General features: G+C 66.6%; 195 protein-coding genes, 5 tRNA genes and 1 pseudogene (1 of these 201 cut by a window edge). 102 read left to right on the forward strand and 99 right to left on the reverse strand.

The genetic code is table 11. The features are described from left to right. The 5 genes in view from AC5P66_RS07380 to AC5P66_RS07400 are tightly spaced (each overlapping or abutting the next) and all read right to left on the reverse strand, a layout consistent with a single transcriptional unit that may run on beyond the window. Positions 1-120, reverse strand: the 5' portion of a protein-coding gene (locus tag AC5P66_RS07380; protein ID WP_495216155.1) for a hypothetical protein. It extends 6 nt beyond the left edge of the window; the window shows 120 of its 126 coding nt (coding positions 1-120); the start codon lies at positions 118-120; the stop codon falls past the left edge of the window. Further along, positions 117-611: a Mu-Gp12 family protein gene (locus tag AC5P66_RS07385; RefSeq protein WP_495216156.1), complete on the reverse strand. Its 495-nt coding sequence runs from the start codon at positions 609-611 to the stop codon at positions 117-119. Before AC5P66_RS07385 ends, AC5P66_RS07380 begins: the two co-directional genes overlap by 4 nt. Continuing rightward, a complete protein-coding gene (locus AC5P66_RS07390; protein WP_495216157.1) occupies positions 608-865 on the reverse strand; it encodes a hypothetical protein in 258 nt (85 codons plus the stop codon). Before AC5P66_RS07390 ends, AC5P66_RS07385 begins: the two co-directional genes overlap by 4 nt. Then, positions 862-1,077, reverse strand: coding sequence for a hypothetical protein (locus AC5P66_RS07395; protein WP_495216158.1), 216 nt, complete (start codon positions 1,075-1,077; stop codon positions 862-864). Before AC5P66_RS07395 ends, AC5P66_RS07390 begins: the two co-directional genes overlap by 4 nt. Further along, positions 1,074-1,265 (reverse strand): hypothetical protein, encoded by a 192-nt coding sequence (locus tag AC5P66_RS07400; RefSeq protein ID WP_111176647.1) that lies wholly within the window; start codon positions 1,263-1,265, stop codon positions 1,074-1,076. Before AC5P66_RS07400 ends, AC5P66_RS07395 begins: the two co-directional genes overlap by 4 nt. Positions 1,266-1,534: 269 nt before the next feature. Between AC5P66_RS07400 and AC5P66_RS07405 the strand changes: the two genes are divergently transcribed. Then, positions 1,535-2,506 (forward strand): hypothetical protein, encoded by a 972-nt coding sequence (locus AC5P66_RS07405; RefSeq protein WP_495216159.1) that lies wholly within the window; start codon positions 1,535-1,537, stop codon positions 2,504-2,506. 168 nt (positions 2,507-2,674) lie between these two features. Here AC5P66_RS07405 and AC5P66_RS07410 read toward each other — a convergent pair whose 3' ends face one another. Next, on the reverse strand, positions 2,675-3,373 hold the full coding sequence (locus tag AC5P66_RS07410) for a S24 family peptidase (RefSeq protein WP_495216160.1): 699 nt from the start codon (positions 3,371-3,373) through the stop codon (positions 2,675-2,677). A gap of 88 nt (positions 3,374-3,461) precedes the next feature. Here AC5P66_RS07410 and AC5P66_RS07415 point away from each other — a divergent pair, with 88 nt between their 5' ends. Then, on the forward strand, positions 3,462-3,929 hold the full coding sequence (locus AC5P66_RS07415; protein ID WP_495216161.1) for a transcriptional regulator: 468 nt from the start codon (positions 3,462-3,464) through the stop codon (positions 3,927-3,929). Between the two features lie 86 nt (positions 3,930-4,015). Here the strand turns inward: AC5P66_RS07415 and AC5P66_RS07420 are convergent, their stop codons facing one another. Then, positions 4,016-4,309, reverse strand: a complete 294-nt coding sequence (locus AC5P66_RS07420; protein ID WP_495216162.1) for a hypothetical protein — start codon at positions 4,307-4,309, stop codon at positions 4,016-4,018. 155 nt (positions 4,310-4,464) lie between these two features. On the opposite strand from AC5P66_RS07420, the gene AC5P66_RS07425 reads away from it, so the two are divergent. The 11 genes and pseudogenes from AC5P66_RS07425 (at position 4,465) to AC5P66_RS07475 (ending at position 11,050) form a co-directional block, all read left to right on the forward strand. Further along, positions 4,465-4,995 carry a phage regulatory CII family protein gene (locus AC5P66_RS07425; protein ID WP_495216163.1) on the forward strand — a complete coding sequence of 177 codons (531 nt, stop codon included), beginning with the start codon at positions 4,465-4,467 and terminating at the stop codon, positions 4,993-4,995. After that, a complete protein-coding gene (locus AC5P66_RS07430) occupies positions 4,992-5,303 on the forward strand; it encodes a winged helix-turn-helix domain-containing protein (RefSeq protein ID WP_180877221.1) in 312 nt (103 codons plus the stop codon). Before AC5P66_RS07425 ends, AC5P66_RS07430 begins: the two co-directional genes overlap by 4 nt. Before the next feature lies 1 nt (position 5,304). Beyond that, a complete protein-coding gene (locus AC5P66_RS07435) occupies positions 5,305-6,195 on the forward strand; it encodes a helix-turn-helix domain-containing protein (protein ID WP_495216164.1) in 891 nt (296 codons plus the stop codon). Continuing rightward, the gene (locus AC5P66_RS07440; RefSeq protein ID WP_495216165.1) at positions 6,185-6,847 is read left to right on the forward strand and encodes a hypothetical protein; all 663 of its coding nucleotides are present in this window, start codon (positions 6,185-6,187) and stop codon (positions 6,845-6,847) included. Before AC5P66_RS07435 ends, AC5P66_RS07440 begins: the two co-directional genes overlap by 11 nt. Then, a complete protein-coding gene (locus tag AC5P66_RS07445; protein WP_005418745.1) occupies positions 6,844-7,038 on the forward strand; it encodes a hypothetical protein in 195 nt (64 codons plus the stop codon). Before AC5P66_RS07440 ends, AC5P66_RS07445 begins: the two co-directional genes overlap by 4 nt. 71 nt (positions 7,039-7,109) lie before the next feature. Then, positions 7,110-7,205, forward strand: a pseudogene (locus tag AC5P66_RS07450) (Ref family recombination enhancement nuclease); the annotation flags it as partial. A gap of 32 nt (positions 7,206-7,237) precedes the next feature. Further along, on the forward strand, positions 7,238-8,494 hold the full coding sequence (locus AC5P66_RS07455; RefSeq protein ID WP_495216188.1) for a hypothetical protein: 1,257 nt from the start codon (positions 7,238-7,240) through the stop codon (positions 8,492-8,494). 2 nt (positions 8,495-8,496) lie between these two features. Beyond that, the gene (locus AC5P66_RS07460; protein WP_065200559.1) at positions 8,497-8,967 is read left to right on the forward strand and encodes a hypothetical protein; all 471 of its coding nucleotides are present in this window, start codon (positions 8,497-8,499) and stop codon (positions 8,965-8,967) included. Between the two features lie 218 nt (positions 8,968-9,185). After that, entirely contained in the window at positions 9,186-9,515 is a 330-nt protein-coding gene (locus AC5P66_RS07465; RefSeq protein WP_231109344.1) for a hypothetical protein, read from the forward strand. 427 nt (positions 9,516-9,942) lie between these two features. Continuing rightward, positions 9,943-10,161, forward strand: coding sequence for a hypothetical protein (locus AC5P66_RS07470; protein ID WP_081284129.1), 219 nt, complete (start codon positions 9,943-9,945; stop codon positions 10,159-10,161). Positions 10,162-10,750: 589 nt separating this feature from the next. Further along, positions 10,751-11,050, forward strand: coding sequence for a hypothetical protein (locus AC5P66_RS07475; RefSeq protein ID WP_088375271.1), 300 nt, complete (start codon positions 10,751-10,753; stop codon positions 11,048-11,050). A gap of 174 nt (positions 11,051-11,224) precedes the next feature. Here AC5P66_RS07475 and AC5P66_RS07480 read toward each other — a convergent pair whose 3' ends face one another. Beyond that, the gene (locus AC5P66_RS07480) at positions 11,225-11,488 is read right to left on the reverse strand and encodes a hypothetical protein (RefSeq protein ID WP_262222679.1); all 264 of its coding nucleotides are present in this window, start codon (positions 11,486-11,488) and stop codon (positions 11,225-11,227) included. A gap of 471 nt (positions 11,489-11,959) precedes the next feature. On the opposite strand from AC5P66_RS07480, the gene AC5P66_RS07485 reads away from it, so the two are divergent. Both AC5P66_RS07485 and AC5P66_RS07490 read left to right on the forward strand, forming a co-directional pair. Continuing rightward, on the forward strand, positions 11,960-12,463 hold the full coding sequence (locus AC5P66_RS07485; protein ID WP_495216166.1) for a hypothetical protein: 504 nt from the start codon (positions 11,960-11,962) through the stop codon (positions 12,461-12,463). A 67-nt stretch (positions 12,464-12,530) separates the two neighbouring features. Beyond that, positions 12,531-12,977: a RidA family protein gene (locus tag AC5P66_RS07490; RefSeq protein ID WP_019660563.1), complete on the forward strand. Its 447-nt coding sequence runs from the start codon at positions 12,531-12,533 to the stop codon at positions 12,975-12,977. Positions 12,978-13,092: 115 nt separating this feature from the next. Here AC5P66_RS07490 and AC5P66_RS07495 read toward each other — a convergent pair whose 3' ends face one another. Continuing rightward, positions 13,093-13,554, reverse strand: a complete 462-nt coding sequence (locus tag AC5P66_RS07495; RefSeq protein ID WP_019660562.1) for a carboxymuconolactone decarboxylase family protein — start codon at positions 13,552-13,554, stop codon at positions 13,093-13,095. Positions 13,555-14,110: 556 nt separating this feature from the next. On the opposite strand from AC5P66_RS07495, the gene AC5P66_RS07500 reads away from it, so the two are divergent. After that, positions 14,111-14,311 carry a hypothetical protein gene (locus AC5P66_RS07500; RefSeq protein ID WP_014037933.1) on the forward strand — a complete coding sequence of 67 codons (201 nt, stop codon included), beginning with the start codon at positions 14,111-14,113 and terminating at the stop codon, positions 14,309-14,311. Beyond that, positions 14,308-14,649: a low molecular weight protein tyrosine phosphatase family protein gene (locus AC5P66_RS07505; RefSeq protein ID WP_495216167.1), complete on the forward strand. Its 342-nt coding sequence runs from the start codon at positions 14,308-14,310 to the stop codon at positions 14,647-14,649. The genes AC5P66_RS07500 and AC5P66_RS07505 overlap by 4 nt, the downstream gene beginning before the upstream one ends. A 203-nt stretch (positions 14,650-14,852) precedes the next feature. Here the strand turns inward: AC5P66_RS07505 and AC5P66_RS07510 are convergent, their stop codons facing one another. Further along, on the reverse strand, positions 14,853-15,368 hold the full coding sequence (locus AC5P66_RS07510; RefSeq protein ID WP_312548427.1) for a DUF3011 domain-containing protein: 516 nt from the start codon (positions 15,366-15,368) through the stop codon (positions 14,853-14,855). Between the two features lie 242 nt (positions 15,369-15,610). Here AC5P66_RS07510 and AC5P66_RS07515 point away from each other — a divergent pair, with 242 nt between their 5' ends. Then, the gene (locus AC5P66_RS07515; RefSeq protein WP_049413660.1) at positions 15,611-16,006 is read left to right on the forward strand and encodes a hypothetical protein; all 396 of its coding nucleotides are present in this window, start codon (positions 15,611-15,613) and stop codon (positions 16,004-16,006) included. Positions 16,007-16,018: 12 nt separating this feature from the next. On the opposite strand, the gene AC5P66_RS07520 is transcribed toward AC5P66_RS07515, so the two are convergent. Beyond that, positions 16,019-16,711, reverse strand: a complete 693-nt coding sequence (locus AC5P66_RS07520; RefSeq protein ID WP_049413678.1) for an aspartate/glutamate racemase family protein — start codon at positions 16,709-16,711, stop codon at positions 16,019-16,021. A gap of 86 nt (positions 16,712-16,797) precedes the next feature. On the opposite strand from AC5P66_RS07520, the gene AC5P66_RS07525 reads away from it, so the two are divergent. From AC5P66_RS07525 to AC5P66_RS07545, 5 genes are all read left to right on the forward strand, one after another. Then, positions 16,798-17,109, forward strand: a complete 312-nt coding sequence (locus AC5P66_RS07525) for an ArsR/SmtB family transcription factor (protein ID WP_005417843.1) — start codon at positions 16,798-16,800, stop codon at positions 17,107-17,109. Beyond that, complete coding sequence (locus AC5P66_RS07530; protein WP_495216168.1) at positions 17,109-17,459, forward strand: SRPBCC family protein; 351 nt, start codon at positions 17,109-17,111, stop codon at positions 17,457-17,459. The genes AC5P66_RS07525 and AC5P66_RS07530 overlap by 1 nt, the downstream gene beginning before the upstream one ends. 37 nt (positions 17,460-17,496) lie before the next feature. Next, the gene (locus tag AC5P66_RS07535) at positions 17,497-18,105 is read left to right on the forward strand and encodes an ATP-dependent Clp protease proteolytic subunit (protein WP_005417839.1); all 609 of its coding nucleotides are present in this window, start codon (positions 17,497-17,499) and stop codon (positions 18,103-18,105) included. Positions 18,106-18,255: 150 nt separating this feature from the next. Next, positions 18,256-18,897 carry a LysE family translocator gene (locus AC5P66_RS07540; protein WP_049413657.1) on the forward strand — a complete coding sequence of 214 codons (642 nt, stop codon included), beginning with the start codon at positions 18,256-18,258 and terminating at the stop codon, positions 18,895-18,897. A 94-nt stretch (positions 18,898-18,991) separates the two neighbouring features. Next, entirely contained in the window at positions 18,992-19,165 is a 174-nt protein-coding gene (locus AC5P66_RS07545) for a DUF1328 domain-containing protein (protein ID WP_005417836.1), read from the forward strand. A 22-nt stretch (positions 19,166-19,187) separates the two neighbouring features. Here the strand turns inward: AC5P66_RS07545 and AC5P66_RS07550 are convergent, their stop codons facing one another. From AC5P66_RS07550 to AC5P66_RS07565, 4 genes are all read right to left on the reverse strand, one after another. Continuing rightward, a complete protein-coding gene (locus AC5P66_RS07550) occupies positions 19,188-19,520 on the reverse strand; it encodes an SMR family transporter (RefSeq protein ID WP_099494819.1) in 333 nt (110 codons plus the stop codon). Between the two features lie 13 nt (positions 19,521-19,533). Continuing rightward, positions 19,534-20,106, reverse strand: coding sequence for a TetR/AcrR family transcriptional regulator (locus tag AC5P66_RS07555; protein ID WP_049413655.1), 573 nt, complete (start codon positions 20,104-20,106; stop codon positions 19,534-19,536). A 92-nt stretch (positions 20,107-20,198) separates the two neighbouring features. Further along, positions 20,199-20,432 (reverse strand): DUF1653 domain-containing protein, encoded by a 234-nt coding sequence (locus tag AC5P66_RS07560; RefSeq protein ID WP_049413654.1) that lies wholly within the window; start codon positions 20,430-20,432, stop codon positions 20,199-20,201. 12 nt (positions 20,433-20,444) lie between these two features. Beyond that, entirely contained in the window at positions 20,445-20,729 is a 285-nt protein-coding gene (locus tag AC5P66_RS07565) for a hypothetical protein (RefSeq protein WP_049413653.1), read from the reverse strand. Positions 20,730-21,123: 394 nt separating this feature from the next. Here AC5P66_RS07565 and AC5P66_RS07570 point away from each other — a divergent pair, with 394 nt between their 5' ends. Beyond that, complete coding sequence (locus AC5P66_RS07570) at positions 21,124-21,381, forward strand: hypothetical protein (protein WP_049413652.1); 258 nt, start codon at positions 21,124-21,126, stop codon at positions 21,379-21,381. A 76-nt stretch (positions 21,382-21,457) separates the two neighbouring features. Further along, entirely contained in the window at positions 21,458-21,802 is a 345-nt protein-coding gene (locus AC5P66_RS07575) for a hypothetical protein (protein WP_049413650.1), read from the forward strand. Between the two features lie 45 nt (positions 21,803-21,847). Here AC5P66_RS07575 and AC5P66_RS07580 read toward each other — a convergent pair whose 3' ends face one another. The 7 genes from AC5P66_RS07580 to AC5P66_RS07610 all read right to left on the reverse strand — a co-directional run bounded on the left by AC5P66_RS07580 (position 21,848) and on the right by AC5P66_RS07610 (position 25,651). Then, the gene (locus AC5P66_RS07580) at positions 21,848-22,330 is read right to left on the reverse strand and encodes a pilin (protein ID WP_049438188.1); all 483 of its coding nucleotides are present in this window, start codon (positions 22,328-22,330) and stop codon (positions 21,848-21,850) included. A 111-nt stretch (positions 22,331-22,441) separates the two neighbouring features. Beyond that, a complete protein-coding gene (locus tag AC5P66_RS07585; protein ID WP_049438186.1) occupies positions 22,442-22,897 on the reverse strand; it encodes a pilin in 456 nt (151 codons plus the stop codon). A 153-nt stretch (positions 22,898-23,050) separates the two neighbouring features. Continuing rightward, positions 23,051-23,497 carry a pilin gene (locus AC5P66_RS07590; RefSeq protein WP_049413646.1) on the reverse strand — a complete coding sequence of 149 codons (447 nt, stop codon included), beginning with the start codon at positions 23,495-23,497 and terminating at the stop codon, positions 23,051-23,053. 109 nt (positions 23,498-23,606) lie between these two features. After that, positions 23,607-23,969 carry a hypothetical protein gene (locus AC5P66_RS07595; RefSeq protein WP_049413645.1) on the reverse strand — a complete coding sequence of 121 codons (363 nt, stop codon included), beginning with the start codon at positions 23,967-23,969 and terminating at the stop codon, positions 23,607-23,609. A gap of 62 nt (positions 23,970-24,031) precedes the next feature. After that, positions 24,032-24,403: a roadblock/LC7 domain-containing protein gene (locus AC5P66_RS07600; protein WP_049413644.1), complete on the reverse strand. Its 372-nt coding sequence runs from the start codon at positions 24,401-24,403 to the stop codon at positions 24,032-24,034. Continuing rightward, complete coding sequence (locus AC5P66_RS07605; RefSeq protein ID WP_099494818.1) at positions 24,396-24,947, reverse strand: GTP-binding protein; 552 nt, start codon at positions 24,945-24,947, stop codon at positions 24,396-24,398. The genes AC5P66_RS07600 and AC5P66_RS07605 overlap by 8 nt, the downstream gene beginning before the upstream one ends. After that, on the reverse strand, positions 24,944-25,651 hold the full coding sequence (locus AC5P66_RS07610) for a hypothetical protein (RefSeq protein ID WP_049413640.1): 708 nt from the start codon (positions 25,649-25,651) through the stop codon (positions 24,944-24,946). The genes AC5P66_RS07605 and AC5P66_RS07610 overlap by 4 nt, the downstream gene beginning before the upstream one ends. 250 nt (positions 25,652-25,901) lie before the next feature. Here AC5P66_RS07610 and AC5P66_RS07615 point away from each other — a divergent pair, with 250 nt between their 5' ends. The 3 genes from AC5P66_RS07615 to AC5P66_RS07625 all read left to right on the forward strand — a co-directional run bounded on the left by AC5P66_RS07615 (position 25,902) and on the right by AC5P66_RS07625 (position 27,637). Continuing rightward, positions 25,902-26,573, forward strand: a complete 672-nt coding sequence (locus AC5P66_RS07615) for a response regulator (RefSeq protein WP_049413639.1) — start codon at positions 25,902-25,904, stop codon at positions 26,571-26,573. A gap of 128 nt (positions 26,574-26,701) precedes the next feature. After that, complete coding sequence (locus AC5P66_RS07620) at positions 26,702-27,259, forward strand: DUF3011 domain-containing protein (protein WP_049413636.1); 558 nt, start codon at positions 26,702-26,704, stop codon at positions 27,257-27,259. A 174-nt stretch (positions 27,260-27,433) separates the two neighbouring features. Then, positions 27,434-27,637, forward strand: coding sequence for a hypothetical protein (locus tag AC5P66_RS07625; protein ID WP_005417823.1), 204 nt, complete (start codon positions 27,434-27,436; stop codon positions 27,635-27,637). A 132-nt stretch (positions 27,638-27,769) separates the two neighbouring features. On the opposite strand, the gene dxs is transcribed toward AC5P66_RS07625, so the two are convergent. From dxs to AC5P66_RS07660, 7 genes are all read right to left on the reverse strand, one after another. Next, positions 27,770-29,677 (reverse strand): 1-deoxy-D-xylulose-5-phosphate synthase, encoded by a 1,908-nt coding sequence (gene dxs / locus AC5P66_RS07630; protein ID WP_495216187.1) that lies wholly within the window; start codon positions 29,675-29,677, stop codon positions 27,770-27,772. Between the two features lie 105 nt (positions 29,678-29,782). Then, a complete protein-coding gene (locus tag AC5P66_RS07635) occupies positions 29,783-30,448 on the reverse strand; it encodes an HNH endonuclease (RefSeq protein WP_032954353.1) in 666 nt (221 codons plus the stop codon). Positions 30,449-31,000: 552 nt separating this feature from the next. Further along, positions 31,001-32,791, reverse strand: a complete 1,791-nt coding sequence (locus AC5P66_RS07640) for an acyl-CoA dehydrogenase C-terminal domain-containing protein (protein ID WP_049416664.1) — start codon at positions 32,789-32,791, stop codon at positions 31,001-31,003. Between the two features lie 64 nt (positions 32,792-32,855). Beyond that, positions 32,856-33,332 (reverse strand): LEA/WHy family protein, encoded by a 477-nt coding sequence (locus tag AC5P66_RS07645; protein ID WP_049439009.1) that lies wholly within the window; start codon positions 33,330-33,332, stop codon positions 32,856-32,858. A gap of 162 nt (positions 33,333-33,494) precedes the next feature. Beyond that, positions 33,495-34,046: a lipocalin family protein gene (locus AC5P66_RS07650; protein WP_099494816.1), complete on the reverse strand. Its 552-nt coding sequence runs from the start codon at positions 34,044-34,046 to the stop codon at positions 33,495-33,497. A 160-nt stretch (positions 34,047-34,206) separates the two neighbouring features. After that, positions 34,207-34,282, reverse strand: a tRNA-Phe gene (locus tag AC5P66_RS07655). Positions 34,283-34,353: 71 nt separating this feature from the next. After that, positions 34,354-34,429: transfer RNA gene (locus tag AC5P66_RS07660), tRNA-Phe, on the reverse strand. Between the two features lie 365 nt (positions 34,430-34,794). On the opposite strand from AC5P66_RS07660, the gene curA reads away from it, so the two are divergent. Continuing rightward, entirely contained in the window at positions 34,795-35,820 is a 1,026-nt protein-coding gene (curA, locus tag AC5P66_RS07665; protein WP_181452421.1) for an NADPH-dependent curcumin/dihydrocurcumin reductase, read from the forward strand. A 46-nt stretch (positions 35,821-35,866) separates the two neighbouring features. Here the strand turns inward: curA and AC5P66_RS07670 are convergent, their stop codons facing one another. Next, positions 35,867-36,709 carry a bifunctional transcriptional activator/DNA repair enzyme AdaA gene (locus AC5P66_RS07670; RefSeq protein WP_099494815.1) on the reverse strand — a complete coding sequence of 281 codons (843 nt, stop codon included), beginning with the start codon at positions 36,707-36,709 and terminating at the stop codon, positions 35,867-35,869. A gap of 132 nt (positions 36,710-36,841) precedes the next feature. Here AC5P66_RS07670 and AC5P66_RS07675 point away from each other — a divergent pair, with 132 nt between their 5' ends. Beyond that, on the forward strand, positions 36,842-37,603 hold the full coding sequence (locus tag AC5P66_RS07675) for an SDR family oxidoreductase (RefSeq protein ID WP_111096528.1): 762 nt from the start codon (positions 36,842-36,844) through the stop codon (positions 37,601-37,603). Between the two features lie 6 nt (positions 37,604-37,609). Here AC5P66_RS07675 and AC5P66_RS07680 read toward each other — a convergent pair whose 3' ends face one another. Beyond that, the gene (locus AC5P66_RS07680) at positions 37,610-38,095 is read right to left on the reverse strand and encodes a hypothetical protein (RefSeq protein ID WP_111096527.1); all 486 of its coding nucleotides are present in this window, start codon (positions 38,093-38,095) and stop codon (positions 37,610-37,612) included. Between the two features lie 159 nt (positions 38,096-38,254). On the opposite strand from AC5P66_RS07680, the gene AC5P66_RS07685 reads away from it, so the two are divergent. Continuing rightward, positions 38,255-38,425, forward strand: coding sequence for a hypothetical protein (locus AC5P66_RS07685; protein ID WP_181452420.1), 171 nt, complete (start codon positions 38,255-38,257; stop codon positions 38,423-38,425). Positions 38,426-38,486: 61 nt separating this feature from the next. Here AC5P66_RS07685 and AC5P66_RS07690 read toward each other — a convergent pair. The 4 genes from AC5P66_RS07690 to AC5P66_RS07705 form a co-directional block, all read right to left on the reverse strand. Continuing rightward, positions 38,487-38,562, reverse strand: a tRNA-Ala gene (locus AC5P66_RS07690). A gap of 94 nt (positions 38,563-38,656) precedes the next feature. Continuing rightward, complete coding sequence (locus tag AC5P66_RS07695; protein WP_495216169.1) at positions 38,657-39,583, reverse strand: alpha/beta hydrolase; 927 nt, start codon at positions 39,581-39,583, stop codon at positions 38,657-38,659. Next, positions 39,573-40,466 carry an alpha/beta fold hydrolase gene (locus AC5P66_RS07700; RefSeq protein WP_049416652.1) on the reverse strand — a complete coding sequence of 298 codons (894 nt, stop codon included), beginning with the start codon at positions 40,464-40,466 and terminating at the stop codon, positions 39,573-39,575. The genes AC5P66_RS07695 and AC5P66_RS07700 overlap by 11 nt, the downstream gene beginning before the upstream one ends. Positions 40,467-40,485: 19 nt before the next feature. After that, positions 40,486-41,541: a sugar phosphate isomerase/epimerase family protein gene (locus AC5P66_RS07705; RefSeq protein ID WP_111096526.1), complete on the reverse strand. Its 1,056-nt coding sequence runs from the start codon at positions 41,539-41,541 to the stop codon at positions 40,486-40,488. Positions 41,542-41,642: 101 nt separating this feature from the next. Here AC5P66_RS07705 and AC5P66_RS07710 point away from each other — a divergent pair, with 101 nt between their 5' ends. Together AC5P66_RS07710 and AC5P66_RS07715 are read left to right on the forward strand one after the other, a co-directional pair. After that, entirely contained in the window at positions 41,643-42,242 is a 600-nt protein-coding gene (locus AC5P66_RS07710; protein WP_049416648.1) for a TetR/AcrR family transcriptional regulator, read from the forward strand. A gap of 204 nt (positions 42,243-42,446) precedes the next feature. After that, complete coding sequence (locus AC5P66_RS07715) at positions 42,447-44,777, forward strand: TonB-dependent receptor (protein WP_111190542.1); 2,331 nt, start codon at positions 42,447-42,449, stop codon at positions 44,775-44,777. A 132-nt stretch (positions 44,778-44,909) separates the two neighbouring features. On the opposite strand, the gene rnd is transcribed toward AC5P66_RS07715, so the two are convergent. Next, positions 44,910-45,989, reverse strand: a complete 1,080-nt coding sequence (rnd, locus tag AC5P66_RS07720) for a ribonuclease D (protein ID WP_111096524.1) — start codon at positions 45,987-45,989, stop codon at positions 44,910-44,912. An 84-nt stretch (positions 45,990-46,073) separates the two neighbouring features. Here rnd and AC5P66_RS07725 point away from each other — a divergent pair, with 84 nt between their 5' ends. Together AC5P66_RS07725 and AC5P66_RS07730 are read left to right on the forward strand one after the other, a co-directional pair. Beyond that, on the forward strand, positions 46,074-47,966 hold the full coding sequence (locus tag AC5P66_RS07725; protein ID WP_111096523.1) for a formylglycine-generating enzyme family protein: 1,893 nt from the start codon (positions 46,074-46,076) through the stop codon (positions 47,964-47,966). Positions 47,967-48,054: 88 nt separating this feature from the next. Further along, positions 48,055-48,951 (forward strand): M48 family metallopeptidase, encoded by an 897-nt coding sequence (locus AC5P66_RS07730; protein WP_005417787.1) that lies wholly within the window; start codon positions 48,055-48,057, stop codon positions 48,949-48,951. Positions 48,952-49,469: 518 nt separating this feature from the next. Here AC5P66_RS07730 and xseA read toward each other — a convergent pair. Then, complete coding sequence (gene xseA, locus AC5P66_RS07735; RefSeq protein ID WP_049415847.1) at positions 49,470-50,801, reverse strand: exodeoxyribonuclease VII large subunit; 1,332 nt, start codon at positions 50,799-50,801, stop codon at positions 49,470-49,472. A gap of 45 nt (positions 50,802-50,846) precedes the next feature. Next, positions 50,847-51,917 (reverse strand): tRNA epoxyqueuosine(34) reductase QueG, encoded by a 1,071-nt coding sequence (gene queG / locus AC5P66_RS07740; protein ID WP_049415844.1) that lies wholly within the window; start codon positions 51,915-51,917, stop codon positions 50,847-50,849. Positions 51,918-51,940: 23 nt separating this feature from the next. Between queG and AC5P66_RS07745 the strand changes: the two genes are divergently transcribed. The 6 genes from AC5P66_RS07745 (at position 51,941) to AC5P66_RS07770 (ending at position 59,484) form a co-directional block, all read left to right on the forward strand. After that, positions 51,941-53,425 carry an NAD(P)H-hydrate dehydratase gene (locus AC5P66_RS07745; protein ID WP_495216170.1) on the forward strand — a complete coding sequence of 495 codons (1,485 nt, stop codon included), beginning with the start codon at positions 51,941-51,943 and terminating at the stop codon, positions 53,423-53,425. Continuing rightward, complete coding sequence (gene tsaE, locus AC5P66_RS07750) at positions 53,422-53,904, forward strand: tRNA (adenosine(37)-N6)-threonylcarbamoyltransferase complex ATPase subunit type 1 TsaE (RefSeq protein WP_049415841.1); 483 nt, start codon at positions 53,422-53,424, stop codon at positions 53,902-53,904. Before AC5P66_RS07745 ends, tsaE begins: the two co-directional genes overlap by 4 nt. Positions 53,905-53,986: 82 nt before the next feature. After that, positions 53,987-55,555, forward strand: a complete 1,569-nt coding sequence (locus AC5P66_RS07755) for an N-acetylmuramoyl-L-alanine amidase (RefSeq protein ID WP_049440792.1) — start codon at positions 53,987-53,989, stop codon at positions 55,553-55,555. Positions 55,556-55,676: 121 nt separating this feature from the next. Beyond that, entirely contained in the window at positions 55,677-57,578 is a 1,902-nt protein-coding gene (gene mutL, locus AC5P66_RS07760) for a DNA mismatch repair endonuclease MutL (protein ID WP_049415837.1), read from the forward strand. 11 nt (positions 57,579-57,589) lie between these two features. Beyond that, on the forward strand, positions 57,590-58,519 hold the full coding sequence (locus AC5P66_RS07765) for a DUF1684 domain-containing protein (protein WP_111097196.1): 930 nt from the start codon (positions 57,590-57,592) through the stop codon (positions 58,517-58,519). A gap of 2 nt (positions 58,520-58,521) precedes the next feature. Continuing rightward, positions 58,522-59,484: a TraB/GumN family protein gene (locus AC5P66_RS07770; RefSeq protein WP_049415833.1), complete on the forward strand. Its 963-nt coding sequence runs from the start codon at positions 58,522-58,524 to the stop codon at positions 59,482-59,484. A 74-nt stretch (positions 59,485-59,558) separates the two neighbouring features. Here the strand turns inward: AC5P66_RS07770 and phaR are convergent, their stop codons facing one another. The 3 genes from phaR to gluQRS all read right to left on the reverse strand — a co-directional run bounded on the left by phaR (position 59,559) and on the right by gluQRS (position 61,953). Then, positions 59,559-60,092 carry a polyhydroxyalkanoate synthesis repressor PhaR gene (phaR, locus tag AC5P66_RS07775; protein ID WP_049415851.1) on the reverse strand — a complete coding sequence of 178 codons (534 nt, stop codon included), beginning with the start codon at positions 60,090-60,092 and terminating at the stop codon, positions 59,559-59,561. A gap of 182 nt (positions 60,093-60,274) precedes the next feature. Then, positions 60,275-61,015 carry an acetoacetyl-CoA reductase gene (gene phbB / locus AC5P66_RS07780; RefSeq protein WP_049415831.1) on the reverse strand — a complete coding sequence of 247 codons (741 nt, stop codon included), beginning with the start codon at positions 61,013-61,015 and terminating at the stop codon, positions 60,275-60,277. A gap of 17 nt (positions 61,016-61,032) precedes the next feature. Then, a complete protein-coding gene (gene gluQRS, locus AC5P66_RS07785; protein WP_111097195.1) occupies positions 61,033-61,953 on the reverse strand; it encodes a tRNA glutamyl-Q(34) synthetase GluQRS in 921 nt (306 codons plus the stop codon). A 93-nt stretch (positions 61,954-62,046) separates the two neighbouring features. On the opposite strand from gluQRS, the gene htpX reads away from it, so the two are divergent. Continuing rightward, entirely contained in the window at positions 62,047-62,913 is an 867-nt protein-coding gene (gene htpX / locus AC5P66_RS07790) for a protease HtpX (protein ID WP_049415827.1), read from the forward strand. 670 nt (positions 62,914-63,583) lie between these two features. Here htpX and AC5P66_RS07795 read toward each other — a convergent pair. Beyond that, a complete protein-coding gene (locus AC5P66_RS07795) occupies positions 63,584-64,411 on the reverse strand; it encodes an inositol monophosphatase family protein (RefSeq protein ID WP_005417749.1) in 828 nt (275 codons plus the stop codon). Positions 64,412-64,531: 120 nt separating this feature from the next. Between AC5P66_RS07795 and AC5P66_RS07800 the strand changes: the two genes are divergently transcribed. From AC5P66_RS07800 to AC5P66_RS07810, 3 genes are all read left to right on the forward strand, one after another. Next, positions 64,532-65,302 carry an RNA methyltransferase gene (locus tag AC5P66_RS07800; protein ID WP_049412676.1) on the forward strand — a complete coding sequence of 257 codons (771 nt, stop codon included), beginning with the start codon at positions 64,532-64,534 and terminating at the stop codon, positions 65,300-65,302. 104 nt (positions 65,303-65,406) lie between these two features. Next, positions 65,407-66,282: a phosphate/phosphite/phosphonate ABC transporter substrate-binding protein gene (locus tag AC5P66_RS07805; RefSeq protein WP_238378501.1), complete on the forward strand. Its 876-nt coding sequence runs from the start codon at positions 65,407-65,409 to the stop codon at positions 66,280-66,282. After that, positions 66,279-68,405 (forward strand): putative bifunctional diguanylate cyclase/phosphodiesterase, encoded by a 2,127-nt coding sequence (locus AC5P66_RS07810; protein ID WP_005417742.1) that lies wholly within the window; start codon positions 66,279-66,281, stop codon positions 68,403-68,405. The genes AC5P66_RS07805 and AC5P66_RS07810 overlap by 4 nt, the downstream gene beginning before the upstream one ends. A 74-nt stretch (positions 68,406-68,479) precedes the next feature. On the opposite strand, the gene epmB is transcribed toward AC5P66_RS07810, so the two are convergent. Beyond that, positions 68,480-69,520 (reverse strand): EF-P beta-lysylation protein EpmB, encoded by a 1,041-nt coding sequence (gene epmB / locus AC5P66_RS07815; RefSeq protein WP_111097194.1) that lies wholly within the window; start codon positions 69,518-69,520, stop codon positions 68,480-68,482. A gap of 96 nt (positions 69,521-69,616) precedes the next feature. Here epmB and efp point away from each other — a divergent pair, with 96 nt between their 5' ends. The 5 genes from efp (at position 69,617) to AC5P66_RS07840 (ending at position 73,882) form a co-directional block, all read left to right on the forward strand. Next, positions 69,617-70,183, forward strand: a complete 567-nt coding sequence (gene efp, locus AC5P66_RS07820; protein ID WP_005410381.1) for an elongation factor P — start codon at positions 69,617-69,619, stop codon at positions 70,181-70,183. A 206-nt stretch (positions 70,184-70,389) separates the two neighbouring features. Further along, on the forward strand, positions 70,390-71,733 hold the full coding sequence (locus AC5P66_RS07825) for a TRZ/ATZ family hydrolase (RefSeq protein ID WP_049412668.1): 1,344 nt from the start codon (positions 70,390-70,392) through the stop codon (positions 71,731-71,733). A gap of 24 nt (positions 71,734-71,757) precedes the next feature. Next, complete coding sequence (gene ubiG, locus AC5P66_RS07830) at positions 71,758-72,474, forward strand: bifunctional 2-polyprenyl-6-hydroxyphenol methylase/3-demethylubiquinol 3-O-methyltransferase UbiG (protein WP_049412667.1); 717 nt, start codon at positions 71,758-71,760, stop codon at positions 72,472-72,474. Further along, complete coding sequence (locus AC5P66_RS07835; RefSeq protein WP_111097193.1) at positions 72,471-73,166, forward strand: phosphoglycolate phosphatase; 696 nt, start codon at positions 72,471-72,473, stop codon at positions 73,164-73,166. The genes ubiG and AC5P66_RS07835 overlap by 4 nt, the downstream gene beginning before the upstream one ends. Before the next feature lie 11 nt (positions 73,167-73,177). After that, positions 73,178-73,882: a squalene/phytoene synthase family protein gene (locus tag AC5P66_RS07840; RefSeq protein WP_164283465.1), complete on the forward strand. Its 705-nt coding sequence runs from the start codon at positions 73,178-73,180 to the stop codon at positions 73,880-73,882. Between the two features lie 87 nt (positions 73,883-73,969). Here the strand turns inward: AC5P66_RS07840 and AC5P66_RS07845 are convergent, their stop codons facing one another. Genes AC5P66_RS07845 through yidD form a run of 3 tightly spaced genes read right to left on the reverse strand, consistent with a single transcriptional unit; the run spans position 73,970 to position 76,420 of the window. Continuing rightward, positions 73,970-74,818: a M23 family metallopeptidase gene (locus AC5P66_RS07845; RefSeq protein ID WP_495216171.1), complete on the reverse strand. Its 849-nt coding sequence runs from the start codon at positions 74,816-74,818 to the stop codon at positions 73,970-73,972. Next, positions 74,818-76,164, reverse strand: a complete 1,347-nt coding sequence (locus AC5P66_RS07850; protein WP_049440389.1) for a dihydroorotase — start codon at positions 76,162-76,164, stop codon at positions 74,818-74,820. Before AC5P66_RS07850 ends, AC5P66_RS07845 begins: the two co-directional genes overlap by 1 nt. A gap of 1 nt (position 76,165) precedes the next feature. After that, entirely contained in the window at positions 76,166-76,420 is a 255-nt protein-coding gene (gene yidD, locus AC5P66_RS07855) for a membrane protein insertion efficiency factor YidD (protein WP_005417723.1), read from the reverse strand. 271 nt (positions 76,421-76,691) lie between these two features. On the opposite strand from yidD, the gene dksA reads away from it, so the two are divergent. Next, the gene (gene dksA, locus AC5P66_RS07860; protein ID WP_049440386.1) at positions 76,692-77,918 is read left to right on the forward strand and encodes an RNA polymerase-binding protein DksA; all 1,227 of its coding nucleotides are present in this window, start codon (positions 76,692-76,694) and stop codon (positions 77,916-77,918) included. 371 nt (positions 77,919-78,289) lie between these two features. On the opposite strand, the gene AC5P66_RS07865 is transcribed toward dksA, so the two are convergent. Genes AC5P66_RS07865 through cysS form a run of 3 tightly spaced genes read right to left on the reverse strand, consistent with a single transcriptional unit; the run spans position 78,290 to position 81,416 of the window. Continuing rightward, positions 78,290-79,537, reverse strand: a complete 1,248-nt coding sequence (locus tag AC5P66_RS07865) for an MFS transporter (RefSeq protein ID WP_049412656.1) — start codon at positions 79,535-79,537, stop codon at positions 78,290-78,292. Next, the gene (locus tag AC5P66_RS07870) at positions 79,534-79,986 is read right to left on the reverse strand and encodes a SufE family protein (RefSeq protein WP_099495871.1); all 453 of its coding nucleotides are present in this window, start codon (positions 79,984-79,986) and stop codon (positions 79,534-79,536) included. The genes AC5P66_RS07865 and AC5P66_RS07870 overlap by 4 nt, the downstream gene beginning before the upstream one ends. Positions 79,987-80,039: 53 nt before the next feature. Further along, positions 80,040-81,416, reverse strand: a complete 1,377-nt coding sequence (gene cysS, locus AC5P66_RS07875) for a cysteine--tRNA ligase (RefSeq protein ID WP_134709054.1) — start codon at positions 81,414-81,416, stop codon at positions 80,040-80,042. 188 nt (positions 81,417-81,604) lie between these two features. On the opposite strand from cysS, the gene AC5P66_RS07880 reads away from it, so the two are divergent. The 11 genes from AC5P66_RS07880 to AC5P66_RS07930 all read left to right on the forward strand — a co-directional run bounded on the left by AC5P66_RS07880 (position 81,605) and on the right by AC5P66_RS07930 (position 92,991). Beyond that, positions 81,605-82,168, forward strand: a complete 564-nt coding sequence (locus tag AC5P66_RS07880) for a glycine zipper 2TM domain-containing protein (RefSeq protein ID WP_049412649.1) — start codon at positions 81,605-81,607, stop codon at positions 82,166-82,168. Between the two features lie 332 nt (positions 82,169-82,500). After that, positions 82,501-83,511: an N-acetylornithine carbamoyltransferase gene (locus AC5P66_RS07885; RefSeq protein WP_049412647.1), complete on the forward strand. Its 1,011-nt coding sequence runs from the start codon at positions 82,501-82,503 to the stop codon at positions 83,509-83,511. Positions 83,512-83,576: 65 nt separating this feature from the next. Further along, positions 83,577-84,773 carry an argininosuccinate synthase gene (locus tag AC5P66_RS07890; protein WP_049440382.1) on the forward strand — a complete coding sequence of 399 codons (1,197 nt, stop codon included), beginning with the start codon at positions 83,577-83,579 and terminating at the stop codon, positions 84,771-84,773. A gap of 152 nt (positions 84,774-84,925) precedes the next feature. After that, on the forward strand, positions 84,926-86,014 hold the full coding sequence (locus AC5P66_RS07895; RefSeq protein WP_049412643.1) for an acetylornithine deacetylase: 1,089 nt from the start codon (positions 84,926-84,928) through the stop codon (positions 86,012-86,014). A 76-nt stretch (positions 86,015-86,090) separates the two neighbouring features. Then, positions 86,091-87,419: an acetylglutamate kinase gene (locus tag AC5P66_RS07900; protein WP_099487286.1), complete on the forward strand. Its 1,329-nt coding sequence runs from the start codon at positions 86,091-86,093 to the stop codon at positions 87,417-87,419. A gap of 3 nt (positions 87,420-87,422) precedes the next feature. Then, entirely contained in the window at positions 87,423-88,025 is a 603-nt protein-coding gene (locus AC5P66_RS07905; protein WP_099495872.1) for a GNAT family N-acetyltransferase, read from the forward strand. After that, complete coding sequence (gene argC / locus AC5P66_RS07910; RefSeq protein WP_049440379.1) at positions 88,022-88,975, forward strand: N-acetyl-gamma-glutamyl-phosphate reductase; 954 nt, start codon at positions 88,022-88,024, stop codon at positions 88,973-88,975. The genes AC5P66_RS07905 and argC overlap by 4 nt, the downstream gene beginning before the upstream one ends. A 20-nt stretch (positions 88,976-88,995) precedes the next feature. Continuing rightward, complete coding sequence (argH, locus tag AC5P66_RS07915; RefSeq protein WP_099495873.1) at positions 88,996-90,291, forward strand: argininosuccinate lyase; 1,296 nt, start codon at positions 88,996-88,998, stop codon at positions 90,289-90,291. Continuing rightward, on the forward strand, positions 90,291-90,554 hold the full coding sequence (locus AC5P66_RS07920; protein WP_049412632.1) for a YciI family protein: 264 nt from the start codon (positions 90,291-90,293) through the stop codon (positions 90,552-90,554). The genes argH and AC5P66_RS07920 overlap by 1 nt, the downstream gene beginning before the upstream one ends. 11 nt (positions 90,555-90,565) lie before the next feature. Further along, the gene (proB, locus tag AC5P66_RS07925; RefSeq protein WP_049412630.1) at positions 90,566-91,723 is read left to right on the forward strand and encodes a glutamate 5-kinase; all 1,158 of its coding nucleotides are present in this window, start codon (positions 90,566-90,568) and stop codon (positions 91,721-91,723) included. Next, entirely contained in the window at positions 91,720-92,991 is a 1,272-nt protein-coding gene (locus AC5P66_RS07930; RefSeq protein ID WP_099487284.1) for a glutamate-5-semialdehyde dehydrogenase, read from the forward strand. The genes proB and AC5P66_RS07930 overlap by 4 nt, the downstream gene beginning before the upstream one ends. A gap of 79 nt (positions 92,992-93,070) precedes the next feature. Here the strand turns inward: AC5P66_RS07930 and pgaD are convergent, their stop codons facing one another. The 10 genes from pgaD to AC5P66_RS07980 form a co-directional block, all read right to left on the reverse strand. Beyond that, positions 93,071-93,541, reverse strand: a complete 471-nt coding sequence (pgaD, locus tag AC5P66_RS07935) for a poly-beta-1,6-N-acetyl-D-glucosamine biosynthesis protein PgaD (protein ID WP_263467803.1) — start codon at positions 93,539-93,541, stop codon at positions 93,071-93,073. Further along, positions 93,538-94,794 carry a poly-beta-1,6-N-acetyl-D-glucosamine synthase gene (gene pgaC / locus AC5P66_RS07940; RefSeq protein WP_099495874.1) on the reverse strand — a complete coding sequence of 419 codons (1,257 nt, stop codon included), beginning with the start codon at positions 94,792-94,794 and terminating at the stop codon, positions 93,538-93,540. The genes pgaD and pgaC overlap by 4 nt, the downstream gene beginning before the upstream one ends. A gap of 1 nt (position 94,795) precedes the next feature. Further along, the gene (gene pgaB, locus AC5P66_RS07945; protein WP_049412623.1) at positions 94,796-96,682 is read right to left on the reverse strand and encodes a poly-beta-1,6-N-acetyl-D-glucosamine N-deacetylase PgaB; all 1,887 of its coding nucleotides are present in this window, start codon (positions 96,680-96,682) and stop codon (positions 94,796-94,798) included. 1 nt (position 96,683) lies between these two features. After that, positions 96,684-98,711 carry a poly-beta-1,6 N-acetyl-D-glucosamine export porin PgaA gene (pgaA, locus tag AC5P66_RS07950; RefSeq protein ID WP_495216172.1) on the reverse strand — a complete coding sequence of 676 codons (2,028 nt, stop codon included), beginning with the start codon at positions 98,709-98,711 and terminating at the stop codon, positions 96,684-96,686. Between the two features lie 342 nt (positions 98,712-99,053). After that, the gene (locus tag AC5P66_RS07955) at positions 99,054-100,259 is read right to left on the reverse strand and encodes a CynX/NimT family MFS transporter (protein WP_495216173.1); all 1,206 of its coding nucleotides are present in this window, start codon (positions 100,257-100,259) and stop codon (positions 99,054-99,056) included. Positions 100,260-100,483: 224 nt separating this feature from the next. Beyond that, a tRNA-Pro gene (locus AC5P66_RS07960) sits at positions 100,484-100,560 on the reverse strand. Between the two features lie 140 nt (positions 100,561-100,700). Next, positions 100,701-100,777 (reverse strand) — tRNA-Pro (locus AC5P66_RS07965). Positions 100,778-100,832: 55 nt separating this feature from the next. Further along, on the reverse strand, positions 100,833-100,949 hold the full coding sequence (gene cydX, locus AC5P66_RS07970) for a cytochrome bd-I oxidase subunit CydX (protein WP_005410354.1): 117 nt from the start codon (positions 100,947-100,949) through the stop codon (positions 100,833-100,835). Between the two features lie 58 nt (positions 100,950-101,007). Beyond that, the gene (gene cydB, locus AC5P66_RS07975) at positions 101,008-102,159 is read right to left on the reverse strand and encodes a cytochrome d ubiquinol oxidase subunit II (protein ID WP_099495877.1); all 1,152 of its coding nucleotides are present in this window, start codon (positions 102,157-102,159) and stop codon (positions 101,008-101,010) included. Between the two features lie 15 nt (positions 102,160-102,174). Then, positions 102,175-103,764, reverse strand: coding sequence for a cytochrome ubiquinol oxidase subunit I (locus AC5P66_RS07980; protein ID WP_049411667.1), 1,590 nt, complete (start codon positions 103,762-103,764; stop codon positions 102,175-102,177). A 228-nt stretch (positions 103,765-103,992) separates the two neighbouring features. Between AC5P66_RS07980 and cydD the strand changes: the two genes are divergently transcribed. Together cydD and cydC are read left to right on the forward strand one after the other, a co-directional pair. Next, a complete protein-coding gene (gene cydD, locus AC5P66_RS07985) occupies positions 103,993-105,738 on the forward strand; it encodes a thiol reductant ABC exporter subunit CydD (protein ID WP_099495878.1) in 1,746 nt (581 codons plus the stop codon). Next, the gene (gene cydC / locus AC5P66_RS07990) at positions 105,735-107,408 is read left to right on the forward strand and encodes a thiol reductant ABC exporter subunit CydC (protein WP_180879234.1); all 1,674 of its coding nucleotides are present in this window, start codon (positions 105,735-105,737) and stop codon (positions 107,406-107,408) included. The genes cydD and cydC overlap by 4 nt, the downstream gene beginning before the upstream one ends. A gap of 78 nt (positions 107,409-107,486) precedes the next feature. Here the strand turns inward: cydC and AC5P66_RS07995 are convergent, their stop codons facing one another. The 11 genes from AC5P66_RS07995 to ccmA all read right to left on the reverse strand — a co-directional run bounded on the left by AC5P66_RS07995 (position 107,487) and on the right by ccmA (position 115,856). Next, positions 107,487-107,831: a DUF1294 domain-containing protein gene (locus AC5P66_RS07995; RefSeq protein WP_049411676.1), complete on the reverse strand. Its 345-nt coding sequence runs from the start codon at positions 107,829-107,831 to the stop codon at positions 107,487-107,489. Further along, positions 107,832-108,944 (reverse strand): homoserine O-acetyltransferase MetX, encoded by a 1,113-nt coding sequence (gene metX, locus AC5P66_RS08000; protein ID WP_100478479.1) that lies wholly within the window; start codon positions 108,942-108,944, stop codon positions 107,832-107,834. It abuts the gene before it with no gap. 150 nt (positions 108,945-109,094) lie between these two features. Then, complete coding sequence (locus tag AC5P66_RS08005) at positions 109,095-110,084, reverse strand: tetratricopeptide repeat protein (RefSeq protein WP_495216174.1); 990 nt, start codon at positions 110,082-110,084, stop codon at positions 109,095-109,097. Beyond that, the gene (locus tag AC5P66_RS08010) at positions 110,078-110,527 is read right to left on the reverse strand and encodes a cytochrome c-type biogenesis protein (RefSeq protein ID WP_049412441.1); all 450 of its coding nucleotides are present in this window, start codon (positions 110,525-110,527) and stop codon (positions 110,078-110,080) included. The genes AC5P66_RS08005 and AC5P66_RS08010 overlap by 7 nt, the downstream gene beginning before the upstream one ends. Positions 110,528-110,531: 4 nt before the next feature. Then, a complete protein-coding gene (locus AC5P66_RS08015) occupies positions 110,532-111,149 on the reverse strand; it encodes a DsbE family thiol:disulfide interchange protein (RefSeq protein WP_049412438.1) in 618 nt (205 codons plus the stop codon). A gap of 8 nt (positions 111,150-111,157) precedes the next feature. Then, positions 111,158-113,077: a heme lyase CcmF/NrfE family subunit gene (locus tag AC5P66_RS08020; protein WP_495216175.1), complete on the reverse strand. Its 1,920-nt coding sequence runs from the start codon at positions 113,075-113,077 to the stop codon at positions 111,158-111,160. Continuing rightward, positions 113,078-113,539, reverse strand: coding sequence for a cytochrome c maturation protein CcmE (gene ccmE, locus AC5P66_RS08025; protein WP_005417653.1), 462 nt, complete (start codon positions 113,537-113,539; stop codon positions 113,078-113,080). Further along, positions 113,536-113,724, reverse strand: a complete 189-nt coding sequence (locus AC5P66_RS08030; protein ID WP_495216176.1) for a heme exporter protein CcmD — start codon at positions 113,722-113,724, stop codon at positions 113,536-113,538. Before AC5P66_RS08030 ends, ccmE begins: the two co-directional genes overlap by 4 nt. Then, a complete protein-coding gene (gene ccmC, locus AC5P66_RS08035) occupies positions 113,721-114,491 on the reverse strand; it encodes a heme ABC transporter permease CcmC (RefSeq protein ID WP_099496128.1) in 771 nt (256 codons plus the stop codon). The genes AC5P66_RS08030 and ccmC overlap by 4 nt, the downstream gene beginning before the upstream one ends. Positions 114,492-114,534: 43 nt before the next feature. Then, positions 114,535-115,230: a heme exporter protein CcmB gene (ccmB, locus tag AC5P66_RS08040; RefSeq protein ID WP_049438348.1), complete on the reverse strand. Its 696-nt coding sequence runs from the start codon at positions 115,228-115,230 to the stop codon at positions 114,535-114,537. Further along, the gene (gene ccmA, locus AC5P66_RS08045; protein ID WP_049438347.1) at positions 115,227-115,856 is read right to left on the reverse strand and encodes a heme ABC exporter ATP-binding protein CcmA; all 630 of its coding nucleotides are present in this window, start codon (positions 115,854-115,856) and stop codon (positions 115,227-115,229) included. Before ccmA ends, ccmB begins: the two co-directional genes overlap by 4 nt. A 187-nt stretch (positions 115,857-116,043) precedes the next feature. On the opposite strand from ccmA, the gene AC5P66_RS08050 reads away from it, so the two are divergent. The 3 genes from AC5P66_RS08050 (at position 116,044) to AC5P66_RS08060 (ending at position 118,551) form a co-directional block, all read left to right on the forward strand. Next, entirely contained in the window at positions 116,044-117,192 is a 1,149-nt protein-coding gene (locus AC5P66_RS08050) for a pyridoxal phosphate-dependent aminotransferase (RefSeq protein WP_495216177.1), read from the forward strand. A 14-nt stretch (positions 117,193-117,206) separates the two neighbouring features. Beyond that, the gene (locus tag AC5P66_RS08055; RefSeq protein ID WP_495216178.1) at positions 117,207-118,013 is read left to right on the forward strand and encodes an amidohydrolase; all 807 of its coding nucleotides are present in this window, start codon (positions 117,207-117,209) and stop codon (positions 118,011-118,013) included. Between the two features lie 103 nt (positions 118,014-118,116). Continuing rightward, complete coding sequence (locus AC5P66_RS08060; RefSeq protein WP_049414524.1) at positions 118,117-118,551, forward strand: hypothetical protein; 435 nt, start codon at positions 118,117-118,119, stop codon at positions 118,549-118,551. A gap of 96 nt (positions 118,552-118,647) precedes the next feature. Here the strand turns inward: AC5P66_RS08060 and AC5P66_RS08065 are convergent, their stop codons facing one another. The 4 genes from AC5P66_RS08065 to AC5P66_RS08080 form a co-directional block, all read right to left on the reverse strand. Next, entirely contained in the window at positions 118,648-118,893 is a 246-nt protein-coding gene (locus AC5P66_RS08065; RefSeq protein ID WP_049414525.1) for a hypothetical protein, read from the reverse strand. A gap of 206 nt (positions 118,894-119,099) precedes the next feature. Then, positions 119,100-120,734, reverse strand: a complete 1,635-nt coding sequence (locus AC5P66_RS08070) for a pseudouridine synthase (protein ID WP_100478472.1) — start codon at positions 120,732-120,734, stop codon at positions 119,100-119,102. Continuing rightward, the gene (gene scpB, locus AC5P66_RS08075) at positions 120,727-121,602 is read right to left on the reverse strand and encodes an SMC-Scp complex subunit ScpB (protein WP_049414527.1); all 876 of its coding nucleotides are present in this window, start codon (positions 121,600-121,602) and stop codon (positions 120,727-120,729) included. The genes AC5P66_RS08070 and scpB overlap by 8 nt, the downstream gene beginning before the upstream one ends. Before the next feature lie 13 nt (positions 121,603-121,615). Next, positions 121,616-122,521, reverse strand: a complete 906-nt coding sequence (locus tag AC5P66_RS08080; RefSeq protein WP_005417635.1) for a segregation and condensation protein A — start codon at positions 122,519-122,521, stop codon at positions 121,616-121,618. A gap of 374 nt (positions 122,522-122,895) precedes the next feature. Between AC5P66_RS08080 and AC5P66_RS08085 the strand changes: the two genes are divergently transcribed. The 10 genes from AC5P66_RS08085 to AC5P66_RS08130 all read left to right on the forward strand — a co-directional run bounded on the left by AC5P66_RS08085 (position 122,896) and on the right by AC5P66_RS08130 (position 136,748). Continuing rightward, complete coding sequence (locus AC5P66_RS08085; RefSeq protein ID WP_005417634.1) at positions 122,896-123,195, forward strand: YciI family protein; 300 nt, start codon at positions 122,896-122,898, stop codon at positions 123,193-123,195. Continuing rightward, entirely contained in the window at positions 123,192-123,467 is a 276-nt protein-coding gene (locus tag AC5P66_RS08090; RefSeq protein ID WP_049414528.1) for a BolA family protein, read from the forward strand. Before AC5P66_RS08085 ends, AC5P66_RS08090 begins: the two co-directional genes overlap by 4 nt. A gap of 148 nt (positions 123,468-123,615) precedes the next feature. Further along, positions 123,616-124,653: a LacI family DNA-binding transcriptional regulator gene (locus tag AC5P66_RS08095; protein WP_049414529.1), complete on the forward strand. Its 1,038-nt coding sequence runs from the start codon at positions 123,616-123,618 to the stop codon at positions 124,651-124,653. A 77-nt stretch (positions 124,654-124,730) separates the two neighbouring features. Then, positions 124,731-127,787 carry a TonB-dependent receptor gene (locus AC5P66_RS08100; RefSeq protein WP_049414530.1) on the forward strand — a complete coding sequence of 1,019 codons (3,057 nt, stop codon included), beginning with the start codon at positions 124,731-124,733 and terminating at the stop codon, positions 127,785-127,787. 249 nt (positions 127,788-128,036) lie between these two features. Further along, on the forward strand, positions 128,037-129,641 hold the full coding sequence (locus AC5P66_RS08105) for a glucoamylase family protein (protein ID WP_049414531.1): 1,605 nt from the start codon (positions 128,037-128,039) through the stop codon (positions 129,639-129,641). A gap of 4 nt (positions 129,642-129,645) precedes the next feature. Continuing rightward, positions 129,646-130,986, forward strand: a complete 1,341-nt coding sequence (locus AC5P66_RS08110) for a sugar ABC transporter substrate-binding protein (protein WP_099496122.1) — start codon at positions 129,646-129,648, stop codon at positions 130,984-130,986. After that, positions 130,983-131,864 carry a carbohydrate ABC transporter permease gene (locus AC5P66_RS08115; protein ID WP_005410323.1) on the forward strand — a complete coding sequence of 294 codons (882 nt, stop codon included), beginning with the start codon at positions 130,983-130,985 and terminating at the stop codon, positions 131,862-131,864. The genes AC5P66_RS08110 and AC5P66_RS08115 overlap by 4 nt, the downstream gene beginning before the upstream one ends. Continuing rightward, a complete protein-coding gene (locus tag AC5P66_RS08120; protein WP_005417620.1) occupies positions 131,861-132,697 on the forward strand; it encodes a carbohydrate ABC transporter permease in 837 nt (278 codons plus the stop codon). Before AC5P66_RS08115 ends, AC5P66_RS08120 begins: the two co-directional genes overlap by 4 nt. After that, on the forward strand, positions 132,694-135,861 hold the full coding sequence (locus AC5P66_RS08125) for a discoidin domain-containing protein (protein ID WP_099496120.1): 3,168 nt from the start codon (positions 132,694-132,696) through the stop codon (positions 135,859-135,861). The genes AC5P66_RS08120 and AC5P66_RS08125 overlap by 4 nt, the downstream gene beginning before the upstream one ends. A gap of 2 nt (positions 135,862-135,863) precedes the next feature. After that, the gene (locus AC5P66_RS08130) at positions 135,864-136,748 is read left to right on the forward strand and encodes an endonuclease/exonuclease/phosphatase family protein (protein WP_111097175.1); all 885 of its coding nucleotides are present in this window, start codon (positions 135,864-135,866) and stop codon (positions 136,746-136,748) included. A 168-nt stretch (positions 136,749-136,916) separates the two neighbouring features. On the opposite strand, the gene rne is transcribed toward AC5P66_RS08130, so the two are convergent. Continuing rightward, positions 136,917-140,213 carry a ribonuclease E gene (rne, locus tag AC5P66_RS08135; RefSeq protein WP_495216179.1) on the reverse strand — a complete coding sequence of 1,099 codons (3,297 nt, stop codon included), beginning with the start codon at positions 140,211-140,213 and terminating at the stop codon, positions 136,917-136,919. 407 nt (positions 140,214-140,620) lie between these two features. Here rne and AC5P66_RS08140 point away from each other — a divergent pair, with 407 nt between their 5' ends. Then, positions 140,621-141,595 (forward strand): RluA family pseudouridine synthase, encoded by a 975-nt coding sequence (locus AC5P66_RS08140; protein WP_262257130.1) that lies wholly within the window; start codon positions 140,621-140,623, stop codon positions 141,593-141,595. A gap of 71 nt (positions 141,596-141,666) precedes the next feature. Here the strand turns inward: AC5P66_RS08140 and zupT are convergent, their stop codons facing one another. From zupT to AC5P66_RS08155, 3 genes are all read right to left on the reverse strand, one after another. Next, on the reverse strand, positions 141,667-142,476 hold the full coding sequence (gene zupT / locus AC5P66_RS08145) for a zinc transporter ZupT (RefSeq protein ID WP_049417245.1): 810 nt from the start codon (positions 142,474-142,476) through the stop codon (positions 141,667-141,669). Positions 142,477-142,573: 97 nt separating this feature from the next. Then, the gene (locus AC5P66_RS08150) at positions 142,574-142,990 is read right to left on the reverse strand and encodes an energy transducer TonB (protein ID WP_049417243.1); all 417 of its coding nucleotides are present in this window, start codon (positions 142,988-142,990) and stop codon (positions 142,574-142,576) included. Next, on the reverse strand, positions 142,987-143,337 hold the full coding sequence (locus AC5P66_RS08155; RefSeq protein ID WP_021203009.1) for a 4a-hydroxytetrahydrobiopterin dehydratase: 351 nt from the start codon (positions 143,335-143,337) through the stop codon (positions 142,987-142,989). Before AC5P66_RS08155 ends, AC5P66_RS08150 begins: the two co-directional genes overlap by 4 nt. Before the next feature lie 90 nt (positions 143,338-143,427). Between AC5P66_RS08155 and AC5P66_RS08160 the strand changes: the two genes are divergently transcribed. Together AC5P66_RS08160 and AC5P66_RS08165 are read left to right on the forward strand one after the other, a co-directional pair. Then, entirely contained in the window at positions 143,428-144,027 is a 600-nt protein-coding gene (locus AC5P66_RS08160; protein ID WP_049417239.1) for an NfuA family Fe-S biogenesis protein, read from the forward strand. A gap of 10 nt (positions 144,028-144,037) precedes the next feature. Then, positions 144,038-145,798, forward strand: a complete 1,761-nt coding sequence (locus AC5P66_RS08165; RefSeq protein ID WP_495216180.1) for a hypothetical protein — start codon at positions 144,038-144,040, stop codon at positions 145,796-145,798. A gap of 100 nt (positions 145,799-145,898) precedes the next feature. On the opposite strand, the gene AC5P66_RS08170 is transcribed toward AC5P66_RS08165, so the two are convergent. Both AC5P66_RS08170 and AC5P66_RS08175 read right to left on the reverse strand, forming a co-directional pair. After that, a complete protein-coding gene (locus tag AC5P66_RS08170) occupies positions 145,899-146,312 on the reverse strand; it encodes a barstar family protein (protein WP_049417235.1) in 414 nt (137 codons plus the stop codon). Beyond that, positions 146,312-146,764 carry a guanyl-specific ribonuclease gene (locus tag AC5P66_RS08175; RefSeq protein ID WP_049417233.1) on the reverse strand — a complete coding sequence of 151 codons (453 nt, stop codon included), beginning with the start codon at positions 146,762-146,764 and terminating at the stop codon, positions 146,312-146,314. The genes AC5P66_RS08170 and AC5P66_RS08175 overlap by 1 nt, the downstream gene beginning before the upstream one ends. A gap of 219 nt (positions 146,765-146,983) precedes the next feature. Here AC5P66_RS08175 and AC5P66_RS08180 point away from each other — a divergent pair, with 219 nt between their 5' ends. Continuing rightward, positions 146,984-147,595, forward strand: coding sequence for a superoxide dismutase (locus AC5P66_RS08180; protein WP_005410310.1), 612 nt, complete (start codon positions 146,984-146,986; stop codon positions 147,593-147,595). A gap of 131 nt (positions 147,596-147,726) precedes the next feature. Here AC5P66_RS08180 and AC5P66_RS08185 read toward each other — a convergent pair whose 3' ends face one another. Next, positions 147,727-148,575: an endonuclease/exonuclease/phosphatase family protein gene (locus tag AC5P66_RS08185; RefSeq protein ID WP_495216181.1), complete on the reverse strand. Its 849-nt coding sequence runs from the start codon at positions 148,573-148,575 to the stop codon at positions 147,727-147,729. Positions 148,576-148,737: 162 nt separating this feature from the next. On the opposite strand from AC5P66_RS08185, the gene AC5P66_RS08190 reads away from it, so the two are divergent. After that, positions 148,738-150,303 carry a POT-type proton-dependent oligopeptide transporter gene (locus AC5P66_RS08190; protein WP_049417228.1) on the forward strand — a complete coding sequence of 522 codons (1,566 nt, stop codon included), beginning with the start codon at positions 148,738-148,740 and terminating at the stop codon, positions 150,301-150,303. Positions 150,304-150,310: 7 nt separating this feature from the next. Further along, positions 150,311-150,937 carry a rhomboid family intramembrane serine protease gene (locus AC5P66_RS08195; RefSeq protein WP_049417227.1) on the forward strand — a complete coding sequence of 209 codons (627 nt, stop codon included), beginning with the start codon at positions 150,311-150,313 and terminating at the stop codon, positions 150,935-150,937. Positions 150,938-150,980: 43 nt separating this feature from the next. On the opposite strand, the gene AC5P66_RS08200 is transcribed toward AC5P66_RS08195, so the two are convergent. Beyond that, complete coding sequence (locus tag AC5P66_RS08200) at positions 150,981-151,142, reverse strand: hypothetical protein (RefSeq protein ID WP_014037806.1); 162 nt, start codon at positions 151,140-151,142, stop codon at positions 150,981-150,983. A 208-nt stretch (positions 151,143-151,350) separates the two neighbouring features. Here AC5P66_RS08200 and AC5P66_RS08205 point away from each other — a divergent pair, with 208 nt between their 5' ends. The 4 genes from AC5P66_RS08205 (at position 151,351) to AC5P66_RS08220 (ending at position 154,598) form a co-directional block, all read left to right on the forward strand. Then, positions 151,351-151,653, forward strand: a complete 303-nt coding sequence (locus tag AC5P66_RS08205; protein ID WP_005417588.1) for a GNAT family N-acetyltransferase — start codon at positions 151,351-151,353, stop codon at positions 151,651-151,653. A gap of 37 nt (positions 151,654-151,690) precedes the next feature. After that, positions 151,691-152,572 (forward strand): DUF3298 and DUF4163 domain-containing protein, encoded by an 882-nt coding sequence (locus tag AC5P66_RS08210; protein ID WP_049440648.1) that lies wholly within the window; start codon positions 151,691-151,693, stop codon positions 152,570-152,572. A gap of 19 nt (positions 152,573-152,591) precedes the next feature. Continuing rightward, on the forward strand, positions 152,592-153,707 hold the full coding sequence (cfa, locus tag AC5P66_RS08215) for a cyclopropane fatty acyl phospholipid synthase (RefSeq protein ID WP_099496115.1): 1,116 nt from the start codon (positions 152,592-152,594) through the stop codon (positions 153,705-153,707). A 150-nt stretch (positions 153,708-153,857) separates the two neighbouring features. Then, positions 153,858-154,598, forward strand: coding sequence for a hypothetical protein (locus AC5P66_RS08220; protein ID WP_495216182.1), 741 nt, complete (start codon positions 153,858-153,860; stop codon positions 154,596-154,598). A gap of 125 nt (positions 154,599-154,723) precedes the next feature. Here AC5P66_RS08220 and AC5P66_RS08225 read toward each other — a convergent pair whose 3' ends face one another. After that, a complete protein-coding gene (locus tag AC5P66_RS08225; protein ID WP_049439383.1) occupies positions 154,724-156,892 on the reverse strand; it encodes a M3 family metallopeptidase in 2,169 nt (722 codons plus the stop codon). A gap of 130 nt (positions 156,893-157,022) precedes the next feature. Here AC5P66_RS08225 and AC5P66_RS08230 point away from each other — a divergent pair, with 130 nt between their 5' ends. Further along, complete coding sequence (locus tag AC5P66_RS08230; protein WP_099487238.1) at positions 157,023-157,502, forward strand: glutathione peroxidase; 480 nt, start codon at positions 157,023-157,025, stop codon at positions 157,500-157,502. A 75-nt stretch (positions 157,503-157,577) separates the two neighbouring features. Here the strand turns inward: AC5P66_RS08230 and AC5P66_RS08235 are convergent, their stop codons facing one another. The 4 genes from AC5P66_RS08235 to AC5P66_RS08250 form a co-directional block, all read right to left on the reverse strand. Continuing rightward, positions 157,578-158,357, reverse strand: a complete 780-nt coding sequence (locus AC5P66_RS08235) for a ferredoxin--NADP reductase (protein ID WP_005417572.1) — start codon at positions 158,355-158,357, stop codon at positions 157,578-157,580. Positions 158,358-158,437: 80 nt separating this feature from the next. Beyond that, positions 158,438-160,309, reverse strand: a complete 1,872-nt coding sequence (locus AC5P66_RS08240; RefSeq protein WP_049439378.1) for an ABC transporter ATP-binding protein — start codon at positions 160,307-160,309, stop codon at positions 158,438-158,440. 224 nt (positions 160,310-160,533) lie between these two features. After that, positions 160,534-160,983 carry a carboxymuconolactone decarboxylase family protein gene (locus tag AC5P66_RS08245; RefSeq protein WP_099494577.1) on the reverse strand — a complete coding sequence of 150 codons (450 nt, stop codon included), beginning with the start codon at positions 160,981-160,983 and terminating at the stop codon, positions 160,534-160,536. A gap of 36 nt (positions 160,984-161,019) precedes the next feature. Further along, the gene (locus AC5P66_RS08250) at positions 161,020-161,916 is read right to left on the reverse strand and encodes an RNA polymerase sigma-70 factor (protein ID WP_099494574.1); all 897 of its coding nucleotides are present in this window, start codon (positions 161,914-161,916) and stop codon (positions 161,020-161,022) included. Positions 161,917-162,062: 146 nt separating this feature from the next. Here AC5P66_RS08250 and AC5P66_RS08255 point away from each other — a divergent pair, with 146 nt between their 5' ends. From AC5P66_RS08255 to AC5P66_RS08265, 3 genes are all read left to right on the forward strand, one after another. Then, positions 162,063-163,580, forward strand: a complete 1,518-nt coding sequence (locus tag AC5P66_RS08255) for a fumarate hydratase (protein ID WP_049417212.1) — start codon at positions 162,063-162,065, stop codon at positions 163,578-163,580. 122 nt (positions 163,581-163,702) lie between these two features. Beyond that, positions 163,703-164,041, forward strand: coding sequence for a hypothetical protein (locus AC5P66_RS08260; protein ID WP_049417210.1), 339 nt, complete (start codon positions 163,703-163,705; stop codon positions 164,039-164,041). A 58-nt stretch (positions 164,042-164,099) separates the two neighbouring features. Then, positions 164,100-164,735: a glutathione S-transferase family protein gene (locus AC5P66_RS08265; protein WP_049417208.1), complete on the forward strand. Its 636-nt coding sequence runs from the start codon at positions 164,100-164,102 to the stop codon at positions 164,733-164,735. Positions 164,736-164,809: 74 nt separating this feature from the next. Here AC5P66_RS08265 and arsC read toward each other — a convergent pair whose 3' ends face one another. The 3 genes from arsC to AC5P66_RS08280 all read right to left on the reverse strand — a co-directional run bounded on the left by arsC (position 164,810) and on the right by AC5P66_RS08280 (position 166,909). Then, positions 164,810-165,151: an arsenate reductase (glutaredoxin) gene (arsC, locus tag AC5P66_RS08270; protein WP_049410547.1), complete on the reverse strand. Its 342-nt coding sequence runs from the start codon at positions 165,149-165,151 to the stop codon at positions 164,810-164,812. After that, positions 165,151-166,305 (reverse strand): phospholipase A, encoded by a 1,155-nt coding sequence (locus AC5P66_RS08275; protein WP_049410545.1) that lies wholly within the window; start codon positions 166,303-166,305, stop codon positions 165,151-165,153. Before AC5P66_RS08275 ends, arsC begins: the two co-directional genes overlap by 1 nt. Positions 166,306-166,423: 118 nt before the next feature. Further along, positions 166,424-166,909, reverse strand: coding sequence for a DUF456 domain-containing protein (locus AC5P66_RS08280; protein WP_032958895.1), 486 nt, complete (start codon positions 166,907-166,909; stop codon positions 166,424-166,426). 235 nt (positions 166,910-167,144) lie between these two features. Here AC5P66_RS08280 and AC5P66_RS08285 point away from each other — a divergent pair, with 235 nt between their 5' ends. Next, entirely contained in the window at positions 167,145-167,354 is a 210-nt protein-coding gene (locus AC5P66_RS08285) for a cold-shock protein (protein ID WP_010486802.1), read from the forward strand. A 72-nt stretch (positions 167,355-167,426) separates the two neighbouring features. On the opposite strand, the gene AC5P66_RS08290 is transcribed toward AC5P66_RS08285, so the two are convergent. Together AC5P66_RS08290 and AC5P66_RS08295 are read right to left on the reverse strand one after the other, a co-directional pair. After that, positions 167,427-167,921 (reverse strand): glycine zipper 2TM domain-containing protein, encoded by a 495-nt coding sequence (locus AC5P66_RS08290; RefSeq protein ID WP_099494575.1) that lies wholly within the window; start codon positions 167,919-167,921, stop codon positions 167,427-167,429. Positions 167,922-168,057: 136 nt separating this feature from the next. Beyond that, positions 168,058-168,492 (reverse strand): cytochrome c, encoded by a 435-nt coding sequence (locus AC5P66_RS08295; protein WP_099494576.1) that lies wholly within the window; start codon positions 168,490-168,492, stop codon positions 168,058-168,060. A gap of 79 nt (positions 168,493-168,571) precedes the next feature. Here AC5P66_RS08295 and AC5P66_RS08300 point away from each other — a divergent pair, with 79 nt between their 5' ends. Then, on the forward strand, positions 168,572-169,399 hold the full coding sequence (locus AC5P66_RS08300) for a tRNA threonylcarbamoyladenosine dehydratase (protein ID WP_005417543.1): 828 nt from the start codon (positions 168,572-168,574) through the stop codon (positions 169,397-169,399). A 161-nt stretch (positions 169,400-169,560) separates the two neighbouring features. Here AC5P66_RS08300 and AC5P66_RS08305 read toward each other — a convergent pair whose 3' ends face one another. Both AC5P66_RS08305 and AC5P66_RS08310 read right to left on the reverse strand, forming a co-directional pair. Continuing rightward, positions 169,561-170,334 carry a TatD family hydrolase gene (locus AC5P66_RS08305; RefSeq protein WP_099495358.1) on the reverse strand — a complete coding sequence of 258 codons (774 nt, stop codon included), beginning with the start codon at positions 170,332-170,334 and terminating at the stop codon, positions 169,561-169,563. Beyond that, positions 170,331-170,546 (reverse strand): DUF6116 family protein, encoded by a 216-nt coding sequence (locus tag AC5P66_RS08310; protein ID WP_005417541.1) that lies wholly within the window; start codon positions 170,544-170,546, stop codon positions 170,331-170,333. The genes AC5P66_RS08305 and AC5P66_RS08310 overlap by 4 nt, the downstream gene beginning before the upstream one ends. 163 nt (positions 170,547-170,709) lie before the next feature. On the opposite strand from AC5P66_RS08310, the gene AC5P66_RS08315 reads away from it, so the two are divergent. From AC5P66_RS08315 to AC5P66_RS08355, 9 genes are all read left to right on the forward strand, one after another. Then, positions 170,710-171,552 (forward strand): glycine zipper 2TM domain-containing protein, encoded by an 843-nt coding sequence (locus AC5P66_RS08315; protein WP_049410551.1) that lies wholly within the window; start codon positions 170,710-170,712, stop codon positions 171,550-171,552. A gap of 126 nt (positions 171,553-171,678) precedes the next feature. Beyond that, positions 171,679-172,221, forward strand: coding sequence for a GNAT family N-acetyltransferase (locus AC5P66_RS08320; RefSeq protein WP_005417537.1), 543 nt, complete (start codon positions 171,679-171,681; stop codon positions 172,219-172,221). A 175-nt stretch (positions 172,222-172,396) separates the two neighbouring features. After that, on the forward strand, positions 172,397-173,053 hold the full coding sequence (locus AC5P66_RS08325) for a glutathione S-transferase family protein (RefSeq protein WP_495216183.1): 657 nt from the start codon (positions 172,397-172,399) through the stop codon (positions 173,051-173,053). Between the two features lie 61 nt (positions 173,054-173,114). Then, positions 173,115-175,394: a transketolase C-terminal domain-containing protein gene (locus tag AC5P66_RS08330; protein ID WP_495216184.1), complete on the forward strand. Its 2,280-nt coding sequence runs from the start codon at positions 173,115-173,117 to the stop codon at positions 175,392-175,394. 3 nt (positions 175,395-175,397) lie between these two features. Further along, on the forward strand, positions 175,398-177,341 hold the full coding sequence (asnB, locus tag AC5P66_RS08335) for an asparagine synthase (glutamine-hydrolyzing) (protein WP_049438114.1): 1,944 nt from the start codon (positions 175,398-175,400) through the stop codon (positions 177,339-177,341). 66 nt (positions 177,342-177,407) lie between these two features. Then, the gene (locus AC5P66_RS08340) at positions 177,408-177,968 is read left to right on the forward strand and encodes an NADPH-dependent FMN reductase (protein ID WP_099495355.1); all 561 of its coding nucleotides are present in this window, start codon (positions 177,408-177,410) and stop codon (positions 177,966-177,968) included. Between the two features lie 295 nt (positions 177,969-178,263). Next, positions 178,264-179,694 (forward strand): replicative DNA helicase, encoded by a 1,431-nt coding sequence (locus AC5P66_RS08345; RefSeq protein WP_099495354.1) that lies wholly within the window; start codon positions 178,264-178,266, stop codon positions 179,692-179,694. A gap of 246 nt (positions 179,695-179,940) precedes the next feature. Further along, complete coding sequence (locus AC5P66_RS08350) at positions 179,941-180,153, forward strand: hypothetical protein (RefSeq protein ID WP_099485325.1); 213 nt, start codon at positions 179,941-179,943, stop codon at positions 180,151-180,153. After that, complete coding sequence (locus AC5P66_RS08355; RefSeq protein WP_495216185.1) at positions 180,150-180,407, forward strand: hypothetical protein; 258 nt, start codon at positions 180,150-180,152, stop codon at positions 180,405-180,407. The genes AC5P66_RS08350 and AC5P66_RS08355 overlap by 4 nt, the downstream gene beginning before the upstream one ends. 142 nt (positions 180,408-180,549) lie before the next feature. On the opposite strand, the gene lpdA is transcribed toward AC5P66_RS08355, so the two are convergent. From lpdA to AC5P66_RS08380, 5 genes are all read right to left on the reverse strand, one after another. After that, positions 180,550-181,986, reverse strand: coding sequence for a dihydrolipoyl dehydrogenase (gene lpdA / locus AC5P66_RS08360; RefSeq protein ID WP_005417523.1), 1,437 nt, complete (start codon positions 181,984-181,986; stop codon positions 180,550-180,552). A 63-nt stretch (positions 181,987-182,049) separates the two neighbouring features. Then, positions 182,050-183,249, reverse strand: coding sequence for a dihydrolipoyllysine-residue succinyltransferase (gene sucB, locus AC5P66_RS08365; RefSeq protein ID WP_019660411.1), 1,200 nt, complete (start codon positions 183,247-183,249; stop codon positions 182,050-182,052). A gap of 40 nt (positions 183,250-183,289) precedes the next feature. Continuing rightward, entirely contained in the window at positions 183,290-186,121 is a 2,832-nt protein-coding gene (locus tag AC5P66_RS08370) for a 2-oxoglutarate dehydrogenase E1 component (RefSeq protein WP_134709685.1), read from the reverse strand. Positions 186,122-186,307: 186 nt separating this feature from the next. Further along, on the reverse strand, positions 186,308-187,204 hold the full coding sequence (locus tag AC5P66_RS08375; protein WP_099495352.1) for a GNAT family N-acetyltransferase: 897 nt from the start codon (positions 187,202-187,204) through the stop codon (positions 186,308-186,310). A gap of 8 nt (positions 187,205-187,212) precedes the next feature. Then, the gene (locus AC5P66_RS08380; protein ID WP_495216186.1) at positions 187,213-188,628 is read right to left on the reverse strand and encodes a ribosomal protein uL16 3-hydroxylase; all 1,416 of its coding nucleotides are present in this window, start codon (positions 188,626-188,628) and stop codon (positions 187,213-187,215) included. Positions 188,629-189,261: the final 633 nt, after the last annotated feature.

Raw genomic sequence — 189,261 nt, forward strand, 5'->3', positions numbered from 1 at the left:
GGTCTCCTGTTCGGCAGTGGGCTCGGCCGGCGCCGACGCCGGGCTGACGGGCGGGGTGATGGGCGGGGTGATGGGCGGGATGCCGACGGCCATGGCGGCGAAGAAGTCGTGGTCGGTCATGCGCGCGCGGCCTTGGCCTGCTCGTACTCGCTGCCCAGGATCTCGGTCATGCGCGGCATGGCCTTGCTCGTGGAGGCGTAGACGAACCCCTCGTGACGGAAAAGGGTCAGCCCCTCGAAGAAGAAGTCACAGCTGCTGCTGAACCCGAGCGCGCGAATCACCGCATTGGTGTCGATCTTTCGAGTCGGCATATGCTCGTTCCACTCGGCCTGCAGGGCTTTGAGCGCGGCCTTTTCTTCGGCGGTGGCACCTTTGAGCGGCGAGCTGCGTGGCCACTGCAATCCATGGCGGTCAGGCGCACGCCACAGGTTGCGAGGTTTGGCCGGGGTGAACTTGATGCCGGCCAGGCGCGCCGGATCCGCGTACACCAGTCCCTTGCCACCGAAGCGGTGGGCGAATGCATCGACCTCCGCCTGCAGTAGTGCCTTATCGATCCGCTCCTGCTCGTACGCGGCCAGCACGGTTGGGTCGTTGGTCTTGTAGAAGCTCATGCGGCACCGCCTTTGACGCGGGCGAGGGCGGCATCGAAGGCGACCAGTGCTTCTTCGCACTCCCGAGCCAGCTGTGACCGATTGACCCAGCTGTTGTCGAGGCCCAGCGCACGGAATGCAGCGGTCAGGCGGTCGCCAGCGGCGATCAGCTCGGCGGCGACGGCGCGGGCTTCGTGCAAGCCTTCCGTGTGTGGGCGTGCCACACGCTCGATGGCTCGGTCCAGCACCGCCAGCACATTGACAGGGGCGCTCATGCAGCACCTGCCTGTGCGCGCGCTGCGCGGCGAGCGGCGGCGACGGCACCTGCAGCACTCTGGCCGTGCCGCAGGACGGCATTGGCGGCGAAGCTGGCGGCGACGACGACCTGGTAGGGGAGGAGGCCCCAGCGGCGCCCGGCGCGGGCGACGATGCCAGCGGCGGCTGCGGCGCGCTGGGCGTTGGAGTGGTTGGCGAGGGCGGCGCTCATGCGGCGGCGTCCTGGAGCGCTGCACGCAGCTGCTTGGCTGCTGCCTGCAGCTGGCGTGCGTGTTGCTCCGCTTCGTCGGCGGTGAGGTGCAGGCGGGCAGCGCCCATGTCTGCGATGACTCGTTCGCTGACGTGGTCAGCGGTGACTTTCATCTCTGCCGATCGGCAGCCCAAGGAAAGGGTGGCCATGCGTGATCTCCTGCGCCCGGCCCCGGGATGGGGTGGTGTTGGGCGACTGGAGAGCACGTTAGTCATCAACTAAGCATTAGTCAACAGCTAACGGCTAATATTTTTCTGAATGCCTGGTCCTCACCGCCACGGCCGGTGACGGCGCCCCCTGCAAGTGATTCGGCTGAGCTCGCGTGGGACACTGATGCCGCGCCGGTAGGCCGTGATGACTGTGTGACGCGGCACGGCTATGATCGGCACAGCCCAGGACGGGCTCAACAGGGGGCTACATGAACGAAGTGGTGCAGGGGGAAGTTGGAAGTGCCGAGAGTGCCTCAGTGGAAAAGCTTGTTGATCTCGGGCAATTCGATCTTCTTTATTACAACGGTGGCATTGACGGAAACGTCACGGCGAAGATTGAAAATCTGACGCGCGACAAGACGCATGACGAGGTTCGTTTTGTACTTGTGACGAATGGCGGGCTTCCGGACGATGCGTATAGAGCTATGCGCATTCTCCAAAGGCGCTATTCCAAAGTTACGATTTTGATCCCTGGCATGTGCAAGAGCGCGGGCACTCTCATGACGCTAGGCGCACACGAACTGGCCTTCGGCCCTGAGGGTGAGCTTGGTCCTCTCGACGTGCAGATTCAGAAGCGTAACGAGATTCGTGGACGTGAATCCGGTGCTGCTGTCATCGCCGCCATGGACGTGCTCCACCAGCAGTGCTTCAGCATGTTCGAGCACTTCTTCCTGAACACCATCGCTAAGAGTCAAGGCAACATCTCCGCCAAGATGGCGACTGACATCGCTGCATCAGTTTCGAGCGGAGTTTACGACCCCATCTTCCGCCAGATCGATCCGCATCGTCTTGGAGAAACTCAGCGCGCAATGCTCATTGGAGAGGCCTATGGCTCTCGGCTCATCACCAAGAGCGGTAGCACGACTCCCGAAGGAGTTCAGAGACTAATCACGGGCTACCCGAGCCATGGGTTCGTCATCGACGAAGAAGAGGCATCGGAGATCTTCTTCAACGTGCGACCGATGTCTGAATTTGAGACAGGGTTAACGAATGTTTTGTTAGAGAAGGGTACTCTTTTCTTTGCAGCGTACCCATTTAAGGTAAGTGATCATGGTCCAGAAGATGAGAGCGACCCAAGCGATGGAGACGCAAATGCCCAAGAAGGAACCAATGGTGAAGGACGTGCCGATGCCCCCGGAGGCGATGCCGCCCCTGTTGAGCCGGACGGTGGGGTCCCCTAATAGGGTATCCCTTAGCATGTACGGCAAGCGGAAAGACGGGCAAAACGCTGTCGTATTTGAGCTCGATGAAGATCACTGTTTGCTATAAACGATTCATCAGAAAGCCCCGCTTCGGCGGGGCTTTTTTGTTGTCCCGAATTGGGACAGCAGTGATAACTTTCTCGCTACTTAGAACTTCCGCAGGCCCGCGTGGATGAGAGCCTTGCCCAGGATGCTCACATCGCCAGGATCAGGGCGGTAGGCCGGGAAGTCCGTGTTTACGCTCACCACGTACAGTCCATCGCCACGCTTCTGCAGCATCTTGATCTGGGTCTCTCCGCCAATGTTGATCAAGTAGTAGTCGTCGCCGTCGAAGTAGTCGCAGCTGGTGTCGATCCAGACAATGTCGCCGTCCTCGAGCTTGGGTCGCATCGACGGCCCGCGGCCGGTGATGATCTGGATCCTGCCAGGCTTGGGGAGGTATCCGAGCTTCCGACGAACCTCCCACTCGGCGACCTCGATGGTCTTCACTACCTCCGGGTAGTCCTGGTTGACCAGCCCTACGCCCATCCCTGCACCCCCTTCAAACAAGTCGAAGCGAACATAGCCGGGCTGCGTCTCAATCTCCGGGATTGGTGAGACGGAAGCTTCACCGTCGTCGCTCCATTGGGGGCGGTCCATCCAGCCATGGTCCTTGCCGAGGGCCAGGCTTATCTTCTTGGCTACGTCGTCACCGATGTATTTGCCGCCGAGCAGCTGAGACACATACGACGGGGACAGGAAGCCGCCAAGCTGGGCCCCCTGATCCCGACGCTTAGTGATCCCCTTCGACTCGAGCGCCTCGACCAGGTGGCGGAAGTTGCGGCTGCGGATTTCGCGAATGTCCATCGTGCAAGGTTAGTTGGTAACTAATCTAGATCGTGCAGCTGTCAGCTTGCGCTTAAGTGTTAGCTGTGCGCTAATAGACGGCATGGACATGTCAGCCCTCGATAGAGCAGTTGAGTCGGCAGGTAGCCAGCAGGCTCTTGCCCAGCTTCTTGGCATCAAGCCGCCGTCGGTTTCCGGCTGGTACGACCGCCGCCGAGTGCCTGCGGAGAGATGCATAGCCATCGAGCAGGCCACTGGCGTGTCTCGCCACCAGCTGCGCCCGGACGTTTTCGGGCCGGAACCCCGTATCCAGGGCGAAGCTCTCGCGCAGTTGCGTGCAGAAATCGACAGTCGAATGAACAAGCGCTCGCTGCGCGCCAAGCTGGGTCTGAGCAGCGACCTTCACCTGGCCAAGGTTCTTGGCCTGCCTGTTGAGCAGGTGAGCGCTTGGTCCGATGAGGACATGGTTCCGGCGCTGCCGCAGGTGATGAACCTTTTGAACGGGCAGCGCTCGGCGGCCCTCAGTGAACTTGATGACTCCGATGCAGACCGCATCGTCAGCGTCGAGGTCGCCTGAGATGACCGTGACGCCTGAAGCGCACCAGCAGCAGGCACCTCTCATTTCCGGTGCCTGCTGCGAAGCCCTTCTACCAAGCGGAGTAGCTATTCGCCGTCCACTGCGATCGCAACTGCCATCAGAAGGGTATCTCCAGTGTGCCCGTACTGGACGAGTGCTGGTCGATGAGCCCCCCTGTGAGCGGCTTCTATTGCTCCCTGCTCCAAGACTCTCCGCACTTCTGTCTGCACTTCTGCCGCTGGCTTGCCCCAAGAGCGAAGGGTTGCGCTCAGGACCGCATCCAGCGCAAGTGCTCTGCCTGCCGTCTGGTGAAGTACTTCCTGAGTCGCTGCCAGCTGCAGCTTCAGCTCTTCGATGGCCAATCGCGTCTCGTCGTCCATGTCGCCCTCCTTGTGGGCTTTGTTGTTGGCACATCAAGCGTAGCGCACGGGACGCGCATCCAGTCATCCCTGAATTGTTGATCTCCATGGCGCCCATCGTGCGCCACCCGGGCCCAGCCCGAAACCTTGAAACGCAGTCCACCCCAAGGTGACCCATGACCTGCCGTACATCCGCACTTAACTGGCTCGACGTTCTCTACAACTCCGTGCGCAAGACGCCCGGCGGTGTCGTGGACGCAGCCGCTTTCCTGGCCGACCGCCGTGGCAAGTCCATGCACCCGGAGACGCTGCGCGCGAAGCTGCGCGGGCTGGAGGGTGAGTCTGTGACGATGGAGATTGCCGAACTGCTGACCGAGTGGATGCAGGAGAAGGCAGGCGGCAGCGATTACGCCCTGGACTGGATGCAGGCGCTGGCCGGGCAGTTCGGTATGGCCGTCGCCACGGTCCCGCCACCACCGGAGGGTGGTTGGTCGGACGAGATCGGCGCCATCCAGACGAAGCTGCTGGAGATCACCACGCGGGTGGGGCGCCTGTCGGGCACTGCGGTGGAGGCGCTGTCCGACCGCCACATTGATAGCGACGAAGCGAAGCTGATGGTGGAGGAGGCCAACTCGCTGATCACGATGGCGCACCGGCTGATCCGCAACGTGTCGCGCGCTGCAGCAAAGGGGGGGGCGCGTCGATGAACCATCCTGCCCGCTCCAGCGATCCCAGCACCAGCCATGAAGCGGCCAGCCGTGTGGTGTCCAGTGGCAAACAGCGTGCCCAGCAGGCGACGACCGAGGCAGCGGTAAGGCGCTACCCAGGCCAGAGCAGTCTGCACCTCGCCACCCTGACCGGGCTTGATCGGCACATGATCGCCCGTCGCCTGCCCGAGCTGGAGAGGGAGGGCCGCGTATGGAGAGGTCCGAAGGCACCTTGCGCCAGCGGCGATGGCAGCGCGTGTACCTGGTGGCCGGTTGCCCCGGGCGAGAACCTGGACCTGGGGCTCTGACATGTCGACCATCATCATGTCGCAGTGCTGGCCGCTGCTGGGCCTGAGCGTCACGCAGAAGGCCGTGCTGATCTCGCTGGCCGATCAGGCGAACGACGACGGTGTGTGCTGGCCGGCGGTGGGCACGATCGCCGCGCGCTGCTGCATGTCCGCGCGCGCTGTGCGCACGGCAATGGATCATCTGGAGGCCGTGGGTCTGCTGACCCGGGACCGCCGCTTCAACAGCAGCACGGTCTACAGGGTCACCCCCGCCAATTTCGACAAGGCCGCCGCGCCGTCGAAGGCTGGCCGCAAGGCAGGAAAAGCATGTACTGCACCGGGCGCAGGGGCTGCGCCCCATGCAGGGGGTGCGCCCGATGCAGGAGGGGATGCGCCCCATGCAGGGGGGGATGCACCGGGCGCAGGTCTGGGGGTGCGCCCCGTGCCGCCTAACCGTCATATAACCCTCAATGAACCGTCAGGTGAACCGTCATTTCCGGCGGGCCTGCCGGCCGCGCCGCCGGCGGTGGAATCCGAGACCGACCTGCAGGCAGCGTGCCGTGCTACCTGGGCGGCCTACGCCAGCGCCTACCGCGACCGCCACGGCGTGGCGCCGGTGCGCAACGCCAAGGTGAACAGCAACGTCCGTCAGATCGTGCAGCGGCTCGGCCACGGCGAGGCCCCGCTGGTGGCCGCGTGGTTCCTGACCGTCAACGAGCGCTACGTGGTGCAGAACATGCACGACTTGGGCGCGCTGCTGGCGAAGTGCGAGGCATACCGCACGCAGTGGGCCACCGGTCGGCAGGTGACCGAGGAAGCCGCCCGGCAGACGGACAAGACGCAGACCAACCTTGGCGCCGCCGACGCGGCCAAGGCTCTGCTGGCACAGCGGAGGGCGGCACATGCTGGGTAATCAGGAGCAGGATCGGCTGGTCGATCTGCTGGTAGCCACCGCCGAGGTGATTGGCGACCAGCTCAGCCCGAACGCCGCCGCCTACATGGTTTCGGATCTGGCGCAGTACCCGCTGCCGATGCTGGAGCGCGCGCTGGCGGCCTGCCGCCGAGAGCTGAAGGCGCGGCTGTCGCTGGCTGCGATCCTGGAACGCATCGAGGACGGGCACCCGGCGCCGAATGAGGCATGGGCAAACGCGATCCGAGCCGCCGACGAAGGCGCGACCGTGGTGTGGACTGAGCAGACCCGCGATGCGTGGGCGGCGGCGCTGCCGCTGGTGCAGGCGGGCGACATGATCGCTGCGCGCCCGGCGTTCCTGGAGGTCTACACCCGGCTGGTGAAGGAAGCGCGAGCTGCACACCGGATCGCCACCTACCAGTTTTCTCTGGGCGGCGACGTGTCCGGTCGTGACAGCGTCCTGCGGGAAGCGTTGGCCGCTGGCCAGCTGTTGGAGGGGCAGGTGGCGGAACACCTGGCCCTTCCGCCCGCCACCCCGGCCTTCAACCCGATGGCGCTGCTGGCCGGAACGGTCGAGGCATCGCCGACAGCGGATGACCGGGCCCGTACGCGCCTGGCCGAGATCGTGGCGCTGCTGGAGGGCAAAGCAGCATGAGCCCCGATCACTTCAACGTCGAAGTTCGCCCGGTGAGCGAGCCGGTGGCCGAGGCGGGCTGGTATCTGGCCTACGGCTACGGAATCAAGCCGCTGGTGGTCTACGCGACACGCGGGATGACTGTCTGGCGCGACGGCATGCGGCGGATCCCGATCACCCGCTACGCCGGCCCGATCCCGGAGCTGCGCTGATGTGGTCGAACGCACCGCCGCCAACGAGAGAAGAGGCGGGCCGGATCGAGCTGGCCAAGACCGGCCCGTGCATGGCCTGCCTGGCGCTGCAGATGCAGGGCCTGCTGGACCCGGAGTTGGTGGTGTACGGCTGCGACTACAACCACGCCAAGAGCGGGAACCTGCGGCGCGGTCACATGGAGGGCTACGGCCTCTGTAAGTGGCACCACATGCGGCAGGCGACGACGCATTCACCGCGTTTGCGACCTGCAACGACAACTTCGAGGATTCCGAACAGCGCCTTTCGGCGTTGGAAGGTGGATCATCGAACATCGGCCAGGATGTGGCCGACCTCAAGACCGACCTCCAGCAGGAGCAAGAAATCCGGCTGCAGGGCGATGATGCGCTGGGTCTGCGCATCGACGCTGAACAAGCTGCACGTCAGGCGCTGGCGCAGTCGCTCGGTGCGCGCTTCATCGGAAAGAACCGGCTTATCAATGGTTCGATGCGTTGGTGGCAGCGTGGGACCAACTTCACTTCGCCGGGTTACTCTGTTGACCGCTGGTATTTCAACGCAGGCGGAGTCAACACACCAAGCGTTTCGCGCAATCCAATTACACCGGGCAGTTCTGATACCGAGTGCATCTACTTTGCCAAAATCGCATATGGTGCTGTGACTGACGCTGCAAACCATTACGTTGTGCTTGAACAACGAATGGAGAACGTCACCACGCTCGCGGGTCGAACGGTAACCTTGAGCTTGAAGGTGTTCAACAGTGGCGCGGCAGGCCGACAAATTGCCATCGAATTTGGTCAGAGCTTCGGCGCTGGCGGAAGTGCGCAGGTTTCGGGGATCGGCGCGGCAAAGTACAGCCTCGCAGCTGGCCTTAACACCATCGTCCATACAGTCCAGATCCCGTCGATCAGCGGGAAGACTGTGGGTGCCAACAGTTCTTTGATTCTGACTCTTTGGGCAACAGGCGGCAGCAACTTCAACGCTCGCAACGCATCGCTTGGTGCACAAGCTGGCGATGTACATTTCACGCAGGTACAGGTCGAAGAAGGTTCTTCGGTAAGTGGGTATGACTATCGGCCGGATGGTATGGAATTGGCTCTATGCCAGCGCTTCTATCAGAAATCTCTCCCGGCATCTACAGCGCCAGGGCCGGGTGTTTTGCAGGGTATTGGCGCACCAGCCGTGGCGTTCAGCCCATCAGCGGCGCGCGTGTATCAACAGTTCCGGGTAGATATGCGTGCGTTTCCAACCGTGACTATTTACAAGGGGTCGGATGCGTCTGGTGGCAGCGATAACGGCATCTCCTTGTTCAACGGTGCGTGGACAAACCATGCGAGCGCGGCAAACGTAAGTGCAACCCGCGACACAGGTTTTCAGGTGGACGCATTTGCCACTTTCACCATGACCGCTGGCTTCACGTATTTGGCCGGATTCCACTGGACTGCAGACGCGGAGCTTTAATCATGTACCAACTCACTGAAGACCCGGATGTGATTCGCTGCGTCGAAACTGGCGCGTTCATTCCTCGCGGTCACTACCTGTGGCCGACCGAGTGGCTGGAGTCGAACACGCCGCTGCCGGTGTCACCGCCGGGCCCAGGCTTCGAGCTTCACACACCACAGCACTACCGTTACATCCGGGATGAGGCTTTCGCGTGGATGCGGGCCGAGGCGGTAGAGCGTGGCTACGACAGCATCGAGTCATGCGCCAGCTACTACAACAGCGGCGTAGAACGGTATCGCCTGGAGGCCCGGGCGATGGTGGCCTGGCGCGATGCTGTGAACCAGGCGCTGGAGCAGCTGGTGCTGGCGCCGCCGGATGGCATCGAGACGTGGGAGCAGGTGCGCGCGCTGTTGCCGCAGCCGGAGACGTTCGCCTGGCCGGAGAAGGCGGAGCTGCCACTGGATGGACTGGCCCCGCAGCCCGTGACTTGATCCTCACGCGGCGGCAACGGCGCTGTGGCGAGATGGCATCCATGTGCTATTCCGCCGAGATCACGCCCGCCTCCCTTAGGACGGCCATGGCCATCGTTGAATTGACCGGCTATCGAGACACGGGGGCGGGTTTGGCGTAAGGATGTGGGCTTTGCCAGATGGTGGATCCGAGTATCGTGGAGGATACTCAGACCAACTGTGAGCAAGAGGATCAACCGTTGAGCGCTTCCATGCTTCCGAGAATTGTCGGTTTCGATGTGCCGCAGCTGCATGAGCGCGTCGATTCCTCTACTGATGAGGCCATCATTGCGTTGTTGGATCTTGCGCCAGGAGCCCGCTGGACTGAACTCTTCGTGAGGAAGTGCGAGGCGCTGGCGTCTCAGCTCTCCTTGGCAGAAGTCCGGGTTGAAGGCTCCAGGATCTATTTTTACGGGTCAATCAGCGACTCAAGAGCGCTCGCCGATGCGGTCATGTCCATCGTTCACGTGCTGAATGATCAACTCATGCGAGAAGGGAACGACGCAGCCTCGCGGGAAGAAAACTCCTAGGAGCAAGAGAGGCGCGACCAGCATTGACCTGCAATATCCGCTGCGCCAGGGTGACCACGAAGACTGGATCGAGCCGCAAGTCTGCCCTCGAGGTCGTCCAACCATTCTGCGCGTGTTCCATGCGGATCCCTGACGTAGATGTCACATGCGATCCGGACGACGGGGTCAACCTCATGGCGAAAGCTAACAGCAGGTAGGGCACCAGAGTTGAATGCCAAACTCCAGTGGGTGAGCTCGCGTTCGACGTCAACGAAATCCTTGTTCCTCATGCGTTCCATGTTCTTCTCCTATCGGGACTGCACTGTACACCCTTCAGAACATCGGCCTGTTCATGACACTTGTTCATACTCGCGCCAATCCGGCACGGCTACGTAACGCGCTGGGGAGCACCGTGGGTTGGCAGCAGATGGCTGCATCGGAGTAAGACATGAACAGTTCTCCCCAGAACCAAAACGACCGTCCCAACTCGGATGGCGAGAAGAAGCAGCCTGGCCAGCAGGGTCAGGTGGATGGGAACGAGCTTGGCGGTGAAGACCTCGCCGGAAAGCAAGGTCAGCAACAGCAGCAGCCGGGAAGCAAGGAGGGTGAGCAGTCGACCCATGGCCAGGACCAAAAGGGCAGTGCTGGTCGCGATAGCCGCCGTTGACGTCTAAGGAGTGGCCGCGCCCAGCGCGGCTCCTTCTGTATCATAGGAACGTTGATATGTCGTCCCACGCTCAAACTGTGAACTTGATGACGAAGATCATGTATCAATCGCGCCCGGCGACCATGACGACGATGGCTCAGTGCCGGACCTGTCAAGGGCAAAGCCCTGGTGGAATGGAGTGTGCGCGGTGTTTGACTGAAAAGTTGGGGAGAGTGATTGCGAATAGAGGCGCTGCTCTTTGCTGGCTTGAGTCGTTCCTGAAAGTTCAGCGAGACGAAGCACGCGTGTTCATATGTGCAAAGAGAGTTGATGCGTCAGCCTTGTAGCAGTCGCATTCCGGCCTGACATTGCGCAAGCGTATGCTCGTTACATCTAGGAGCAACGCTATGAATTTCCCGATATGCATCTACGATCGAACGGGTACTGGGCTCCGGCTTCCTTCCGAGTGGTGGATTGATCTCCAGTCAGATCTCCCCGCTCTAGTGAACGGTAGTGAGCGCATAGATCTGCCACGTTCCTCGAAAGATGAGCGCCCTCGCCTGGATCCTCAAGTTCTCAGTGATCTATCCAGACGAATCCGAGGCTCGCAATGGCTAGATTAGATCCAGCTCAAGCGCCAGGCGTGCGTTGGCTTTTCTTCCGACTTCGCAATGGGCAGTCGATCAGCCCGGCTAGGCTAATGTCTGTCTGGTGCGAAGCTACGGAATCAACCGAGTGCGCAGTCCGCCGCGAGATCATTGACGGCGCTGGCTACGTATATGCTCTCTATGCACCAAATGGACTGCGCTCCCCCCGTCGTGTGGAACTGCGCATGAGAGCGCTTCTGGAAGAGGCAGGGTATGCGTTTACGATGGGAAGCTTGGCCGGGAGACATCCAGTAGACGGCTGAGTCGCGCTATACCCACGGCTGAAGGCTCCTCATCCGAGTCTGCCGCTTACTGCCTGGTAGCTGCTGCCCTTGAATGCTCGCGTGAGCCAAGCCCTGACTCCCCAAGAGTCTTGCCTACGCGGTATTCGGCGCCGTTCGTCGTCTCCGAGAACGTGCGTGTAGGCTGTGAGGTGCCTAGTTGGCGCCAATTTGCTCCGTTAGAACTGTAAGGGCCTGCTCGAAGGCGGCGGCGAAGAGTTCGCCGCCATCGTCTCGATGTTTTGCCGCGATATTAGGTAGTAGCTGAAGCCAGGCATCGGATAGCTGCTCGCGGGACGGATGGGTCGCGACAGCCATACGCAGCCCGTACTCCATGGCTTTCAGGTAACCGCGATGGACCTCGATTGCAACTTCGCAGGAGTGGAGGCGGTCCAGCAGGTCGGAGTTGCCATCGTTCATTTCGGGTCCCCGTTATTGAGCGGATCGTCCGGTGCAGGGGCGAATTGCGCCAGTAGCTTTTCGCGGCGGCGCTGATCAAGCCAGTGATGCCAGATCTCTACTTCATCCATTAGCGCTGTGGCGCGGCAAGCTGGACACGTGAGCGTGGTGCCCCTCAGATCCGTGTGAAAGCCTGCGTCCTTAGCCATTGAGGACCTCAGTCCACAGTTCTTACAGGTTGATCGCACCTGCTCTAGGCGGATGATTGCGCCATTGAGCGCAAGCAGGGGAAGGATCGAATGGATCCTGAAGGCGTTGGGAGGGTGCATGGCCGTGCCGTTTAAGGGCTGGACACGGGAGCAGAGGATTCTGCACCGGAGAAGAGCCGCGAGACCGCAGTGTGCGCCCCTCAGAGTGAACCCTTCATCACAGCAAGCTGAAGCGTCGACCGTCATCGCAGGATCTGCGACGGCCGGTCGTATCCTTCCGGTCATGTATTCCTCCCACAGCTTCCGCACCGCCCCGATTCCCGCTGGCTGGGTCCAGACCGGTGAGCGCTGGGCGCTCTGGTACAACGGCCGCGAGACGGCCAGCGTCACGCCCGACGGCGGTCCTGGGGTCCGGCTATGGATGGAAGGCCAGAAGATGTGGCAGGTGAAGGAAGTGCGCGCGGCCAACGTCCGGCAGGCGAAGCGCTACGCCGAGCGCTGGTGCGCCGCCAGGCTGTATCCCGAGCTGCCTCTGCGTGAGGCGGTCGCCCGGCTGACCGACAGCACTCCGATTCAGTTGCCCCCGCCACTGCCCGGCCTGCCGCCGACTCGTGAGCAGCAGCAACAGGCCCGGCGCCTAGCCGAGGCCGGGCGGTTGGAACTGGCGCGGATCAAGGAAGCGCTGGAACCGCGCCGACCGCCGAAGGAGACCAAGCCCAGGGCGAGGGATCCGATGAAGGCGTGGGTCAAGGCAGGTAGAGAGCAGCTGTCCCGTGCTCGAATCTGATCCCCCGTTCAGGGGAGGCGGTCGACTCAAAATGCTTGCCACACTTGCCCTTTCACCAGAGAGAGCAATGATGAACGCTACCAATCGAAAGACCGCCAGCTTCGGAGTGCCGTGGGAATCGGCCTACGGGTACGTACAGGCCGTCCGCGTCAACAACACGATCTTCGTGTCCGGCCAGCTCTCGCACACGCCGCAGGGCGAGCTGGTTGCGCCGGCGGAGCTGGGGGCCGACGGCAAGCCCGCCGACTTCGACACCATGGAAGCCCAGATGAGGCGCACCTACGAGAACGCGCAGGTGCTGCTGGCAGAGCTGGGTGGGTCGATCGCTGACGTGGTCGAGGAAACGCTGTTCGTCATCGACGTTCCGGCCGCTTTCGCGGCCAGTAGCAAAGTCCGGCCGGCCGTGTATGGCCAGCCGGTGCCGCAGGTGGCCAGCAACCTGATCGGGGTCTCGGCGTTGGCCTTCCCCGAGCAGCTGATTGAGATTGCCTTCCGGGCGGAAGTCCAGGGTTAAGGCACTATGTGGGCGGGGCTTGCTCCGCCCGTTCCTTGCGGTGAGTAGGCCACCGATGGTTCCTACGAGCGCCTCGGCCCGGACAAAGCCAGGACGATCTCCGGCGTGCCGTACGCTACTTCTCCGCAGCGGGCTTGGCGCGGGGCTTCAATCTAAAGCTCACGCCCATCCGGTTGATCGCGTTCATGGCCGCAATGGTGAGCGTGAGGTCGACCAGGTCTTTCTCGCCGAATACTGCGGCTACTTTTTCGTACGCCTCATCAGATGCATGGGTTTCGCTCACGAGCGTCACTTCCTCTGCCCATGCCAGTGCGGCGCGCTCTTGTTCCGAGAATAGATAGGCGGCCTCGTGCCAAACAGGTAGGAGAGCGATTGTGTCGAACGGCATGCCTTCCTTAAGCAGATCACGGGTATGAATGTCGATGCAGTGGGCGCAGCCGTTTAGCTGCGACACACGCAAAAACACCAGATGCACCAGTTTCGGCGGCAGAGAGGTGCCCGCGGTCACAAAGTGATGCAGTTGCCCCACGGCTTTGGCGCCCTCGGGAGAGACTACGAACCAGTTCGCTCGATTCATTTTAATGGGTCCTTTTCGGGTATCTGTGGGGCCGGAATCGCCCCACCCGAAGCAAGGACGCCGACGGGCAGCAGTTCGTGACACCTGCCTAGGCTCGTCGCGATCCGCTGCATGTACGCTCGCCGAGGAAGGGGATGCTGGCCGTGGGGCGCTAGATACGGGGCGCGGCGGGGAGCACCCGGAGAAGATCCTCGATTGGCGGGACAGGGAAGGGGAATTGGCTGAAGGGGGGATCGCATCGCCGCCGTTCGGATGGCGTCGGGTAGAGCCGCCATATGCACCCTATCGGCTCGTAAGTGATTGATTGCTAGCGTCGCAATCGACACTTTTGGGGAGCTTCATTGTTATGAAGATTCCTTGCCAATCAACGAGATGGGCCGAACAGTAACGATGCCTGGGGGGCAGAGGGTCGTCGGTTCGAATCCGGCCGTCCCGACCACTGTGATCAATCAAGAAGCCCGCGCAGCGATGCGTGGGCTTTTTTGTGCGTGCGGTGTATGCTGCGCGCCACTCGTACTACCGCGGCTGCTGAACCCGGTACTCACGAGAACACATCATGGAATCTGCAAGAAACCGTGCCTGGCGCCGCAGCCAGGCACGCAACCGCGGTGGCGACCGCGCCACGACCGCGTACAGCTACAAGCCCGAGAAGAACTGGAAGCTGCTGTATACGCGCGATGCCAAGCTCGCGCGTGCACGCCAGCTGGGTTTCACCTATCCGGTCCTCAGCGCCCGCCAACTGCAGGAACAGGAATGATCAACCTGCTGTTCGTCTGCAGCCGCAACCAGCTGCGCAGCCCGACCGCCGAAGCCATGTGGCGACGGCGGCCAGGCTTCAACGTGCTGTCGGCCGGCACCAGCCCGCACGCACGACGCCCCATCGGCCCGGCGGATATCCGCTGGGCCGATGTCATCTTCGTGATGGAGGCCAAGCACCAGCAGCGCCTGCGGGCCGTGTACGCGCGCCTGCTGGAACACAAGCGCGTGCACTGCCTGGACATCCCCGACGACTATCGCTGCATGGATCCGGCGTTGATGGACCTGCTGGCCGCCAAGGTGGCCGTGTACCTCGATCAACTGCCGGCGAAGCGGTAGATCAGCTCCGGATCGCCTTCGTCCAAGCCCTGCACGATGCCGCTGCCGGTAAGAACCCGAGGCGAGCATCGCCTCGCGGATATGCAGCACCGTCGAGGAAGGATCGGGTGGCGTCATCGACGGCTCCTGGACTGGATGCGCCCAGTCCATCGATCACGTCGGCCGTGTCTGCGTATCCGCCAAAGCCAGCGTGTGGTCGGCAGTCAATACACGCGGAACTCGGCACGGCAGCCGTCGCTGACCCACACCCCGCGGCGGTCCCAGCCCCAGTTGCGGTCCTCGACGCACGGCGTCACCGACTTCTGCTTGACCAGGCGCACTTCATGGCGCACCCGGATGCGGCATTCCTTGTCCTTCTGCTCGTAGGACTCGCAGACCAGGCGCTCGCCGTCGTCATCCCGGTCACGATCCCGGCCGCGCCCCGGCCAGCGGCCGCGTCCCTGTTCGTCGGCCACGAACTCAGCGCGACAGCCTTCGGTGACCCAGAGCATGCGGCGGCTCTGGCCCCAGTTCTGGTCCTCGACGCAGCGGGTGACCGACAGCTGCCTGGCCATGCGCATGCGGCCTTCGATCGGGCACTGCTGGGTCTTGTTGAACTGCGACTCGCAACGCAGCGGCGGAATGTGATCGCTGTCGTAGTCCTGGGCGGCCACCGTGGTGGCCACGAGCAACAGGGCCAGGGCGGAGGTGGCAATCGGCAGCAACAGGCGATGGGTCATGGAAAGCCTCGGCAGGGGGAATGGGCCGCAAGAATGGACCAGCCCGAGGCCGCCGGAACGGATCGTTCCGGCGCTGGCTCAGTGGGGATTTAGTAGTGCGCACCGGCCCATGCAGGGCCCTACATCCCTTATCATCGCGGCACATCCGATCGCATCGGCTTACACCTTCTTACATGTCTCCCACGCATGCCGGCGCAGCCTGTGGCTGCCGTCACTGGCACGCGGTCGGCCTGTGGAGGAGGATGCGCGGACCACGACGACCACAGGGGGTTGCGTTGATCAGCAGTACCGTCATTCATCGCTTGGCTGGCGCAGAGGCCGGGCAGGTGCGTGTCCTGGACACCACGTTCAAGGGCAAGCATGTGTTCATTGCGTGGGGCCTGCGCGGGCCGGAACTGACCCGCAGCGCAGACCCGCCCGCCACCGTGGCTGCGCGCAAGGCGTTGCACGCCGTGGCCGGCCACAGCGAAGGGCCGCGCAGCCCGGAGGTGTTCATCGCCAACCAGTCGGCGGTGGCGATTACCGTCTATCGGCTGCTGACCGAGGCGCGTTCGGGCGATTCCATCTTCTTCCTGTGCGATTCGCAGGCCGTGGTCGACTGGCTGATCACCGCACTGGAAGTCCAGGGCGAAGGCTGACGCCGCGCGCGGTCAGGCCAGCGCCGCATCCACCGCGGCGAGCGCGTGCAGGGTGGTGGTGTCGAACAACGGCACCGCACTGTCTTCGGGGCGCACCAGCAGCATGATCTCGGTACAGCCGAGGATGATCGCTTCGGCGCCGCGCGCGACCAGGCGCGCGATCACGCCGGCGTACGCCTGCCGCGAGTGCTCGCTGGCCACGCCGGCGATCAGCTCCTGGTAGATGATGTCGTGCACGCAGCGGCGATCATCAGCCTCCGGAACCAGTACCTGCAGCCCGAAGCGGTCCTGCAGCCGGTCGCGGTAGAACGCCTGTTCCATGGTGAAGGCGGTGCCGAGCAGTCCCACCTTGCGGATGCCTGCCTGCAGGATCGCCGTGGCGGTCGGGTCGGCGATATGCAGCAAGGGCAGCGGGCACTCGGCTTCGATCCGGCCGGCCAGCGTGTGCATGGTGTTGGTGCAGATCACCAGCAACTCGGCGCCACCGGCCTGCAGTCGCCGCGCGGCATCGAGCATGTGGTTGCCCAGCACATCCCACTGACCGTCGTGCTGCAACTGCTTGATGCCGGCGAAATCGACCGACCACAGCAGCAGTTGTGCCGAATGCGCGCCACCGAGGCGGTGCCGCACCGTCTCGTTGATGAGACGGTAGTACTGCGCCGAGCTTTCCCAACTCATGCCGCCGATCAGGCCAAGGGTCTTCATGCTCAGCTCCATGCCAGGGAGTCGTCATTGCAGCACAGCATGTGTGGCAGTTGCACCATACATTAGTGACTGCTAATGTGTTGATCATGATCGAGAACGCCCTGTTCAAGGCGCTGGCTGACCCCACCCGCCGCCACATCTTCGAAAAGCTGGCCGATGGCGGGCGGCATGCCAGCGCGCTACGCGAGGGCATTGCGATCAGCCAGTCTGCGATGTCCCAGCACCTGGCAGTGCTGCGCGATGCAGGGCTGGTGCGTGAGCAGCGCCAGGGGCGCTTCGTCCACTATGAAGTCGATCCGCGCGGGCTGGCCCACATCGGACGCTGGCTGCAGCGATACCGGGCCTACTGGCCGGCGCGGATGTCCGCACTGCAGAACCTGCTGGAGGAGATGGACTGATGGACGATGTACTGAAGGAAGCGGCTCCCGCGCTGGTGATGGAGCAGCGGTTGCCTGCGCCGCCGGAACGGGTCTGGCGCGCACTGTTCGATCCGGCACTGCGTGAGCGCTGGTTGCCTGCCGCCGATCTTGCCGATCCACAGCCCTGCCTGTGCGAGGAGGGGCGGGAGCTGGGATTCCGCTTGCGCGATGCACAGCCCCCACATCTGCACAGCCTTGTGTTTTTTCGGCTGCGCGCTGATGAGGATGGGGGAACGGTGCTGACCATCGTGCATCGGCTCACCGACCGGCGCGCGCTGATACCGCCGGCGTCCAACGATGACCATCGCACGGTGATGCGCGCGGCTTGAGCCGGCGCCTGGATCGAACGCTACTGGGAGCAGGCACATGCGGGACAGAATGCAGCTGGTACCGATGGTGGTGGAACGCAGCGAGCGCGGTGAGCGCTCCTATGACATCTACTCGCGGCTCCTGCGCGAGCGCATCATCTTTCTCAACGGCGAAGTCGATGACACCGTATCGGCGCTGGTCTGCGCGCAACTGCTGTTCCTTGAATCTGAAAATCCGGAGAAGCCGATCCATCTGTACATCAATTCGCCGGGTGGGGTGATCTCCAGCGGCCTGGCGATGTACGACACGATGCAATACATCTCGGCCCCGGTGCATACGCTGTGCATGGGCACCGCGCGGTCGATGGGTTCGTTCCTGCTGATGGCCGGCGAGCCGGGTCACCGCGCGGCGCTGGCCAATGCCAGCCTGCATGTGCACCAGCCGCTGGGCGGGGTGCAGGGCCAGGCTTCGGACATCTTCATCCACGCCGAGGAGATGCAGCGCACCAAGCAGCGCATCACCCAGCTGTATGCGCGGCATTGCGGACGCAGTTTCGAGGAGGTCGAACAGACCCTGGACCGTGATCGGTTCATGAGCGCCGAGCAGGCATGCGAATGGGGCCTGATCGACCAGGTACTGGTACGGCGCGACGCGCTCGCGGCCTGAGCCTGCCTCTGTAACCACCGCATCCATGCTGCACTGTGTGTGCCGCGCCAGGCCGGCGCACTCTATGCTGGTTGGATGTGCTGCACTGTGTGTGCCGCGCCAGGCCGGCGCACTCTATGCTGGTTGGATGTTCTGAAGTGGACGCCCGATATGGCCCTGCATACCTGGTGGTGGTTCCTGGCCACGGTCTTCGTGCTGTGCGGGACGCCTGGGCCGAATATGTTGCACATCCTTGGGCGAAGCGTCGGGCTGGGGTTCCGTGGCAGTGTGCCGGCAATGGCCGGCTGCCTGCTGGCGATGCTGCTGGTGCTGGCGGCTTCCGCAGCGGGCCTGAGTGCGCTGCTGCATTCCTCGCCCATGCTGTTCGAGGTGCTGCGCTATCTCGGTGTGGCCTACCTGGCCTGGCTCGGCATCAAGGCGTGGCGTGACAGCTGCCGGCCCGCCTCCACGGTGGGCGGCGACGCCGAGCCGCCGCTGGCGCCGGTGCACGGCGCAGGCGCGGTGTTCCGCGGCGGCCTGTGGGTCGGCCTGAGCAATCCCAAACTACTGCTGTTCGCCGCAGCGTTCCTGCCACAGTTCGTCGATCCGTCGCGCAGCCAGGCCGTGCAGTACAGCGTGCTGGTGGCGACCTTCGCGGCCTGCGAACTGTTCTGGTACGTGATGTATGCGGCCGGTGGCCACGGCCTGCGCCGTTGGCTTGCAAAGCCATTCGCACGGCGCTGGTTCGAGCGTCTGGTGGGAAGCGTGTTCCTGGCCTTCGCCGTGGCGCTGCTGCGCTTCCGGCCGCGTTGATTCACGCCGCACACGCGGCCCGTTCACGAGCGCCGCATCGGTGGCGGCCTAGCCTGATCGCACCGTTTGCATTCCCTGCGGGGAAAGGACTGACATGATCAAGTGGGCCATCATCTTCGCCATCATCGGCATCATCGCGGGCGTGCTGGGCTTCGGCGGCATCGCTGGCGCCGCCGTAGGCATCGCCAAGTTCCTGTTCTGGGCAGGCATCATCATCGCCGTAGTGCTGTTCCTGATCGGCATGAGCGTGGCGAAGAAGGTCAGCTAGCGCCGGTCGCGCAGCAGCGTCTTCAGTGCGCGCTGCTGCGCGAGAACAGATTGATCACCAGTACGCCGGCGCAGATCAGACCGATCCCGATCAATGCCGGTGCATCCAGCCGCTGCTTGAACACCACCAGGCCGATCAGCGAGATCAGCACGATGCCGACGCCGGACCAGATCGCATAGGCGATGCCGGTCGGCACCGACTTCATGGTGACCGACAGCAGGTAGAAGCACAGCCCATAGCCAACCAGCGCGCCCACTGTCGGCCATAGCCGGCTCATGCCGTTCGAGGCTTTCAGCAGTGACGTGGCAATCACTTCCAGCACGATGGCGGTGGCCAGGTAGATATAGGGGCTCATCGCGGGCTCCGGGTCACTGCGGGTCGCACAGCTTGAGGGCCTGCTCGGCCATCGCCAGCGCATTGAGGCGCTCTTCTTCGTCCAGCGGCCGGCCATAGGCGGTGGCCCAATAGCCGTCGGCCGCGCAGCGTGCCGCGTACAGGCGTGGATCGCCCGCTTCGCCGGGAAATTCGGCCAGCATCGCGCGCTTCCAGTCGCGCCAGTGCGCGAGCAGGGCCGGCTCCATCAGGTTGCCCAGGGTCAGGCCAATGTCGTTGTCCTGTTCCTGCTGCAGCAGGTGCTCGAAATTGGCCTGCACATAGGCACGGGTGAAGCAGCCGTGGCCGGGCGTGACGTCCTGCAGTAGCGCGCGCACGCGTGCCTCGAACTCGCCGATGAGCGCGCCGATGGCTTCATCGACCAGCGACTGCTTGCTGCTGAAATGATGGAACAACGCACCCTTGCTGACACCGGCGGCCTGCGCGACGTCCTGCACGGTCAGCGCGGCCAAGCCATTACGGCCGATCACTTCGATGGTGGCCTGAAGCAATGACTGGCGCACGCTGTCGGGCGCCTTGCGGCGCGAGCGGGGAGGGGGTGAGGACATGATGGAAAGAAACCGACTGGACGGTATGATTGTAGCGCAGCCGGATCGCGTCACCGGCGCGACCATCGGGCACTGCCCCGGTGGGAGCCGGATCAATCGTCGATGCGTGCGAAACGCGCCTGCGGGCCGTGTTCGCCCGGAACCTGCTCGATGAACATCGGGTAGGGGCGTACCCACAGGCCGCCTTCGCCATAGAGTGCGCGATAAAGCACCATCGGTTCCAACGTCTCGCTGCTGCGGACGATGTCGATCACTTCGTATTCGCCGCCCTTGAAGTGGCGATACCGGCCACGGGCGAGGTCGGGCAGGGGACTCAGCTCAGCCATGACGGGTCGTGATCACTTGCGCGCCGGGCTGGCGGGCGTGGCGCAGTACGCGTCGATGGCTTCGGCAGTGTTGGCCAGGCCCTGCGCCTGTGCCAACTCCCAAGGGCGCTCGCAGCGCTGGCTGTGTTCGCACCACTGATAGCCGGCCGAGCCGATACAGCCGTGCGCATCACGGTCGCCCCCCACCACCGGTGTCGCTGGCGACGCCTCAGCCGCATCAGCGCGCGCGGTCGCCGTGTCCTGGCTGGCACAGCCGGCCAGAGCCAGTAGGGCCGGGATCAGAAGAAGCACCTTCATGTGCGAGCTCCGTGCGTAAAGCGATATTTTCTGCCGCAAATAGCTCGCCAGCAAGCGCTCAATGCACGGCGGCGCGGATCAACTCTTCGATCAGGATCAGATAGCTGGCCACGAAATAGAACTTCAGCAACGTCGAACGCTGGTGCGAGAAGAAGGTGCGCATGTGGAAGGGGCCCCTGTTGATGACGGTAGTGTGAAGCCCAGCTGACTCCGTGACAAGGATCACGGAATGAACGGGCTAAACGGACTCAGGGATGTGATGAGGGTGGGGTTCTGACGCACTGGCGCGGACTTTTCGTACTTTTCTGATGGGACCACCCTGATGGCATGGCTAGGGTGACGGCATCAGCAGAGGGTCTAGTGCCCCCTGCGCCTTTCCCAGAAGGAGCGTCCCATGGTCATTACCGTCAAGTGCAGTGCCGCGCAGTGGTCCCTGTTGGATCCGGCCGCAGGCGTCGCCGAAGCATTCAACTCCGGGGCCGCAGCGTTCGATGCCGCGGTTGGCCTGGCCAGCGCCCACCATCGCCGGACCGGCCAGGGCAGCACGGTGCGCGTGGAGGCGCTGGGTAGCAGCGTGGATGCCGTGCATTTCGAGGCGATGGCAACCGCCTCGGGGCCGGCTACCGGCCTGCGTCCTGCCCCGGTGGCGTAACGCCGGAGGATCCCCCGTGCAGTGCCTGGCTTACGACATGGCACAGCCACGATGGATTCACCGTTTTGGCATAGACATGACCGATCTGTGCCGGCAGGGCGCGATCCTGCAGTACGCGCAAGGGCTGTTGGGCCAGCACGAGGATGAGCAGATCCCTGCGCAGGCAGCAGATGCGGCGCAGCAGTGGCATGCCGTCAGCCTGGCCCACAGTCGGCATGCAGGGATCGATGATCAGTGCGTTGCAGCGCGGGCTGGCGATCTGGGTCAGAACCTCTGCGGGCGAGCGCGCTTCGCCGAGGGTTCTGCCGTCCAGATGGGGCTGGAGTCTGAGTATCAGTTCGCGTCGGATCCAGGGGTTTGCATCGGCGATGACGAGGGAGGGGAGGGGGGACGGCCGGCTTTCGCAGGCGCCCCTGCCTGACTGGAGCGGCAAAGCGCGAACAGCTTGAAGTATCTGCATAGCAGGCTATGGATTGTCGGGGCCACAGCCTTTGGGCAGGAGGTCGTAATAGGGGATGGCAGTCCAGCAGCGCCATTCATGGCTGTCCGAGTCCCTGATCAGCATCAGGTTGTTTCGCCATGTCCCCACGTTGTAGCCAGTATCGAATCGCAGCAGGCAATCGATTTCCAGGTCGCCATCTGCACGAATGCTTGTTGCGATGGTTTCACAGCGCTCGCTGCTCTCCGGCAGGCCCAGCTTGCGGTTGTCTGAACCATAGAGATCACCTCGTTCGGCCAACCACGCCTCCACGCCCGCCTTCCCGCCAGCCAGTTCGGCCAACGCCGCCGCCAGCTTGGCTTTGGTAGAGAACTTCTTGTATTGCGGAACTGCGATCAGGGAAAGAACTGCAATGATGGCGATGACCACCATGAGTTCGACCAGAGAGAATCCTCGTTGCCGGCGTGTACGCCTCCCCCCGTGGCCGGCCCTTGAGATTTTCTTTTTCATAGGTTCCTCCATGAGGAAATCAACTTTGAATCGTGGCTGGCGCACGCAATGGGAGAGACGCGCGCAACTGGATACAGGCCCGGCGATCTATGTAGGGGCATGCGCGTGCGATCAGTTCAGGCAGACCTGGGGAAGGAGGCTCCGGTCCGGAATGTCGCCCTTGCAGAACCAGGCTCCCTGCGAGTCGCGATCCAGGGTCAGGCTGCCACTGCCGATTGCAGCGTCGCTCTTGAGCTCGCAGTTGATGCTCGTAGCTCCATTCGTGACATCGCTTCTCACCGTAATCCAGGTACAGCGGGAGCTTGACTCGGGCAGGCCAATCGATGCCGGCGAGGTGATCTCGCTGCCTTCGGCGAGGAGTGATTCAACGCCGACCTTTCCACCAGCGACTTCTGCGAGGGCAGCGGCCAACTTTGCCTTGGCCGAGAACCGCTGATACTGCGGCAGGGCAATCATCCCCAGAATCCCGATGATCGCCACCACCACCATGAGTTCAATAAGGGAAAATCCCTTCTGCCGGGATGCGCTTTTGCCTGCGTGGCGTGTACGGCCGATTGCGGTGTTCATGATAATCCTCTGTGGCGTGGTGGTTTCGTTGGTCTGGCCCCGAAACAAGCATTCGTGGCGCAGTCATAGGAAATCACGTGCACGGCAGTGGGTATATTCAAGAACTGGTAAAGTCGAACGTGTTGAATGGCGGCGCGACTGTTTTGCGAATAATCAGAAAGTGCGCCGCAATTGCGTTGGGCATGGCACAGGCACTGCCTGCACATCGGCCATGCCCGCATTGCATCGCCATTCTCCGGCAGGGGTTCGCCACCATTGCAGGCGGCCGTCCTGGCGCAGGTCACAGGTCAGCACTGCGCGGCCGGTGTCGGGGAGCGAGGCGCGCAGGTGCGCGCAATGCGCGGCGCTGGCAGGCAGGCCCAGGTGCTGGTCGGTCACGGTGAGATCACCTTCGGCGTAACTGCTTTCCACGGCGGCGATGGCGCCGCCCAGCACGCTGGCCGCGTCGCGCGGCCGGGTGCGGCCGGTAGCGTCATCTGCCGAGGGCGCACACAACAGTAGCGCGTAGACGGCTGTCAGTCCGGCGACGATGCAGACCGACGCCCAGGGCCGGTAGTGGCGTCGGCGAGGTGCCGCCTGTGTGGTTGATCGAGGGCGCATGGAGGGCGGCTCCCGTTGTCGAGAAGGGCGCGCGGTGCAACCACAGGCCGGGGCCGCTCTCCCCAGAGCAGCCCCGGCACTCGCATCCCCTGGCTATCGTTGTCGTGCGCTACAGCGCCAGCGAGCTTTCCACGTCCAGCACCATGCGCCGGGCGAGAGCTAGATTGGCCTTCTGCCGATCCAGTACCACATAGAAGAACAGGCCCTTCTTGGCCGACACCGGGCGCAGCACGTGGTACGCGCGACCCAGAGTGATCAGCACGTCCTCGATGCTGTCGTTGAGCTTCAGCGCTTCAGCCGCTTTCATCTTGGCGCGCAGCACCTCGGTGTTTCCCGCGGCCGCCAGTTCCATGTCCACGCCTGAGCCGGCTTCACCCAGCAGCATGCCGCTTTCGTAGTCGACCAGGGCAACGGCTTGCGCGCCGTTGATCTGCATGAGCGTGTCCAGGCATTTGTTGATGGCGATGTTCATTTCAGTGGTCCGTTGCGGGTGTGAGGAGTTGAAGAGCCGTCTGATCAGTGAGAGGGCATGCATCAGTTCGGGTTGTCGGTCAGGGCCCGTACGCACTGCTTGGCATGCCACAGCACGTTGCCGATGACACAGCTGTGGTCGCATGCGGTCATCAATAGGCGGGGCTGTGTTCCGGGAATGGCAAGCATCAAAACCTTGCCGTTGGCGGCATCGAGGATGAGTGTGTCGAGTTCACCAAAATGCAGTTCGCGGCCCAGCGCACTGGCCAGGCCGAGCATCGAGCTGGTCATCGCGGCCAGGCGATCGGCGACATGGCCCTTCGGGCCGGCCTGGGCCAGTGCGAAACCATCAGTGCTGGCAACGACGAGCGCCTGGATGCCGGTGACATCGTGTACCAGCGCGTCGAGTGCCGATGTGCGGTCGATGTCATTCATGGGCGGCCGCCGTGGCATTGCATTCGATCTGACTCATCAGCAGGTCCATCGCCATGATGGCCTGCGCCATGTCGCGTGGGTCCAGCGGCAATGCCGGCAGGTGTGGCGCATGGTCCTGCAACCAGTCCTGCCAGTGCGGCTGTACCGGATCATCGGTGCTGCCGCATCGGGTGAGGCCGATGACGACGGGCAGCCCCGGTGCGCTTTCGGCGATAGCTCGCAGATGCCGCCCGGCCAGCGTGGCGCCCACGCTGGCGCTGCCATCGATCAGAACGATGGCACCTTCTGCACCGGCCAGCAGGATCGGCCAGATGTAGGAGAAACGTTCCTGCCCCGGCGATCCGTACAGGCGCAGGCGGTCGCCGCCTGGCAGGTCGATGTCGCCATAGTCCATGGCCACGGTGGTGTATTGCTTGCCCACGGAAGGGTCGGTATTGCGGGCTTCCGTCACCACCGCCGTGCCTTGGGTCAATGTCTGCACGAGGGTGGACTTGCCCGCGCCGAGTGGGCCCATCACTACGATCTTGTGCTCACGCACGGTCATGCACTCCAGCGGATGCGAAGTTGTCGCCACAGATTGACGAGGCCGTCGGCGGGCGAGGGGCGCACAGGTGCGTCCTCGCCCACGACGGGAAAGGCATAGGCGGTGAGGAACGCTGCGTTGAAGAACGACTGCACGGTTTGGCGTGGCAGATCCAGGATGTCGCAGCATGCGCGCACGGACGCGCCCTGCTTGATCAGCAGCGCGCACAGTCGGAAGTGATCGGGACGATGGGCCAGGATGCGGAAGTCTGGCCAACGCCGCAGGCGCAACTTCGTGCAGTCGTGCAGGGGCGGGATCGGCGCGCCGGGCCCGTCCGTGACCAGGGCAACGTTCCACAGCGTCAGGCGCAGCGGAACATTGCTGCACACCGTCGCACGCTGCACGAAGACCTCCTGTGTCACCGGCACTAGGCTCAGTCGAGGGTCTGCGTCGCCCAGTAGCCTCTGCAGCAGTGTCAGCGTGATCGGCGCGGGTGCGGTGGTCATCATCCGGTCGTTCCTGGCGTCCAGCCAGCACACGGTGGCCCCGTCGTGAATGATCGCGGCATGGGCCGGCCGCCGCGACGGCGTGCTGTCGCTCGCCAGATGCAGTCGCAACTGCTGTACGAACGGCAATGCGGCAGTTGGCAATGCGGCCGGCGCCAGTGGCTCTGCTTCAAAGGGCTCTTGCAGATCCTCAAACGATTGACGACGGAATCGGACCATGGGGTGTCCAGTGCGGCGAGTGATCGGAGGTGACTTTGTAAGCGGCCCCGCTGGCTTTCTGGAATGAAACTATTGGGAAAACTGCTGTGTCATTCGTATTTTTGATGCTCTCTGCAATTAATGGAATTGGCCGGAAGTTACTGCTGCAATGACATCAATTGCAGTGAGTGATTATTAAGTTGACGTAACCTGGAATGATTACTAGCGTCTCCACTGCGCACTGCGGCGTGACTATTGACGGGTAATCAGCATGCTCACTCGAATTGCCATTGCGGATGATCATCCACTGGTCTTGCTTGGCACGCGCATCGTGATCGAGGCCGGTGGGCAGCATCGCGTGGTGGCGGAGGCGCGATGTGCGGAAAGCCTGCTGGCCATCCTGGCTGAAGAGCCGGTGGATCTGGTGGTGACTGATTTTTCGATGCCGGATGTCGGCCGCTCGGACGGCCAGGCGATGCTGCAGGCGCTGAGTCGCAATTACCCCAAGGTGCCGGTGATCCTGGTCACGATGGTCACCAACGCCACCACCTTGAACATGGCAATGCGTACCGGTGTGCGCGGACTGGTGTGGAAGTGCAGTTGCGTGGATGGCACCCGCAAGGCGGTCGATACCGTGTTGAGCGGGGGGATCTACCTGGACCCCCAGTTGGCGCACTGCCTGCAGGAGGGTGGGCGTGAGCGATCGCTTTCGGTGTTGTCGCCCAAGGAGCTGGAGGTTCTGCGGCTGTATGTGTCGGGACCTTCGATCACAGAGATCGCCGGGAAGCTGCGGCGCACCGTCAGTACCATCAGCCGGCAACGCATTTCGGCGATGAGGAAACTGGGCATCAGCAATGATGCCGAGCTGTTCGCCTATGCGTTCGAGGAACGCCTGGGCAATGCCGGTGGCATGGCCAGTGGGGCAGCAAACGGGGGCCCATGAGTTCACGGCGGTCCAGTCAGGTCCGGTTGAGTTGTTTGAATGGGGGAACAACTGCCATCGCGCCTCCCTCTGTGCGCCGGGCCGTGAATCCCGGATGCTTGCGCCATCGTATTCATCTGGAGATCTCGATGGGCAAGGCACTCACTTGGCGCACCCTGGCCTGCACCCTGTTGCCGATGCTGGCGGCCGCCGGCGGCGCCCAGGCGCAGAGCTATGGCTACGGCTACGACGACGACCGCTATGGCGGCCGCGATGGCAGTGGCATCGTGCGCTGCGAGTCGGTCAAGAACCGCAGCAATGAGTGCCGCCTGGATGGCCGCGCGCGGTTGATCCGCCAATTGTCCGGTTCGCCTTGTGTGGAAGGCGAGACCTGGGGCCAGTCGCGCAACGGCGTCTGGGTCACACAGGGGTGCCGTGCCGAGTTCGTGGGCGAGTACCGGCGCGGCGGCGGCTGGGGCGGCAATGGCGGCGGCTGGGGCAACGGCAGTGGATGGGGTGGTGGCGATGTGGTCACCTGCCATTCCAATGGCCACCGGCAGGAGTACTGCGATGCCCGCATCCGCCGGGGCGTGCGCCTGATCCGCCAGGACTCGCGCAGTGCCTGCATCGAAGGCCAGAGCTGGGGCTGGGATCGCCGCGGCATCTGGGTGAGCGATGGCTGCAGGGCGCAGTTCCAGGTGAACTGAGCTTTACGGGTTCAACCCGTGAAAATCAGAATAATCTGATACAGCTCACATTTTGAACGCCGTATCGTCTGTGAGCAGGGCGCCTTGCGTGCCCTGATTCCCGGTGATGTCGATTGCCGTAGCCGGCATCAGCATCGCGCCGCCGTCGATACGCTGCCTCAAGGAGTGAGCTGCATGTTGATCCGCCTGCAATGCGAACAGCGCCAGTGGCGCGTGCTGCACCCGGATAGGCCGGAGCCGATCGAGTTCCGTGACGGCGCACGAGCCTATGACTTTGCCGAGACCCTGGCCCGCCTGCACTTCGTCGACACCGGGCAGCGCGCGGCCGTGCGCGTGGAGGCCAGCGGGGCGTTCGTGGAAGCGGTCAGTTACGGTTGAGCGTGGGGCGCCTGCCGGGGCAGGCCTGCGGGTTTCCGCCATCCACGCATGGCGTGGAACCACCTGCTTCCACCGTGGAAGGTGCGAGCCTTCGGCTGCACCTTCCCGTGATGCGTGGATTCCCGAACGGCCTCAGCCCGCTGCACTCAGCGGCGGGCTGCCTGCGGCCAGCTGGGGCCAACGCTTGAGTACGGCGGCGCGGATGCCGGCCGCATCGATACCGGCTTCGGCCAGCAGGTCCTCGCGGCTGGCGTGGTGCTGGTAGCTGTCGGGCAGGCCCAGGTGCAGGATCGGACGCAGCACGCCTTCGGCATTGAGCAGTTCACCGACGCCGGAACCGGCACCACCGGCCACGACGTTGTCTTCGATCGTGACCAGGCCCTCGTGCTGGGCGGCCATGGTCAGAACCAGCTCGCGATCCAGTGGCTTGATGAAGCGCATGTTGACCACGCTCAGGCCCAGTTCGCGGCCGACCTGCTCGGCGGCGGGCACGGTGCTGCCGAAGGCAAGCAGGGCGATGCGGTTGCCCTGCAGGCGCAGCTCGCCCTTGCCGATCGGCAGGGTCGACAGGTCGGTGCCGGCCGCAACGCCGGTACCCGTACCGCGCGGGTAGCGCACGGCAGCCGGTCCCGGGTGCTGCAGGCCGGTGCTGAGCATCTGCCGGCACTCGGCTTCATTGGATGGTGCCATCACCACCATGTTCGGCACGCAGCGCAGGAAGCTGAGGTCGAGGTTGCCGGCGTGGGTCGCGCCGTCCGGACCGACCACGCCAGCGCGGTCGATCGCAAACAGCACGTCCAGATCCTGGATGGCCACGTCATGTACCAGCTGGTCGTACGCGCGCTGCAGGAAGGTCGAGTAGATCGCCACCACCGGCTTGCCACCCTGGGTGGCCATGCCGGCGGCGAGGGTGACCGCATGCTGTTCGGCAATCGCCACGTCGAAATAGCGCTGCGGGTATTCCTTGCTGAAGCGCACCAGGCCGGAGCCTTCGCGCATCGCCGGCGTGATGCCGTAGAGGCGCGGCTCGGCGGCGGCGGCATCGCACAGCCAGTCGCTGAATACATCGGTATAGGTCGGCTTCTTGGCCCCGGCCTTGGCCACCAGGCCCTTGTCCGGATCGAACGGGCCCACGGCGTGGTAACCGATCTGGTCGCCTTCGGCCGGCTCGTAACCCTTGCCCTTGGTGGTCATCACATGCAGCAGCTTCGGGCCCTTGGAGGCGCGCAGCGTCTTCAGGGTGGACAACAGGGCCGGCATGTCGTGGCCGTCGATCGGGCCGGTGTAGTGGAAGCCCATTTCCTCGAACATCGTGGAGGGCACGAACATGCCCTTCCAGTGTTCTTCCCAGCGCTTCACGAAACGCGCCGGGTTGTTCTTCTTGTCACCGAGGATCTTCTTGCCACCTTCGCGCAGCGCGTTGAGCGTGCGGCTGCCGGTCGCTCGGCCCAGCATCTTGGTCAGGCCGCCCACGGCCTCGGAGATCGACATGTTGTTGTCGTTGAGGATCACCAGCAGGTTCGGCTCCGGCTCCATGCCACCAGCGTGCATCAGCGCCTCGAACGCCATGCCGGCGGTCATCGCGCCGTCACCGATCACTGCCACGACCTTGCGGTCGTCGCCTTCGGACTGGCGGGCGATGGCCATGCCGAGCGCGGCCGAGATCGAGGTGGAGGAGTGGCCGACGCCGAAGGTGTCGTACTTGCTTTCCTCGCGCTTCGGGAACGGCGCGACACCGTCCTTCTGCTTGACGGTATGGATCTCGTCGCGGCGGCCGGTCAGGATCTTGTGCGGGTAGGTCTGATGGCCGACGTCCCACACCAGCTGGTCGACCGGGGTCTGGTACAGGTAGTGCAGGGCCACGGTGAGCTCGATAACGCCCAGGCCGGCTGCGAAGTGACCTCCGCTCTTGCCCACCGATTCAATGAGGTAGGCGCGCAGTTCGTCGGCGACCGCCCTCAATTCGGATTCGTCGAACGTGCGCAGGTCATCCGGTGTCTGGATGCGCGCGAGGCGGGGATAGCGGGCAGAGTCGATCATCATGTTCGCACTTTTTCTGAACGCCCATTTTCGCCCTCAAACGGGGGTGGGGCAAGCAAACGCCGCCGTCCGTGACAGGACGGTGAGGGTTGCATTTTCGGGCGTTCAGGTGCTCAGTTTCGAGCGCTTGGGCAACTGCGCCTTCAGGAAGGCCATCTGGTCGGCCAGGATGTTGCGGTTGGACAGGATCAGGTGCTCGATCCAGCTGGGCCGGTAGGGCACTGCCAGCAGGGGCATGCCGGCCTGCTGCGGGGTGCGGTCGCTCTTGCGCGAATTGCAGTGGAAGCAGGCGGTGACCACGTTTTCCCAGCAGTCCAGGCCACCTTTGGACAGCGGCATGACATGGTCGCGGGTGAGCGTGGGACGGGTGAACTGCTGGCCGCAGTACATGCACAGATGGGCGTCGCGGGCGAACAGGGCCTGGTTGGTCAGGTTCGGCGTCGGGTCGATCGCGCGGGAGCGGGCGTGGCCGCGGGCGGCGATGATCGGGTGCAGGTCCATGCCGCTCTGCAGGCCGCTGAAGCGGTTGGTGCCACCGTGGATGTGCAGGCAGGGATCGCCGAGCGTCCAGGCCACTGCCTCGCGGGCGTAGAGGCAGGCCGCATCCTGCCAGGTGATCCAGTCCAGTACGCGTCCGTGGGCATCAAGCGAGAGCAGCCGGACCGAACCGGGGCGATGCAGCGTCGTGGCGTTGGGCGATGCTTCGGCGCCCGGAGCAGAAAACGGAGCTCCGGCTTCGATCAGACCCAAGCGTGTAGTGTCTGTCTCCATCGGGAGAACAGCTTATACCTGAATGTTGACGATTTGTGTATCGCCGACGGGCGATACACAAATCGTCAACATTCAGGTCCGCGCATTCCTCCTATCCCCCGCACCTGTCGGTGCGCCCCCCTTAACAAAGGGGGGCTCTTCTCCAGATGGATTCCGGTGGTTCTCATCCACGCGTGGCGTGGATCTACGCAGATCGCGGGGAACTGTCAGAGGCGGGGCGGTGTGGGTTGGCAGGACCGTTGGCGCCATGGGCCCGAGGCATGCCTCGGGCGGGTTGGGCAGGACGCCCCAACCCCGGTCTTGCCGTGTGCGCAGGACAGCGCACACGAGCAAGGCGCCCTCGAGCCCCCAAGGGTGAGGGTGCTTTGCTTGCGAAGCACTGCTTCGCAAGCGCCCGAACGCACAGCCGCCAGCGGCTGGGCCGGACCGCGGAGCGGGGTTTACGGCGTGTCCTGCCAACCCACACCGCCCCGCCATCCACCGGGATGCAGCTGTTGCTTTTGCGGTTGCCGGCCAGCGGCCGGCACTACCGGTGCCGGGCGGCAGCCCGGCTCAGGCGCCGAAGCGCTCGTCGTCCATCGCCATCAGCGGGGCGGCGCCGGACTGGATCGCGGCGGCGTGGCTGAGCGTGCGCGGCAGCACGCGGGCGAAGTAGAACCGCGCGGTTTCGCGCTTGCCCTGGGCGAAAGCGGCGCCGTGTGCGCTGGCGTCGGCGGCGGCGACGCTGCGGGCCCACCAGTAGGCCAGCACCACGTAGCCCGAATAGAACAGGTAGTCGTAGCTGGCTGCGCCCAGTTCGTCCGGATTGCCGGCCGCGCGCTGCAGCACGTCCATCGTCAGCTTGCCCCATTCGGCGGCCTTGGCGCGCAGCGGGCCAATGAACTCGGCCAGCGCTTCGTTGCCCTCGTGTTCCTTGGCGAAGGCTTCGATCTCGGCCAGCATCAGCTTCAGGCCGGCGCCCTGGCTGGACGCGGTCTTGCGGCCGATCAGGTCCAGCGCCTGGATGCCGGTGGTGCCTTCATACAGCGTGGTGATGCGGGCATCGCGGGCCAGCTGCTCCATGCCGTGCTCGCGGATGTAGCCGTGGCCACCGAAGCACTGCAGGGCGTTGTAGGTGTTCTCGATGCCCCATTCGGTCTGGCAGGCCTTGGAGATCGGGGTCAGGAAGCTCACCAGGGTGTCGGCGCGCTCGCGCTCGGCCGCATCTTCGGCATGGTGGGCGACGTCGATCAGGGTTGCGGCGTGCAGCGCCAGCAGGCGGCTGCCTTCGACCAGCGACTTCACCGTCAGCAGCATGCGGCGCACATCCGGGTGGACCAGGATCGGGTCGGCCGGCTTGTCAGGGAACCTGGCGCCGCTGAGGGCACGCGACTGCAGGCGCTCACGGCTGTACTTCAGCGCGTTCTGGTAGGCGCGCTCGGACAGGCCGATGCCCTGCAGGCCGACCCCCAGGCGCGCGGTGTTCATCATGGTGAACATCGCCTGCAGGCCCTTGTGCGGCTGGCCGACCAGGTAGCCCTGCGCGCCATCGAAGTTCATCACGCAGGTGACCGAACCCTTGATGCCCATCTTGTGCTCGATCGAGCCGCAGCGCAGTGCGTTGCGCTCGCCGACGTTGCCGTCGCGGTCGACCTTGAACTTCGGGGTGACGAACAGCGAGATGCCCTTGGCACCCGGGGGAGCGTCGGGCAGCTTGGCCAGCACCAGGTGCACGATGTTCTCGGTCAGGTCATGCTCGCCGGCGGTGATGAAGATCTTGGTGCCGGTGATCGAATAGCTCCCATCGGCGTTCGGCTCGGCCTTGGTCTTGAGCAGGCCGAGGTCGGTACCGCAGTGCGGTTCGGTCAGGCACATGGTGCCGGTCCAGCGGCCCTCGATCAGCGGCTTGAGGAAAGCCTCGTGCTGCCAGGCCTCGCCGTGCTGCTTCAGCGCTTCGATGGCGCCGTGCGACAGCAGCGGGAAGTTGCCCCACGCCAGGTTGGCGGCGTTGATCATTTCGTTCAGCGGCACGCCCAGGGTGTGCGGCAGGCCCTGGCCGCCCAGCTCCGGCGAGGCGGTCAGGCCGGTCCAGCCGCCATCGACGAACTGGTCGTAGGCTTGCTTGAAGCCGGGCGGGGTGGTCACTTCACCGGTGGCCTGGTCGAGCACGCAGCCGATCTCGTCGCCGACGCTGTTGAGCGGGGCCAGCACGGTGGCGCTGAAGCGGCCGGCTTCTTCCAGCACGGCATCGACCACGTCGGCGGTGGCGTCGGTGAAGCCCAGCCGGGCGAACAGGGGTTCGACCTTGAGCACGTCGTGCAGGGCGAAACGAAGGTCGGAAAGCGGGGCGGTGTAGCTGCTCATCGGTACGTCTCGATTTGATCAGGGCGGGGGAGAGCGGCGCCGGGCGCCGCCACGAAAGGCGGGTTCAGCGCAGCACGCCCGGCAGGCCCGGGGCCTGGTTGAGGGTGCTGCGGCTGCTGATGTCGAAGCTGCGCTGCTTCTTTTCCTGCGGGGTGGCCGCCACCGTTCCCTTCAGGCCATAGGCCAGGGTGCGGTTGCTGGCCAGCGCATCGGCCACCACCAGGCGCGCGGCCGAGCTGGGCACGAGGTCGATATTGATGACGTCGGCGGAGGTGCCGCCGATGGAGATGCCGGGCCTGGCCTGCAGGGTGCCGGCCTCGTTGTCGCCGACGGTCAGCGCCAGCGAGACGTCATCGAAAGTCATCGGCATCGAGCTGAAGTTCTGCAGGCGCAGGGCCACGGTCCAGTTGCCGTCGGCACGCACGGTCAGCTGCTGCAGGCTGGCCGCCGGTTCCGAAACACGCTTGACGATGCCGTTGTTGCAGGCAACAAGGGCGAGGGTGCACAGGACAATCAAGGCGATACGGAAACGGTGGAGCATGGGCGCAAGTCCTCTGGAGGGTGCGTTTGGATAAGCATACTACGGCGTATGGTCATTTGGATCGCCTGTGGCGACCCGTCGCAGAGGGTAGCGCGTGAAGATGGCGGCCGGGCGTGCGCGGCGCCGGATGGCGCGCGCGCGGCGCCGCGGTTGCGCCGCAGTTCAATCGGCGGGCGTATCGCGAAGCGGAGCCATCAGGCGCAGTGGGCTCAGGTCGTAGCCCATGGCCTCGGCTTTTTCTTTCAGCGCTTCGAAGCGTGCGCGATCCATTTCCGGCAGGCGCGAGAGGATCCACAGGTACTTCCGGTCCGGTTCACCGACCAGCGCCCACTGATAGTCCGGATCCAGCGCCAGCACCCAGTAGTCGGCCCAGACCAGCGGGACCCAGCTCAGCCAGTCCGGCGCGAAGCGCACCTGCAACTGGCCGGGATGGCCGGCCACTGTGCGTGCCACGCCCTCGGCGACCACGCGCTCACCGTCGCCGTTGCGGCAGGCGTTGGTGACACTGATGCGGCCATCGCTGCGCAGTCCGTAGTTGGCGGTGATCTCGCTCACGCACTGCTTCTGGAACGAGACCGGAAGATGCGCAATCTCGTGCCACTGGCCGGCGTAGCGATCGATGTCCAGGCGCTCGACCGCGCGCACAGGTTCAGTGGCGATCACCGGGAAGGCGGCCAGCAGCAGGCAGGCGAGCAGGGCGGGGCGCAGAGGCATCGTTAGGCTCCAGGCAGGAGTCTGGAGCGTAGGTGCCGCCGCGCATGCCGGTGTAAATGTTTCGTCAACCGGGCGTGTGCGCAGGCGCCGCATCCGCAACTTGTGCAGTGCGCGAAGCACGGACAAAAAAAAGACCTGCATCTCTGCAGGTCTCGAAAGATGGTGGCCGAAGACGGAATCGAACCGCCGACACGGGGATTTTCAATCCCCTGCTCTACCAACTGAGCTACTCGGCCAAACTGTGTGGCAATCACGATCAACTGCGATTCCCGAAAAAAAGACCCGCATTTCTGCAGGCTGTCGAACGTGGTGGCCGAGGACGGAATCGAACCGCCGACACGGGGATTTTCAATCCCCTGCTCTACCAACTGAGCTACTCGGCCACGTAGTTCATTGCAGCGAGGTCGCTGCCAAGGACGCGCATATTACGGAGGTCAGCCGCCTACGGCAAGCATTTTGGCAAAAAACCTTCACATTGCCGTCTGCGCAGGCGCAAGTACTTGATCCGCCGTTGCGGGGCGGGGGGCGCGCTGGATGCCGATTCATCCGGGCGCGGCGGCGCGGTGATCATCGCCTGCGGCGGAATTCAGCGGGCCACGGTGATCGACAAAAGCGGCGTGGCGGGGCCAGCGCGTGGACGGCACCGACACCTGACATGGAACGCTGTTTTCGTGACCGCCATGGGGGAACGCTGCGGCGTAGTGTCGGCGTTCCCTTCCTGACGCTGGCAACAGCAGAGATCGTCGTCATGTCCGACTCATCGACCACCACCCGCATCGTGCTGGCGTCGCGTCCGCAGGGGGCGCCTACTGCAGCCAATTTCCGCCTGGAGCATGCCGCGCTGCCGCCCTTGGGCGACGGCGAGGTGCTGCTGCGTAATCGCTACCTTTCACTGGATCCGTACATGCGTGGACGCATGGATGAGGGACCGTCCTATGCCGCGCCGGTGGCGGTGGGGGCTGTGATGGAAGGCCAGACCGTGGCCGAGGTGCTGCAATCCAGGGCTGAGGGTGTCGCAGTGGGCGAACTGGTGCTGGCGCCGGGCGGGTGGCAGACCCACGCGGTGCTGCCGGCCAAGGCGCTGGGCCGCCGCCTGGATCCCGCCGGGCTGCCGTTGAGTACGGCGCTGGGGGTGTATGGCATGCCAGGCTTCACCGCCTATTCCAGCCTTCATGAAATCGCCCGCCTGCAGCCGGGAGAGACGCTGGTGGTGGCCGCCGCAACGGGGCCGGTCGGTGCGACCGTGGCGCAGCTGGCCAAGCTGCAGGGCGCGCGGGTGGTGGCCATCGCCGGTGGCGAGGCCAAACGTGCCTATCTGCAGACGCTGGGCGTGGACGTGGCGCTGGATCATCGCGCTGCTGGTTTTGCCGAGCAGCTGCGCGCGGCGGTGCCTGCGGGTATCGACGTGTACTTCGAGAACGTCGGGGGCCATGTACTGGATGCGGTGCTGCCATTGCTCAACGACTTCGCTCGCATTCCGGTGTGCGGCACCATCGCCACCTACAACAATCGTGGCGTCGCGCAGCCTGGCCCGGACCGCCTGCCGGCGCTGTTCAGCCAGATCCTGCGCCAGCGCCTGACCGTGCGCGGTTTCATCGTGCACGACTTCAAGCACCTGTGGCCGGACTTCGAGCGCGAGATGGCGCAGTGGCTGCGCGAGGGCCGCATCCAGTACCGCGAGGACGTGGTGGAAGGGCTGGAGAAGGCGCCGGAAGCCTTCTTTGGCCTGCTGCAGGGGCGCAACTTCGGCAAGCTGGTGGTGAAGCTGGATTGAGGGCTTGGCGGGTGTGCCGGCCAAGGTTGCCGGGTACCGCGCCGCGTCAGCCGTTGGCGACCTTTTCCCGGCGCAGCAGTTCGCGCTTGCGTGCCACGCCCCAGGCATAGCCGGACAGGTCGCCGTCGCGGCGCACCACCCGGTGGCAGGGCACCGCCACGGCCAGCGGATTGCTTGCGCAGGCGCGTGCCACCGCGCGGCTCGATCGCGGCGCGCCGATACGCGCGGCGATATCGGCATACGAGGCCGTCTGTCCACGCGGAATCTGCTGCAGCGCCTGCCAGACCCGTTGCTGGAAAGCCGTGCCGCGGATATCCAGCGGCAGCGTGGCGCCTCGCGAGGGATCCTCGACCAGGCCCACCACCTGTGCCACCAGTTGTTCATAGCCGCTGTCGGCCCCGACCAGTTCGGCCTGGCGGAAGCGCTGTTGCAGCGACTGCAGCAGCGTCTCCGGATCGTCGCCGAGCAGGATCGCGACCACGCCGGTGGCGCTGCTGGCCACCAGCACGCTGCCCAACGAACTTTCGGCAAGCGCGAAGTGGATGACTTCGCCGCGTCCACCGGCACGCCATTGCTTTGGCGTCATGCCCAGCAGCTTTGGCGCGTTCTCGTAGAAGCGACCACTGGAACCGAAGCCGGCATCGTGGAAGGCGTCGGTGATGCGTTCCTGCTGTTGCAGCCCGGTGCGCAGGCGATCGGCGCGCAGCGCAGCGGCGTACTGCTTCGGGGTCAACCCGGTGGCCTGCTTGAACAGGCGATGCAGCCGGGTCGGGCTGCAGCCGGCGATGTCGGCCAGCTCCTGCAGCGAGGGCTCGTCGAGGCTGGCCTGCAGATGGCGGCAGACCCGTTCGACGCGGGCATCGAGGGCGGTGGTGGCGGTGCTGTCCATGGGCGGATTCTGGCACGTGCCGGTTCTGCGGAAACTCCGTTTCCTGCACCTGGCCGCGAGGCCCGGAAACGGAGTGTTGGTGGGCCGGAGACGCGGCATCGTGGCGGCCACTCCACAACCGGAACCACTCTCATGCGCCTGAACAACAAGATCGCCCTCATCACCGGTGCCAGCGCTGGCATTGGTCGTGCCAGCGCCCTGCGCTTTGCTGCCGAAGGGGCAAAACTGGTGCTCAATGCGCGGCGGCCGGAGCCGCTGCAGGAACTGGCCTGGCAGATCCGTGCCGGCGGCGGCGAGGTCGTGGTGCATGCCGCCGACGTGGCCGAGCCGGGCACGGCGCAGGCGTTGGTCGATCTGGCCCAGCAGTCATTCGGAGGCCTGGACATCGCGCTCAACAATGCCGGCATGCTCGGCCCCGGCGTGCCGGCAGCAGAGTTCCCGGCGGATGCGTGGCGCGAGGTGATGGCCACCAATCTCGATGCCGCTTTCCACGCGGCACGCGCGCAGTTGCCGGCATTGCTGGCACGCGGGGGCGGCTCGCTGGTGTTTGTCGGCACGTTTGTCGGCCACACCGTGGGCTTCCCCGGCATGGCCGCCTATGCGTCGAGCAAGGCCGGGCTGATCGGCCTGAGCCAGGTGATTGCCGCCGAATACGGCGCGCGCGGCGTGCGCAGCAACGTGCTGCTGCCCGGGGGCACCGATACCGAGATGGGCCGGCAGGCGGCACCGACCGGTGATGCGCGTGATTTCGTGCGCTCGCTGCACGCGCTCAAGCGCATGGCCGAGCCGGAGGAGATCGCCAATGCGGCGTTGTTCCTGGCCAGCGATGAAAGCAGCTTCGTTACCGGTACCGCAATGCGCGTTGAAGGCGGCGTGTCGATCACCCGAACCTGAGCGCCGTCACGTGCGAGGCGCGTAGCGGATGCCGCTGCTGGCCATGAATCCCTTCGGGTCGAACCGGGCCCAGGCCTCGCCCCAGCCGAAGCGAGCGTGGCCACCTGCCAGTTTGCGCCCCAGTGCCGTGGCCAGGGTGCGCCGCATGAAAGCGACTTCGGCATCGATCGCGGCCTGGGTCGGCCAGCCGTCTTCCAGTGTCGCATCAGGCAGATCGACGCCCATCGTCACCCTGTCGAGCTGTTGCCCGTGGAAGCCCAGGCTGATGCCAGCGGGCGCACCGCCCAGGCTGAGCCGGTGCAGGCTGAGCCAGTGATAGCCGGTGCCGACATCGCGCTCCCCTCGCACCAGCGCGGCAAAGGCGACGCGCGCTTCGTCCAGTGACAAGGTGGGGCCGATCAATGCTGGCAGGTTGCCGAGCTGGATCCTGCCGTCGGTCGCATTGAGGAGCATCGGCAACGCGTGAGCTGCGTGCTGGGCAGGGGAGGGCATGGCACACCGGTGAGCGTGGTGCCCCGGATTCTGGCCGCGCGGGGCGCTGGCGGCAAGCCGCTTCCTGCACAGGATGTTGGCATGGGACTGACCCGCGGCTCACCCGGAAACCTCTAGCGTGGTGGCAACGCTGGCCTGCTGCCGGCGAGGGAATTTTCGATGAGCGAGCAAAGCAGGGATCAGGACCCGAAGCAGGGTATCCAGGAAAGCCGCCAGGACAGGAAGCAGGACGATGTGGCCAAGCAGCGGCCGGGGCAGCGCGATCAACAGGTGCGCGATGCGCACTCGCGCGGCCCGCAACGCAAGGATGGCGACCAGGAGCCGGCCTGAGCCGGAGGCGCTGAAAAGAAAAACCCGCAGATCATGGCGATCTGCGGGTCCTTCTGAAGAGTGGTGGAGCCAAGGAGGATCGAACTCCTGACCTCGTCATTGCGAACGACGCGCTCTCCCAGCTGAGCTATGGCCCCACGGCAGGCTTTCAGTGTAGCGCCGCCTGCCGCGCTTGCCAAGCGCCCGGCCGGGATGGGGCAGGGACGGGATCCACCGCCGTCCCGGGCCGTTTCAGGCCAGGGCGTGGCGTAGCAGATCGCCCGCGCGTTGTACCGCCACTGCAGTGGCGGTGCTCACCGCCTGCAGGTGCATGCAGGCGTGGATCATCCCCGGCAGCCGCTCCAGCGTGCAGCCGACACCCGCAGCCTGCAGGCGTCGCGCGTAGTATTCGGCCTCGTCGCGCAGCGGGTCGTGCTCACAGCTGAGCACGGAGGCGGGCGCCAGCCCCTTCAGGTCGGTTGCGTGGGCCGGCGAAGCCAGCGCCGGCGGCTCGGCCAGATCCCCCAGATAGGCCTGCCAGCAGCGCTGCATCAGTTCGGCGCTGAGGTAGTAGCCAGCGGCGTAGTCGCGGTAGGAATCGCTGTCCATGCCGGCATCCAGCGCCGGATACAGCAGCAGTTGGTGGCACGGTTGCGGCAGGCCCAGTTCGCGCAGCAGCAGGCAGCAGGCGGCCGCGAGGTTGCCACCGGCGCTGTCGCCCCCGATCGCCAGCCGCTGTGGGTCCAGGCCGAGGCGCTCGGCGTGGTCCTGCAGCCACTGCCAGGCGTCAGCGATGTCGTACAGCGGCACTGGGAACCGGTGCTCCGGCGCCAGCCGGTAGCCCACGGCGGCGACCACGCAGCCGCTGGCATTGGCCAGCGCACGGCAAGGACCGTCATAGACCGCCAGCGAACACTGGAACCAGCCACCCCCATGGGCGAACAGCAGGGCCGGCGCGGGCCCATGGGACAGTCCTTGCGGCGTGTAGAGGCGGAGCTCCAGCGCCTGCCCGTCGCGAGCGATCACGGTGTGTTCGACCACATGTGCTACCGGCTGCGGCGCGCCCTGCAGCTGTGGCAGCGCGTTCTCGCTGATCGCGCGCAGTTCGCGCAGGTCCTCCGGCAGCGGATGGGCCGCGACGGCGTCAACGAACTGCTGCAGTGCCGGCTCAAGCAGCATGGCGTGCCTCCTGCAGGAACGGCAACAACTGTGCGAGGAACGCCTGGGGCGCTTCTTCCATGATGAAGTGGCCGCAGCCCGGCACGATGCTGCCGCGCACATCATCGGCATGCGGTTGCAGGGTCAGCATCGGCGCATCGGCGGTGGCGTGTTCGGCGCCGATCGCGAGCACCGGCATCGGCAGCCGGCGCTGCGCGCGCAGCTTGTTCTGGCGGATGGTCTCCGGAATCGCGCGGTACCAGGCGAAACCTGCCCGCAGCGCGCCGGGGCGGCTGTAGGCGGCGATGTAGGTATCGGCGGCCACCGCATCGCGCCGGTACGACCAGCGGTCGAACATGAATTCCAGGTAGGCGCGTTCGCGTCCGCTGATGAGCGCCTCGGGCAGGTCGGCCACCTGGTTGAACATGAAGTGCCAGAGGAAGATGTTGTCGGCCGGTGCGGCGAAAATGCCGGGTTCCGGCGCGAGGCCGGGAATCACCGCTTCGGTGACCGCCAGCTGGCGCACGGCCTGCGGCTGGTCGCTGGCCAGTGCATAGGCGATCCACATGCCGATGTCATGGCCGACCACCTGGTAACGGTCGTGGCCAAGCGCCAGCATGGTCTGGTGCAGTACTGCGGCAGCACTGCCGGTGTCGTAGCCGTGGGCGGGACGGTCGGATTCGCCGATGCCCGGTGGATCAACGGCGATTGCTTCGAAACCGGCCTCGGCCAGTGCTTGCAGCACGTGGCGCCACGCGTACCAGGTCTGTGGCCAGCCGGGAATCAGCAGCACGGGCGCACCGTGCCCGGCGGAGACGCAATGCACGCGCTGGCCATCGATGCGCAGGTAGTGGTGGCGCAGCGAAGCGTCGCCGGCAGCGCCGGCGGAAAGGAAGGTGGTCATGGGAATGCTCCGTTGGGGCTCAGGCAATGCCGAGCATCTGCTGCATCTGTGCGGTGCTGATCGGTGCACCGGCGAAGTCGTCGAAGATCTTGTCGGTGACCGGAATGATGTGGTCGCTGATGAACGTGGCGCCTTCGCGCGCGCCAGCTTCCTGGTCCTTCAGGCAGCACTCCCATTCCAGCGTTGCCCAGCCCTGGTAGTCGTACTGCGCCAGCTTGGAGAAGATCGACTTGAAGTCGACCTGCCCATCGCCCAGCGAGCGGAAGCGACCTGCGCGCTCGGTCCAGTCGGCATAACCGCCATAGATGCCCTGGCGGCCGCTGGGGCGGAACTCCGCATCCTTGACGTGGAACATGCGGATCAGTGGGTGGTAGATGTCCAGATACTCCAGATAGTCCAGCTGCTGCAGCACGAAGTGGCTGGGATCGAACAGGATGCGGCAGCGCTCGTGCTGGCCGACGCGCTCGAAGAAGCGCTCGAAGCTGGTGCCGTCATGCAGGTCTTCGCTGGGGTGGATCTCGTAGCAGAGATTGATGCCGTTGTCCTCGCAGGTGTCGAGGATCGGTCGCCAGCGTCGCGCCAGTTCATCGAACGCGGCGTCGATCAGGCCCGGCGGGCGCTGCGGGAACGGGAACAGGTAGGGCCACGCGAAGGAACCGGAGAAGGTGCCCATGTCCTGCAGGCCCAGCCGACGCGAGGCACGAGCGGCAAGGTGCAGCTGTTGCTGGGCCCATTCGCTACGGGCCTTCGGATTGCCGCGCAGTGCTTGCGGGGCGAAGCCATCGCAGAGTTCGTCGTAGGCCGGATGCACGGCCACCAGCTGGCCGAGGATGTGGGTGGTGAGCTCGCTGACCTGCAGGCCGTGCTCGGCCAGGGTGCCGCTGATGTCGTCGCAGTAGTCCTGGCTGTCGGCGGCGGTGGCCAGGTCGAACAGGCGTGCATCCCAGGCGGGAATCTGCAGCGCCTTGAAGCCGAGGCCAGCGGCCCATGCGGCGATGCCGGCAAGTGAGTTGAACGGGGCCTGGTCGCCGGCGAACTGCGCCAGGTGCAGGCTGGGGCCCTTGAGGGTCTGCATGTGTTGCTCCAATTGTTTGTCGAGCGACAAAGAATAGGCGCGACCCTCGCGATGGTCAACAGCCGCGTTACACTGCGCGCCTCACTCGAGCAGGCAGGCAGATGGCAGGGCGACCGCGCGAATTCGACAGGGACCAGGCGTTGCGCAAGGCGATGCTGCTGTTCTGGCAGTGCGGCTATGAAGGCACGTCGATGTCGGCACTGGTCGAAGCACTGGGCATTGCCTCTGCACGCATCTACGCCGCGTTCGGCAGCAAAGAGCAGTTGTTCCGCGAAGCCGTGGCGCTGTACGAAGAGGGCGAGGGTGGTTTCGCGCCACGCGCGCTGGAGCAGGCCACGCTGCGTGAGGCGATCGGGTCCATGCTGCGCGAGGCGGTGCTGACCTACACCCGTCGTGGACGCCCGCATGGCTGCCTGGTAGTGTCCTCGGCCAGCAGCGTTTCGCCTGATGGCGAGGGCGTGCGCGACTGGTTGGCTGGCCATCGCCGCGACCGCACGGCGGCGATCATCGCGCGCCTGCAACAGGCACAGTCAGAAGGGGAGCTGGCCGGCGATGTGGCGGTGCAGGCGCTGGGGGATTACTTTGCGACGGTGCTGCACGGCATTTCCGTACAGGCCCGTGACGGCATCAGCCGCGAGCGCCTGCTGACGATGGTCGATGTGGCGCTGGGCCCGCTGAAAAAAGGGGACGGAGGGAATTAAGTCGCTTCTGGCATGCGTGGTGGACCGGCGCGCCTGCGGGGCGCGGAGGTCGGCCACTGTGCCGAATACGCCTTAATCCCCTCCGTCCCCTTTGGCGCAACGAAATCGTAACAATCTGGGGGATAATGGCCGCTTGCGCAGTTTCCCCCCCCTTCTTGCCGCCCGGCTCGCGCAGGCCGCACGGACGCCTCCTCAGAGCATTCCATGCCCTTCCATTCCGATTCCCGCCGCCTGTCGGGTCTGTCGTCTTCCTTCGTTTCCTTCCGCCGCCATCCGCTGGCCCTGGCCTGTGCCGGCCTGGCCCTGGTCGGCAGCTTCGGTGCCGCCGCGCAGGACAGCGCGCCGACCCCGACCGGCCTGGACACGATCACCGTGACCGCCGAGCACCGCGAGCAGAACCTGCAGGAAGTGCCGGTCTCGGTGGGCGTGGTGCAGGGCGAGCGCATGCGCGACTTCACCGCCGGCGGCGACGACACCCTGCTGGCACTGTCCGGCCGCGTGCCGAGCCTGTATGCGGAAACCACCACCGGCCGCATCTTCCCGCGCTTCTATATCCGTGGCCTCGGCAATATCGACTTCTACCTGGGTGCCTCGCAGCCGGTGTCGATCATCCAGGACGATGTGGTGCTGGAGCACGTGGTGCTGAAGTCCAACCCGGTCTATGACGTGGACCAGGTGGAAGTGCTGCGTGGCCCGCAGGGCTCGCTGTTCGGCCGCAACACCACCGCCGGCATCATCAAGTTCGACACCCTGAAGCCGACCCAGGACTACACCGGCCGGGTCAACGCCAGCTACGCGACCTACAACAGCGTGTCGATCGACGGCGGCTTCGGCGGCCCGATCAACGACATCGCTTCGTTCCGCGTGTCGGCGCTGTACCAGCATCGCGATGACTACGTCGACAACACCTACAAGGGCCCGAGTGCCGACGGCACGGTCAGCCCGAAGAAGAACGCGATGGGCGGCTTCGATGACCGCAACGTGCGCGCGCAGCTGCTGCTGACCCCGAGCGACCAGTTCTCGATCCTCGCCTCGGCCCACGCCCGTGACTACGAAGGCACCTCGACCCTGTTCCTGCGCGGTGCGCTGACCAAGGGCTCGAACAAGACCGACGTGCCGCGCGACCAGGTCGCCTACGACGAAGCCGACAACAACCCGCAGGCTTACAAGACCTACGGCGGCTCGGTGAAGGCGCGCTACGACTTCGGCGCGATCGACTTCACCTCGATCACCGCCTACGAGACCACCTCCGGCTACAGCCGTGGCGACACCGACGGCGGTGCTGCGGTGAACTTCCCGGTGAACGGCGTGCCGAACGGCTACGGCCAGTCGATGGGCCGCATCCGTGACCTGGACCAGTGGACCCAGGAATTCCGCCTGGCCAGCCATGACGACAGCGCGCTGCAGTGGCAGGCCGGTGCCTTCTACTTCAACGGCAGCGACACCACCGACTTCTACCAGCGCGCCTGGTTCCTGCAGGGTGCGGCGCGCAACCCGAACAACTGGGTGCGCCTGCGCAACAAGAACACCTCGTGGGCCGGTTTCGGCCAGCTGAGCTATGCCTTCACCGACAAGTTCACCGTCACCGCCGGCCTGCGCCAGACCCGGGACGAGAAGCACACCCGCCTGCTGAAGACGGCTGACACTGCCGCTGGCGTGGTCACCTACAAGGGCCGCACCGACGTCAAGATGTCCGACACCACCCCGAGCTGGGATCTGAGCGCGATGTATCAGATCACGCCGGACGTGAGCGTCTATGCCAAGGTCGCCCGCGGCTTCCGCGGCCCGACCATCCAGGGCCGCTCGGCCGTGTTCAATGCCGATTTCACCACCGCCGATTCCGAGACCATCCTGTCCTGGGAAGCGGGCGTGAAGAGCAGCCTGTGGGACAACCGCCTGCGCTTGAACGCGACCGCGTTCACCTACACCGTCAACGACATCCAGCTCAACGGCAACGATTCGGACGGCAACGGCGTGCTGTTCAACGCCGACAAGGCCAGGGCCTATGGTTTCGAAGCGGACATGGAGTTGCGCCCGATCCCGAACCTGACCCTGAGTGCCGGCCTGAGCCTGCTGCACAGCGAAATCAAGGACAAGCGCGTCTACGCGCAGGTCTGCGGCCTCAACGGCCAGGTGGTGTGCACGGTGAATGACCCGACCATCAAGGTCGGTGCCAACACCTTCGCGCAGATCGACGGCAACCCGCTGCCGAACGCGCCGAAGTACAACGTCAACCTGGCCGCCCGCTACGACTTCCCGGTCAGCGACGCCGGCACCATGTTCGTCTCCACCGACTGGAACAAGCAGGGCTACACCAGCTTCGTGCTGTACGACAGCAAGGAGTTCAACTCCAAGGGTGATTTCGAAGGCGGCCTGAAGATCGGCTACTCGGGCAACTACGGTGCCTACGAAGTGGCGCTGTTCGCGCGCAACATCACCAACGAGAAGAACCTCAAGGGTGTGATCGAGAACTACATGGCTGCGGTCTACAACGAACCGCGCACCGTCGGTGTCTCGCTGAACATGAACTGGTAAGGCGTTGCCACGGTGGCGGGTCTTCCCGCCATCGCACTGCTGGAATGCAAAGGGCGGCCCGGTGATCCGGGTCGCCCTTTTTCGTGGCCTTCGACGGTAGCCGGACCGCAATTCGGCGCCGTGCTTGGCGCTTCAGCGTGCCGGCAGCAGCGCCTGCAGCCGCGGCTCCAGTTCCTGCTGGCGCCAGCCGGCCAGTGCGGCCGGCCATTGGCGGCGCTCCAGGTAGCTTTCCAGATGCTTGCGCGAGGCCAGCACGCCATCCGGCAGGCCCAGCTCGCGGCTGCGCTCGGCAACGGCGTCCTGCAGCCTCTTCAGTGCCTGCTTGTTGGTGTCGTTGGCGGGCAACGCCAGCGGCGCCTCGGCCTCATCGGCCAGCGGCGTGTCCAGCGCCTGCCACACCGCGCCGGCGAGCTTGCGCGGTGCCTTCGGGAACTGTTCAAACAGCGTGGCCAGCGCGGCGGCATCGGCCGGTGGCGTGCGTGCCAGCGTGGCGGCCAGTTCGTTGTCCAGGATCCAGCTGCGCGGGCGGTCGCTGCTGCGTGCCTGCACATCACGCCAGCGCAGCAGGCGCAGCAGGCGGCGCTGCGCGGGAGCATCGAGAAACTGCGCTGAGCGCATCGCCAGATGCGGCCAGCGGTCCTCGTCATTGGCGACGCTGGCCAGCAGGCGCTCGCCGTCGTCGTGCAGCCACTGCTGGCGGCCCAGCGCCTGCAACTTGGCATCAATGGCGTCATGCAGCGCGAACAGGTGCTCGACGTCGTCGGCGGCGTATTGCAGTTGCGACTCCGAGAGCGGACGGCGCATCCAGTCCGAGCGGGTTTCGCCCTTGGCCAGCGCCACGCCGGTGATTTCCGCGACCAGCTTTTGGTAGCCCATGCCGCCACCAATGCCGGCCAGCGAGGCGCCGATCTGTGTGTCGAACAGCGGTCGCGGCAACACGCCGCAGGTCCACTTGAAGGCAACGAGGTCTTCGCTGGCGCTGTGCATCACCTTGGTGATCGATTCATCGGCCAGCCACGGCGCCAGTGCCTCGGTCATGCCGGGAATCAGCGGATCGATCAGCAGGATGTCCTGCCCGACCGCCATCTGCACCAGAGCCAACTGCGGCCAGAAGGTGCGTTCACGGATGAATTCGGTGTCCAGGCCGATGCGGGCCGGACGCTGCTGGAAGTACGCATCCAGCTCGGCGGGGGTGGTGATCCAGGTTGCCACGGGTCAGGGCCTACTACTCGGGTTTGCTCAGGCAGGGGAGAATAGCCTAACGTCGGTCCGCGTCCGTGCCGAAGGAGATCCTGCTTGCGTTTCCCGCTGTCGTCCGTGCTGTGCACCGTTCTGGCCGTGGCCCTGGCCGGTTGCACACCGTCGCCCTCGGCGACACCGGAGCCGGGGCCGGCTGCTGGCGAGGATGCGCGGCCGCAGGAAGGTTCACTGGCGAAGCCGACACCGGGGACCGGGCAGGGCAGCGTCACCATTGCCGGTGAGGATGCCACCGAGGATGTGCAGCGGTGGACACCGCCACGGGTCGACCGGCAGGGCCGCAGCGTGGCCCAGCTGCGCCGCGCGGCCGAAAAGGCGTTCAGCGAAGGGCACCTGTACGAGGACGCCGACGCGGCGGTTCCGCTGTGGCTGGCGGTGCAGGAGGAAGACCCGGATGACCGCCTGGCCCGCAGCGGCCTGCAGCGTGCTCGCCAGCGCCTGCAGCAGCAGGCCGATGCCCTGCTGGTCCGGCCACTGCGGCAGCGCGAGGCGCTGGCCGAGGCGAGTCGCCAGGCGCTGGTGCTGCTGACCCTGGCGCCGAAGGATGAGAAGGTGCGCGCGCTGCAGGGCCGGGTGGAGCTCGCCCAGCGCGTGGTGGCCTACAACCGTGCCGGCGAGGAGGACCTGCGGACGGGGCGGATCGGCGAGGACGGTGACGGTGCGATCGGCAACTTCCGTGAAGCGCTGGCTCTGGATGAACACAACAGCCGGGCGCGGCAGGGCCTGGCGGCGGCCGAGAGTGGCCTGATCCGCCGGGCCGAGGACGCGGCGCGCGTGCGCGACTTTGCCAGCGCGGGCACCTGGCTGGCCGAAGCCAGCAAGGTCCGTGACTCGTCACCGACCATTGCCGATGCCTTCGAGCGCATCGAGCAGATCCGCGCCGCCGCGTTGCTGCAGCTGCGTGATGAGGGCCTGCGCGAGCTGGCTACGCCGCAGGGGCTGAAGCCGGCGCGCGAAAAGCTGGCCGAGGCCCTGCGCATCGCCTTGCCGGGGGATGCGGTGGTGGCCCAGTTGCGCGAACGCATCGATCTGGCTACCCATTACGGCAGCTTCCGCCCGGGTCAGGTGTTCAGCGACGCGATGCGTGATGGGGGGCGCGGTCCGCAGATGGTGGTGGTGCCGCATGGCGGCTTCCAGATGGGCGCGGGTGATGCCGAGCCCGGCTCCACCGACGCCGAGCGCCCCTCCCATTACGTTCGCTTTGACCGCGGCTTCGCCATGGCGATCACCGAGATTACCGTCGGCGATTTCGAGCGCTATGTGAAGTCGACCAATGCACGACCACGTGCGACCCGACGCGGTCACTCGGTGGTCTATGACGAGCGCAGCGGCAATTTCATCCGCCGCAGCGGCGTCGACTGGCGTTCGGATTACGATGGCGCGCGCGCACTGGGCAACTCGCCGGTGATGCATGTCAGCGTGCGGGATGCCGAGAACTACGCGGCATGGCTGTCCGAGCAGACAGGACGCAGCTACCGGCTGCCGAGCGAGGCCGAATTCGAATATGCGCTGCGCGCCGGGAGCAGTGGCCGCTACCCCTGGGGAGACGCCGGTACGCCGCCGCCGGGCAGCGGCAATTTCACCGGCAGCAAGGACGTCTCGCCTTCGGGTCGGCACTGGCACAACGCTTTCATCGGCTATGGCGATGGCTGGTGGGGACCGGCGCCGGTGGCCAGTTTCCAGGCCAATGCCTTCGGCCTGCACGACATGGCCGGGAATCTGAGCGAATGGGTGGCCGACTGCTGGCACGCCAGCTACCGGCGTGCGCCGTCCGATGGTGTCGCCTGGTTCAACCCGGGCTGCCGGTCGCGGGTGATCCGGGGCGGCAACTGGGCCAATGCGCCCGAGCAGACCCGTGCGGCCTGGCGGCAATCGCAGGATTCGGACACCACCAATGCGCGCATCGGCTTCCGCCTGGTGCGCGGCATCTGAGCGGCATCGGGCTTCACCCGCCGCTGGCATCCGCGCACTAAGATTGCGTCGTGCCCGCCAGCCGGCGGGGTCTGCTGGAAGACCACCGATGCGCAACGATCCCTTCTCCCGCTCGCCCCAAGGTCCGCAGCGACGCGGCCTGTTCGGCAACATCCGCTGGTGGGTGCTGCTGCTGGCGGCGGGCTATGCGGTGTTCTACTGGTTCTCCAATCGCACCGTCGATCCCTACACCGGCGAGAAGGTGATGATCGACAGCAGCCTGGATGCGCGCCAGGAGACTGCGCTCGGTCTGCAGGCCTACCAGCAGATCCTCTCGCAGGAACGGCCGATGGATCCGAATGCGCCGATCGCGCGCGATGTGCGCGATATCGCACAGCGCCTGATCGCCAAGGTGGATGTGGTGGAGACCGCGCTGGCACAGGAGCACGGCGTGCAGCCGGCGCATTTCGCACGGGATTTCCAGTGGGAAGTGAACGTGATCCCGTCCGAGCAGGCCAATGCGTTCTGCCTGCCTGGCGGCAAGATGGCGGTCTACACCGGCCTGGTGCCGGTGGCGCGTACGCGTGATGCGATGGCGGTGGTGATGGGCCATGAGATCGCCCACGCGCTGCTGCGCCATGGTGCGCAGCGGATGGCGCAGCAGAAGCTGACCCAGATCGGGCAGATGGCCGGTGCCGCCAGCGGCATGGATGCGCAGCAGCAACAGATGATGATGTCGGCGATGGGCTACGGGTATCTGCTGCCCTATGCGCGCAGCCACGAGACGCAGGCCGATGAAGTGGGGCTGATGCTGGCCGCAGCGGCGTGCTTCGATCCCCGCGAGGCGGTGCCATTGTGGCAGCGCATGGGCCAGGCCAGTGGCGGCCAGGCGCCGCCGGAGTTCGCCTCCACGCACCCGAACCCGGGTACCCGCATCCAGAACCTGCAGGCACTGATGCCGAAGGCGCTCGAGTACCGGCAGAAGTTCTGCGAGCAGGCAAAGTAGGGGGTTGTTCGGCAGGGCTTGCAGCCCTGCACCTGCCGAAGCAACAGCAACAGCGTGCATTCCGTGGGATGGCGGGGTGGGTCCGGTTGCGTGGGCCGCTGCAAGTACGTCCATGTAAGCTCGGTCGCCGCATCCATGCGGCTCACGCCCCCGCAACCGGACCCACCCCGCCTTCGACAGATGTCCGCGATCTGCCGGAATGGCGCTTGGGGTCAGATCCGTTTTCCGCAGGAAAACGGATCTGACCCCGAATTGATTCGATGTCTGAAAGAGATTCATCCACGCATGGCGTGGATCTACCGACCGTCATCGGGACACTGTCGAGGGTGGGGCGGTGTGGCTGTGCAGGACCGTTGGCGCCATGGATGGCGCCATCGAGCCCCCAGGGATGGTTTACGGCGTGTCCTGCACAGCCACACCACCCCGCCAAGCTATCAGCAATCCAGAGCCGCTTTCGCTGTTGCTTCGGCTGTTGCATTTGCCTCTGCAGGTGCAGGGCGCAGCCCTGCCGAACCCCTTTACTTGACCTGCACGTCGATCACGCCGTCGCCGACGCGGGCCCGCAGGGCGTCACCGGGCTGTACCTGATCAACCTTCCGCACCAGGGTGCCATCATCGCTGCGGGTCAGGATGCTGTAGCCACGCGCCACGGTCGCCAGCGGGCTGACTGCTTCAAGTGAACGTGCCAGCCCGCGCAGTCGCAGTGCATCGCGCTCCAGCAGACGCTGCATCGCTGCCTGCGGTCGTCCGCGCAGGGCGGCCAGGCGGCGTTGCATCGTGTCGAGCTGGCGCTGTGGATGATGCCCGCGCAGGACCGCCGCTGCATGGCGAAGGCGCGCAGCACGGCGCTCCTGCTGCTGGTTGAACGCGGTATGCAGGCGCCGGCCCAGATCGAGCTGGCGTCGACGCAGCAGGTCCAGTCGTGCCTGCGGGCTCTGGGCGTTCAGGCGCAACAGGGCGCGGTCGGCGCGCTGCATCGCCTGCTGCATCGCATGCCGTTGCAGCTGCACCATGCGGGCGGCCGTGCGGCGCAGGCGCAGGGCCAGTTCGCGCTGGTCCGGTACCAGCAGCTCGGCCGCCACCGAGGGCGTTGGTGCACGCAGGTCGGCGGCGAAGTCGCTCAGGCTGAAGTCGGTTTCGTGGCCCACCGCCGAGACCACCGGCGTGCTGCTGGCGGCGATCGCCCGGGCCAGTGTTTCATCGTTGAAGGCCCACAGGTCTTCCAGCGAACCACCACCGCGCGTCAGCAGGATCACGTCGTAGCGGCCGCTGGCATCGGCGGCCTGCAGCAGTCGGGTGATCTGCGCGGCGGCACTGCTGCCCTGTACCAGGGTCGGCAGCAGGTCAACTTCCAGCAGCGGGAAGCGTCGGCCGAGCACGCTCAGCACGTCGCGCACGGCAGCGCCGGTGGGCGAGGTGATCACGGCCAGGCGTTGCACGTGCGCCGGCAGCGGCCGCTTGCGTGCCGGGTCGAACAGGCCTTCGGCCTCCAGCCGTGCCTTCAGTTCCTCGAAGGCGCGGCGCAGCGCGCCTTCGCCGGCTTCCTCCATGTGGTCCAGCACCATCTGGTACTCGCCACGGGCGTCGTACAGGGTCACCTTGCCGCGCACCAGCACGCGCATGCCTTCGCGCGGCACGAACTTCAGGTACTGCGCCTTCATCCGGAACATCGCCGCACGCAGCTGCGCACGCGCGTCCTTCAGGGTGAAATACAGATGCCCGGAGGCAGGACGCGCCACGCTGCCCAGTTCGGCCTCGACCCAGATCGCCGGGAAGCTGCCTTCCAGCAGGTCGCGGGCCAGGGTGTTGAGCTGGCTGGGGGTGAAAATGTCGTTGTTGCGTGGTTGCATGGAAACGGCGTGCTGCGGGCGGAACGGGGGCTTCAGGATCGCACGTCAGCGCGCCGTGTGCTGGCCCAGTGCCCACTGCACGTGTTCACGCACCAGCGGCGAGGGATCGTCGATGCGGGTCTGCAGGGCAGCCAGCGCTTCGGCCGAGGACGGGGCATTGCCCAGCGCCACGGCGATGTTGCGTAGCCAGCGCTCATGGCCGCTGCGCCTGATCGGGCTGCCTTCGGTGCGGCGCAGGAACTCGGCTTCGTCCCAGGCGAACAGCTGGTCCAGGCGCGCGGTATCGAGGTTGTTGCGCGCGCGGAAATCGGCTTCGTCGGTGCGCCTGGCGAACTTGTTCCAGGGGCAGACCAGCTGGCAGTCGTCGCAGCCATAGATGCGGTTGCCGATCAGCGGGCGCATCTGTTCGGGAATGGCGCCGTCGTGTTCGATGGTCAGGTAGGAAATGCAGCGCCGCGCGTCCAGCCGCTGCGGGCCGGTGATGGCCTGGGTCGGGCAGACATCGATGCAGCGCGTGCAGGTGCCGCAGTGCGCCGTGGCCGGCGTATCGATCGGCAACGGGATGTCGATGTAGATCTCGCCGATGAAGAACCAGGAACCGCCATGGCGGTCGATCAGGCAGGTGTGCTTGCCGATCCAGCCGAGCCCGGCGTTGCGGGCCAGTGCGCGCTCCAGGACGGGGGCGGAATCGACGAACACGCGGTAGCCCAGTGGCGCGACTTCGTCGTTGATCTGCGTCGCCAGCTTCTGCAGGCGGTTGCGCATCAGCTTGTGGTAGTCGCGGCCCAGCGCATAGCGCGCCACGTAGGCGCGGCCCGGGTCGGCCAGCGTCGCCCAGGCTTCGGTGTCATCCTTGTGGCTGTAGTCCATGCCCACCGAGATCACGCGCACAGTGCCGGGCAACAGCTCGGCCGGTCGTGCGCGCAGGGTGCCGTGGCGCGCCATCCAGTCCATCGTGCCGTACAGGCCCTGGCCCAGCCAGTCGGCCAGGTGCGCTTCATCCTCGCCCAGCTCGATGCCGGCGATGCCGCAGCGCTGGAAGCCATGCGCTCGGGCCAGTTCGCGGATGCGCTGCACGGCCTGGGCCGGATCGACAGGGGTGGGGGCAGGGAACATGTGCACCAGTATAAAATCCCTGCATGGCCAACCTTGCCGATCTGTTCGATTCCGCTGCCGCGCGTGCGCTGGATGCCCAGGCGTCCACCCTGGAGGGGGATGCTGGCTGGGGACTGATGGCGCAGGCGGGCCAGGCCGCCTGGCAGTGCCTGCTGCAGCATTGGCCGCAGGCGCAGCGCATCGGCGTGGTGGTCGGTGCGGGCAACAATGGCGGCGACGGCCTTGTGCTGGCTCGCCACGCGTTGCAGGCCGGGCGCGAGGTGAGGGTGATCGCCCTGCCGGGCAGGGCGCCATCGACCGCGCTGGCGCAGCGTGCAACATCGGAGTTCAGGTCCGACGGCGGCACCGTCACCGAGTTCGACGGCGCGCTGCCCGAGGCCGACATCTGGGTCGATGCCCTGTTCGGGCTGGGCTTCGATCGCGCGCCGGAGGGTGCGGCGCAGGCGCTGATCGTTGCGATCAATGCGCAGGCGGCACCTGTGCTGGCCCTGGATGTGCCCAGTGGCGTCGATGCCGACCGCGGTGCGGTACCCGGCGCGGCAGTACGCGCTGCGCTGACCCTGCAGTTCATCGTGGCCCATCGCGGGTTGTACACCGGCGACGCGCTGGATCATTGCGGGCACAAGGCCCTGGCACCCCTGCAGTTGCCCGCTGCCGCATGGCAAAGCGTGTCGCCTGCCGTGGAGTACTGGACGCAGACACGGTTGCCGGCCCTGTTGCCGCCGCGCCGCGCAAACACCCACAAGGGGGAATCCGGCCACGTGCTGTGCGTCGGCGGCAACCACGGCAGCGGCGGTGCCATCGCCATGGCAGCCGAGGCCGCCTTGCGCGCAGGGGCGGGGCTGTTGAGCCTGGGCACCCGCCGCGACCACGTCGGTCCACTGCTGGCTCGGCTGCCCGAGGCGATGACCCATGCACTGGAAGACGGCGATGTGCTGCCGGCGCTGCTGGACAAGGCGAAGGTGGTGGCGATCGGGCCCGGTCTGGGCCAGGACGAATGGGCACGCGCCTTGTTTGCGCGGGTGCTGGCCAGCGCCAAGCCATTGGTGGTCGATGCCGATGCGCTGAACCTGCTGGCGCAGGATCCGCGCGCGTTGCCCGATGCCATTCTCACACCGCACCCGGGCGAGGCCGCACGCCTGCTCGGCTGCAGCACGGCTGAAATCCAGGCCGACCGCTACACCTGTGCGCACATGCTGGCCGAGCGCTTCCACGCCGTGGTGGTGCTGAAGGGCGCTGGCAGCATCGTGGCGGCGCCTGGGCAAACGCCCCGGTTGATCGCTGCCGGTAACCCAGGGATGGCCGTGGGAGGCATGGGCGACCTGCTCACCGGCATCATCGCCAGCCTGCGCGCGCAGGGCCTTGCGGCCTTCGATGCCGCGGCCGCGGGCGCGCTGCTGCATGCGCTGGCGGGCGATGCGGCTGCCGCCGATGGCGCGCGCGGCCTGCTTCCTACTGATCTGCTGGCGCCGCTGCGGCGACTGGCCAACCCGGACCTCTCCCCATGACCGAATTCTTCCTTGCCGACAGCGACGCCACCGAACTGCTCGGGCAGTGGCTGGCGGCCACCCGGCCCCCGCAGGCGCTGATCGAACTGCGCGGCGACCTGGGCGCCGGCAAGTCGACCACGGCCCGCGCGCTGCTGCGCGCGCTGGGCGTGCAGGGGGCGATCCGCAGCCCCACCTACACCCTGGTCGAGCGCTATCCGCTGGCCAGTGGCGGTGAGGCGTGGCACCTGGACCTGTACCGCATCGGCCAGGCCGGTGAGCTGGATTTCCTCGGCCTGGACGAAGGCAGCGCGGTCCTGTGGCTGGTCGAATGGCCGGAACGGGGCGCCGGCGCGCTGCCGCCGACCGATCTGGTGGTAGCGCTGGAGATCGAAGGACAGGGGCGCCGTGTCCGTCTCACCGCGGCCAGCGACGCTGGACAGGAATGGCTGAAACGGCTGCCCCAAGGGGGCGACTTGCAGGCCATTTCTGTCGGCTGACGAGAACAAAGATCGGCAGGTTACGGATTATTAAGGAAAAAGGTGTTGCATTCCGTTCAGCGCGGTGATTGAATCCTGAGCCATGCGCCCGGGGAACCGTCTCATCGCCATCTGTGCCGCCGTCGGACTGGGTCTGGCGAGCGTCAGTGCGTGGGCGGGTGAAGTGCGCCAGGTCCTGTTGAACACCGGCGCGACTGGCACCCGTGCCGAGATCTCGCTGGTCGGCAGTGGCGGCTACAAGACCCTGTCGTTGGCCGGCCCGAACCGCCTGGTGGTCGATTTCCCCGACTCCAGCGCCGTCCGCAACCTGAAGATGCCGGCCGCGCAGGGCGTGGTGACGGCGGTGCGTACCGGACAGCCGGTCCCGGGCACTTTCCGTGTCGTGTTCGACCTTGCCGAATCGGTGGCGCCGTTCCGCCCGCAGATGCAGCGCGAGGGCAATGAATCCAAGCTGGTGATCGAATGGCCGGGTGATGGCCCTGCCGTGGCCACCAGCCGCCCGGCGACGCCACCGGCCGTGCAGCCGCAGGCGGCCGCTGTGGGGGGCTCAGTCGCGCCCACGCCGGCCGAGAACGCGCAGTCACGCACCGATGCTGCGCGGGCCACGGCCCTGTTGACCGCACAGGTGCAGCAACAGGCCAGCGCCAGCGCCGCCGCACCCGCCACGCCGACCCCCGCACCGACCAGCGCGCCGGCCCAGGTTGCTGCGGCGGGCGTCGCGGCCAGCAGCACGCCTTCATCCTCGCCGGCTGCAATCCTCGCCGGCCAGCGCACCGCTGCGGTGGTGACCACGCCGCCGGCAACGGCCCCCACACCGGCGCCGACGCCGGCCGAGCCGCCGCGTCCGGCCATGCCCAGCGATGCATCGCGCATCCGCATGCAGCCCGGCATGCGCCACCTCGTGGTGGCGATCGATCCCGGTCATGGTGGCCAGGACCCGGGTGCGATCGGCCCGACCGGCAAGCGCGAGAAGGATGTCACCCTGGCGGTGGCGCGTGAGCTGGCCCGCCAGGTCAATGCCACGCCGGGCCTCAAGGCCTACCTGACGCGCGACAGCGACGTGTTCATTCCGCTGCCGATGCGTGCGCAGAAGGCGCGTGCGAACAAGGCGGACATCTTCATTTCGATCCATGCCGATGCGGCTGAAAACCGTTCTGCCACGGGTTCGTCGGTGTACGTTCTGTCGACCAAGGGTGCCTCTTCGCAGCGCGCCCGCTGGCTGGCGGACAAGGAAAACGCGGCCGACCTGGTCGGTGGCGTGCGCCTGCAGCAGACTGAAGGCACCCTGGCCAACGTGCTGCTGGACCTGGCCCAGAGCGGCTACATGAAGGCGTCCGAAGATGCGGCCGGCCACGTGCTGGGCGGCCTGAAGCGGATCGGCAACAACCACAAGCCGAACATCGAGCGCGCCAACTTCGCGGTGCTGCGCACGTCGGACATGCCGGCGATGCTGGTGGAAACGGCGTTCATCTCCAATCCGGATGAAGAGCGCCGCCTGACGGACCCGGCTTACCAGCGCAAGGTCGCGGGCGCCGTGCTGGATGGGGTGCACACCTTCTTCAGCCGCCAACCGCCGCCGGGCACCTTGTATGCCGCCCGCGCGCAGGCCGAGATCGACGCCGCAGCCACCATGGCCGGCGGCAGCAAGTAACCCGCCGAAGGCGGGTTACTGCTTTCTGTAGAGTCGAGCCGCGCTCGACTGGGCCTTGTCGGTAGCCCGTCAGTCGAGCATGGCTCGACTCTACCCTCGGCCGCTCCGTTATCATCCCCGCATGACGTCTGCTACCCATCCGCGCCCGATCCGGCCGTTGCCGGAGATCCTGATCAACCAGATCGCCGCCGGCGAAGTGGTCGAACGACCCGCGTCGGTGGTCAAGGAGCTGGTCGAGAACGCGATCGACGCCGGCGCCAGCCGCGTTGATATCGATCTTGAAGAGGGCGGCGTGCGCCTGATCCGCATCCGCGACAACGGCAGTGGCATCGCGCCCGAGCAGTTGCCCCTGGCGGTGTCGCGCCATGCCACCAGCAAGATCGCCGATCTCGACGACCTCGAATCGGTGGCCACCCTTGGTTTCCGGGGAGAAGCGCTGCCGTCGATCGCATCGGTCAGCCGCTTCACCCTGTGCTCGCGCCGCGCGCACGACGAGCACGGTTCGGCACTGCAGATCGAAGGTGGCAAGATCGGCGAGGTGACCCCGCGCGCGCATGCGCCGGGCACCACGGTGGAAGTGCGCGAGCTCTTCTACAACGTCCCGGCGCGGCGCAAGTTCCTGCGCGCCGAGCGTACCGAACTCGGCCATATCGAAGAGTGGCTGCGTTCGCTGGCGCTGGCGCGACCGGATGTCGAGCTGCGCGTGTCGCACAACGGCAAGGCCTCGCGGCGCTACAAGCCGGGCGATCTGTATTCCGATGCGCGCCTTGCCGAAACGCTGGGCGAGGATTTCGCCAACCAGGCCGTGCGCGTGGACCACAGCGGCGCCGGCCTGCGCCTGCATGGCTGGATTGCGCAGCCGCATTATTCGCGCGCGAGCGCCGACCAGCAGTACCTGTACGTCAACGGTCGCTCAGTGCGTGACCGCAGCGTTGCCCACGCGGTGAAGATGGCCTACGGCGACGTGCTGTATCACGGCCGCCAGCCGGCCTATGTGCTGTTCCTTGAACTGGATCCGACCCGCGTCGACGTCAACGTGCATCCGGCCAAGCACGAGGTGCGCTTCCGCGATTCGCGGCTGGTCCACGATTTCGTCTATCGCACGTTGAAGGATGCGCTGGCCGATACCCGTGCCGGCATGTCGGCGCAGGAAATCGGTGCCGGCCCCGCACATCCGGTGGACGCCGCCGCCGTCCCGATGGCATCGAGCGCCGGCGCGTCGGGGTTCGGGCTGGTGCGTGGGGCTGCGCCCGGCTCGGGAGGTGGTGGTGGCGGATTTTCTGGCTGGCGTCCGCAGCAGCCGCTGGGCCTGCAGGTGGCCGATGCACCGGCGGCCTACGCCGCGTTGTATGCCACGCCGGCCGCTGCCGAACGCGCAGCGGCGTTGCCGCCGATGCCGAGCGAGAACGGGTTGCCGGTGACCAGTGCCGACGCAGGTGTACCGCCGCTGGGCTATGCGATCGCGCAGCTGCATGGCATCTACATCCTGGCCGAGAACGCTGAAGGCCTGATCGTGGTCGACATGCATGCGGCCCACGAACGCATCGGCTACGAGCGCCTGAAGAATGCGCACGATGGCATCGGCCTGCAGTCGCAGCCGTTGCTGGTGCCGATCACGCTGGCGGTGGGCGAGCGCGAGGCCGACACCGCCGAAAGCGAAGCCGACACACTGGCGGCACTCGGCTTCGAGGTGACCCGGGCCGGCCCCGGTTCGCTGCACGTGCGCAGCATTCCGGCACTGCTGGCGCATGCCGAACCGGAAGGACTGCTGCGCGACGTGCTGACCGACCTGCGCGAGCATGGCCAGAGCCGCCGCGTGGCCAGTGCACGCGACGAGCTGCTGTCGACCATGGCCTGCCATGGCGCGGTGCGTGCCAACCGGCGCCTGACCGTGCCGGAAATGAACGCGCTGCTGCGCGACATGGAAATCACCGAACGGTCCGGCCAGTGCAACCATGGCCGACCGACCTGGGCCCGTTTTTCGCTGGCGGAGATCGACCGCTGGTTCCTGCGCGGACGTTGAGGGGAGCATCGATGCGTTATCGGGGAATGGCGGGCCTGCTGGCCGCCGTGGTGTTGGCCGCCTGCAGCCCGGCGACACCGCCGGCGCCGACGGTTGCTGAAGATCCGGCCTACGCGGCCGCGCAGCAGCAGTGGCGGGTAGCGCGCTACCAGGACCTGACCCGGCCCGATGGCTGGACGGCCCTGGTCGGCCTGCACTGGCTGCAGAACAAATCGCACTTCGTCGGCAGCGGCGCGACCAACGGGATCCGCCTAGCGGTTGGACCGGACAAGCTGGGCCTGCTGCGTCGCGACGGGGCGCAGTGGTGGTTCACGCCTGAAGCCGGTGTCGATGTCAGCCACGACGGCCGGCCGGTGCGTGGTCGCATCCGCGTCGACACCGACAAGGACGCGCAGCCGACGCTGCTGGCCTTCGATGGCGGCAAGGGCCAGCTCAGCATCATCCGCCGGGGGCCACGGGACGCGCTGCGGGTCAAGCATGCCGATGCACCTGCGCGGCGTGATTTCGCCGGCCTGCAGTACTGGCCGGGCGGCGCGGACTGGCAGGTGCAGGCGCGCTTCATCGCGCATCCACCGGGCAAGACCTTGCCGATCGTCGACATCACTGGCCTGACCACCGAGATGCCCAATGCCGGTGCGGTGGAGTTCGAACGTGATGGCCGCAGCTGGCGCCTGGAGGCCATCGGTGCGCCCGGGCAGCCACTGTTCCTGATCTTTGCCGACCGCACCAGCGGCCGCGGCAGCTATCCGGCCGGGCGCTATCTGGATACCGATGCCCCCGCTGCAGACGGCACGGTGCGCATCGATTTCAACCATGCCTACAACCCACCGTGCGCGTTCACCGCCTATGCGACCTGCCCGCTGGCGCCGCCGGAAAACCGGTTGGACCTGCGCGTGGAAGCCGGCGAGAAGGCCTACCACCTGCCTGAAGGAGAAGGCTGACCATGCCGATCAAACACCTGTTCCGTACCGCGCTGTTGCTGGCGGCCTGCGCAGTGGCGCCACTGGCCACGGCCCGCGATGCCCAGGCCAGCCCTGCCGCGGCCGCAACCGCAACGGCAGCCAAGCCGCCGGTACCCCTGTTGTGGAAAGTCACCGGCCCAGGCGATGCACGCGTGTACCTGCTGGGATCGTTCCATCTGCTGAAGCCACAGGACTACCCGCTGTCGCCCGATGTCGAGCAGGCGTTCGAAGCCTCGCAGCGGGTGGTGTTCGAACTGTCGCCGGAAGACATGCAATCGCCCCAGCTGGCCAGCCGCATGGTGCAGGCTGCGACCCGCACCGATGGCAGCGAACTGAAGCGTGATCTGGATGCGGCCACCTGGCAGAAACTGCAGGCCTTTGCTGCCCAGAACCAGTTGCCGCTGGCGCAGATGCAGGGCATGAAGCCCTGGTTCGTCGGCCTGAGCATTTCGATCGGGCAGATGCAGAAGCTGGGCCTGGACCCGGCGCTGGGCCTGGACCGCCACTTCATGGAGCGCGCGCAGAAGACCGGCCGCAAGACCGCGGGACTGGAAGATATCGATACCCAGATCGGCATGCTGGACGGGATGACGGTGCAGGAACAGCGGCAGATGCTGGCCGAAGCACTGGACCAGGCCGGCAAGGCCGATGAGCAGGCGCGGCTGCTGCATGATGCATGGCGTCGCGGCGACGAGCGCCTGCTGTGGACCAAGATGGCGGCAGAGATGCGCCAGCAGTATCCGCAGCTGTACCAGCGCATCAACACCGGGCGCAACGATGCCTGGGTGCCGAAGCTGCAGCCGTACCTGCAGGCCGGGCAGGGCGGTACGCTGGTGGTGGTCGGCACGCTGCACCTGCTGGGCAGTGACGGCGTGGTCGAGAAGCTGAGGGCGAAGGGCTACAAGGTCGAGCGCGTGTGCACGGGGTGCAAGGCCAAACGCTGACGCACCGTTGGCGCGATTGCAAACAAGACGGCGCGCCAGGGGCGCGCCGTTTTCGTATCAGCCCTTGCTGCAGCTCAGCGGCGGGTCTTGCCGCTGGTGCCGGCACCGGTGCCGGGTTCGCCGGGCTTGTTGCCGGTTCCCGTTCCGGTGCCGCCCGGGCGCGGGCCACCGAAGCCGCTGCCCATGCTGCGCTGGAATTCCTGCCAAAGCTCCAGGTTGCGCTCGGTCAGCTGGTTCATCATCGCCCACGGGGTCTGGCCCAGCAGGTTGCCCATCTGCTGGCGGAACTGCTGCTGCTGGTCGAGGAAGACCTGCATGCTGCGCTCCAGGTAGTTGCCCATGAAGCCCTGCAGGGAATCGCCGTAGAAGCGGATCAGCTGGCTCAGCAGCTGGGTGGACAGCATCGGTTCGCCGTCCTGTTCCTGGTCGGCGATGATCTGCAGCAGGACCGAACGGGTGAGGTCGTCGCCGCTCTTGGCGTCGCGGACTTCGAAGTCTTCACCGTCCAGGATCAGCTGGCGCACGTCCTCGATGGTGATGTAGCTGGAGATCTCGGTGTCGTAGAGACGGCGGTTCGGATACTTCTTGATGATGCGGGTCGCAGCCATGAAGCGGTACTCGTCACAGTAGACGCGCAGCATGGCGCAGTGCAGCAGCGGTTGCAACCGCCCCAGGCCCCGCCAGGCTTGGCTTTCAGGAGCGATCATGTTGCGCAGCAAGGGTTTGCGTGCTGCGCAGCATGACCATCGGCAGGGGCCGTCAGCGCATGCCGCAGCGGCCCCTGCGCGACTTACCAGCCCATGTGGTGGCCGCCGTTGATGTCCAGGTTGCTGCCGGTGATCCATGAGGCTTCCTCGGCCACCAGGAAGGACACGCCATAGGCGATTTCCTCCGGCTTGCCGAGGCGCCCGGTGGGGATGTCGGCGATGATCTTGGCGCGCACGTCCTCCGGAACCGCCATCACCATGTCAGTGGCGACGTAGCCGGGCGAAATGGTGTTCACGGTGATGCCGAAGCCGGCGTTCTCGCGGGCCAGCGAAATGGTGAAGCCGTGCATGCCGGCCTTGGCCGCGGCGTAGTTGGCCTGGCCGTACTGGCCCTTCAGGCCGTTGATCGAGCTGATCTGGATCACCCGGCCCCAGCCGCGGCGGCGCATGCCTTCGATGACCGGGCGGGTGACGTTGAACACCGAATTGAGGTTGGTGTTGATCACATCGTGCCACTGGTCCGCGCGCATGCGGTGGAACGTCGTGTCGCGGGTGATGCCGGCGTTGTTGACCAGGATCTCCACCGGGCCCAGCTCGGCCTCGACCGCACGCACCAGCGCCTCGGCGCTGCCCGGATCGGAGACATCGCCCGGGAAGATCGACACGTTGTGGCCGCGCTCGGTCATCGCCTGCTGCCATGCGCGGGCCTTGTCCTCGTCGCGGTAATTGGTGGCGACCCGGTGGCCCTGGTCGGCCAGGCGTTGGCAGATGGCGGTACCGATGCCGCCGGTTCCGCCGGTGACCAGTGCGACGCGAGATGTCATGGAATGCTGTCCGGGAATCAGGTGGGGGAAGGGGGATTCTGCAACATCGGCGCGGAAAGTGCGCCGGCCGGCAACAGGATGTCGGTCCGCGGCATTCGAGCCGGGTCGAATGCCCGTTGCGCAGCGTGCAGCAGCGCATCCCGGTCATCGGCGCCGCCCAGTGCGGCAGGGGCCTGGCCCAGCAGCTGCCAGAGCGCGCGCAGTACCGGCACCGGCCGTGTACTGTCCACCGGCAGCGACGCCAGCGACTTGGACAGTTTGTGGCCGGGGGCGTCGAGCAGCAGCGGCAGGTGCCAGTAGCGCGGCACGGCCAGGCCCAGCGCCTGCTGCAGCAGGATCTGCCGCGCGGTGGAATCGAGCAGATCGGCGCCGCGCACCACTTCGGTCACCCTCTGCGCGGCGTCATCGACCACCACCGCCAGCTGGTAGGCCCAGCAGCCGTCGGCACGGCGCAGCACGAAGTCGCCGACTTCGGCATGCACGTCCTGCTGCTGCGGGCCACGCAGGCCATCGTCGAAGTGCACGACGCTGCCCGGTGGCACGCGAAAGCGGACGGCAGGGTCCGGTCGCGGTTGCCGCGCAACGCAGCGGTGATGGATGCCGCCGCTGGCAGCCAGTTCGCTGCGGCTGCAGTGGCAGATGAAGGCCTGGTCGCTGGCCAGCAACACATCCAGCGCGGCCTGGTAGGCCTCGCCTCGCGCGCTCTGCCACAGGACCGGGCCGTCGTGGACCAGGCCGAACGCAGCCAGTGCCTGCAGCTGTGACTGCGCGGCGCCGGGCACGGTACGCGGCGGGTCAACGTCTTCGATGCGCAGCCGCCACAGGCCGCCGTGGTGGCGGGCCAGCAGCCAGCTGCCGAAGGCGGCAAGCAGGGATCCGGGGTGGAGCAGGCCGGTCGGCGAGGGCGCGAAGCGGCCGCAGGGAACAATGGCGGTCATGCAGGCTGAATCGTCGGTCAGGTTGGCGCTTGAATTCAAGCTGAGCGCACCGCAAATTGACGGATATCGACCCCTTCCGAGCCGGATTTTCCCATGTTCACCCGTATTGCCCTGTTCCTGGCGACCAACCTCGCGGTCCTGATCCTGGCCGGCATCGTCATGTCGATCCTGGGCGTGGACGCGCGTTCGATGAGCGGCCTGCTGGTGATGGCCGGCATCTTCGGTTTCGGTGGCTCCTTCATCTCGCTGCTGCTGTCCAAGTGGATGGCCAAGCGCTCCACCGGTGCGGTGGTGATCACCGAGCCGCGCAACCAGACCGAGCGCTGGCTGCTGGCCACGGTCGAGCGCCAGGCCAAGGCCGCCGGCATCGGCATGCCGGAAGTGGCGGTCTATGACGGCCCGGAGATCAACGCCTTCGCCACCGGTGCCAACCGCAACAACGCGCTGGTGGCGGTGTCCACCGGCCTGCTGCACAACATGAGCGAAGACGAGGCTGAAGCGGTGCTGGGCCACGAGATCGCCCACGTCGCCAACGGTGACATGATCACCATGGCGCTGCTGCAGGGCGTGTTGAACACCTTCGTGATCGTGCTGGCCCGCGTGGTCGGCGGCATCATCGACAGCGCGCTGTCGGGCAACCGCGAAGGCGGCGGCCGTGGCTTCGCCTACTACATCATCGTGTTCGTGCTGGAGATGGTGTTCGGCCTGTTCGCCACGATGATCTCGATGTGGTTCTCGCGCCACCGCGAGTTCCGTGCCGATGCGGGGGGTGCCTCGCTGGCGGGCCGCCAGAAGATGATCGCCGCGCTGGAGCGCCTGCAGCTCAACCACGGCCAGAGCACGCTGCCGACCCAGATCGCCGCCTTCGGCATTTCCGGTTCGACGGCCAAGAAGCTGTTCATGAGCCACCCGCCGCTGGAAGAGCGCATCGCCGCGCTGCGGGCGTCGACGGTGGCGTAAGCCTCCGCGCTTCCACGGTAATGCAGGAACGCCTGGCCCCGCGCCGGGCGTTTTTGTATGCGCGCCGATGCATCGGTGGCGCCGGGTACGACCCGGCGAGAGTCATTTCCGCGACCGCGGAGGGGTGTCACTTTCTTTGCTCGTGCAAAGAAAGTAACCAAAGAAACACGCCGCCGGGGCGCGAGCCGATGCTGCGCATCGGTACCCTGTGCTCCTCGGCCCGCCGAGGGACGGTGCGGGAACTCGCTGCGCTCAGACACCCGCACCTCTTCGCCCTCGCCGGACCTGCGGTGCTCAGCTCGCTCAAGGCGGACCCAAGATCAAATGCCACAGCTGCACCCAGTAGACCCACGCCAGGCGTGGATGCTGTTGCCCTTGATCTTGACCTTCCAGTCCGCCTTGAGCGAGCCGAGCATCGCAGGGGAATCAGGGGCGAAGAGGCGCCGGTGTCTGAGCGCAGCGAGTTCGGCGCCGTCCCCTGATTCTCCGAGAAGCGCAGGGAACCGTCGCGTAGCGACGGCTCGCGGCTGGCGGGGCGTTTCTTTGGTTACTTTCTTTGCGCGCAAAGAAAGTGACACCCCTCCGCAGTCGCGGAAACGACTCTCCGTGCGCACAAACGAAAACGGCACCTTCGCAGGTGCCGTCCCCCTGAACCGCTTTACGCGAAACCTCAGAACTTCGCGTCGAACTCGGCGGCGTAGCCGGTGTTCACCAGCACCTTCTGCAGCGACTCGGCCACCTTCAGGTTGCCGGCCACGATCTGGTGGGTCTCCGGGCCACGGTTGTCCATGCGGCCCAGGGTCGCGCCCTTGAAGTCACAGACCTTGCCGCCCGCCTCGCGGACCAGCAGCAGGCCGGCAGCGATGTCCCACGCCTTCACGCCGGCTTCGAAGTAGGCATCGGCACGGCCGCAGGCCACGTAGGCCAGGTCCAGTGCCGCCGAACCGGTGCGGCGGATGTCCTCACCGTGCACCAGCAGGGCGTCGACCGCCTTCAGCTGGGCGCTGGCGCGGCTGCGCTCGCGCGGGGCGAAACCGGTGTGGATCATCGTGCCTTCCAGATCCTTGCGGTCGGCCACGCGGATGCGGCGGTCGTTCAGCACGGCGCCGGCACCACGGCTGGCGGTGAACAGTTCATTGCGCAGCGGGTCGAAGATGACCGCGTCGGTCGGCTCGCCGTTCTCGACCAGCGCGATCGACACGCAGTAGTGCGGCACGCCACGCAGGTAGTTGCTGGTGCCGTCCAGCGGGTCGATGACCCACATCTGGCGGCGCTCGCCCTGCACGCCACCTTCTTCACCGAAGATGCCGTAGTCCGGGTAAGCGCGCTTGAGTTCCTTGACGATGACCTTTTCCGCGTCCGCATCCACTTCACTGGCGTAGTCCATCCGGCCCTTCTGCACCACGTTCAGTGCCTCGAGCTTGTTGATGTTGCGCAACAGGACGTTGCCGGCGAGGCGGGCGGCCTTGACCATGACGGTGACGGCGGGTTTCTGCATGGCGTGGGCTCCCGGAAAGGCAGAAGAGATGGACTGGCGGGGGAAAAGAGCGGGTCCGGCGCAGTGGCCGGCCGCACAGTTTACCATTGGTCATCGTCCAGCTCGACCTTTTCCCTGTTCATGTCCCAGTTTCCCGCCGCCACCCGTCTCCGATTCGTCCTGGTCGGTACCCAGCACCCCGGCAACATGGGGGCCGCCGCCCGTGCCCTGAAGACCATGGGCCTGGCCCGCCTGGTGCTGGTCGCTCCCGAAAAGCCTCTGGACGAGGAGGCCTTCCGCCGCTCGGCCGGGGCCGAAGATGTGCTGGGGGACGCCCCGGTGGTCGCCACCCTGGCCGAGGCCGTGGCCGATTGCCGCCTGGTGCTGGGCTGCACCGCGCGTGCCCGCCGCGTCCAGCTGGAGGAGTACCTGCCGGCCGATGCCGCCGCTCGTGCGGTGGCCAAGGCGGGCGAGGGCGCCGAGGTGGCGCTGGTGTTCGGCCGTGAGCGCACTGGCCTGACCAACGAAGAACTGCAGCTCTGCCATGCAGCGGTGCACATCCCGTCCGATCCGGCGTTCAGCTCGCTCAATCTGGCTGCCGCCGTGCAGGTGCTGGCCTATGAAACACGCATGCAGCTGCTGGGCGCGCAGCCGGCCGTGGACGCCGAGCCCGGTTTCCGCGAACAGGCAGCAAGCCATGAGCAGATGGAGAGCTTTTTCGCCCAGCTTGGCGACACCCTGGACGAGATCGATTTCCACAAGGGCCGCGCGCCGGAATCGGCGATGCGCAAGCTGCGCCGGCTGTTCCTGCGCAGCGAGCCCAGCGAGCAGGAAGTACGCCTGTTGCGTGGCATCCTCGCCGACACCCAGCGGATGGCGCGGCTGGCACAGGCGGGCAACAAGAACAGCTGACGACGTTCTCATTTTTTCGGGTAGTCTGTCCGGATACCCAGGGGGGGATGAAGCCTGTGTCGGGTCTGCGGAGGGCAGTGCAGAGGGGACTGCTGAGCCTGGTCATGATCCTGCTGGCCGGGACGGTGCATGCAGCACCGGACCGGGTGCTGGTGCTGGGCCGGATCAGCGATGATCCCAAGGCCCATTACGAGCAGCTGCAACCGTTGCTGGACTATGTAGTGGCACGCATGCACGACGTCGGCATCAAGGAAGGGCGGATCCTGATGGCACGCGACCCGCAGCAGATGGCCAGCTATCTGCGGCGGGGGCGGGTCGACTGGGTCACGGAAACGTCGGGTACGGCGGTGGCACTGGGCCAGCGCAGTGGCGCGCGGCCGCTGCTGCTGACCGAGCGCAATGGCGTGCGTGAGTACCAGACCGTGTTCTTCGTGCGTCGCGACAGTCCGATCCAGCGGATCCAGGACCTGCGCGGGCATCGCCTGGCGCTGCAGAACACGGCGTCCACCAGTGCCTACCTGGTGCCGGTGATGACGCTGCTGCAGGAGGGGCTGGCGCCGCAGATCCTGGCCGGTGTGTGGGACGTGCCGGGCCGGGACAGCGTGGGGTACGTGTTCGCGCGTAGCGAGTTGAACATCGCCACGTTCGTGCACAAGGGCATGGTCGAAGTGGGGGCGGTGAGCAGCGTGGACTGGAATGACGAGCGACGGATGCCGACAGCATTCCGGCGCGACTTCCGCGAACTGCTGCGCACCGAACCCTACCCACGGGCGGTGGAAATGGTTCGCGCCGACCTTGACCCGCGGGTACGTGACCGGCTGCAGGACGTCCTGCTGCAGGCGGCCAGCGACCCGCAGGCACAGGGGGCGCTGCATCGGTTTTTCGGCACTTCCGGTTTCCACCGCGTCGATGCGCATGCGCAGCAGCGGCTGGATGAATTGAAACAAGGATTGACGCGCGTGCGGATGGAAGTGGAATGAAGTGGCTCGGCTCGGGAATGCAGGCCCGGTTCCTGCTCGCGATGGGCGGGGCGATGGTCGTGGTGGTGGCGATCCTGGCGGTGTTGCTGGGGCGGCAGGCGGCGATGCAGGGCGAGGTGCGCAACCTCAGTGGTGGCGTCATCCATGAACTGTTCGACCGCAGCGTGCGCAGCCGCGGCGAAGCGATGGCGCGCGAGCTGTCCGACGCGCTGGCCAACCCGCTGTACTACCGCGACCTGGACCAGGTCGGTGCGCTGGTGCGCAGCACCGCACGGCAACCGGTCGTGCGCTATGTGCTGGTGTTCGACGAACGCGGCCGGCTGGTGCATGACGGCTCGATCGAGGTGTCCGGCTTCGGCCAGCCGATGACCGACCCGCTGGCCCCCAAGGCCGCGGTGGCGCAGGCGCTGGTGGTGCAGGAATCGCCCAAGGTGCTCGACAACACCATGCCGATCATGGTCGGCAACCAGCGCATCGGCGGGGTCCGCGTCGGCATGGCGCTGGACGAGGTGCAGCAGCGCGAACAGGCCGCCAATGCCACGCTCGGCGAGCGCCTGCAGCAGGTCGGCAGCCGCCACCTGGGCTGGCTGCTGCTGATGCTGGGCCTGTTGGTGGTGATCGGCGTGGTGGTGATCCTGTACGTGCAGCGCACCCTGGTTGCGCCGATCCGGGACCTGGCCGCTGCGGCGCGCCGCATCGAGGCCGGCGACTACCAGGCGCCGCTGGCCGAGAACACCCGCGACGACGAGGTTGGCGAGCTGGTGCGCGGCTTCGCCCGCATGCGCGATGCCATCGCCCGGCATGACCGCGAGGTGCGGCGCATGGCCTATACCGATGCGCTGACCGGGCTGACCAACCGGCTGGCATTCCGGGAAGCACTGGACCATCGCCTGATGGCCGCGCGCGCATCCAATCATCGGCTGGGCCTGCTGTTTGCCGATATCGACGATTTCAAGCGCGTCAACGACACCCTGGGCCATGAGGCCGGTGACGAAGCGCTGTTGCAGTTCGCGCAGCGCATCGGCAGTGCAGTTACCGAGGCCGGTGGCGATGAAGCTCTGCTGGCCCGCTTCGGCGGCGACGAGTTCGTGATCCTGGTCGGTGATGGCGACGTGGCGGCCAACGCACGGCTGCTGGCCGAAGTGCTGGTGCGCGAGCTGGGCAAGCCGCTGGTGGTGCAGGGCCGGGAACTGTTCCTGGGTACTTCGATCGGCGTGACCCTGTTCCCGGACGATGCCGCTGATGCGACAACGCTGCTGAAGAACGGCGACATCGCCATGTACCAGGCCAAGATGGCCGGCAAGAACTGTTACCGCTATTACAGCCGTGCGATGGACCACGCGGTCGAGCGCCGGGTGCACATGGAGCAGGAGCTGCGCGGGGCCTGGGAGCGCGGCGAGCTGCGCCTGGCCTACCAGCCGATCTTCCGCATGCGCGACCGGCGCATGGTCGGCGTGGAAGTGCTGCTGCGCTGGCAGCATCCGACCCTGGGCACGATTCCGCCGTCGGTGTTCATCGAAGTGGCCGAGCAGAGCGGGCTGATCGAGCTCATCGGCCCGAAGGTGCTGCGTGCGGCCTGCATGGAAGCGTCACAGTGGCCACGCGGGGCGGGCGGCGATGATCTGTTCGTGTCGGTGAATGTGTCGCCGCGGCAGCTGCGCGGCGGTGAACTGCCGGCATTGGTCGCGCAGTGCCTGCATGAGTCCGGGCTTCCGGCGTCGCGCCTGCATCTGGAGCTGACCGAAACTGCGGTGATCGGTGACGAGATGGTCGCCGCGCAGCTGCTGGACAAGCTGCACCGCACCGGTGTGAAGGTCTGGCTGGACGATTTCGGCACCGGCTTCTCCGGGCTCAGTCACCTGCGCCAGGTTCCCGTTGATGGCGTGAAGATCGACAAGAGCTTCGTGGCCGACATGCAGCGCGATCCCGACGACCTGGCCCTGACCACGGCGATCATCGCCATGGCCCACGCACTGGGCATCACGGTGGTGGCCGAGGGCATCGAGCAGCAGGCGCAGTTCGAACTGCTGGTGCAGCGCGGCTGCGATCTTGGCCAGGGCTACTGGCTGAGCCACCCGGTGACCGCCACCGAAGTGGTGCGGATGATCGAATCGGGCCTCTGACCCACACAAAAAGGGGACGGAGGGAATTAAGTCGCCTATGCATTTGCGACTTAATCCCCTCCGTCCCCTTTTTGTTACAGCGGGCGCTTGCTCGGGTCGCCGGGCAGTTCGCGCACCAGCTTCGGAATCAGATAGCCGGACAGGCGTGCGGTCAGGCCGGCAATCAGCGCCTTGGCCTGGGCATCGTCCACTTCGAAGTGGGCCACGCCTTCGACCCGGTCCAGCTGGTGCAGGTAGTAGGGCAGCACGCCGGCGGCGAAGCTGCGCTCGCTCAGGTCCTGCAGGGCCTGCACGCTGTCGTTGACCCCGCGCAGCAGTACCGCCTGGTTCAGCAGCTGGGCGCCGACGCCGCGCAGGCGGGCCATCGCCGCGTCCACGCTGGCGTCGAATTCATTGGCGTGATTGGCGTGGACCACGACCGCCAGCGGCCATGGCAGGCTGCCCAGCCAGCACGCCAGTTCATCGTCCACGCGTTCCGGCAGCACGACCGGCAGCCGGGTATGGATGCGCAGGCGGCGGATATGCGGAATCGCGCGCAGGGCGTCGGTCAGCTCGACCAGCTTGTGCGTGGCCAGTGACAACGGGTCACCGCCGGACAGGATCACCTCGTCGATGTCCGGGTCGGCCGCGATGGCGGCTACGGCCTCCTGCCAGCCGCCCTTGGCAGCGTTTTCCGCGCCATAGTCGAAGTGGCGGCGGAAGCAGTAGCGGCAGTTGACCGCGCAGCTGCCGGTGGCGACCAGCAGGGCACGGCCACGATACTTCTGGATCACCCCGGTAGCCTTCTTGGCGGCACCATCGCCCACCGCGTCGAAGCTGAACCCGGGCGCCGGACGCATTTCCTCGTCGATCGGCAGCACCTGGCGCAGCAGCGGGTCGGCCGCATCGCCCACGCGCATGCGGGCTACGAAGCCCTCGGGCACGCGCAATGCGAACTGGGCCATGGCCGCCTCCGAGACACCCAGCGCCGCCGGGTCCAACTGCAGCCGGGCCAGCAGGGCGCGCGGGTCGCGCAGCGCCTGGCGCCAGAGCTGCTGCCAGCGCGCGGGCGCGCCTGGCGACTGGGGCCGGGGGAAGGCGGAAAGCTGCATGGAGAGGGGGCCTGCGGTTATCATGGGGGCAGAAAAACAGTCGCCCACCGGCATCCGGTGGGCTTTCCATTCTAACGGCTCGCCGCACCCGCGGCGTTTCTGCCACTCAGGAGTTTACGCATGGCCAGCTACGGCATGAACGACGTCAAGAACGGGATGAAGATCCTGGTCAACAACCAACCGGCCGTCATCATCGACACCGAATACGTCAAGCCGGGCAAGGGCCAGGCCTTCACCCGCGTTAAGTACCGCCTGATCAAGGACGGGCGTACCCAGGAAGTCACCATGAAGTCGACCGACTCGCTGGATGCAGCCGACGTCGTCGATACCGACATGAACTTCATGTACAGCGACGGCGAGTACTGGCACTTCATGGATCCGGAGTCCTTCGAGCAGGTCCAGGCCACCAAGGCTGGCATGGGCGGCGCCGAGAAGTGGCTGAAGGGCGAAGAGTCCTGCGTGGTCACCCTGTGGAATGGCGAGCCGATCTTCGTTCAGCCGCCGAACTTCGTCGAACTGAAGATCACCGAAACCGATCCGGGCGTCCGTGGCGACACCTCGGGTGGCGGCGGCAAGCCGGCGACCCTGGAAACCGGCGCCGTGGTCCGCGTGCCGCTGTTCGTCAATCAGGACGAAGTGATCCGCGTCGACACCCGTTCGGGCGAATACTCCGCACGCGTCAAATAAGGTTGCGGCCGCAGGCCGACCTTACTGTAGAGCCGAGCCATGCTCGGATACGCGCCAGCGCATTCGCGCTGGCGCTCCCATGATCTGCTTCGGCAGATCATGGGCCCCGCTTCACGGGTCTCCAGACCCCGCCGCTTCGCGGCAGCCCCTGACTCAGGGGCGTGTTCCCCAGAAGTATCTCGCCGCCCCACAGCCAGTGAGCCCGCATGAGCGATAGCCCGCACCTCCCCGAAGCCTGCGACCTGCTCATCGAAGCCGGTCATGTCGTTCCGATCGAGCCGCATGCGGTGGTGCTGGAAGACCATGCCGTCGCCGTGCGTGGCAGCGAGATCGTGGCCATCCTGCCGCGTGCCGAGGCGCGCGCACGCTTCCGTGCCGCGCAGGTGGTCAGCCGCCCCGAGTCGGCGCTGATGCCGGGCCTGGTCAACGCGCATACGCACAACCCGATGACCCTGCTGCGCGGCGTCGCCGACGACCTGCCGCTGATGACCTGGCTGCAGCAGCACATCTGGCCGGTGGAAGCGGCGGTGATCGGTCCTGAGTTCGTCGCCGACGGCACCACCCTGGCCATCGCCGAGATGCTGCGCGGCGGCACCACCTGTGCCAACGAGAACTACTTCTTCGGCGACGTGCAGGCCGCGGTCTACAAGAAGCACGGTTTCCGCGCGCTGGTTGGCGCGGTCATCATCGATTTCCCCACCGCCTGGGCCAGGACCGATGACGAATACTTCGCCAAGGCCGGTGAACTGCACGACCAGTGGCGCACCGATCCGCTGATCGGCACCGCGTTCGCGCCGCATGCGCCGTACACGGTCAACGATGCCAACTTCGAGCGGGTGCGGATGCTGTCCGACCAGCTCGACATGCAGGTGCACCTGCACACCCACGAGACCGCGCAGGAGATCAACGATTCGATCAAGCTGCACGGCCAGCGCCCGCTGGCGCGGCTGGATCGGCTCGGCCTGGTCAACGACCGCCTGATCGCGGTGCACATGACCCAGCTGACCGATGCGGAAATCCACCTGTGCGCCGAACGCGGCGTCAGCGTGGTGCACTGCCCGGAATCGAACCTGAAGCTGGCCTCCGGTTTCTGCCCCGCCTGCGCCCTGCAGCGTGCCGGAGTGAACCTGGCGATCGGCACCGACGGCTGCGCCAGCAACAACGACCTGGACATGTTCAGCGAGAACCGTACCGCAGCGATCCTGGCCAAGGCCGTGGCCGATGATGCCACCGCGCTCGACGCGGCGACCACGCTGCGCGCGTCCACGCTGGGCGGCGCACGCGCGCTGGGCTTCGGTGACCGCATCGGTTCGATCGAAGTCGGCAAGCAGGCCGACCTGGTCTGCGTCGACCTGTCGGCGCTGGAAACCCAGCCGCTGCACAACGTGCTGTCGCAGCTGGTGTATGCCACCGGCCGCCAGCAGGTCAGCGACGTCTGGATCGCCGGCAAGCCGAAGCTGGTGCAGCGCGAGCTGGTCGGCATGGACCTGCCGGGCATCATCGCCAACGCGCGCCAGTGGCGCGAGCGCATCCGTCATATCCGCGCCTGATCCCTGGCGCCGCAAGGACCCCTCATGACTGCCCCTCACGCTTCCTCCAATTTCGATCAGGCCGAGCTGGACAAGTTCGCCGCGCTGGCCAACCGCTGGTGGGACGCTGACGGCCCGCAGAAGCCGCTGCATGCGCTGAACCCGGTGCGCCTGAAGTACGTGGCCGACCGCGTGCCGTTGCGTGGCGCGCGCGTGCTCGACATCGGCTGCGGTGGCGGGCTGCTGAGCGAAGCGCTGGCGCAGGCCGGTGCCGACGTCACCGCCATCGACCTGGCCCCGGAGCTGGTCAAGGTCGCGCGCCTGCATGCGCTGGAAAGCGGCGCCAAGGTCGACTACCGCGTGCAGGCCGCCGAGGATCTGGCCGCCGAGCAGCCGGGCAGTTTCGATGTGGTCACCTGCATGGAAATGCTTGAGCACGTGCCGGACCCGGGCGCGATCATCGACGCCTGCAAGCGCCTGCTGAAGCCGGGCGGCCACCTGTTCCTGTCGACCATCAACCGCACCGCGGCCGCCTTCGCGGTGGCGATTGTCGGCGCCGAGTACGTGGCGCGGCTGCTGCCCAGGGGCACCCACCACTACCAGGAATTCATCAAGCCGGCCGAACTGGCGCGCTGGCTGCGCGAAGCCGACCTGCAGCTGGTGGATGTCAGCGGCATGGCCTACGAGCCGTGGCGCAACCATGCCCGCCTGAGCAGCCGCACCGACATCAACTACCTGGCCTACGCGGTCAAGCCGGCATGACCTCCGCCCGCTTCCCGCGTGCGGTGCTGTTCGACCTGGATGGCACGTTGCTGGACAGCGCGCCGGACTTCGTCGCCACCTGCAATGCGATGCTGGCCGAGCGGGGCCGGGCAGCGATCGATCCGGCGCAGCTGCGGCCGGTGGTCTCCAAGGGCTCGCGCGCGATGGTTGGCGCCGCTTTCCCGGACCTGGATGCCGTTGCGCGCGATGCACTGATCCCGGAATTCCTGCAGCGCTACGAAGCGCTGATCGGCCAGCACGCAGTGCTGTTCGACGGCGTGGCCGGCATGCTCGCCGCGCTGGATGAGGCCGGTACGGTGTGGGGCATCGTCACCAACAAGCCGGAGTACCTGGCGCGCCTGATCTTGCCGCAGCACGGCTGGCAGCAGCGCTGCGCGGTGCTGGTCGGCGGTGACAGCCTGGCCGAGCGCAAGCCGCACCCGCTGCCGCTGCTGCACGCCGCGCGAGCCGTCGGAATGGCCGCCGAAGACTGCGTGTACGTGGGCGATGACGAGCGCGACATCATCGCCGCGCGAGCCGCCGCGATGCCGTCGGTCGCGGCGCTGTGGGGCTACCGCCTGCACAGCGACGATCCGCTGGCCTGGCAGGCCGACGTGCTGGTCGAGAACGCCGAACTTCTGCAACTGGCCAGTCTCTGGCCGACCCGGCCGGCAGCCCCGGCCCAGCCGTAAGGAATCCCGTAGTGAGCAGTACCGCGCTGGACAGTTTCCTCGACAAGTGGCGCAGCCGTTGGCCGGAATGGTCGGTGGCCGCCCCGTTCGTGGCCGAACCGCAACGCGAGCTCGCAGTGGCGTGGTTTGCGCTGCTGCAGGAGTTCGACGACATGCTCAATACCAGCGGCGATCCGCTGCCGGCCGATGCCAAGCTGGCGTGGTGGGGCGAGGAACTGCGCAGCTGGGCAGGGCATCGTTCGCGCCATCCACTGGGCCGTCTGCTGGAGCCGGTGCGTGCGCCGTGGGTGCAATTGGCCGAAGCGCTGCCGGACCTCGTTGAAGCGCGTACCGTTGCGCTGGATGCAGCCGGTGCCGAGCGTGCGCTGGCCAATTACGCCGAGGCCGTGGCCGCAGTGGAAGCGGCCTTGTTTGCCGACAAGCCGCGCACCGGCGCCGGTCGTGCGGTGCAGCTGCAGACCCTGGCCCAGCGCCTGCAGGACGCCGGCGTGGCCGGTGTGCCGCGCAGCCTGTTGGACGGTGATGCCAGCACTGCCGCGCAGCGCTGGGCGCAGCACCTGTTGAAGGGGTGGGGTACCCGCGTGCCCGGCCCGCGCCCGCGGCGCGTGTGGTCGAGCCTGGCGCGCGCCCGCGTTGCCGCGCAGGCCGCAGGCAAGCCGATCGAAGCCACCCCGGTGCGCACGTTGCTGCGCGTGTGGTGGGCCGCGCGCGGCTGATCCAACTGCCTGGTAGTGCCGGCCGCTGGCCGGCAGCTCGGGCACTGCAGAATTCGTGCGGTTGCCGGCCAGCGGCCGGCACTACCGTTATTTGCGCTCCAGCACCAGCAACGGGTCGATGCGGGTGTCGAACCAGTTCATGCCCCAGTGCAGGTGCGGGCCGGTGGCACGGCCGGTGGCGCCGACGGCAGCGATCACCTGGCCCTGCTCCACACGATCGCCAACTTTTACGTCGATGCGCGACAGATGCAGGAAGTTGGAACTGACCCCGAAGCCGTGGTCGAGCAGCAGCGTGCCACCGGTCAGGTACAGGTCCGGGCCAGCGAAGGTCACGATGCCGGCCGCCGGCGCCTTCACCGGGGTGCCGGTCGGCACCGCGATGTCCATGCCGGAGTGACCGGCTCCCGACTGCCCGTTGTAGACGCGCGCATTGCCGAAGCGGCCGCTGATGCGGCCCTGTACCGGCCAGATGAAGGTCTGGGTGAAGTCGGTGCGGTCGTCATCGCGGGCACGTGCGGCGGTCACCTGCGCCTGTTCGCGCTTGATCCGCTCGGCAATCGCCGCCGGCGGATTGACCGTCTTCGGTGGCACCCCATTGACCCGCTCGGTGGGCCAGTCGCGCGGCGTTACCGCAATGGTCGCCGTCTCGCTGCCACCATCGGGGCGTTGCACCTGTACCCGCAGCGGACCCTTTTCGTCGCGGCCGATGCCGAACACCACGCTGCCGTAGCCGCTCACCCGCAGCTGGCGGCCGGCGTACTGCACGCGACTGCCGGCGGGCACCTTGCCGATCACCAGCGCGCCCTGCGACGCACTGGCCGGGAACACCACGCGGCTGTCGATCAGGCTGCCGATGCCGTCCTGCGCCTGCGCCGGGGAAGAGGAAAACAGGGGCGCGGCCAGCAGCAGCGCCCCGATCATCAGTGCCGAACGCATCAGCGGTCGTAGGTCATGCGCTGGCCGGCGGGTTCACCCACCAGCTTGCTGCCGTCCCACACCAGCTGGCCGTTGACCCAGGTGGACGCCACGCGGGAACGGAAGGTGGTGCCTTCAAACGGCGACCAGCCGCACTTGGACAGCACGTCCTCGCGCTTGACGGTGAACGGCACGTCCTCCACCAGCACCAGGTCGGCAAAATAGCCTTCGCGCAGGAAGCCGCGTTCTTCCACGTCGAACAGCTGCGCCGGCGCATGTGCGAATTTCTGCACCACCTGCTCGCGGGTCAGCTTGCCTTCGTGCACCCGCTCCAGCGCGGCCACCAGCGCGTACTGCACCAGCGGCAGGCCCGACGGCGCCTGCGCGTAGGGCTTCTGCTTCTCCTCCCAGGTGTGCGGCGCGTGGTCGGTGGCCAGCACGTCCAGCACGTCATCGGCCAGCGCAGCGGTGATTGCCTCGCGGTCGGACACTTCCTTGATCGCCGGATTGCACTTGATCAGGTTGCCCTTGGTCGCGTAGTCCGGGCGCGCGAAGTGCAGGAAGTGCACGCAGGTTTCGGCGGTGATCTGCTTGCGGCTGCCATCGGCGCGGATCAGCGGGCCCTTCTCGAACAGCGCCAGCTCGTCGGCGGTGGAGATGTGCAGTACGTGCAGGCGGGTGCCGTGCTTGCGTGCCAGCGACATCGCCAGGCGGGTCGACTTGATGCAGGCTTCGCGCGAACGGATGTCCGGGTGCATGTCCGGGGTCAGCGCATCGCCGTACTTTTCCTGGAAGGCCTTGAGGTTGGCATCGATCATCGGCGTGTCTTCGCAGTGCGTGATGATCGGGGTCGGGCATTCGCGGAAGATCGCGTCCAGCGTTTCCGGGTTGTCGACCAGCATGTTGCCGGTCGAAGCACCCATGAACACCTTCACGCCCGGGGCTTTCTTCGGGTCCAGCGCACGGATCGCGTCCAGGTTGTCATTGCTGGCGCCGTGGTAGAAGCCGTAGTTGGCCCAGGCGCGGCCGCGCGCGAGCTCGTACTTGGCTTCCAGGATGGTTGAATCCAGCGTCGGCGGGTTGGTGTTGGGCATGTCCATGAAGCTGGTCAGGCCACCGGCCACGGCGGCCGCCGATTCGCTGGCGATGTCGCCCTTGTGGGTCAGGCCCGGTTCGCGGAAGTGCACCTGGTCATCGATCATGCCGGGCAGCAGCCAGCGCCCGGCCGCGTCCACCACCTGCTCGCCGTTGCGCGGCGCCAGCCCGGCGCCGATCTGCGCAATGCGGCCGTTCTCGATGCGCAGGTCGCCGTCGAAGGTGCGGCCTTCGTTGACCATCCGGGCGTTGGTGATGAGGGTGGAGGACATGTCAGTGTTTTCCTGTGCAACGGCAAGAGGGGGCGTGGGTGGATTCGGGCACCGGATCGAAGCCGCCGGGGTGGAACGGATGGCAACGGCCCAGCCTGCGCGCAGCCAGCCAGCTGCCGCGCAGCGGCCCGTGCCGGGAGATGGCATCCATCGCGTATTCAGAACAGCTCGGCACGAAACGGCAGCGCGGCCCCAGCAGGGGGCTGATGAAGCGCTTGTAGAAGCGCAGCAGGGCAATGAGCAGGCGCGAGATCACCTAGTCATCTTATGCCAGTTGGCATGAAGGCCGCATTTGTGCAGGATGGGCCGTTGGTCGCATGTCGCCGATGGCCTGCGACCGGTACCAGCACCGTCGGGTGCTGGCCAGGTTCCGTACCGCGCAAGGCGGTCCGTGTTCGTCGGACCGCCCATTGGGCGCCTTGGCTCCAGGACTGAATGGAGCAGGGTGCCGAGGTTGCTGCTGCGGGTCGGGTAGGCTATAAAGGCCCGCTTTCCCGGGCCCCGGGGAATCCAAGGAAGAGCGTTTCGTGGCTGCTAAAAAAACTGCAAAGAAGGCCGCAACGGCCGCCAAGAAAACCGCCAAGCCTGTTGTGAAGAAGTTGGCGGCAAAGCCCGTTGCCAAGAAGCCGGCCAGCAAGCCGGCGACCAAGGCAGCGTCCTCGCAACCGGCGGCCAGGAAGGCCACCGCAAAGAAAACGCCGGTCAAGGCAACCAAGCCGGTGGCGAAGAAGGCCGCTGCGCCCGCCAAGGCCAAGCCAGCCGCTGCCAGCAAGAAGGCGCCGGTGAAGAAGACTGTCAGCAAGGCTGCGCCGGTGAAGAAAGCCGCCGCCAAGCCGGTGGCCAAGAAGGCCGCCGCCAAGCCAGCGCCGAAGGCGGTGGTGAAGAAGGCTGCAGCCAAGCCGGTCGCCAAGCCCGTAGCAAAGAAGGTCGCTGCGGCTAAACCGGCCGCCACGCCTGCCGCTGTAAAGAAGGTTGCCAAGAACGTTGCCGCGCCGGCCGCAAAGCCGACCCCGGCGCCAGTAGTGAAGTCCGCACCGAAGCCTGCTGCCAAGCCGGCTCCGGCCAAGCCTGTCCCGGCCAAGACCGTGGCAGTGGCGGCAGCCCAACCGGCCTCAACGCCGGCCCCGGCCGCCGCTCCTGTCGCTTCGAAGGCCCCGCAATCCAAGAATCCCGTGCCCGTTTCGAAATCGCCTGCCAAAACCGCCGTGAAATCCGATTCCGCCCCGAAGACCGTGTCGCGCCCTGTCGGCAAGGTTGCCGTGGCCGTCGCCGCCCGCTCGGCAGCACCGGCCCCGCGCAGCAAGTACAAGGTGGTCGAGTACAAGACCGACGAGGCCACTGGCCGCCCGATCCTGCCGGCTGGCTACAAGCCGTCCTCGGAAGAGGAATACATGAGCCCGCTGCAGCAGGAGTATTTCCGCCAGCGCCTGCAGAACTGGCGCGCGGACCTGGTGGAAGAGTCCAAGCAGACCATCGAGAACCTGCGCGAGGAAGTGCGTGACATCGGCGACGAAGCCGAGCGTGCGACCCGCGAGACCGAGAACTCGCTGGAACTGCGTACCCGCGACCGCTACCGCAAGCTGATCGGCAAGATCGACAGCACCCTGAAGCGCCTGGAAGCGGGCGACTACGGTTACTGCGTCGACACCGGCGAGGAAATCGGCCTGGAGCGCCTGGAGGCGCGCCTGACCGCCGAACGCACCATCGACGCCCAGGAGCGTTGGGAGCACCTGCAGAAGCAGCAGGGCGACTGATTCCAGTTCGTTGTCTGGTCATGCGAAAAACCCGGCCTCGGCCGGGTTTTTTGTTGGGGGATCGTTGGTGCGCGATCGTGGCTGGCACGGGCAGTTGTGGCCGTTGACTTGGGTCCGCCTTGTAGCGAGCCGAGCACCGCAGGGGAATCGGGGGCGAAGAGGCGCCGCTGTTTGAGCGCAGCGAGTTCGGCGCCGTCCCCTGATTCACCGAGGAGCGCAGGGCACCGGTGCGCAGCACCGGCTCGCGGATGGCGGCGCGTTTCTTTGGTTACTTTCTTTGCGCGCGCGAAGAAAGTGACAAACCCATTCATCGAGGGAAAGTGACGTGGCCAGTCAAACGCCCGGCGCCGCCGAACGCGCTCTCCGCGGGGTCACTGCAGATCACGCAAATTCAGTTTCCGCAGCGTCGGGTTCTTCCAGGCGGTGATCCCGGCCACGCTCAGCACCGCAAACCCACCCAGCACCACTGCAGGCACCAGCCCCAGCAGACGGGCCATCGTGCCGGCATAGAACGCGCCCAGCTCGTTGGACGAACTGATGAAGATGCCGTTGATCGACGACACCCGTCCGCGCATTTCTTCCGGCGTGGCCAACTGCAGGATGGTCGAGCGGATCACCACCGAGACGCCATCGAACGCGCCGTAGAACAGCAGGATCAGCGCCGACAGCCAGAAGTGCTGCGACAACCCGAAGCTGATCACGCACAGGCCGAAGCCGGCGACCGCAAACAGCAGCACGCGGCCGGCATTGCGGTGCAGCGGGTGGCGCGCCAGCCACAGGCCCACGCACACCGAGCCCAGCGCCGGCATCGCGCGCAGGATGCCGAGGCCTTCCGGGCCGTGGTGCAGGATCTCGTGCAGGAATGCCGGCAGCATCGCCACCACGCCGCCCAGCAGCACCGAGAACATGTCCAGCGCCATCGCGCCGACCATGATCCGGTTGCCGACCACGAAGCGCGCGCCTTCAGCGATGCTCTTGAAGATCGGGGCGGCCGGACCGGTATGCACCGGTTCTTCCACCTTCAGCGTGGCCAGGCAGGCCATGGCCACCAGCGCGAAAGCGGTGGCCACTGCGTAGGACAGGCCCTTGCCACCGACGCCGACCAGCACGCCACCCAGTGCCGGGCCGGCGATCATGCCGGCCTGGAACACCACCGCGCCCAGGCCGGCGCCACGGGCAAACTGGTCACGGGCCAGCACGCGGGCGAACAAGGCGTTGTAGATCGGCGACAGGAAGGCGCGGACCATGCCGGTCAGCGCGATGGCCGCATAGATCGGCCACACGCCGTCAATCGGCAGCCAGCCCATGGCAACGCTGGTCAATACCAGTGCAGTGGCGATCAGCCCGCAACAGGCGACCATGCCCAGCCGACGGCGCGGCAGGTGATCCACCAGGTAACCGGCGAACGGAGCCACGCAGAAGAACGGCACGACCTCGGCCAGGCCGATCAGGCCCAGCGAGAACGGATTGCGGGTGACTTCGTAGATGTGCCAGCCGACGGTGACCGCGACCACCTGGTAGGACAGCATCGCGAAGATGCGGTAGGCCAGCAGCCTGGCGAAACCGGGGCGGGACAGCAGGCCCAGTGCACTGTCTTCGGCTGTGGCGGGTTCGCTCACGACGGGTCGCGCTGCAGCTGCGCCTGCGCCGTCTCACGGATGAAGGCCAGCATCGCCGCCACACCATTGCTGCGGGTGGGCGAGAGGTGGCGGGCCAGGCCGATGTCCTGGATGTAGCTCGGTTCGGTGGCCAGAATCTCCTGCGCCGAGCGCCCGGAGTACACGCGCAGGGCCAGGAAGATCAGGCCGGAGACAATCGCCGAATCGCTGATGGCATGGAAGCGCAGCGACTGCGCGTTGCCTTCGGGCACGATCCAGACCATCGACTGGCAGCCGAGCAGGCGATGCTCTTCGGTCTTCCATTCTTCCGGGAAGGGCGGCAGCTTGCGGCCGAGGTCGATCAGGTACTGGTAGCGCTCGGACCAGTCGCCGAAGAAGCCGAATTCCTCGGCGATGGCGGCCTGGGCCTCGGCGGCGGTGGGTTCAAGCGGGAACGGGGAGTCGGTCACAACAGTCTCTACGGTGGGGCGTGGCCGGCGGACCGGCCACGGGGCAAGGCAGGTCAGCTGCGCTTGCGCGACCAGCGAACGCCCTGCGGGGTGTCATCCAGCACGATACCTTCGGCGGCCAGCTGGTCGCGGATGGCGTCGGCACGGGCGAAGTCGCGTGCCTTCTTGGCCGCGGCGCGCTCGTCGATCAGGCCCTGGACGCGGGCATCGTCGTCCTCGTCGCCCGCTGCGGTGCCGAACCACTGCGCCGGGTCGGCCTGCAGCAGGCCCAGCACCAGGCCCGCACCGAGCAGCTCGCCCTTCAGGCGCGCCTGTTCGGCCGGGTCGGTGGCACGACGCGCGTCGGCGGCGATGCGGGCCACTTCGGCCAGCGCCTGGGGTGTGTTGAGATCGTCGTCCAGGGTCGCTTCGACGCTGGCGGGGATCACTGCCGTGGCCTCGATCGACGCCAGTTCGCGCAGGGTGCCGTACAGGCGGTCCAGGGTGCGCACCGATTGTTCGATCAGCGCATCAGACCAGTCCAGTGGCTGCCGGTAGTGGGCCGACAGCAGGGCCAGGCGCAGCGCTTCCGGCGGATGCTGGCGCACCAGGTCGTGCACGCGCTCGATGTTGCCCAGCGACTTGCTCATCTTGGCGCCGCCGAAGTTGAGCATGCCGTTGTGCAGCCAGAAGCGGGCGAAGATCTTGCCGCCGTGGGCGCATTCGCTCTGCGCAAGCTCGTTCTCGTGGTGCGGGAACTGCAGGTCGACGCCGCCGGCATGGATGTCGATGGTCTCACCCAGGTGAGCCGCCGCCATCGCCGAGCACTCGATGTGCCAGCCCGGGCGGCCACGGCCCCAGGGCGATTCCCAGCCGGGCAGGTCGTCGCTGGACGGCTTCCACAGCACGAAATCACCCGGGTCGCGCTTGTACGGGGCCACGTCGACGCGGGCGCCGGCCAGCATTTCGTCGGGGTCGCGGCGCGAGAGCTTGCCGTAGCCGTCGAAGCTGGCCACCGCGAACAGCACGTGACCCTCGGCGGCGTAGGCATGACCATTGCCGATCAGCTGCTCGATCATGGTGATGATCTGCGGAATGTGCGCGGTCACCTCCGGCTCGATGTCCGGCGGCACCACGCCCAGCGCGGCCATGTCTTCACGGTAGGCGGCGGCGAACTTGCCGGTGATGGTGCTGATCGGCACGCCCTGCTCGCGCGCGGCGGTGTTGATCTTGTCGTCCACGTCGGTGATGTTGCGGGCGTAGCGCAGCGCGCCGAAACGGCGCCGCAGCAGATCGGCCAGCACCCCGAACACCACCGGGCCACGGGCGTTGCCGATGTGCACGTAGTTGTAGACCGTGGGGCCGCACACATACAGGGTCGGACAGGCCGGGTCGAGCGGAGTGAACGGTTCGAGCTGGCGAGTCAGGTTGTTGTGCAGGCGCAGGGTCATGGGGCTGTGGCTGGGGGACAAGCCTGTGATTTTAGAACGTGTCGGCCCCCTTTGGGGGCACTGGCTGCCACCGGTGGACGCCGGGTCCGTCCAGGGTGGGGTGGGCAGGAGCGGCGTGGACGGGTAATGTTCAGCCCCTTGCGCTCGCCACTGCCTACACTATTGCCGTGTCCTTGCTCCCGTCGCCAATGAAATCCACCGCGTTGCTGACCCTGGCCTGCCTGTCGGCGCTGCCCGCCGTGGTGCTGGCCCAGGAGGCCGAGCCCCGCAACCGGGTGGTGATCGTGGAGAACGTGAAGTTCGACTACGCCCAGGTGCTGAACGTCGAGCCGGTGTTCCAGACCCTGCGCGCGACCCGTACCGAGGAGCACTGCGAGCCGGTGTCGACCCGGACCCTGGCCCCGGTGAACGTGACCGGCGAGGAGCCGGTCGAGGACAAGGGCCGGATCAGCCGCTTCTGGGATTCGGTGCGCTCGATGTTCAAGCGCAGCGACGAGGAGGCCGTTGAGGAGGTCGGAACCGAGTCGCCGGCCCCGGCGCCGGCCAACAACGGCCCCATGCTGACCCGCGACTGCCGCATCGTGCCGGTGGGGCGTGAATTCCGCCGGCCCATCGCCTACGACGTGGATTACGTCTACAAGGGCACCAAGTACCGCTCGCGGCTGCCGGAAGACCCCGGCAACCGGCTCAAGATCCGGGTGTCGATCACGCCCTGGGTCGGCCCCGAGCAGGGTTCGGCCGGCAATCCCTGATTCTGCGCCCCCAACCCCTTGCGCCGGCCCCGGCCGCATGCAAAGATGGTTGACCATGAAGCTCACCGACTTCCAGCACGACAGCAGCGCAGCCCGACAGGCGTCTGGCATGACCTCGCGTGCGCGTCGACCGGAACCCCACATTCTCGCTGGGTAACCGGAGCTTTTTGCTGTTCGTCCGAAAAAAACCCAGCCCGCCGGCTGGGTTTTTTCGTTTTCGCGCTTCAAGAATGCATGTCCTGAAAGCTGCAACTGCAACCTTTTCGTTTCACCTTTGCTTCCTGTTTCCCTTCCACCGCGTCGAACCCGGCGCCGCCTCGCAAGGAAAGATGATGTCCCCCAAGCACTTCCTGAACACCCAGGACTGGAGCCGCAGCGATCTCGACGCGCTGCTCACCCAGGCCGCGCTGTTCAAGCGCAACAAGCTCGGCGACCAGCTCAAGGGCAAGTCGATCGCGCTGGTGTTCTTCAACCCGTCCATGCGCACCCGCACCAGCTTCGAGCTCGGCGCATTCCAGCTCGGCGCCCACGCGGTGGTGCTGCAGCCGGGCAAGGACGCGTGGCCGATCGAGTTCAACCTCGGCACGGTGATGGACGGCGACACCGAAGAGCACATCGCTGAAGTGGCCAAGGTGCTGGGCCGCTACTGCGACATCATCGCCGTGCGCGCGTTTCCCAAGTTCATCGACTGGGCCTACGACCGCCAGGACATCGTCCTCAACAGCTTCGCCAGGTACTCGCCGGTGCCGGTCATCAACATGGAGACCATCACCCACCCGTGCCAGGAGCTGGCCCACATCATGGCCCTGCAGGAGCACTTCGGCACCCAGGACCTGCGTGGCAAGAAGTACGTGCTGACCTGGACCTACCACCCCAAGCCGCTGAACACCGCCGTGGCCAATTCGGCGCTGACCATCGCCACCCGCATGGGCATGGACGTGACCCTGCTGTGCCCGACCGCCGACTACATCCTCGACGACCGCTACATGGGCTGGGCCGAGCAGAACGTGGCCGAGAGCGGCGGTTCGCTGAAGATCAGCCATGACATCGACAGCGCCTATGCCGGCGCCGACGTGGTCTACGCCAAGAGCTGGGGCGCGCTGCCGTTCTTCGGCAACTGGGAACCGGAAAAGCCGATCCGCGATCAGTTCAAGCACTTCATCGTCGACGAACGCAAGATGGCGCTGACCAACAACGGTGTGTTCAGCCACTGCCTCCCGCTGCGCCGCAACGTGAAAGCCACCGATGCGGTGATGGATTCGCCGCAGTGCATCGCCATCAACGAAGCCGAGAACCGCCTGCACGTGCAGAAGGCGATCATGGCCGCGGTTGCCGGGCGCTGATTTTCTTGATCGAGCATCAGTCGAGCATGGCTCGACTCTACATAACCTGATTGGACCTGACCCCCATGAGCAACAAAGACGTCGTTCTCGCCTTCTCCGGCGGCCTGGATACCAGCTTCTGCGTGCCCTACCTGCAGGAGCGCGGCTACAACGTGCACACCGTGTTCGCCGACACCGGCGGCGTGGATGATGAGGAGCGCGATTTCATCGAGAAGCGTGCCGCCGAGCTGGGCGTGACCAGCCATGTCACCGTCAATGGTGGCCCGGCCATCTGGGAAGGCTTCGTCAAGCCGTTCGTGTGGGCCGGCGAAGGCTACCAGGGCCAGTACCCGCTGCTGGTCTCGGACCGCTACCTGATCGTCGATGCCGCGCTGAAGCGTGCTGCCGAGCTGGGTACCAACATCATCGCCCACGGCTGCACGGGCATGGGCAACGACCAGGTCCGCTTCGACCTGGCCGTGAAGGCACTGGGCGACTACCAGATCATCGCGCCGATCCGCGAGATCCAGAAGGAACACACCCAGACCCGCGCCTACGAGCAGAAGTACCTGGAAGCGCGTGGCTTCGGCGTGCGCGCCAAGCAGCAGGCCTACACCATCAACGAGAACCTGCTGGGCGTGACCATGTCCGGCGGCGAGATCGACCGTTGGGAAGCCCCGGGCGAGGGCGCCCGTGGCTGGTGCGCACCGCGTAGCGAGTGGCCGGAGCAGGCGCTGACCGTCACCCTGAAGTTCGTTGAAGGCGAAGCGGTTGAACTGAACGGCAAGGCGCTGCCGGGCGACCAGATCCTGGCCCAGCTCAACAAGCTGTTCGCCCCGTACGGCGTCGGTCGCGGCGTCTACACCGGCGACACCGTGATCGGCCTGAAGGGTCGCATCGTGTTCGAGGCCCCGGGCCTGGTCTCGCTGCTGGCCGCGCACCGCGCGCTGGAAGATGCGGTGCTGACCAAGCAGCAGAACCGCTTCAAGCCGGACGTGGCACGCAAGTGGGTGGAGCTGGTGTACGAAGGCTTCTACCACGACCCGCTGAAGACCGACATCGAAGCGTTCCTGAAGTCCTCGCAGGCCAAGGTCAACGGCGAAGTGGTGCTGGAAACCCGCGGTGGCCGCGTCGACGCGGTGGCGGTGAAGTCGCCGCACCTGCTCAACACCAAGGGTGCCACCTACGCGCAGTCGGCCGACTGGGGCGTGGAGGAGGCAGAAGGCTTCATCAAGCTGTTCGGCATGAGTTCGACGCTTTACGCGCAAGTCAACCGCGGTTGACCTGTGACGGGGGCGCCGGCCGCCGGCCGGCGCTTCGCAGCGTCAATGGAGGGTAGTGCCGGCCGCTGGCCGGCTCGTGGCACGGCTGGATCATTGCGCAGCCGGCCAGCGACCGGCACTACCGATTTCGAACCCTACGGATATTCAGACACATGCTTGAACAGACGCTCGATCACCTGCAGGCGCTGGTGTCCTTCGACACCCGCAACCCGCCGCGTGCGATCACCACCGGTGGCATCTTCGATTACCTGCGCGCGAACCTGCCCGGCTTCAACGTCGAGGTGATCGACCATGGCGCCGGTGCGGTCAGCCTGTACGCCGTGCGTGGGACGCCGAAGTACCTGTTCAACGTGCACCTGGATACCGTGCCGGACTCGCCGCACTGGAGTGCCGATCCGCATGTGATGCGCCGCCTGGACGACCGCGTGGTCGGCCTGGGCGTGTGTGACATCAAGGGCGCCGCCGCTGCGCTGGTGGCGGCGGCCAATGCCAGCGATGGCGATGCCGCGTTCCTGTTCTCCAGCGACGAGGAAGCCAACGACCCGCGCTGCATCGCTGCATTCCTGGCGCGTGGCCTGCCGTATGAAGCCGTACTCGTGGCCGAACCGACCATGAGCGAAGCGGTGCTGGCGCACCGTGGCATCAGTTCGGTGCTGATGCAGTTCGCCGGCCGTGCCGGCCATGCGTCGGGCAAGCAGGATGCGGCTGCCAGCGCATTGCACCAGGCCATGCGCTGGGGCAATCGCGCGCTGGATCATGTGGAATCGCTGGCCTCGGCCCGCTTCGGTGGGCTGACCGGTCTGCGCTTCAACATCGGTCGCGTCGAAGGCGGTATCAAGGCCAACATGATCGCACCGGCTGCTGAGGTGCGCTTCGGGTTCCGCCCGCTGCCGTCGATGGACATCGATGGCCTGCTGGCGACCTTCGCCGGTTTCGCCGAGCCGGAAGCCGCCGTGTTCACCGAGACGTTCCGTGGTCCCAGCCTGCCCGCCGGTGACATCGCCGAAGCTGAGAACCGCCGCCTGCTGGCGCGCGACGTGGCCGATGCGCTGGAGCTGCCGATCGGCAATGCCGTGGATTTCTGGACCGAGGCGTCGCTGTTCTCGGCCGCTGGCTACACCACACTGGTATTCGGCCCGGGTGACATCGCCCAGGCCCACACCGCCGATGAGTTCGTGACGCTGGACCAGTTGCAGCGCTATACCCACGCCGTGCACCGGATCATCGCCGCCGGCGCCTGATCGACCCCACAACGCCGCCATGCCCCGGGCGTGGCGGAACTGCAACGCGGCGACCGCCGCCTGTGACGAAACCGAAATGTCTCCTGCCCTCCAGCCCCACCGCCAGACCCGCCAGACCATCGTGCGCCTGCTTTCCAGCATGGCCAGCGCGAAGGAGATCAGCCAGTACCTCAAGCGCTTCTCGCAGCTGGACGCCAAGCGCTTCGCCGTGGTCAAGGTCGGCGGCGCGGTGCTGCGCGACGATCTCGACGCGCTGACCTCTTCGCTGTCGTTCCTGCAGGAAGTCGGGCTGACCCCGATCGTGCTGCACGGCGCCGGCCCGCAGCTGGATGCCGAGCTGTCGGCGGCCGGCATCGAGAAGCAGACCGTGAACGGCCTGCGCGTGACGTCGCCGGAAGCATTGGCGATCGTGCGCCGGGTGTTCCAGCAGTCCAACCTGCGCCTGGTCGAGGCGCTGCAGCAGAACGGCGCACGTGCCACCTCGATCACCGGTGGCGTGTTCGAGGCCGAGTACCTGGACGTGGACACCTACGGCCTGGTCGGCGAGGTGAAGAAGGTCAACCTGGCACCGATCGAGGCCAGCCTGCGTGCCGGCTCGATCCCGGTCATCACCAGCCTGGGTGAAACCGCCGGTGGCCAGATCCTCAACGTCAACGCCGACTTTGCCGCCAACGAGCTGGTGCAGGAACTGCAGCCGTACAAGATCATCTTCCTGACCGGCACCGGTGGCCTGCTGGACGAGGCGGGCAACGTGATCGATTCGATCAACCTGTCCACCGAATACGATCACCTGATCGCGCAGCCGTGGATCCATGGCGGCATGAAGGTGAAGATCGAACAGATCAAGGACCTGCTCGACCGCCTGCCGCTGGAGTCGTCGGTGTCGATCACGCGTCCGGCCGACCTGGCCAAGGAACTGTTCACCCACAAGGGCTCGGGCACGCTGGTGCGCAAGGGTGAGAAAGTGCTGCGCGCCACCGCCTGGAACGAGCTCGACCTGCCGCGGCTGAAGGGCCTGATCGAATCCAGCTTCGGCCGCACTCTGGTGCCGGACTACTTCGAAAAGACCAAGCTGCTGCGTGCCTATGTCAGCGAGAACTACCGCACTGCGGTGATCCTCACCGACGAGGCCGAAGGCGTGTACCTGGACAAGTTCGCTGTGCTCGACGACGCGCAGGGTGAAGGCCTGGGGCGTGCGGTCTGGAACGTGATGCTGGAGGAGACCCCGCAGCTGTTCTGGCGCTCGCGCCACGGCAACCCGATCAACCACTTCTACTACGCCGAGTCCGATGGCTGCTACAAGCAGGACCATTGGAAAGTGTTCTGGTTCGGCGCCGATGGCATCGACCGGATCAAGACCTACGTCGATCATTGCGCGCAGCGCGCACCGAGCCTGCAGGGCTGAGCGATGACCAATCTTGACGCTTGGAATACGGTGCCTACCCTGCGCGGCCAGCATGTGACGCTGCAGCCGCTTCAGCTTGAGCATGTCCCCGGCCTGCGCGCTGCCCTCGAAGGCAGCGGCCTGGACCAGCTCTGGTACACCCAGGTACCGTCACCGCAGCGGGCCGAGGCCTATGTGCAGGCCGCGCTGCAGGCACAGGCCGAAGGCAAGGTGCTGCCGTTCGTGATCTGCGATGCGGCGGGTGACATCATCGGCAGCACGCGCTTCTACGACATGGATGCCAGCGTGCCCAGGCTCAGCCTCGGCTACACCTGGTACACGCCGCGCGTACAGCGCACCGGCGCCAACACCGAAGCCAAGCTGTTGCTGCTGCAGCACGCCTTCGAGGCCATGGGCTGCATCAGCGTGGTGCTGGAAACCAGCTGGTTCAACGTCACCTCGCGCACCGCGATCGCGCGCCTGGGCGCCAAGCAGGATGGTGTGCTGCGTAACCACAAGCGGCATGCCGATGGCACGCCGCGGGACACCGTCATCTTCTCCATCATCGATGCGGAATGGCAGGGCGTGAAGCGCCACCTGCAGTACCGCCTGGACAGTCACGCATGAACGATTCGACTTTTACCCTGGGCATCGTCGGTGCCCGCGGCCATACCGGCGCCGAGCTGATCAAGCTGGTGGCCGCCCACCCGCGGCTGAAGCTGGCCTTCGTCTCTTCGCGCGAGCGCGCCGGGCAGCGCCTGTCCGACCACCACCCGGAATTCCAGGGCGAGCTGCAGTACGAAAACCTGGACGCCGATGCAGTGGCGGCCAAGGGGGTGGACGCGGTGATCCTGGCCCTGCCCAACGGCCTGGCCGCGCCGTTCGTGGCCGCGCTGGAGGCGGCGAAGGCGGACACCGTCATCGTCGACCTCTCGGCCGACTACCGCTTCGACAACAGCTGGTACTACGGCTTGCCGGAGCTGACCCGCGGCCGCTACAACGGACAGAAACACATCAGCAACCCGGGCTGCTATGCCACGGCGATGCAGCTGGCGGTGCATCCGCTGCTGGACCTGCTGGCGGGTCCGCCGCAGTGCTTCGGTGTGTCCGGATACTCCGGTGCCGGTACTACGCCGTCGGACAAGAACAACGTCGAACTGCTGGCCGACAATCTGATGCCGTATGCGCTGACCAATCACGTGCACGAGCGCGAGGTGTCGGTGCAGCTGGGCGTGGCCGTGGAATTCATGCCGCACGTCGCGCCGCACTTCCGTGGCATCACGCTGACCGCCAACCTGTGGCTGAACCGCGTGCAGACCCGCGAGCAGATCGTCGAACGCTTCCAGCAGGCCTATGCCGGCGAACCGCTGATCGAGGTGGTGGACGAGGCGCCGTGGGTCAGCCGCATCGCCGGCCGCCACGGTGCCCAGGTCGGTGGCTTCACGCTCGCGCCGGGCGGCAAGCGCGTGGTCGTGGTGGCAACCCTGGACAACCTGCTGAAGGGCGCAGCCACCCAGGCCATGCAGAACCTCAACCTCGCCCTGGGCATCGACGAACTGACGTCGATCCCGCACTGAACCCGCCTTCCGGAGCCCCCATGGCAGACCTTCTTTGGCAGAAGCCCGGCGTCGCCGTCGACGCCCAGATCCAGACCTTTCTCGCCGGCGACGATGTGATCCTCGACCGCGAGTTCTTCCTGCACGACATTGCCGCCAGCGCCGCGCATGCGCAGGGCCTGCAGCACATCGGCATCCTCAGCGCCGATGAGCTGGCCGGCCTGCTGCGCGAACTGGACGTGCTGGCGCAGGACTTCCGCGAAGGCCGCTTCGTGCTGGACACGCAGTACGAAGATGGCCACTCGGCCATCGAAGCACGCCTTACCGAACGCCTCGGCGATGCCGGCCGCAAGATCCACACAGGCCGCAGCCGCAACGACCAGATCCTGGTGGCCACCCGCCTGTGGCTGAAGGAGAAGCTGCAGCGCGTGACGCAGCTCAGCGCCGACGTAGCCAAGGTCGCGCTGGACCGCGCGCAGGCCGAGAAGGACCTGCCGATTCCCGGCTATACCCACATCCAGCGTGCGGTGGTGTCCTCGGCAGGCATGTGGTGGGCCGGATGGGCCGAGGCCTTCATCGACAACGCCATCCGCGCCCGTGACACCCATGCGCTGGTCGACGCCAATCCGCTCGGCACCGCCGCCGGCTACGGGGTGAACCTTCCGCTGGACCGCGAACACACCACGGCGGCGCTCGGTTTCGCGCGCATGCAGATCTCGCCGATCTACGCACAGCTGTCGCGCGGCAAGTTCGAGCTGGCCGCGCTGGAAGCACTCGGTGGCGCTACGCTGGACCTGCGCCGCATCGCCTGGGACCTGTCGCTGTTCACCAGCGCCGAGTTCGGCTTCGTCGCGCTGCCGGCGCAGTACACCACCGGCAGTTCGATCATGCCCAACAAGCGCAATCCGGATGTGATCGAGCTGATGCGCGCCACCCACGCCAGCGTCGCCGCCGCGCGCACCGAGATCGAGCAGCTGCTGTCGCTGCCTTCCGGCTACCATCGCGACCTGCAGTCGTCCAAGGGTGCCATCTTCCACGGCTTCGGCCGTGGCCTGGCCGCGCTGGAACTGCTGCCGGCGCTGCTGGCCAATCTGGAATGGCGTGACGACAGGCTGCGCGCGGCGATTGATTCGGGCATGTATGCCACCGACGTCGCCGTGGAGGCGGCCGTGGCTGGCGTACCGTTCCGCGAGGCCTACAAGGCCGCTGCGGCCGGTGCCGACAGTGCAGGGCAGGGACGCACGCCGGAGGGCAGCCTGGCCGCGCGTGTATCGCCGGGCGCGGCCGCTGACCTGCGCCTGGACGAACTGCGCGCGCGCTGGCAGGCGTTGTCCTGATGGCGGCCACGGTGTATCTGGTGCTGGCGATGCGCCGGCCGGGCTTCAACGATGCAGCGGTGCAGCCGCATCGCGATTTCCTCGATGCGTTGCAGGCGCAGGGCAAGCTGCAGCTGACCGGTGGCTTCGCCGATGGCAGCGGTGGCGCCTACGTGCTGTGCAACGTGGACAGCCTGGCGCAGGCACAGGCCATCGTCGCCACCGACCCGCTGGTGACGATGCAGGCCTCCGACCTGACCGTGCACGAATGGAACACCCGCTGAGAGCCTGACCGATGATCCAGCACGCTGCCCACGTCGCCTCGCCGTTCCCCGAACAAGCGCTGCCGCCGTGGCGGCGTGCGGTGCTCAAGGTTGGCAGCAGCCTGCTGGCAGCTGATGGCGGCGGCCTGTCGCCACGCCACGCGCTGGGCCTGGCCCAGTTCGTCTCGGCCAATCTCTTGGCTGGGCGCGAGGTGGTGATCGTCTCCTCCGGCGCGGTCGCTGCCGGGCGCGCGATCCTGCCGCGCGCCGATGAACCGGGCGCAGCGATGGCGGCGCGGCAGGCCCTGGCGGCACTTGGCCAGGCCCAGCTGATCGGGCTCTGGCAGCGCTTCTTCGAGCGCCCGGTGGCGCAGGTGCTGCTGACCCATGACGACCTGCGCAACCGCCGCCGCTACCTCAATGCACGCGCCACGTTGAGTGAACTGTTGCGCCTGGGCGCATTGCCGGTGGTCAACGAGAACGACACCGTGTCGGTGGATGAGCTCAAGCTCGGCGACAACGACAACCTGGCTGCTACCGTGGCGGCGCTGGTCGACGCCGATGCGCTGTTCATCGCCACCGACATCGATGGCCTGTACAGCGCCGACCCGCGCACCGTGGCCGATGCGCGGCCGTTGCACGACGTGCCGGAACTGAGTGACGAGGTGCTGGCGATGGCGGGCGGCGCCGGCTCGCGAGCCGGTACCGGCGGCATGCGTACCAAGCTGGAGGCGGCGGCGAAGGCCGGGCGCCTGGGCATCGAAACCTATCTGTTCAATGGCCGCAGCGGTGACGTGGTGCGCGCGTTGGCGCAGGACCGCCTGTTCGGCACCCGCATCCATGCCGCACGCAGCCGCGAGGCCGCCCGCAAGCACTGGCTGCGGCATGCACCGCTGGCCGAGGGCGTGATCGTCATCGATGCCGGTGCGGCACAGGCGATGCGCGAGAAGGGCGCCTCGCTGCTGCCCGGTGGCATCACCGGTGCAGAGGGCGTGTTCCGCCGCGGCGACATGGTACAGGTGTGCTGGAACGCGCCGCAGGGCCGTGTCTGCGTGGCCCGCGGCGTCAGCCAGTATGCTGCCGACGACGTACGCCGGATTGCCGGCCACCATTCGCGCGACATCCAGGCCGTGCTCGGCTACAACTACGGCGGCAGCGTCGTCCATCGCGACGACCTGGTGCTGCCATGACCGGATTGAAGGACACCCCGATGAGCGAGATCGAAGCGCAGGCGCGTGCCTGCCGTGATGCGGCGCAGATCGTTGCCGGCCTCGACGGCGCGGCGCGATGCACGCTGCTGCTGGCGATGGCACAGGCGCTGGAAGTGAATGCCGGGTTGATCCTGGCCGGCAATGCACGTGACCTCGCCGCCGCGCGCGCGAAGGGCGTGGGCAGCGCCATGCTCGATCGTCTGGCACTGGACCCGCCGCGCCTGTTCGCGATGGCCGAAGCCGTGCGCGAAGTGGCCGGATTGCCAGATCCTGTCGGCGAGGTCACCCGCGATGACGTGCGCCCGAACGGCATCCGCGTGCAGAAGGTGCGCGTGCCGCTGGGCGTGATCGCGATGATCTACGAGGCGCGCCCGAACGTGACCGCCGAAGCCGCGGCGCTGTGCCTGAAGGCGGGTAACGGCGTGATCCTGCGCGGTGGTTCCGAGGCAATTCACTCCAACACCGCGATCGCGCAGGCACTCGCCGGTGCGTTGAAGGCCAACGGCGTACCGCCGGCCGCCGTGACCGTGCTGACCGACCTGCGCCGTGAGGCGATGCTGGAACTGCTGCAGCTGCATGAGCTGATCGACCTGGCGATCCCGCGCGGTGGCGAAGGCCTGATCCGTTTCGTTGCCGAGCATGCGCGGGTACCGGTGATCAAGCACTACAAGGGTGTTTGCCATCTGTTCGTGGACGCCAGCGCCGACCTGGGCAAGGCCATCGACCTGCTGGTGGATGGCAAGTGCAGCCGGCCAGCCGCCTGCAATTCGCTGGAGACACTGCTGGTACACCGTGACGTAGCCGATTCGTTCCTGCCGCGCGTGGCGCAGGCGCTCGGCCAGCGTGGCGTGCAGTTGCGCGCCGATGCGCAGGCGCAGCCGCTGCTGCCGGGCAGCACGGCGGCGACCGAGGAGGACTACGCTGCCGAGTTCCTCGACCTTGTGCTGGCCGTGCGCGTGGTGGACGACCTCGATGCGGCCATCGCGCACATCCGCCGCTATACCTCCGACCACACCGAAGTGATCGCGACCGCAGACGCCGGCCATGCCGAGCGTTTCGTTACTGCGCTGCGTTCGGCGGTGGTGATGGTCAATGCCTCATCGCGCTTCTCCGATGGTGGCCAGCTGGGCCTGGGCAGCGAAATCGGCATTTCCACCACGCGCCTGCATGCCTATGGCCCGATGGGTCTGGAAGCGCTCACTGTCGAACGTTTCGTGGTGCGTGGCGAAGGACAGACGCGCACATAAGTGGATCCACGCCATGCGTGGATGTTCTTCGCAGCAGACCCCGGTGCCGACCAAGGTCAGCACCCACCAGGCTGTCGGGCTACACCACCTCGCGGCGGATGCCGACCGGGCGTGCGTGATCATCCATGTGCAGCGTGGCGGCCTTGCAGCCCATCAGGCGTTCGGCCAGCCCGGTGCTGGCCCCCAAAACGGCGGCCACTTCGTTGAGGCTGGCCAGTGGCCGCGGCAGGCGGCGCTCGCGGCCACGGAAGCGGGCACGGTTGTACTCGGCCCAGCCGATCAGCAGCACGCTGGCGCACAACAGCATCAGCGGCAATGCCACCAGCACGTAGGGATCGAACTGGCTTTGCCGTTCGTACAGCTGCTGCCAGGCCAGCTGGCCGCCGACCAACCACGAGAACAGGGTCACCAGGGGCGCCCACAGGTAGAAGTAGAAGCCCCAGAACGCCAGGGTGACGAATCCCCAGGCGGTGCGCTGGAAGCGCGGCTGGCGGTGTGGCTTGCGGATCATCCGTGAGTCGAAGCGGTTGGACGGGCGTTGCGCGTTCATCGGATCCCCCGGTCAGGGCTGGTCCAGGTGGCGCGCTTGCTGCGACGGCGCAGCAGTGTCTTCGGCAGCGCCACCAGGGTGGTGGAAAGGCTGATCAGCCAGTACGCCATCGGGTACCAGATGACCCAGAAATAGTTGCGTCCAATCTGTGTTTCGTAACGCCGGTCGATGATCAGGCTGCTGGCGAACTGCAGCAGGCAGACCAGCGCCAGGATCACGCCATGCCACTGCGGCAGCAGGCTGGCGATATGCAGCTGCGGCGGCAGCTCGATGAACTTGCCCAGTGCCCACAGCAGCACGATGAACAACATGGTGTAGGCCCAGATCACGCTCAGCACGTACTCCAGCAGCACGCCCCACATGCGCCGCTCTTTCCAGTGCAGCAGCGAGCGCGCGTGACGCAGCATCACCTCCACGCCGCCCTGGGCCCAGCGCAGGCGCTGCCGCCACAGGCCCTTGAGGGTCTCCGGCATCAGGATGAAGCACAGCGCATTGGGTTCGTAGCGGATGTCCCAGTGCGCGCGCTGCAGGCGCCAGCTGATGTCGATGTCCTCGGTCACCATGTCATCCGACCACCAGCCCACCTGGTGCAGGGCGGTACGGCGGAAGCCGGCGATCACCCCGGAGATGGTGAAGATGCGCCCGTATACGCGCTGCGCGCGCTTGATCATGCCGATGATCGAGGAAAACTCGGCCACCTGCAGGCGGCCGAGCAGGGTGGACCGGTTGCGGATGCGCGGGTTGCCGGTGACTGCACCGACCCGGTTGCCGCTGACCAGGTGCCAGACCATCCAGTGCAGCGCATGTTCCTCCAGCATTGCATCGCCGTCGATGCACACCAGGTACTCCGAGCGAGCGGCCAGTGCGCCCATGCGCAGCGCATTGGCCTTGCCCAGGTTACGGTCCAGGTGCAATACGCGCAGCCGCGGGTGCTTTGCCGCCAGTACGTCCAGCCGCGCGCCGGTGTCATCGCTGCTGCCATCATCGATGGCGATCACTTCGTAGTCGGCGGGGTAACGCTGGGCCAGCGCCGCAGTGAGTGTGTCATCCAGGTTGTCTGCTTCGTTGTGGCAGGGCACCAGCAGGCTCGCGAAGGGGGGATCGACCATCAATGGAGGGTCGTTGCGCGGCCGCGAGTGGCGTTCGCGCCGATAGTAGTAATAGAGGCCGCCCGACATCCAGAAGAACGCCATCACCATCGGGTAGTAGAAGGCGAACTGGAACAGGACCTGCAGCAGCGGATGCATGTCCATATCACTTCTCCGGGTACGGGAAGGTGCCGGCGGACATCGCCGCGCGGGCATCGCGGGTGGAGGGCTGGTCGGCGATGAAGTCGTCGGGGTACCAGGCGAAGTGGTGCACGCCCTGTGCCTGCAATTGGCGGATCTGTGCGCGCAGGCGCTCGGCAGGAATCGGTTGCCCGTTGCGCCAATCGACGGTCTGCAGCTCGAACAGGGTGTGCTGCAGCTGCGGGTCGTGTGCGCGTACTGCGGCCAGCAGCTGATCCAGCCAGCGCTCGGGGTGCTTGCTGCCTTCCATCCACGGCATCGCCATCAGCGCAGTCTGGTCATAGGCCTTGTTGAACAGGTCCAGGCGCTGCGCGAACCAGGCCTCGCTCTGCGGGCGGAGTACCGGCTCGGCGTACAGGTTGCGCACGGTGGCCAATTTCGGGCGCCAGCGTTGCGCGCTGTCGCGCAGCGCCAGGGTGAAGCTGATCAGCGCCTGCGTGCGCGCGCTGCCATCGCCGCCGGCTGCCAGTGCCGGCAGCTCGGTGTCGCGCAGGTAGCCGTCGTCATGGAACAGCAGGCCTTCAAAGTAGGAATTGACCGCCAGGTCCTCGTAGATGTCGAGCATGATCTGGCGGGCCTTCGGGGTGGTGAAGTCCAACCGGTACATGCCATCGGGATCGCCGTTGCGGATCGCCAGCGCCTTGCGCTGCGCCGGGTCGGGCAGCTCGAAGCCAAGCACCGGCAGCCATGCGTAGACCTTCACGCCGGCGCGGGATTTCAGCTGCCAGGCAACGCGGCTGAACAGGTCCGCACGCATCGGCATGTGCCGGTTTGGGAAGTACAGCGCATCGGCAGTGTTGTTGCCGTCGGGATCGGCGAAGGCCTGCAGGTAGACGTGCGTCGGCGCGATGCGCTTGACCCGTTCGACCAGCGCATCGAGGTTGCGTGCCTGCTGCGCCGGGTCTGCGTCGTAGACATCATCCAGGTCGATCTGCAGGGCACGGATGCCATCGAGCGCGACATCGCGGCGCAGCTCGTAGGCCAGCCCTTCCACGGTCGGGTTGTCGCTGACCAGGAAGCGCGCCAGGCCATGCAGGTCGCTGGCCACCGGCGTGCTGCGGCCCTCCAGATCGAAGGACACCGGCATGCCCAGCTGTTCGGCGATGTCGTTGCTCAACTGGTTGTAGGCGGCGTACGGCCAGACGATGGCGCGCGGGCGCACGCCCAGGTGCTGCTCGATGCGCTGCACGCTGCGCGAGAGATCGGCGCGCAGGCGCTGCTCATACTGCGTTTCAGTCTCGTACCTGTGCGTGGCCGGGCTGTAGATGCGGGTGACCACGGCGGGCGTTGAATTGCCCTGTGGATTGGCCAGCACGCCGTGGTGCAGGTCGTCGGTGTGGCTGGCCACTTCGATCAGGCCGCTGTCGTGCATCTGCTTCAGCTGCGCCCAGGTGACGAAGTCATCGCGGCCGAACGGGCGGTAGCCGTAGTCGATGGTGCGGCCCGGAGCCATGTCCACGTAATCGGTGATCACCGCCACCAGCGCCGGGTAGCGGTAGGCCTGCAGCAATGGGAAGGCCTTGTCGTAGACGCTGCGCAGGCCGTCATCGAAGGTCAGCAGCACAGGCTTGGGCGGCAGCGTCGCCCGCCCCTGCGAGGCATCGATCACCTGCGACAGCGAGACCGGGTGATAACCATGCGCGCCGAGCCAGTCCAGGTGTGCGGCGAAGTTCTGCGTGCTCACCGCATAGGTATCGGCATCGCCCTTGGCCGCGACCTGGTCGCGGATGTCGTGGTAACTGAGGATCAGCAGGCCATTGTCGATTGCATCGAGATGCGCGGCCTGCTGCGCCAAGGCCGGTGGCGTAATGGCCAGCAGCAGGAGCACGATCAGTCGCAGGAAGCAGGCCATGTCAGTCTCCCCAGCGCAGTGCGGCTTCGAAGCCGATATGACGTTCGCGATGCCCGTCGTAGACCGGTCGCGACCAGCGCACGCCGTATTCGAGCACGCGGCCCGGACCCAGCTGCCACTCGTGCATGTAGGACACCGTCGGCACCAGCGCACTGCCGAAACCGTCCTGCCAGTAGTCACCCAGCGAGACGGTCAGGCGATGCCGGAAGTGGCGCTCGTAGTGCCGCCACAGCTGCTGGTCGATGCGCAGCCCGATCTCGACCATGCGGTCGCGCTTCGGGTTGAAGTAGGGTGCATCGTCGCGGCTGCCGCGGCTGGTGTAGGCACTGCCCAGGCCATCGATCAGCCAGCGCGGGCGGGTCAGCAGGCGTTGTTCAATGCTGATGCTGAACAGTTCGCGGTGGTTGCCATCGTCGTAACGGAAGCGGCTGGCGCCGAACGCCCAGTGGGTGAGCTCGCTGCGCCGGTAGTCCACCTGTGCGCTCACGCTGTCGGCGGTGATGCCGGCCACGCGCGCCTGCATCGAGGCTTCCGGATCATTGCGCGCGGCCACCAGCCCGGCGTGCCAGTAATCGTTGAACTGCCAGCCGACGCCGACCCGCAGGCCGGTATCGCCGATGTGGTCGTTGGCGCGCAGGACGGCCGCTTCCGCATCCAGCTGCCCGAAGCGGTAGCGCACGCCCGCACCCAGCCACAGGGGATCGATGCGCTGGTCCTGGAAATCGGTCGAGCGCCGGTCGGCCAGGGCGAACAACCGCCAGCGGTCATCAAGGATCGGTGTCTCCACTTCCACACCGTAGTGGCGATCGTTGTTGCCCAGTGGCGAGGTGCCACCGCCACCGGAGCTGCGACCGATGTCGGTCCATGCCTTCAGCTGCCAGCCGCGATGCGCACGCCACGCCTGGCCCATGCGTTCGACTGCCGGTTGGGTGGGATAGCGTGCAACCAGGTCATCGTGCAGCGGCCGCGCCAGGTCGTCGCGCTGCAGGGCGACGTAGGCCTCTTCCATGCCCAGCCGAGGTTCGATGTCACGCGGGTCCAGCGCGTGTGCCATCTGCTGTCGCTGCAGCGCCCTGCGTGGCCAGCCGCGCATCATGTAGACGCTGCCCAGCGCACTCTGCAGTCCTCCGTTGCCGGGTGCGATGTCCACCATCGACTCCAGATCGTGCTGCGCAGTGACCAGGTCGCCGCTGTAAGCGCGCACCATCGCCAGGTTGAGATCGGCCTCGTAGCGTGACCAGTTCGCGTACGGTGATTTGCCATTGCTCCAGCGCCACGCAGGCTCCTTGTCGCGCCATGCCTGCAGCAGGTCGATCGCCTTTTCCTGCTGCTCGCTTTCCAGGTAGGCGTAGGCCAGTTCCGAATGCGAGGCGTCGCGCGCCGGATCGCCGGCGACGGCCGCCTGCAGTACCGGAATGGCTTCTTCCGGGTGCAGGGTGCCCATCAACGAATCGCCCACGGCAGGCAGCACGTAGTCGGGCAGGGTGTGGCCTTCGGCCTGCAGGGCTCGTGCTTCCTCGCGGACCTGCGCATGGCGGCCCAGCCGGTTGAGCAGGATCAGCCGGTCCATGCGGATCCGCAGTGGGGCCTGCGAGGGCTGGGTGCCTTCGCCGCCGAGGTAGCGCTGCATGCGCGCCAGGGTCGATTCGGCTTCTTCCAGGCGGCTGTCCTCGCTGCTGCTGTAGGCCAGGCTCCAGACCACGAGTTTGGCCAGGTAGTCGCCTTCCAGGCGCTGCTTCTGGGCCTCGTCGAACAGCTGCGGCCGCTGCTGGTACAGCTCCCAGGCGCGCCAGGCATTGCCGATGTCGCCCAGGGTCAGCACGCGCAGCTTGAACAGCAGATCGTCGTTGGGCTGCTGCTGGCTGGCGCGCTCGATTGCGCCGAGCGCATCCAGCCAGCGGGCCTGGTCGCGATAGCGGCCGATCTCGGCCAGGGCCGCGTCGCGGTCGGACGGAGCCGCGCTGCTGGCCCAGGCCAGAGCGGTGCATGCGAGGCCGACGCAGAGCGCCAGCCGGCGGTGGACAACCATTGGGGACCCCCTTGGCTTCCTAACCAGACAACCCGTGAAAATGTGACGCAAATCACATGCCAGTGTTTGGCGTGGCCGTGGCCCGCGTCACTCCCTTCGTGCATTCCCGCCCAGCGAAGACGGATACAACCCGGACAGCGACCTGCAATGTCTTGTCTGAAACGAGAGTCCCCCGCACACCGAGTGGTGGCCTGGGCGGCGCTGCCGCCCCCATGCCCGATGCCGGCACGCGGCAGGAAAGGGCATTCGTGGGCACTATCCGCCCGGAATTGTCAGTTCGGCGTCAAGATCGCCCGGTGTCTGACGAGCGGTAGGCGGGGCCGTCTGGCGGCCCCGGCCGGGCTACCAGAGGTCTTCCAGCTTGCGGGGCTTGCAGGCGACCCACGAGGCGCAGAGCATCAGGGTGGCGCAGCCGAACAGGAAGCTGAACGGGAGCATCCAGCCATTGCTGACGGTATGCAGCCAGCCGACCAGGAACGGGCCCAGGCAGCTGAAGCTGTAGCCCACGCCCTGCATGAAGCCCGACAGCGCGGCCGAGCCGGCCGGGGTGCGGGTGCGCAGGTTGATCAGGGTCAGCGCCAGCGGGAAGGTGGACGGGCCGACGCCGAGCAGGCAGGCCCACAGCAGGGGAGCCTTCATCGGCGCCAGCAGCAGCCCGGTGAAGGCGATCACGAACGAGAAGAAGCCGATCAGCACCAGCGGGAACGGGTTCTGCATGCGTACCGCCATCGACGGAATGACCAGTGACGGCAGCAGGCCCAGTGCCGAGAACACCGCTACCATCACGCCACCGAACGCAGGCGTGCCACCGGCCTCGACCACGATGCGCGGCAGCCAGGTGAACATCGAATAGGTCATCAGTGACGTCATGCCGAACATCAGCGTCATGCTCCAGCCCAGCGACGTACGCCAGACCTTCCCGTGCGGCTGCGCGGTGGGATCGGCGGCGTCGGCTAGCGGCTTCGGTGCGCGCCTGGCCAGCACCAGCCATGGCAGCGCGGCGGTCAGTGCAAGCAGCGCCCACATGCCCAGCGACACCCGCCAGCCTGCAGCGTTGGCCACCGGTACTGCCAGTAGCGCCGGCAGCATCGTGCCCAGCTGCAGCACGCTGATGTAGAGCGTGCTCATGGTGCCGACCTTGTTGGCGAAGTAACGCTTCACCAGCGGCGGCACTACCACGTTGCCGATGCCCATGCCGGCCAGCGCGATTACCGAGCCCAGCAGCAGCGTGCCGACGTTGCCGGCGCTGGAGCGCAGCAGCAGGCCGGCCATCGCCATCAGCATCGCCAGCAGCGTAGTGCGTTCCAGGCCCAGGCGCCGCGCCAGTGCCGGCGTGGCCACGCCGAACAGCGCGAACGAGGCGGTCGGCAGCATGCCCAGCACGCCGGTCATGGTGGTACCGAAGCCGAACTGCTCGCCGAGCACGTCCAGCAGGGGCGTGATCGACGTGACTGCGGTGCGCAGGTTGATCGCTGCCAGCAGGATGGCGGCGAAAGCCAGCACGCGCCCGTGCAGCAGGGACGGCGAATCGGAAGTGGAGGAACTCATCGGTGGTCCTTGCAGGTGTCGCACGCCGCGGCAATGGCATGCAGCGCCGGCATCGGTCTACGCCGAAGCGGCAGGTGGGGGAGTGGTGGCTGCAGGTGGGCCGGCAGCGCGGCCATTGTACGTGTGCGCTCCGGCAAGGTCCCGTCATGCGGGCGGCCTGGCGCGGGGTACAAAAAAACCCGGAGGACAGTGATGTCTTCCAGGCTTCTTGGTGACCACCGAAGTGGTCGGGGAGACAGGATTCGAACCTGCGACCTCTACGTCCCGAACGTAGCGCTCTACCAGACTGAGCTACACCCCGAAGGGAGCCGCCTATTCTAGCGATTCACCCCGATGGCGGCAAGGGGTAAATGCTGGTTTCTTCACACCGCCGAAGCAGTGCCACCTCAGGGAACAAAAAAGCCTGGATGACTTCACCAGGCTTCTATGCGACCACGTGAGTGGTCGGGGAGACAGGATTCGAACCTGCGACCTCTACGTCCCGAACGTAGCGCTCTACCAGACTGAGCTACACCCCGAAGGAGCCGCCTAAGATACCGTGTGAAGGCCAAGGCGGCAAGGTTTTTTTACAGCTCAGCGACGATTTTCTTTCTCGATACGGTTCTGCTCGCGGGCTTCGAACCACATGCCGTTGAGGATGGCCACTGTCGAGGCGAGGCCGGCACCGAGAATCCAGGCGAAATACCACATGATCAGTCTCCTTCATTCCGGGTAGGTGCCGACCGTTGGTCGGCACACGTGCAAGCAATCAATACGCGTTGGGGTTGTTGCCCATCTCTTCGGTGGTGGTCTTGCCCTTCAGTACGCGGTACACCCAGGTGGTGTAGGCGAGGATGATCGGCAGGAACACCGCCGTGGCCAGCAGCATGATCCACAGGGTCAGGTGGCTGGACGAGGCATCCCACACGGTCAGGCTGGAGGTGGGCTGGCTCGAGGACGGCAGCAGGAACGGGAAGATGGCGAAGCCGACGGTCAGGATGATGCCGGCGATGGCCGCACCGGAGGCGATGAAGGCCAGGCCACCACGACGGGCACGCAGCAGCACCGCACTGGCCAGCAGACCCGCCAGGCCGAGCAGCGGGGCCAGGATCGTGGCCTGCATCGCGCTGTAGTTGCGCATCCAGCCACCGGCGGCGCCGAGTTCGGCGGTCTTCAGCAACGGATTGGTGGCGCCATCGGTAACCACCTGCGAGGTGATCTGGTAACCCGGCAGGCCGAAGGCCACCCAGGCGCCACCCACTGCGAACAGCACGAAGGCGATGATTGCCGCGATGCTGCCGAAGCGGGCCGCACGCTCGGCCACCGGGCCGTCGGTCTTCAGCACCAGCATGGCGGCACCGTGGGCGACCAGCATCGACACGCTGAGCAGGCCGGCCAGCAGCGCGAAGGGCATCAGCAGGCCGAAGAACGAGCCGGTGTAGAAGATGCGCATGCTGTCATCGAAATGGAACGGCACGCCCAGCAGCACGTTGCCGACCGCCACGCCCATGATCAGCGCCGGGATGAAGCCACCGATGAACAGCGCCCAGTCCCAGGTGTTGCGCCAGCGTTCGCTGGGCATCTTGCTGCGGAACTTGAAGCCGACCGGACGCAGGATCAGGGCGAACAGGATCACGAACATCGCCAGGTAGAACCCGGAGAAGCTGACCGCATACAGTGGCGGCCAGGCGGCGAAGATCGCGCCGCCACCCAGGATCAGCCACACCTGGTTGCCTTCCCAGACCGGGCCGATGGTGTTGATCACCCGGCGGCGTTCGGCATCAGTGCGGGCGACGAAGGGCAGCAGGGTGCCCACGCCCAGGTCGAAACCATCCATCACGGCGAAACCGATCAGCAGGATGCCGAGCAGCAGCCACCAGATCACGCGCAGCGTGGTGTAGTCCAGAAGAATGAAATCCATCTTGGTTCTCCTGCCTCAGGCCTGGCCGGCGGCCGGCGCCGAGGCAATGTGGGAAGCATGCGGCTGGGGCGACTGCAGCGACGGCAGCAGTTCGTCCGGCCCCTTGCGGATCGCCTTGAGCATCAGCTTGATCTCGACCACGATCAGCGCGGTGTAGATCGCGGTGAAGCCGGCCAGGGTCAGCACGATTTCATGCAGCGCCAGGCCCGATGCCGCATAGAAGGTCGGCAGCACGCCATCGACCGCCCACGGCTGGCGACCATACTCGGCCACGAACCAGCCGCACTCGATCGCGATCCACGGTGCCGGCAGCGTCCACAGGGCCAGCTTGAGGAACCAGCGCTTGTCCTGGAAGTTGTTGCGGCACGAGTAGTAGAAGGCCAGCGCGAAGAAGGCGATCAGGTAGAAGCCCAGGCCCGCCATCACGCGGAAGGTCCAGAACAGCGGCATCACGCGCGGCACCGTGTCCATCGCCGCCTGCGAGATTTCCTGCGGGGTGGCGTTGAGGATGTCATCGCGATAGCGCTTGAGCAGCAGGCCGTGGCCCAGGTCCTGCCAGTGGCGGTCGAACATCTCGCGCGCTTCCACGTCGTTCTTGTTCGCACGCAGGCGTTCCAGCGCGCCGTAGGCGAGCTGGCCGCCGCGCACGCGGTGTTCGGCGCGCTCGACCAGTTCCAGGATGCCTGGAATCGGCTGGTTCAACGAACGGGTGGCGATCAGGCCCATCAGGTAGGGGATCTTCACCGCGTAGTCGTTCTGGTGGGTGTCCTGGTTCGGGATGCCGAAGGCGGTGAAGTCGGCCGGCGCACGCTCGGTCTCCCACATCGCTTCGATCGCGGCCAGCTTCATCTTCTGGTGTTCACTGGCGGCGTAACCGCTCTCGTCACCCAGCACCACCACCGACAGCGAGGACAGCAGGCCGAACGCTGCGGCCACCGCGAACGAACGACGGGCCAGGTCCTTGTGCTTGTTGCGCAGCAGGAACAGGGCGCTGATCGCCATCACGAACACCGCACCGGTCACATAACCGGCGCTGACGGTGTGCACGAACTTGGCCTGCGCCACCGGGTTGAACACCACGGCCATGAAGTCGACCACTTCCATGCGCATGGTTTCCGGGTTGAACACCGCACCGGTCGGGTTCTGCATCCAGCCGTTGGCGACCAGGATCCAGATCGCCGACAGGTTGGTACCCAGTGCCATCAGCCAGGTCACCATCAGGTGCTTGACCTTGCTCAGGCGGCTCCAGCCGAAGAAGAACAGGCCGACGAAGGTGGCTTCCAGGAAGAAGGCCATCAGACCTTCGATCGCCAGCGGCGCACCGAAGATGTCACCGACGTAGTGGCTGTAGTAGGACCAGTTCATGCCGAACTGGAATTCCATGACGATGCCGGTGGCGACGCCCATGGCGAAGTTGATGCCGAACAGGACGCCCCAGAACAGGGTCATCCTGCGCCAGATCTCCTTGCCGGTCATCACGTACACGCTCTCCATGATGGCCACCATGAAGGACAGGCCGAGGGTGAGCGGTACGAATAGGAAGTGGTACATCGCGGTCAGCGCGAATTGCAGCCGCGACAGTTCTACGACTGTCTGATCAATCATGGCCTGGCTACCTCGTTGGATAGTGCCGTTGCAGGTGGCGGGAAGGGTGGTCTACGACGTGAATGATGTGACCGACTACTTCAAACAGCCTTGATCCAGATCAATGTATGAACAGGTGCCCCGGTTGATCGTATGCCAACCCGATGAAGACTGCGACCGCTGGCCGCAGAGGCCGGCCATTGCCTGCGCCTACAATGCCGTGTCTCCCCCGTTGCCCGTGAAGACCCCTTGAGCGCTGCCGACACAACCCCCGACGCCCTGTCCCGGGACGCCGAAACGACCCGCCAGCGGCGCGCCCGCAGCGCGTGGCTGGCCGATCTGGCGCGGCCTGCTCGAGGCCGCCAGCGGCTGGCGGCACTGTGCATCAGCCTGTCCGGTGCCCTGTTGATCGGCCAGGCGGCCGCCATCGCCTGGCTGGTACAGCAGGTGCTGGTGGAGCGCGCGCCGCTGGCCTCGGGGTTGCCGGTGCTGGGCGGTCTGGCGGCGATCCTGGTGGCGCGCACGCTGCTGGGCAGCGCCACCCAGGCCGCCGCCGGTGATGTGGCCGATGCCGCGCGGCTGGCCCTGCGTGAACGCGTGTTCGGGCGCCTGCTTGGCCATGGGCCGCTGTGGCTGCGCCAGCGCCGCACCGGCGAACTGGGCGAACTGATGCTGCATCACGCTGATGCGATCGAGAGCTATTACAGCGGTTTCCTGCCGGTACGCACCGAAGTGGTGGTGGTGCCGCTGCTGATCCTGGCCGCCGTAGCCTGGGTCGACTGGGTGGTGGCGCTGATCCTGCTGCTCACTGCGCCGTTGGTACCGTTCTTCATGATGCTGGTGGGCTGGGGGGCCGAAGCGGCCGGCCGCGCGCAGCTGGGTGAGCTGGCGCGGATGAGCGGCCATTTCGCCGACCGCATCAAGGGCCTGGGCCTGCTGCGCCTGTATGGCCGCGGCGAGGCTGAGCTGGAGGGGATCGAGGCGGCTGCCGAAGGCGTGCGCGTGCGCACCCTGAAGGTTCTGCGCATCGCTTTCCTCTCGTCCACGGTGCTGGAGTTCTTTGCCTCGGTCAGCGTGGCGATGGTCGCCCTGTACCTCGGGCTGAGCTATCTGGGCATGATGTCGCTGCATGCAGCGGTACCGACGCTGGGGGCGGGCCTGTTCTGCCTGCTGCTGGCGCCGGAATTCTATGCGCCACTGCGACGGCTGGCCGCGCACTACCACGACCGTGCCAATGCGCTGGCTTCCGCTGCCGAGGTGGAGCGCCTGCTGCAGTCGCTGCCCGATGAGCAGGGCCTGATCGAGAACGAAGCTGCGCCACTGGCGGTGGAACCGGCCGAGGCCGCGCTGCCGCCGCTGCGGGCACAGGGGCTGGTGCTGCGTCCGCTGGGCGCACCGCACGATGTGCTGCGGGATCTGGACGTGCTGCTGGAACCGGGCCAGCGCCTGGCCCTGGTCGGTCCCAGCGGGGCCGGCAAGAGTACGCTGCTGGAGGCGCTGGCCGGTTGGCTGCCGCCGCGTGCCGGCAAGCTGCAGGTGCGTCCCGGCGTGCAGGTGGCCTATGCCAGCCAGCGTCCGTACCTGTTCCACGGCAGCATCGCCGACAACCTGCGCCTGGCCGATCCCGGCGCCAGCGATGCGCGCCTGCGCGCGGTGGCCGAGGCTTCGCAGGTACTGCAGTTTGCGCAGCGCCTGCCGCAGGGGCTGGATACGGTGATCGGCGAACGTGGCTTCGGCCTGTCCGGTGGTGAGGCGCGTCGCATCGGCCTGGCCCGCCTCCTGCTGTGTGATCCGCAGGTGCTGCTGCTGGACGAACCCACCGCGTTCCTGGATGCCGATACCGAGGCGGCATTGCTGCGCAGCCTGGCCGCATATGCACGTGGCCGCAGCGTGGTGGTCGCCACCCACAGCCCGGCGGTGATCGCCTGGGCCGATCGTTGCCTGCTGTTGCCGGAAGGCCGCCTGGTGGAACCGGCACAGGCGGTGCGCGCATGAGCCGTTCGCCCGATTCGCTGCGCGCGGTGTTCCTGCGTCATCGTCCGCGCCTGTTGCTGACGATCCTGTTGTTGTGGACCACGATGCTGGCCGGCACTGCATTGCTGGGCCTGTCCGGTGGTTTCCTCACTGCGGCCGCGCTGGCCGGTGCCGCAGGCATGGGGCAGGGATTCAATTTCTTCTCGCCGTCCGCGGGTATCCGTGGCTTGACCATGGCGCGCATCGTGTCGCGCTACTTCGAAAAGCTGGTGGGCCACGATGCCACCCTGCGCATCGCCCGCGATCTGCGCGTCTGGTTCTTCCGCCGCGCGCTGCCACTGGCGCCGGCACGGCTGGGTGCTACGCGCACTGGCGAGCTGCTGGCGCGCCTGCTGGGCGACATCGGCGAGGTGGATGGCCTGCTGGTACGGGCGATCGGGCCGCTGGTGGCGCTGGGTGCGCTGTCGGTGGTGGCGGTTGCATCGGCGGCGCTGATCCTGCCGTCGGCGGCAGTGCTGCTGGCGGTGCTGGCGCTGCTGATCGCCTTCGGTGTGCCGTGGCTGGGCGTGCGTGGCCACGATGAGGAAGAAGCCGACCGCGCCGCGCATCGCGCCGCATTGCGCACCGCGGCCTTTGAAGGGTTGGAAGGGGCGGGAGATCTGACCGCGCTGCATGCCGATGCCGCGTGGCAGCTGAAGGTGCGCGTGGCAGCCAAGCAGCTGGCCTCGCGCGACCGCCGCCGCCGTTGGCGCCTGATCGCGGCCTCGACCCTGCACGGCCTGGTGGCCGGGCTGGGCTTGGTGGCGATGCTGGCGTTGGCCCTGCACGCCGCCGAACAGCAGCGCATCGCGCCGGAGATGGCGGCGGGCCTCGTGTTCCTGACCGTGGCGTTGATCGAACTGTGGGCCGGCATGGGCCTGGCCTGGCAGTCGCTGCAGTCCGGGCGCATTGCCGCCGATCGCCTGCAGGCGATCGTCGAGCAACCGCCGACGGTGGACGATCCGCAAGTGCCACAGCCGGTGCCGCAAGCCGCGCGCGTGCATTGGGACGATGTGCATTTCCAGTGGCCGGGCGCGGCGCGGCCGGTGCTGTCCGGCCTCCAGCTGACCCTGGCGCCAGGCGAACGCATCGCCATCCGCGGCGACAGCGGCAGTGGCAAGACCACGCTGTCCAGCCTGCTGCTGCGGCTGTGGGATCCGCAGCAGGGGCGAATCACCTATGGTGGCCGCGACCTGCGCGACTTCGCCCAGGCTGAGTGGCACCAGCAACTGGCGTGGCTGCCACAGAACGCACCGGTGTTTGCCGGCAGCGTGGCAGAAAACCTGCGATTGGGTGATCCCGATGCCAGCGACGCAGCGTTGTGGGCGGTGCTGCGTCGGGTGCGCCTGGGCGACTGGGCCGGGAACAATGGTGGCCTGCAGGCCTGGGTGGGCGAGAACGGCGCGACGATGTCGGCCGGCCAGGCGCGGCGGTTGGCACTGGCGCGCGCGCTGCTGCGCAATGCGCCGATCCTGCTGCTGGACGAACCGACCGAAGGCCTGGACGTGGATACCGCACGTGCGCTGCTGCAGGACCTTTCCGGGTTGCTGGACGGGCGCAGCCTGTTGATGATCACCCACGACGACCTGCCCGAAGGCGTGGTCGATGCGCAGTACCGGTTGCGTGATGGGGCTCTGGTCCGCGAAGCGTGAATGGTAGTGCCGGCCGCTGGCCGGCAATTGGAGCGTATGAGGTTGCCGGCCAGCGGCCGGCACTACCGATTGCGGGCGTTACCGCGAGAACTCGCGCAGCAGTACCGCGATCGAGGCCACGTTGGCCAGCACGCACAGCCAGAACACCCATTGGAACGCGGCCTTGCGGTGCTTGTGGCGGAACATCGCCTGGCCCAGCAGTGCGCCGGGCCAACCACCGGCAAAGGCCAGCAGCTGCAGGGTGCGCTCGGGAATACGCCACTGCTTTCGCTGCGCCGCGCGCTTGTCATGGCCATAGAGGCCGAACGACACCGCGCTGGCCAGCAGGCACCAGCCGCCCAGCCACAGCGGCAGCACGCCGCTGATCATCAGCGCGATCAACGCGCCGAACGCGGCCAGTGCGAGGTTACGCCGCCACGCCACTTACAATGCGTCGAGGAAGCCGCGCACGGCCGGGCCGAAACGCTCGAAATCGACGAGGAAGGCGTCATGGCCCTGCGGCGATTCCAGGCCGATGAAGTGCGCATCGGCGCCGCCGGCGCGCAGGCCATCGGCAACCTGTTGCTGCTGCTGCACGGGGAACAGGATATCGGTGTTCGCGCCGATCGCCAGCGCCTTCTCCACACGGATCTTCGCAAGCCCGGCCAGCACGTCGCCGTCGGCATACTCGGCCAGGTCGAACCAGTCCATCGAGCGGCTCAGGTACAGGTAGCAGTTCGGATCGAAGAAACGCACGAAGCGCCGTGCGTGGCCTTCCAGATAGCTTTCCACCTGGAATTCCAGGCCGAACGGATCGTCGTCGGTCTGGTCCGAATCCAGCCGCACGCGGCCGAAGCGGCCATCCCACTCCAGCGCCGAGCGGTAGGTGATCACGCCCAGCTTGCGCGCCATGCGCATGCCGGACTCGGGGTACTCGGCATCGTCGTAGTGGCCGCCATTCCAGCGCGGGTCAAGGCGGATCGCCTCGCGCTGCAGCGAGCGGATCGCGATCGAGAACGGCAACGCCTGCGCGCTGCCGGAAATGTTGACGTGGCTGCGCGCGATGCCCGGATGCAGCATCAGGATGGCAAGGGCCGTCATGCCGCCCATCGAGTTGCCGACCACGCAGGCCAGCTGCCCGATGCCCAGCGCACGCACGACTTCGATCGCGGCGCGAGCGCCGTCTTCGATCGACAGCTCGGGGAAGTCCAGGCGGTAGGGCTCACCGTTGGCCGGGTTGAGCGAAGCGGGGCCGGTCGAGCCCTTGCAGCTGCCCAGCGAATTCACGCACACCACGAACCAGCGGTTGGTATCGATGGGTTTGTCGGGGCCAACCATCGCTTCCCACCAGCCCGGTGCCGGATTGGCCTCGTTGGCCGCCGCATGCGCATCCGGCGACAGGCCGGTCACGATCAGGATCGCATTGCTGGCGTCAGTCGCCAGCGTTCCCCAGGTCTCGTAGGCCACCCGTGCACCATGCAGGGCGCCACCGCGCTTGAACGGGAAGGGCGAGGGCAGGGCGTGGAAGCGGGTGCCGGGCGGGATGAATTCGGTCATGCACGCATTCTAGCGGGGCCGCATGTGGAGCTGGCGACACGCTGGTTTCCATCGGCGATGCAGGTAGTGCCGGCCGCTGGCCGGCAACCTCATGAATCCTGATGCGCCTGCGTGGTTGCCGGCCAGCGGCCGGCACTACCGGGCGGCGCGTTATGGAAACCGCAGCTCCACCACGCCCTCATGCGGCAGGCTTACCTTCACCGGAACGCTCTGCAGGTCGTCCTCGCTGCGATTGGCACTGCCGGTGCGCGAGATGCGTGCCAGCACTTCCACTTCGCGATGGACCGACAGCGGTGCGGTTGGCATCGGACTGTCACCGTCACCCAGCCCGACCGTGTCCGGGAATCCGCTCAGCGGCAGCTTGCGAGCGGCCACCGGCATCGGCGGGCCGCCGACGGCACGGGCCAGCACGAACACCTGGGTGCTGGCTGGCCACTCGGCGTTCTTCAGTGCCGGCAGCTGCACGCGCACCTGCAGCAGCGCCGGTGGCGCCGCAGCGCCAGCATCGGGCGCCTGGCCGGCGGCCTCGCGGGCAATCGCGATCTGCGCCTGCAGCGCCTGCGCGGCACCCGGTTCCAGTCGCGGCAGCAGGCCGCTCCACACGTCCGCAGCCTCGGCGTTCTTTCCGCGTTGCCGCAGGGCGATGCCCAGCAGCCAGCTGGCGCGCTCGGCGTCGGGGGCCTGTGTACGTGCCTGCTGCAACCAGGCCATCGCGGTGTCATCGAACTGCTTGCCGGCATCAGCCTGCGCGCGCGCCTGCGCGGCTTCCACCAGCACGCCCGGATCATCCGGTGCCAATTCGGCGGCCTTCGCGAAGGCGTCTGCCGCAGCTGAGGCATTGCCCAGTTCGGCCTGCGAACGCCCGAGCAATGCCCAGCCATCGGCACGCTGAGGGTCGCGCTTCAGTGCATCCTGCAGGGCCTGCACGCCATCGCGCAGGGTGGCTACCGACGGCGTCGGCTGTACCTGTGCTGCACGCGGATCACCGATCAGCAGGTACAGGCAGGCACCGGCCACGCCCAGTGCGAACACGCCGACCACGAAACCGCGGCGACCGTGGTGGCGCAACGGCCACAGCACCAGGGCTGCCATCAGCGCAGCAACCAGACCGGCCAGCACCGGCAGCCAATGGTTCACCATTCGTCTCCTTCATCGGCCTTGCCGGCCGGCGCCGCGCCGACGGCGCGTCCACGTCGGCGGACGATGCCCAGCACCACCAGTGCACCGGCGCCGAGGACCAGCAGGGGGCCACCCCACAGCAGCCAGGTGCCCGGCTGCAACGGTGGTTGATAGAGCACGAACTCACCGTAGCGCGCGACCAGGAACTGCTTGATCTGTGCGTCGTCGTGTCCCTGCTGCATCAGCTGCAGCACCTCGCGGCGCAGGTCCTGGGCGATCTGCGCGTTCGAATCGGCCAGCGACTGGTTCTGGCACTGCACGCAGCGCAGCTGCGCGGCCAGGTCATGGAAGCGGCGTTCCTCGGCGTCATCGCGGAACTGCAGCGGCTGCGGATCGTGCAGCGGCTGCTGGGCCAGCGCGGCCAGCGGCAGCGTCAGAAGCAGCAACGCCAGCAGCCAGCGCATGGGTTCAGGGCGCCGTATGCAGGGTGTTGCCGGCACTGCCCTGCGCTTTCTCGATCTTCTGCAGTGCCGGGATGAGCTTCTCGTCGACCACGCGCTGGGTCATCGCTCCACTGTACTTCCAGCGCACGATGCCACTGCCATCGACCAGGAACGTCTCCGGTGCGGCGGTCACGCCCCAGTCGATCGCGGTGCGGCCCTCGACGTCGCTGAGCACGACCATGAACGGGTTGCCCAGCTGTTCCAGCCAGTGCAGCGCGTCAGTCGGGTCATCCTTCCAGTTGTAGCCGATCACGCGCACGCGCTTGCTTTCTGCGAAACGGGTCAGCACCGGGTGTTCTTCACGGCAGGCCGCGCACCAGCTGCCCCAGACGTTCAGCAGATAGGGCGCGCCGCGCAGCTCATCGCTGCGCACGATCATCGCCGGGTCGTGCAGCACCGGCAGCGCGAACGCCGGCGCCGGCTTGTCGATCAGTGCCGACGGCAGTACGTCGCGCTGCGGGTCGCCCGACTTCATCACCCCATAGATCATCAGCCCGAGCAGGCCGAAGAAGAACAGCACGCCGATCACGATGGCTACCGGCGGCAGCGGGCGGGAGGGACGCGGGGCGGGGGACTCGGACATGGGAACTCCTACGGACGACGGAAACGGCGGTCGGCGGCGGTGATGAATCCGCCCAGGGCCATCAGCAGCGCGCCGAGCCAGATCCAGCGCACGAACGGCTTGATGTGCACCCGGACCGCCCATGCATTGTTGCCCAGCGGCTCGCCCAATGCCACGTAGACATCGCCGTCGAAGCGTGCATCGATGCCGGCCTCGGTCATCACCTGGCCGCCGCTGGCGTACTGGCGCTTCTCGGGATGCAGCAGGGCCTGCTCGCGGCCGTTGCGGAACACCCGCAGGTGGCCTCGATCAGCGATGAAATTCGGCCCTTCACGATGGTCCACGCCTTCGAAGCGGACTTCGTAGCGACCGACCACCAGCTGCTGGCCCGGTGCCAGCGCCACTTCACGCTGCACGTTCAGCGCTTCGACCAGCAGGGCGCCGGCCAGGAACACGGCGATGCCGGCGTGGGCGACGATCATGCCGAGCATCTCGGCGGTGAAGCGGCCATTTCCGCGCAGGCGCTGCCAGACGAAGCGTGCGGTGCCGAGTGCGACCCAGGCCGCAGCGGCGACGCCGATGCCGGCCTTCCAGCCGTTCTGCGGCGCCTGCCACCAGGCCAGCGCGCCCAGCAGCAGCGCCAGTCCCAGCCAAGGTGCCAGCAGCGCGGAGGCGCGCGAGGGCTGGTCACGCTGCCATTTCACCAGCGGGCCGAACGGCAGCAACAGGATCATCGGTGCCATCAGCAGCAGGAACAGGCTGCCGAAGTAGGGCGGGCCGACCGAGATCTTGCCCAGCGACAGCGCATCGGCCAGCAGCGGGTACAGCGTGCCCAGCAGCACCATTGCGCAGGCGGTGGCCAGCAGCAGGTTGTTGGCCAGCAGCAGGGTCTCGCGCGAGGTGGCGGTGAAGCCACGGCGCGGATCGTCGGCGTCCACGCTCAGCTTGCTGGCACGCAGCGCATACAGCAGCAGGCTGCCGCCCACCAGCACCGACAGGAACACCAGGATGAACAGGCCGCGCGAGGGATCGGCGGCGAACGAATGCACGCTGGTCAGCACGCCCGAGCGCACCAGGAAGGTGCCCAGCAGTGACAGCGCGAAGGCGGCGATCGCCAGCAGCAGGGTCCAGCTGCCGAAGGTGCCGCGCTTTTCAGTGACGGCCTGTGAATGGATCAGTGCCGCACCGACCAGCCACGGCATGAAGCTGGCATTTTCCACCGGGTCCCAGAACCACCAGCCGCCCCAGCCCAGCTCGTAGTAGGCCCACCAGCTGCCCAATGCGATGCCCAGGGTCAAAAAGCCCCAGGCAACGTTGGTCCACGGCCGCGTCCAGCGCAGCCAGCGCGCATCCACGCGACCTTCCAGCAATGCCGCCACCGCGAACGCGAACGGCACCGCAAAGCCCACGTAACCGATGTACAGCATCGGCGGGTGGATGATCAGGCCCGGATCCTGCAGCAGCGGATTGAGGTCGCGGCCTTCCAGCGGCGCCGGGTTCAGGCGCAGGAACGGATTGGAGGTGAAGATCAGGAAGGCGAGGAAGCCGACGCTGACGACACCCATCAGCGCCAGTACGCGCGCCTGCACCGATGCCGGCAGGTGCCGCGAGAACAGCGCCACCGCGCCGGTCCACAATGCCAGCACCAGCGCCCACATCAGCAGCGAGCCCTCGTGCGCGCCCCACACCGCCGAATAGCGGTAGATCAGCGGCAGCAGCGAATTGGAGTTCTCGGCCACGTAGCGCACCGAGAAATCCTGCTGCACGAACGCGGCGGTCAGCACCGCGAAGGCGCCGGCCAACAGCAGCAGCTGCGCGAAGGCGGCAGGCCGCGCCACCGCCATCCATGCCGCGTTGTTGCGATGCGCACCGACCAGCGGCAGGCCGGCCTGCAGCAGCGAGGCCAGCAACGCACACAACAGCAGGATCTGACCCAGTTCGGGCAGCACTCAGCGCACCTCGGGGGCCGTCACCGGCACGTCGTGCTTGCGATGGGCATCGCCCATCTTGTCGGCCACTTCCTTCGGCACGTACTTCTCATCGTGCTTGGCCAGCACTTCGTCGGCGACGAAGACACCGTCCTGCAGGCGGCCACTGGCGACCACCGCGGTGCCTTCGGCGAACATGTCCGGCAGGATCCGCGAGGTGGTCACCGCCAGCTGTGCATCGCCGTCGGTCACTTCGAAGCGCGCCTCCAGCGAGCCGACCGGGCGGTTGAAGGAGCCCTTCACCACCATGCCGCCCAAGCGGAAACGCGACTGTGCATCGACATCGCCGCGCAGCACTTCCGAAGGGGTGTACAGGTAGGCGATGTTGCGCTCGAGCGCCATCGCCACCAGCGCGGTGGCCAGGCCGGAGGCGAGCAGGGCCAGCAGCACCCACACGAGGCGGCGACGCTGTACCGGGGTCATCGTTCCAGCTCCGTCGACAGCGGCGGCACCGCGTCCTGCCTGCCGGCGCGGGTCTGCTTGCGCTGCTGCCGGGCCAGTGCCAGCCGGCGCGCCACGCGCAGGCGCAGCCACGAACCGAGGGCATCGGCGCCGAGCACCAGCACGAATACGGCGTAGGCGCCGATCACATAGGGCAGGTGGGTCATGGCTGGGCCTCCCGGGAGGCGCGCGCGGTATCGACACGGCCGCCGACCCAGGCCTTGCCGGCCTCGCGGTCGAGATTGTCGGCGCGGGCCTTGGCCAGCACCGAACCGGCAAACCAGAACTTGGTGCCGATCACCATCCACCACAGCGGCGCGATCATCGCGCTGCTGATCGCCGATTCACCGAACACGTTGATCGACTGGCGCTGGTGCAGGCCGCCCCACCAGTCCACCGAATAGCGGATCACCGGCAGCAGGCTGACACCTACAATGGCCAGCAGGCCAGCGGCGCGCGCGGCGCTGCGGCGGTCCTCGATGGCGTGGTACAGGCCGATCACGCCCAGGTACAGGAACAGCAGTACCAGTTCGCTGGTCATGCGCGGGTCCCAGTCCCACCAGGTGCCCCAGGTGCCCTTGCCCCAGATGCTGCCGGTCAGCAGGGTGATCAGGGTGAAGCCGGCGCCCATCGGCGCGCAGGCCATGGCCAGGATCTCGCAGATCTTGATCCGCCAGATCAGCGCGATCGCGGCATACAGCGCCATCAGCGCGAACACGAACAGGCTCATCCAGGCACTGGGCACGTGGATGTAGAGGATGCGGAAGCTGTCCAGCTGCTTGGCTTCCGGCGGCACCACCAGCAGCGCCTGCCACATGCCGACCAGCAGCACCGGTACTGCAGCAAGGTAGAACACCCGCGACCAGCGGGCAGCGAAACGGTCGAACGTGGGAGGCGAACCGAGTTGGTGGAACCAGCGGACAATCGGATTCATGCGTGACGGCTATCCAGCAGGGGTGGATTGGCTCTCAGCTCGGTCAACTCAGAGAAATACGTATTGCAGCGGCAGTGGCCAGCGGCGCCAGCACCAGCGCAAGCAGCAGGCCGGCGCCCAGCATCAGCAGCGCACCGACCGGATCCTGCCCGCGTCCGGCTGCCGCCAGGCTGCCTGCGCCGAACACCAGCACCGGCACGTACAGCGGCAACGACAGCAGCGCCACGAGAATACCAGAGCGCCGGATGCCAACGGTCAGTGCGGCGACCACGCCACCGATCAGGCTCAGCAAGGGCGTGCCCAGCAGCAACGATGCCAGCAACATCGGCAGCTGGTCATGCGGCAGATGCAGCATTTCGGCCAGCAGCGGGCTGACCACGATCAGCGGCAGCGCGGTGGTCGCCCAATGCAGCAGCACACGCACCAGTACGAGCCAGGCCAGCGGCACCGGCGCCAGCAGCCATTGTTCCAGCGAGCCGTCTTCGGCATCGGAACGGAACAGCGAATCCAGCGACAGCTGTCCCGCCAGCAGCACGGCCAGCCACAGCACCGCGCCGGCGGTGGCGGCCAGCAGTCGTGGCTCACGACCCTGGGCCAGCGCGAACAGCACCACCACCAGCACCGCGAACAGCAGCGGTTGCAGCGCGTCGCCGCGGCGGCGCCAGAGCAGGCGCAGGTCGCGCTTGAGCAGGGCGCCTGCGGTCTGCCACAGGCCCGGTTCGGTGCCCGGCGCGATCATGCGGCACCGCCGAGGTCGAGCTGGCGGGTGCGCACCGGCGGTGCGGCATAGGCGCCGTGGGTGGTGACCAGCGCAGCGCCACCGGCGCGCAGGTGCGCCGAAATCATCCGGTTGACCAGGGTGATGCCCTCCAGGTCGAGGTTGGCATAGGGCTCGTCGAGCAGCCACAGCGGCGCCGGCGACAGCCAGATGCGCGCCAGTGCCAGCCGCCGCTTCTGCCCGGCCGACAGGTGGCGTACCAGAGTGTCCTCGTAACCGGCCAGGCCGACGATGGCCAGCGCGTTGCCGGGCATCTGCCGCGCACGGCGGCCGTGCAGGCCACACAGGAAGTGCAGGTTCTCCAGCGTGCCGAGGTCCGGCTTCAGCGCCGGCAGGTGGCTGAGATAGGCGACATAGCGCGCACGCTCGGCGTTGCTGGCGGGCTTGCCGTCGATCCGCACCTGGCCGGTGCCGGGCCGGGCCAGGCCGGCCAGCACGCGCAGCAGGGTGGTCTTGCCGGCGCCGTTGCCACCCTGCACCAGCAGGGCTTCACCCGCGTCCACATGGAAGTCCAGCGGGCCGAACACCGGCTCGTCATTGCGGGAGAAGCTCAGGCCGCTGGCGGCCAGCAATGCAGGGGTGTCCAAGGGGCAGGGGTCTTCATGCCGGAGTGCGGTCGCAATTGTAGCGGTGAATGCCGACGGTAGTGCCGGCCGCTGGCCGGCAGATGCGACGCGACGTCGCAGATCGTCCCAGGGGCGCCGGCCAGCGGCCGGCACTACCGACGCGTGGATTGCGTAAACTCGGAGGCCTTGTTCCCCACAGTCCAGGCCGATGCAACCCACCACCAAGCTGCCCAAGGTCGGTACCACGATCTTCACCGTGATGTCCCAGCTCGCCGCCGAACACGGCGCGGTCAACCTGGGCCAGGGTTTCCCGGACTTTTCCGCGCCGCAGCGCCTGATCGATGAGACCGCCAGGGCGATGGCCGCCGGGCTGAACCAGTACCCGCCGATGACCGGCGTGGCCCCGCTGCGCCAGGCCATCGCCCAGAAGGCGCTGGACTGCTACGGCGCGCAGGTCGATGCGGACAGCGAGATCACCGTCACCAGCGGTGGCACCGAGGCCATCTTCAACGCCATCCACGCCGTGGTGCGTGCGGGCGAGGAAGTGATCGTGCTCGACCCGGCCTACGACTGCTACGAGCCGGCGATCGACCTGGCCGGCGCCAAGGCGGTGCATGTGTCGCTCGATCCGCAGACGTTCGCCGTCGATTGGGATCGCGTGCGTGCAGCGATCACCCCGCGCACCCGCATGTTGATCGTCAACACCCCGCACAATCCGTCCGGCGCGATGCTGTCGGCGCAGGACATGCAGGCGCTGGCCGAGCTGCTGCGTGGCACGCAGATCTACCTGATTTCCGATGAAGTGTATGAGCACATCATCTACGACGGCCGTCGCCATGAGTCGGCGCTGCGCTACCCGGAGCTGCGCGAGCGCGCGTTCGTGATCTCCAGCTTCGGCAAGACCTACCACTGCACCGGCTGGAAGATCGGTTATGCGATCGCCCCGCCGGCGCTGACCGCCGAGTTCCGCAAGGTGCACCAGTACAACACGTTCACCAGCTTCGGCCCGGCCCAGTACGGCTTCGCCGCGATGATCCGCGACGAACCCGAACACCACCTGGAACTGGGCGCCTTCTACCTGGCCAAGCGCGACCGTTTCCGCGAGCAGCTGGCCGGCACCCGCCTGAAGGCGCTGCCGGTGCCGGGCGGCTACTTCCAGCTGGTCGACTACTCGGCCATCAGCGACCTGCCGGACCATGAGTTCGTGAAGTGGCTGACCATCGAGAAGGGCGTGACCGCGATCCCGCTGTCGCCGTTCTACGAGACTCCTCCGGCCGGCCAGCGCCTGGTGCGCCTGTGCTTTGCCAAGAACGAAGCGACCATGGACGCGGCGATCGAACGCCTGCGCCTGCTGTGAGCGGAGGCGTAGACATGCAGGACCTGCGCATTTCCCTCGTACAGGGCGACACCCGCTGGCACGATCCGGCCGGCAACCGCGCCTACTACGGCGCGCTGCTCGCACCGCTGGCTGGCACCACCGACCTGGTGATCCTGCCGGAGACCTTCACCAGTGGTTTCTCCAACGAGGCCATCGCCCAGGCCGAAGGCATGGACGGCCCGACCGTGGCCTGGGTGCGCGAACAGGCCAAGGCCATGAACGCGGCGGTGATCGGCAGCGTGCAGCTGCGCGACGGCGAGGGCGTGTACAACCGCCTGCTGTTCGCCACGCCCGATGGCGGGCTGCAGCACTACGACAAGCGCCACCTGTTCCGCTACGGCGGCGAGCACGAGCGCTATGCGGCTGGCCGTGAGCGCCTGAGCGTGGAATGGAAGGGCTGGCGGATCAATCCGCAGGTCTGCTACGACCTGCGCTTCCCGGTGTTCTGCCGCAACCGCTACAACGTGGAGCGTCCTCAGCAGCTGGACTTCGACCTGCAGATCTTCGTCGCCAACTGGCCGTCGGCGCGCGCCTATGCGTGGAAGACCCTGCTGCGCGCGCGTGCGATCGAGAACCTGTGTTTCGTGGCAGCGGTGAACCGCGTTGGCGTGGACGGCAACCAGCTGCACTACGCCGGCGACAGCGCGGTGCTGGATTTCCTCGGCCAGCCGCAGGTGGAGATCCGCGAACGCGAACAGGTGGTCACCACCACCATCTCGGCCGATGCCCTGGCCACGCATCGCGCGCGCTTCCCCGCGATGCTCGATGCCGATGCCTTCCACCTGGACGAACAGGCCTGAGCGACGGCCTGAACACCACCGCACCAGCGCGCGCGCCTGCATCCAACGTGCACGCGCGCGCTGCTAGATTCGCCGGCAGTCCGACCGAACTGGAAGTCCCGCCATGAACAAGCCCTTCGCCCTGCTGCTGGCCCTGTCCGCTGCCACGCTGGCTCCAGCCGCGCACGCTGCCGGCAATCTCGACTGCCAGCTGCGCTACAACCTGTCCGGCTGGTCGCTGATCTACAAGACCGCGTCCGGCACCGGCACGGTCACCTGCAGCAATGGCGCCAGCATGCCGGTGCGTATCGAAGTGAAGGGCGGCGGCCTGACCGTGGGCAAGTCGAAGATCACCAATGGGCGTGGCAGCTTCACCGGCGCCGTGAGCGTCAATGAGCTGCTGGGCACCTACGCCTCGGTCGGTGCGCATGCCGGCGCGGTGAAATCCAGCAATGCGCAGGTGATGACCAAGGGCGACATCTCGTTGGCCCTGTCCGGCACCGGCAAGGGCTGGGACCTGGGCGTGGACGGCGCCGCCTTCACCATCAGCCGGCGCTGACAACAAAAAAGGGGACGGAGGGGATTAAGTCGTTTTTGCCTAGCCAATTCACAATGTGGCAAAAACGACTTAATCCCCTCCGTCCCCTGTTTTACATCAGGCGCCGTCGGTGTTCGTGCGTACATTGAGTTTCCAGCGGATGCTGCCCTGCTGGGTCGAGTGCTGATGGTGCGACTGCGGCGGGAAGGGGTCGTTCTGATTGCTCGTGATCTCGCGCCTGCAGCCAAGGCAGACGTAGATGCCTGAAACGGGAACAGTGTGGCCCGGGCCGTAGACTGTGTTCCACCAGATGTTGGTGGGATTTACCAGTGTCAGCACAGAGCCGCTGGTATGCCATGCCATCGTCGTTTCCTTATGCGGGGAGACGCTTCACGATAGGCGTTCATCGCGTTGCTCGCGTCGACCTGTGGCACTAATTGCACGTTTTCAAAGAATTCCTAGTTCTCGCCTTGCGTCCGCCCATGGCGTGGATCCACCCGCGGGTCGATCTACCAGGCAAAGAAAAACCCCGGCCGGAGCCGGGGTTTTCATTTCAGTCGGGCCGCTGATCAGCCGCCGCGCGGGCCGCTGCGGCGCGGACCGCCGGGACCGCGGTTGCCACCGGGGCCACCCGGGCCACGGTTGCCACCCGGACCGCCGGGGCCGCGATTGCCACCCGGCCCACGGTTGCCACCACCCGGACCACGACCGCCCGGACGGGCGCCGCGCGCCGGCTTCGGGCTGCCATACGGGTTGAAACCCGGGGTTGCATGGTCGGACGGGAAGCTCGGGGCGTTGCCCGGATGGCCGTACGGGTGCTTGTTGCCCTGGCCCTGCGAGCGGTTGCCCGCACCGGCCGGCCGGCCCTGGCCGCCTGCGCCACCACGGCCTTCGCCACCGAAACCGCCACGGCCCTGACCGCCACCGGCGCCAGCACCTGGGCCCTTCGGCTTGCCGTACGGGCGGCCCTGGCCGCCTGCGCCCGGACCACGGGCACCCGGGCCACGTGCGCCCGGACCGGCATTGCGATGGCCGCTCGGGCCGGTGCTCACGCCATCCGGCACGTACCAGGTGCGGAACGCCGCCGGATTGCCTTCCGGCAGCGAACGATCGTTCTTCTGGGCGCGCTGCTTGAACGGCTTCTGCGACTGCTTGGCTGCCGCTTCACCGCTGACCGTCAGGCCGCCCTTGAAGCCGCCGCCCTTGCCACCGCGGCCACGGCCGCGGTCTTCGCGGACGTTGTCGAAGCGGCGCAGCTCACGGCCTTCGTCGGCGGTGTTGTGGCCATTGACGTAGGCATTGCCGCGGCCACCTTCGCGCACGCGCACAGTGGTCTTTGCGGCGCGGCGCTGGCCGATCACCGGCTGCAGCGTCAATGCCGACGGTGCGCCTTCTTCCAGCTTCAGCTGCGCGCGCAGCGCTTCCACCTGGGCGGTGCCCAGTTCCACCGAATGGCCACGGGCCAGTTCGCGCGGCAGGCTCACCTTGCCATAGCGGGTGCGCTTCAGGCGGCTGACCTGGCAGCCCTGCGATTCCCACAGGCGGCGCACTTCGCGGTTGCGGCCTTCCTTCACCACGACGCGGAACCAGTCGTGGGAATCGGTGCCGCCGATGCGTTCGATCTCATCGAACTTGGCCGGACCGTCTTCCAGTGCGACGCCACGGCCGAGGCGGTCGACGATGGCGTCGGAGACCTTTTCCTCGCCTTCCGGTGCACGCACGCGCACCACGTACTCGCGCTCGACCTCGAACGACGGGTGCATCATGGCGTTGGCCAGCTCGCCGTCGGTGGTGGCCAGCAGCAGGCCGGTGGTATTGATGTCCAGGCGACCGATGGCGATCCAGCGCGCGCCCTTCAGCGGCGGCAGCGACTCGAACACGGTCGGGCGGCCTTCGGGATCTTCGCGGGTGGTCACCTGGCCTTCCGGCTTGTTGTAGACCAGTACGCGCGACGGTTCGGCCAGGGCAGTGGCGACGAAGCCACGGCCATCCAGTTCGATCCTGTCGCCGCTCTTGACCGACATGCCGGTCTGCGCGACTTCACCGTTGACCTTGACCAGGCCTTCGGCGATGCGCTGTTCCAGCGCGCGGCGCGAGCCGAGGCCGGCCTGGGCCAGCACCTTGTGCAGGCGCTCTTCCAGCTTGAACTGTTCGGAGGTGGCTTCGCGCTTCAGCGAGAGCTTGTTACGGGGGGTGTCACTCATCAGTTTTGCTCCGGCCGACGGTTTCGAGGTCGGCCTCTGGTTCGGAATCGGCTTGGTCAACAGCCACGGTCGTCATCGCGACGGCGTTGTCTTCGCGTTCGTTCACTGGCACCGCGCGCTCGCCCGGCGCGGAATCGGGGTGCCCATCATCGAGGGGCGAAGGTGCTTGCTCATCGGAGGCCGATGCAGGGGCTGCATTGGCGGAATCGGGGGTGTCACTGCCGGCCAGGCCGGCGTCATCGTTCGCGGCAACGCCATCGGCGCCGGCCGAGATGTCTGGACCCTCGGCACCGGCCACGGGCGGTGCATCACGGTCCAGGGCCAGCTGCGGTTCCAGCTCACCCAGGTCCTTCAGTTCCGACAGCGGCGGCAGTTCGTCCAGCCGCTTCAGCCCGAAGTAGTCCAGGAAGCCCTTGGTGGTGCCGAACAGCGCCGGCTTGCCGGGCACGTCGCGGTGGCCGACCACGCGGATCCATTCGCGTTCTTCCAGCGCCTGGATGATGTTGCTGCTGACCGCTACGCCGCGCACCTGCTCGATCTCGCCGCGGGTGATCGGCTGCCGGTAGGCGATCAGCGCCAGGGTTTCCAGGGTGGCGCGGGTGTAGCGGGTCTTGCGTTCGGTCCACAGCCGGCTGATCCAGCCATGTACTTCGCCGGTGACCTGGTAGCGGAAGCCGGAGGCGACCTCGACCAGTTCCACGCCACGACCTTCGCAGGCCTCGCGCAGGCGCTCCAGCGCACGTTCGATGCTGCCCGGCGGTGCCGGTTCCTCTTCCGGAAACAGGTCCTTCAGCTGGGCCAGGGTGAGTGGCTGGCTGGAGGCCAGCAGGGCACCCTCGACAATGCGGTCGATCAGCGATTGATCCATCGGCAGTCAGCGCTCACTCGTTGGCATTGGCGGCGTCGTTGTCGTCGAACTCGCTGCTGAACTGCAGCGGGGCGTTGGTGTTGCCAGCGGCCAGCGACTTCACGTAGATCGGCGCCAGCGGTTCTTCCTGGACGATGTCCAGCAACTGTTCCTTGGCCAGTTCCAGCACTGCCAGGAACGTGACCAGCACGCCCAGCTTGCCTTCTTCGGCGGTGAACAGCCCTTCAAAACGATAGAACTTGCCGTCCTCCAGGCGCCCCAGCACTTCCCCCATGCGCTGCCGCACGCTCAGTGCTTCACGCTTGATGGCGTGGCCGCTGAACAGCTCGGCGCGCTTGAGCACGTCGTGCAGGGCCAGCAGCATTTCCTTCAGGTCCACCGGCGGCGGCAGCTTCACCGTGGCGCGCTCGGGCATGAAGGCATGCGCCACCGTGGTGTCGCGGTCCTGGCGGGGCAGCGCGTCGATGTCCTCGGCGGCCTGCTTGAAACGTTCGTACTCCTGCAGCCGGCGCACCAGCTCGGCGCGCGGGTCGGCCTCATCGCCTTCCTCGCTGACCGGGCGCGGCAGCAGCATCCGCGACTTCACCTCGGCCAGGATCGCGGCCATCACCAGGTACTCGGCCGCCAGCTCGAAGCGCAGCTCGCGCATCACGGTGATGTATTCCACGTACTGCCGGGTGATTTCGGCCACGGGAATGTCCAGCACATCCAGGTTCTGGCGGCGGATCAGGTACAGCAGCAGGTCCAGCGGGCCTTCGAAGGCGTCCAGGATGACTTCCAGCGCGTCCGGCGGGATGTACAGGTCCTGCGGGATCTGCAGGACCGGTTGCCCATGCACCACGGCCAGCGGCATTTCCTGCTGCTGGGGGGCGGGCGGCCGAGTTGGCGGGTTCGCGTCGAGCGCGAGTTCGGAAGTCATCTAATGGACATCAGGATTGCAACGGACCAGTCGCGGCACCGGGTTCGCCGGGCCAACGCCACGGAGCCCCAGGGCACCAGACACGCCGGGATCGGCGCGATTCCACACATATCAAACAGCAGGACGCGCCGCAGTAAACGGCAGCGACAGAACTACGGGGAGGTCGTCTACGTGGCCCGGCCAGGTGGTCCGGTTTGAAGCAGCGGATCTGTCGTCGGGGGCTGCGTGGCCGCAGAAACCGACGGGCTGCTGCATCCAGCCACGTGCAATGGAGTCTAGGGTAAGCCTTTGCTGCGCCAGTGTCCAGCCGGAACGGGGCAGGGGCTGCATTGGCTAGAATCGGCGGACCCGACAACGCAAGCGAGGAAATGCCGGTGTGGTATGTGATCGAAGGGTATGACGGCCAGGATGTGCTGGCGCAGCGGCTGCAGGCGCGGCCGGAGCATCTGGCGCGGCTGCATGCGCTGCGCGACGCGGGGCGCCTGCTGCTGGCCGGGCCTTGCCCGGCGGTGGACAGTGAAGACCCGGGCCCGGCCGGTTTCAGCGGTTCGGTGGTGATCGCGCAGTTCGAGTCGCTGCCGCAGGCCCAGGCCTGGGCCGATGCCGACCCGTACGTGGCTGCAGGCGTCTACACCCGCGTGCAGGTCCGCCCGTTCCGCAAGGTGCTGCCGTGAACGCGGAACGGATCGAGCGGATCCGTGATGCGCTGCAGCAGGCGCTGGCGCCGAGCGTGCTGGAGATCGAGGACGACAGCCATCGTCACGCCGGCCATGCCGGTGCGCGCGACGGGCGCGGCCATTTCAACGTGCATGTGGTCAGTGAGCGCTTCGCAGGGCTGGCTCCATTGGCCCGGCATCGCGCGGTGTATGCCGCGCTGGGATCGATGATGGACACCGATATCCACGCGCTGTCCATCCGCGCACAGACCCCGTCAGAACAGGGCTGAGTCCTTGTCCCGCACTGTCCTGGCCGGTCCCTGCGGGCCTCGCCACGGACAGATTTTCATGTCCATTTCGGGACATTCGCCTAACGGACTGTTTACAAGCCTGGATGGAAACGCTTACATTCCGCGCCAATGCTGGTAGGTCCAAGCCGTGGAGGGCGGCTTCGTGAACAAGGCAGCTATCACAATCAAAGACGTCGCACGCGAAGCCCGGGTCTCCGTGGCCACGGTTTCCCGCGCGCTAAACGGGCATGAAAATGTCGCCGAACCGGTCCGCCAGCTTGTGCTGGAGGTGGCCGCACGGCTGCGTTACACCCCGCACGCCGCCGCCCGCAGCCTGAGCAGCCGCCGCACCAATACGGTGGGCGTGGTGCTGCCTGACCTGTACGGCGAATTCTTCTCCGAGCTGATGCGCGGCATTGACGGGGTGGCCCGCAACCGCCGCCAGCACCTGCTGGTGTCCAGCTACCACGGTGACCAGGAACAGCAGGGCGCCGCCCTGCGTGCCATGCGCGGCCGCGTCGACGGCCTGCTGGTGCTTTCGCCCTATGCCGAGAGTCCGGGCTTCCTGACCGACAACCTGCCGCAGTCGTTGCCGACGGTGTTGATCAACACCTATCTGCCCGGGCAGGACCACCCGGTGCTGAGCATCGACGACCACGCCGGCGCGATGGCGATGACCCGCCACCTGCTGGATGCCGGCCACCGCCGCATTGCCTTCATTTCTGGTCCGGACCTCAACTTCGACGCGCGCGAGCGCCTGCGCGGCTTCCGTGACGCGCTGGCGGCTTTTGGCGGTGGCGCCGAAGGCATCGAGCTGCCCGGTGATTTCGACGAAGCTTCCGGCCATCGTGCCGGTCAGGAGTTGCTGGCAGCCGGAGCGCTGCCCGATGCCGTATTCGCCGCCAACGACATGATGGCCCTGGGCTGCCTGTATGCGTTCACGCAGGCAGGGGTCCGTGTGCCGGCCGATGTGGCCCTGGCGGGTTTCGATGACATTCCACTGGCGCGTTTCGTCCACCCGTCGCTGACCACCATGCAGGTCAGCATCGCCGAGCTCGGCGACCGGGCCATGACGCGCCTGATGCAGTTGATGGACGGCACCTCCACGGATGGGGCAGGGGACAAGCAGACCCTGGTTCCCCGCTTGATTGTTCGCGATTCCACCACTCCGCCATCCGGCCGTTGAAGCCAGAGGCGTTTCTTCTTTTTTTGACTGATCGCAGGGACCGCGCAAGCGGTTACCGCCACCCGGAGATTGAGTTGATGATGCATACCACCTTCCGCATGCCGGCGCGCCGGCTGCTGAGCACCGCCCTGGTCAGCTGCCTGATGCTGGCTGCCGCCCCCAACGTCATGGCGCAGTCGGCCAACGCCAGCCTGCGCGGCCAGGTTGCCGGTGCCCAGGCCGGCACCGAAGTGACCGCCACCAATGTGGCCACCGGTACCGTCCGCCGTGGCACCATCCGCGCCGACGGCAGCTACTCGCTGATGGGCCTGGATCCGGGCACGTACAACGTGGTCGCCAACGGCCAGACCCAGAAGGTCACCGTCACCGTGGCGTCGACCGCGACGCTGAACTTCGCCGGTGCCGCCAGCAGCACCCCGGGTTCGACCGCGGCCACCAATCTGGACACCGTCAACGTTGTCGCGCCGACCCTGCTGCAGGAAGTGCGTACCTCCGAAGTCGGCAAGACCGTCAGCCTGCAGCAGATCCAGACCACTCCGCAGGTGTCGCGCAACTTCCTGGAGTTCGCCGACGCGGTGCCGGGCCTGATCTTCACCCGCGACGCCAAGGGCAATACCTCGCTGCGCGGCGGCGCCACCAATGCAGATGGCACCAACGTCTACATCGACGGCGTGGGCCAGAAGAGCTACGTCAAGGGTGGCGGCGTGGCCGGCCAGTCCGGCAGCGCCGGTAACCCGTTCCCGCAGCTGGCCATCGGCGAATACAAGGTCATCAGCGGCAACTACAAGGCCGAGTATGGCCAGGTGTCGAGCGCCGCAGTGACGGCTGCGACCAAGTCCGGTACCAATGAGTTCAAGGGTGAGGCGTTCTACCGCTACACCGATGAAGACATGCGTGCCAAGACCCCGGCCGAGCGCCAGGGCGGCAAGGAGAAGATGGTCTCGGCCGAGAAGGAATACGGCTTCGCCCTGGGCGGCCCGATCATCCAGGACAAGGCGCACTTCTTCGTGACCTACGAAGCCAAGCGCTTCGACCTGCCGGTCACCATCGCGCCGGATGGCGCGGTCACCGGCGCTGCCGGCCTGCTGCCGCCCGCTGGTGCCGCCGGCCTCGGCCCGGCCAGCCAGCCGTTCCAGCAGGATCTGATCTTCGGCAAGATCGACTTCGAGCCGACCGACAACGACCGCATCGAACTGACCTTCCAGGACCGCGACGAAACCCAGTCGCAGTTCAGTGGCCAGACCTCGCCGGAAGCCGGCCGTGAAGTGGTCAACACCGACCGTCGTTATGCCCTGCGCTGGAACCACAGTGGTGAGCGCTACTACAACGAGTTGATGGTCACCCACGAAGACTCGTTCAACAACCCGACCCCGCTGACGCTGGCCAACGGCATCACCTACACCGCACCGGACGGCCCCGAAGACCGCACCATCGTGAAGATCGGTGGCGCCTCGGCACTGGATTCGCAGGTGAAGGGCCAGAAGGGCTGGTCGATCGAAGACAACCTGACCCTGGATGGCATCCAGTGGGCCGGTGACCACACCATCAAGATGGGCGTGAAGTACAAGCAGATCGACCTGTACGCGTCCGATGCGGCGCAGATCAATCCGACCTTCACCTACTCGCTGGGCGATCCGGACTTCCCCGATTCCATTCCGTACAAGGCGCAGTTCGTCAAGCCGGTGACCGGCGTGACCGGCGTGTCCGGTGAAGTGCGTTCGAAGTCCAAGCAGTACGGCGTGTTCATCCAGGACGACTGGCAGGTCAATGACCACCTGCAGCTGAACATCGGCCTGCGCTGGGACTACGAAAAGACCCCGTCCTACCTGGACTTCGTGACCCCGCAGCAGGTGGTCGACGCCATCTATTCGCAGGATCCGCGCGCCCCCGCCGGCCAGACCTATGCCGATTCGCTGGCGCTGGGCGGCCTGGACATCAGCGACTACATCAGCAACGGCCACAACCGCAAGGCGTTCAAGGACGCCTGGCAGCCGCGCCTGGGCTTCTCGTATGACATCAACGCCGACGAGCAGCACGTGATCCACGGTGGTGCCGGCCGTTCCTACGACCGTGACCTGTTCGACAACCTGCAGCTGGAAACCACCAAGCTGGCCCTGCCGCAGCCGACCATCTACTTCCGCAACCCGGCCACCGGCGCCTGCATCAACGGCCAGGCCGCCTGCTATGACTGGAACCCGAACCTGCTCAACGGGATCGGCAACCTGCAGGCACTGGTCGGCGCGACCAGCAATGCCGGCCTGGAAGTGGACCTGCTGAACAACAAGCTGAAGGCGCCGTACTCGGATCAGTTCAGCTTGGGCATGAGCAACCAGATCGGCGACTGGCTGACCGACGCCACCATCGCCCGTACCCTGAGCTACGACGGCTTCGCCTTCACCCTGGGCAACCGCTACCCGACCGGCCAGTTCTTCGATGATCCGCGCCTGTGTGGTGGCACCTCCCCGGGCCTGAGCCAGGCCTGGAGCTGCAACGTGCCGGGCTTCGGCAGCCTGATCATCGGCCAGCAGGGCATCAAGACCCGTGCCACCCAGGTCCTGTTGTCGGCACAGAAGCCGTTCACCAAGGAAAGCGGCTGGGGCACCTCGATCGCCTACACCTGGACCACCGCGCGCCACAACCGCGACATCAACGAGAAGTATGCGTTCGATCGCGGCCTGATCGGTGACTACCCGACCATCCGCTCCAACGGCGCACCGCGCCACCGCCTGGTGGTGACCGGTTCGTACGCGGGCTTCTGGGGCATCACCTTCGGCGGCAAGATCACCCTGGCCACCCCGACCGCCGTCAACGACTGGTACCCGGTGATGCAGGCCAGCGGCTACACCCTGCCGACCCCGCAGGCGGCCGTGCCCAACGCAACCGGCAAGTTCCTGGTGGGTGGCAAGATCTTCGGCTACCGTTCGGTCGACCTGCAGGCGACGAAGACGTTCAAGCTGGCGGGCAACACCGAGCTGTACGCCCGTCTGGACATCATCAACGTGTTCAACTTCGACAACTTCTCCACCTACAACTACGTCAAGACCAACGGCAAGCTGCAGGCCAGCTACAACGAGACCGGCGACATCATCGGCACTCCGCGCCAGGTCAAGGCCGAAGTGGGCTTCCGCTTCTAAGCGGCGCCGCCTGTTGCTGTATCCGATGCCGCCGGTCCGCCGGCGGCATCGATTGTGTGAGAACGGCAATGGCCGGCCCCGTGCCGGTCCATTGCCCACGCCGCTGCCGGGCAGGGGGCAGCGGCGTGGGCAATGATCGCGGTGTCAGACCACGTTTTTCGTGGTTTTTTAAGAGCGCATCTTGTAAACGATTTCAGATCATTGGACGGTATGCTTTCCCATCGATCAGACCACCGGAGGAACCGCGCCATGCAGGCACGCCATCTGTCGTCCGCCGCAATGCTGTGCTTGGCGGTGGCCGCCTGCCAGCCGGCCCAGCAGGAACCTGCCAAGCCGCGCCCGCCGGTGATCCTGATCGAGGCCGATGCACCGCCGCGGCCGATGAAGCCGGAGCTGCCGCCGCTGTTCGATGACATTGAGCGCCGCACCTTCCAGTTCTTCTGGGACACCACCAACGAAGTGAACGGGCTGACCCCGGACCGCTACCCGTCGCGGCCGTTCGCCAGCATCGCCTCGGTCGGCTTCGCGTTGACTGCCTATCCGATCGGCATCGAGAACGGCTGGGTCAGCCGCAACCAGGCCATCGACCGTACCCTGACCACCCTGAAATTCTTCCGCGACGTGCCGATGGGCCCGCAGCGCACCGGCAAGGCCGGCTACAAGGGCTTCTACTACCACTTCCTGGACATGCAGGAAGGGCGTCGCTACGACAGCTGGGTCGAACTGTCCTCGGTGGATACCGCACTGCTGATGATGGGCGTGCTGTTCGCGCAGTCGTACTACGACGGTGACGATCCGCGCGAAAAGGAAATCCGCCAGATTGCCGATACCTTGTACAAGAAGGTCGACTGGCCGTGGCTGCAGCAGCGTGCGCCGCTGATCTCGATGGGCTGGTTCCCGGAGAGCGGCTTCATCGACCACGACTGGATGGGCTACAACGAGGCGATGATGGTCTACATCCTCGCCCTGGGCTCGCCCACGCACCCGGTCAGCCCGGACGCGTGGACGGTGTGGACGCGCACCTATGACAACGACTGGGGTGTCTACCAGGGCCAGGAATACCTGTCCTTCGGCCCGCTGTTCGGCCACCAGTACAGCCACGTCTGGATCGACTTCCGCGATATCCAGGACGCGTACATGCGCGAGCGCGGCAGCACCTATTTCCTCAACAGCCGCTCGGCTGCGCTGGCCCAGCGCGAATACGCCATCGCCAACCCGATGCAGTGGAAGGAGTATGGCGAGAATGTGTGGGGCCTGACCGCCAGCGATGGCCCGCAGAACACCACGCAGGAATACCGCGGCGAGCAGCGCCAGTTCCGCCATTACTCCTCGCGCGGCGCTGGGCTGCGCGAGAATTTCGATGACGGCACCATCGCCCCGACTGCGGCGATCGCTTCGGTGGTGTTCGCGCCGGAGCAGGTGATCCCGGCCACGCTGGAAATGCACAAGCGCTACGGCGACTACATCTATTCCAGCTACGGCTTCCTGGATTCATTCAACCCCAGCTTCAACTACGACATCCCGATCAAGACCGGCCGCCTGGTGCCGGATCGCGGCTGGGTCGCCAGCGACTACATCGCCATCGACCAGGGACCGATCCTGACCATGATCGCCAACTACCGCAACGACTTCGTCTGGGAAGTGATGAAGAAGAATCCGTACATCCGCAAGGGCCTGGAGCGGGCCGGATTCAGCGGCGGCTGGCTGGCGCCGGAAGGGTCGTTCCAGCCGCTGGAACTGCAGAAGGACGAAAAGGCCGCGGCAGCACGCGCGGTGGGTATCGCCGAATCACGCGCGGCTGCCGCGCAGGAACAGAAGAACAATGCCAACCGCACCACAGGCCAGGGCAAGTAACCCGATGCCGAACTGGATCGACCGCCTGCGCCGCTGGGCGCTGCCTGCCCTGGCCACCCTGGCCGTGGCCGGCTGCGCCCGCACCGAACCGGGCACCACCACCGTGCGCTTCTGGGCGATGGGCCGCGAAGCCGAGGTGGTCAGCGAGCTGATCCACGAGTTCGAGGCCGAAAACCCCGGCATCAAGGTGGATGTGCAGAACATCCCGTGGACCGCCGCGCACGAGAAGCTGCTGACCGCGTTCGCCGCCGACGGACTGCCGGACGTGTGCCAGCTCGGCAATACCTGGGTGCCGGAGTTCGCCGAACTCGACGCGCTTACACCGCTGCAACCGTTCGTGCAGCGCTCCACTGTGGTCGACCCGAAAGATTACTTCCAGGGCATCTGGGATACCAACGTGATCCACGGCGAACTGGTCGGCGTGCCGTGGTATGTCGACACCCGCCTGATCTACTACCGCAAGGACCTGCTGGCCAAGGCCGGCTACGACCACCCGCCGCGCACGTGGCCGGAGTGGGAGGAGCAGATGGCGGCGATCAAGCGCATGCAGGGCCCGAACCGCTACGCGGTACTGATGCCGATCAACGAATTCGAGCAGCAGCTGTCGCTGGCCCTGCAGCAGCCCGATCCGCTGCTGCGCGACGACGATACCCGCGGCAATTTCGCCAGCCCGGGGTTCCGCCGCACGCTGGCCTTCTACGCCAACATGTTCGAGCAGGGCTGGGCGCCGAAGATGTCCGAGACGCAGATCTCCAACGTCTGGGATGAATTCTTCCGCGGCTTCAACGTGTTCTACATCTCCGGCCCCTGGAACATCCGCGAGTTCAAGAAACTGCAGCCGAAGGAACTGGAAGGACAGTGGGGCACCGCCGCGCTGCCGGGGCCGGACGGTCCGGGCGCGGGCATCGCCGGTGGCACCAGCCTGGTGATCTTCCGCAAGTCGCAGCAGAAGGAGGCGTCCTGGAAGCTGATCGAATTCCTGTCGCGCCCGCAGATCCAGGCACGCTTCCATTCGATCATCGGCGACCTGCCGCCGCGCCGCAGCGCCTGGAACGCGCCGTCGCTGGCCAACGATCCGCTGGCCGCCGCGTTCCGCGATCAGCTGGAGCGGGTCAAGCCGACGCCGAAGGTGCTCGAATGGGAGCGCATCGTGCAGGAAATGCGCATTGTCACCGAGAAGGTGGTGCGCGGAGGCCTGCCGCAGGACAAGGCCGTGGCCGAACTGGACCAGCGCGTGGACAAGGTGCTGGCCAAGCGCCGCTGGATGCATGAACAACAACGCCTGCAGGAGCGCGCGCCGTCGCCGCAATCGAGCAGCGCAGTGGCCGCCGGGAGCGCGCAATGAAACGTACTTCGCTGGCCGGCTGGATCTTCGCCGGCCCCTCGCTGATCGTGCTGGGCGTGTTCTTCGGCCTGCCGGTCGCCTCGGCGCTGGCGCTGAGCGTGACCGACTTCGACCTCTATGCACTGGCCGACAGCAGCAACCTGCGCTTCGTCGGCCTGGGCAACTACATCGACCTGCTGCAGACGCCGATGTTCTGGAAGTCGCTGTGGAACACCACCTACTTCGTGCTGATCGGCGTGCCGTTGTCGATCGGCGTGTCGCTGGGCGCGGCGATGCTGCTCAACGCACCGGCCGCGCGCTTCAAGGCGCTGTTCCGCACGGCACTGTTCGCACCGGTGGTGACCACGCTGGTGGCGGTGGCAGTGATCTGGCGCTACCTGTTCCATACCAGCTATGGCCTGGTGAACTACGGCCTGGGCCATCTGGGCATCAGTCCGATCGACTGGCTGGGTGATCCCAACTGGGCGATGCCGACCATCATGCTGTTCGCGGTGTGGAAGAACTTCGGCTACAACATGGTGATCTTCCTCGCCGGCCTGCAGGCGATCCCGCATGACCTGTACGAAGCCGCGCGCATCGACGGTGCTTCGCGCTGGAAGCAGTTCCTGCACATCACCCTGCCGATGCTCGGCCCGGTGCTGCTGGTGGTCGGGGTGATCACCGTGTCCGGCTACTTCCAGCTGTTCGCCGAGCCGTACGTCATGACCCGCGGCGATCCGCTGCAGAGCACCGTCAGCGTGCTGTATTTCATGTTCGAGGAAGGCTTCAAGTGGTGGAACCTGGGGCGCGCCTCCGCGGTGGCGTTCCTGCTGTTCCTGATCATCCTGGCGGTGACCACCGTGATGCTGCGTTTCGGCCGCAAGAGGCAGTTGGTATGAGTCGTGAAATCGGCCAGTCGCGCTGGTACCCGTGGATGATCAATGGTGCGTTGCTGGTGCTGGCCCTGGTCAGCCTGGCACCGCTGCTGTGGATGCTCTCGGTCTCGTTCATGCCGCAGGGCGAGGCCAGCCATTTCCCGCCGCCGCTGCTGCCTTCGAGCATCACCACGCACAACTACCATGAGTTGTTCGCGCGTACCGGCATGGGCGGCAACTTCGCCAACAGCCTGCTGGTGTCGCTGGCTATCACGCTGGGTTCGCTGCTGCTCAACACCATGGCCGGCTACGCCTTCGCCAAGCTCAACTTCGTTGGCCGCGAACGCCTGTTCCAGGTGCTGATGGCAGCGCTGGTGATTCCGGCGCAGGTGGCGATGCTGCCGCTGTTCCTGCTGATGAAGCAGCTGGGCCTGGTCAACAGCTTTGGCGGGGTGATCGTGCCGGCGCTGGCCAGCGTGTTCGGCATCTTCCTGGTGCGCCAGTACGCGCGTTCGATCCCGGACGAGCTGCTTGAAGCGGCGCGCATCGACGGCGCGGGGGAGCTGCGCATCTTCTTCCAGATCGTGCTGCCGATGCTCAAGCCGGTACTGGTGACCCTGGCGATCTTCACCTTCATGGGTGCATGGAACGATTTCATGTGGCCGCTGATCGTGTTGACCGACCAGGAGCACTACACTTTGCCGGTGGCGCTGGCCACCCTCTCGCGCGAGCACATCATGGACGTGGAAATGATGATGGCTGGCGCGGTGGTCACCGTGGTTCCGGTGCTGGCACTGTTCCTGGTGCTGCAGCGGTACTACATCCAAGGTCTGTTGCTGGGGAGCGTCAAGGGATGAAGCGAGCGATCGCCGTTGGACTGTGCCTGTTGTGGACTTCCCTGGCGATCGCCGCACCACCGGCACTGCCGGCGCCGAAGGTACTGGACGATTTCGACGACATCGGCGCCTGGAAGCTGGTGCTGTCCGACCAGGTCAGCGGTTCGCTGCGGCCGGTGAGCGGTGCCGGTGGCGGCCGCGCGCTGTGCCTGGACTACGATTTCCACGAGGTGTCGGGCTACGTCGGCATCCGCCGCGCGCTGGGCATCGAGTACCCGGCCAACTACCGCTTCGGCTTCCAGCTGCGGGGAGATTCGCCGGGCAACGACCTGCAGTTCAAGCTGATCGATGCCAGCGGCGATAATGTCTGGTGGGTCAATCGTCCGGGCTACAGCTTCCCCAAGGCGTGGACGCCGGTCGAATACCGCCGTCGCCAGATCGACAAGGCGTGGGGGCCATCGCCGGATAAGGAGATGGCGCGCAGCGCTGCGGTCGAGTTCACGATCTACAGCAAGGTCGGCGGCCGCGGCACGGTGTGCTTCGACAAGCTGACCCTGCAGGGCCTGCCGCCGCAGGATGATTCGGCGCTGGTGCCGTCGGTGATCGCCGATACCGCCACCGCGCTGCAGGACCGGATGATCGACGGAAAGAGCGATACGTTCTGGATCAGTGGCGGGGTCAAGCAGCAGACCATCAGCCTGGACCTGCACAAGAGCCGCGAGATCGGCGGTGCGGTGATTGACTGGCTGCCGAACCTTGAAGCCAATCGCTACACCGTGCGGACGTCCGAGGATGGCCGGGACTGGCGCACCGTGCGCGAGGTGACCGGCGGTGCGGGTGGCCGCGACTGGCTGGCGCTGCCGGATACCGACGCGCGCTACGTGCGCTTCGATCTGCACGATGGCCCGAACTGGCGCTATGGCATCCGTGACATCACGCTCAAGCCGCTGGCGTTCGCGGCCACGCCGAACGCATTCCTGTCCTCGGTGGCGGCCGACCTGTCGCGCGGCTCGCTGCCGCGTGCATACGTGGGCGAACAGCCGTACTGGACCCTGCTCGGCCTCGATGGCGGCCAGGAGCAGGCACTGATCAGCGAGGACGGTGCGCTGGAACCGGCCAAGGGCAGTTTCAGCATCGAGCCGTTCATCCGCGTGGACGGCAAGTTGCTGGACTGGTCGAAGGTGGCCATCACCCAGTCGCTGCAGGATCGCTACCTGCCCATCGCCAATGTCGACTGGGTGCATGAGAAGGCCGGCCTGGCGGTGACCAGCTTCGTGCTGGGCACGCCGGAGCGTGCGCAGCTGATCGGCCGCTACCGGTTGAGCAATCCGGACAAGGTGGCGCACGAGTACACCCTGGCGCTGGCGATCCGGCCGTGGCAGGTGAACCCGCCGACCCAGTTCCTCAATACCGTCGGCGGCTTCAGTCGCATCGATGCGCTGGATGTGGGCGAACAGCTGGTGCGCATCAACGGTGAGCCGCGCATCTATCCGTTGCAGGTGCCGGATGCGCGCTTTGCCAGTACGTTCGATGGCAAGCTCGACGCGATGCATCTGGCCTCCGGTAAATACCCGGCCAGCACGGCGGTGAAGGACAGCACCGGCATGGCGTCCGGTGCGCTGCTGTATACGATCAAGCTGGAGCCTGGCCAGAGCCGAGAAGTGGCGGTGGTGTTGCCGCAGACCGGAGGCTGGGCGCCGCAGGCGCTGGATGTGGCCAAGGCGCAGGCACAGGTCGCAGAGCAGTGGCGGCAGAAGCTGGGGGTCGTCTCGTTGCAGGTACCGGCTGCGGGCCAGGCACTGGTCGATACCCTGCGCACCGCCGTGGCGCACATGCTGATCTCGCGGGTCGGCCCGCGCCTGCAGCCGGGCACGCGCTCGTACGCGCGCAGCTGGATCCGCGATGGCGCGATGATTTCCGAGGGCCTGCTGCGCATGGGGCGCAGTGATGCGGTGCGTGATTACATCAACTGGTATGCGCCCTATCAGTTCGAGAATGGCAAGGTGCCGTGCTGTGTCGATGCACGTGGCAGCGATCCGGTGCCGGAGAACGACAGTCATGGCGAGCTGATCTACAGCATTGCCGAGTATGGGCGCTATACCGGTGACAGCACCTTCGCCGAACTGATGTGGCCGCATGTGCAGGGCGCCTACAACTACATGGAGCAGCTGCGCGCCAGCGAGCGCACGGACGAGAATCGGGCGCGCAATCCGGCGTTCTACGGCATGATGCCGGCCTCGATCAGCCACGAAGGCTATTCGGCCAAGCCGATGCATTCGTACTGGGACAATTTCTGGGCGTTGCGCGGCTACAAGGACGCGGCGTCGCTGGCGGCCCAGCTGGGCAAGGTCGAAGCCATGCAGATCGCCGAATCGCGTGACCAGTTCCGTGATGACCTGCAGGCCTCGCTGCTGTCGGCGATGCAGCAGCACAACATCGATTACCTGCCGGGCTCGGCCGAGCTGGGCGATTTCGACGCGACCTCGACCACCATCGCGCTGGCGCCGGGCGGCGAGCAGGGCCGCCTGCCGCAGCAGGCGTTGGAGGCGACCTTCGAGCGTTACTGGAAGGAATTCGTGGCTCGTCGGGACGGCAAGCGCGAGTGGAAGGACTACACGCCCTACGAGTGGCGCAACGTGGCCGCCTTCGTCCGCCTCGGCTGGCGCGATCGCGCCTGGCAGGCGACCGAGTTCTTCTTCAAGGACCGTGCGCCGCAGGCCTGGAACCAGTGGGCCGAAGTGGTCTCGCGCACGCCACGCAAGCCGTTCTTTGTCGGTGACCTGCCGCATGCCTGGGTCGCCTCGGACTTCGTGCGCTCGGCCCTGGACATGTTCGCCTACAGCCGTGACATGGACGATGCGCTGGTATTGGCTGCCGGCATTCCGACCGCCTGGCTGCAGGGCGAGGGCATCGCTGTGCAGGGCCTGCGCACGCCGCAGGGCCAGCTCAACTACCGCCTGCAGCGCAGCGACAAGCAGCTGGTGCTGGAGGTGCAGCCGGGCCTGGTGCCACCGGTCGGTGGCGTGGTCCTGCCGTGGCCGTACGCCGGTGATCCGGGCGAGGCGACCATCAACGGCGAAGCGGCCGAATGGACCGACAGGGAACTGCACGTGCACCAGCTGCCGGCGCGGGTCGAGATCGATGTACCGGGCGCGGTGCGCCGTGCCGAGCGCAAGGGGCAGTAACGATGAAGCAGCAGGGGGCGAGGGTGCGCACGGCCGTGCGTGCCCTGGGACTGGCCATTGCATTCGCATTGCCGGGTGCCGTGATGGCAGCCGTGCCAACCGCCGCGACAGCGGCTGACGTCGCCAGCGCACCAGGCATGAGCATGGTGACCTTCAACCTGCATCACGACCGCGAGGACTGGCCGAGCCGCCGCCGCACCATCCTGGCCGAGCTCAAGCGCCTGCAGCCGGATGCGGTTGCCCTGCAGGAGGTGATCCAGCGGCGCAACGTGCGCAACCAGGCGCAGTGGCTGGCCAGCCAACTCGGCTACAAGTACGTGTTCGTGTCCACCGATCCGGTGGGTGCGCCGAAACGTTACGGCAATGCGCTGCTGACCCGGCGACCGATCCTCGCCCAGGGTCAGCATCTGCTACAGCCGCTGGACGATTATCGGACGGTCGCCCATCTGCGCATCGATGTGGACGGCAAGGCGGTCAACGTCTATGCCACCCACTTCAACGAGCGCAGCGACGAGAATGGCCAGCGCATCCGTCGCACCCAGGTCGAGGACCTGCTGCGCTTCATCGCCGGCACCTCGGCCGGCGCACCGGTGGTGATCGCGGGCGACTTCAACGCACTGGTCGATGCCAGCGACCTGAGCGAGCTGCGCAGCCATTACGGTGACAGCTACGGCAGCGTGCACGTCAACACCGACCTGGCCGGGGTCAGTACGCTGAACAGGCACTACTACCCGGTGGCCTCGCGGATCGACCACATCTTCTTCCAGCAGGACGCGATGGTCGCACGTGAGGCCAAGCTCCTGTTCGACCAGCCCGATGACAGCGGTCGCTGGGCCTCGGACCATTATGGCGTGTGGACCCGCCTGCAATTCGCTCCGACGCGATGATGTCCTGGTAGGTGCCACCCCTTGGCTGGCACGGACGTGTCCGCGTTCGCTCCAACAACGGCGCCAACCAGAGTTGGCCTCTACCAGAGCGCTGCACGCGCCCGGCGCACTGACAGAAACGGCGGGGATCATCGATCCCCGCCGTTTTTTCACGCGATCAAAGAGCGATCAGTTCGCCGGCGGAGTGCGCTTGGCGCCTTCTTCGCCTTCTTCGTCGGCCTTGGCTTCGGCCGCCTGGGCTGCCGCATCGGCGTGGCCATCGGCGACCGGATCGATCGACGGTGTCACCACTGCATCGGCGACCGGGGCCGCAGCTTCCACCGGTGTAGCTTCAACCGCCACCGGAGCGACCGGCTGTTCGGCGACCGGCGCGGTCTCGACGACCGGTTCGGCTTCAACCGCAGGAGCGGCTTCCGCCACCGGGGCAGCCTCAACGGCCAGCGGCTTGGCTTCGACCGCCGGAGCGGCTTCAGCGAGCTCCGGCTCTGATTCCACGACCGGAGCAGCCTCGGCCACGGCCGACTTCACTTCGACCACCGCAGTGGCTTCAGCGACCGGGGCAGCCTCAACCACCACCGGCTTCGCTTCGACCGCCGGGGCTGCCGCTGCCACTGGCTGGGCCGGGGTCGCAGCGTCGATGGCATCGAGCATGCTGGTCTGCACCGGCGACGCCGCCGGTTCGGCCTTGGCGACGGCTTCGACCGGAGCCTGTACCTTCGCCACGACCGGTGCAGCAGCATCGACCACGGCGCTGCTCACCACCGCGGCCGGCGCGGCGACAACAGCGGCGGCGCGGACCGGCTTCTCGGCTTCGGCAGCGGTCGGTTCGGCTTCGTCATCGAATTCGAACTCCGGCTGCGAACGCGCCGGCTGTGCCGCGGCCACCGGAGTGGTCCCGGCAACGCTGTCGTTGCTCTGTCCGGCGACATCAGCGGCATCGGTGTCATCACCGTCGTCCGCGTCGTCCTGTTCATCGCCCAGGCCATCGCCGCCGGCAGCGTTCTCGGCGCCACCACGACGGCGGCGACGGCCACCACGACGGCCACGGCGGCGGCGGGTTGCACCTTCACCGGCCTGCTCGCCGTTGGCGTCGAGGGCAGCATCTTCACCGGTCACGGCAATCGCCTCGGCCTCGTTGCCGGCGTTGGCAGTGGTGTCGGCCGGTGCAGTGACTTCCGCCGGAGCGGAGGCAGCCGGTGCAACCGGCGCCACCGGCGCAGTGGCTTCCTGCGCGGTCACGACGTTGGCAGCGACGGCCGTAGCGGCTACGGCTGCAGCCCCGGTCACGGCCTCGGCCGGCAGCTCGGCGACGCTGCGCTGCGGCTTCTCGGCCGGCTTGTCACCGTCCTGCTGCTGGCGTGGCTGCTTGGGCTGCTTCAGCTTCGGCTGGTTCTGGTTCTGGTTCTGGTTCTGGTTCTGGCCCTGCTGCTCGTTGCGCGGCTTGTTCTGCTGCTGCGGCTGCGTCTGGCCATCCTTCTGCTGCGGCTCTTTCTGCCTGCCCTGCTGCGGCTGCTGCTGGGCATTGCCGTTGTTGCCGTTGCGGCCGTCCTTGTTGCGCTGCTCACCACGGTCCTTGCGGTTGCCGCCATCCTTCTGCTGCTGCGCGTTGCCGTTGCCACCGTTGCCACGGTTTTCGTCGCGACGGTCCTTGCGATCCTTGTTGCGATCCTTGTTGCGGTCCTTGCGACCACCGTCCTGCTGCTGGCGCGGAGCCGGGGCGGCCGGAGCCGGCGCCGGTGCCGGCTCGCCACCGAACACGCGCTTGAGCCAACCGATCACGCCGCCGCTCGGAGCCGGCGCCACTGGCGCTGCCACGACCGCAGCCGGAGCGGCTGCAGCCGGAGCCGCTTCCTCGCGCACCGGGGCGGGAGAGGTGTGCTTGACCTGGGTCACTGCCGGCGGCGGGATGTTCAGCTGGCCCTTGGTCAGGGCGTGCACCGGCAGCTTGCGCGGGGTGCCGCGCTGGTAGCTGGGCTTGCTGCTCTCTTCACCCAGCTCGTTCTCACGCAGGCGGGTGACCGCGTAGTGCGGGGTGTGCAGCTGCTCGTCGGCGACGATCACGATCGGCGCTTCGTGGCGTTGCTCGATCTCGCGCAGGGCGCTGCGCTTCTCGTTCAACAGGTAGTTGGCGATCTCCACCGGCGCCTGGACCAGCACCTGCCCGGTGTTTTCCTTCATCGCATGCTCTTCGGCAACGCGGATGATCGACAGCGACAGCGACTCGACGCTGCGCATGCGGCCGTGGCCGTCGCAACGCGGGCAGACGATCTGGCTGGATTCGCCCAGGCTCGGGCGCAGGCGCTGGCGGCTCATTTCCAGCAGGCCGAAGCGCGAGATGCGGCCGACCTGCACGCGGGCACGGTCGTACTTCAGCGCGTTGGCCAGGCGGTTCTCGACCTCGCGCTGGTGCTTGTTGGAGGCCATGTCGATGAAGTCGATCACCACCAGGCCGCCCAGGTCGCGCAGGCGCAGCTGGCGAGCCACTTCCTCGGCCGCTTCCAGGTTGGTCTGGAAGGCGGTGTCCTCGATGTCGCTGCCCTTGGTGGCGCGCGAGGAGTTCACGTCGACTGCGGTCAGTGCTTCGGTCTGGTCGACCACGATCGAGCCGCCCGACGGCAGGCGCACGTTGCGCTCGTAGGCGCCTTCAATCTGCGACTCGATCTGGAAGCGGTTGAACAGCGGGATGTCGTCCTTGTAGTGCTTGAGCTTGCGCAGGGTCTGCGGCATCACCTGCTGCATGAACTCGCGGGCGTGCTCGTACATCTCCTCGGTGTCCACCAGGATCTCGCCGATGTCGGCGCGCAGGTAGTCCCGCAGGGCGCGCACGATCAGGCGCGATTCCTGGTAGATCAGGAACGGGGCCGGCTTGCTCAGCGCGGCTTCGGCGATGGCGCGCCAGACGTTGAGCAGGTAGTCCAGGTCCCACTGCAGCTCTTCCGCATCGCGACCGACGCCGGCGGTACGGATGATCACCCCCATGTCGTCGGGAATGTTCAGCTTGTCCAGGGCCTCCTTCAGCGCGGCACGGTCTTCGCCCTCGATGCGGCGGGACACGCCGCCGGCGCTGGGCGAGTTCGGCATCAGCACCATGTAGCGGCCGGCCAGCGAGATGAACGTGGTCAGGGCGGCGCCCTTGTTGCCACGCTCTTCCTTGTCGACCTGGACAACGATCTCCTGGCCTTCCTTCAGCAGCTCGCGGATGCCGGCCTTGTTGTGGTCTACACCGGCCTGGAAGTAGTCGCGGGAGATTTCCTTCAGCGGCAGGAAGCCATGGCGGCCACCGCCGTACTCGACGAAGGCGGCTTCCAGCGAGGGCTCGATGCGGAAGATCCGGCCCTTGTAGATGTTGGACTTCTTCTGTTCCTTCGACGGCTGTTCGATGTCGATGTCATACAACGACTGGCCATCCACGATGGCAACACGCAGCTCTTCAGCCTGCGTGGCGTTGATCAGCATTCGCTTCATTGTTGCGTTCCTCGCAAGCGGCTACCGCGCGGAACGCCATGGGGTTTCGCCTCTGGACACGGCTCGCCGCCCATTCGCGCAAGCGCGGGGAGGGCGGCTTGGGTTTCCAGCGCTACGACACCACGGCAGGCCGCGGGAGCGCTTCACTCTTATGGGTTTTGGGTGTTGCAGGGCCGCAGGCAGCTGTCAGCCAGGCTGGAGCGCCACGCGGGACATGTTCAGCACGGTTGCGTGTCAGGCATCCGGCGATGGCCGGGAAGGCCGGTGAGCCGCTAACATGGCCGCCCCGCGGGCGGTGGTCGCGCACTGTGCCGGATTCGTCGGAAGCTGGGCTTCTGGCCCTGAGTAACTTCCAACGAAATCAATCCCTTATCTCGCCCCCCGAGTGTAACAGAATAAACAGCCTGATGACCGCCCAAGACCCGACCAAACCCGCTGGCGACAAGCCTTCCGTGCGCATGATCACCGTTCCCGCCGACCGCGCCGGCCAGCGCCTGGACAACTTCCTGCTCGGCCAGCTGAAGGGAGCCCCGCGCAGCCTGGTGTACAAGCTGGTGCGCAGCGGGCAGGTTCGGGTGAACGGCGGCCGCGCCAAGGCCGAGCGCAAGCTGGAGGCGGGCGATGAGGTGCGTGTGCCGCCGGTCCGTCTCAGTGAGGAAGGAGACAAGGCCGGCCCGCCAGAGGCGTTCATGCGCCGGCTGGAGCAGGCCATCGTCTTCGAGGACGCCCGGCTGCTGGCCCTGAACAAGCCCTCCGGCGTGGCCAGCCACGGCGGCAGCGGCATCAGCTTCGGTGCCATCGAGACCCTGCGCGCCTTGCGCCCGGGACAGACACTGGAGTTGGTCCATCGGCTGGATCGCGACACCTCGGGCCTGCTGATCGTGGCCAAGAAGCGTTCGGCGCTGAGCGAACTGCAGGCGCTGTTGCGTGAAGACCACGGCGCCGGCATCCGCAAGCGCTACCTGACCCTGTTGGCCGGCCGCATGCCGGACGGTGTGATGACCGTCGACGCGCCGCTGCACGTGGGCCTGCGCCAGGGCGGCGAGCGCCATGTACAGGTCAATGCGATCGGCAAGCAATCGATCAGTCACTTCCGGGTGCTGGAGCGCCGCGGCGGCCATTCGTACTGCGAGGTGCGCATCGAAACCGGCCGCACCCATCAGATCCGCGTGCATGCCCAGCATCTGGGCCATCCGGTGGCCGGTGACGACAAGTACGGTGATCCGGCAGTCAACAAGCGGCTTCGTGAGCAGATCGGGCTGAAGCGCCTGTTCCTGCACGCGGCCTCGCTGGAGTTCGCACTGGACGACGGCAAGAGCCCGTATGTGCTGAACGCGCCGCTGGCCGATGAACTGGTCGAGGCGCTGGATCGCCTGCGCTGACGGCGGTTCGGCCGTGTTGCGCGAAAGCCGGTCGAGCATGGCTCAACTCTACAGGGCGGACCGGGAACCCCTCACCATTTGAACAGCACCAGGCTGATCGCCAGCGTGCCCATGCCCGCCACCAGCCCATAGACGGTTTCGTGGCCCTTCGCATAGCGCTTGGCGGCCGGCAGCAGCTCATCCAGTGCCAGGAACACCATCACGCCGGCAATCAGCCCGAACACCCAGCCGAAGGTGGCGTGCGACAGCGACCCGGACAGCAACCAGTAGCCGAGCGCGGCGCCCACCGGCTCGGCCAGGCCCGACAGCAGGCTGGCGCTGAATGCATAGGCCTTGTTCTGGGTGGCGAAGTACACCGGCACCGCGATCGCGATGCCCTCGGGGATGTTGTGGATGGCAATCGCAAAGGCCAGTGGCATGCCCACCGACGGGCTTTCCAGCGTGGCGAAGAAGGTCGCCAGCCCTTCCGGGAAATTGTGCGCGGTGATCGCCACCGAGGTCAGCAGCGCGACCCGCTTCAGGTACTCGCGGCTGTTTTCGCGGAACGCGGGATCCTGCTTGTCCAGGCTGTCATGCGGGTTGGGAATGAAGTGGTCGATCAGCACGATCACGATCACGCCCAGCAGGAACGCCAGGGTGCCGTAGGTGAAGCCGGTGCGCTCGCCATGGGCCAGTGCGAACGAAGCAATGGATTTGTTGAGGATTTCCGACAGCGACACATAGACCATCGCGCCGCCGGCGAAGGCCAGGCCGAAGGCCAGCAGGCGCGGGCTGGGGCGGCGCGAGAACAGCACCAGCAGGCTGCCGATCGCAGTGGCGAGGCCGGCCGCGAGGGTGACCGCCAGCGCAATCCAGATGTTTTCGGGGGGAATCTGCAGCATCTACCGACGCAGTCCTGGTCAACAGACAACCGCCCCGGACAGGGCCGGGGCGGCGAGGGCGAGGCGGGCGCCGGCTGGCCTCGTCGGGTGCGTGCGATCAGCCGCCGCGGCGCAGGCGCTCTTCAATGGCGAAGCACTGGTCCGGCTTCGGCTGCGGCGGGTTGAAACTGACCGGCACCTGGATGGTGGCCGGCACCGGCTGGCCATTGCGGGTCGCGGCCTTGAACTGCCAACCCTGCACGGCGGTTTTGGCCAGTTCGTCCAGCTGCGGGTTGCCCGCGCCAGTCAGCAGGGCGACCTCGCTCGGCTTGCCGTCGGTTCCGATGGTCACCTTGAACGTGCTGGTGCCGCCCACGCCCATGCAGGCCAGTTCAAGCGGGTACTGCGGCGGCGGCGTCTTCACTGCTGCGACTTCGGTCGGCGGCGGCGGCGGTGGTGCCGGCGGTTCGGATGAGCCGCAGCCGGGCAGGCCGGCCGCAGCGATCAGGGACAGGCTCAGCAAGCGTACGTTCATGGCAGTTGCTCCGTCAGGGCCGAAGTCTTTGCCGCGCAGATGAAGTCGTTCTCGCTCAGACCGCCCACGTCGTGGGTGGAAAAGCGCACGACCGCGCGGTCGTAGTGCACGCCCAGGTCCGGATGGTGGTCCTCGCGGTGTGCAATCCAGGCCAGCGCGTTCACGAAGGCCATGGTGGCGTAGTAATCCTTGAAGCGGAAGGTGCGCGTCAGGGCCTGCCCGCCCTCGCTCAGCTCCCAGCCGGGAACCTGCGGCAGCAATTCGGCCAGGCGGGCTTCGCCGAGCTTGTGGTCGCTGCCTTTGCGTGGCACGCAACGGGCCTGGGCCAGTGGAATCAGGTCGGCCATGGGAATCTCCACCTCGTGTTGACTGAACAATGCGCCGGACGGTGTATAAACCGAATGAGCGGCTGACGCTTACTTGGCTAGAATAGCCTGATGATCCAGATCTCCGACACTGCCCAGACCCATTTCCGCAAGCTGATCGAACGCGAGGGCGTGCCTGGCATGGGCGTGCGCCTGAGCGCGGTCGACCCCGGTACCCCGCGCGCCGACGCCCGGCTGGAGTTCGCCGAACCCACCGACCTGCTGGGCGACGAGTGGGCGGTGGACTGCGATGGCTTCACCCTCTATGTCGATGCCGGCAGCGTTGGCTGGCTCGACGGTGCCGAGATCGACATCGTCGCCGGCACCGCCGGTGCCCAGCAGCTGACCATCAAGGCGCCGCGCATCAAGGGTGAAGCGCCCGGTGATGCGGCCTCGCTGGTCGAGCGCGTGCACTGGGTGGTGGAGAACGAAGTCAATCCGCAGCTGGCCTCGCATGGCGGCAAGGTGGCCGTGCAGGAAGTCTCGGCCGACGGCGTGGTGCTGCTGCGTTTCGGTGGTGGCTGCCAGGGCTGCGGCATGGCCGACGTGACGCTCAAGCAGGGCATCGAAAAGACCCTGATGGGCCGCGTGCCGGGCGTGACCGCCGTGCGCGACGCGACCGACCACGACAGCGGCCACGCGCCGTACATCCCGCGCGACAACGTCGCCTGATCGCTGACGCGTGCCTCTGACCCGGGCCGAGCAACTCATCGATCTGCTGCTGGCCCGCCAGCAGCCCCGCGCCGTCCTTGAGAAGACCACGCGCCTGCCTTATGGCTGGGCGTTGTGGCTGCGCTCGCTGGGGCCGCTGCCGCGGCCGTTGCATGCCCGCGAAGTGATTGCGGTATTGCTGCCGCGTCCGCTGCCCGCCCGGCCAGGCCAATCGCCGCAGTTGTCACCGTGGCAGGCGTTGCGCCGTCTGTTCTGGCAGGACTGGGACGCTGCGCCGCGCGACCAGCGCTGGATGCGCTGGACCTCGGCGCTGATCAGCGCACTGCTGCACCTGCTGTTCTTCATGCTGCTGCTGTGGGTGGCGGTGATCCGCACCACTGCGCCAGACGAAGAGGGCACCGACGGCGAGCGCGTGCAGGTGGAGTTCGTCGGCCGCGCGACCCAGGAAGGTGGGGGCGATCAGCCAGGCGCCGAAGTCGCTGCGGCCGCCGCGGCAGGTCGGGTTGCGACGGGGCAGCAGGCGGGCGCCGCCACGGCTCCTGCTCCGCGCCCGGCGACTGCCGAAGCCGCCGCATCGTCCCCTGCATCCGCGCCGACCGCCAGTGTTCCTCCGCCGCCAGCCGAAGCCGAGCCGGCGCCGGTTGCCGCGCCGCCGCCTTCACCGGTCCAGGCCACCGAAGTGGCGCAGGCCAGCACGGATTTCGTGGTGCCGCCGGTCAGCGTGCCGCGAACCGAAGTCAGCGTCGTGCCGCGGGACAGCACGCCCAGCGTACGCGAGCGCAGCGTGCAGCCGGTGCACGCGCCGCCGGCGCCTGCCCAGGTGCGCACCCCGGAGCTGGCCGTGCGCACACCACAGGTGCGTGACATCCAGGTGCGCGAACGCGAAGTCAGCACCGTCGAAGCGCCGGTCGCGCCCAAACCGCTGCGCAGCCCTGAAATGCAGGTGCGCGTGCCACAGCAGGACGTGCAGGTGCGTGAACGTGAAGTGCAGGTGGTGGCCGATCCGCAGGTGCGGATGGCGGCGGTGGCCGGGCGTGAGCCCGCCGTACGCGCGCCCACCGGCCGTGATGTACAGGTGCGGGAGCGTGAAGTGGCCCCGGCACCGGCGGCGGCACCGGCATCCTCCAGTGGCAGTGCCACCGTGACGCCTGCGGCTGCGGCCCAGGGCAGCGCGGCGCAGACGAGCAGCAGCAACCGTCCGTCGGCCTCCAGCAGCACACCGGCAAACGCGGGAGCGCGCCCGGCCCCCGATCCCGGCAACTGGGCGACACCGGCCAAGGGCGATGACTGGGGATCTTCCAGCCGCAGCCGCGACGGCAGCAATGGCGGTGCCCGCCAGGCCAGCGCCGCCGGCAGGGGCAATGGCCTGTTCAATGCCGATGGCAGCGTGCGCGTGCCGGGCCAGGACGGCGATGGCCACGCCGAGCGCGGTGCGCCCGGGGGCGCCAACGACGGCTGGAGCAAGGAGCGCATCGCGCAATCGGGCACATGGCTGAAACGTCCGCCGTACGACTACACGCCGACGTCGTTCGACAAGTACTGGGTGCCGCAGGAATCGCTGCTGGCCGAATGGGTGCGCAAGGGCGTCAAGGCGATGGAGATTCCACTGCCGGGCACCAACACGAGGATTTCCTGCGTCATTTCGATCCTGCAGGCCGGCGGTGGCTGTGGCCTGACCAACCCCAACATGCAGGACCAGCCGGCCGTGGCACGGCCGCCGCCGGACATTCCGTTCAAGAAAGAGCTGCAGGAAGATAACGGGAGCCGGTAGGCAAGGGGCGCCACGCCTGGCTGGCTCGTGCTTTGGTGGATGCCAACCTTGCTTGGCACAGAAGCGCCGACCAAGGTCGGCCTCTACCCAGGCACTGGCCTTACGTGCTCTGTGACAGGAACACCCAGAACGGCACATCGCGACCGACCCAATCGCGGCTGGCTTCATCCATCACGTCCAGCAGGGTGTCGAAGTCCTTCTGCGCGGCGGCGCGCAGCGCGTCCACGTCGCACAGGAACAGCGCGTAGCCGTTGGCCGGCAGCCATTGCAGATCACGCAGGTTGTCCGACAGTGCATCCCAGTTGCCGCCGAAACCGGCCGGGAAATCCAGTTGCGCGGCGAGCCGGGCGAGCAGGGTGCGCTTGTCCGTCACGCCTTCCAGGTCGATGCGGATCACCTTGAGGCTGGCATCGCGCATTGCTGCGGCCAGTGCGCCGATGTCATCGCTGTCGATGGCATAGACACCGGCATTATTGATGTCATGCAGGCCGAGGCCGAAATCATCGTGGCTCATCATTGCGCTCCCTGGGCCGGTACGGTGAAGCTGCGGAACGATTCGTAGTGGTCGTCGGTGTAGTACCACGCCTCCGGCGGATCGCCGCCGGTGACGATGCGGCGCGTGCCACGCGTGCGTGCACCGGGGGTGTCGACGGTGTACTCGCGGTAGTAGCCACGCGGACGTTGCGGCAGTTGCTGCTCGCGGTTGCCGAAGGTGGTGCCATCCTGACGGTGCGGGAACGGGCCGCCACGCTGGATCAGGGCGATGGTCGCGCGTGCTTCGGTGGGCAGGAACGCGGGCAGGCCGTTGTCCCCTCCGGGCGTGGCCGTGGCAGGCGCCCGTGTGGTCGGTGTTCCCTGCAGGTCCGGTGCGAACTGTGGCGTCGGCGGCCGCTGCAGGAAATGGTTGGCGACCAGGCCGAGCAGCAGCAGGGCGATGGCGGTGATCAGCAGCCGGGGGTTGCGCATGGGCAGGGGCGGGCGAGGGTGGTGCACGCACTGTAGCGCCTGCGCGCTGCATGGTGCATGAGGGCGGCGCCGCGTCACTGCTGCGTAACAATTGCCGTCGTGCTCACTGGCAGGACGCAATTTCCTTTACATCCCCCTTGGTAATCTGATGGTCTGTCCCCATCATTCACCGCGCACCGCCCGACATCGTCGGGTGCCCTCGCAATCAGGAGATGCATCATGGCCTACACCCTGCCCAAGCTGTCCTACGCCTACGACGCGCTGGAGCCGCATATCGATGCGGCGACGATGGAAATCCATCACACCAAGCATCACCAGACCTACATCAACAACGTCAACGCGGCGCTGGAAGGCACCGAGTACGCTGACCTGCCGGTCGAAGAGCTGGTGAAGAAGCTCAAGTCGCTGCCGGAGAACCTGCAGGGCCCGGTGCGCAACAACGGTGGTGGCCATGCCAACCACTCGCTGTTCTGGACCGTGATGGCTCCGAATGCTGGCGGCAACCCGGTGGGCGACGTGGCCAAGGCCATCGACAAGGACCTGGGCGGTTTCGACAAGTTCAAGGACGCCTTCACCAAGGCGGCGCTGACCCGTTTCGGCAGCGGCTGGGCGTGGCTGAGCGTGACCCCGGACAAGAAGGTCGTGGTCGAGAGCACCGGCAACCAGGACAGCCCGCTGATGGAAGGCAACACCCCCATCCTCGGCCTGGACGTGTGGGAGCACGCGTACTACCTGAAGTACCAGAACCGCCGCCCGGAATACATCGGTGCGTTCTTCAACGTCATCGACTGGAATGAAGTCGAGCGTCGTTACCAGGAAGCGATCGCCTGATCGCGGTGACGGGATGAGTGGAAAGGCCGGGGGAGACCCCGGCCTTTTCTGTTGCAGGACTCATTCGGTAGTGCCGGCCGCTGGCCGGCAATCGTGTGGTCCCGAGGGAGCCGGCGAGCGACCGGCACGACCTATTCGGCGGTGGCCGTATCGTCCTGCAGGCGCAGGGTTGCCAGCACGCCCAGGCGCAGTCCGGGCAGGTCGCCGTCGGCGGGCAGCAGGATCGGCTGCTGGCGGATGCCGCCGAAGTGCTTGACCTGGAACAGCACGTCCAAGCCGTGGCCACTGGCGCCGCCGCCACTGGCCGCAGGCGGCTCGGGGCGGCCGCCGGGATTGCGCCGTGCCGGCTGGAAGCCGGGCGTGCTCCGCACCAGCTCCACCGTGCTGGCCGAAAAGTCGCCCGCGATCAGGCTGGGCATGCCTTCGGCGGTGGCGCCGATCCAGGTCATCAGGTCGCTGGTCTGGTGTTGGCGGGCGGGGGCCTCGTCCGGGTCCGGGCGCAGCCGCGCCACATAGATGTTGACCAGCGCCTCGCCCAGCTTCAGCCGCATCATGCCGGCCGCACTGAAGGTGCCGGGAGGATGCAGCAGGGTCACGCCGTCCTCGCTCACCGGCAGTCGGGTCAGCATGGCGTTGCCATGGCGCAGTGGCTGGCTGGGTGGGTCGGCGGTGACGAAGTCGCAGCTGTAGCGCAGCCGGCTGGCCAGCCAGCAGGCCGGGTTGCGGCCTTGCTGCTGCAGCACCTGCTGCACCGAGATCACGTCCGGCTGCAGGTCGGCCAGCAGTTGAGCGACCTGCTCGCGACGCTGCTTCCATTGCGCGTCATCGCGGCTGGGCAGCTCCAGCGCGGCTACCGTCAGCTGCCGAGGTTCGCTCTCACTGGCAACGGCGGCCGGCGCCTGTGGTCGTGCCTGCGCCTGCAATGCCAGCAACAGCGCAAGGCAGCTGAGCAGGAGGCGGGCGGGGGCGAGGGGGCGCATAACGATAAGTTTACGCTTTTGTCGTGCAGGTGCCGTGACTTCCGGCAGGGCCTGCACTGCCTGCCATGGATTGGCACCGTTGTCATGCAGCCCTGCAGCGTGCTTCGCAAGCCCTGGTTCCGGTAACCTTGCGCCTTTCGCTTTGCAGGAATGCCTTACAGGATGAGCCACGACGCAGTCGCCCCCATCGCCGGCCAAGGAAAGATGCCGCGCCAGATTCCGTACATCATCGGCAATGAGGCCTGCGAACGGTTCAGTTTCTACGGGATGCGCAACATCCTGGTGCAGTTCCTGATCACCTCGCTGCTGCTGCAGGAAATCACTGCGGAAGGCCGTGCTGGTGAAGCCAAGGACATCATGCACAGCTTCATGATCGGCGTGTACTTCTTCCCGCTGCTCGGTGGCTGGCTGGCCGACAGGTTCTTCGGCAAGTACCACACCATCCTCTGGTTCAGTCTGGTCTACTGCGCCGGCCACCTGTGCCTGGCGCTGTTCGAGAACAGCCGCGAGGGCTTCTTCCTCGGCCTGGGCCTGATCGCGCTGGGTGCCGGTGGCATCAAGCCGCTGGTGGCCTCGTTCATGGGCGACCAGTTCGACCAGAGCAACAAGCACCTGGCCAAGATCGTCTTCGACGCCTTCTACTGGATCATCAACTTCGGCTCGCTGTTCGCCTCGCTGCTGATCCCGCTGGTACTGAAGAACTGGGGTCCGCAGTGGGCGTTCGGTATCCCGGGCATCCTGATGTTCATTGCCACCTTCGTGTTCTGGCTGGGCCGCAAGCGCTACGTGCTGGTGCCGCTGCCGCCGAAGGATCCGCATTCGTTCGCCAACGTGGTGCGCACCGCGCTGACCACGCGCGTGGCCGGCCAGGGCCGTCCGGGCCTGGTGATCGCCGTGCTCGGCCTGGCGCTGGCTGCGGCCTCGTTCGGCCTGGTCGGCTCGCTGGGCATCGTGATCTGCCTGTGCCTGGCGCTGGTGTCGATCCTGGCGGGCATCGGCGGTGGCACCTGGCTGCAGCTCGATCGCGCCCGTGGCCAGCATCCGGCCGAAGCCGTGGAAGGCGTGCGCTCGGTGCTGCGCGTGCTGGTGATCTTCGCGCTGACCACGCCGTTCTTCTCGCTGTTCGACCAGAAGGCCTCGACCTGGGTCCTGCAGGGCCAGCAGATGCAGATGCCGAACTGGTTCACCGCCTCGCAGATGCAGGCACTGAATCCGCTGCTGGTGATGATCCTGATTCCGTTCAACAACCTGGTGCTGTACCCGGCCCTGCGCCGCTTCGGCTTCGAGCCGACCGCGCTGCGCCGCATGACCGCCGGCATCGCCTTCAGCGGCCTGGCCTGGATCGTGGTCGGCGGCATCCAGGTGGTGATGGACGGCGGCAACGCCATGTCGATCTTCTGGCAGATGCTGCCGTATGCGCTGCTGACCTTCGGTGAGGTGCTGGTCTCGGCCACCGGCCTGGAGTTCGCCTACAGCCAGGCGCCGCAGGCGATGAAGGGCGTGGTGATGAGCTTCTGGAACCTGACCACCACCATCGGCAACCTGTGGGTGCTGCTGTCGAACGCTGCCGTGCGCAACGATGCCGTGACCCACAGGATCGCCAGTACGGGCCTGAGCGAAGCGGCGTTCCTGATGTTCTTCTTCGCCGGTTTCGCCTTCGTCGCGGCGTTGGCCTTCGGTTGGTACGCGAAACGCTATCGTATGGTCGACAACTACCGTAGCGCCTGAGCCTGACATGACCCCCGTCAATCTGCTGCTGATCGCCATCACCGCCATCCTGTCGTGGATGGCGTTCAACAACCGCAAGCTGGCCGATCGCCTGATCCTGTGGCCGCCGGCCGTCGACCGCCATCGCCAGTACGACCGGCTGGTGACCTATGGCTTCATCCATGCCGACTGGTCGCACCTGATCTTCAACATGATCACCCTGTTCTTCTTCGGGGGATTCATCGAGAGCGTGATGGTGCAGTTGACCGGCAGCTACCTGACCTACCCGGCGTTCTACATCGGCGCGCTGCTGGTCTCGATCCTGCCCAGCTACCTGAAGAACCAGAAGAACCCGAACTACCTCAGCCTCGGGGCATCCGGTGCGGTGTCGGCGGTGCTGTTCGCCTTCATCCTGATCAAGCCGTGGTCGATCATCCTGGTGTTCTTCATCCCGGCACCGGCGATCATCTACGCCGCGTTCTACGTCGGCTACAGCATCTGGATGGACAAGCGCGGCGGCGATCGCATCAACCACAGCGCGCACCTGGCAGGTGCGGCGTTCGGCGTGATCTTCATGCTGGCCATGCAGCCGAGCATCTTCAACCACTTCCTGCGCGAACTCTCCAACCCGACCTTCCGCCTGGGCGGCGGTTGATGCGGGTAGCGGGGCGGATCGGGTCCGATCCGCCCCGGCCGGGTCAGGCCGCGGTCTGCTGGCCGTAGGTATCCAGCAGGCGGGCGAACACTTCCTCGCCGATGCGCTGGAAATCCTGATCCTCGGTCTGCCCTTCCACCGCCAGTTGAAGCAGGCCCTCCAGCAGGGCGCGGTCGGTATCGGAATGGGAATTGCTGGCGTGCATGGGAGCCTCCACGGTGGTGCGCATGGTCAACGGTCGCAAGGGTCGTGCCAGCCTGGCCGTACCCCTCCATAGGCGATAGCGGCCGGCCCGCCTCCAGCTTGAGGGCGAAAACTGACGTGAATGGACTGGACTTGCCCCTGTTCAGGCTTCACGCGATCATGGCGCCCGGCTGCGCACCATCCACGCAGTCGCCGCAGGAGACAGTTCCATGGCTTCGGTCACGCCCCCCGGTCTGGCCTACGAGGTCGAACACGACCTGGCCAACCACCGCTTCACCGCCCGTGTGCGAGGACAGCTGGCGGTGCTGGACTACCAGATCAAGCGCAAGCGCATGGTGATCACCCACACCGAGGTGCCCGAGCCGATCGCCGGCCGTGGCATCGCCGGTGAGCTGACCCGCGTGGCACTGCGTTTCGCCCGCGAGCAGAAGTACAAGGTGGTGCCGGCATGTTCCTACGCCGAGGCTTTCCTGCAGCGCCACGAGGAGTACCACGACCTGCTCGTTGGCTGAATGCCAGCGGGCCACGCTTCAGCCATGGCAGGCGATGATGTACAAACATGAACAGGGGATCCCGATGAAGATTGGAAACAACCGGCCACTGCACGGCAGCGTGCTGGCCGGCGTGGTGGGCGTGCTGTTGCTGGCCGGTTGCCAGCGTGAAAGCGAGCCGGCGCCGGCGACCGACGCGGCGCCCGCCGCCGAAGCCACCGCCGCCGGCGAGACGCCGGCCACGGAAGCGCCGCTGGACCTGCGCGACGTGATCGAGAACAACGAGCGTGAGGTGGTGGGCATCAGCTACCCGGCGGGTATCGACCGCTACCCCGGCCTGGCGCGCGCGCTGCAGGACTATGCCACCAGCGCACGCAGCGACCTGCAGCAGGCGCTGGACGGGCTTGGCAACGACAAGCCGACCATGCCCTACGAGCTGTCGCTGAGCTTCGAGAAGCTGCTGGAAACGCCGCAGCTGGTAGTGGTCAGTGCCGATGGCAGCCGCTATACCGGTGGCGCCCATGGCGAACCGCTGGTGGCGCGCTTCGTGTGGCTGCCGGCGCAGCAGCAGATGCTCAGCGCCGACAAGCTGGTGGCCGATGCCAAGGGCTGGAAGGCGATCAGTGAGTTCGTCGCCGACCAGCTGCGCGAACGCGTGGCCACCCGCCTCAGCGGCGAGGACATGGACCCGGCCCAGCTGCAGGAATCGCTGCGCAACGCATCGCGCATGATCGCCGACGGGACCGGCCCGCAGGCCGACAATTTCAGCCAGTTCCAGCCAGTGACCGACGACAAGGGGCAGATCACCGCGCTGCGCTTTGTTTTCCCGCCGTACCAGGTGGGTCCATACTCGGACGGCACCCAGACCGCCGATGTGCCGGCGGCGGTGCTGTTGCCGCACGTGGCCAAGGACTACGTGGAGCTGTTCGCACGCGGTTGACCGCAGTCGAGGAGGTGGCGTGGATATAGGGTTGCAGGAGCGGGTCGCCGGCCTGCTCCACGAAGCCGGGGTCCGCATCGGCGGCACCCAGCCACAGGACATCCAGGTGCATGACCCGCGCTTCTTCGCGCGGGTCATGGGCCAGGGCTCGCTCGGCCTGGGCGAGAGCTACATGGAAGGGTGGTGGGATGCGAACGTCCTGGATGAATTCCTCGTCCACCTGATGCAGGCGCACCTGGATGAACGGGTGCACGGCTGGCGCGAAGTGGCCGATGCGCTGAAGGCGCGCCTGTTCAACCTGCAGGCGGGGCAGGGCAGCTACGAGGTCGGACGCCGTCATTACGACCTGGGCAACGATCTCTACCAGGCCATGCTCGGCCAGCGCCTGGTCTACAGCTGCGGCTATTGGCGCAACGCCGATGATCTCGACGCCGCACAGGAAGCCAAGCTCGACCTGGTCTGCCGCAAGCTGGGCCTGCGCCCGGGCCAGCGCGTGCTGGACATCGGCTGCGGTTGGGGCGAAGCGCTGAAGTTCGCCGCTGAGCGCTACGGTGTCAGTGGCGTCGGCGTGACGATTTCGCAGGAGCAGGCCGAGTTCGCGCGGAACCTGTGCGCGGGCCTGCCGATCGAGATCCGACTGCAGGACTACCGCGAGCTGGACGAACCGTTCGATGCGATTTTCTCGATCGGCATGTTCGAGCACGTCGGTGACAAGAACTACGCGGGCTTCTTCGAGGTGGCCAAGCGCTGCCTGTCGCCGCGCGGCCTGCTGCTGTTGCACAGCATCGGCACCAACATCTCCCGGCATCGCACCGATCCGTGGATCGCGCGCTACATCTTCCCCAACTCGATGCTGCCGTCGGCGGTGCAGATCACCAAGGCGTTCGAAGGCCGTTTCGTGCTGGAGGACTGGCACAACTTCGGCACCGACTACGACCTGACCCTGCAGGCCTGGCGGCGCAACGTAGAGGCGGCGTGGCCACGGCTGGATGCGCGCTACGACGAGCACTTCCGCCGCATGTGGCGCTTCTACCTGGCCGGGTCGATGGCCACCTTCCGCTGCCGGCACGCGCAGCTGTGGCAGCTGGTGCTGTCGCCGGAAGGCGTGCCGGGTGGATACGTGGCGCCACGCTAAAGGGTGCGCGGGGGGGGGGGGGAGAGCGGGCCGGATGCGACACTCACTGACGCCAAATCCGTGTGTTGCACGGTCTGCTCCGCGCGTGGGCGTCGTCGACGCTAAGCTGTTGGGTCGGCGGGATTACCGCATTCCTGAAGGCGTTGCAGCATGGGTTGGGACATCACCTACCATCCAGTCGCGGATTCGGAGATCCGTGACATCTATTTCCGTGCGCTGGAGGACGTGACGCTGGTCGAGGCGCTGCAACAGCGGTTCCGGATCGAGCCGTTCTACATGGAGCAGTTGCAGGAACGCATCGACGAGGCCCGCGCGATCAGCGCCGAAGTGCCTTTCGAGAAGGGGCACGCGTTGTACCTGGCGATCGTGGCCGGTCACCTGCGCCGGTATCATTACCTTCGCGGGAGCGCCCTTTCGTTCTTCATCGACGACCCAGTGATTGCCCGTTATTTCGCGGACTGGCGGCAACTGGTGCCGCCGCAGTGGGCGGACGCCGCTGCCGGAAACCACCTGCGCGAGAACTACGGTGGTGGTGTGTTCATCACGCATGACCGGCTGAAGCAGATGCGCGCGGACTACGGCGGGGACAATCAACTGCGTGCGCGTCTGGACGAGCTGTTTTCCGATGGTCGACTGGCCGTGTTCTGGAGCGTTGTCGATGATGCCATCGGCAAGGAATGCGGATTGCTGGAAGCAAGCGAGGTGGTCGAGCCGAACCCGATGGACCTCAATGCATCGACCAGCCTGAGCAATCTACTCAACTGCGCCCCCGATGGCGCGTTGCTGTACGCGGAGGCCGCCGCGGCCCAACTGCAGGAGTTCCTGGGCGCCCATACCTCTCCTGCAGTTGCTCCAAAAAGCCGATGGTGGGAGCGGCTGTTCCGGCGGTGACCGGAGATCATCCACGGATGGATGGGATCTACCGGGACTGCAGTAGATCCACGCCATGGGTGGATGCCACAAAAAAACCGCCCGGTCTCCCGGGCGGTTTTCGTTTCACGCTACCGCGCAGGCGATCAGTTGCCGGCGCCGGTCAGGCCACGCTTTTCCAGCAGCGGTTCGATCTGCGGCTCGTGGCCGGCGAAATCGCGGAACAGCTGCATCGCGTCGACGCTGCCGCCCTTGGACAGCAGCGTGGCGCGGAAGTGGTCGCCGTTCTTGCGGCTCAGGCCGCCATTGTCCTTGAACCACTTCTGGGTGTTGGCGTCGAGCACTTCCGACCAGATGTAGGCGTAGTAGCCGGCCGAATAGCCGCCCATGATGTGGCTGAAGTACGGGGTCTTGTAACGCGGCGGAACCGGCGCGTAGTAGATGCCGTCCTTCTCCAGCGCGGCGCGCTCGAAGGCCATCACGTCCTTGGCCGCCGGGACCTGGTCGGCGCCGATCTGGTGCCAGCGCTGATCCAGCATGGCCGCACCCAGGTACTCGGTGGTGGCGAAGCCCTGGTTGAACTTGGCCGCCGCCAGCACCTTGTCCAGCAGCGCCTGCGGCATCGCCGAACCGTTCTGGTAGTGCTTGGCGTAGTTCTTCAGGATGACCGGGTTGTCAGCCCACATCTCGTTGACCTGCGAGGGGAACTCGACGAAGTCACGCGGCACCGAGGTGCCCGAGAAGTACGGGTACTTCACGTTGGAGAACATGCCGTGCAGGGCGTGGCCGAACTCGTGGAAGGTGGTGTTCACCTCATCCCAGGTCAGCAGGGTCGGCTGGCCGGCCGGCGGCTTCGGGATGTTCAGGTGGTTGGCAACCACCGGCTTGAAGCCGGTCAGCTTCGACTGCGAGACGTAGGAGTTCATCCACGCGCCACCGCGCTTGGAGGCGCGTGCATACGGGTCGAAGATGAAGATCGCCAGCTGGCTGCCGTCGGCATCGAACACGTCGTAGACGGTCACGTCATCGTGATAGACCGGCAGGTCGGTGCGCTGCTTGAAGGTCAGGCCGAATTCCAGGTTGGCGGCATGGAACACGCCGTTCTCCAGCACGTTCTTCATTTCGAAGTACGGCTTCAGCTGCGACTCGTCGAAGTTGTACTTGGCCTGGCGCACCTTCTCGCTGTAGAAGGCCCAGTCCCACGGTTCCAGCTTGAACGTCGGCTTGCCTGCGGCCTTCTGTTCCTGGTCGATCATCGCCTGCAGGTCGGCGGCTTCGCGCTTGGCGTTGGCCACCGCGGCCGGGGCCAGCTTGCCCAGCATCGCGTTGACCGCTTCGGGGGTTTTGGCGGTCTGGTTGGTCAGGTTGTAGGCCGCGAAGTTCGGGAAGCCCATCAGCTTGGCCTTGTCGGCACGCAGCTGCATGATGCGCGAGACCAGCGCGGTGTTGTCGAACTCACCGCCACGGCTGCCACGGCTGACCGATGCTTCGTAGATCTTCTGGCGCAGGGCGCGGTTGGCCAGGTTGGTCAGCGGCGGCTGGCCGGTGGTGTTGAGCAGGGTGATCACGTACTTGCCGTCCTGGCCGCGGGCCTTGGCGGCTTCGGCGGCGGCGGCGATCTGCTCCTTGGACAGGCCGTCCAGCGCCTTGATGTCGTCGACGGTGATTGCCGAAGCGTTCACTTCCGACTGCACGTTCTGGCTGAACCTGGTGCCCAGGTTGGCCAGCTCGGCGTTCATCTCCTTCAACTTGGCCTTGTCGGCCTCGGACAGCTTGGCACCGGCGCGCACGTAGTTGTCGTAGTACTTCTCGACCAGGCGCACACCTTCGGCGTCCAGGCCCAGCTGGCTGCGGGTGTCATACAGCGCCTGGATGCGGGCGAACAGCTTGCCGTTCAGCGCGATCGCATCGCTGTGCGCGGCAAACTTCGCCGAGTAGTCGGCCTGCAGCTTCTTGCGGGTGTCATTGGTATCGGCGCCGACCAGGCTGAAGAACACGGTGGTCGCGCGGTCGAGGATGTCACCGCTCTTTTCCAGGGCGATGATGGTGTTGTCGAAGGTCGGCTTGGCCTTGTTGTTGGCGATCGCTTCCACTTCCTTCAGCTGCTGCGCCATGCCGGCGTCGAAGGCCGGGGCGAAGTCGCTGTCCTTGATCCGGTCGAACTGCGGATAATGCAGGGGCAACGGGCTTTCGGCGAAGAACGGATTGGCCTGCTGGGCATTGGTGCTGGCAGCCGGGGTGGCGGCGCCGGCCGAGAAGGCGGGCAGGGCAAGGCCGAGGGACATGGCCACGGCAAGGGCAAGGCGGGTGGTCAAGGCAGGAACTCCGGTAAGGCAAACAAGGGCCCGAGGGTAACCCGGCCGGCGGCGCCCGCACTTGTGTCAAAAGGCATGCTGGCGGGTCCGGGCGCGGGTACCATGCATTTACCGCCCACGGCCCGCCACCATGACCACCGCCTACGATTTCAGCTTCCGTGACCTCGACGGCCATCCGCAGGCGCTGGCCCGTTATCAGGGCCACCCGTTGCTGCTGGTGAACGTCGCCAGCCGCTGTGGCTTCACCCCGCAGTACACGGGGCTGGAACAGTTGTGGCAGGACTACCGCGAACGCGGCCTGGTGGTGATCGGCTTCCCGTGCAACCAGTTCGGCGCGCAGGAGCCCGGTGATGCCGCGCAGATCCGCCAGTTCTGTTCGCTGGACTATCCGGTCAGCTTCCCGCTGTCGGAGAAGATCGAGGTCAACGGCGAGGGCGCTGATCCGTTGTGGGCCTGGATGACGCACGAAAAGCGTGGCCTGCTCGGCAGTGCCCGCATCAAGTGGAATTTCAGCAAGTTCCTGGTCGATCGCCAGGGGCAGGTGGCGTCGCGGCATGCGCCCACCACCAGGCCGGAGCAGTTGCGCAGCGCGATCGAAGCGCTGCTGTGAGGTAGTGCCGGCCGCTGGCCGGCAACCCCGTGGGCCAGGAAGCGCCGGCCAGCGGCCGGCACTACCATTGCAGCATCACTTCTCGACGAACGCGCGCTCGAACACGTAGTGGCCCGGTTGGCCGATGCGCGGCGAAACCTGGAAACCCCGGGCATCGAGCACGGTGCGAAGGTCGGCCAGCATCTGCGGGCTGCCGCAGATCATCGCGCGGTCGTTTTCCGGGCTCAGTTCCGGCAGGCCGAGGGTGCGCTGCATCTCGCCGCTCTCCATCAGCTGGGTCAGGCGGCCCTGGTTGGCGAACGGCTCGCGGGTGACGGCAGGGTAGTACAGCAGCTTGTCGCCGATCATCTCGCCGAGGAACTCGTGCTCACGCAGTTCCCTCTCGAAGTAATCGCGGTAGGCCAGGTCCTTTTCATAGCGCACGCCGTGGCACAGGATCACCTTCTCGAAGCGCTCGTAGGTTTCCGGGTCCTTGATGACCGACAGCCACGGCGCCAGGCCGGTGCCGGTGCCCAGCAGGTACAGGTTCCTGCCGGGATGCAGGTCGCTGATCAGCAGGGTGCCGGTGGGCTTCTTGCCGACCAGTACCTTGTCGCCCGGCTTGATGTGCTGCAGGCGCGAGGTCAGCGGGCCGTCCTGCACCTTGATGCTGAAGAACTCCAGCTGTTCTTCCCAGTTGGCACTGGCAATGGAATAGGCGCGCAGCAGCGGTCGCGCCTCGGTTTCCAGGCCGATCATCACGAACTGGCCGTTCTCGAAGCGGAAACCGCTGTCGCGGGTGGTGGTGAAGCTGAAGTAGGCATCGGTCCAGTGACGGACCTCAAGCACCGTTTCGGCGCCGAAAGCGGAGGACATGGGCGTATCTATCGAAAGTCGTCGGGGGTGATTCTATCTCAAATGAGACAAGTTCTCATTGGGCGGAACGAGAGGCGTTCTCAGCGGTAACCCGCCGCCTGCAGCTCGAACAGCTCGGCATAGCGGCCGCCCTGCGCCATCAGCTGCGCATGGGTACCGCTGGCCTCGATCCGGCCATCGGCCAGCACCAGGATGCGGTCGGCCATGCGTACCGAGGAAAAGCGGTGGGAAATCAGTACGGCGGTGCGATTATCCGCCAGTTCCCTGAACCGCTGGAACACCTCGAACTCACTGCGGGCATCCAGCGCTGCCGTTGGCTCATCCAGGATCATCACCTGCGCATTGCGCATCCATGCGCGGGCAATGGCGATCTTCTGCCATTGGCCACCGGACAGGTCCACGCCCTGCTTGAAGCGGCGGCCGATCTGCTGGTCGTAGCCGCCGGGCAGGTCGTCGATCACTTCCTCGGCCATGCCGCGTCGCGCCGCGTCAGCGATGCGTGCCTGGTCGTCCATCGCCTCGACCTGGCCGACGCCGATGTTCTCGCCGGCGCTGAGGTTGTAGCGCACGAAATCCTGGAAGATCACCCCGAGATTGGCGCGCAGGTCATCCAGGTCGTAATCGCGCAGGTCGCGGCCATCGAGCAGGATGCGGCCTTCGTCCGGTTCGTACAGCCGCGCCAGCAGCTTCACCAGGGTGGTCTTGCCGGCGCCGTTCTCGCCGACCAGGGCCAGCACTTCGCCGGCGTGCAGCTGGAAATCCAGATGGCGCACCGCCCACTGTTCGGCATCGGGGTAGCGGAAGCCGACGTTCTCGAACACGAAGCCCTGGCGGATCGGCTGCGGCACGCGCACGGCCCCATCGCGCGAGTGGATTTCCGGCTGGATCTGGAAGAACGAGAACAGGTCATCCAGGTACAGCGCCTGGCTGGCCACCTGCGAGAAGCCGATCAGCAGGCCTTCCAGCAGCTGGCGCAGGCGCAGGAAGCTGCCGGCGAGGAAGGTCAGGTCGCCGATCGAGAAGTCCCCGCGCACCGTGCGCCATGCGATGTAGGCGTAGGCGGTGTAATACCCCAGCGTGCCCAGCGCAGCCAGCAGCGTGCCCCAGAACGCGCGGCGCCGTGCCAGGGCGCGGTTGGCCTGGAACAATGCCACCGACAGGCGCCGGTAGCGCTCCACCAGGAAGCGGTGCAGGTTGTAGATCTTCACTTCCTTGGCCGTTTCCACGCTGGCGCCCAGCTGGCGCAGGTAGTCGAGCTGGCGGCGCTCGGGCGTCCACTGGAAGTTGAGGCTGTAGCCGGCCGCGTTGAAGTGCGATTCGCCGATGAAGGCCGGCACCAGTGCCAGCGCCAGCAGCAGGATCAGCCACGGCGCGTAGACCAGCAGGCCAACGGCGAGGCTGGCCACGGTGATCGCGTCCTGCACCTGGCCGAACAGCTGGCTCATCAGGTTCATCCGGCCCATGGTCTGGCGCCGTGCACGGTCCAGCTTGTCCTGCAGGTCCGGGTCCTCGAAGTCCTCCAGATCCAGCGTCGCGGCGTGTTCCATCAGGCGGATGCTGGTGGCGTTGGCGAACAGTTCGGAGAGCAGGGCATCGGCATAGCTGACCAGCCGGCCGAGCAGGTCCGAGGCGATGGCCAGGCCGAATTCCAGTGCCAGCAGGCCCAGCAGTGGATTGAGCAGGCCGCTGGACAGCGCCTCGCCCAGCGGCGGGAAGCCGGCATCGTGCTGGCTCAGCTGCAGGGCGCTGTCGATGATCAGCTTGCCGACGTAGAGCATCGCCACCGGCAGCAGCGCACGGATCAGGCGCAGCCCCAGGCTGGCCAGGGTCAGCGCCGGACTGGTCTTCCAGACCATGCGCAGGAAGGGGGGCAGATTGCGCATCGCCCTGAAGCGCTGGCGCAGGCTGGGTTTCTTCGCGGCGGCAGCGCCAGCGGTGGGGGAAGCAGGCATGCGCGTATTGTGCGCGCCTGATACGTGCAGATGGGGTCAGTGCAGCCGTGTGGCCGGCACCGGGGTCAGAGCCCTTCGCGAAGCGAAGGGATCCGACCCTCCCGCATCCACGCATGGCGTGGATCCACCCTGCCAACCCGCAGAAGAGCCAGCTTTTGCCGTTGCTCCAGCTGTTGCTCTGGCCTCTGCGGGTGCCGGGCGGCAGCCCGGCCAACAGGACCCTTTTACGGCAGCGGCGGCAGCAGCCCCGCACCCAGCCGGTTCCAGGCATTGATCACCGCAATGCCCATGCTCAGGTCACTGATGCCCTTCGCATCGAAGTGCGGTGCCAGCGCATCGAACGCTGCCTGCGACGGCGCACCGTCGGTCAGCCGGGTCAGCGCCTCGGCCCAGTCCAGTGCCGCGCGTTCGCGCGCGTCGAAGAAGCGGCTTTCGTGCCAGGCGGGCAGGGTGTCCAGCTTGCGCGGCTCGATGCCGCCCTTGCGCAGCGCGGTGCCATGCATGTCCATGCAGTAGCCACAGCCGTTGAGCTGCGACACGCGCAGGAACACCAGTTCCATCAGGGTCGGGTCGATCGAGCTGTCATGCACCGCCTGGCTGGTGGCCAGCAGGCCCTTGAAGGCCTCGGCGGCCAGGCGGGTGTAGGGGACGCGGGGGGAGGTGTGATCGGACATCTTGGGCTCCACGGCGGCCACGATGGCCGCCCTTCATCACAAGGACGCCGCAGCGTTGTGGTGCGTGACAACCTTCGGCAATTTTTCCGGATTCAGCACGCTGTACACGTTGGCGATGCGGCCATCGGCCACTTCGATGGTGGTGATCGAGTGCAGGCAATCGCCCTGGAAGCGCAGGATCGCAGGCTCGCCGTTGACGTAGCCCAGCTGCGCCGGATGCGCGGCGCCGCGGCGGGCGATGGCCCAGAACAGGCGGCCGATGCGCTCGGCACCCCGCAGTGGGCGGATCGCGGCGGTAACCACGCCGCCACCGTCGGAGACCAGTTGCGCGTTGGCGTGCAGCAGGGCCTGGATCGCCTCGCTGTCGCCGCGCTGCGAGGCATCCATGAAGCGCGTCAGCAACCGCCGGTGCTGGATGGCATCGGCGTTGAAGCGCGGCCGTCCGGCCTGCAGACGCTGCCGGGCGCGGTGCACCAGCTGCCGGCAGTTGGCTTCGCTGTGGCCGATCAGGTCGGCGATCTCACGGTAGTCGTGGTCGAAGGCCTCCTTCAGCAGGAAGGCGGCGCGTTCTTCGGGGCCGAGCTGTTCGAGCAGGGTCAGGAAGGCGACCGAGACCTCGTCGGCCAGCGCATGCAGCTGGGCCGGGCCGGGCGCGGGGTCAGGCTCCAGGGTGACCGCCAGCGGTTCGGCCAGCCATGGGCCGACATAGTGGACACGCTCGCGCTTGGCCGCTCGCAGGCGGTCCAGGCCGAGCCGGGTGGTGGTGGTGACCAGCCAGGCCTCTGCATCGCGGACGCTGGCAGGATCGGCGCCGGACCAGCGCAGCCAGGCGTCCTGCACCACGTCTTCGGCGTCGGCGCGGCTGCCGAGCAGGCGGTAGGCCAGCGCCATCAGGCGCGGGCGGTGGGTCTGGAAAACGGTTTCGGCGTTCATGTGGGCAAGGACGCCGCAGTGGCGCGTGGCGTGACAGAGCGTCGGGGGAATCTTGCCGGCCAGCGGCCGGCACTACCACCCCGGGGCCGGGGGAGGGGGTAAAATGGGCGGATTACCCCCGCCAGCCTCGAGCAAGCGAGCAAGCCGTGACATCGATCAAGCAGGAAGACCTCATCCAGTCCATCGCCGACGCGCTGCAGTACATCTCGTACTACCACCCGGTCGACTACATCAAGAACCTCGCCGCCGCGTACGAGCGTGAGGAGTCGCCGGCCGCGAAGGAAGCGATGGCCCAGATCCTGATCAATTCGCGGATGTGCGCCGAAGGCCACCGTCCGATCTGCCAGGACACCGGCATCGTCACCGTGTTCCTGGAAATCGGCATGGACGTGCGTTGGGATGACGCCACCATGGGCGTGGAAGACATGGCCAATGAAGGCGTTCGCCGCGCCTACATGCATCCGGACAACAAGCTGCGCGCCTCGGTGCTGGCCGATCCGGCCGGCAAGCGGATCAACACCAGGGACAACACCCCGGGCGTGGTCAACGTCAAGGTGGTGCCGGGCAACAAGGTCGACGTCATCGTTGCGGCCAAGGGCGGTGGTTCGGAAGCGAAGACCAAGTTCGCCATGCTCAACCCGTCCGACTCCATCGTCGACTGGGTGCTGAAGACCGTGCCGACCATGGGCGCCGGCTGGTGCCCGCCGGGCATGCTCGGCATCGGCATTGGTGGCACCGCCGAGAAGGCGATGCTGCTGGCCAAGGAGGCGCTGATGGAACCGATCGACATCACCGAGCTGCAGGCCCGTGGTGCCTCCAACCGCATCGAGGAGCTGCGCCTGGAGCTGTATGAGAAGGTCAATGCGCTGGGCATCGGCGCGCAGGGCCTGGGCGGCCTGACCACTGTGCTGGACATCAAGATCAACGACTATCCGACCCATGCGGCCAACCTGCCGGTGGCGATGATCCCGAACTGCGCCGCCACCCGCCATGCGCACTTCACCCTGGATGGCAGTGGCCCGGTAATGCTGGACCCGCCGTCGCTGGAAGACTGGCCGAAGCTGACCTATGACGCGTCCAAGGGCACCCGCGTGGACCTGGACACGATCACCCCGGAAGATGTGGCCAGCTGGAAGCCGGGCCAGACCCTGCTGCTCAATGGCAAGCTACTGACCGGCCGCGATGCCGCGCACAAGCGCATGGTCGACATGCTCAACAAGGGCGAGGAACTGCCGGTCGATCTGAAGGGCCGCTTCATCTATTACGTCGGCCCGGTCGATCCGGTGCGCGACGAAGTGGTGGGCCCGGCCGGTCCGACCACGGCGACCCGCATGGACAAGTTCACCGAGCAGGTGCTGGCGCAGACCGGCCTGCTGGGCATGGTCGGCAAGGCCGAGCGTGGCCCGGCCGCGATCGAGGCGATCAGGAAGCACAAGTCGGCCTACCTGATGGCCGTCGGTGGATCGGCCTACCTGGTGTCCAAGGCGATCAAGGCCGCCAAGGTGGTCGGTTTCGCCGACCTGGGCATGGAGGCGATCTACGAGTTCACCGTGCAGGACATGCCCGTGACCGTGGCGGTGGATTCCACCGGCGAATCGGTGCACAAGACCGGCCCGCGCGAATGGCAGGCCCGCATCGGCAAGATTCCGGTGGTTGTGGAGTAAGCCCTCCATCCCGGACCGGACAACGGCGCCCCTGTGGCGCCGTTGTTGTATGGGCAAAAATATTGATGTTCCGGTAGCGGTTGTTCTGCTACGGTCGGAACACTCTCGCACAGGACGTGTCCATGGCCCTGCATCGGTTCATCGTGGTAGGCGTGCTGCTGGCCCTGGCCGGTTGCAGCACCCCGGCGTCGTACGAAGGCGCGGATTTCCCCGCATCGGCGCAATGCCGCGTGCAGTGCCAGGCCGGCTATCGCAGCTGCATGGCGCAGAATGACTCCCTCGGCAGCCGCCAGAACAACTGCGAGCAGCAGGTGGTGCCGGCGCCGGACAAACGCTGCAAGGACGTGGACAATCCGGAGCTGCGCCGTGCCTGCGAACTGAAGACGCACGACTGCGCGATGCGCGCGCCGATGATGTCCTGTGGCGAGCGCCGGGATTCCTGCATGAGCGGCTGCGGCTGAGCAACGATCGCGCGCGTGGGCGCATAATCGGCTGATCCACCTGCACAGGATCTTCCGCATGAGCACCACGCTGTATGGTTCGACCAGTACCGCCGCGCTGGTCGTGCACTGGCTGCTGATCGAGCTCGGCATCGAGCATGAACTGGTGCTGCTGGATTTCGACGCGCGCGAGCACAAGTCGGCGCAGTACCTGGCGCTCAATCCGGCCGGTGTGGTGCCGACACTGTTGATCGATGGCCTGGTACTGACCGAAGCGGCGGCCATCGCCCTGTACCTGGCCGATCGCCACCCGGAGGCCGGCCTGCTCCCGGTGCCGGGCACGCCGCAGCGTGGCGATGCCTACCGCTGGATGTTCTGGTGTGCCAGTACGCTGCAGCCGGCCTATCGGGCCTGGTTCTATCCGCATGAAATGGCCGGCCAGGCGAATGTTGAGGCCAGCCGCGAGATGGCGCGTCAGCGGCTCGAAGCGGCCTGGCAGCACGTTGCCGCTCACCTGCAGGCGCACGGCCCGTACCTGCTGGGCGCCACGCCCTGCGTGGTCGACTACATGCTGGTGATGCTGATGCGCTGGTCGCGCAACATGCCCAAGCCCAGTGACACCTGGCCGGTGCTCAAGGCGCATGCCACCTCGATGAAGGCGCGCCCGGCGTTCGCCGAGGTCTACCGCCGCGAAGGCATCACCGACTGGCGGTAACCCGAAAAAGGGGACGGAGGGAATTAAGTCGTTTGTGCACAAACGACTTAATTCCCTCCGTCCCCTTTTTCGGGTTACAGGATCTCCAGCACTGTTTCCGGTGGGCGGCACAGCCGCGTACCCTTGGTCGTGCGCACCACGGGGCGATTGATCAAGCGGGGGTGTTCGCTCATCGCCGCCAGCAACGTGGCGTCGTCTGCGCCGTCCAGGCCCAGTTCGGCGAACAGCGCCTCCTTGCTGCGTACCAGTTCCTGTGCGTGCAGCCGGGATTCGGCCAGTACCTGGCGCAGCGTGGCTGTGTCCGGCGGGTTGCCCAGGTAGTCGATCACCACCGGATCGAAGCCCGCATCGCGGATCAGCTTCAGTGCGCCGCGCGAGTTGCTGCAGGCCGGGTTGTGCCAGATCGTCACGTCCATCAGAACCACTCCAGCAGAGACACGCCCACACCCACATAGGTGGCCTTGTGGTTGTAGTCGATCAGGCTTTCGCCGTAGCCGTCGAAGACCTGCACATGGCCACGCAGCAGGTTGCTGATCGGGAAGCCGTAGTCCAGCTGCAGCGCACCGTGCGAACGGCTTCCGGTGCGCAGTGAATGGCGCGCCATCAGCGAGACCTCATGCCCATTGCGGTTCCAGGTCAGGGTGGCGTCGCCGCGACCCATGTAATCCTCGATGTCCGGATTGTTGTCTTCGCTGCGGCTTTCGGGAATGCGGTACCAGGGACGCAGCACCAGCGCCCAGTTCTCGCGGTCCAGGCCGATGTTGAGCATGACCCGGTTCCAGCTGCGTGACAGCGGGTCGGCGCGGCCATTGGACTGGTGGTTCAGCGCGATACCGGTCATGCGCCCGCGCCAGCCACCGATCGAGTAGCCGTTGCGGAACACCATCATCACTTCCGGCTCGTAATTGGTTTCGCGGAACGGGCGTGAATCCTCGCTGTTGTAGGCCTGCCAGCGCGAACTCTGGGTGTAGCCGGCCCAGATGTCGCCGTTGTCGCCGAACAGGTTCTCGGCGATCTTGGTCTTGAAGCTGATCTGGAACTTCAGCTCGGCACTGTCGAGTACCTGCGGGGTGGTCACGCTGTTGGCCGGGTTCGGCGAGTGCGGCATGGTGTTGCGATCGCTGGTCCAGAAGGCGGGCAGCAGGTACACCGGCTTGTAGGCGCGCAGTTGGAACGGCCCCAGCTTGGAGTCCTCGGCCAGTTCCCAGCGGCTGTCCAGCAGCGAACCGCGGCCGGCGTTGGCCAGCGCGCTGTCCGGCGTCGCCGGGCGGAACAGGTCGCTCACCCGCTCGCGCAGCTTTTCCTCGCCCTGGCTCACGCGCGCGGTCTGCCGTTCTTCGCGGCGGGCCTGCGCAGCCGCTTCGGCGGCAGCATCAGCGGCGGCGGTAGCCTCCGGGGTATGCCCGAACAGGCGGTCATAGCAGGCCAGCCGGGCCGCGTCGGTGGTAATTGCCGCGCAGGCGGCCGGTGAGGCGTCGGCGGTAGGCGCGAACTCCTGCGCAGCCAGCGGTGCACTGGCCAGGGCAAGCGCCAGCGGCGCCAGACGGGGAAACAGCGTGGGGAGGGTCATTGCAGCAGGCCCTTCGATGAATTCGGGAATCACACAGTGTGGCGGCTGTGCCGGATTGCGGCCAGCCCCACGGTTTATGCACGGCCACAGCGTGCGCGTGGCGTGAAGGCCAGGTGGCTCAGAAGAACCAGGCGAACGCGAACAGGCCCAGCATCGCGATCACAACCGCCAGTTTCAGTGCCAGGCCAAGCAGGATGCCGAGCCAGGTGGCCAGGCCGACCTTGGTCGAGCGGCCGAGTTCGCGGGTGTGCCAGTACTCGCCGAGCAGGGCACCGACCAGCGGTCCCGCAAACAGGCCGATGGGCATGAAGAACAGGCCGACGATGCTGCCGACGAAGGTTCCCCACAGCGCCTTGCGGCTGGCGCCGACACGCTGCGCACCGACCACCGTGGCCAGCACGTCCACCAGCAGCGAAAGCAGGGTCAGTACCCCAAGCGCGACCAGGGTGGGCCAGCCGACGTGGGCGAAGCCGTCGGCCCAGGCGGCCAGCAGCAGTCCGATGAACACCAGCGGGATGCCCGGGAGGGCCGGCAGGATGATGCCGGCGATGCCTATGAGGACAAAAATGACCGCTAGCAGATACAAGATGAATGAGAGTCCCATGCTGTCCCGTATGGAGTCCGTTTTGGGGTTGACAGTGAAAGATTTTGCCAGTTGCTTTTTCGTTTTGGCCGGGTTAAGTTGCAGTCGCTGAGCTTGGCAAGGTCACCGTGGATCGTGGCCTGATGAAGCAAGATCTTCCCGATCCGCTGCATCGATGCACCTCGCTTCCCCCTTGCTTGTCAGCCGCCCACCAGGCGTTTCCAACAACAAGAGAGAGTCAAAGGGAGTTAGTGAGATGGCTGATCGCGAGACCGGTACCGTAAAGTGGTTCAATGATGCGAAGGGCTTCGGCTTCATCAGCCGGCAGAATGGCGAGGACGTGTTCGTGCACTTCCGCGCCATCGAGACCCAGGGCTTCAAGAGCCTCAAGGAAGGCCAGACTGTGAGCTTTGAAGTCGTGCAGGGCCAGAAGGGCCTGCAGGCTGACAAGGTCCAGCCGGTGTAACAGCTGCCGTCCGTCGGCATGAAAAAGGCCCGCGCAAGCGGGCCTTTTTCTTTGCCTCAGGCCCGCTGCAGGTCAGCGCAGGATGACCTTGCCGTTGACCACGCGCACATAGGTGTTCTCACGGATGCCACCCAGGTCGCGCTGGTTGACCACGATGGTGCGGCCATCATCCATGCGCACGCTGATGTCGTAGGTATCGCTGGTGACATTCTTCTGGATCTGGTTGCCGGCCAGGGCGCCACCGACCGCGCCTGCAGCGGCGGCAATGTTCTTGTTGCCACGGCTGCCACCGGTGTGGTCGGAGATTTCATGGCCGGCCACGGCGCCGACGATGCCGCCGAGAATCGCACCGGTCGCACTGGGCGCGGTGCGGCCCGAGGGCACGGTGTTGATGCGGGTGACGATGCCACAGTCGGCGCAGCGGCCCTGGTTGTAGCCGCCGTTGTTGCCGTAACCGCCGTTGTTGTAGCCGTTGTTGTAACCACCGCTACTGTAACCGGGCGAGGTGGCACAACCGGCCAGCGCGAGGGTAGCGATGGCGCTGGCGGCGATGAGCTGGATCTTCATGGGGCGTCTCCTGGCCGTGAAGGCGGGTGTGTTGGGTGGTACTGCGTCATGCAGCAGGGTGGACGAATCCTCTCCCTTCGAACGTGAACAACGCGCCAACCACGCACCCGATGCCCGGCTGCAGGATGAACGCGCCTCAGCGGAAATCCTGGTGGCAGGCCCGGCAATCGGCCTGCAGCGTTTCCACGAGCTGGGCCAAGGCCCTGCAGTCGCCTGGCGGTGCAGCCAGCGCCGTGTTGAGGTTGCCGCGCAGTCGGCTGGCGTGCTGCTGGAACTGCGTGCTGTCCTTCAGCCCGGGAAACGCCAGGTCCAGGTCATTGGACAACAGGCGTAGCGCCTGCAGCCGCGGCACGCTGTCGGCCAGGCTGCAGCGGTTCTGCTGCTGGGCCTGCTGCAGCAGCTGCGATTGCCGCTGCATCACCTGCATCAGGCTGTCCGGGAACGGGTCGCGACGCGCCTGCAGGGCGCGGCCCACCATAAACGTGGCGACCAGGCCGATCAGCAGGCCCAGGCACAGTACGAACAGGTAGCGATGGGCAGTGGACAGGCGGCGGGGCGGGCTGGCGTTCATGCAGGCTCTCCGGGCGTGCAACGGTGGGTTCGACGCCGGCGTACTTTGGGCGCTGGCACCTGCACGTTAAAATAGCCCGATGAACGAACAGGTCAAACAACGCTTCGCCGGCATCGAACGGCTGTATGGCGTGGGTGCGCTCGAGCGCCTGCAGGGCAGTCGCGTGGCGGTGGTCGGCATGGGCGGCGTCGGCTCGTGGGTGGTGGAGGCGCTGGCCCGTTCGGCGGTCGGCCATCTGACCCTGATCGATGCCGACGACATCTGCGTGTCCAACACCAACCGGCAGCTGCCGGCGATGGAAGGCAATTACGGGCGCAACAAGGCCGAGGCGATGGCCGAGCGCTGCCGTGCGATCAATCCGGGGATCGACGTCGATGCCGTGCAGGCATTCCTGACGATGTCCAACATGGCTGAGCTGCTGGACCGCGGGTTCGATCTGGTGATCGATGCCTGCGACAGCTTCCGGGTCAAGGTCGAGACGATCGCCTGGTGCCGCCGCCGCAAGCTGCCGCTGCTGACCGTCGGCGCTGCCGGTGGCCGCACCGACCCGACCCTGGTACGTATCCGCGATGTTTCGCGCACCGAGCATGACGCCATGCTGGCGCTGATCCGCAAGAAGCTGCGCAGCGAATTCAACTTCCCGAAGAACGCCAAGCGCTATTTCGGCGTGCCGGCGGTGTATTCGCTGGAGAATGTGAAGTATCCGCAGGCCGATGGCAGCGTCTGCGGCATTCGTCCGAACCTGGGTGCCGATGCGGCGTTGAAGCTGGACTGCGGCGCCGGCCTGGGCGCGGCGACCCACATCACCGGCGCGTTCGCCTTTGCGGCGGTGGGCAAGGCGCTGGAGATGCTGCTGGAGCCGAAGAAGGCGAAAACCGAGGTGACCGAGGCCTACGCCGACGCATGACGGTGGTGCCGGCCGCCCGGGGTTGCCGGCCAGCGGCCGGCACTACCTTCCAAACGTCGGCGACTCAGTCGTTCCGTGGCGGCGCCGGTAGTGCCGGACGCTGCCCGGCGTCGGGTTCGCCGCGGTCGTTGCAGCGTGCCGACCAAGGTCGGCACCCGCCGTTACATTGACGGCAGCGCGAACAGCCGCCGCGCATTCTCGGTCGTGGCCTGCGCCAGGGCCTCCAGCTCCATTCCGCGCAGCGCAGCTACGTGCCGGGCAATGGTTTCCAGCCGCGCCGGTTCGTTGCGCTGGCCGCGGACCCCTGCGTCGGGCTGGTCGGGCGCGTCGGTTTCCAGCAGCAGCTGCTCCAGCGGCATCCCGCGTACCAGCCGTTGCAGGCGCTGGGCACGTTCATAGGTCAGCGGACCGCCAAGACCCAGCAGGAAGCCGTGCCTGTGCAATTGCGCGGCCTGTTCGGGGCTGCCGGAAAAACTGTGCACCACGCCGCGCAGGCCGCCGATGCGGCGGATGGCGGCGATTACCGCATCCACCGCGCGTCGCGCGTGCACGATCACCGGCAGCTCGAACTCACGGGCCAGTTCCAGCTGGCCGATGAAATACGCCTGTTGAGCCTCGGCATCCAGTCCTTCGACGAAGAAGTCCAGCCCGCATTCGCCGATCGCACACGGGCGTTCGCGCTCGATCCAGCCGCGCAGCAGTGGCTGGTGCCCAGGCTGGTGCTCGGCCAGGAACATCGGATGCAGGCCGTAGGCCGGGTACAGCCCCGGCGCCTGCTGGCAGACCTCGCGCAGTTTCGGCCAGCTGGCAGCGGTGACCGCGGGCACCACCTGTTGGCGTACACCCACGGCCTGCGCCCGCTCGATCACTGCGGCACGGTCAGGGTCGAACGCGCTCGCGTCGAGATGACAGTGGCTGTCGACCAGCACGCTCAACGCTGTTCCAGCGGCGGTGGCGTGGTGGCGTTGCGGCTCTTCCAGTTGGCCAGCAGCAGCGTGCCGAAGCCCAGCACCAGCTCATCGATGAACGGGATCGGGTCCGGGATGAACAGCGTCAGCACGAACAGGCCGGCGGTGAGCTTGAACAGGGTGGGGTAGCGCAGCCGGCGCGCCCATTGCAGTACTGGCAGCAGCATCGGGTTGGCCATGGCGGGGATCCTCGTGGGGAATATGCAAACGCTACCACGGGCCCTGCATTTCCCGATGCTGAATGGGTTACAGGAATGAGCAGGAAATGTGGAGATTCCGTTCAGGCAGCGCATGCTGCAATCTGTCCCGAGAACGTTGCGGATGGTCCGCAAGGAGCAGGTCATGAAAAGCACAACTACAACTGTCCTGGTCGCAGCGGGCGCGCTGCTGGTTGGTGGCATCGCCACCGCCGCCTTCATGAAGAGTGGCGACAAATCGCCGGACTCCATCAGCGCCGCAACCCCCAATGGCGAGTCGCGCCTGGTCGATGGCAACGCCACCGACGATGGCGTGCGTGGTGACCAGCTCGACCCGTCCGCGCCGCGCGGGCTGGAATATGCCGATGTGCTGAAGGTCGACCCGATCACCGAGAAGCAGAAGGCCTATGCCACCGTGATCGGCACCGATCCGGTGCGTGAGACCTCCACCACCCAGACCCCGCACGAGGTCTGCCAGGACGTGACGGTGCAGGAACGCCTGCCGGAGCGTGATGGCAACGTTGGCGGTACCGTGGTTGGCGCGGTGGTGGGTGGCCTGCTCGGCAACCAGGTCGGTGGCGGCAACGGCAAGAAGGCCGCGACCGCAGCCGGTGCGGTGGCCGGTGGCTTCATCGGCAACCAGATCGACAAGCGCCACGTGGGTGGCCGCGTGGTCAACCGCACCGAGCGCCAGTGCCACACCGAAACCGCAACGTCCGAGTCGAGCCGCGTCACCGGTTACAACGTGACCTATCGCAACGAAGACGGCACCACCGGCACCATGCGCATGGCCAGCAAGCCGGGCAGCCGCATCGCCATGGGAACCAATGATGTGGTGAAGGGCTACAACGTGACCTATCGCTATGATGGCGCCGAGAAGACCGTGCGCATGGACAACAAGCCGGCCAGCGATCGCCTGCCGGTGGTCGATGGCCAGCTGGTCACGCAGACCGCTGCTGCCGGCGCCACGGCGGCCACGCGCCAGTAATCCAGAACACCCCTGCTGCACCCGACGGGCCGGCTCATGCCGGCCCGTTTCGTTGTGCGCACGGGCATTCATCCGTGGGCAAAGGGAATCGACCATGATGGACGCCCCCTTCGACAAGGAGTCGGCATGAGCATCTTCGACCTGCGCCTGGAAACCGAGCGGCTGATCCTGCGCCCGCTGCTGCGCGAGGACTACGAACCGTACCTGGCATTCTGTGCCGACGAGGAAACGATGCGCACCCTGGGGGGTGTTCAACCGCCCTCGGTGGCATGGCGCGGCTTCTGCAGCCTGGCCGGCGCCTGGCAGCTGTTCGGCTTCTCGATGTTCAGCGTGATCGAGAAATCCAGCGGTGACTGGATCGGCCGGATGGGACCGTGGCAGCCGCAGGACTGGCCTGGAACCGAGGTCGGCTGGGGTATTCGGCATGCCAGCTGGGGCCGGGGCTATGCACCGGAAGCGGCGGTTGCCGCCATCGACTGGGCGTTCGACACGCTGGGCTGGGACGAGGTGATCCACACCATCGCCGAGAACAACGACAACTCGAGGGCGGTCGCGCGCAAGCTCGGCAGCACGCTGCTGCGCATGGGCGAATTGCCACCGCCGTACAACGACAAGCCGATGCAGATCTGGGGCCAGTCGCGAGAACAGTGGCGGCAGCGCGTGCGCTGAGCGTTGCCGGTAGTGCCGGCCGCTGGCCGGCAACCTCGATGTGGCAGGATTCGTGCGATTGCCGGCCAGCGGCCAGCGTTACCGTGTTGCCATGCTGCACCCGCGCTTGGCATTCACCGGCGGGCTTGCCAGACTGCGTGCAGCTGGCCGCCGGCCGGATCCGAGGAAGCAGGCAATGGTGGAAGAGCGCGTCCCGTTGACGGTGCACGGCATGTCGGTGTCCGGCAATTGCCACAAGGTCCGCCTGCTGCTGGAGCAGCTCGGCAGCCGCTACCGCTGGGTGGAAGTGGACAGTGCCCATGGCCAGACCCACACCGCCGAGTTCCTCGCGCTCAATCCCAATGCCAAGGTGCCGTTGATCGTCCGCGACGATGGCCGCGTGTTGACTGAATCCAATGCGATCCTGTTCTGGTTGGCCGAAGGGACGCCCTACCTGCCCACCGACGGTTGGGAACGCGCGCAGGCTTTGAGCTGGATGTTCTTCGAGCAGTACACGCACGAGCCATGCGTGGCGGTAGCGCGCTTCATCCGCGGCTGGACACCGGCCGATTCACCGCGCCGCGCTGAACTGCCACGCCTGCACGAGCGCGCCGCCACCGCGCTGGCGGTGATGGAGCAGCACCTGCGCGAAGCGCAGTGGTTCACCGGCAGCGCATACGGCATCGCCGACATTGTGCTGTTCGCCTATACCGACGTCGCAGGCGAGGGCGGCATCAGCCTGGCGCCCTTCCCGGAAGTGCGCGCCTGGCTGCAGCGCGTGCGCGCGCAGCCGCGCTTCGTGGCGATGCCAGCGGTGACCGCCGAGGTGCGCGCGCGCTTCGAGGCTGCCTGATCCCACAGGGTAGCGCCCGGCGTTGCCGGGTGGAACGCAACAACGACACGGAGGGTGTTCGATGTTTGCTGTGGTTCCAGATCCGATTCCTGCGCGCATGCGCGTGCTCAACCGCGCCGAAGTGTGCGACGCCAATTTCCTCGACGCGGTGCGTGGCTGGCGAGGCACACCGCGCGCACGTCCTGCGCCGGACGCGCCGATCCTGCCGGGCAGCACGCTCAGCGCTGCCGCCTTCGGTGAGCTGTTCGATTCGCAGCTGGCCAGCCGCCAGCTGGACCTGATGGCGCGCGTATTGCGCGTGCAGAACAAGGTCTTCTATACCATCGGGTCGTCCGGCCATGAAGGCAACGCGCTGCTGGCGCGGGCCTGCCGGCATACCGACCCCGCATTCCTGCACTATCGCTCCGGCGCCTTCATGGTCGAGCGCTCGCGCCAGGTGCCGGGCATCGACGCGCTGCGCGATGCCGCGCTTTCCTTCGCCGCCAGCGCCGATGACCCGGCCAGTGGTGGCCGGCACAAAGTGTGGGGCAGCAAGCCATTGTGGGTATTGCCGCAGACCTCGACCATCGCCTCGCACCTGCCCAAAGCGCTGGGCACGGCACTGGCCATCGAGAGTGGCAAGCGACTGGCGCAGGCGCTGCCGATTCCCGCCGACAGTATCGTGCTGTGCTCGTTCGGCGACGCCTCGGCCAATCACGCTACCGCGCAGACGGCGTTCAACACCGCGATGTGGGCGGCCTACCAGAAACTGCCGGCGCCAATCCTGTTCGTCTGCGAGGACAACGGGCTGGGCATCTCGGTGAAGACGCCGGACGGCTGGATTGCCGAGCGCTTCAGCCACCAGCCGGGGCTGGACTATTTCTACGCCGATGGCCTCGACCTGGCCACCGGGCACGCCCAGGTGCAGGCCGCAGTGGACCACTGCCGGCGGACGCGGCGACCGACCTTCCTGCATCTGCGCACCACGCGCCTGATGGGCCACGCCGGCACCGACTTCGAGGTGGAATGGCGTGCATTGCCGGAATTGTGCGCGGCCGAGGCGCAGGATCCGCTGTTGCGCTCGGCGCAGATCGCGCTGGAATCGGGCTGGATGGATGCAGCCGCCATCGAAGTGGCCTACGAGACGATGCGCGCGCGCTGCATGGCCGCCGCTGCCGATGCCGAAGGCCGTGCGAAGCTGCAGTCGCTGCAGGAGGTCATGGCGCCGTTGGCACCCTATACGCCCGCGGCGGTGCAGGCCGAAGCCCGGCGCGAGGTCGCCGACGAGGCGCGCGAGGCACTCTATGGCGGTGCCGAGGCCTTGCCGGAACGACAGGTGCGACGGCATCTCGCGATCCAGATCAACCACGGCCTGCTGGAACTGCTTGCGAAGTATCCGCAGAGCCTGCTGTTCGGCGAGGACGTGGCTCAGAAGGGCGGTGTGTACACCGTCACCAAGGATCTGCTGCGCCGCTTCGGCCCACGCCGGGTGTTCAACACGCTGCTGGACGAGACCATGATCCTGGGGATGGCGCAGGGTCTGGCCAACCTGGGCATGCTGCCGATTCCGGAGATCCAGTACCTGGCCTACCTGCACAACGCCATCGACCAGCTGCGTGGTGAAGCCTGTTCGCTGCAGTTCTTCTCCAACGACCAGTATCGCAACCCGATGCTGGTGCGGGTGGCCGGGCTGGGCTACCAGAAGGGTTTCGGCGGGCACTTCCACAACGACAACTCGATCACCGCGTTGCGCGACATCCCCGGGCTTGTGGTCGGCTGCCCCTCGCGCGGCGACGATGCGGTGATGATGCTGCGCACGCTGGCCGCACTGGCGCGGGTGGATGGGCGCGTGGCGGTGTTCCTGGAGCCGATCGCGTTGTACATGAACAAGGACCTGCACGAAGCGGGGGATGGCCAGTGGCTGTTCGACTACCCGGCACAGGGCCAGGCGCTGGTGCCGGGCGAGGGACGGGTCTATGCACCGGAGGCCGAAGACCTGGTGATCTACACCTATGGCAATGGCGTGCCGATGGCGTTGCGCGCGGCGCGGGCGATCGAGCAGCAGCTGGGCTGGCAGGTACGGGTGGTCGACCTGCGCTGGCTGGTACCGTTGGATGCCGGCTTCATCGCGGCCCAGGCCGCGGGCGCGCGGCGGGTGCTGGTGCTGGACGAAGGCCGCCACAGCGGCGGAGTGGGTGAGGGCGTGGTCACCGCGCTGGTCGAAGCCGGGTTCGGCCATCTGCCGTTGCGCCGGATCTGTGGTGCCGATACGTACACACCACTGGCGGGGGCAGCAATGTTCGGCCTTCCAAGCGACAATGCGGTGATTGGCGCCGCCCTCGACCTGGCGCAGGAACCCTGATGCATGTGTGGATTGGCGGGAATGTTGTTGCCGGCGCCGCTGGCGTCGGCCGAGTCGCTGCAGGCGCAGGCGCTGGCCATGGGCCAGGCGCTGCACCATCGCGGGCCGGATGATGGCGGCAGCTGGGTCGATGCCGAGGCGGGCATCGCGCTGGCGCATCGGCGCCTGAGCATCCTCGACCTGTCCCCGCTGGGCCACCAGCCGATGGCCTCGGCGGACGGCCGCTACGTGATGGCCTACAACGGCGAGGTCTACAATTTCGCGGCCCTGCGTGAACAGCTGGAGCCGCTGGGGCACACCTTCCGCGGCCATTCCGACACCGAAGTACTGCTGGCGGCGATCCTGCAGTGGGGCGTGGAAGATACCCTGCAGCGCTGCAACGGCATGTTCGCCATCGCGCTGTGGGACCGCCAGGAGCGTTGCCTGTGGCTGGCCCGCGACCGCGTCGGCAAGAAGCCGCTGTACTACGGCTGGGCCGGCGACACGCTGGTGTTCGGTTCGGAACTGAAGGCGCTCTGGCAACACCCGGCGTTCGACAACGACATCGACCGCGATGCGCTCACCTTGCTGCTGCGGCTGGATTACATCCCGGCGCCGCACAGCATCCACCAGCGCTGCTACAAGCTGATGCCGGGCCGGGTGCTGCGGCTGGATGCAGCGGCTGTGGCCGCAGGCGCCGCGGCACACCGCCCGGAGCAGGCGCAGCGCCCGTACTGGGATGCGCGCGCACGCATGCAGGCGGCGTTGGCCGCCCCGTTCCAGGGCCGCATCGAGGAGGCCGAGGAACAGCTGGACACGCTGCTGCGCGATGCGGTGGCGCTGCGCATGGTGGCCGACGTGCCGGTCGGCGTGTTCCTGTCCGGTGGCACCGACTCATCGCTGGTGGCGGCGCTGATGCAGGCGCAGAGCGGGCAGCCGGTGCATAGTTTCAGCATCGGCTTCACCGACTCGGGACATGACGAAGCACCGCTGGCCAGGGAGCTAGCGGCTCACCTGGGCTGTGATCACACCGAGTTGTATGTCAGCGGCGCCGACGCGCTGGCGGTGGTGCCGCAGTTGCCGGCGATGTTCGATGAGCCTTTTGCCGATGCGTCGCAGGTGCCGACCGCGCTGGTCGCACGGCTGGCACGGCAGGGCGTGACCGTCGCGCTGTCCGGCGACGGTGGCGATGAGCTGTTCTTCGGCTACACCCGGTATGTACGCGCGCTGCGAAACTGGCAGATGCTCGGACGCGTACCGGGGCCGCTGCGGCGCTGGATGGGCGCACGCTCGCAGCAGCAGGGCGAGGCCTCGCGGACCGGTGGCCTGGCGGCGCTGCTGGCCGAGACAGGCGCACGTGGCATCGGCGACGTCTACCGCAACCGCATCTCGCGCTGGCGCGACCCCGCCGCGGCGGTGCCCGGTGCGCAGGCGGCCGGCAGCTTCTACGACCTGGCCGATCCGCTGCATGGCGCGGGGACACCGGCCGACGCGATGATGCTGGCCGATTTCGTGACCTACCTGCCCGATGACCTGTTGTGCAAGGTCGACCGGACCTCGATGGCGGTCAGCCTGGAGGCGCGCGCGCCATTGCTGGACTGGCGCGTGGCCGAGTTCGCCTGGTCACTGCCGCTGGGCTTCAAGCGCAGTGAGACGACCAGCAAGGTGCTGCTCAAGCGCGTGCTGGGCCGTTACGTGCCGCATTCGATGGTGCACCGTCCCAAGCGCGGTTTCGGCGCACCGGTCAGCGACTGGCTGAAAGGCGACCTGCGGCCCTGGGCCGAGGACCTGCTGCAGCCGGCGCGGCTGGAGCGTGAGGGCGTGCTGTCGGCGGCGGCGGTGCAGCCGCTGTGGCAGCAGTTCCTGGGGGGGCAGCGCAAGTGGCATACCCACCTGTGGAACGTGCTGATGTTCCAGGCCTGGCAGGCGCATTGGCGGCAGGCGCGGACCGGCGTGACCGGCGGCTGATCTTCACCGGATGGCACGGGCCTGGCGACTAGGCTGGGCCTCCCGCACCGTGAGGAGTATGTCCCGATGTCCGTCCGCACCATCGCCGTGTTCGTTGGCAGCCTGCGCAAGGATTCCTGCAACCGCAAGCTGGCCCATGCGCTGGAGAAGCTCGCCGGTGATCGTGCGCGCTTCCAGTACGTGCAGATCGGCGATCTGCCATTGTACGACCAGGATTTCGACGCCGATTATCCGCCGCAGGGCACCCGGCTGAAGGACCAGGTGCGCGGCGCCGACGCGGTGCTGTTCGTGACACCCGAGTACAACCGGTCGGTGCCCGGCGTGCTCAAGAACGCCATTGATATTGGATCGCGCCCGTACGGTGACAGTGCGTTTGCCGGCAAGCCGGCGGCGGTGATCGGCGCCTCCATCGGCCAGATCGGTACCGCCGTGGCCCAGCAGCACCTGCGCAACAGCCTGGCCTTCCTGGACATGCATGTGCTGGGCCAGCCCGAGGCATTCATCCACTTCAAGGACGGCCTGATCGATGCCGATGGCACGATCCACAACGAAGGCACGCAGAAGTTCCTGCAGGGCTACGTGGACCGGTTCCTGGCGTTGATCTCAGTGCACGTCAAGGGCGATTGACGCCTGCGGGGTCAGAGCCCCTGCGTCGCAGGGGCTCCGACCCAAATCGTGCCCAGGGTCGGATCCCGGCGCGCAGTGACGGGCTCCGACCCCGGGGCGTTGATCTGCGATAATGTCCCGCTCGGGCGCCGCAATGGCGCCCGTCGCAGGCAGTGCGACGCTCTCACGCCAGTCTGGCCAGGTACCGGCGGATATCCCCCGTTTTCCCACGGCTTATCCACAGGCTTGTCCATGGCTGCCGGGGCCGGCACATGCCTACACTCGTCTGGCCCACTTTTGCAGGAAACACCGCAGCATGTCCGCTCGTCCCGGCTTCCGTTCCAACCGCAGAGAGCGCGGTGATGGCTTCGATCGCGATCGCGACGAGTCGCGCATCGACCAGTTGCGGGTACCGCCCCATTCGGTGGAAGCCGAGCAGGCGGTACTGGGTGGCCTGATGCTGGCGCCCGAGGCGTATGACCGTGTCAACGACCAGCTGACCGAAAGCGACTTCTATCGTCGCGATCACCAGATGATCTATCGTGCGATCCGCGAGCTGTCCGAGCGCGAACGGCCGTTCGATGCGGTGACGCTGGGCGAGTGGTTCGAATCGCAGGGCAAGATGGAACTGGTGGGTGACGGCGCCTACCTGATCGAACTGGCCAGTACCACGCCGTCAGCTGCCAACATCGTGGCCTACGCCGAGATCGTGCGCGACAAGGCGGTGCTGCGGCAGCTGATCCAGGTCGGCACCGACATCGTCAACGACGGCTTCCAGCCGGAGGGGCGCGACAGCAGCGAGCTGCTGGCCTCGGCGGAAAAGAGCGTATTTGCCATTGCCGAACAGGGCGCGCGTGGCCGTACCGATTTTGTGGCCATGCCCGGTGCGCTGAAGGATGCGTTCGAGGAACTGCGCAACCGCTTCGAGAACGGCGGCAACATCACCGGCCTGCCGACCGGCTACACCGATTTCGATGCGATGACCGCCGGCCTGCAGCCGACCGACCTGATCATCCTCGCGGCGCGCCCGGCAATGGGCAAGACCACCTTCGCGCTGAACATCGCCGAGTACGCGGCGATCAAGTCGAAGAAGGGCGTGGCGGTGTTCTCGATGGAAATGTCGGCATCGCAGCTGGCGATGCGCCTGATTTCCTCCAACGGCCGCATCAACGCGCAGCGCCTGCGCACCGGCCAGCTGGAAGACGAGGACTGGAGCCGCGTCACCAGCGCGATCAAGATGCTGAAGGAAACCAAGATCTTCATCGACGACACGCCGGGCGTGTCGCCTGAAGTGCTGCGTTCCAAGTGCCGCCGCCTCAAGCGCGAGCATGACCTGGGTCTGGTGGTGATCGACTACCTGCAGCTGATGAGCGTGCCGGGCAACAGCGAGAACCGCGCGACCGAAATCTCGGAAATCTCGCGTTCGCTGAAGGGACTGGCCAAGGAACTGAACGTGCCGGTGATCGCGCTGTCGCAGCTCAACCGCTCGCTGGAAACGCGTACCGACAAGCGCCCGGTGATGGCCGATCTTCGCGAATCGGGCGCAATCGAGCAGGACGCGGACATGATCGTGTTCATCTACCGCGACGACTACTACAACAAGGAAAACTCGCCGGACAAGGGCCTGGCCGAAATCATCATCGGCAAGCACCGTGGTGGCCCGACCGGCTCGTGCAAACTGAAGTTCTTCGGTGAGTACACCCGCTTCGACAACCTGGCCCACGATTCGGTCGGTTCGTTCGAATAGTGGTCATGCCGGCCTGGCCGGCAACCACGCTCGGGCGCTGTAGAGCCCAAGGCACCGGCAGGAGCCGCTGTCAGCGCGGGTTCCATGCGGTCGCCACGAAGCGCAGCCGGGCGCGGGCTTGGCGTTGCACTGCGCTGGATCGGTTTCATCGCCCCCAGCCCGGTTTCGTCGCAAACCGTTTGCCGGCGCCAGGGCAGGGCGCCAAGGTGTCCGCAGGCGGCAGGGTGCCGCCCCAAGGAGACCGTGATGAAGACCCTGTTCGCGCTCGGTGTGTGGTGCCTGCTGTTCGTACTGTGCTGGCCGCTGGCGATCCTCGCCGTGATCGCCTGGCCGTTCGTGTGGCTGCTGAGCCTGCCGTTCCGACTGGTCGGCATCACCTTCTCGGCGCTGTTCGCGTTCCTGCGCGCGCTGTTCATGCTGCCCGCGCGCCTGCTTGGTGGCCGGGTGGTGCCCGCATGAGGGCGGTGGTGCTGGTCGGTCTGGCCCTGTTGGCGGGTCCGGTGCTGGCCGCACCTCCGGCACCCCCTTCGGTGTGGCTGGAGCGCCAGCAGGCAGCCGGTGCCGACGAAGCGAATGCTGCTGGGGCGAAGCCTCTGGCGGTACCCGAGGCCAGGGAGCGCTGCCGGGTCACGAAGGAATGGAAGGTCGGCGATACGGTGGTGCACCACAGGGTCTGTGAGGATCCACCGAAGAAGCCTGCTGGAAAGGTGTAGCGCCGAGCCCATGCTCGGCGGCCTTTGCAGGGCAGCCGAGCGTGGGCCCGGCGCTACAGGGAAATGAGCGACAAAAAACCCCGCCGAGGCGGGGTTTTTCATATCCGGGTGATGCCGGCCAGCGGCCGGCACTACCGAACGATCAGTTTGCCTTGTGGATGGCGCGCTTGCTGACCGCCATCGCTGCGTCGTGGATCACTTCCGACAGCGACGGGTGGGCGTGGCAGATGCGGGCCAGGTCATCGGCCGAGCCGCTGAACTCCATGGTCAGCACGCCTTCGTGCACCAGTTCGGAGACGTTGGCGCCAACCAGGTGCATGCCGAGGATGCGATCGGTTTCGGCATGGGCCAGGATCTTCACGAAGCCGGCCGGCTCGATCATCGCCACGGCACGGCCGTTGGCGGCGAACGGGAAGCTGCCGGCCTTGTACGGAATGCCTTCGGCCTTCAGCTGGGCTTCGGTCTTGCCGACCCACGCCAGTTCCGGCTCGGTGTAGATGACCCACGGGATGGTGTCGAAGTTGACGTGGCCCGGCAGGCCGGCGATCAGCTCAGCCACCGCGATGCCTTCCTCGAAGCCCTTGTGCGCCAGCATCGGGCCGCGCACGCAGTCGCCGACCGCCCACACGCCGTTGACGCCGGTGTGGCAGTGCGCATCGACTTCGATCTGACCACGCTCGTTGACCTTGACGCCGGTGCCTTCGGCCAGCAGGCCCTTGGTGGCGGCGCGACGGCCGACGGCCACCAGCAGCTTGTCCACGGTCAGGGTCTTTTCGCCTTCCGCGTCGGTGTAGGTGACGATGACTTCCTTCTTCTTGCCCTTGCCGGTGATCTCGGTCTTGGAGACCTTGGCATTGAGCTTGATGTCCAGGCCCTGCTTCTTGAATTCCTTGGCAGCGGCCTTGGCCACTTCGGCGTCGGCAGCCGCCAGGAACTCCGGCATGGCCTCAAGGATGGTGACTTCAGCGCCCAGGCGCTTCCACACGCTGCCCAGTTCCAGGCCGATCACGCCGGCACCGATCACCGCCAGGCGGTTCGGCACTTCGGTGAAGTCCAGGCCGCCGACGTTGTCGACGATGGTCTCGCCGTCGAACTTGGCGAACGGCAGTTCGATCGAATCCGAACCGGCCGCGATGATGACGTTGGTGCCCTTCAGCTCGACTTCCGAACCGTCGTGCTGCTTCACCTTGACCACGTTGCCCGGCTGCAGCTGGCCGAAGCCGTAGTAGGCGGCGACCTTGTTGGCCTTGAACAGCATGCCGATGCCGCCGGTGAACTGCTTGACGATCTTGTCCTTGCGGCCAATCATCGCCTCGACGTCGATCTTGGCATCCTTGAAGCTGATGCCGTGGTCGCCAAAGATGTGGCCCATGTTCCAGAACTGGCGCGAGGAATCCAGCAGCGCCTTGGACGGGATGCAGCCCACGCGCAGGCAGGTGCCGCCGAGGGCCGGCTTGCCGTCCTTGCCCAGCGCTGCGTCGATGCAGGCGGTCTTCAGGCCCAGCTGGGCCGCGCGGATGGCAGCGTGGTAACCGGCCGGGCCGGCACCGATGACGACGACGTCGAATTGTTCAGCCATTGAATTATTCCTTGATGCATTACCAGAACCCCTCCGCGCAGGCGCGGAGGGGCGGGAGGTTTCTTACAGGCCGAACAGCATGCGGCCCGGGTTTTCCAGCTGGTTCTTGATGTCCACCAGGAACTGCACCGAGTCCTTGCCGTCGATGATGCGATGGTCGTAGGACAGCGCCAGGTACATCATCGGCGCGATCACGACCTGGCCGTTCTGGGCGATCGGACGCTCCTTGATGGCGTGCATGCCCAGGATGGCGCTCTGCGGCGGGTTGATGATCGGGGTCGACAGCAGCGAACCGAAGGTGCCGCCGTTGGTCACGGTGAAGGTGCCGCCCTGCAGTTCTTCCAGGCCCAGCTTGCCGTCACGTGCCTTCTTGGCGTAGTCGGCGATGGTCTTCTCGATGTCGGCGAACGACATGCGCTCGACGTTGCGCAGGACCGGTGTGACCAGGCCCTTCTCGGTCGACACGGCGATCGAGATGTCCGAGTAGCCGTGGTAGATGATGTCGTCGCCGTCGATCGAGGCGTTGACCAGCGGGAAGCGCTGCAGTGCGTTGGCAGCGGCCTTCACGAAGAAGCTCATGAAGCCCAGCTTGATGCCGTGTGCCTTGACGAACTCGTCCTGCAGCTCCTTGCGCGCCGCCGACACCTTGGACAGGTCGACTTCGTTGAAGGTGGTCAGCATGGCGGTGGAGTTCTTCGACTCCATCAGGCGCTCGGCGATGCGCTTGCGGATGCGGGTCATCGGCACGCGTTCTTCCGGACGCGCGCCACCGGCCTTGCCGGCGCCGCCGTTGCGGGCGAAGTTGACGATGTCTTCCTTGGTCACCGCGCCACGACGGCCGGTGCCGTCGACGTCGGCCGGGTTCACGCCTTCGGTGATGGCGGTGAAGCGGGCGCCCGGCGGCAGCGCGTCGGCGGCCGACTTGGCAGCCGGGGCCGGCGCAGCGGCAGCGGCCGGAGCAGCGGCGGCCGGTGCGGCTTCAGCCTTCTTCTCTTCAGCGGCCGGGGCCGGAGCCGCAGCCACGGCGCCTTCTTCGATGATCGCCACGACCTGGCTGGAGGTCACGGTATCGCCTTCCTTGAACTTGATTTCCTTCAGCACGCCGTCAACCGGCGACGGCACTTCCAGCACGACCTTGTCGGTTTCCAGGTCAAGCAGGTTTTCGTCGCGCTTGACGGCGTCGCCCACCTTCTTGTGCCAGGTGGCGATGGTGCCGTCGGCGACGGATTCGGGCAGTACCGGGGCTTTGACTTCGGTGGCCATTGCGGGAGCTTCCTGGTTTGTCTTCTAAATAGGGGGAGGATTATTCAGCGAACGTGTCGTTGAACGGGTTGACCAGTGCGTCGGCAATCAGCTGCTGCTGCTCGCGGACGTGGTCAGCCATGTGACCGGCAGCCGGCGACGCCGAACGTGCGCGACCGGCGTAGTGCAGGTTCTGGCCATCGGCCAGGCAGAACTGCAGGTGGTGGCGGATCTGGTACCACGCGCCCTGGTTCTGCGGTTCTTCCTGCGTCCACACCACGTCGGTGGCCTTGCCGTACTTCTTCAGTTCGGCCGCCAGCAGCGCACGCGGGAACGGATACAGCTGCTCCACGCGGATGATCGCCACGTCGTCCTGGCCACGCTTGGCCTGGTCTTCCAGCAGGTCGTAGTAGACCTTGCCCGAGCACAGCACCACGCGCTTGACCTTCTTGGCATCGGCATTGGCGTCGCCGATCAGGTGCTGGAACTCGCCGTTGGCCAGCTCGTCCAGGGTCGACACGGCCAGCTTGTGGCGCAGCAGCGACTTCGGCGACATCACCACCAGCGGCTTGCGGGTGGTCATGTGCAGCTGGCGACGCAGCATGTGGAAGGCCTGCGCCGGGGTCGACGGCACGACAACCAGCATGTTCTCCAGGGCGCACAGCTGCAGGAAGCGCTCCAGGCGCGCCGAGCTGTGTTCCGGGCCTTGTCCTTCGTAGCCGTGCGGCAGCAGCAGGGTCAGGCCGGAAATGCGGCCCCACTTGGCTTCACCGGCGGCGATGAACTGGTCGATCACCACCTGGGCACCGTTGGCGAAGTCGCCGAACTGGCCTTCCCAGATGCACAGCGTGTTCGGATCGGTGGTGGAGAAACCGTACTCGTAGGCCATCACCGCTTCTTCGCTCAGCAGCGAATCGATGACGGTGGCCTTTTCCGGCGAATCCACCAGCTGCCGCAGCGGCATGTAGTAGTTGTCGGTCTTCTGGTCGTGCAGGATCGCGTGGCGGTGCGTGAACGTACCGCGGCCGACGTCCTGGCCGACCAGGCGCAGCGCATGGCCTTCGTCGAGCAGGGTGGCGTAGGCCAGGTTCTCGGCAAAGCCCCAGTCGCCCGGAATCTCGCCGGCGGCCATCTTGCGGCGGTCGTCATAGACCTTGGCCACGCGCGAGTGCAGCTGCACTTCGTCCGGGATGGTGTTGATCAGCCTGGCCAGCTCGACCAGCTTGTTCTTCTCGACCTTGGTCGAGACCGGGTCGGACAGCTTGCCTTCCAGCAGCTTCGGCCAATCGACGAACAGCGGGCTGCTCGGCGGAGTCTTCTCGACCTTGGCCAGCTCGGTGGTCACTTCACCGGCATCGAGCTTCTCGCGGTAGGCATCGACCATCGCCTTGCCGGCACCGGCGGCGATCACGCCCGCCTTTTCCAGCTGCTCGGCGTACATCTCGCGGGTGGTCGGGTGCTTGCGGATCACCTGGTACATCAGCGGCTGGGTGATCGCCGGCTCGTCGGCCTCGTTGTGGCCCCAACGGCGGTAGCACATCAGGTCGATGACCACGTCCTTGGCGAACTTCTGGCGGAACTCGAAGGCCAGCTGCGCGGCGAACACGACGGCTTCCGGATCATCGCCGTTCACGTGCAGCACCGGGGCGGCGATCATCTTCGCCACGTCGGTGGCATAGCGCGTGGAGCGCGTATCCAGCGGGTTGGAGGTGGTGAAGCCGACCTGGTTGTTGACCACGATGTGCACGGTGCCGCCGACGGCGAAGCCGCGGGCCTGCGACATCTGGAACAGCTCCATGACCACGCCCTGGCCGGAGAAGGCCGCGTCGCCGTGGATCAGGATCGGCATGACCTGCTTGCGTGCGGTGTCCTTGCGGCGCTCCTGGCGCGAACGCACGGAACCGGCCACGACCGGGTCGGCGATTTCCAGGTGCGACGGGTTGAACGCCAGTGCCAGGTGCACCGGGCCACCGTCGGTAGCCACGTCGGCGGAGAAGCCCATGTGGTACTTCACGTCGCCGGCCGAAGCGTGCTCGTCGTGTTCGAACTTGCCTTCGAACTCGTCGAACAGCTTGCGGGGGTTCTTGCCCAGGGTGTTGACCAGCACGTTCAGGCGGCCGCGGTGGGCCATGCCGATCACCACGTCCTTGACGCCATCCTTGCCGGCGCTGCGGATGATGGTGTCCATCATCGGGATCAGCGAGTCGCCGCCTTCCAGCGAGAAGCGCTTCTGGCCGACGTACTTGGTGTGCAGGTAGCGCTCCAGGCCTTCGGCCGCGGTCAGGCGCTCCAGGGTGCGGCGCTGGGTGTCAGCGTCCAGCTGGTAGTTGCCACCAGCCGCTTCCAGCTTCTTGTAGATCCACTGGCGTTGCTCGACCTCGGAGATGTGCATGAACTCCGCACCGATCGAGCCGGTGTAGGTCGCCTTCAGGCGTGCGAGCAGGTCGCGCAGCTTCATGCGCGGCTGGCCGCCGACGCCACCGGTGCTGAACTCGCTGTTGAGATCGGCATCGGACAGGCTGTGGAACGGCAGGCCCAGGTCGGGCGTGTTGACCGGCGCGGCCAGGCCCAGCGGATCGAGGCGGGCGTCCAGGTGGCCGCGCGAGCGGTAGGCGGTGATCAGACGACCGACATTGCGCTCGCGCTCGTCGCCCGCACCGGTGCCGGTGCCAGCTTTCAGCGCATCCTTGGCCGCGTCCGCGATGTGGGAGATGACGGCCGAGTGCGGAATGTCACCTGCTTCGCGGCCCTTGAAGCCGTCGAAGTAGGTTTTCCATTTGGGATCGACACTATCCGGGGAGACCAGGTACTGCTCGTACAGGTCCTCGACATAGGAGGCGTTGCCGCCGGCGAGTTGCGAAGATTGCGCAAACTGCTTCAGTTGATTGTCCACGATGGAGGGTGTTGATTCGCTTTGTGGGGTATGGCTTCAGAAGGACCCGGCAGGAAGATGAATAGCCCTGCGCGGGCGCGTTCAAACAGCCAAATTGTACCCCCAACGGGACACGAAGGGGCACCACCACAGGTATCCCGCGTCCGCTGGTGCCGGTTCCAGACAGGTTGGGTCAGCGGTGCCGGCTCAGATGCCGAGGACGCGCAGTTCGCTGCAATCGCGCGAACGGTCCCAGACGCGCTGCAATTGCTGCTCGAACGGCTGCGAACGTGCCGGCAGCGCGATGCCGGCCTCGCCGTCGAGGCGATGGCCGATCAGACGAAAGTAGAAGTCGCCCGCATCGTTGAGCAGGCAGGCCGAGGCCAGCGCGCGGTCGACCGGATCGCTGACCTCGCGGAACTGGATCACGCTTGGCAGGCGCTGGGCCAGCGCCAGCAGCGGCGCCCCGGCAGAGGCGATCGCAGCGGCATCGTGCACGATCACCCGCAGCTGCTTGTCATGGCGGGCGGTGACGAAGCGGCGCAGGGCGGCCTGCACCGGCGGCGCGTCGAGCAGCCCCGGGTCCAGCTGGCGGCTGTGCAGCCACAACTGGCGGCGGGCGCGGTGGACGATGGCCGTGGTGATGGCCACCGCTTCGGCGCGGCGGTCGATCGCGCTGGCCGCGCCCAGCCGGCGGCGCATCTGCTGGTGGCCGATGCCGGCCTCCTCGAACACCTCGCCTTCCGGCAGGAAGCCCTGGCGGGCATAGAAATCACGGGCGGGCAGCTGGGCGTGCAGGTGCAGTTCGGCCAGGCCGAGCCTGCGCCCGGCCTCGACCAGTGCCCCTAGCAAGGCCTCACCGACCCCGTGGCTGCGATGGCTGGCCAGCACGGCCATACGGCCGATGCGGCCGTCCGGGGCCAGGCGGCCGGTGCCGACCGGCTGGTTGTCACTGTCCAGCGCCAGCACATGGGCGCTGACCGGGTCCAGCGCATCGCGTTCCAGTTCCGCAGCGATGCCCTGTTCCTGCACGAACACGCGTTGGCGCACGTCGTGGATGGCAACGTGGGCGTCGGCGTGGCTGACCTGCTGGACCCGGATCATGGTGAGGCTCAGGCGCGACCGTCGTCGCTGTCGTCTTCGTCGTGATCCTCGAAGTTGACGATGACCTCGATGCCGTCGTCGTGCACGGTCACGGAGTGGACATCGTCGGACACCGCGTCGGCGTCGATCGCATCCACCCGGTCACGGCCTTCAACGACCTCGCCGAGCACCACGGCATCCTCGCCGTCTTCCTCGTCTTCGGCCTCGTACACCTCATCCGGGTCGATCAGCTGGAACACGCCGCCGACCAGCAGCTGCTGGAGCACGGCGCGGCCCTTGTCGGACAGGCCACGGTAGGCGGTGGCATCGAGCTGTTCGGCAGCGGCCAGACGCTGGGCGTCCTTCACCGGCAACGCGAAGTCCTGGCCGCTGACGTACAGGCTGGCACCGCGCTTGGCCCGGCGCCAGGCCAGGCGTGCCCACGGGTGGCGCTGCAGCAGCAGGCCGGAGGCCAGCGCCTGGACCACTTCCTCTGGTGCCGGTGCGGCCTGGTGGGCCATCACCTCGCCGGCGGCGCGGTAGGTGGTGATGAAGCGACCGAACCAGTCACCCAGCTTGTCCGGGTCGTTCATGCGGATGGCGTTGAGCGCGGTGATCACCCGCGCCATCGCCACCGTGTCGATTTCGTTCGGGTCGGCCGGCACCTTGAGGTCGGCATCCTGGTAGCGGATGTTCTCGTCGGCATCGGCGATCAGGGTGTCCAGGTAATCGCTGATCAGTTCGGCCGAGGACGGCGCGCGCATGCCGAACGAGAAGGTCAGGCAGGGGTCTTCGGCGACGCCGTGGTGCGGCACGTTCGGCGGCAGGTACAGCATGTCGCCCGGCGCCAGCACCCAGTCGTGGGTGGGCTTGAACACCTTCAGCAGCTTCAGCTCCACGTCCGGGCGGAAGCCCAGCGGCGGCTGCTTGCCCTTGATCGATTCGCTGGCGTCGATCTGCCAGCGGCGGTGGCCATGGGCCTGCAGCAGGAACACGTCGTACTGGTCGACGTGGGCGCCGACCGAGCCGCCGGTGGCGGCAAAGCTGATCATCACGTCATCCATGCGCCAGCGCGGCAGGAAGCTGAAGTGCTCGATCAGGGCGCGCACGTCCGGGTCCCACTTGTCCACGTCCTGCACCAGCAGGGTCCAGTCGTGGTCGGGCAGGGCGGGGAACACGTCTTCCTGGAACGGACCGGTGCGCACGCGCCAGCCGTCCCGGGCCTTGTCGTGCTCGATCAGGCGCGCCAGTACGCCTTCCTCGCAGGCCAGCCCGGCCAGGTCTTCCGGCTGTACCGGGGTCTGGAAATTGGGGAAGGCGTTGCGGATCAGCAGCGGGCGTTTCTGCCAGAAGTCGCGCAGGAAGGTGGCCGGCGCCATGCCCAGGGGCTGGCCGGGGCGGGCGGTGACTTCGATCAGGGGGGCAGGGGACTTGCGGGCGGCCATGGGGGAATCCTTGCAGCGGAAAGCGGGAGGGGCGGCGTGGCGGGCCGCCAAGGCTTCCATTGTCCGCCGTTCGTCGGGATTGCGCACGTGCGGTGGTTTGTCGCGGGGTGTCCGGCCAACGGCGGAGACCCTCGTGGCGGGGTGGTTGGTCGCGCAAAGCGCTGGCTTCATGGGCTGGGCCGGGCGGGGTGGGTTCGCGGGACACGCCGTAAACCCATCCATGGGGGCTCGATGGCGCCATCCATGGCGCCAACGGTCCCGCGAACCCACCCCGCCCGGCCCCTGGCAGTTTCCTGCGTGGCCCGCCACGGAATGGAAGAAGAAGATCAAAGGCAACAGCGGGTCGCGCGCTGCGCTTGCTCATGCCAAAGCAAAAGAGGGACGCGGCGAAGCCGCGTCCCTCTTTCAAATTCCGTCCCGACAACCCCACGCTCTTCGATCCGTCACCGGGAATCTGTCAGAGGTGGGGCGGGAGGGGCCAGCGGGACCGTTTGATCTGGCCCCCCGTCAGCGGACGCCAAGAAGCGATACTTTGATCGCACTTGGAGGCCCCTTATGTCCCGTATCACCCGTCGTAGCTACACCGATGAGTTCAAGCACCAAGCCGTGGAGTTGGCCGAGTCGCTCGGGCCG

It is taken from the genome of Stenotrophomonas sp. YJH_SMC_122, from assembly GCF_059369535.1.

What these genes read in the sequence shown, in the direction of transcription:
- AC5P66_RS07385 (WP_495216156.1), bottom strand. Translation starts at nt 611, where the DNA reads ATGAGCTTCTACAAGACCAACGACCCAACCGTGCTGGCCGCGTACGAG.
- AC5P66_RS07390 (WP_495216157.1), bottom strand. Translation starts at nt 865, where the DNA reads ATGAGCGCCCCTGTCAATGTGCTGGCGGTGCTGGACCGAGCCATCGAG.
- AC5P66_RS07395 (WP_495216158.1), bottom strand. Translation starts at nt 1,077, where the DNA reads ATGAGCGCCGCCCTCGCCAACCACTCCAACGCCCAGCGCGCCGCAGCC.
- AC5P66_RS07400 (WP_111176647.1), bottom strand. Translation starts at nt 1,265, where the DNA reads ATGGCCACCCTTTCCTTGGGCTGCCGATCGGCAGAGATGAAAGTCACC.
- AC5P66_RS07405 (WP_495216159.1), top strand. Translation starts at nt 1,535, where the DNA reads ATGAACGAAGTGGTGCAGGGGGAAGTTGGAAGTGCCGAGAGTGCCTCA.
- AC5P66_RS07410 (WP_495216160.1), bottom strand. Translation starts at nt 3,373, where the DNA reads ATGGACATTCGCGAAATCCGCAGCCGCAACTTCCGCCACCTGGTCGAG.
- AC5P66_RS07415 (WP_495216161.1), top strand. Translation starts at nt 3,462, where the DNA reads ATGTCAGCCCTCGATAGAGCAGTTGAGTCGGCAGGTAGCCAGCAGGCT.
- AC5P66_RS07420 (WP_495216162.1), bottom strand. Translation starts at nt 4,309, where the DNA reads ATGGACGACGAGACGCGATTGGCCATCGAAGAGCTGAAGCTGCAGCTG.
- AC5P66_RS07425 (WP_495216163.1), top strand. Translation starts at nt 4,465, where the DNA reads ATGACCTGCCGTACATCCGCACTTAACTGGCTCGACGTTCTCTACAAC.
- AC5P66_RS07430 (WP_180877221.1), top strand. Translation starts at nt 4,992, where the DNA reads ATGAACCATCCTGCCCGCTCCAGCGATCCCAGCACCAGCCATGAAGCG.
- AC5P66_RS07435 (WP_495216164.1), top strand. Translation starts at nt 5,305, where the DNA reads ATGTCGACCATCATCATGTCGCAGTGCTGGCCGCTGCTGGGCCTGAGC.
- AC5P66_RS07440 (WP_495216165.1), top strand. Translation starts at nt 6,185, where the DNA reads ATGCTGGGTAATCAGGAGCAGGATCGGCTGGTCGATCTGCTGGTAGCC.
- AC5P66_RS07445 (WP_005418745.1), top strand. Translation starts at nt 6,844, where the DNA reads ATGAGCCCCGATCACTTCAACGTCGAAGTTCGCCCGGTGAGCGAGCCG.
- AC5P66_RS07460 (WP_065200559.1), top strand. Translation starts at nt 8,497, where the DNA reads ATGTACCAACTCACTGAAGACCCGGATGTGATTCGCTGCGTCGAAACT.
- AC5P66_RS07470 (WP_081284129.1), top strand. Translation starts at nt 9,943, where the DNA reads ATGAACAGTTCTCCCCAGAACCAAAACGACCGTCCCAACTCGGATGGC.
- AC5P66_RS07475 (WP_088375271.1), top strand. Translation starts at nt 10,751, where the DNA reads ATGGCTAGATTAGATCCAGCTCAAGCGCCAGGCGTGCGTTGGCTTTTC.
- AC5P66_RS07480 (WP_262222679.1), bottom strand. Translation starts at nt 11,488, where the DNA reads ATGAACGATGGCAACTCCGACCTGCTGGACCGCCTCCACTCCTGCGAA.
- AC5P66_RS07485 (WP_495216166.1), top strand. Translation starts at nt 11,960, where the DNA reads ATGTATTCCTCCCACAGCTTCCGCACCGCCCCGATTCCCGCTGGCTGG.
- AC5P66_RS07490 (WP_019660563.1), top strand. Translation starts at nt 12,531, where the DNA reads ATGATGAACGCTACCAATCGAAAGACCGCCAGCTTCGGAGTGCCGTGG.
- AC5P66_RS07495 (WP_019660562.1), bottom strand. Translation starts at nt 13,554, where the DNA reads ATGAATCGAGCGAACTGGTTCGTAGTCTCTCCCGAGGGCGCCAAAGCC.
- AC5P66_RS07500 (WP_014037933.1), top strand. Translation starts at nt 14,111, where the DNA reads ATGGAATCTGCAAGAAACCGTGCCTGGCGCCGCAGCCAGGCACGCAAC.
- AC5P66_RS07505 (WP_495216167.1), top strand. Translation starts at nt 14,308, where the DNA reads ATGATCAACCTGCTGTTCGTCTGCAGCCGCAACCAGCTGCGCAGCCCG.
- AC5P66_RS07510 (WP_312548427.1), bottom strand. Translation starts at nt 15,368, where the DNA reads ATGACCCATCGCCTGTTGCTGCCGATTGCCACCTCCGCCCTGGCCCTG.
- AC5P66_RS07515 (WP_049413660.1), top strand. Translation starts at nt 15,611, where the DNA reads ATGCGCGGACCACGACGACCACAGGGGGTTGCGTTGATCAGCAGTACC.
- AC5P66_RS07520 (WP_049413678.1), bottom strand. Translation starts at nt 16,711, where the DNA reads ATGAAGACCCTTGGCCTGATCGGCGGCATGAGTTGGGAAAGCTCGGCG.
- AC5P66_RS07525 (WP_005417843.1), top strand. Translation starts at nt 16,798, where the DNA reads ATGATCGAGAACGCCCTGTTCAAGGCGCTGGCTGACCCCACCCGCCGC.
- AC5P66_RS07530 (WP_495216168.1), top strand. Translation starts at nt 17,109, where the DNA reads ATGGACGATGTACTGAAGGAAGCGGCTCCCGCGCTGGTGATGGAGCAG.
- AC5P66_RS07535 (WP_005417839.1), top strand. Translation starts at nt 17,497, where the DNA reads ATGCGGGACAGAATGCAGCTGGTACCGATGGTGGTGGAACGCAGCGAG.
- AC5P66_RS07540 (WP_049413657.1), top strand. Translation starts at nt 18,256, where the DNA reads ATGGCCCTGCATACCTGGTGGTGGTTCCTGGCCACGGTCTTCGTGCTG.
- AC5P66_RS07545 (WP_005417836.1), top strand. Translation starts at nt 18,992, where the DNA reads ATGATCAAGTGGGCCATCATCTTCGCCATCATCGGCATCATCGCGGGC.
- AC5P66_RS07550 (WP_099494819.1), bottom strand. Translation starts at nt 19,520, where the DNA reads ATGAGCCCCTATATCTACCTGGCCACCGCCATCGTGCTGGAAGTGATT.
- AC5P66_RS07555 (WP_049413655.1), bottom strand. Translation starts at nt 20,106, where the DNA reads ATGTCCTCACCCCCTCCCCGCTCGCGCCGCAAGGCGCCCGACAGCGTG.
- AC5P66_RS07560 (WP_049413654.1), bottom strand. Translation starts at nt 20,432, where the DNA reads ATGGCTGAGCTGAGTCCCCTGCCCGACCTCGCCCGTGGCCGGTATCGC.
- AC5P66_RS07565 (WP_049413653.1), bottom strand. Translation starts at nt 20,729, where the DNA reads ATGAAGGTGCTTCTTCTGATCCCGGCCCTACTGGCTCTGGCCGGCTGT.
- AC5P66_RS07570 (WP_049413652.1), top strand. Translation starts at nt 21,124, where the DNA reads ATGGTCATTACCGTCAAGTGCAGTGCCGCGCAGTGGTCCCTGTTGGAT.
- AC5P66_RS07575 (WP_049413650.1), top strand. Translation starts at nt 21,458, where the DNA reads ATGACCGATCTGTGCCGGCAGGGCGCGATCCTGCAGTACGCGCAAGGG.
- AC5P66_RS07580 (WP_049438188.1), bottom strand. Translation starts at nt 22,330, where the DNA reads ATGAAAAAGAAAATCTCAAGGGCCGGCCACGGGGGGAGGCGTACACGC.
- AC5P66_RS07585 (WP_049438186.1), bottom strand. Translation starts at nt 22,897, where the DNA reads ATGAACACCGCAATCGGCCGTACACGCCACGCAGGCAAAAGCGCATCC.
- AC5P66_RS07590 (WP_049413646.1), bottom strand. Translation starts at nt 23,497, where the DNA reads ATGCGCCCTCGATCAACCACACAGGCGGCACCTCGCCGACGCCACTAC.
- AC5P66_RS07595 (WP_049413645.1), bottom strand. Translation starts at nt 23,969, where the DNA reads ATGAACATCGCCATCAACAAATGCCTGGACACGCTCATGCAGATCAAC.
- AC5P66_RS07600 (WP_049413644.1), bottom strand. Translation starts at nt 24,403, where the DNA reads ATGAATGACATCGACCGCACATCGGCACTCGACGCGCTGGTACACGAT.
- AC5P66_RS07605 (WP_099494818.1), bottom strand. Translation starts at nt 24,947, where the DNA reads ATGACCGTGCGTGAGCACAAGATCGTAGTGATGGGCCCACTCGGCGCG.
- AC5P66_RS07610 (WP_049413640.1), bottom strand. Translation starts at nt 25,651, where the DNA reads ATGGTCCGATTCCGTCGTCAATCGTTTGAGGATCTGCAAGAGCCCTTT.
- AC5P66_RS07615 (WP_049413639.1), top strand. Translation starts at nt 25,902, where the DNA reads ATGCTCACTCGAATTGCCATTGCGGATGATCATCCACTGGTCTTGCTT.
- AC5P66_RS07620 (WP_049413636.1), top strand. Translation starts at nt 26,702, where the DNA reads ATGGGCAAGGCACTCACTTGGCGCACCCTGGCCTGCACCCTGTTGCCG.
- AC5P66_RS07625 (WP_005417823.1), top strand. Translation starts at nt 27,434, where the DNA reads ATGTTGATCCGCCTGCAATGCGAACAGCGCCAGTGGCGCGTGCTGCAC.
- dxs (WP_495216187.1), bottom strand. Translation starts at nt 29,677, where the DNA reads ATGATCGACTCTGCCCGCTATCCCCGCCTCGCGCGCATCCAGACACCG.
- AC5P66_RS07635 (WP_032954353.1), bottom strand. Translation starts at nt 30,448, where the DNA reads ATGGAGACAGACACTACACGCTTGGGTCTGATCGAAGCCGGAGCTCCG.
- AC5P66_RS07640 (WP_049416664.1), bottom strand. Translation starts at nt 32,791, where the DNA reads ATGAGCAGCTACACCGCCCCGCTTTCCGACCTTCGTTTCGCCCTGCAC.
- AC5P66_RS07645 (WP_049439009.1), bottom strand. Translation starts at nt 33,332, where the DNA reads ATGCTCCACCGTTTCCGTATCGCCTTGATTGTCCTGTGCACCCTCGCC.
- AC5P66_RS07650 (WP_099494816.1), bottom strand. Translation starts at nt 34,046, where the DNA reads ATGCCTCTGCGCCCCGCCCTGCTCGCCTGCCTGCTGCTGGCCGCCTTC.
- curA (WP_181452421.1), top strand. Translation starts at nt 34,795, where the DNA reads ATGTCCGACTCATCGACCACCACCCGCATCGTGCTGGCGTCGCGTCCG.
- AC5P66_RS07670 (WP_099494815.1), bottom strand. Translation starts at nt 36,709, where the DNA reads ATGGACAGCACCGCCACCACCGCCCTCGATGCCCGCGTCGAACGGGTC.
- AC5P66_RS07675 (WP_111096528.1), top strand. Translation starts at nt 36,842, where the DNA reads ATGCGCCTGAACAACAAGATCGCCCTCATCACCGGTGCCAGCGCTGGC.
- AC5P66_RS07680 (WP_111096527.1), bottom strand. Translation starts at nt 38,095, where the DNA reads ATGCCCTCCCCTGCCCAGCACGCAGCTCACGCGTTGCCGATGCTCCTC.
- AC5P66_RS07685 (WP_181452420.1), top strand. Translation starts at nt 38,255, where the DNA reads ATGAGCGAGCAAAGCAGGGATCAGGACCCGAAGCAGGGTATCCAGGAA.
- AC5P66_RS07695 (WP_495216169.1), bottom strand. Translation starts at nt 39,583, where the DNA reads ATGCTGCTTGAGCCGGCACTGCAGCAGTTCGTTGACGCCGTCGCGGCC.
- AC5P66_RS07700 (WP_049416652.1), bottom strand. Translation starts at nt 40,466, where the DNA reads ATGACCACCTTCCTTTCCGCCGGCGCTGCCGGCGACGCTTCGCTGCGC.
- AC5P66_RS07705 (WP_111096526.1), bottom strand. Translation starts at nt 41,541, where the DNA reads ATGCAGACCCTCAAGGGCCCCAGCCTGCACCTGGCGCAGTTCGCCGGC.
- AC5P66_RS07710 (WP_049416648.1), top strand. Translation starts at nt 41,643, where the DNA reads ATGGCAGGGCGACCGCGCGAATTCGACAGGGACCAGGCGTTGCGCAAG.
- AC5P66_RS07715 (WP_111190542.1), top strand. Translation starts at nt 42,447, where the DNA reads ATGCCCTTCCATTCCGATTCCCGCCGCCTGTCGGGTCTGTCGTCTTCC.
- AC5P66_RS07730 (WP_005417787.1), top strand. Translation starts at nt 48,055, where the DNA reads ATGCGCAACGATCCCTTCTCCCGCTCGCCCCAAGGTCCGCAGCGACGC.
- xseA (WP_049415847.1), bottom strand. Translation starts at nt 50,801, where the DNA reads ATGCAACCACGCAACAACGACATTTTCACCCCCAGCCAGCTCAACACC.
- queG (WP_049415844.1), bottom strand. Translation starts at nt 51,917, where the DNA reads ATGTTCCCTGCCCCCACCCCTGTCGATCCGGCCCAGGCCGTGCAGCGC.
- AC5P66_RS07745 (WP_495216170.1), top strand. Translation starts at nt 51,941, where the DNA reads ATGGCCAACCTTGCCGATCTGTTCGATTCCGCTGCCGCGCGTGCGCTG.
- tsaE (WP_049415841.1), top strand. Translation starts at nt 53,422, where the DNA reads ATGACCGAATTCTTCCTTGCCGACAGCGACGCCACCGAACTGCTCGGG.
- AC5P66_RS07755 (WP_049440792.1), top strand. Translation starts at nt 53,987, where the DNA reads ATGCGCCCGGGGAACCGTCTCATCGCCATCTGTGCCGCCGTCGGACTG.
- mutL (WP_049415837.1), top strand. Translation starts at nt 55,677, where the DNA reads ATGACGTCTGCTACCCATCCGCGCCCGATCCGGCCGTTGCCGGAGATC.
- AC5P66_RS07765 (WP_111097196.1), top strand. Translation starts at nt 57,590, where the DNA reads ATGCGTTATCGGGGAATGGCGGGCCTGCTGGCCGCCGTGGTGTTGGCC.
- AC5P66_RS07770 (WP_049415833.1), top strand. Translation starts at nt 58,522, where the DNA reads ATGCCGATCAAACACCTGTTCCGTACCGCGCTGTTGCTGGCGGCCTGC.
- phaR (WP_049415851.1), bottom strand. Translation starts at nt 60,092, where the DNA reads ATGGCTGCGACCCGCATCATCAAGAAGTATCCGAACCGCCGTCTCTAC.
- phbB (WP_049415831.1), bottom strand. Translation starts at nt 61,015, where the DNA reads ATGACATCTCGCGTCGCACTGGTCACCGGCGGAACCGGCGGCATCGGT.
- gluQRS (WP_111097195.1), bottom strand. Translation starts at nt 61,953, where the DNA reads ATGACCGCCATTGTTCCCTGCGGCCGCTTCGCGCCCTCGCCGACCGGC.
- htpX (WP_049415827.1), top strand. Translation starts at nt 62,047, where the DNA reads ATGTTCACCCGTATTGCCCTGTTCCTGGCGACCAACCTCGCGGTCCTG.
- AC5P66_RS07795 (WP_005417749.1), bottom strand. Translation starts at nt 64,411, where the DNA reads ATGCAGAAACCCGCCGTCACCGTCATGGTCAAGGCCGCCCGCCTCGCC.
- AC5P66_RS07800 (WP_049412676.1), top strand. Translation starts at nt 64,532, where the DNA reads ATGTCCCAGTTTCCCGCCGCCACCCGTCTCCGATTCGTCCTGGTCGGT.
- AC5P66_RS07805 (WP_238378501.1), top strand. Translation starts at nt 65,407, where the DNA reads ATGATCCTGCTGGCCGGGACGGTGCATGCAGCACCGGACCGGGTGCTG.
- AC5P66_RS07810 (WP_005417742.1), top strand. Translation starts at nt 66,279, where the DNA reads ATGAAGTGGCTCGGCTCGGGAATGCAGGCCCGGTTCCTGCTCGCGATG.
- epmB (WP_111097194.1), bottom strand. Translation starts at nt 69,520, where the DNA reads ATGATAACCGCAGGCCCCCTCTCCATGCAGCTTTCCGCCTTCCCCCGG.
- efp (WP_005410381.1), top strand. Translation starts at nt 69,617, where the DNA reads ATGGCCAGCTACGGCATGAACGACGTCAAGAACGGGATGAAGATCCTG.
- AC5P66_RS07825 (WP_049412668.1), top strand. Translation starts at nt 70,390, where the DNA reads ATGAGCGATAGCCCGCACCTCCCCGAAGCCTGCGACCTGCTCATCGAA.
- ubiG (WP_049412667.1), top strand. Translation starts at nt 71,758, where the DNA reads ATGACTGCCCCTCACGCTTCCTCCAATTTCGATCAGGCCGAGCTGGAC.
- AC5P66_RS07835 (WP_111097193.1), top strand. Translation starts at nt 72,471, where the DNA reads ATGACCTCCGCCCGCTTCCCGCGTGCGGTGCTGTTCGACCTGGATGGC.
- AC5P66_RS07845 (WP_495216171.1), bottom strand. Translation starts at nt 74,818, where the DNA reads ATGCGTTCGGCACTGATGATCGGGGCGCTGCTGCTGGCCGCGCCCCTG.
- AC5P66_RS07850 (WP_049440389.1), bottom strand. Translation starts at nt 76,164, where the DNA reads ATGTCCTCCACCCTCATCACCAACGCCCGGATGGTCAACGAAGGCCGC.
- cysS (WP_134709054.1), bottom strand. Translation starts at nt 81,416, where the DNA reads ATGACCCTGCGCCTGCACAACAACCTGACTCGCCAGCTCGAACCGTTC.
- AC5P66_RS07880 (WP_049412649.1), top strand. Translation starts at nt 81,605, where the DNA reads ATGAAATCCACCGCGTTGCTGACCCTGGCCTGCCTGTCGGCGCTGCCC.
- AC5P66_RS07885 (WP_049412647.1), top strand. Translation starts at nt 82,501, where the DNA reads ATGTCCCCCAAGCACTTCCTGAACACCCAGGACTGGAGCCGCAGCGAT.
- AC5P66_RS07890 (WP_049440382.1), top strand. Translation starts at nt 83,577, where the DNA reads ATGAGCAACAAAGACGTCGTTCTCGCCTTCTCCGGCGGCCTGGATACC.
- AC5P66_RS07895 (WP_049412643.1), top strand. Translation starts at nt 84,926, where the DNA reads ATGCTTGAACAGACGCTCGATCACCTGCAGGCGCTGGTGTCCTTCGAC.
- AC5P66_RS07900 (WP_099487286.1), top strand. Translation starts at nt 86,091, where the DNA reads ATGTCTCCTGCCCTCCAGCCCCACCGCCAGACCCGCCAGACCATCGTG.
- AC5P66_RS07905 (WP_099495872.1), top strand. Translation starts at nt 87,423, where the DNA reads ATGACCAATCTTGACGCTTGGAATACGGTGCCTACCCTGCGCGGCCAG.
- argC (WP_049440379.1), top strand. Translation starts at nt 88,022, where the DNA reads ATGAACGATTCGACTTTTACCCTGGGCATCGTCGGTGCCCGCGGCCAT.
- argH (WP_099495873.1), top strand. Translation starts at nt 88,996, where the DNA reads ATGGCAGACCTTCTTTGGCAGAAGCCCGGCGTCGCCGTCGACGCCCAG.
- AC5P66_RS07920 (WP_049412632.1), top strand. Translation starts at nt 90,291, where the DNA reads ATGGCGGCCACGGTGTATCTGGTGCTGGCGATGCGCCGGCCGGGCTTC.
- proB (WP_049412630.1), top strand. Translation starts at nt 90,566, where the DNA reads ATGATCCAGCACGCTGCCCACGTCGCCTCGCCGTTCCCCGAACAAGCG.
- AC5P66_RS07930 (WP_099487284.1), top strand. Translation starts at nt 91,720, where the DNA reads ATGACCGGATTGAAGGACACCCCGATGAGCGAGATCGAAGCGCAGGCG.
- pgaD (WP_263467803.1), bottom strand. Translation starts at nt 93,541, where the DNA reads ATGAACGCGCAACGCCCGTCCAACCGCTTCGACTCACGGATGATCCGC.
- pgaC (WP_099495874.1), bottom strand. Translation starts at nt 94,794, where the DNA reads ATGGACATGCATCCGCTGCTGCAGGTCCTGTTCCAGTTCGCCTTCTAC.
- pgaB (WP_049412623.1), bottom strand. Translation starts at nt 96,682, where the DNA reads ATGGCCTGCTTCCTGCGACTGATCGTGCTCCTGCTGCTGGCCATTACG.
- pgaA (WP_495216172.1), bottom strand. Translation starts at nt 98,711, where the DNA reads ATGGTTGTCCACCGCCGGCTGGCGCTCTGCGTCGGCCTCGCATGCACC.
- AC5P66_RS07955 (WP_495216173.1), bottom strand. Translation starts at nt 100,259, where the DNA reads ATGAGTTCCTCCACTTCCGATTCGCCGTCCCTGCTGCACGGGCGCGTG.
- cydX (WP_005410354.1), bottom strand. Translation starts at nt 100,949, where the DNA reads ATGTGGTATTTCGCCTGGATTCTCGGTGCCGGCCTCGCCTCGACAGTG.
- cydB (WP_099495877.1), bottom strand. Translation starts at nt 102,159, where the DNA reads ATGGATTTCATTCTTCTGGACTACACCACGCTGCGCGTGATCTGGTGG.
- AC5P66_RS07980 (WP_049411667.1), bottom strand. Translation starts at nt 103,764, where the DNA reads ATGATTGATCAGACAGTCGTAGAACTGTCGCGGCTGCAATTCGCGCTG.
- cydC (WP_180879234.1), top strand. Translation starts at nt 105,735, where the DNA reads ATGAGCCGTTCGCCCGATTCGCTGCGCGCGGTGTTCCTGCGTCATCGT.
- metX (WP_100478479.1), bottom strand. Translation starts at nt 108,944, where the DNA reads ATGACCGAATTCATCCCGCCCGGCACCCGCTTCCACGCCCTGCCCTCG.
- AC5P66_RS08005 (WP_495216174.1), bottom strand. Translation starts at nt 110,084, where the DNA reads ATGGTGAACCATTGGCTGCCGGTGCTGGCCGGTCTGGTTGCTGCGCTG.
- AC5P66_RS08010 (WP_049412441.1), bottom strand. Translation starts at nt 110,527, where the DNA reads ATGCGCTGGCTGCTGGCGTTGCTGCTTCTGACGCTGCCGCTGGCCGCG.
- AC5P66_RS08015 (WP_049412438.1), bottom strand. Translation starts at nt 111,149, where the DNA reads ATGTCCGAGTCCCCCGCCCCGCGTCCCTCCCGCCCGCTGCCGCCGGTA.
- ccmE (WP_005417653.1), bottom strand. Translation starts at nt 113,539, where the DNA reads ATGACCCCGGTACAGCGTCGCCGCCTCGTGTGGGTGCTGCTGGCCCTG.
- AC5P66_RS08030 (WP_495216176.1), bottom strand. Translation starts at nt 113,724, where the DNA reads ATGACCCACCTGCCCTATGTGATCGGCGCCTACGCCGTATTCGTGCTG.
- ccmC (WP_099496128.1), bottom strand. Translation starts at nt 114,491, where the DNA reads ATGAATCCGATTGTCCGCTGGTTCCACCAACTCGGTTCGCCTCCCACG.
- ccmB (WP_049438348.1), bottom strand. Translation starts at nt 115,230, where the DNA reads ATGATCGCGCCGGGCACCGAACCGGGCCTGTGGCAGACCGCAGGCGCC.
- AC5P66_RS08050 (WP_495216177.1), top strand. Translation starts at nt 116,044, where the DNA reads ATGCAACCCACCACCAAGCTGCCCAAGGTCGGTACCACGATCTTCACC.
- AC5P66_RS08055 (WP_495216178.1), top strand. Translation starts at nt 117,207, where the DNA reads ATGCAGGACCTGCGCATTTCCCTCGTACAGGGCGACACCCGCTGGCAC.
- AC5P66_RS08060 (WP_049414524.1), top strand. Translation starts at nt 118,117, where the DNA reads ATGAACAAGCCCTTCGCCCTGCTGCTGGCCCTGTCCGCTGCCACGCTG.
- AC5P66_RS08065 (WP_049414525.1), bottom strand. Translation starts at nt 118,893, where the DNA reads ATGGCATGGCATACCAGCGGCTCTGTGCTGACACTGGTAAATCCCACC.
- AC5P66_RS08070 (WP_100478472.1), bottom strand. Translation starts at nt 120,734, where the DNA reads ATGAGTGACACCCCCCGTAACAAGCTCTCGCTGAAGCGCGAAGCCACC.
- scpB (WP_049414527.1), bottom strand. Translation starts at nt 121,602, where the DNA reads ATGGATCAATCGCTGATCGACCGCATTGTCGAGGGTGCCCTGCTGGCC.
- AC5P66_RS08080 (WP_005417635.1), bottom strand. Translation starts at nt 122,521, where the DNA reads ATGACTTCCGAACTCGCGCTCGACGCGAACCCGCCAACTCGGCCGCCC.
- AC5P66_RS08100 (WP_049414530.1), top strand. Translation starts at nt 124,731, where the DNA reads ATGATGCATACCACCTTCCGCATGCCGGCGCGCCGGCTGCTGAGCACC.
- AC5P66_RS08105 (WP_049414531.1), top strand. Translation starts at nt 128,037, where the DNA reads ATGCAGGCACGCCATCTGTCGTCCGCCGCAATGCTGTGCTTGGCGGTG.
- AC5P66_RS08110 (WP_099496122.1), top strand. Translation starts at nt 129,646, where the DNA reads ATGCCGAACTGGATCGACCGCCTGCGCCGCTGGGCGCTGCCTGCCCTG.
- AC5P66_RS08115 (WP_005410323.1), top strand. Translation starts at nt 130,983, where the DNA reads ATGAAACGTACTTCGCTGGCCGGCTGGATCTTCGCCGGCCCCTCGCTG.
- AC5P66_RS08120 (WP_005417620.1), top strand. Translation starts at nt 131,861, where the DNA reads ATGAGTCGTGAAATCGGCCAGTCGCGCTGGTACCCGTGGATGATCAAT.
- AC5P66_RS08125 (WP_099496120.1), top strand. Translation starts at nt 132,694, where the DNA reads ATGAAGCGAGCGATCGCCGTTGGACTGTGCCTGTTGTGGACTTCCCTG.
- AC5P66_RS08130 (WP_111097175.1), top strand. Translation starts at nt 135,864, where the DNA reads ATGAAGCAGCAGGGGGCGAGGGTGCGCACGGCCGTGCGTGCCCTGGGA.
- rne (WP_495216179.1), bottom strand. Translation starts at nt 140,213, where the DNA reads ATGAAGCGAATGCTGATCAACGCCACGCAGGCTGAAGAGCTGCGTGTT.
- AC5P66_RS08140 (WP_262257130.1), top strand. Translation starts at nt 140,621, where the DNA reads ATGACCGCCCAAGACCCGACCAAACCCGCTGGCGACAAGCCTTCCGTG.
- zupT (WP_049417245.1), bottom strand. Translation starts at nt 142,476, where the DNA reads ATGCTGCAGATTCCCCCCGAAAACATCTGGATTGCGCTGGCGGTCACC.
- AC5P66_RS08150 (WP_049417243.1), bottom strand. Translation starts at nt 142,990, where the DNA reads ATGAACGTACGCTTGCTGAGCCTGTCCCTGATCGCTGCGGCCGGCCTG.
- AC5P66_RS08155 (WP_021203009.1), bottom strand. Translation starts at nt 143,337, where the DNA reads ATGGCCGACCTGATTCCACTGGCCCAGGCCCGTTGCGTGCCACGCAAA.
- AC5P66_RS08160 (WP_049417239.1), top strand. Translation starts at nt 143,428, where the DNA reads ATGATCCAGATCTCCGACACTGCCCAGACCCATTTCCGCAAGCTGATC.
- AC5P66_RS08170 (WP_049417235.1), bottom strand. Translation starts at nt 146,312, where the DNA reads ATGAGCCACGATGATTTCGGCCTCGGCCTGCATGACATCAATAATGCC.
- AC5P66_RS08175 (WP_049417233.1), bottom strand. Translation starts at nt 146,764, where the DNA reads ATGCGCAACCCCCGGCTGCTGATCACCGCCATCGCCCTGCTGCTGCTC.
- AC5P66_RS08180 (WP_005410310.1), top strand. Translation starts at nt 146,984, where the DNA reads ATGGCCTACACCCTGCCCAAGCTGTCCTACGCCTACGACGCGCTGGAG.
- AC5P66_RS08185 (WP_495216181.1), bottom strand. Translation starts at nt 148,575, where the DNA reads ATGCGCCCCCTCGCCCCCGCCCGCCTCCTGCTCAGCTGCCTTGCGCTG.
- AC5P66_RS08190 (WP_049417228.1), top strand. Translation starts at nt 148,738, where the DNA reads ATGAGCCACGACGCAGTCGCCCCCATCGCCGGCCAAGGAAAGATGCCG.
- AC5P66_RS08195 (WP_049417227.1), top strand. Translation starts at nt 150,311, where the DNA reads ATGACCCCCGTCAATCTGCTGCTGATCGCCATCACCGCCATCCTGTCG.
- AC5P66_RS08200 (WP_014037806.1), bottom strand. Translation starts at nt 151,142, where the DNA reads ATGCACGCCAGCAATTCCCATTCCGATACCGACCGCGCCCTGCTGGAG.
- AC5P66_RS08205 (WP_005417588.1), top strand. Translation starts at nt 151,351, where the DNA reads ATGGCTTCGGTCACGCCCCCCGGTCTGGCCTACGAGGTCGAACACGAC.
- AC5P66_RS08210 (WP_049440648.1), top strand. Translation starts at nt 151,691, where the DNA reads ATGTACAAACATGAACAGGGGATCCCGATGAAGATTGGAAACAACCGG.
- AC5P66_RS08220 (WP_495216182.1), top strand. Translation starts at nt 153,858, where the DNA reads ATGGGTTGGGACATCACCTACCATCCAGTCGCGGATTCGGAGATCCGT.
- AC5P66_RS08230 (WP_099487238.1), top strand. Translation starts at nt 157,023, where the DNA reads ATGACCACCGCCTACGATTTCAGCTTCCGTGACCTCGACGGCCATCCG.
- AC5P66_RS08235 (WP_005417572.1), bottom strand. Translation starts at nt 158,357, where the DNA reads ATGTCCTCCGCTTTCGGCGCCGAAACGGTGCTTGAGGTCCGTCACTGG.
- AC5P66_RS08240 (WP_049439378.1), bottom strand. Translation starts at nt 160,309, where the DNA reads ATGCCTGCTTCCCCCACCGCTGGCGCTGCCGCCGCGAAGAAACCCAGC.
- AC5P66_RS08245 (WP_099494577.1), bottom strand. Translation starts at nt 160,983, where the DNA reads ATGTCCGATCACACCTCCCCCCGCGTCCCCTACACCCGCCTGGCCGCC.
- AC5P66_RS08250 (WP_099494574.1), bottom strand. Translation starts at nt 161,916, where the DNA reads ATGAACGCCGAAACCGTTTTCCAGACCCACCGCCCGCGCCTGATGGCG.
- AC5P66_RS08260 (WP_049417210.1), top strand. Translation starts at nt 163,703, where the DNA reads ATGGCCCTGCATCGGTTCATCGTGGTAGGCGTGCTGCTGGCCCTGGCC.
- AC5P66_RS08265 (WP_049417208.1), top strand. Translation starts at nt 164,100, where the DNA reads ATGAGCACCACGCTGTATGGTTCGACCAGTACCGCCGCGCTGGTCGTG.
- arsC (WP_049410547.1), bottom strand. Translation starts at nt 165,151, where the DNA reads ATGGACGTGACGATCTGGCACAACCCGGCCTGCAGCAACTCGCGCGGC.
- AC5P66_RS08275 (WP_049410545.1), bottom strand. Translation starts at nt 166,305, where the DNA reads ATGACCCTCCCCACGCTGTTTCCCCGTCTGGCGCCGCTGGCGCTTGCC.
- AC5P66_RS08280 (WP_032958895.1), bottom strand. Translation starts at nt 166,909, where the DNA reads ATGGGACTCTCATTCATCTTGTATCTGCTAGCGGTCATTTTTGTCCTC.
- AC5P66_RS08285 (WP_010486802.1), top strand. Translation starts at nt 167,145, where the DNA reads ATGGCTGATCGCGAGACCGGTACCGTAAAGTGGTTCAATGATGCGAAG.
- AC5P66_RS08290 (WP_099494575.1), bottom strand. Translation starts at nt 167,921, where the DNA reads ATGAAGATCCAGCTCATCGCCGCCAGCGCCATCGCTACCCTCGCGCTG.
- AC5P66_RS08295 (WP_099494576.1), bottom strand. Translation starts at nt 168,492, where the DNA reads ATGAACGCCAGCCCGCCCCGCCGCCTGTCCACTGCCCATCGCTACCTG.
- AC5P66_RS08300 (WP_005417543.1), top strand. Translation starts at nt 168,572, where the DNA reads ATGAACGAACAGGTCAAACAACGCTTCGCCGGCATCGAACGGCTGTAT.
- AC5P66_RS08310 (WP_005417541.1), bottom strand. Translation starts at nt 170,546, where the DNA reads ATGGCCAACCCGATGCTGCTGCCAGTACTGCAATGGGCGCGCCGGCTG.
- AC5P66_RS08315 (WP_049410551.1), top strand. Translation starts at nt 170,710, where the DNA reads ATGAAAAGCACAACTACAACTGTCCTGGTCGCAGCGGGCGCGCTGCTG.
- AC5P66_RS08320 (WP_005417537.1), top strand. Translation starts at nt 171,679, where the DNA reads ATGAGCATCTTCGACCTGCGCCTGGAAACCGAGCGGCTGATCCTGCGC.
- AC5P66_RS08325 (WP_495216183.1), top strand. Translation starts at nt 172,397, where the DNA reads ATGGTGGAAGAGCGCGTCCCGTTGACGGTGCACGGCATGTCGGTGTCC.
- AC5P66_RS08330 (WP_495216184.1), top strand. Translation starts at nt 173,115, where the DNA reads ATGTTTGCTGTGGTTCCAGATCCGATTCCTGCGCGCATGCGCGTGCTC.
- asnB (WP_049438114.1), top strand. Translation starts at nt 175,398, where the DNA reads ATGTGTGGATTGGCGGGAATGTTGTTGCCGGCGCCGCTGGCGTCGGCC.
- AC5P66_RS08340 (WP_099495355.1), top strand. Translation starts at nt 177,408, where the DNA reads ATGTCCGTCCGCACCATCGCCGTGTTCGTTGGCAGCCTGCGCAAGGAT.
- AC5P66_RS08345 (WP_099495354.1), top strand. Translation starts at nt 178,264, where the DNA reads ATGTCCGCTCGTCCCGGCTTCCGTTCCAACCGCAGAGAGCGCGGTGAT.
- AC5P66_RS08350 (WP_099485325.1), top strand. Translation starts at nt 179,941, where the DNA reads ATGAAGACCCTGTTCGCGCTCGGTGTGTGGTGCCTGCTGTTCGTACTG.
- AC5P66_RS08355 (WP_495216185.1), top strand. Translation starts at nt 180,150, where the DNA reads ATGAGGGCGGTGGTGCTGGTCGGTCTGGCCCTGTTGGCGGGTCCGGTG.
- lpdA (WP_005417523.1), bottom strand. Translation starts at nt 181,986, where the DNA reads ATGGCTGAACAATTCGACGTCGTCGTCATCGGTGCCGGCCCGGCCGGT.
- sucB (WP_019660411.1), bottom strand. Translation starts at nt 183,249, where the DNA reads ATGGCCACCGAAGTCAAAGCCCCGGTACTGCCCGAATCCGTCGCCGAC.
- AC5P66_RS08375 (WP_099495352.1), bottom strand. Translation starts at nt 187,204, where the DNA reads ATGATCCGGGTCCAGCAGGTCAGCCACGCCGACGCCCACGTTGCCATC.
- AC5P66_RS08380 (WP_495216186.1), bottom strand. Translation starts at nt 188,628, where the DNA reads ATGGCCGCCCGCAAGTCCCCTGCCCCCCTGATCGAAGTCACCGCCCGC.